The sequence below is a fragment of the Phyllobacterium lublinensis genome, assembly GCF_020164435.1.
GTDB classification, from domain to species: domain Bacteria; phylum Pseudomonadota; class Alphaproteobacteria; order Rhizobiales; family Rhizobiaceae; genus Phyllobacterium; species Phyllobacterium lublinensis.
This window is the reverse complement of the sequence record NZ_JAIUDQ010000009.1, coordinates 1-168,463: the sequence shown is the minus strand read 5'-3', so window position 1 is coordinate 168,463 and position 168,463 is coordinate 1. Positions and strand designations below refer to the sequence as shown.

Genomic DNA, 168,463 nt, shown 5'->3' with positions numbered 1-168,463 from the left:
TCAGCATTGCCCCTATTCCTGACTAATTTGTCCTGTATTGGCCCACGCAACTCAGGTCCAGCACGCTTATAGCCTTGCGTTTGGACTATATTTGATGCGCAGGAGACACAAATTGTTCAGCATGCAAAAGATTATCTACTCTGTTTTTTTGGCCGGAGCATTGACGACGACCGCCATTGCTCAGGCACCCGAGATTGTTGGTACTTATGTTAATGAGACGGGCCGCACGAAGGTAAAATTGAGCGAGTGTGGTGCCGGTGTCTGCGGCACCGTCGTTTGGATGAAACAACCAGTCAACGACGTCAACAATCCTGATGCTTCCAAGCGCGATCGCCCCGTCGTGGGCATTCAGGCCGTGTCGCTGAAGGCGGTCGGCGACGGTACTTATGCGGGCACGGTTTACGATACGGAAAGCGGCAAGACCTATTCCGGCAAGGCCAGGTTCTCCGGACAGAGCGTCGAACTTTCAGGATGCGTTCTCGGCGGCCTCCTGTGCAAGGGTTCGACCTGGCGCCGCGAATAACAGCTGCCGGCTCGCAGTTCATTCCGCCGCAACGAGTGTTACGGGTAGCGGACGGCGAACATACCAGCTCGGATCCTTGACCTGCTTGAGCACGGCCGGGATGATTTCGGCATAGCATGCGCCAAGGCCCTCATAGGGCGGTGGGCATTCGGCCCGGATCATCTCGTGCAGCTTGGGTAGGTTGTAGAATGGCACCATCGGGAACATATGGTGCTCGATGTGGTAGTTCATGTTCATGTACATGAAGCGGAACACCGGGTTGGTGTGCCACGTCCGCGTGCTTAGACGGTGGTCGCGAATATCTTCCTGCATTCCCGCATGTTGTGTCAGGTTGAACAACTGGGCCATGAAGCCGCCGTAGAAGCGGGGCAGGATAATGAACATAGCCGGCAGGATCGAGCCTGTCGCCACGCATGCCAGGACGACGCCGGCAAAGATCGCGACAAAAACCCGCGACGACCAGAAGACCTTGCGCTTTTCTCCCTCGGGAATGAAGTGGCGGCCTTCCTCGTTCAGGCTGCCCGACGCCTGCCGTATGATCGAGCCGATCTGCTTCAGACCCGACTTGATGAAGAACAGGTCGAGCAGCATTCCGGCAATGTCGGGCGGGCGCGGCACGGCAATCTCGGGATCGCGGCCGACAATGAGCGTTTCGGTGTGATGGCGTGAGTGGCTCCAGCGCCAGTAGTGGCCCTCATGCAACGTCATGAAGCCGTTGAGATGATAGAAGATTTCATTGATCCAGCGCGTCTTGAAGGGCGTGCCGTGCGACAGTTCGTGCGCGTGATGGTCAGACATGGAATAGACCATGCCATAGACCAGAAAGGCAGGGACGCACCACCACGTGCCCCAGGTCAGGAATGCCAGCGTACCTGAACCGAGCAGCAGTCCGAGCCAGACGCCGAAATGTTGCAATCCTGCCGCATCCGATCGCTTGATCAGCTGCTTGAAAGCCTTCCTGTCAACCTTCGCCGAAAACCACTCCGCTTCGACCTTGTCCTCGAACGCATCCCCGGTGATGTCGGACGCACCGCTCGCATCCCCTGTGAGCGCGTAACTACGATATGCTTCGCCCATGACGTCCTCCCACTCATCCCGCCAGCACAAACCAGCCATGGCCAACAATACGGAGTTGAAAGCATTCGTTCAATAGAATGAAACTTTTCCTTTCAAAACATATCGAAAACATCTAGCCTTTCGATGAAATAATTATGTCATGGAGGGCCTCCCGATGCGGCGACCGAATATGTCCGTACTGGCAAAGGAAGCCGGTGTCGGGGTCTCGACCGTCGATCGCGTGCTGAACGGACGGGCAGAGGTACGGGAAGAGACGGCCCGCCGGGTGCTTGAGGCCGCCGAACGGATCGGGTTTTATGCAACGCCGCTGCTCCGGCACCGGCTGAAGGCCGACCTGCCGCCGCGCACATTCGCCTTTCTGCTCCAGCAGAAGTCGACGCCCTTCTACAAACTGCTCGGCGAGGCCCTGCAGAAGGCCACGGATGAATGCGCTGGTATCCGGGGCAAAGCCATTATCGAATTCATGGACGATCTGACGCCGGGCGCCGTTGCCGAAACGCTGCTGCGCATGGGCAAGGTTGCCGATGGCATTGCCGTCGTCGCTGCCGATCATCCCAACGTGACGGCCGCCATCGATGCGCTGGGCGCCAAACCCGTCCCCGTTATCGCGCTGGTATCCGATCTCACCGCAGCTTCGCGGGCCGGCTATGTCGGGCTCGACAACAGGAAGGTCGGTCGCACTGCAGCCTGGTTTCTCGCCAACATGCTCCCCGCGAACTCAACGGTCTCGATTTTCGTCGGCAGCCATCGCTATCTCTGCCAGGAGGCTTGCGAAATCGGATTCCGCTCCTGCTTGAGGGAAAGCGCTCCGGATTTTGTCCTCATCGATCCGGTGGCAACGCTCGAAAGCGACCATTACTCGTTCGAAGCGACGCTCGACCTGTTGCGCCGGCATCCGGATTTGTCGGGGCTATACGTTGCCGGCGGCGGCATTGGCGGTGTGCTGAAGGCGGTAAGGGAGGCGGCCGGAGCGCGCCTTCCTACAATCGTCGGACATGATCTGACCGATTCCACGATGCGCGGATTGGTCGACGGGACCTTGAGTGTGGTGCTTTCCCATCCGATGCACTCGGTTGCTGAGCGAACGGTGCAGCTTCTCGCTGAAAGGAGCCTTCAATCCAAAGGCGAGTGGCAATATATGCATCACAATCTTCCGCTGCAGATTTACACCCCCGAAAGCGTCTAGCCAGACTGTCGTGCTGAAGAGACCTTCGCCCATCCGGTGATTTTTCCGACACGGTGCTGTATAGTGACCGCTCTCAATGGAGGCCGGGCAATGAAGCCAACACGCAGATCGATCCTTGCCGCCCTGCTTGCTGTCCCTTCGATCAAGATCGCGAGCGGGCTCAACGCCCATGCCGCCAGCCCGCAGCCTGCGCTGGCATTGACGCCTTCATGCCAGGATCGGGATGAACTGACGGTCGCACAAACGGAGGGGCCATACTTCAAGCCGAGCTCACCCCTCAAGCAGGATTTTGCCGCCGACGCGCCTCAAGGAACCAGCATCATCATAGCCGGGTATGTCGTTGGAACGGACTGCAAGCCGGTGCCCAAGGCGCTCGTGGAGCTCTGGCACGCGGATGACCATGGCGCCTACGACCTCGATGGTTACAGGCTCCGCGGCCATCAGTTCACGGATGAAAGCGGCCGCTGGTGGTTTTCCACCATCATACCGGCGCTCTATCCCGGTCGCACCCGCCACTATCACCTGAAGGTGCAGCGGCCTGGCGGCGACGTGCTGACGACCCAGTTGTATTTTCCAGGTGAGCCCCAGAACGACAGGGATCGCATATTCGACGAGCGGCTTCTGCTGCAGATCAGCGATACCGCCGATGGAAAAATCGGCCGCTTCGACTTTGTTGTCTAGAGCCTTTCAGGCTTAGGTGGAAGCATTGATGTTTATCCATCGGACGATGGCAATACCCGATGGATTTGGGCCAAATTCACCCGGCCCTTCGGGTTTCCGGCTGGCGGCCATCCACTTTGTCAGGCGGCGTCGGCCGATGGATAAACATCGACCTCGCCACCTTTCGCGTGGACTGTCTCGCCATCCGTGAAACAGAGCCGCTTCCAACCAAGCCTGAAAGGCTCTAGAGTGCTGTGACGATCGTCTTGCCCACGCCTCTGTCCGGCGTGCCATTGAACCCAATGATCATCAGTATCACAGAGTTGCGATTTTACTCTCACCTTGCCCCGCAATACGCTGATCTTTGAATATAATCGGGAACAGGGAGGAGATACCATGAAACGCAGGATTGCGCTTGCTGCGACTGCTTTGGCCTGTCTCGTGGCAGGGGCGTATGCCCAGGAAACCGCCATGAGTTTCTTCGTCACCAGCGTCAACCCCGGAAAGGGCGGCGATCTCGGCGGTCTCGCCGGGGCCGACGCCTACTGCACCACGCTGGCCACGGCCGGCGGCTCGACGGGCAAGACCTGGAAGGCCTACCTGTCCACCGACGCGGAAAATGCCAAGGACCGTATCGGCTCGGGTCCGTGGTACAACGCCAAGGGCGAGAAGATCGCCGATGATGTCGCGGCGCTTCACAGCGACAAGAACAATCTGACCAAGCAGACCGCGCTGAACGAGAAGGGCGAAGTCATCAACGGCCGCGGCGATACGCCAAACCGGCATGACATTCTCACAGGATCGAAGGCTGACGGGACGGCCGCCGCTGAAACCTGCGGCAACTGGACCATGGGCGGCGGCGAAGGCGCGGCGATTGTCGGCCATAGCGATCGCACCGGCCTGAACGACTCGGCTGAGGCAAAATCCTGGAATGCCTCGCATACGACCCGTGGCGGTTGCACGGTGGAGGCCTTCAAAACCACTGGTGGCGACGGACTCTTTTACTGCTTCGCGACAAACTAAACTTTGAGAAGTGGCGCGCTTTGCCGCGCGCCCTTTCTCTCAGCCAGCCTTCAACATGCTCGTGTCGACTGGCATCTTGCGCAGGCGCTTGCCGGTCGCCGCGAAAATCGCGTTTCCAACCGCCGGTACGATCGCCGACGTCCCGGGTTCGCCCATTCCGCCCGGAGATTCACCGCTTTGCACGATATGAACCTCGATCGTCGGGACTTCGTTCATGCGCATTAATTGATAGGTGTCGAAATTCGACTGTTCGACACGGCCGTCCTTCAGCGTAACTTCGCCATAGAGGGCGGCTGTGATGCCGAAATTTACCGCACTTTGGACCTGCGCCTGTATGGTGTCAGGATTGATTGCGATGCCGCAATCGACTGCGCAGACAACACGGTGCACCTTGACCGTGCCATCCTTTGCGACTTCGACTTCGGCCACCTGAGCCATGTAGCTCCCGAAAACGGTCTGGACAGAGATGCCTCTGCCCATTCCCTGGGCAAGCGGGCTCCCCCATCCGGCCTTTTCCGCTGCAAGGGCGACAACTGCCTTGGCGCGCGGCTGCTCGTCGAGAAGGGCAAGTCGATATTCGACGGGATCTTTCTTGGCCGCATGGGCGAGTTCATCCATGAACGTCTCGACCACGAAAATATTGTGAGAGGGCCCGACACTTCGCCAGAAGGCCGTGGGGATCCCTGGCGGTTCGACATTCAGATATTCGACCCGCATGTTCGGAAATGCGTATGGCGGTTCGACCGCGCCATCCACCGTTTCAGGATCAAGACCGTTGGCAAACAGGGGCGGGGCCCATCGCTTCAGGATTGACGATCCGGCGAAACGATGGTTCCAGGCGACCGGCATGCCGTCCTTGTCAAGCCCAGCCGACATGCGGTCGAAGAAGAACGGCCGGTACATGTCATGCTGGATGTCTTCCTCGCGGGTCCATACCACCTTGACCGGGCTCTTGACCTGCTTGGCAATCTCGACCGCGCGGGCCACGCCATCAACTTCGAGGCGCCGCCCGAAGCCGCCCCCGATCAGGTGGTTATAGACGTTTACTTTCTCTAGCGGCAGGCCGGACACTTTCGCTGCAACCGCTTGCGCCCGAGCGATTATCTGTGTGCCGACCCAGATATCGCAACCATCCTCGCGAACATGCACCGTGCAGTTCATTGGCTCCATCGTAGCGTGGGCCAGGAAAGGCACGTGATAGGTTGCTTCGACTTTGGTTGCAGCACCTTCGATCGCCTTGTCGACATCACCGACATTCTTTGCGACAGGTCCGGCGGAGCGGGTTGCCTCTTCGAGCTGGCTAAGGATATCGGCTGTGCTGAGCTTGGCATTGGGCCCGTCATCCCATTCGATGACCAGCGCCGCCAGGCCCTTCTTCGCAGCGCCCATGTGGTCGGCTACCACTGCGACTGCATCGTCAAGCTTCACGATCTGTCGCACGCCTTTCACCGCCTTGGCCGCCGTGTCATCCAGGGTCTTGAGCTTGCCGCCAAACACTGGTGACTGCGCGAGCGTTGCGATCTTGATGTCGGGCAAACGAACGTCGATGCCGAAAACGGCGGTTCCGTTGACTTTGGCCGGGGTGTCCAGCCGCTTTGCCGGGGTTCCGATGAGTTTGAAATCCTCGCGGCGCTTGAGTTTTACGTCGTTCGGAACGCTCAGGAGTGCGGCATCTGCAGCCAGGTCGCCATATGTGGCACGGCGGTCCGTTGCCGCATCGATGACCTCGCCCCTCTCAGCCCGGCAAGACAGAGGATCGACACCCCAACGCTTTGCCGCAGCTGCAATCAGCATGGTCCTTGCCGCAGCTCCGGCCTGACGCATCGGCCCCCACGCTGCACGGATCGTAGTCGAGCCGCCGGTAGCCTGGAGGCCGCCAAGCGCCGGATTTCCGTAACGGCTTTCATCGGGAGGAGCGTGCTCCAGTTGCACTTGCGACAGTTCAACTTCCAGCTCCTCGGCGATAAGCATGGGAACGGACGTGTAGGTGCCTTGCCCCATTTCGACATAGGGCATGGTAAGGATGATCTTACCCTCGGTATCAATGCGGATGAACGCATTGGGTGCAAATTTATGGCTCGCTGCGCGTGCATCCGGGACCGCGAACGGCAGATGCAGGCCGAGCAGCAGGCCGCCACCGGCAGCTGCGCCAGCCTGCAGAAAATGGCGGCGGGATAGTCCGCGGTCTGAAACCGTAGCGGAACCATTCAGGGTATCGGGGCGATCGAACATCATCTCAGCCTCCCTGATTCAGTGAACGGGCCGCCAGCTTGATGGCTTCGCGGATGCGGATATAGGTGCCACAGCGGCAAATGTTTCCGGACATCGCGTCATCGATGTCCTGGTCTGTCGGATTTGGATTTTCCGCAATCAGGGCCGATGCGGACATGATCTGGCCCGACTGGCAATAGCCGCACTGGACAACCTCAAGGTCAAGCCAGGCTTTCTGGATCTTCGCGCCTGCCGGTGTCTGTCCGATTGCTTCGATTGTCGTGACTTCGGAACTGCCAAGGCTGTCAATGGTCGTGACGCAGGAGCGTGTCGCCACACCATCGACATGCACGGTACAGGCGCCGCACAGTGCCTGGCCACACCCGAACTTCGTTCCGGACATTTCCAGTACATCGCGTAAAACCCACAGGAGAGGCGTGTCGTCGTCAACATCGACGCTTCGATCGACACCGTTGATCTTGATCGTGGTAGCCATATTGTTCGGGTCCCCTTTGTTCTGTATCGGGACGGGCCTGCGCGACGATGAAAAAGACGCGCATCCCGTCTTGGTGATAGTGGGCGTTTGAAAGGCCGCAAAGGTCGAATGTCCCTCGATTTCGGACATTCGCAGAAGAACGCGGAACTATACTCCTCCCTTGGTGAACGGGGAAGCTGATGGACCGACAGATCCGATCACGATTTTGTCGAGCTAGAGGTGGTCGCAACTGGAACGGTCGGAAAGCCTCTCGGGCGGGCTTCAGACCGGCGTTCGCGGGGGTATCGAATAGGTCGACGTTGCATGGGCAACGAGCTGGCCGTTCATCGCACTGGTCATCGCAATATCGACGACCGCGAGCCGTTTGCCGAGCTTCAAAAGCTTTGCCACCGCATCGATGGGGCCGAGTTCCGGCTTGCGCAGGAAATTGATGTTGAGATTGGTTGTCACGGCGAGTGCGACCGGGCCGATCTGCGCAAGGATCGCAAGATAGGCTGCAACATCCGCGAGTGCGAAGAGGGTCGGGCCGGACACCGTGCCGCCGGGACGCAGATGCCGTTCCAGCGGGTCCAGTCGCATGGAAGCAAAGCCGGAGCCTGCGCCCGTCACCGTAAACGCTATTCCATCGGCATTTACCTGGGGAAATTCACGCTCCAGAAAGGATGACAACGCTTCTACATCCATCATGACGCCCACAAACGTGCCCTCCGACTGTTTTCTTGCATGTTTCGCTGCTACTTTTAGTTTTCCGCATCGCCTTTACAAGGAGACGCTATGAAACCGCCAGGAATAGTTGTCGCAACCTGTTTTGCCGCGCTTGCCTATGCCGGGTTCCTTGCCACGCAGCCGCCTCCACGGCCCGTGCAGGTGGTTGAAGCCTACGCCTTGCCCGCGCGCCCTGTTGTCCTGTCCGAAGACATGGTCACACGCTTTCTCTATGGCTTTGCCCCCGTTGCTGCGACTGCGCGGGAGCTCGACGCGAAGGGCACGCCAGAGCAGCGAACGGCCGTGCTGGACAGGAAAGCGGCGGAGTTTGGCTTTGCCAGCTTTGCCGACTGGGTTGATACGACCAATACCATCATGGTCACCTATCACTGGGCGACCAATCCCGATCCGCGCCTGGAAGTTGAAAAGGCGATCAATTCCATTCCGTCCATGCTCACTCTCACCGACACGGAAAAGTCAGAGATGATTGATGGATTGAAGGCTGGACTTGCCAAGGTGGAAAATGCCAAACCGACTCCCGGGAATCTGGCTATCGTCCAGCGGCATCTGCGCACGTTGAAGCCGTTCTACGAACTTTGGGCGCCACCAGAGGCGCAATAATCGCCGAAGAGGAGCGACATGGGCGAAATCCACGCTATCCGCCGTGAACAACCGATCGTGGGATACGAACTGGCGGACGGGGTTCTGCGGCTGACACTGCAAAATCCGCCAGCCAACGCGTTGTCCCTTTCCATGATGCAATTGTTGCTTGATCACCTTGCCACGGCCCGTGACGACCGCGCGGTTCGGGTCATCATCATCGATTCATCGCTGAAGCTGTTCTCGGCCGGCCACGATTTGAAGGAGTTGACCGCACATCGTACGGACCCGGATGCCGGCCGCGGCTTTTTCGAAAGGACCATGCGTCTCTGTGCCGAGCTGATGCAGGCCATCGTCCGCCATCCGAGGCCGGTCATTGCCGCGGTTGACGGTCTGGCGACGGCGGCGGGCTGCCAGCTTGTCGCCTCCTGCGATCTCGCCATCTGTACCGACAAATCCTCGTTCTGCACGCCGGGGGTCAATATCGGTTTGTTCTGTTCGACGCCGATGGTGGCACTCTCGCGCAATGTATCGCGCAAACAGGCGATGGAAATGTTGTTGACGGGCGAAACCATCGATGCGTCGACTGCCCGTGAGTTCGGGCTCGTCAACCGCGTCGTGCCACAGGAATACCTGAATCAGATTGTCCGGAAATATGCACAAACCATTGCCGCCAAATCACCTTTGACTGTCAGGACCGGCAAGGAAGCCTTCTACAGACAGGCGGAGATGGGACTGGCCGAGGCCTATGACTACGCCACGCAGGTGATGGTCGAGAACATGCTGGCTCGCGATGCGGAGGAAGGCATCAATGCCTTCATCGAGAAGCGCCGGCCCGAGTGGAGGGATGAGTGAATTGGGAAATGAGTACACAGACGATTTCATCCGCAACATTCTCACATCGGTCAGGACCATTGCGCTGGTTGGCGCGTCGCCCAACGAAGCACGGCCCAGCCATTCGGTCATGAGATTCCTGCTGGCCAAGGGTTACAAGGTGATCCCGGTCAACCCCGGGCAGGCAGGTAAGCAGATCCTCGGTCAGACCGTATATGCCCATCTGGCGGATATTCCCGGACCGGTCGATATGGTTGATGTCTTCCGCAACTCCCTTGCGGTCCCCGGCCTCGTCGATGAGGTGCTGGCATTGAAAGCCCTGCCGCAGGTTATCTGGATGCAGCTTGGCGTCCAGCATGAAGAGGCGGCGCGACGAGCGGAAGCCGCGGGTATCAGCGTGGTGATGAATCGCTGCCCGGCAATCGAATATCCCCGGCTTGGAATGAAACCGTCCTAGTCGTCCGGATACACACCCGAAATTTGCCGGAAAAATTCAGCGTTGGGAGCAATCTTGTGCAAGGACATGCGATTCTCGCACAAGATTCCCCGAATCTGGTTCAAAATTCTCTATCCAGGGCTGAAATTAGTTTGTGGTCAGTTGCGAAAACGTGCGCTTGGCGTCAGCGTCGCGATTTCATAGGTTGATCAGGTCAGACCGCACAAGGGAGTAAGACATGGCGCAGCGCGCACCCGGAATCGAAACACTTGCCGTCCATGCGGGTGCCAGGCCCGACCCGGCGACAGGGGCGCGGGCTACGCCGATCTATCAGACAACAGCCTTTGTCTTTGACGATGCGGACCATGCCGCATCATTGTTCGGGTTGAAGGCATTCGGCAACATCTACACCCGAATCACCAATCCAACCAATGCGGTACTGGAAGAACGTGTAGCGGCACTTGAGGGGGGTACGGCGGCGTTGGCAGTTGCATCGGGCCATGCGGCGCAACTTTTGGTCTTTCACACCCTGATGCAGCCAGGCAGCAATTTCATTGCATCGAACAAGCTCTATGGCGGCTCGATCAACCAGTTCGGCCAGTCGTTCAAATCCTTCGACTGGCGGGTGCGCTGGGCCAATGGCGACGATCCTTCGTCGTTCGAAGCCGAGATCGATGAACAGACCCGTGCCATCTTCATCGAGAGCATCGCCAACCCCGGCGGGGTCATTACCGACATCGAAGCCATTGCCAAAATCGCCCACGAACATGGTCTTCCCCTGATCGTGGACAATACTCTCGCATCGCCCTATCTCATTCGTCCGATCGAGCATGGTGCTGATATCATTGTACATTCTGCAACAAAGTTTCTCGGTGGACACGGCAATTCGATGGGGGGAATCATCGTGGATTGCGGGACGTTCGACTGGTCGAAATCCGGCAACTATCCGCTGCTATCTGAGCCCCGCGCCGAATATAACGGCGTAGTCTTGCACGATACGTTCGGCAATCTTGCCTTTGCCATCGCCTGCCGTGTCCTCGGCCTGCGCGACCTCGGACCGGCCCTTTCTCCGTTCAACGCCTTCCAGATATTGACCGGGATCGAGACCTTGCCTCTGCGGATGCAGCGCCATTCGGACAATGCCTTGCAGACCGCCAAGTGGTTGAGCAGGCACGAAAAAGTGGCCTGGGTCAGTTATTCTGGTCTCCCCGAAGACCCTTACAACGCCTTGCAGAAAAAGTATGCTCCAAGGGGAGCAGGCTCGGTCTTCACCTTCGGTTTGAGGGGAGGTTATGAAGCAGGGGTGAAACTCGTTGAGAATCTTCAACTTTTTTCGCATCTTGCCAATATCGGTGACACGAAATCCCTCATCATCCACCCGGCATCGACGACACACCGGCAGCTTGCCGACGAGCAGAAGGTGGCGGCAGGCGCCGGACCGGATGTCGTTCGCCTTTCTATTGGCATTGAAAGCGTCGAGGATATAATCTCCGACCTTGAACAGGCCCTTGCAAAAGCTGATTAACGCCATGAATAATTTCGTCAAAATCGACTTCGACGGCATCGATCCCGAACATGGAGCGCCCAAGCCGGAACGTGTCATTTCTGGAGACCCCCAGTTCCGGACGTGGAACTGCGACGCGGTCGACGGCGGCATTTATGCGGGAATCTGGGAGGCTACTCCCGGAAAATGGCGCATCGCTTATGATGAGTGGGAGTTCTGCCATATCCTGTCGGGTCTGTCAGTGATCACCGAGGAGGACGGTAGCGAGTATCGCGTTGAAGCAGGTGACAGTTTCGTGCTGCGCCCTGGCTTCCGCGGCACATGGGAAGTCCTTGAAACGACGCGGAAGGAATATGTGATCCGTCTTTGATCACCATGTGACGTGAAGCCGTTCGAGCCCATGGAAATGGTATGTATCGCGATATATGGATTGTCCGTTGAGCCTTAGGTTGGGCAAGCGATCGAAAAGGACCTTCAGGGCAACCTGCAGTTCCAGCCGCGCCAGCGGCGCACCGACGCAGAAATGAATGCCGGCGCCAAAGGACAGGTTCTTCTGGTCGGTGCGGTTCGGCATGAAGACATCCGGTGATCCGAATGCCCGGGGATCTCGGTTGGCGGCAGCCAGCATCAGTCCGATCTGGTTTCCGGGCTGGAGCGTTATGCCGTCGCCGAGATCTATTTCCTCATAGGCATAGCGTGTGAACATGTGCAGAGGAGCATCAAATCTGAGGCATTCCTCTACTGTTTTTGCTACGCTTTCCGGGTCGTCAAACAGTCTTGCCGGGTCGTGGCCACCCTCAAGAACTGTCTTAACCGCATTGCCGGTCTGGTGCACGGTGGCTTCGTGACCGGCATTGAGCAGAAGGATTGCCGTTGTGACGAGCTCGTCCTCCGATAGCTTTGCGCCGTCCGCCTCGGCGGCAAGCAGCAGGCTGAGGAGATCGTCCCTGGGATCGGCACGCCGGCGTCGCGCGTAGTCGCGCATGAAGCCGGAAAACTCTGCGGCTGCGGCGTTCGCCCTCTCTTCCGACTCGCCATTGCGGCCATGCATGTACATCGAGACAATGCGATGCGACCAATCCAGCAGTTGGGGTGCGGATTCTACCGGTACGCCCAGCATCTCGGCAATGATCGTTACCGGAATGGGAGTAGCAAAATCGGCAATGAGTTCAGCCTCACCCCGAGACTCGAATCGATCGATCAGATCGTGTGCCAGCGCCTCGATGCGCGGGCGTAGGCGGTCGACCTGTCGCGACACGAATGCACGGTTGACGAGGGTGCGCAGCCGCGTATGTGCTGGTGGTTCGAGCTCCAGCATCGAGAATTTTTCGACGTGGTCAAAATCCTTCAGATGCGATCGGTCGCCGATATTGCCTTGCGAATCCGCCACACTGTTGCGTTTTTCCCGCCCGAAGCGGCGGTCTCGCAGCAATTTATTGACGGCGTCATAGCCGATGAAACACCAGAAGCCGTAATTCTCCCAGAAGAAGGACGGGGTTGCCGCATGGAGCCGTCCATAGGCCGGATAGGGATTCTGGAAAAAAGTCTGGTCGTGCGGATCAAGCCACAGGCGCCGGTGGTTGGTCTCAAAATGAAACGATGACGGGCGGGAAGAAGACATCGGTTGAGTTCCATCCATGCAAAAACTATTCAAAGCCATTGAGCATTCGGCACAAAACGGTCCATATTCATCCGAATCTCGCTTTCCCCAAGACATAGCAGGCCCAAATCATGAAAATCACCATTGTCGGCGCAGGAATCGCCGGTCTTTCGACTGCGTGGTCACTGACCAAGGCGGGGCATGCGGTAACGCTGATCGAGCAGGGACCGATTCCCAATCCGCTGGCCGCCTCGGGCGACCACCACCGCATCATCCGCCGGGCATATGGGAATGCAGGCGGCTATGCCGATGCAATTTCGGAAGCGTACGATGCCTGGAATGAGCTGTGGCATGACATTGGAACAAGCCATCTCGATCCCCGCGGTTTCATCTGCGTATCGCGTGAACCAGGTGACGAGGCCGAAGAGTACCGCGACGGCCTGGAACAGGGCGGTTATCCGCTTGAACTCTATGAGCCGAACGAGGCTGTGAAGCGTTACGGCTATCTGGACGAAGGGACGTTTCGCTACGCTTTCTTCTCGCCGGAGGGCGGTGCTCTCCATTGCAAAAGGATAGCGACCGACATTGCGAGGTGGTTGCGAGCTCACGGGGCCACGCTCCTGGAGAATACCAGGGTTGTGGCTGTGGAAAGTGCCGCTGGTTCTGTGGTTGTTGAAGACGGCACCGTCATCGCTGCCGACAAGGTGATCGTTACCGCAGGCGCCTGGGTTTTGAAGCTATTTCCCGAGCTTGCGGCGACGCTTACCACCTATCGTACTGCTGTCGTTTATCTCGAACCGCCAGCTGATCTGAAAGCGGCTTGGGACAAATCACCCGTTGTGCTCGACGTCGGTGGCCGAACGGATGGCTATATCATACCGGCAAGTGGTGGCGGGGGCCTGAAGTTCGGTTCCGGCCTGCACAAGCGCAAGACACCTGACGCCAATCTCGACCGTATTCCCGCGCAGGGCGAGGGTGAGGCAATTCGCGACCTTTTCGCACCTCCGATGAAGCGGCTCTCCGAATACAAGGTTACAGACGTCGTTACCTGTGCCTACACCTTCACATCCGACGAGAGGTTCTTCGCGACAGAAATGGACAAATGTCTTGTTGTTTCAGCCTGTTCGGGTCACGGCTACAAGTTTGGTGCGGCTGTTGGGCGGCGCGTCGCGAGCTCCATCGGTGATGGCGACGTGCCAATGCTCCAGCGCTGGCTGAAAGCGGAGGCCGCATGACTATCGGCCGAACGCATTTACCTTCCACCAACGATCCCGTCCCGGAACATCTTGCGGAGACGGGTAGCAACGCCCTATGTATCGAAAAGTAGTCCACGAATCTGGGGTATTTGAACCCCTTATTCCCCAAAACGCTGAGGCCCACCGATGAGAGATCCAATCGAAACAGCTATGAACCTCGTGCCAATGGTCGTCGAACAGACCAATCGGGGCGAGCGGGCCTATGATATTTTCTCGCGCCTGCTGAAAGAACGTATCATTTTCATTACCGGACCGATCGAGGACGGTATGGCGACGCTGATCTGCGCCCAGTTGCTCTTCCTGGAATCGGAAAATCCGAAAAAAGAAATCAACATGTACATTAACTCGCCAGGCGGTGTCGTGACCTCCGGCATGGCGATCTACGATACGATGCAGTTCATCCGACCGGCAGTTTCGACACTCTGTTTCGGTCAGGCTGCCTCCATGGGCTCGCTGCTTCTGACGGCCGGTGAAAAAGACATGCGTTTCGTCCTGCCTAACGCCCGCATCATGCTGCACCAGCCGTCGGGCGGGTTCCAGGGACAGGCCTCGGATATCGAGCGCCATGCCCAGGACATCATCAAGATGAAGCGGCGTCTCAACGAAATCTACGTCAAGCACACGGGCCGCGACTATGAGACGATCGAGCGGACGCTTGACCGCGATCACTTCATGACGGCCCAGGAATCACTCGAATTCGGTCTGATCGACAAGGTACTTGAGTCCCGCGCGATCATCGAAGGCGACGGAAAGTAACCGGCTAAATGCCGCTCCGGGTCGAAAATGAACATTTTTTGACCCGGTTGCGGACTTTTCGCCACATATCCGGCTTGCATAGAGCTGAGCAGACGTTACGTTAAGCCATTAGTGAGCTAGGAAGCCTATTCTACGAATGACTATTCACTTCCACCTGGAGGAAGTGGCGGTCCCGGGAGAGCGGGGCTGATACTGAAAGGAAACTGCAATGAGCAAAGTCAGCAACGGCGGCGGCGATTCCAAGAATACGCTTTATTGCTCGTTTTGCGGGAAGAGCCAGCACGAAGTTCGCAAGCTGATTGCGGGCCCGACTGTATTCATCTGCGATGAATGCGTTGAATTGTGCATGGACATCATCCGCGAGGAGAACAAATCCTCGATGGTGAAATCCCGCGAAGGCGTCCCGACGCCGCAGGAAATCATGGCGGTGCTGGATGATTACGTCATCGGCCAGAGCCATGCCAAGCGTGTTCTCTCCGTCGCGGTGCACAACCACTACAAGCGGTTGGCCCACGCATCGAAAAACAATGAAGTCGAACTGGCGAAATCCAACATTCTTCTGGTTGGCCCCACCGGTTGCGGCAAGACATATCTCGCACAGTCACTTGCCCGCATCATCGACGTGCCTTTCACGATGGCAGACGCGACGACGCTGACGGAAGCAGGTTATGTCGGCGAGGACGTTGAAAACATCATCCTGAAGCTGCTGCAGTCGGCCGACTACAATGTCGAGCGGGCGCAACGCGGTATTGTCTACATCGATGAAGTCGACAAGATCAGCCGCAAATCGGACAATCCGTCCATTACGCGCGACGTCTCGGGCGAGGGCGTGCAGCAGGCTCTGCTGAAGATCATGGAAGGAACAGTTGCTTCCGTGCCTCCCCAGGGCGGACGCAAGCATCCACAGCAGGAGTTCCTGCAGGTTGATACGACCAACATCCTGTTCATCTGTGGCGGTGCTTTTGCCGGTCTCGACAAGATCATCTCGGCCCGCGGCGAAAAGACGTCCATCGGCTTCAGCGCTGCGGTCAAGGCACCGGATGATCGCCGCGTGGGTGCCATTTTCCGCGAACTTGAACCAGAGGATCTGCTGAAGTTCGGCCTGATCCCCGAATTCGTCGGCCGCTTGCCTGTCATCGCAACGCTTGAAGATCTCGATGAAGTTGCGCTGGTGCAGATATTGTCCGAACCAAAGAACGCTCTGGTGAAGCAGTATCAGCGTCTGTTTGACATGGAGAATGTTGAGCTGACATTCCACGAAGATGCACTGAAGGCCATCGCCAAGAAGGCCATTGCGCGCAAGACCGGCGCGCGCGGTCTACGGTCGATCATGGAGAAGATTCTCCTCGACACGATGTATGAGTTGCCGACACTTGATGGCGTCCAGGAGGTTGTCATCTCCGGTGATGTGGTCGAAGGCAATTCAAGGCCGCTCTACATCTATGCTGAACGCAAGGAAGAAAAAGGCAACGTTTCCGCCTGATTCGGAAGCCAGCGAACAGATGGAAGGCTCCGCGCTCTGCGGAGCTTTTCTGTTTTATACGCCTCACAATTGCGCTAAGAAGAATTGTTTACATTTGAGTAACCATGTGGACGCAGGAGATACATGGCAGATTGGGGTCGCGACACGGCGATGCACACACCGCCCGCATCGAGGATTTCCACGAAAATCGCCGGCAATGAGGGAGAGTGGTGGGGCAAGAGATTGCGCTCGCACCCTTCCAGGCGCAGGATGAATTACGATTCTGTGAATGCACTTGAGGTGGCGCGAAGCTTGAAACCGGCGACCCGTCACTCCAAGTAATGGTTAAGCTGCACAACTGGTAGTACGCCGCTCAGTGCACGGTTCAAAAGTTTGGGGTATAGTCCGATAGTGGATGCCAGGTTTTGGATTGATTGTGCGACCAAAGGGTACCCGGATGTGGCGATCTGGCCAAATGGCCTGAGAAAGGACATGAAATGACGGTTGCAAGCAAGAAGACACCGGCGGGTGGTGAGAGCGGGCTCTATGCCGTTCTACCGTTGCGCGATATCGTTGTCTTCCCCCACATGATCGTTCCACTCTTCGTCGGTCGCGAGAAATCCATTCGAGCGCTCGAGGAAGTGATGGGCGTCGACAAGCAAATCCTGCTTGCCACACAGAAGAACGCTGCAGATGATGATCCGCAGGCTGATGCCATCTACACGGTTGGTACGATTGCCAACGTCCTGCAGTTGCTGAAACTTCCCGACGGTACCGTGAAAGTATTGGTCGAAGGCATCGCCCGCGCCGAAATCACCAGTTTCAGCGATCGCGAAGACTATCATGAAGCCAATGCAGTGACCCTCGCGGAACCGGAAGAAGACCCGGTCGAAATCGAGGCACTGGCGCGTTCGGTCGTGTCGGACTTCGAAAACTATGTGAAATTGAACAAGAAGATATCGCCAGAAGTCGTTGGCGCTGCCGGGCAGATCGAGGACTACTCGAAACTGGCCGATACGGTCGCCTCGCATCTTGCGATCAAGATTCCCGAGAAGCAGGACATGCTGTCCATCCTGTCGGTGCGTGCACGACTGGAAAAGGCGATGTCGTTCATGGAATCGGAAATCTCGGTTCTACAGGTGGAAAAACGCATCCGCTCGCGCGTCAAGCGCCAGATGGAGAAGACCCAGCGCGAGTACTACCTGAACGAGCAGATGAAGGCGATCCAGAAGGAACTCGGCGACGGCGAAGATGGCCGCGACGAGGCTGCCGAACTGGAAGACCGCATCAAGAAGACGAAACTGTCGAAGGAGGCACGCGAAAAGGCCAATGCCGAGCTCAAGAAGCTCCGGCAAATGAGCCCGATGTCCGCCGAGGCGACAGTCGTGCGTAACTATCTCGACTGGCTGTTGTCGATCCCGTGGGGCAAGAAGTCGAAGATCAAGAACGATCTCAACCTCGCCGACGAGATTCTCGACGCCGAGCATTATGGCCTCGACAAGGTCAAGGACCGCATCGTGGAATACCTCGCTGTGCAGGCCCGCTCGACCAAGATCAAGGGTCCGATCCTGTGCCTCGTTGGTCCTCCCGGCGTCGGCAAGACTTCGCTCGCCCGCTCGATCGCCAAGGCCACCGGCCGTGAATACATCCGTATGTCGCTTGGCGGCGTGCGCGACGAGGCTGAAATCCGTGGTCACCGCCGCACCTACATCGGCTCGATGCCCGGCAAGGTCATTCAGTCGATGAAGAAGGCGAAGAAGTCCAACCCGCTGTTCCTGCTCGATGAGATCGACAAGATGGGCCAGGACTTCCGCGGTGATCCGTCGTCGGCTTTGCTGGAGGTATTGGATCCTGAACAGAACTCAACGTTCATGGATCATTACCTTGAAGTCGAGTACGACCTGTCGAATGTAATGTTCGTAACGACGGCCAATACGCTGAATATCCCGGGTCCGTTGATGGATCGCATGGAGATCATCCGTATTGCCGGCTACACGGAAGATGAGAAGCTGGAAATCGCCAAGCGGCACCTGTTGCCGAAGGCCATCCGCGATCATGCATTGCAGCCGAAGGAATTCTCGGTTTCCGAAGGGGCAATCCGCGCCATCATCCGCAACTATACGCGGGAAGCGGGTGTCCGTAGTCTTGAGCGCGAACTGATGAAGTTGGCACGCAAGGCCGTTACCGAGATTCTCAAAACCAAGAAGAAGGCCGTAAAGGTTACGGAAGCCAACATCGACGACTATCTCGGTGTCGAGAAATTCCGTTTCGGCCAGATCGACGGCGAAGACCAGGTTGGTGTTGTGACCGGGCTTGCCTGGACCGAAGTTGGCGGCGAATTGCTGACCATCGAAGGAGTCATGATGCCCGGCAAGGGTCGCATGACGGTGACAGGCAACCTGCGCGATGTGATGAAGGAATCGATCTCGGCGGCGGCATCCTACGTCCGCTCACGTGCCATCGATTTCGGTGTCGAGCCGCCGCTCTTCGATCGCCGTGACATCCACGTGCACGTGCCGGAAGGCGCAACGCCCAAGGATGGTCCGTCGGCCGGTGTCGCGATGGTTACAGCCATCGTCTCGATACTGACCGGTATCCCGGTCCGCAAGGATATCGCCATGACCGGCGAGATCACGCTGCGGGGCAGGGTACTGCCGATCGGCGGTCTCAAGGAGAAGCTGCTTGCGGCACTACGCGGCGGCATCAAGACGGTTCTGATCCCTCAGGATAACGCCAAGGATCTGGTGGAGATTCCTGACAACGTGAAGAATGGGCTTGAGATCATTCCGGTGAGCCATGCCAATGACGTGCTCAAGCACGCATTGATACGCCAGCCGGACCCGATCGAGTGGACGGAACCCGCTCAGGTACCGACACCGGTTGTCGATGTCGAGGACGAAACAAGCGCACAGGTCGCTCACTAAATCGAGTGACAAAAAAGGCCGGGCAAGCAATTGCCCGGCCTTTTTGATTCTTGAATTGGGAGTTAGAGCGCGCTCGAGAGTATGCCAAGCCCCACTAGTGCGGCGATGCCGCCAACGAAACGCACGACGCTCGGCCCGATACGCCGGCTGATAGTGCCGATCCCGAACCCAAGGCCAATGCCGGTTACGTGCAGCAGCGCGGTCGCCAATGTGAAGCCGGCGGCATAGGTGAGGGTAGTTACATTTTCCGGCATTTCCGCCCCATGGGCATGGCCGTGGAAAATCGCAAAAAGACCAACCAGGCCTGCGGCGATGGCAGCAGGTGTCCTGATCTCCAGCGCAACCGCCGCGCCGAGTGCGATGACCGACATGGCGATTCCAACTTCAACAAACGGCACGTTGACGCCAAAGCCACCCAGGGCGCCGCCAATGGCCATCATGCCGACAAACGCCAGGGGAACGAGCCACAATGCCCGTCCGCCGATTTGAAACGCGAGGACACCAACAAGAATCATTGCCAGCATATGGTCAAGGCCGGAAAGGGGATGGGCAAAGCCGTGTGCGAAGCCGCTCGTTTCGCCAACGCCGACATGGGCATGGGCGAGGGCGGGATAGAGAATGGCTGGGAGCAGAAGAGCGATTCGTGTCATGCGGTTGGATAGCATTGGATGTTCCCGTTTTTTTCAGCGTTCTTGGAAGGAGTGCTGGCAACATTGTTGCAGCAGAAGCGCGCGGGTGAAAAGGGCAAAATGCTGCGACTGCTAAATATGCGAGAACGAACTATCTGCGCGCTGCAGCATCCAGACGTGGATTGCCTTGTCTGATCCCGGTGAAACCATGCCATGGGTTGGCATCGGCTTCAGTGGTCACGATCGGTCTATCCAGGGGGAATGGTGGGCGATGAGAGACTCGAACTCCCGACATCTTCGGTGTAAACGAAGCGCTCTACCAACTGAGCTAATCGCCCTTCGCAAAGGGTGCGTGGGGAGCGTTTATGCGTTTAGCGCGATATTGGCAAGAGGGGATGCGACACTTTTATGATTTGTTTGAAGAGTTTTTCACAATCGCATTTTTCCTGTCGGGTTGTGCTTGACACTCCCTCTCGAACCCCTTAAACGACCGCTCACGCCGGACAAATTGTTCGGTAAGAAAGTGCGCGGGTGTAGCTCAGTTGGTTAGAGTGCCGGCCTGTCACGCCGGAGGTCGCGGGTTCGAGCCCCGTCACTCGCGCCACTTTTCTCTCAAGTATTCTCAGTAAATACTTGTAATTGCAGGAAGTGGCGCATCGCACGCTTTCGTCGTTCCCACCCATAATTATTCCCGATTGCTTATTTCGATGTGACTGGCCTTTGACCATCAGTTCCTGATGTCGCTCACAAATCTCGCCGGCCGGCTGATAGTTCGGCCTGTCACCGCATGCTCCCGGTTAGTGGTCTGAGACGCATTATCGTAAAAAATCTTGAGAGGCGCATGCGATCGGGAATCACGGAAGTTCTCCTCCCACATAAATGCATTGCTGCAATGCACACAAATCGGTTGCCAGAATTCTGCTCCCGATGCAGCAATCATTCTTTCTCAAGACTCGCGGTTAGCTCAATCAATGCCCCTACCGATTCTCGCCCTTGCCATTGCGTCGTTCTGCATAGGAACGACCGAATTCGTCATCATGGGATTGCTGCCCGAGGTGGCCGCCGATCTTGGTGTTTCCATTCCTGATGCCGGGCTGCTCGTCACAGGTTATGCGCTGGGTGTGGTGGTCGGTGCTCCAATCATCGCGATCGCCACCGCATCGTTCCCGCGCAAGCCTGTGCTGATCGGATTGGCGACGCTGTTCGTGATCGGCAACCTATTGTGCGCGCTGGCGCCCAATTACTGGATGTTGATGCTTGCGCGAGTCGTCACCGCCTTCGGCCATGGAGCGTTCTTCGGAATCGGCTCGGTGGTTGCTGCCAATCTCGTTCCCCGCCACAAGCGGGCCAGCGCCATCGCCTTGATGTTTGCTGGCCTGACGCTTGCCAATATTCTCGGGGTGCCTGCGGGCACTGCACTTGGCGAGGTATATGGCTGGCGCGCGACATTCTTTGCCGTCGTGGCAATTGGCGTCGTGGCGGTCATTGCCATCGTCCTCTTGGTCCCGGCTTCAAATGGTCAACAGGAGAGTGGCGGCATTTTGAGCGAAGTCAGGGTGCTTGGTAAATTGCAGGTCTGGCTTGCAATGCTGATATCGGCATTGGCCTCGGCCGGCCTGTTTGCCGTGTTCACCTATATCAAGCCGATTCTGACCGATGTATCGGGTATTCCCACGCCAATGGTGACATGGATCCTGCTGCTGTTCGGAGCCGGCATGACGGTAGGCAATATCATCGGCGGCAAGCTTGCCGACTGGAAGCTGATGCCCACCGTGATAGGGACATTGGTGGCATTGATACTCGTTCATTCGCTTTTTGCGGAAGTGAGCGGTAGCGCCGCCGCGACTATTGCAATCGTCTTTGTTTGGGGCGTTCTGACATTTGTCATCGTTCCCCCGCTGCAGATGCGCGTGGTGGAAGCGGCTGACGAAGCCCCGAATTTGGCGGCAACCCTCAATCAGGGAGCATTCAATGTCGGAAATGCCTCCGGTGCATGGATCGGCGGAGCGGCGCTAACCTGGGGCGTGTCCTATCAGAACCTGCCATTTGTTGGAGCAGCACTGGCCTTGGTCGGCCTGTTTGTAGCGCTATGGTCACTGCTGCTGGACCGCCGGGCGTATCGCGAGAGACAACTTGCCGAGGAAGGGCAGCGGCTCGCTCTCGAGCCTCTCGCAGGAGTTTGACGGTTGCTTTTCAACGTGTGCGAAGCGTCAGGAACGGTCATCGGTGGGCGCATTATTTCGTTTGGGCCCGACCGGCAAATTTTCTTGTCTAAATCGTTTATAGGACCGAATGTCGCAGCCAGAATTTCGCGGGCGTATAGTAGCGCGTTGGCAAGTCACATTATCATCATTCTAAAAAGCAATTTTGGCCTCTTTTCTCGTAGAATGCAGCAAAAAACGCGTAATATGGGGATTTTTACGCAAACCGACGCGCCGTTTAAGCGGCTGCGGCGTGGTTTCTACAGCGATAGTTGCACTTGCGCCCATGGCGCTAACGCGCTAACGCTCGCCCCGTCGGGCCAACTCAAAGAGTGGTGCGATCTGTCGCCTATTGGTGGCAGTCATGTGCATAACATGGCATTCTTGTCAGCCTGAGTTCACAAGGCGGAAAAAGACGGATCATGAACGAGTTATTAAGTTCCTACCTGCCCATCGTCATCTTCATTGGAGTGGCGCTGGTTATCGGTCTGGCACTGCTGGTTGCGCCTTTCCTGGTTGCATATAGTGCGCCGGATCCGGAAAAGCTGTCGGCCTATGAGTGCGGGTTCAACGCATTTGATGACGCCCGCATGAAATTCGACGTCCGGTTCTATCTGGTTTCGATTCTGTTCATCATTTTCGATCTTGAAGTTGCCTTCCTGTTTCCGTGGGCAATCTCCTTCGGCAAAATCGGCTGGTTCGGTTTCTGGTCGATGATGATCTTCCTGGCCGTTCTGACAATCGGCTTTATCTATGAGTGGAAAAAGGGAGCGCTGGAATGGGATTGACCGCTAGCCAAACGACACTCGTCGCCGCGCAGCCGAAAGGCATCCTCGACCCGAATACCGGCAAGCCGATCGGATCGGATGACGCGTTCTTCGGCGAGATCAACAATGAGCTCGCAGACAAGGGCTTTCTTGTCACATCAGCCGACGCGCTAGTGACCTGGGCGCGCACCGGGTCGCTGATGTGGATGACCTTCGGTCTCGCCTGCTGCGCCGTTGAGATGATGCACACGTCCATGCCGCGCTATGATGGCGAGCGTTTCGGTTTTGCGCCCCGCGCGTCACCGCGCCAGTCAGACGTAATGATCGTTGCTGGTACTCTCACCAACAAGATGGCGCCCGCGCTGCGGAAGGTCTACGACCAGATGCCGGAGCCGCGCTATGTGATCTCCATGGGGTCGTGTGCCAATGGTGGTGGATACTACCATTACTCCTATTCGGTGGTGCGTGGCTGCGATCGCGTCGTGCCTGTCGATATTTATGTGCCGGGCTGCCCGCCGACCGCCGAGGCGCTTCTTTATGGCGTGCTGATGCTGCAGAAGAAAATCCGCCGCACTGGCACGATCGAGCGATAGGATACGGCGATGGCTGAAGAAGCATTGATCGAACTTGGCAGTTTTCTCAAGGAAAAGGCTGGACTTGTCCTCAAGTCGGTCGATCTGGCCTATGGCGAACTGACCGTTACGGTTGAGCCGGGCGAACTCATCAGCACGCTGACTTTCCTGCGTGACGATAGGCAATGCCAGTTCATCTCTCTGATCGACATCAGCGGTGTGGACTACCCGTCCCGTTCCGAACGGTTCGACGTCGTCTATCATCTGCTTTCACCGCGTCATAATTTGCGCATCCGAGTCAAAGTCGCAACAGACGAGGATACGCCGGTACCGTCGGCCACGCCGGTTTATCCAGGGGCGGACTGGTACGAGCGCGAGACCTACGATCTCTACGGCGTGCTGTTTTCGGGTCATCCGGATCTTCGACGGATTCTTACGGACTATGGCTTCGAAGGTCATCCATTGCGCAAGGACTTTCCGCTTACCGGATTTGTCGAGGTTCGTTACGACGACGAAGTCAAGCGCGTCGTCTATGAGCCGGTCGAGTTGAGGCAGGAGTTCCGCAATTTCGACTTCCAGTCCCCTTGGGAAGGCACCGATTATGTGCTCCCGGGTGATGAAAAGGCGAAGGCAAATTGAGCGCGCTTGAGACATTCTGCGCGGCCCACCGGGAAAATACCCATGACTGAACACAGCGTCCGCAACTTCAATATCAATTTTGGCCCGCAACATCCGGCCGCGCATGGCGTTTTGCGCCTCGTGCTTGAACTGGACGGCGAAGTGGTCGAGCGCGTCGATCCGCATATCGGCTTGCTTCATCGCGGGACTGAAAAGTTGATGGAAGCCAAGACCTACCTGCAAGCCGTGCCATATCTGGATCGTCTCGATTACGTCGCGCCGATGAACCAGGAGCATGCGTATGCGCTGGCGGTCGAGCGATTGCTCGAGATCGAAGTGCCAAAGCGTGGCCAGCTCATTCGGGTTCTTTTCTCGGAAATAGGGCGCATCCTTTCGCATCTTCTGAATGTGACCACGCAGGCGATGGACGTCGGTGCGCTGACACCGCCGCTCTGGGGCTTCGAAGAACGTGAAAAGCTGATGGTATTCTATGAGCGTGCCTGCGGCGCGCGCATGCACGCCGCTTACTTCCGCCCCGGCGGCGTTCACCAGGATCTGCCTGACCAGCTGATCGAAGATATTGGCAAGTGGTGTGATCCATTCTTGCAGACCGTCAAGAATCTCGACGATCTGATTACGCCGAACCGTATTTTCAAGCAGCGCAACGTCGATATCGGCGTCGTAAAGCTGGAAGATGCCTGGGCGTGGGGGTTTTCGGGTGTGATGGTGCGCGGCTCCGGTGCCGCATGGGATTTGCGCAAGTCCCAGCCCTACGAATGCTACTCCGAGATGGATTTCGATGTTCCCATCGGCAAGAACGGCGACTGCTACGATCGCTACCTGATCCGTATGGAGGAGATGCGCCAGTCCGTTCGCATCATGCGCCAGTGCGTTGACCAATTGCTCGGCAAGGAACGGGTGGGACCAGTATCTAACACTTCCGCCAAGATCGTACCGCCAAAGCGCGGTGAGATGAAGCGATCGATGGAAGCGCTCATCCATCACTTCAAGCTTTATACCGAAGGATACCACGTACCTGCCGGTGAAGTTTACGCCGCTGTCGAAGCGCCGAAAGGTGAGTTCGGCGTATACCTGGTGTCGGATGGGTCGAACAAACCCTACCGTGTCAAATTGCGGGCGCCGGGTTTTGCGCATCTTCAAGCCATGGACTTCATGTGCCGTGGTCACATGCTAGCCGACGTCTCTGCCGTCCTCGGCTCGCTCGATATCGTATTTGGTGAGGTTGATCGCTAATGTCCGTCCGTCGTCTCGCAGAAGATAGCGTCCAGCCAGCAGCCTTTGCGTTTAATCGCGAGAACAGCGTTTGGGCGAAGCAGGCTATAAAGAAATATCCGAAGGGCCGTGAACAGTCGGCCGTCATTCCGCTGTTGATGCGGGCCCAGGAACAGGACGGCTGGGTTACGAGGGCCGCAATCGAATATGTCGCCACCATGCTCGACATGCCGATGATCCGCGTTCTGGAAGTTGCAACATTCTACACGCAGTTCCAGCTCAAGCCTGTCGGTACACGCGCCCACATTCAGATTTGTGGCACCACGCCGTGCATGTTGCGTGGCGCAGACGACCTGAAAAAAGTCTGTCAGCACAAGATCCACCACGATCCCTTCCATACCAACGAGGCAGGCACGCTGTCGTGGGAGGAGGTCGAATGCCTTGGCGCCTGCGTCAATGCCCCAATGGTCATGGTGTTCAAGGATACCTATGAAGACCTGACGCCAGAACGCCTTGCGGAGATCATCGATGCGTTCGAGGCAGGTAACGGGGCGTCGGTGCCGGTCGGACCACAGATCGAGCGCTATGCTTCGGCACCGCAAGGCGGGTTGACATCGCTCACCGAGGGCAACGGTTCTGCCAAGCCGAAGCTTGCTGCCAAGAGCGCTCCGGCCCAAGTCGCGGATGTACCGCCGTCAAATGCTGCCAAACCGGTGACGCATGATGAAGTGACGAATGCAGCCATCCGGTCACCGTCCAAGGTGAAAGCCACCAAGGCCGCCGAAGCGGCGACATCGAAACCAGCCGAGGCTCCGGTTGCCGCCAGGGCGATCAAGAACCCGCCGATTGCCGAGGGCTCGCTTGCCGAAAAGCCTCCGGTCCAGTCCGCCAAGGCATCGGAGTCTGTATCCCTGGAAGACAAGAACCGGCCAGCATCGATCGAGAGGCCGGTTGTGATCGATGATCTCAAGCTCATCGCGGGTGTCGGGCCGAAGATTGAAGGCATTCTGCATGAACTCGGCATCTTTACCTATGCGCAGGTTGCGGCGTGGAAAAAAGCCGAACGCGAATGGGTCGACAGCTATTTGAACTTCAAGGGCCGCATCGAACGCGACGACTGGGTCAAGCAGGCAAAAGCTTTGGCCAAAGGCGGCGAGGCGGAATACATCAAGGTTTTCGGCAAGAAGCCGAGGTAATTTGAGTTTGCGGATGCATTGAGTGCATTCGTTTTACGATGGACGAAGAGAGTAGGACAGGTGCGAAATGCTCGCTGATAAAGACCGCATCTTCACCAATTTGTATGGCCTCAAGGACAAGTCCTTGAAAGGCGCAATGTCGCGCGGCCATTGGGATGGTACCAAGCAAATCCTTGAGAAGGGACGGGATTGGATCATCAATGAAATGAAGGCATCGGGATTGCGCGGGCGCGGTGGCGCCGGGTTTCCGACAGGTCTCAAATGGTCCTTCATGCCGAAGGAAAGCGACGGCCGGCCACACTATCTGGTCGTGAATGCTGATGAATCCGAGCCTGGCACCTGCAAGGATCGAGATATCATGCGCAATGATCCTCATACCTTGATCGAGGGTTGCCTGATTGCCGGCTTCGCGATGGCGGCAAACACCTGTTACATTTACGTACGCGGCGAGTACATCCGCGAGCGTGAGGCGCTGCAGGCGGCGATTGACGAATGCTATGATGCGGGTCTTCTCGGCAAGAATAACAAGAACGGCTGGGACTATGATATCTTCGTCCATCATGGCGCAGGCGCTTACATCTGCGGTGAGGAAACGGCTCTGCTCGAAAGCCTTGAGGGCAAAAAGGGTCAGCCGCGTCTGAAGCCGCCATTCCCGGCCAATATGGGCCTGTATGGTTGCCCCACCACTGTGAACAATGTGGAGTCGATCGCCGTGGCGCCGACCATCCTGCGCCGTGGCGCTGCATGGTTCTCAAGCATTGGTCGGCCCAACAATGTCGGCACGAAGCTGTACATGCTTTCGGGTCATGTTAATCGTCCGTGCACGGTCGAAGAAGAGATGGGCATCACATTCCGAGAATTGGTCGACAGGCATGCTGGCGGCATTCGTGGCGGCTGGGACAATCTGCTTGCGGTCATACCTGGCGGCGCGTCGTGTCCAGTTGTTCCCGCAGCCGACATCATCGACTGCCCAATGGATTTCGACGGGCTGCGCGGTGTCAAATCCTCGTTCGGAACCGCCGCCGCTATCGTGATGGACAAGTCAACTGACATCGTTCGCGCGATCGCGCGTATTTCGTATTTCTTCAAGCATGAGAGCTGCGGCCAATGCACCCCATGCCGTGAAGGCACAGGCTGGATGTGGCGCGTTCTGGAACGCATGGTTGTCGGCAATGCCCAGAAGCGGGAAATCGAAATGTTGCTCGATGTCACCAAGCAGATCGAGGGTCATACAATCTGTGCTCTCGGCGATGCGGCAGCCTGGCCTGTCCAGGGGCTGATCCGGAACTTCCGTCCGGAAATTGAACGCCGTATCGATGAATTTTCACGCAACGCGGCGTCAAGCCCTGTGCTTGTCGCTGCTGAATAGGGTTCATGGGTGATGCCAGAGACCGGAAACAAACGAACGGGTGCGGACTGGACGGCAATCATGCCGAAACAGATAGTGCCGGCTGCCAATCTGCTGACGCCTCAACTGGGCGCGGCGGCGGCTGTCTCCGCACTTGGTTTTGGTTTCGCTAGCCAGATATGGGGGCTATGGGCTGGTGCCATAGCCGGCGCCCTCGATGCGAACGCGACGTTCAAACCGATGGCGAAACCAGCGAGCATTCCTGCAACCGACGTGGATGCACTGAAGACGATCATTCGCAAGAGGTCGTCGGATCATTCGCCGAAGCGCGTCGAGGCTCCGGTCCTGGAGTCGCATCAGCCCGCCGCAGTCGAGAATCCGGTTCAGCCGGTTGTGATCGAAACTGCAATTGTGTCCGACAATCTGAAACATATTTCCGGAATCGGACCCAAACTTGAACAGGTTTTAAAGGGTATGGGTATTCATACCTATGCGCAGATTGCGGCCTGGACGCCCGAGGAAGTCGCTCAAGTCGACGATCGGTTACAGTTCGAAGGCCGTATCCTGCGTGACGACTGGGTAGGGCAGGCAGCTGCTCTGGCCGAGAAGAGCAAAGATTAAATAGCGCTGGCGAAACCCGGCGTGCATGATTGAAGGCATTCGGCCATAGGGCGGAAATGCCAGATGAAATGCGGATTGTTCCGCGAGGTTGGACAGACGATGGCAAAGATCAAAGTCGACGGTAAGGAAATCGAGGTACCGGATCACTACACGCTTCTGCAGGCAGCAGAAACTGCGGGTGCGGAAGTGCCGCGATTCTGTTTCCATGAGCGTTTGTCGATCGCTGGCAATTGCCGCATGTGCCTGATCGAAGTGAAGGGCGGACCGCCCAAGCCCGCAGCATCATGTGCCATGGGCGTGCGTGATCTTCGCCCCGGCCCGAACGGTGAAACGCCGGAAATCTTCACCAATACGCCAATGGTCAAGAAAGCCCGTGAAGGCGTGATGGAATTTCTGCTGATCAACCATCCACTGGATTGCCCGATCTGCGATCAGGGCGGCGAGTGTGATCTCCAGGATCAGGCAATGGCATTTGGCGTGGATTCTTCCCGCTACAAGGAAAACAAGCGCGCTGTCGAAGACAAATATATTGGTCCGCTCGTCAAGACGATCATGACGCGCTGCATTCACTGCACGCGCTGCGTCCGGTTCACGACAGAGGTTGCCGGCATCTCCGAGCTGGGCCTGATTGGTCGCGGCGAAGACGCCGAAATCACGACCTATCTTGAACATGCAATGACGTCGGAATTGCAAGGCAATGTTATCGACCTTTGCCCGGTAGGAGCACTGACTTCAAAGCCATATGCGTTCCAAGCGCGCCCATGGGAGCTCAACAAGACTGAGTCCATCGACGTGATGGATGCGGTCGGATCGGCCATTCGCGTCGACACGCGTGGACGTGAGGTGATGCGCATTCTTCCGCGCGTCAACGAACAGGTGAATGAAGAGTGGATTTCAGACAAGACCCGCTTCATCTGGGATGGCCTGCGCACGCAGCGCCTGGATCGTCCCTATATCCGCAAGGACGGCCGGTTGGTGGCAGCAAGCTGGCCGGAAGCGTTCGAGGCGATCAGGACGGCCGTTGCCGCGACGAAGGGCGACAAGATTGGTGCCATCGCCGGTGATCTGGCGAGTGTCGAAGAGATGTACGCGCTCAAATCCCTCATGATTGCACTCGGCTCCGCCAACATCGACGCGCGTCAGGATGGCTCCGTGCTCAATCCGGCCAATGGAAGGGCCTCCTATATCTTCAATCCGACCATTGACGGCATCGAACAGGCCGATGCGATCCTGATCGTCGGTTCCAACCCGCGTTTTGAAGCATCCCTGCTGAATTCACGGATCCGCAAGCGCTGGCGTGCTTCCGGCACGCCCGTTGCCTTGATCGGCGAGCAGGCCGATCTGCGATACAAATATGAATATCTGGGCGGTGGGGCCGAGACGTTGGCCGACCTTGCTGCTGGGTCAGTCAAGTTCCTCTCCGTGCTGAAGAAAGCAAAGAATCCGATGATCATCGTCGGGCCAGGCGCTCTTTCACGTCCGGACAGCGCATCCGTGCTCGGCCTTGCAGCCAAGATTGCCGCCGACACGGGCGCTCTGTCCACTGAGTGGAATGGCTTTGGCATTGTCCATGCAGCCGCCAGCCGCGTTGGTGCGCTGGATATCGGCTTCGTACCTGGCAAGGGCGGCAAAACCGTTGCCGCGATGAAGGGCAAGCTTGATGTGCTCTTCCTGCTTGGCGCTGACGAGCTGGATTGGGCCAAGAAAGACAAAGCCTTCACAGTCTATATCGGTACCCACGGAGATCAGGGTGCCCATAACGCTGATGTGATCCTGCCTGGTGCGACCTATACGGAGAAATCGGGCACGTTTGTGAACACCGAAGGCCGCGTTCAGATGACCAATCGCGCCGGCTTTGCACCGGGCAATGCCAAGGAAGATTGGGCGATCTTGCGAGCTCTGTCAGACGTTCTCGGCAAGAAATTGCCGTTCGACTCGCTGGCAGCCTTGCGTTCGGCCCTCTATGCGGAGTATCCGCATCTCGCTGCAGTCGACTCGATTGCCGCCGGTGACCCGGCCGACATCGGGAAGCTGGCAACCGTATCGGGTGCCGTTGACAAGACGCTCTTTGTATCGCCGATCAAGGATTTCTATTTGACCAACCCGATCGCGCGCGCCTCTGCCGTCATGGCCGAGTGCTCAGCGCTCGCCAAGGGTGGCTTCAAGCAGGCAGCCGAGTAGGCGGGAAGAAATTGATATGGAAGAAATTTTCGCAACCTACATCCTGCCGCTGCTGATCATACTTGGCAAATCCTTGCTTTTGCTGGTGGTGATGCTGCTCATCATTGCCTATTTGCTTCTGGCCGATCGCAAGATCTGGGCGGCCGTGCAGTTGCGTCGCGGCCCCAATGTTGTCGGTCCTTTTGGCCTGCTGCAATCCTTTGCCGACCTGCTCAAGTTCGTCGTGAAGGAACCCATCATTCCCTCTGGCGCAAACAAGGGGATTTTTCTGCTGGCGCCGCTCGTTTCGTCTGTCCTTGCGATGGCGGCCTGGGCGGTCATTCCGGTCAATGAAGGCTGGGCCGTCGCCAACGTCAATGTTGGCATTCTCTACGTCCTGGCCATCTCGTCGCTGGAGGTCTACGGCGTGATCATGGCGGGATGGGCCTCGAATTCGAAGTATCCGTTCCTCGGTGCTTTGCGCTCGGCTGCTCAGATGGTGTCGTACGAAGTATCGATCGGTTTCGTCATCGTCACCGTCTTGCTCTGCGTCGGCTCCTTGAATTTGACCGATATCGTAACAGCGCAGACGAATGGCCTTGGCACGATGCTCGGCTTGCCGAATTCGTTCCTCGATTGGCATTGGCTCGGCTTGTTCCCGATGTTCATCATCTTCTTCATTTCGGCATTGGCGGAAACCAACCGTCCACCTTTCGATCTGGTAGAGGCTGAATCCGAACTTGTTGCCGGGCACATGATCGAGTACTCGTCGACAGCGTTCCTGCTGTTCTTCCTTGGCGAGTATGTCGCGATCACGCTCATGTGCGCCTTGACGACCATTCTCTTCCTTGGAGGCTGGCTGCCACCGGTGGATATCTGGATCCTCAACTGGGTACCCGGAGTCGTCTGGTTCCTTCTGAAGCTTTTCTTTTGCTTCTTCATGTTTGCCATGGTGAAGGCGTTCGTTCCGCGCTACCGCTACGACCAGCTAATGCGCCTTGGCTGGAAGGTTTTCCTTCCGATCTCGCTCTTCATGGTCATCGCCACTGCGGCCTTCCTTAAAATCACGGGGCTTACGCCATGAGTTCACTTGCACAAGCTGCAAAATCGCTCCTGCTTCTGGAATTCGTCGGAGCTTTCTTCCTGTCGATGCGGCAGTTCTTTGCGCCAAAGGCGACCTTGAACTATCCGTACGAGAAGGGTCCGCTGAGCCCGCGTTTTCGTGGTGAACATGCGTTGCGTCGCTATCCCAACGGGGAAGAGCGCTGCATTGCGTGCAAGCTCTGCGAGGCGATTTGCCCGGCACAGGCCATCACCATCGAGGCCGGACCGCGCCGCAATGACGGCACGCGCCGAACCGTGCGTTATGACATCGACATGGTGAAGTGCATCTATTGCGGCTTCTGCCAGGAGGCTTGCCCGGTTGATGCCATCGTCGAAGGTCCGAATTTCGAGTTCGCCACGGAAACCCGTGAAGAACTCTACTACGACAAGGACCGGCTGCTCGCCAATGGCGATCGCTGGGAGCGGGAACTGGCGCGTAACATAGCGATGGACGCGCCGTACCGGTGAAATTGAGTGCGCGCTTGTGTCCTCGGCAGGTAGCTTCTACCGGGCGGGAACATGCGCTAATAGGCAGCGAATGCACGAAACATCGTGAATCGCATGAGCAATTTCAGGGATTATGGGAACCGGTTTCCCATCCCGAAATGCGCTAGGACGAAGTTAGAAATGGCAGGCAGACCTGCCGGAACGGAAATCGGGGGAACCCATGCTGACAGGTATCGCGGCGGCGTTTTTTTACCTATTCGCCTTCATAACCGTCGCCAGTGCGTTCATGGTGATTGCGGCACGCAATCCCGTGCATTCCGTGCTGTTCTTGATCCTTGCATTCTTTAATGCCGCGGGCTTGTTCCTGCTGACCGGCGCTGAATTCCTGGCGATGATCCTTCTCGTGGTCTATGTCGGAGCGGTTGCGGTTCTCTTCCTCTTCGTCGTCATGATGCTGGACGTGGATTTTGCTGAACTGAAGAGCGGTGCCTTGCAGTATGCGCCGATCGGCGCACTTGTCGGTCTGATCCTGGCTGCGGAGTTGATCATCGTGCTTGGCGGATCGGTATTCGCGCCGAAATTGGGCACGACGGCGTTCCAGCCGACACCGGATGTTGCTACGCGCACCAACACTGCGGCACTCGGCGACATTCTCTACACGGACTATATCTACTTTTTCCAGATCGCGGGTCTCGTGCTGCTCGTTGCGATGATTGGAGCAATCGTGCTCACGCTTCGCCACAAGCCAAACATCAAGCGCCAGAACGTTGCGGAGCAGGTCGCCCGTACACCCGCGACCGCTATCGAGGTCAAACAGGTTGAGACAGGCAAGGGCCTGACAGAGGTGTCATGATGGAAATTGGTATCGCACACTACCTGACCGTATCTGCCCTGCTTTTTACGCTTGGTATCTTCGGCATCTTTCTCAACCGGAAGAACGTCATCGTCATCCTGATGTCCGTTGAATTGATCCTGCTTGCCGTGAACCTCAACTTCGTGGCGTTTTCCGCTGCGCTGGGTGATCTGGTGGGCCAGATTTTTGCTTTGTTTGTACTGACCGTCGCTGCCGCCGAGGCGGCCATCGGTCTTGCTATTCTCGTCGTTTTCTATCGCAATCGCGGGTCGATTGCCGTGGAAGACGTCAACATGATGAAAGGTTGACGGGGGCATGCTGTATCTGGCGATTGTCTTCCTTCCGCTGCTTGGCTTCCTGATTGCGGGGCTGTTTGGTTCCTCTATCGGCGCGAAGGCGAGCGAGTATGTTACGACCGGGCTGCTGATCATCTGCGCAGTGCTGTCCTGGATTGCCTTTGGCACAGTTGCACTCGGGCATGGTGAGGCGTTCAAGGTGCCGGTTGCGCATTGGGTCGAGTCGGGGTCGTTGAGCTTCGATTGGTCACTGCGCATCGATACGCTGACTGCTGTCATGCTGGTCGTCATCAATACCGTGTCGGCACTCGTCCACACCTATTCAATCGGCTACATGCACCATGATCCGGATCGGCCGCGCTTCTTCGCCTATCTTTCGCTTTTCACCTTCGCGATGTTAATGCTGGTGACCGGCGACAATCTGGTCCAGATGTTCTTCGGCTGGGAAGGGGTGGGTCTTGCATCCTATTTGCTGATCGGTTTCTGGTACAAGAAGCCTTCCGCCAACGCCGCAGCCATGAAGGCGTTCATTGTCAACCGTGTCGGCGACTTTGGCTTCCTGCTTGGCATTTTTGCGCTTTTCGTACTTTTCGACACTGTCCAGTTCGATACGCTGTTTGCTTCTGCCGCGCAGTATCTGCCCGCGGAAGGGGCGAGCGAGGGCGGTCAGACGGTACTGAACTTCCTCGGCTATACCCTCGACAAGCAGGGCGCCATCACGATCGCCTGCCTGCTGCTCTTCATGGGCGCGATGGGCAAGTCCGCACAGTTCCTGCTTCACACATGGCTGCCTGATGCGATGGAAGGCCCAACACCAGTATCGGCACTGATCCATGCTGCGACAATGGTCACGGCCGGAGTCTTCATGGTTGCTCGGCTGTCGCCGATCTTTGAACTGTCGCATACGGCCTTGATTGTCGTTACTTTTATCGGTGCCACGACCGCCTTCTTTGCCGCCACCGTTGGTCTTGTGCAGAACGACATCAAGCGCGTCATTGCCTATTCGACCTGCTCGCAGCTGGGCTACATGTTCGTGGCGTTGGGTCTCGGCGCCTATGGCGCCGGCATTTTCCACCTCTTCACACACGCTTTCTTCAAGGCATTGCTGTTCCTCGGTGCAGGCTCGGTGATACACGCCGTCTCCGATGAGCAGGACATGCGTCACATGGGCGGCCTGCGCAAGTTGATCCCCCAGACCTATTGGATGATGATCATCGGGACCATCGCGCTGACGGGTCTTGGCATTCCGGGAACGCTCATTGGTACCGCAGGCTTCTTCTCCAAGGACATGATCATAGAATCGGCCTATGCATCGCATAGCCCGGTCGCCGGTTACGCCTTCATTCTGCTCGTGGTTGCGGCCGTCTTTACCAGCTTCTATTCGTGGCGCCTGATATTCATGACATTTCATGGCAAGCCGCGGGCGAGCCACGAGGTCATGCATCATGTGCATGAATCGCCCTATGTCATGCTGATTCCATTGTTCATCCTGGCCTTTGGTGCATTGTTCGCCGGTGTTGGCTTCCGCGAATACTTTTTTGGCCATGAGTATGCCGAGTTCTGGAAGGGCGCTATTTTCACCGGCCCCGAGAACGAAATTCTCGAAGAGCATCACCATGTGCCGTTCATTGTTGCGATGTCACCATTCCTGGCAATGGCCGCAGGGTTTGTTGTCGCTTGGTACTATTACATCCGCTCGCCCGAGGCGCCGAAGCAGCTTGCTGCCAACCATCCTGGACTTTACCAGTTCCTGCTCAACAAGTGGTACTTTGACGAACTCTACGATTTCCTGTTCGTTCGCCCGGCAAAGGCGCTAGGCCGCTTCCTCTGGAAAAAGGGCGATGGCTGGCTGATCGACGGACACGGCCCGGACGGAATTTCGGCGCGCGTTGTTGACGTCACCAACCGGGTGGTTCGCCTGCAGACCGGTTACCTTTATCATTATGCGTTCGCGATGCTCATTGGGGTCGCCGCGCTCGTCACGTGGATGATGCTCGGGAGCAACTTCTAATGACCGACTGGCCAATTCTCTCGACCGTTACTTTCCTGCCATTGGTCGGTGCCCTCATTATCCTGTTGATCCGGGATGACAGTGAGGCGGCGACGCGCAACATCCGCGTCGTGACGCTGTGGACGACGATCATCACGTTCCTGCTGTCCTTGCCGATCTGGTACTATTTCGACAATGGCCAGGCCGGCTTCCAGTTCGTCGAAAAGACCGCCTGGCTCGACTCCGGCATTTCCTACCATATGGGCGTAGACGGCATATCAATGCTGTTCGTGATACTGACGACGTTCCTGATGCCGTTGTGCATACTGGCAAGCTGGGAGGCGATCCAGAATCGCGTCAAGGAATACATGATTGCGTTTCTCGTACTGGAAACGCTGATGATCGGCGTGTTCTGTGCGCTCGATATCGTCTTGTTCTACGTTTTCTTCGAAGCCGTTCTCGTACCGATGTTCATCATTATCGGTGTGTGGGGCGGGAAGCGCCGCGTTTATGCCAGCTTCAAGTTCTTCCTTTACACGTTGCTCGGCTCGGTACTCATGCTGCTGGCCATCATGGCCATGTACTGGCAGGCCGGTACAACCGATATCCCGACCCTGCTCGCCTATAAGTTCCCGGCCTCACTGCAGACATGGCTCTGGCTGGCATTCTTTGCCTCCTTCGCCGTGAAAATGCCGATGTGGCCGGTTCACACCTGGCTACCGGACGCTCACGTGGAGGCACCGACCGCCGCATCTGCAATTCTGGCCGGCATCCTGTTGAAACTGGGCGGCTACGGATTCATCCGCTTCTCCATTCCGATGTTCCCGATCGCGTCGGCCGATTTTGCTCCATTGATCTATACGCTTTCGGTTGTCGCCATCATCTACACATCGCTCGTCGCACTGATGCAGGACGACATCAAGAAGCTGATTGCCTATTCCTCCGTTGCCCACATGGGCTACGTGACCATGGGTATCTTTGCCGCCAATGAGCAGGGTATCCAGGGCGCTATCTTCCAGATGCTTTCGCACGGGTTGGTATCCAGCGCGCTGTTCCTGTGCGTGGGTATCGTCTACGACCGGACACATACGCGTGAGATCAGGGCCTATGGCGGTCTGGTCAATAACATGCCCAAATATGCGGTGGTGTTCATGATTTTCACCATGGCCAATGTGGGCCTGCCAGGGACCTCGGGCTTTGTCGGGGAGTTCCTCACTCTGCTCGGTGTTTTCCGCGTCAATACCTGGGTTGCGCTCTTTGCCACCAGCGGTGTCATTTTCTCTGCGGCTTACGCGTTGTGGCTTTACCGCCGGGTCATATTCGGGGTGCTGGACAAGGATAGCCTGAAGTCACTTCTGGATATGACGCCGCGCGAAAAGGCAGTGATCTATCCGCTGGTAATCCTGACGATCTTCTACGGCGTCTATCCAATGCCCGTCTTTGATGCGACCGCAAGTTCCGTGCACGCCGTCATCAATCAATACAATAACGCGCTGTCGTCAGCTGCCACACTGGCACTGAAGTAGCAGGAAGAGGCCGAATCGACATGATTGCCAACTTGACGCTTATGGCACCTGAACTGCTGATAACAGTGGGTGCGCTGGCTCTCCTGATGATCGGGGCGTTTTCCGGTGAGCGGGCAAACGGCCTGGTCAGTACTCTGGCCATAGCTTTGCTGCTCGGTGCGCTGGCATTGGTCGTTCTCTTTCCGGAGGATGGCCATGTGTTCGGACGCGCGTTCGTCAGCGATCCGTTTTCGCGTTTCATGAAAGTCCTGACGCTGGTCGGTTCGGTCGTGGCCCTGGTCATGTCGATGGGCTTCGCCAAGGCCGAAAAGTTCGACAAATTCGAATTCCCGATATTGATCATGTTGGCGACGCTCGGCATGTTGCTGATGATCTCGGCAAATGACACGCTGTCGCTTTATCTCAGCCTCGAATTGCAGTCGCTTTCACTTTACGTTGTGGCGGCGATCAACCGGGATAATGTCCGCTCGACGGAAGCAGGCCTGAAATACTTTGTACTTGGCGCATTGTCATCCGGCATGCTGCTGTACGGCATCTCCCTGGTCTATGGTTTTACTGGCCATACCGGCTTCGAAGCAATTGCTCAGGCTCTTGCGAGCGAGGAGCGGCAGCTTGGCGTAGTCTTCGGTCTTGTCTTCATCCTGGCTGGCCTGTGCTTCAAGATCTCGGCCGTGCCGTTCCATATGTGGACGCCGGACGTCTATGAGGGTGCGCCGACCCCGGTGACGGCCTTTTTCGCCAGCGCGCCGAAAATGGCTGCCATGGCCTTGTTGACCCGCGTCGCCGTCGAGACTTTCCAGCCGATCACCCATGACTGGCAGCAGGTTATCGTGTTCGTTGCGATTGCATCGATGATCCTCGGCGCATTTGCTGCAATCGGTCAGCGCAACATCAAGCGGCTGATGGCCTATTCGTCGGTCAGCCACATGGGATACGCGCTTGTCGGCCTCGCTGCCGGCACAGTTGTTGGCGTTCGCGGTGTAGCGATCTACATGCTGATCTATCTGGTAACGACACTGGGCACATTTGCTTTCATTCTTGCCATGCGGCGCAAGGAAGGAAACGTGGAGCAGATCGGCGATCTGGCAGGGTTGTCACGCACCAATCCGATTATGGCAACAATCTTGACCATTCTGATGTTCTCGCTGGCCGGTATTCCTCCGCTCGCCGGTTTCTGGGGCAAGTGGTACACGTTCCTGGCGGCAATGCAGGCCAACCTTTACGCTTTGGCGATTATCGGCATCGTCGCATCGGTCGTGGGCGCGTTCTACTATCTGCGCATCATCAAGATCATGTGGTTCGATGAGCCAGTAGGCGCGTTTGTCCCGATGTCGGGTGAACTACGTCTCGTGCTCGGCGTATCCGGTATGCTGGTCCTGTTCTACGTCCTGATCGGTGGACCGGTCAGCACCTATGCGGAAGCTGCCGCCAAGACCTTCTTCTGAGAATCCCGATGGGATTCTCGCTCTCGCCACTGGCCCAGCAGAACGGCTTTCGGCTCGAAGCGTTCGAAACGATCGGCTCGACCAACGCAGTCGCCCTCGAAAGGGCGCTAGACGGTGATCCGGGCAAATTGTGGCTGGTCTCGAAGAAGCAGGAAAGCGGACGCGGCCGGCGCGGCCGGGCCTGGGCCACGTCCGAGGGGAATCTTGCAGCTTCACTGCTGTTGGTCGGTCATTTTGAGCTCAAGACAGCGGCAACGCTGGGTTTCGTTGCGGGGCTGACACTGGCTGATGCTTTGGACGCTGTATGTCCCTCCGCTAATTTTATGGTTGGCCTCGACGGCGCCGAGAATGCTGGTGTGGGCAAATCTCCGTTGCGCGTCGAACTCAAATGGCCGAACGATCTTTTGGCCAACGGGGCGAAGCTCGCAGGGATACTGCTTGAATCGACCCATTTGCGGGATGATCGCTTGGCCTTGGTCGTTGGAATTGGCGTCAATGTCGTTTCCTATCCCGAAGGTGTTCCGTACCCGGCCACGTCGCTCGCAAGGCTCGGTGCCGATTGTGATGCGGAGACGCTCTTTTTAGCACTATCCGACGCCTGGGAAGACAATAGCCGGGTTTGGGATGAGGGGCGGGGCCTCGCTGAAATCCGCAAGCGTTGGCTCGCGCGTGCAGCAGGGCTTGGCTGTGAAGTCGCTGTCCGGGTCGACGGGAACGTCCTGCGTGGTATATTCGAAACAATTGATGAAGACTGCCGCTTTGTCATCCGCGATAATGATGGACAACGGGTGAAGATCGCCGCCGGTGACGTCCATTTCGGTGCAGTGGCGTCAGCCAATGCCCAATAGTGTTCAGGTTCTAGGAGTATAAATGGCAATTTCCGATCAGGCCGAGCTTGTTTTCCTTCCCCTGGGTGGTGTCGGTGAAATCGGGATGAATCTGGCCATGTATGGCTACGGTCCTGCGCACAAGCGGGAATGGGTTGTCGTTGACATGGGCGTGAGTTTTGCCGGCCCAGACCTTCCGGGTGCCGATCTTGTCTTGCCGGACATCCGTTTTCTGCAGGCGGAGCGTAACAACCTCAAGGGCATAGTGATCACGCATGCCCATGAGGACCATTACGGCGCTTTGCTGGATCTGTGGCCGTTGCTGAACGTTCCAGTTTTTGCATCACCCTTTACTGCTGGCCTGCTTGACGCAAAACGCCAGTCGGAACCGGGCGCGCCGGACATTCCGGTAACCATCTATCGCGCCGGCGAGACATTCAATGTTGGTCCTTTCGAATTCGAGGCGATATCTGTCACGCATTCGATTCCGGAGCCGATGTCGCTGGCGATCAGGACGCCGCTCGGCCTGGTCGTTCATACCGGCGATTGGAAAATGGATCCCGAACCGTCGCTGGGACCTTTGATCAACGAATCTCGCTTTCGCGCGCTCGGTGACGAGGGCGTGCTCGCAATGATGTGCGACTCCACCAATGCGCTGCGAGATGGCGAATCTCCGTCGGAACTTGAAGTCGGCGAAAGCCTTCGCGAGATCATCGAGAAGGCGCGCGGACGCGTGGCGATCACGACCTTTTCATCCAATGTGGGGCGAATTCGTTCGATAGCATTGGCCGCTCGTGACGCCGGACGCCAAGTCCTCGTGCTCGGCCGCTCGATGAAGCGGATGATCGATGTTGCGAGCGAACTCGGCTATCTCGATGGCGTGCCGGAATTCTTGTCAGAGGATGATTATGGCTTCATTCCCCGCGAAAATATCGTTGTTATTCTGACGGGAAGCCAAGGAGAACCGCGGGCGGCGTTGGCGAAGCTGGCGCGCGACGAGATGCGCAGTGTCGCGTTGTCGGCGGGTGACACGGTAATCTACTCATCGCGACCCATTCCGGGTAACGAAAAGCCGATTATCGAGACGAAGAACCTCCTGATCGAACAGGGTATCCACGTGATTTCCGATGGCGATGCCTTGGTGCATGTTTCTGGACACCCACGTCGCAATGAATTGAAGCGCATGTACGAATGGGTGCGCCCGCGCATTCTCGTTCCGGTGCATGGCGAGGCAGCACATCTCGTAGGGCAGGGGTCTCTGGCCGCTATGGCTGGAATCCCGGAGGTGCCGCAGGTGCGCAACGGCGATGTGTTGCGCCTGGCGCCCGGCAGAGCCGAGATCATCGACCAGGCACCTTTTGGACGATTGTACAAGGACGGCAAACTTATTGGCGACGAGGAAGAGGTCGGGATCGCCGAACGTCGCAAACTTTCCTATGTGGGCCATGTCGCCGTGTCGATGCTGCTTGACGAGAGATACAATATCGTCGAGGACCCGGAGATCGTACCAATCGGCCTTCCTGAAAATGATGCGGAGGGAGAACTGCTCGAGGATTTGCTTTACGACGCGGCGGTCGGCGCGGTTCAAAGCATTCCGCGCGAAAAGCGCAAGGATATTGCCATGGTGCGCGAGGCCGTGCGCCGGGCGGTTCGCGCTGCGACCAATGAGGTCTGGGGCAAGAAGCCGGTTGTGACCGTCTTCGTCACCCGGCTTTGAGGTAATACAATGCTTGGCCGTCTCAACCACGTCGCGATTGCAGTACCGGATATGGCGGCCGCGTCCACGATCTACCGTAACATGCTTGGCGCAAGGCTGACGGACCCGCAAGCTTTGCCGGAACACGGCGTTACAGTGGTTTTCATCGACGTTGGCAATACGAAGATCGAACTGCTTGAACCTCTGGGTGCGGATTCGCCAATTGCCGCATTTCTGGTAAAGAACCCCGCAGGTGGTATGCACCATGTCTGCTACGAAGTGCCCGATATTCTTGCGGCGCGTGATCGGCTAAAAGATCAGGGCGCACGCATTCTCGGTGATGGAGAGCCAAAAATTGGCGCGCACGGAAAACCTGTGCTGTTTCTTCATCCGAAGGACTTCAACGGGACACTGATTGAACTGGAGCAAGAGTAATGCCAATTGCTACCGCCATGGCGGTCTATTTCATCCTGTGGTGGCTGACACTCTTTACCATGCTGCCGATCGGTCTCCGGACCCAGGGTGAGGAAGAGGATGTCACGCTTGGCACTCCGGCGAGCGCGCCTCACAAACATCGGATGGGCCGGGTTTTTCTGCTCACGACGCTTGTTTCCGCCGTTATCTTTGCCATTTTTTATTTCGTAAACCAGAAGCTGGGATACGGCGTAGAGGACTTACCCGTGTTTTTTCCTCAGCTGAGATAGGTCGAAAATCCCGACTTACTAGCGAAAATTGAGGACGGGGACGACTTCACGTTTGTTAGCCAACAAATCAGTCTACGTGCCACCTTGCGCAGTTTCGCCGGTTCTGACGTCCCTTGGTTCGCCATTCAAAGCCCAGGAATACGCGGCTGGCCAATCGGGTGCTACTCCATCCAATTCTGACAGCTTACTTTAGCAGAACCTAGTAACGCATTGAAACGCCATTTATAGACAAAAAAAATGCAAGGCTTTCGCCTTGCATTTTAAGATCGCGTCCGACCTTATTCCACTTGCGTGGCGGCTGCGGTTAACCGCGCCAAAGGTCACATCCTCCCAAGACTTTGACCGCGTAGGAAAGCAGAAATATTCTTACTTTCTCCTTATGATTAAAAAAATAGCGGAGTGCCTTCTAAATGTCACGAAAAATATTCGACCTGACCATCTTTTGCTTACAAATCTGGCAAAGCGGTAAACTCTCCCTGAATTCCTTGACGTTTCATTTTAGCTTGCGGGTTCCCAATCCGCCTCGATACGGTTAAGAAACATCGACTTTGCACTTGGTTTTGCCTGATTCTTAAAGCACTCAGGCAGTGTTCAATTTGGTGATTCTCCATGCGCCTTTCCCGTTACTTTCTGCCCATTCTTAAAGAAAACCCCAAAGAGGCGGAAATCGTCTCCCACAGGCTGATGCTGCGCGCCGGTCTGATCCGCCAGGAATCGGCTGGTATATATGCCTGGCTGCCGGCGGGTCTGCGCATACTCAACAAGGTGAGTAATATCATTCGCGAGGAGCAGAACCGTTCCGGTGCGATCGAATTGCTGATGCCGACTATCCAGTCGGCCGATCTGTGGCGCGAGAGCGGCCGTTATGATGCCTACGGCGACGAGATGCTGCGCATCAAGGACCGTGGTGATCGCGAGATGTTGTATGGTCCGACAAACGAGGAAATGATCACTGAGATCTTCCGCGCCTATGTAAAGTCCTACAAGAACTTGCCACTGAATCTCTATCACATTCAATGGAAGTTCCGCGATGAGCGCCGCCCCCGTTTTGGCGTGATGCGTTCTCGCGAATTCCTGATGAAGGATGCTTATTCATTCGATCTGGATTTTGACGGCGCCAAGGCGGCCTACAACCGTATGTTTGTCGCCTATCTGCGCACATTCTCGCGATTGGGCATCAAGGTGATTCCGATGCGCGCCGATACGGGACCGATTGGCGGTGAACTCAGCCACGAATTCATCATTCTCGCAGATACGGGCGAAAGCCAGGTTTTTTGTGACCGCGCCTATCTTGATCTGCCGGTGCCCGGCGCCGACACGAACTTCGACAATGACGATGAGATTGCTGATATCGTCACGCGCTGGACAACGCCTTATGCTGCAACCGACGAAATGCATGACGAGGCTGCCTGGGCTAAGGTCGACAAGTCCGAACAGCTTGCTGCCCGCGGCATCGAAGTGGGGCACATATTCCATTTCGGCACTAAATACTCCGAACCCATGGGAGCAAAGGTTAGCGGCCCCGATGGCAAGGACCATCTTGTGTCGATGGGGTCCTACGGCATTGGGCCGTCGCGTGTTGTAGCAGCTATCATTGAAGCCTCGCACGACGAAAATGGTATCATCTGGCCGAAAGCTGTTGCGCCGTTCGGTGCTGGCATCGTCAATATGAAGCCCGGTGATGAGGGCTGTGACGCCGTTTCCGGCAAGCTTTACGAGGCCCTCACGAATGCGGGACTCGAACCATTGCTGGATGATACCGATGATCGCCCGGGTGCCAAGTTTGCGACCATGGATTTGATCGGCCTGCCGACACAGGTGATCGTCGGACCGCGCGGTGTTGCGGCCGGCGAAGTCGAAATCAAGGATAGAGCTACGGGTGCGCGGGAAACGTTGAGCGTCGAGGCTGCCATCAACAAGCTTGCCGGCCCGGCGAACGTTCAGGCGGGAATTTGATGAGCGAGTCGACCGGTAACGCGACGTCGGGTTCCAAGCCCTTCTCGGCCTATGAGCGAATGATCGCTTGGCGCTATTTGCGCGCGAGGCGGAAGGAAACATTCATATCCGTGATCGCCGGTTTCTCGTTTACCGGAATCATGCTCGGCGTAGCGACACTTATCATCGTCATGGCAGTGATGAACGGTTTCCGCAGTGAGCTCCTGACACGTATTCTCGGGATCAATGGCCATGTCATCATGCAGCCGATGGATCGTCCGCTGGATGACTTTGATGCGGTAATCAAGCGCATAGATGCGGTTCCAGGCGTTTCGTTTGCGATTCCCGTGGTGGAGGGGCAGGTCCTGGCCAAGGGGAATGTCGGCGCCGGCTCCGGTGCACTGGTGCGAGGTTTGCGCGAAGAGGATATCGCGAAACTTCAACTGGTTGCAAAAAATGTACGACAGGGGACGTTTGAAGGATTCAATACGGGTGGTGGCGTCGCCATAGGCACACGCATGGCCGAAAACATGGGGCTGGGCCTTGGCGATAAGCTGACGCTCATTTCTCCCGACGGCGACGTAACGCCGCTCGGCATGGCGCCGCGCGTCAAATCATACCCGGTGACAGCGATTTTCGAGATTGGCATGTCCGAGTATGACGCCTCCATCATCCTCATGCCGCTCGAAGAATCGCAGCTCTATTTCAACCAGGACAATAAGGTCCAGTCGATCGAGATCTTTGCCGACAATCCGGACAATGTGGATGCCTTGAAGAAGCCGATCGAAGATGCTGCGCAGCGGGCTCTAATGCTTACCGACTGGCGCCAGCGGAACCAGACCTTCTTCTCGGCCCTGCAGGTTGAACGCAACGTGATGTTCATGATTCTGACGTTGATCGTGCTTGTTGCCGCACTGAATATTATCTCGGGCCTCATCATGCTCGTGAAGGACAAGGGACACGATATTGCGATCCTGCGTACCATGGGCGCCACGCGCAACTCGGTGCTGCGGATCTTCCTGATGACCGGGGCGGCGATCGGTGTCACGGGTACGATCGCAGGGGTGGTCCTTGGTGTTGTCGTCTGTCTCAATGTCGAACGCATCAGGGAGTTCTTTTCCTGGGTGTCAGGAACAACCCTGTTCAACCCGGAACTTTATTTCCTGAGTACATTGCCGGCCAAGATGGATTTTAACGAGACGTTCTCGGTGATCCTGATGGCGCTGGTGTTGTCATTTCTGGCAACGCTGTTCCCGGCATGGCGGGCCGCCACGCTCGATCCCGTCGAAGCCCTGAGGTACGAATAACATGGCAAACGGGTCCATTCTTGAGCTGACGGGGGTTGGTCGTCGGTACAATGAGATCGGCCGCGAACTGGTCATCCTTGACAGCGCCAATTTTTCGCTTGGCAAGGGTGAGATGGTAGCGCTCGTTGCGCCTTCGGGAGCCGGAAAATCAACGTTGCTTCACACAGCCGGCTTGCTCGAGCGGCCCGATAGTGGCGACGTGATTCTCGATGGCAGGTCGTGCGGATCGCTTTCTGATGACGAGCGCACGGCTATCCGCCGCAATGATATCGGCTTCGTATACCAGTTTCACCATCTGCTGCCAGAGTTCTCCGCACTTGAAAATGTGATGATGCCGCAAATGATTCGCGGCATGAAACCCGGTGTGGCATCCGAGCGTGCGCAGCAACTGCTTGACTATATGAAGGTCGGGGCGCGCGCCTCGCACCGGCCAAGCGAACTGTCCGGCGGCGAGCAGCAGCGAGTCGCCATCGCCCGTGCGGTAGCCAACGCTCCTTTGGTTCTCCTTGCGGATGAGCCGACAGGCAACCTCGATCCCGTGACCTCATCCTATGTATTTGAGGCGCTGGAGGCGCTGGTACGACAATCAGGGCTGTCGGCCATGATCGCTACGCACAATTTCGAGCTTGCACGCCGCATGGACCGCCGTGTGACCCTTAAGGATGGCAAGATTACCAATCTTTGATGTGCACAACACATTTCGCTTTTACAATCCGTTAACAATTCAAAAACCATAGCGCCATCCGGTGCTATGGTCCGCTTGACTTTAGAACAAAAATGGAACAAAACATATACATAGAGACAACGAAGAAGGGTTTTACCGATGAGCGAACTTTTCCAGGACGTCATGTCATTCGTTACAGTCAGTCTGTTCATTGCCACGTTTGCGATGTGGGTCAGCGCGATCTAGCTCCCGACAAGGACATCAGGGGACGCAGCGACCGATGTTCCTGCGGCCCCATTTCTTTCCACTGTTGAAAGGGGATGATTCCTCAAATCGAGTGGACACTTCATTGCGCATATCGGACTATGACGGTGCGGTGAATCGGTTTCTCCGTTCAGGTTTCGGAGATAGTACAAATTGGCTGATGGACTGGGCAACAACGGCGAAGGCAATGCAGGCAAACAGGCACTGCGTTTCGTTCACTTAAGGGTTCATTCTGCGTATTCGCTGCTTGAAGGCGCCTTACAGGTGCCGAAAGTCATTGATCTCGCCGTCGCCAGCCGGGTGCCGGCCATCGCGATCACCGATACCAATAACCTCTTTGGGGCACTGGAATTCGCCCAGAAGGGTTCAAAGGTAGGCTTGCAGCCCATCATCGGCTGCCAGCTTGACATCGCCTTTCATGACCAGACCGAGGAAAGCCGCAGCGCCAATCGGCGCGAGGCGCTCGGTCTTGCGCCGCTCGTACTCCTGGCTGCGACTGAGGAGGGCTACGCCAATCTTGTACGGCTCGTGAGTCGGGCCTATCTTGAGACGCCTGCTGGCGATCCCGTACACATTGCGTCCCATTGGCTGCCGGGCCGCACGGAAGGCATCATCGTCCTGTCTGGAGGGCCGGAGGGCGCAATCGCCAAGGCGATCAAGGATGATCGTGTCGATCGCGCACGTCAGCGGCTCATCTATTTGCGTTCGCTCTTTGGTGACCGGCTATACGTCGAATTGCAACGCCATCGCGGCTACGACCGGGCGTTGGAGGCAATCCAGGTCGAGCTTGCCTACGAACTGGAATTGCCGCTTGTTGCAACCAACGATGTTTTCTTTTCCAAAAGCGGAGACTACGAGGCGCACGATGCGCTGCTGGCCATCGCTGCCGGTTCGCTGCTGTCCATCGATGACCGGCGCCGCCTGACCTCGGACCACTATCTCAAGAGTGAAGACGAGATGGTGCAGCTGTTTGCGGATCTGCCCGAGGCCGTAGAAAACACCGTCGAGATCGCGCTGCGTTGTTCCTATTATCCGAAAAATCGCGCTCCGATCCTGCCCCGTTTTACCGGCGAGGGTGATGATCCCGATGCTGCCCTCCAGGCGGAGGCGGATGAGTTGGCACGGCAGGCCAGACAGGGGCTGGCGCAACGTATCGAGACCTCGGGCCTCGCTGGGGGACACACCCGTGAGCAGTATTCCGAGCGGCTGGAATACGAGATATCCATCATCACCCGCATGAAGTATCCGGGATACTTTCTCATCGTTTCCGACTTCATCAAATGGGCGAAAGCCCATGATATTCCTGTTGGTCCGGGCCGCGGATCGGGTGCCGGATCGCTTGTCGCCTATGCGCTGACCATCACTGATGTCGACCCGCTCAGGTTTTCACTGTTGTTCGAGCGTTTTCTCAATCCCGATCGCGTTTCGATGCCGGATTTTGATATCGACTTCTGCCAGGAACGGCGAGACGAGGTCATCCGCTATGTCCAGGGCAAGTATGGCCGCGATCAAGTAGCGCAGATCATCACATTCGGTACGCTTCAGGCCCGCGCCGTATTGCGTGACGTGGGCCGCGTACTCGAAATGCCCTATGGCCAGGTTGATCGCCTTACCAAGATGGTGCCGGCCAACCCCGCCAATCCCGTGACATTGTCGAAGGCGATCGAGGATGAACCGCGCCTGCGTGAGGAGCGTGACAAGGAGCCAGTGGTTGAGCGGCTGCTCGACATTTCATTGAAGCTGGAAGGACTTTATCGCCACGCTTCGACGCACGCGGCGGGCATCGTTATAGGTGACAGGCCGCTGTCGGAACTCGTGCCGATGTACCGGGATCCACGCTCCGATATGCCGGTGACCCAGTTCAACATGAAGATGGTCGAAGAGGCGGGGCTGGTCAAATTCGATTTTCTCGGCCTCAAGACACTGACCGTGCTTCAGACCGCCGTCAACCTTGTCAGGCGCCGCGGGATCACGGTCGATCTTTCCAATCTGCCCTTCGACGATAAACCCACCTACGAAATGTTGTCGCGTGGTGAAACGGTTGGTGTGTTCCAGGTGGAAAGCACCGGTATGCGCAAAGCGCTGATCGGCATGCGCCCTGATCGCATCGAAGATATCATTGCGCTGGTCGCGCTTTATCGCCCGGGTCCGATGGAAAACATCCCGACCTACAACGCGCGCAAGAATGGCGATGAGGAGATGGCGTCGATCCATCCGAAGATCGATCACCTGGTCAAGGAAACACAGGGCGTCATCATCTACCAGGAACAGGTGATGCAGATCGCGCAGGAAATGTCCGGCTATACGCTCGGCGAAGCTGATCTTCTGCGTCGCGCCATGGGCAAGAAGATCCGCGCCGAAATGGACCTGCAGCGGGTGCGGTTTGTCGACGGCGCGGTGGAACGCGGCGTGACCAAGCCTCAAGCCAACTTCATCTTCGACCTTCTCGCCAAGTTTGCCGACTATGGCTTTAACAAATCCCACGCCGCTGCCTATGCAATCGTCTCGTTCCAGACAGCGTACATGAAGGCGCATTATCCGGTCGAATTTCTCGCTGCATCAATGACATACGATATGTCGAACACCGACAAGCTGAACGATTTCCGACGGGAAGCCGTGCGTCTCGGTATCGAGGTCGTGACGCCGTCCGTCAACACGTCCTACCGGCTGTTCGAGGTCGGCGAGAACCGCATCTATTATTCCCTGGCAGCCATCAAGGGTGTCGGCGAGGCTGCGGTTGACCATATTGTCGAGAAGCGGGGAGCTACCCCATACGCCAGTCTCGAGGATTTCTGTGAGCGGATCGATCCGCGGGTCGTCAATCGGCGGGTATTTGAAAGCCTCATAAATGCGGGCGCTTTCGATTGCTTCGGGCGCGAACGGCCGGCGCTCATTGCCGGGCTTGACCGCATCATTGGCCATGCCCAGCGCACCCAGGAAGACAGTATGAGCGGCCAGGCCGACATTTTTGGTGGCATGGCGGCCGGGGGAACGCAGGTCATTCAGCTGCCTGCCGCGGCACCATGGCTTTCGGCGGAGAAGTTGCGCCGCGAGTTCGAGGCGGCAGGTTTTTATCTTTCCGCGCATCCGCTCGACGAATACCGGGCTGTTCTGGAAAAGATGCGCGTGCAGACTTGGGCCGAGTTTTCTGCGGCAGTGAAGCGCGGCGCCAATGCAGGACGTCTGGCCGGTACCATCACCGCCAAGCAGGAAAGGAAGACCAAGACCGGCAACAAGATGGGTATCATCCAATTCTCTGATTCTTCAGGACAATTTGAGGCGGTACTCTTCTCGGAGGCCTTGGCGCAGTACCGCGACCTGCTCGAGCCGGGCAGGTCCGTAGTGGTGACCGTTGGCGCCGAAGACCGGCCGGAGGGCATAAGCCTCCGCATCCAGACGGCACATTCCCTCGAAGAGGAGGCCACGCGCATGCAGAAGGCCTTGCGCCTTTATATGCGCTCGAGCGCTCCGCTGAGTGCCATAACGCCTTATCTTGCGCCACAGAATGACGGGCAGGTCGTTAGCCTGATCCTGATCAAGGAAAATGGTGCGACCGAGGTCGAGATCGAATTGCCGAACCGCTACCGGGTCGGGCCGCAGATTGCGAGTGCCATGAAGGCCATTCCAGGCATTGTCGAAGTGGAAATGGGATAGGAATTTCAACCTGATACATTCAGATTGCAGCTCCTGAGCGAGATTCTTCGACCAAATCAGGCAATTCCTGCATCAAATTCGGTGAAACGTGTTCAAAAGCTAACCGTTTTCGCTCGAATCGATTTCATCGGGAGGATTGGTTGTTCGAGATTTGAACTTCCCGAATGTGTACCCGGTCTCGACAGCATTGTTTCCGAATTTCCCGCGGAGCTTGTCGATGGCCGACTCAGCAACTGCACGTTTTGTTGCCTGCGTGTCAACGAGATCGAGCGGATCGGCCCGGTTATCATCGCCGAGGTCACTGACACCGATTCCGATGAGGCGAAACCGCGTTCCATCGATTTCCTTCTCTAGCAATGACAGTCCCGTACGAAAAATGCGGTCAGCAAGCTGTGTCGGATCGGCAAGCTGCCGGCTCCTGGTCCGGAGCTTGAAATCGCGCGACTTCAGTTTGAGCACGACAGTGCGACCGGCGATGTCCGCAGCTTTGAGGCGCCGGGAGACCTTCTCCGACAGCGAGCGCAGGATCGGGACGAGTTTATCGAGCGACGCAATATCCTCGTTGAAGGTAGTCTCTGCGGAAACACTCTTGCTTTCGCTCTCCGGCTCCACGCGGCGGTTGTCCAGCCCGCGTGAGAGGCGATGTAGCCGCTGACCCATGATCCCGTACGCCGCCATGAGCGGTCCGAGCTCCATGGTTTGCAATTGCCCGATGGTACGGATTCCGTCACGCTCCAGCGTCGCAGCAAAAGCCTTGCCGACACCCCAGATCATCGTAACCGGCTTGTCGGCCAGGAAGGTGAGGGCTTCTTCTTCGCCGATAATGGAAAACCCGCGGGGTTTGTCGAAGTCCGAAGCGATCTTGGCGAGGAATTTGCAATAGGAAATCCCCACCGAAACCGAAAGGCCCATTTCCCGCTCCACGCGATTGGAGAACTGCGCCATCACGCGTGCCGGCGGATCGTGGTGCAGGCGCTCGGTGCCGGAGAGGTCGAGAAAAGCCTCGTCGATCGACAGCGGTTCGACGAGGGGTGTCAAATCACGCATCATCTGGCGGATCTCGCGCCCAACCCTGACATATTTCTCCATGTCGGGCCGGATCACGACGGCATGCGGACAGGCTTCCAGCGCCTTAAACATCGGCATGGCAGACTTAACGCCGTGGATGCGGGCAACGTAACAAGCTGTTGATACGACACCGCGTTTTCCTCCGCCGATAATCACGGGCTTGTCTTGCAGGTCCGGATTGTCGCGCTTTTCGACAGAAGCGTAGAAGGCATCGCAGTCCACGTGAGCAATGCTCAAGCGGTAAAGTTCCGGATGGCGCAGAAGACGCGGACTGCCGCAAACGTGGCAACGCCGCCCTTCGGATGGCTGCGCGGCCAGGCAGTCACGGCAAAAGCCGAATCGCGGATTGTTGGAGCGGTTTGCGGTCATGGTAGTCAGCTCTGTTTCCGGATGAAGGTGCCTCCACGCAAAGGGTGTGGGTGCCGATTGCAAACCGCTTCAAGGAGGCGCCATGTGCCAGAGTTCGGAACATAAAAGGAACATGCCGACCTTATCGGAGGAGCTGGGGCATTACAATCACGGACAATGGGCTATCAACCATTCAATCATATGTCCTCCCTGCCACCGGGCAGGAGCCGAAGTGCTTCCTGAAAGTGGGCAGGATCCGTTCCCGTCGCCTCGCAATAGCGCATCAGTGTCGGTTCGTGACCAAGGTAGAATTGCAGTACGCCAGCAAGAAATCCCGGCTCGCCGGCAGCCGTGCGAATCTCGTCGGCGGAAACTCCGGTCAATGCGAGGAACCGGGCAAGCAACTCACCATCCTCAGCCAGAAATACCAAAGAATTGATTGCCAATGTTTCCGCATCGCCAGTGTCGATCTGATTCTTCATTTATTCCCTGTGCCCCATGTTTTTCCGCGTCTCGCCAGTCCAACGCGGGTGCTCATGATAGGATTACCCCCCGTTTCGTTGTCCCAAAATCGTTGTAGCCGGTTGAATATGATCAAAAGAAGATGTTCAATAAATCCTTGGTTAAACATGATCAGCAGCATTTCGGGATTGGGCTGTAGAGTTTCCTTTTCATCAATCATCACAGGTTATCAAATGCATCCATATAGTTGGGGCAGCGATATGATCTTTGTCTCATAGAACTTGACGGGCGGCATGCGGCTTTCAAGCATGATCAACAGGAAAATGCCGATGGTAAAGAAAGTTATGATCGTCGAGGACAACGAGCTCAACATGAAGCTCTTCCGCGATCTTATCGAAGCCAGCGGCTACGAAACCATCCGCACGCGCAACGGCCTGGAAGCACTTGATCTTGCGAGGGAACATCGGCCGGACCTGATCCTCATGGATATCCAGTTGCCGGAAGTGTCTGGCCTCGAAGTCACCAAGTGGTTGAAGGCCGATGACGATCTCCATGTGATTCCGATCATTGCTGTGACCGCTTTCGCAATGAAGGGCGACGAAGAACGCATCAGGCAAGGAGGCTGCGAGGCCTATATCTCGAAGCCGATCTCGGTGCCGAAATTCATCGAAACGATCAAATCCTACCTTGGCGATGCTTGACCATGACGGCCCGAATTCTTGTTGTTGACGATGTACCTGCTAATGTGAAGCTTCTGGAGGCGCGGCTAAGCGCTGAATATTATGAAGTCGTCACCGCATCGGACGGCTATGAAGCACTTGAGATTTGCGACACCAGCAATGTCGATGTGATACTGCTGGATGTCATGATGCCCGGGTTGGATGGCTTCGAGGTCTGTCGCCGATTGAAGACAAGTCCGTCAACCGCGCACATCCCCGTCATCCTTGTCACCGCACTCGATCAGGATTCGGACCGGATCACCGGACTGAATTTCGGGGCAGACGATTTTTTGACCAAACCTGTCAACGATTTGCAACTTCTTGCACGCGTGAAGAGCTTGGTAAGGTTGAAAAACCTTACCGACGAACTGCGCCTGCGTGTCGCCACGACCCGCGATGTCGGTCTGGAATCAATACTCAGATTTCCTGCCGGTGGCGAGGGGCTCAAGAATGCCCGGATATTGCTGATCGATGAGCGGCCGGAGAGCGTGGAACGGATACGGCGCATTTTGGGCGACCAGGGCAGCGTCGATGTGCAGACTGACCCTCAGATGGGCTTTATTGACGCCATCCAGGGCAATCACGACTGTCTGATCATTGCCTCAAACTTTGCCGCGTTCGATCCTCTGCGAATTTGTGCGCAGTTGCGATCACTCGACAATACGCGTTCATTGCCCATCGTTCTGGTGGCGGATCAGGGCGAGGAAACATTGATCAGGCGCGCCCTGGAACTCGGTGTAAACGACTATCTGATACGCCCCCTTAATCCGAATGAATTGCTGGCCAGACTGCGCACGCAACTGCGCCGCAAGGCTTATCACGACGGCCTGCGCGCCAGCGTCGTTAAGACCTACGAATTGGCAGTGACCGACAGCCTGACCGGGCTGCACAATCGCCTCTATCTCGAAACCCATCTCGCGACATTGTTCAAGCGCGCAGTGGACCGGCAGCGTCCGCTTTCGATTCTGATGACGGATATCGACCGGTTCAAGCTCATCAATGATACCCATGGGCACGATGGCGGCGACGAGGTATTGCGCGAGTTTGCCCGTCGCCTTCGGCGCAATGTCCGCGGCAGCGATCTCGCCAGTCGCTATGGGGGCGAGGAGTTCTTCATAGTCATGCCGGACACCGACGCGGCCCTGGCGGCCATTGTGGCTGAGCGGATCAGGCGTGAGGTGGCTTCGACGCCTTTTGCCGTCAATCAGTTGGGCACCAGCGTTCCGGTGACCATCAGCATCGGCATTGCCAGCGTAATGCCGAAGGATGACAATGTGCAGAGCCTCCTCAAGCGCGCAGACGAAGCACTCTACGGTGCCAAAGCGTCGGGCCGAAACAAGGTGGTCTCGGCTGCAGCCTGAACGAAGCAGGCCACTACAAACAAAAATGCCGCCCGAGGGCGGCATTTTTGTTTTCAGGACGACCGAGGTTACTTGATCTTGGTTTCCTTGAATTCAACATGCTTGCGTGCGACCGGGTCGTACTTGCGGAAGGACATCTTCTCCGTCTTGGTACGGCTGTTCTTGCTCGTAACGTAGAAGAAACCGGTATCAGCGGTCGACAGAAGCTTGATCTTGATATTCGCAGCCTTAGCCATTTTCAGTTTACCTGTTCTGATTATTGAGGACCGCTATTCAAGTCCAGCAGCGTGGCTATAAGCGGAAATTCGGCCGGACACTTAACCGAACCGGGTGAAAAGTCAAGCCTAGCTCGATGGTCTCATCGATTTATTCGCTCGCAAGACATCCACTTAGCATCACTTTTACAGTGAAAAGAACCCGGACTGGCTGGCAAGTCGTGTTCCGGGTTCAATTCAACCTATAAGGAAAGGGAGGCGAGCGAAAGCTCGTCCCTCACTCCAAGCGCAATATGACATTGTTGCTGCTGATTCCAGGCGCGTGTTGGTTGTAATGCTAGCCCCTGCGGCTGATGAGGCGCGACCCGACAAGAATCGCATAGGCCGCAAAAAAGGTTGCAAGCGCAACAGAGAACCCCTGAGGACCCATGAGATCCATGCCGATGCCAATCGCTTGGGGACCAACCAGCATACCGATTGCATAGCAGAACACGAATGCGGCATTTGCGGATGCCAGCTCGCGGCCGGTAAGCTGTGACCCGAGATGCGCCAGGCCAACCGTATAGAGACCGGCGACGACGCCGCCCCAGACGAAAAGCAGTGCAGCCACGAGATACCAGTTGGCGGAAATGAATGGCAGCACACACATGCCCGCAAGCCCTATCAATGCACAGGCCAGCAGGATCTTGCGCCGGTCGTTCACATGGTCGCTGAGCAGCCCGATCGGGATCTGGAGCAGTACATTGCCAAGTCCGATCGTCGTCAGCAACAGCGCTGCATTGGCCTCGCTGTAGCCGATACGGGCCCCGAATACAGGAAACAGCGCAAAGCCGCCGGTTTCGACAGCGCCGAAGACGAAGACCGCAGCGGTAGCGGTCGGTACGGCCCAGATGAATGGCGCAAATGGTACATGTTCTTCCTCATGGAAATCCGGGCTCTCTTTCCACGCGAGGAGTACCGGAAGCATGGCAAAGATGATGATCCCGAAGCCAATGGCAAACGGCATGATGCCCACGCTGCCGACCCGCGAAAACAGCCACGGACCGAGGGCGAAACCCATCGACAATACGGTAGCATAGATGCCGAGCACGAGACCGCGCCTCTCGGGCGGCGCAGCGGCGTTGATCCAATATTCCGACAGGATGAAGAGCATCGTCAACGCGAAATGCAGAAAGACGCGCAGTACGACCCACATCCAGAATTCGGTGAAAAAATGGAATCCGGCAAAGGAAAAAGCGCCAATGACAAGCATGGCGAGGAGCGTCGGCACAACACCGAATCGAGCTGCAATGGGGGCTGCAAATGGCGCCGCGATGATCGACGCAATTCCGGCAACGGCAGCGTTGAGGCCGATCATCGTGGCTGAATGGCCACGGCCTTCCAGAATGACGCTCAGGAGCGGAATGCCGAGGCCGATGGCCACGCCAACCGAGCTGATCGTTGCGATGGCTGCGACAAGCGCGCGCCAGGAAGACCGGACTGCCGTCAGGTCAGACGTCTGCGTTGCATCCATGGATTAGAGCCTTTCATGGTTCCACGGAACCATTCTGCCGGTGAAGGTTTGGGACAAGGTCGAGGGCTGAGGCGAAGGCCGGGCTGGTCGCCCGGACAAGCCGAAGGCCGAAGGATTTGGCCCAAACCTGCCCGGCCCACTGATCGAACCGCGTTTAGGAGAAACGCGGATAATTCGATCAGCGGGTTTGACAGCTTGTTGGTCTGCATCTGCAAACCAACGGCTGGGTTTCCGTTTGGCGGGCGCCCACGGCGTCAGGCCGCTCGCTCGATGCACCACATCGGCCTTCGCGCCCTTCCTGGTGGACCGCCGCCCCAAACGAGAAACAGAATGATTTCGTGTAATCATGAAAGGCTCTAAAAGACCTCTCGGACGAATCGCCCATATTTCATGCGGTATTGAATGACGGGATTGCCGGGCTCCAGCGTCGGATTGCTCGCCAGAACAGCCTCGGCTTCCCTGATGATGATGCGGGTGATCTCGGGAATGTCGAGTTGTGTTGCCTGGGAGAACGGGAGCCAGCACAATTCTTCGAGTTCTTGCGACGGTCCCGTGGCCTCTGGCAGAGTATCGGCCACAGCATCGCGGTAGGCGAGGAAGAATCGCGTGTCGAAACGACGTGAGCCACCGGGTGGCGTCGTTGCCCTCGCAAAATAACGCAGCACGGAAAGATCGGGATGAATGTTGCGCTCGACGAAAGCGCTCCAGTCCGGGTGGGTGATGTCGGGACGATCGACAGCCCGCCGCCCGAGAAGAAGCCCGGCCTCTTCGTAGGTCTCGCGTATCGCTGAAAGTCCCAGCGCCCGGCAGCGCTGGATGCTCGAGCGGCTGCCCATGCCATCGAGAAGCTTCGCCTGATCGGGGGCAGAAAGTTCGGCAATGGCGGAAATGCGTCCATCTGCAGCTTCCGTGCGCCCTCCGGGGAAAACAAACTTGCCGGGCATGAACACGTGACGCATGTGGCGCTTGCCCATGAGAATGCGCAGGTCCTTGCCCGAACGGTCGACCAGCAACAGCGATGCCGCGTCCCGCGGCCGCACCCTGACCAGGCGTGCCCGATCCGATGCCGATGTGTCGAGGCTGGTAACAGGCGCTATTGCCATGAGATCACTGGTCCGATGGCTCCAAGTCGTCGGTCTCGCCACCGAAACCATGCATGTAATTTGCCCATTGCAAACCAATGATCGCACCCTTGATCGGCTGCAACAGCGCTATAGACATCAGGATTGTCAACGGCACCCATATGGCCAGATGTACCCAGTTCGACAGCAAAACCAGCGTTTCAACCGCAAGAAACCCTCCAAGCACAATATGACCGACAATTGTGATGGTTATGTAGGCGGGGAAATCGTCCGCGCGCTGATGGGTATAATCCTCACCGCAAACCGAACAATTATCGACGGACTTCACGAAGGCGCGAAAGAGCCTGCCTTCGCCGCAATGCGGGCAGCGGCAGCGGAAACCGCGCCACATGGCCCGCCCGACCGGGCGTGCCGGTCTTGCCGGGGCGTTGTCCGCGCCAAAAGTCTGTACCGTCATCCTCTGCCTCTTCGACCGCCGCGAGATGCGCTGGCGGGTCGCTTCTGGGCTCCGCGCACGAAACGCTTTGCCTTGTGGTGCGAGCGCACACCGCTGGGTACAGGGTGTGGCTCTGAGAGCATTTCAAATCGCAATGCGCCTGCTACGGGCAGGGCCTCGACCAGACGAACCTCGACGATATCGCCAAGCCGGAAGCCCTTTCCGCTCCGTTCACCGGAGAGGGCATGGTTGGTTTCGTCGTAAAGATAGTAATCATCACCCAAAGTTGAAATGGGAATAAACCCATCGGCACCATATGTCGCAAGCGAAACGAACAGTCCGGACTTGGTAACGCCCTGGACGCGGCCCTCGAAGCTGCTACCAACCTTGTCGGCAAGATAGTGTGCAATCAGCCGGTCCACAGTGTCGCGTTCGGCCGCCATTGCACGGCGCTCGGAGGTTGAGATCAGGGCGGCGATTTCCGGAAGCGCGGCTTCCTCCTTCGCGGTAATACCATCGGGCCCGAGGCCGAGCGCCGAGATCAGCGCCCGGTGAACGATGAGATCGGCGTAGCGCCGGATCGGCGAGGTGAAGTGCGCATAGCGATGGAGATTGAGACCGAAATGCCCGATATTTTCAGGATTGTACTCGGCCTGTGATTGCGATCGGAGCACGACCTGGTTGACCAGGTCCTGCTGCTCGCTGCCTTCGACGCGCTTGAGGATATTGTTGAACTGATTGGGTCGCAGCTCGGCACCGCGGGCAAGCGAAATGTCGAGCGTGCGCAGGAACTCCCGCAGGGTTTCCTGCTTGGCCAATGATGGCGCGTCGTGGATGCGGAAGATAAGCGGCTGCTTCTTGCGCTCCAGCGTCTCGGCCGCGGCGACATTGGCCTGGATCATGAATTCTTCGATCAGCTTGTGCGCATCGAGCCGTGGCGGAATGACGACTTTGTCGACCTTGCCATCCGGTGTCAGCAATATCTTCTTTTCGGGAAGATCGAGTTCCAGCGGCTCGCGCGCATCACGGCCGCGCTTCAACGCCGCATAGCCGGCCCAGAGTGGCTTCAGGATCGAATCGAGGATCGGCGTCGTCTTTTCGTCCGGCACGCCGTCGATGGCCGCCTGCGCCTGCGGGTAGGAAAGGCGCGCATGGGAGCGCATCATGATGCGGTGGAAGCTGTGTGAAACCTTGCGGCCTTCCGCACTGAATGTCATCCGCACGGCGAGGGCAGGGCGATCCAACAGCTCCTTCAACGAACACAGGTCGTTGGAGATGCGCTCCGGAAGCATCGGCACGACCCGGTCCGGGAAATAGACCGAATTGCCGCGCTTCAGCGCCTCGCGGTCGAGCTGCGAATCCGGCGTCACATAGGCGGCAACATCAGCGATGGCGACAGTTGCGATGAATCCGCCCGGGTTCTTTTCATCGGTATCGGGCTCGGCGAAGACGGCATCGTCATGGTCCTTGGCATCGGCCGGATCGATGGTGACCAGTGGAACCTGGCGCCAGTCCTCGCGATGGGCCATGGATGCAGGCCTGGCCTTCTCGGCTTCCGCAATCACACTGTCGGGAAAGACATGCGGGATCTCGTGCTCGTGGATCGCGATCATCGAAAGCGCTTTCTCGCTTGCCACCGAGCCGACAACCTGGGTTATCCGCCCCAGAGCAAGACCATAGCGGCTGACTTTCGAAACCTCGACCTCGACCAGGTCATTCGCCTTCGCATTGTTGAGCTGGGCAGGATCGATCGAAAGCTCCACCTGCCGCCGTTCCACCGGTTCGAGACGCCATTCGCCGTTGTCGAGCTTGCGCAAGACACCGAGCACCGCATCCTTGCGATGCTCGATCCGCTTGATGACGCGCGCCGTATAGGCAGGACCGGACGGGTCCGCACCATGAAAAATTCGTGCCAGCACGCGATCCCCGACGCCGGGGGCCGGACCTTTCTGGTTACGCGAAACCCGAATAAAAACAACCGGAGGGCGTTCCTGGTGGTTGGCATCCCACTCCGCCGGCTTGGCGATCAGACCGCCATCCCCTTCGCGACCGGTAATGTCCAGCACCGCCACGCTTGGCAGGCTACCGGGCATGGCGAGGCGCTTGGCGCGTTTCTCCACCAGGCCGTCATCGGCGAGGTCGCGCAATATGTCCTTCAGGGCAATGCGTGCATCCCCCTTCAGGTTGAAGGCCTTGGCGATATCTCGCTTGCCGGCAAGGTCGGGATTCTCCTTGATGAACTGGAGAATCTCCTCACGCCCCGGCATATGCGCCTCGCGCTTCGACCCCGAAAGATTGGCAAGCCGTTTTTTTCCGCTGGGTGGAGAGATACGGCGTGCCAATGGATTTTCCTTAACTTGCTTTTTTGGTTGCTACTTTTTTCGCAGCGGGTTTCTTGGCAGCGGGCTTCTTGGTCGCTGCGGCACGCTTGGCGGGAGCCTTCTTCGTGCCTTTGGCACCGGCCTTTTCGGCGATCATGGCAAGGGCTTCCTCGACCGTCACGACAGCCGGGTCCTTGCCCTTGGGCAGCGTGGCGTTCACCTTGCCCCAGTTGACATAGGGGCCATACTTGCCGTCCCGAACGGTGATCACACCACCATCGGGGTGTTCGCCCAGCTCCTTGAGTGCCGCTGGTGTACCGCGTCCGCGTCCGGGTCCCTTGGCCTGCTTTTCTGCAAGCACCGTGACGGCCCGGTTGAGCCCGATCGAAAACACGTCCTCTGCGCTCTCGAGATTTGCATAGGTCCCATCGTGGGCGATATAGGGACCATAGCGCCCGATCCCGGCCGAGATCATCTTGGTGGATTCAGGGTGCTGGCCGACATCGCGGGGCAGTGACAACAGTGCCAGTGCCTTCTCATGGTCCATCGTGTCGAACGACCAGCCTTTCGGCAGGCTGGCACGCTTGGCTTCCTTGCCCTCGCCACGCTGGATATAGGGGCCGAAACGACCATTGCGCGCGGTAATGTCTTCGCCGGTATAGGGGTCCTTGCCGAGCAGTTTCGGTTCGTCGCCGCCGTTGCCGTTCTCGTTTGCCGCTTCACTGCCGCCGAGCTGGCGGGTGAATTTGCATTCCGGATAGTTCGAGCAACCGACAAAGGCACCATATTTGCCGAGCTTGAGCGAAAGATTGCCTGTCCCGCACAGCTGGCAGATGCGCGGATCGCTTCCATCCTCGCGAGGCGGGAATACGAGCGGCCCAAGCTGGTCATTCAGCGCATCAAGGACGTTGGTAACGCGAAGTTCCTTGATGCCGTCAATCGAGCCGAAGAAATCTGTCCAGAAATCGCGCAGAACGTCTTTCCATTTGAGCTTTCCGTCAGAAATCTCGTCGAGCTTTTCCTCAAGACCGGCCGTGAAGTCGTATTCCACGTAGCGTTTGAAGAAGCTTTCCAGGAAAGCAATGACCAATCGGCCCTTGGCTTCCGGAATCAGCTTGCGCTTTTCGATGGTTATGTATTCCCGGTCGCGAAGTGTAGCGAGCGTTGCCGCGTAGGTGGAGGGGCGGCCAATGCCCAGCTCTTCCATTTTCTTGATGAGCGTCGCTTCCGAATAGCGGGGCGGCGGTTCGGTCGAGTGTTGCGTTGCGTTGATCTGTTCGCGGATGAGTGCCTCGCCAGCGCGAATCTCGGGAAGACGTGCGCTGTCCTCGTCGACATCCTCTTCCTCGCGGTGATCCGTATAGGCACCGAGGAAGCCATCGAAGCGCACGACTGAACCCGTGGCACGCAGCTGGGCGCTACGCGAACCATTCTGCGCCTCGATTTCCACAGTCGTCCGTTCGATGTCGGCTGACTGCATCTGGCTGGCAATGGCGCGCTTCCAGATCAATTCGTAAAGTCTTGCCTGGTCAGCATCAAGAAACTGACGCATGTCCTTGGGATGGCGATTGAAATCGGTCGGGCGGATCGCCTCGTGCGCCTCCTGGGCATTCTTTGCCTTGGTTGCGTAGAAGCGCGGCTTCTCGGGCACGTACTTTTCGCCGAATACTTTTCCGATGGTCTGGCGGGCGGCCTGGATGGCCTCGGGTGCCATCTGCACGCCGTCGGTTCGCATATAGGTGATCAGGCCCGCGGTCTCGGTTCCCAGGTCCATGCCTTCATACAGCTTCTGTGCAATCTGCATGGTGCGCGAGGGCGTAAAGCCGAGCTGACCGGAGGCCGCCTGCTGCAGGCTTGAAGTCGTGAAAGGAGGTCCGGGGCTGCGCTTGATCGGCTTTGCTTCCACAGAAGCCGCCTTGAAGGCCGCACCTTCGAGCATGGTGCGGATGTCGCCGGCCTGTTCGCCGTTCTTGATGTCCAGCTTGCCGAGCTTCTTGCCGTCGACAGCAACCAGTCTCGCCTCGAAGCCGTCATTGCGCGGCGTCTTCAGAAGCGCTGCGATATTCCAGTATTCCTCACGGACAAAGCGTTCGATTTCCGCTTCCCGGTCGGCGACAAGGCGCAAGGCCACCGATTGCACTCGGCCGGCCGAGCGGGCCCCGGGCAATTTGCGCCATAAAACGGGCGACAGCGTGAAGCCGAACAGATAGTCCAGCGCACGCCGTGCCAGGTAGGCATCGACCAGGGGCATATCGATGTCGCGGGGATTGGCCATGGCGTCGAGCACGGCGCCTTTTGTGATCGCATTGAACACGACCCGCTTCACGGGCTTCTTGCCGATAGCCTTTTTCTGCTGCAGGACCTCGAGCACATGCCAGGAAATGGCTTCACCCTCACGATCCGGATCGGTTGCAAGGATGAGCCCGTCACTCTCCTTCAGCGCCTTCACGATGTCGCTCAGTCGCTTGGACGAAGCGGAGTCAACCTCCCACGACATCGAAAAATCATCGTCGGGACGAACGGAGCCATCCTTTGCGGGCAGATCCCGCACATGGCCAAACGATGCCAGGACCTTGTAACCCGAACCCAGATATTTATTGATTGTTTTGGCCTTGGCAGGCGATTCGACGACGACAACGTTCATTTTAGAATTGAGCTTTCCTGCCCTTGTCATATTGCAAAAGCACTAATTTCACTTCGGATTAGGCCCTGTGAAATGAACAGGCTTCGTCATAACGTCAAGGCCTGCACGTCAAAATTCGTCAAATGCAACCGGTGGTTGCTCAACGAACTTATGCAATTAATGGTATTTTTCTCCAAGGTTCAAGGTTATAGTGCATTCATGGCGAGTCATTTCTCGTTTACCGGTTTAGAGTATAAAAAACGGTAGGTTAAGTAGGTATAAATTAGGCAGTCCCACATTAAAGTATAGCGCATATTTTTGATGAAAATTTATATTTGAGGACGAAATTATGAGTGATAGTCAGATCAATCGGACTGAAAATGCAAGATTTATTCAGCAAATGCTGGGTGAATTGAGGGCAATGGCCAAAACAAACCGCTTGGAAATGTTGGCCTATCTTATAGAGATTGCGTATATTGAAAGCAGTGATCAGTTGCGCAAGGATATTGGTGCCCGCTCAGGAGTAGATAAGCGAAACATATCCGCCTGATTGGCGTTGCAGGCGACCGGCAAGGTCGAGTTCCAGCAGAATCAGCATTACCACTGACGGATGCAGTTCGCTTGTGCGGATAAGCTCATCGATTTCAACCGGAACGGGACCGAGCAAATTGACGACGCGGTCCCGGTCGGATTCGTCAGGTACATTCATCGGCGGAAAATCAAACTCCGGCGCCAGGAAGGCATCGTCGGTGGCAGGTCGCTCAACAAGCGGCATCAGGGCGGTTATGACGTCATCGGAACATGTGGTCACGATAGCGCCGTTCTTCAACAATCCATTTGTGCCCTTTGCGCGCGGGTCCAGCGGGGAGCCGGGTACTGCGAAGACAAGCCGTCCAAGTTCGCCAGCGAGCCGTGCACTGACCAGCGAACCGGAGCGCTCCGCCGCCTCCACCACGACCAACCCGAGCGAAAGGGCTGCGACGATGCGGTTGCGCCGCGGAAAATCCTTGGCGCGGGGCTCCCATCCAAACGGCATTTCGCTGATGACTGCGCCAAAGCGAGCACTTATGGCATTGTAGAGAGCCAGGTTCTCGGGAGGGTAGGGCAGGTCGAGACCTCCGGCCATGACCGCCACAGTACCATGGTCAAGGCTCGCCTCGTGGGCGGCCGTGTCGATTCCTCGTGCAAGGCCGGAAATGATCGCAAAGCCAGCTTCACCAAGTTGCCTTGCAATCGTGCGGGCGAATTTGATGCCGACCAAGGAGGCATTGCGCGCGCCAACAATGGCCACGGGCGGAAGCCGGAAGACATCGCGGTTACCCTTGACCGCGACCAGCGGCGGGGGATTGTCGCATTGCCTGAGGTACGGCGGATATTCCGGCTCACCTATCCCGACGAATGCAGCCCCCATGCGTGCCGCGGCCTGCAATTCGCGTTCGGCTTCGGCAAGGCTGGCGATGCGGACAGGTCGCCCCGCGCCGCCGCGCCGCACGAGTTCTGGCAGCATCTCGAGAGCGTCGGCGGCCGAGCCACAATGGGCAATCAGGTCGCGGAACGTCGCCGGTCCCACATTTTCACTGCGGATAAGGCGCAGCCAGCTCAGCCGCTGGCTGTCGGAAAGGCGTATGCCTTTCCCTTCATTCACCCCTTGGATCCTATCTTGCCTTCCGTGCCGGAGACAAGACGCTGGATGTTGGCCCGGTGCTTGATGAAGACGATGATAGTCAGGATCACGAACAGCGCGGCGATCTGATGCAAACCGATACAATAGAGAGCGATGGGGACCACGACTGCACTGATGAGGGCCGCAAGCGAGGAATAACGCGTTACATATGCCACGATCAGCCAGACGGCCGCGAAGATTAATGCACCCTTCCAGAAAAGACCGAGCAACACGCCGAGATAGGTGGCAACGCCCTTACCACCCTTGAACTTCAGCCAAACTGGAAAAATGTGACCGAGAAAGGCGCCGAGGCCCGCAACAATCGCGGCTTCCGGTGCAGCGATGCCGGCGATCAGGACGGCGGCTGTGCCCTTCAGCATATCAAGCAGCAGCGTTGCCGCAGCAAGTTTCTTGTTGCCCGTACGCAGGACGTTCGTGGCTCCAATATTGCCGGAGCCTATGCTGCGCACGTCACCTAGCCCGGCCATGCGCGTCAGGATGAGGCCAAAGGGAATGGAACCGAGCAGGTAGCCAAAGGCGAGCGCGAACAGGAGAAGCGGAAATCCTGCTTGCCCGTTGAAGAATTCCGACATGCATGATCCTTTTGATCACTTCAGAGGGTGAATACTGACTTTCCTGCGACGAATGTTTGAACGACCCGACCTTGAAAACGCGCACCCTCAAAACAGCTGTTCTTGGAACGCGACCGCAAGTCTTCTTCCTTCACAACCCATGGTTCGTCAAGATCGACTATGGTCATATCCGCCGCCGATCCCGGTCGCAGTGAACCTGCATCGAGGCCGAAAATCCGGGCCGGTGCGCTCGACATTGCCTCGATGATGCGCAGCAGTGGCACATCGCCATTGTGATAGAGGCGAAGGGCTGCTCCGAGCAGCGTTTCCAGTCCAATGGCACCCGCTGCAGCGTCGGCGAAGGGCAGGCGCTTCGTATCGACGTCCTGCGGATCGTGCGCCGAAACGATGATGTCGATCGTGCCATCGCGAAGCGCTTCCACCATGGCGAGTCGATCCTCTTCGAGGCGCAGCGGTGGCTCCAAACGGAAGAAGGTACGAAATTCGCCAATGTCATTCTCGTTGAGCGAGAGATGATTGATCGATACGGCGGAGGTGACGTTCAACCCGTTCTGCTTGGCGCGGGTAATCACCTCGGCCGACATGGCCGTCGAAATTTGCGCCGCGTGGTAGGCGCCTTGCGTGAGCGCCGCAAGACGCATGTCGCGCTCCAGCGGAATGACTTCCGCTTCGCGCGGGGCGCCGGAAAGACCGAGCCAACTCGCATAGAGGCCCTCGTTCATCACGCCGGTAATGCCGAGATGAGGATCGCGCGCTTCGTGGGCAAGGACGACACCGAAGTCGCGGGCATAGGTGAGCGCGCGGCGCATCAGTTGCGAATTGGCGATCGAATGGCGGCCCTCCGAAATCGCAACGGCGCCAGCTTCGCGCAGCAGCCCGATCTCGGTCATCTCCTCGCCCTGCAGGCCCTTGGTGACAGCCGCCGCCGGATGGACGTTGACGACAGCGGTATCGCGCGCCGTCCGCATCACGAACTCGACGAGCGCGACATTGTCGATCACAGGATCCGTGTCCGGCATCATGATCATCGAGGTCACACCGCCAGCGGCCGCCGCATGGCTGGCGGAGGCGATGGTTTCGCGGTGCTCGGCGCCGGGTTCACCGATGAAGACGCGCGCGTCGACGAGGCCCGGAAGCACGGCTTTCCCGCGGCAATCGATGACGGTAGCACCTTCGGGCATGCCCTGGTTGCGGGCATCGGCGCCGCTGGCGACGATCTTGTCGTTCTTTATGATCAGCGTTCCGGGCTCATCCAGATTGCGTGAGGGGTCGACAATGCGGGCATTGTGCAGAACGGTGGTGCTCATCCTGCTACTCCCTCAGCATTGCGGCGCTGGTCGAGCAGCGCTTCCATCACCGCCATGCGCACGGCAACACCCATCTCGACCTGTTCCTGAATGACGCTCTGGACGCCATCAGCCACGTCGGAGGCGATTTCCACGCCGCGATTCATCGGACCCGGGTGCATGACGATAGCGTCGGGCTTGGCATATTTGAGTTTTTCGCGGTCAAGGCCGTGATAGCGGAAATATTCGCGCACGGAAGGAACAAAAGAGCCCGCCATGCGCTCGCGCTGCAGGCGCAGCATCATGACGACGTCGGCATCTTTCAGGCCGTCTTCCATCTTGTGGAACACCTCGGCACCCATATGCGCAATGCCGGACGGTAGCAGCGTCGAGGGGGCAACCACGCGAACGCGTGCGCCAAGAGCGTTGAGCAGGATGATGTTCGAGCGCGCGACCCGGGAGTGCAGCACGTCACCACAGATCGTGACGATCAGCCGTGCGACCTTGCCCTTGGCGCGGCGAATGGTGAGGGCATCGAGGAGGGCCTGCGTCGGATGTTCATGCGCGCCATCGCCCGCATTCACCACGGAGCAGCCGACCTTTTGCGCCAGAAGCGCTGCAGCGCCGGCGGATGAGTGGCGGATGATCAGGATGTCGGGCCGCATGGCATTGAGCGTCATCGCCGTGTCGATCAGCGTTTCGCCTTTCTTCACCGACGAATTGCCGACGGACATGTTCATCACATCGGCGCCAAGACGTTTGCCGGCCAGCTCGAAAGATGATTGCGTGCGCGTCGACGCTTCGAAGAAAAGATTGATCTGGGTGCGGCCGCGCAAGACGCTCTTCTTCTTTTCCGGCTGGCGCGAAACGGCGATTTCGCTTTCGGCGAGGTCGAGCAGTTGTACAATGTCTTGCGGGGAAAGACCCTTGATGCCAAGCAAGTGGCGATGGGGAAACAGGAGGGGGAGCGTTTCTGATGTCATGTCAAGTCCCCCCTATAAGCTTCAAGCCGCGGCCCCGCAAGCGCCGGGGGCCACCTGGATCCCAGTTTTCCAAGAAAATGGTGCGAAAAACTGAAAGTGCAAAACGATTGCAATGATGAATATCGACTATGGCATCGGAGTCCATATACTGCGCGCATTAACCGCTTGTCAGAATCTTCACCCCATAAAGAGTTGAATGCGTTGCCAGGGCCGTGGCTACAGCGCGAACATTGAAATGTGAAACAGGACAGTTTCTTGAAAACCCATGACGTTCTCAACCAGACGCCTTCGATGATCGGCCTCAATGCCTATCTCGGTGATCCGTTGTTGATGCAGATCACCAAGCGGTTTCCCCAGACCACGCGCACCGAACTGGAGCAGGGCGGTCGTTTCGTGTTGTCTGGCGATGCGCAGGATCTAGCCCGGCTCGCCAATACCGAAGCGCCGAAACTGCGCACCCACGACCGTCAGGGGCATCGGATTGACGTTGTCGACTATCACCCCGCCTATCATGCGCTGATGCGCCGGTCGGTGGCACAGGGACTGCATTCGTCGATCTGGGAAGACGGCACGCCGGAATCGGCGATACGCCATCAGGCACGCGCGGCTCGGTTCTATCTCACGGCCCAGCTGGAGTGCGGGCATCTGTGTCCGCTGACCATGACGAGCGCATCGCTGGCTGCGCTCATGGCTGCGCCCACACTCTATCGCGAGTGGTCGCCGCTGATCCTGCCGCGCAAATATGACTCGGGCAACAAACCGCCTGCGAAGAAGGCGAGCCTGACCCTCGGCATGGGCATGACCGAGAAGCAGGGCGGTACGGACGTTCACACCAATACGACGCGAGCTGAACCGGCGGGTAGCGGCTTTTACCGGATCACCGGCCACAAATGGTTCATGTCTGCGCCGATGTCGGATGCTTTCCTCATCCTGGCGCAGGCGCGCGAGGGCCTTTCCTGTTTCCTCGTGCCGCGCATCCTGCCGAACGGGTCCTCAAACGGCTTTCGGTTCCAGCGCCTGAAGGAAAAACTCGGCAACCGTTCCAATGCGTCGTCCGAGGTCGAGTTCGACAATGCGCTGGGCCAGATGGTTGGCAATCCGGGTGACGGCGTGAAGACAATCATCGACATGGTGACCCTGACCCGGCTTGACTGCGCCGTCGCCTCCGCCGGGTTGATGCGGGTCGGGCTTGCCGAGGCGGTTCACCATGCGCGCCATCGCATCGTCTTTGATGGTCCGCTGATCGACAAACCGCTGATGCTGCGGGTTCTCGCCGATATGGCACTTGACGTTGCCGGTGCAACGGCCTTGTCGCTTCGACTGGCGCGGGCGTTCGACAACGCCGCAAGGGACCGCGGCGAAGCAGCGTTTGCCCGCGTCATGACGCCCGTCGTCAAGTATTGGGTCGCGAAGATTGCCCCGGCCATGCTCTACGAGGCGATGGAATGCCTTGGCGGCAATGGCTACATCGAGGAGGGTAATCTTGCCCGCTTCTATCGCGAAGCACCGGTCAATGCGATCTGGGAAGGATCGGGCAATGTCATGGCCCTGGACGTGCTGCGGGTGCTCAAGCGGGGACCGCAGCTCTTCGATGAGGTCCTGAACTGGATCGGCGCACAACTCGGACGCGGCGGGCAGGGCACTGTCGAAGTCCTGCGTGCCGCCATGCGCGTTGCCGAAAACGACGAGGGTGCGGCACGGATCCTGACGGAACAGCTTGCCCTTGCGGCGGCCGGTGCCGAATTGCGGTATCTCCAGTCGGAGGACATCGCGGACGCGTTCATCGAAACGCGACTTGGCGGACAGTGGCGCACGACCTACGGCATGCTCGATGCACGCCATAACGCCAAGAGCATCGTCAATTCGCTTTATCCCTCAGCCAACTAGTGGACAGTCGGTGACTTGACGGCGGCGATGATGTCGTCGGGTCGGTGTTCCAAACGGACGATTTGGGTTGTCGGTTGCGCTCGGCGAGATAGCAGTTGATGGCGGTCTGCAGATCGATGACCGAATTAAGACATCTTGTGTTAGGCTGGGACTGACCGCTTCGATCAATTGCGTTGCTTTTTACTATTTCCAGTCGGCTGTGCCGATATGAGGATACGATGAGAAGTGCAACAAATCTGAGGGCGTCCGCACGAGACTATCCGGCCAAGGCGGTACGCATAATTGAGCCGTTCGGGGCCGGCGGTGGGCCTGATCTGTTGGCCCGCGTCCTCGCCCCGAAGCTTTCTGAGCTGTGGGGTCAACCGGTGACGGTGGAGAACGTCACAGGTGCGGGAGCCACTGCGGGCCCGGCCCAGGTCGCGAAGTCACTGGCCGACGGCCACACGTTGCTGATCAACACCAATGCTCAGGCATACAGTGCGGCGCTCTTGAAAGACCTCCAGTATGATCCGTTGAAGGATTTCATTCCGGTCATTTCGCTTACAAGGCAAGCCTACGTGCTCGTCACAGGCAAGGCGACCGGCGTCACCACCGTCGACGGACTTATTGCGGCGGCGAAGGCGAAGCCTGGTGAGCTCAAGTTTGGATCCACTGGTATAGGCACCGGCACACATGTTGGAGTCGAGAAATTCAATCAAGCGGTCGGAATCAAGGCGCTGCATATGCCCCCGTCACCGAGCGATTCCAATGCCGATACGATCGCCAACGCGATCGCGGGGCGCTTCACGTACTATTTGGTGCCAATCTCTCTTGCTCTTCCCCACATTCATGAGGGCACACTAATTGCGCTGGGGGTGAGTACCGCTCGCCGCTCAACCTTGCTCCGGGAGGTACCGACTATCGCGGAGGCGATCGTCGCCAGATTCGACTTCCCTATTTGGTATGGAATGTGGGTGCCGGCTGGCACTCCGACCGGCGTGGTTGACAAGCTTGCGAATGACATAGGGAGCATGCTCACCAGGCCGGATCTGCGCGAGTGGATCGCTAAACACGGAGGCGAGCCAATGAGCATGACGCAACCCGAGTTCGTGCGTTTCGTGGAAAGCGAGAGTGAAGTTACGGCGCGACTCATGAAAACCGCCAGTGTCTAGCCTTGATTGGGGGCCCTCTGATGAGGTGTCTGCGTGGTTAGCGCGACGAGGGTTATTCCCGTACGCATGCGCCAAGGCGCGCATTCGCTTTCGCAAAAGATAGGTCGATACAACTAGGGCTCTGTAGATATTCGCTCCATGACCGTCCAAAGGGCGTTCTTACCGTGCGCCGGTGCTCATGAGCCATAGGCTCACTGCGCTCCGATTCTCGAAAATCAACATTCTCGGCGCGTCGTGACGTCGAATTTCAACGGATCCCAGGTTGGTCATGATCATCTGACTTGGCACACGGTGCACGCATCGCGTGCATCGTACCGTTTTGCCAAAAAATTCCGATCAGGCACCAGAAAATTGCATCCCCGGCTCGAAAGGGGGCTCGCTAATACGTTCAATTTGAATTAAATTTTCGTAAATTAACCTTAACAAACGGTTTACGTTGCCGTTCGCTTCTTAAACGATATCACTAACAGTCGAAAATGCACTGCAAAAACGCAGGGTTAAGAAAAAATGATGATGTCCATCCGAACGAGGAGAAACTGAATGCGCAGCTTCCTGATTTTCTGGGCGGGACCGCTGGGCTTCTTGTGGGGATGGTACTTCCTGTCCTACTACGATCTGAGCATGGGCATGTATTTTTTCAGCCGCGACATGCATGACCTGGTTTTCAGGATTTACGGCAATGCGCTGGGGATCGCGCCAGAGAGTATTCCACCGCTGGTTGCGCGCGCTTGCATCGTCGATACCGGCCTGGTCCTGTGCCTCATCGCATTCCGCCGCCGCCGGCAAATCATCGCCTGGGCAAAGGCATGGCGTGCAGCACGCGCTTCCTATGTGAAGGAAATGCCGTCGGTATCCGTTTCCTGACGCAGGCTCTGCAGGCGATCGAGCGCACCTTGCAAAATGAAGGCAGCGGCCGCTGAATCGATGCGGTCGGCACGCTTCTGCCGCGACACATCCATACCGATCAGAGCGCGTTCCGCGGCCACAGTCGACAGCCGCTCGTCCCAATAGACGAAGGGCAGGTCGGTCAGCTTCTCCATGTTGCGGACAAAAGCGCGGGTTGCCTGCACACGCGGACCCTCGGACCCATCCATGTTCACGGGCAATCCAATCACAATTGCGCCGACATTATCAGTGCTCAAGGCCTTCAGGAGGTCCTGCGCGTCATGGGTGAACTTGCTGCGCCTGAGCACGGGGCGAGGATTGGCGAACGAAAAACCGAGATCCGATATGGCGATGCCGATCGTCTTCGTACCGAGGTCGAGACCAGCAAGGGTCTTGCCGGCGGCGACGTGATCTTCCAGTTCTTCAATCGTCAGTATCGTCAATTTGATATCCCGTACTTGAAATGTCGGCCTATAGATCGTTTTAATCTGCAATGTCCGTCACGTAGCGGTATTAACGTCTGTCACATAGCGGTATTAAAGCGCTGTGGCGAGGATTCACATGCACTTGAAGGGATAAGATCATGAAAATAACCTGGCTCGGCCATTCGGCGTTCCGCATCGAAACCGCGGGTAACACCATTCTGATCGACCCGTTTCTGAACGGAAATCCCGGCGCAAAAGGCGTCGACTTCAAGGAAGCGGCCAAGGGGGTCAACCACATTGTACTGACGCATGGGCACGGCGATCATGTCGGTGATACGATCCAGCTTTCCAAGGATACCGGAGCGCTGGTCACCGGCAATGCCGATCTCGTGACTTGGCTGAACAACCGCGGCGTCGCCCGCGTCGATCCGACGAACACGGGAGGCACCGTCTCCTATGACGGTTTCACAGTGACCTATGTCAATGCACTGCACTCGTCCGCCCATATGACCGAGGATGGGGTTTCCCATTCTCTCGGCAATGCCAATGGCATCATTCTGCATTTCGACAGTGAGCCGACGCTTTACCATATGGGTGACACGGACATTTTCTCGGATATGGCCCTGATCAATGAGTTGCACCAGCCGGAAATCGGCATCGTCCCGATTGGCGACCGCTTTACCATGGGCGGAGCAGTCGCGGCGCTTGCGGCGCGGCGCTATTTCAAGTTCGCGAAGGCAATTCCATGCCACTACGGCTCGTTCCCGATCATCGATGCGACGCCGGAGAAGTTCGTCGCCGGTATGGACGGAGGCGGGAGCGAGGTGATTGTCCCCAAGACAAATGAGCATTTTACGGTTTGACGCAAGCTTGCTAAAGCAGCGACAAACACTGGATGATACCGCTGGGAGAGTAATGTGCGCAGACTGCTTCTGATTTCCTGCATGGTGGCCGCCACGACGCCTGTCTTCGCACAGGCGATTGACGCCAAGGGGGCGGATGAACTCGCCAAAACCCTTTCGAAATATTTCGGCAGTTCGGCGATCGAGAAGAAAATCCTCAACGTCGTGCCAGGGACCGACGGCTATCGCGTCACCTTCAACACAGCAAAATTGCTCGAATCCTTGCCCAAGCAGGACTATTTCAAGGGGGATTTCGGCGAATACAGTCTCCTGACGAAACCGCTCGCCGATGGTTCCTGGAGCGTCACCTCAACGGCGTGGCCGGGTGGGTCAGTTGAAACAACGACGCCCGCGGGACCGGAATCGGTTCGGTGGTCCGTTGACGACGCGAACATGACCGGCATTTTCGATCCGAGGATCGGCGCTTTTTCCAAGGCATCGTTTTCCTACGGCGCGTTCAAGATGAAGTCGACAAGTCCTACCCAAGATGTCGATGCTAGCGCCAAATCCGCGAAAGGCGAACTGATCGGGACTGCGGCCACGACAGGCGGCGTAGATTTCAACAACAACCAGTCCGCAACCGACTTCCAGGAGACCATGATCATCAAATCGCCGCCGCCGGCGGACGATACTGCAACTGACGGCAATGGCGCGGTTTCGCAAGAGGCGATGAAAGTGGTCATTCACGGCGCTGAACTGGGTGTCAATGCCGATGGAAAGGGGGTTCGCAATCTCGAACTGCTGGACCTTTGGGCCTTTTTCGTTGCCCATACCGGGGAAAAGACGCTGAAGAGTGCCGACCAGTCGGAACTCAAAACGAAGCTCCTTGCTGCTCTGCCGCTCTGGGACAAGCTGTCCGGGGCCTATCATCTCGCCGGTCTTGATGTTGCAACGCCGCTTGGATCCTTCTCCGCGAACAAAATCTCCCAGGAACTGAATTTCGACGGCGTCAGCAAGAATGGCGAATACCATTATGCCTTGCGTACGAATGGCCTGAAATATCCGTCATTACCGATACCCGAGTGGAGCCTGCCATTTCTTCCGACCGACCTGGAACTGGCATTTGGAACAGAGGGTGTCGACCTGGACACGATTGCGAGGGCCGCGATCTCGGATATGGACCTGAACCGGGAAAAGCCGTTCTCCGATGAATTCGAGGCGAACACGGCCGCAGCCTTTATGGTCAATCCGCCAAAAGTCGTCATCGACAAGAGCCTTTTGCGCACCGCCGATACGGAGCTTACCGTCGAGGGCGAGATTTCCCTGGTTGCGATGAAGCCGGAAAGCCGGACGACCTGGGAGATGACAGGGTTCGATGCTGCCCTCGAGCGCTTGACGAAGGCGTCCGAACAGGAGCCCGAGATCAAGGACTACATCGTGTTTGCCAAGCTCGCCAAGGATTTCGGCACGCAATTGCCCAACGGACGCATCCAGTGGATCGTTGATCAAAAGGCCGATGGCTCCGTGAGCATCAATGGCAATCCCGTCAAGGGTCCTGATCCAGTTGATGAGCCCTCAGGCGACGACTTGCTGGATGGTGGTGTCACGCTGGACGACAATGTCATCAACCCCGATGCCGGCGACGACAATCAGTCCGGCACACCACCCGCGCAGTAAGGTCTGCCTCGGGCCTTCTTGTCCGTTGCACTCGTTCGCAACGGACACTATAGCTCTGGGAACAGAAGCTCTGTAGAAATGAACGTCGAATTCAGGAATTCCCTATGTCTGTCGATATTTCCACCGTCAAACGCGTTGCGCATCTTGCTCGGATTGCCGTGAGCGAAGATGACGCGACCCGCATGACTGGCCAGTTGAACGCAATCCTCGGCTTTGTCGAGCAGTTGAATGAGGTTAATGTCGAGGGCGTGGAGCCGATGACGTCGGTAACGCCCATGGCCATGAAGAAGCGTCAGGACGAGGTGAATGACGGCAACAAGGCAGCCGACATCGTTGCCAACGCACCCATCCACGAGGAGAACTTCTTCGTCGTCCCGAAAGTGGTCGAGTAACGCGACCATGGCTATTTCCGTCGCCATCGAAACGCCTCTGCAGGACGATGTCAGGGCGCTGGTTGCCGATCTCAATGAGCACCTGCTACCGCTTTCGCCCATCGAGTTCCAGTTCAAGATGACTGTTGAACAGATGGCTGGCAGCGACACGACGGTTTTTGTGGCACGGGACGAGAGCGGGAGCGCAGTCGGCTGCGGCGCGTTGAAGGAGCACGGCGAAGGCCTGGGCGAAGTCAAGCGCATGTTCACACGGCCCAGCGTGCGCGGCCAACGTGTCGGCTCGGCGCTGCTCGAGGCCATAACCAGCCTTGCCAAGGAGAGGGGCGTTACCAGGCTCGTCCTCGAAACGGGCGCCGGACCAGGTTTCGCAGATGCCTACCGCCTCTATGAACGATCCGGATTTACCCGTTGCGGGGTGTTCCTGGACTATCCCGATTCCGAACACAGTGCATTTTACGAAAAGCGGCTCGCCCTTACGGCAGCCCAATAAACAGGACTAGACATGACTGACCTGACCGCTCTCACCATTGCCGAGGCGCGCGACCAGCTGAAAGCGAAGGCGATCACTGCCACCGAATTGACCGGCGCCTATATCAAGGCGATCGAGAACGCAAACGATATGCTTAATGCCTATATCGTCACAACGCCGGAAAAGGCGCTGGACATGGCCAAGGCATCCGATGCGCGGCTTGCAGCCGGCAATGCCGGGGCGCTCGAAGGCATTCCACTGGGCATCAAGGACCTGTTTGGTACCGAAGGCGTGCATACGCAGGCCTGTTCGCACATTCTTGACGGATTCAAGCCGCATTACGAATCGACGGTCACTGCAAATTTGTGGGCCGATGGCGCAGTCATGCTGGGCAAGCTCAACATGGACGAGTTCGCCATGGGCTCATCAAACGAAAGCTCCTATTACGGACCGGTGAAGAATCCCTGGCGCGCCAAGGGATCGAATGCGGATCTGGTGCCCGGCGGTTCATCCGGCGGTTCCGCCGCAGCTGTTGCGGCACGCCTTTGCGCCGGTGCCACCGCTACCGACACCGGTGGTTCGATCCGCCAGCCGGCGGCATTCACCGGTACGGTCGGCATCAAGCCAACTTATGGCCGCTGCTCACGCTGGGGCATTGTCGCCTTTGCGTCGTCGCTTGATCAGGCCGGGCCGATCGCACGTGACGTGCGCGATGCGGCCATCCTGTTGAAATCGATGGCCTCGGTCGATGCAAAGGACACCACATCGGTCAACATTGCAGTGCCCGACTACGAGGCTGCGATCGGCAAGCCGCTTGCCGGACTGAAGATCGGCATTCCAAAGGAATACCGTGTCGACGGGATGCCTGAAGAGATCGAAAAACTCTGGCAGCAGGGTATTGCCTGGCTGAAGGATGCTGGCGCTTCGATCGTGGACATTTCGCTGCCCCACACAAAATATGCACTGCCCGCCTATTATATCGTTGCCCCGGCGGAGGCATCTTCCAACCTTGCCCGCTATGACGGCGTCCGCTACGGCTTGCGCGTGCCGGGCCGGGATATCGTGGACATGTATGAGAAGACGCGCGCCACCGGCTTCGGCGACGAGGTCAAGCGTCGCATCATGATCGGCACCTATGTGCTTTCCGCCGGCTACTACGACGCCTACTATCTCCAGGCGCAGAAGGTACGCACGCTGATCAAGAAGGATTTCGAAGACGTGTTCCATGCGGGCGTCGACGCCATTCTCACCCCTGCGACCCCTTCGGCCGCGTTCGGCATTGCCGATCAGGATCTGGCAGCAGATCCGGTGAAGATGTATCTCAACGACATCTTTACGGTAACGGTGAACATGGCGGGGCTTCCCGGAATTGCCGTGCCCGCCGGTCTGGATGAAAAGGGCCTGCCGCTCGGCCTGCAGCTTATCGGACGGCCGTTCGATGAGGAGACGCTGTTCCAGACGGCCCATGTGATCGAGCAGGCCGCAGGCAAGTTCAACGCGCCGAAATGGTGGTAACGATCAGGTGCGCGACAGAAGCCGACATTGCAGCCATCGCTGCAGTCGGCGCCCGCGCCTGGGCGTCGAACATATTTTCCTTCGAGCCGGAACTGCCGGGCATGCGGGCGCATGTCGAGAAAGCCTTCCGGGTTTTCGCAGAAACGTCGTTCAATCAGGTGCTGGTGGCTGACGCGGACGGAGCCGTTGTCGGTTGGGGCGCGCGCGATGAGGACAATGACTACATCTCCGATCTTTGGGTCGAACCGGCCGTACAGGGCCAGGGGATAGGCTCGTCACTGTTGCGCGCCATCAAATTAGCCATTGCAGAGGCTGGGTACGACAAGGCGCGCATCAGCACCCATGCGCGCAATCTCGGCGCGATCCGGCTCTACCGGCGCGAAGGTTTCGAGATCGTCGAACAGGGCCCTGAATGGTCGACCAGCCTCGAGCGGGAAATCAACAAGGTCAAAATGCTGGCGGAGCTGGGCTGACGATGTTCTTCTACCTTTCAAAGATCTTCTGGTTCTTTGCCCAGCCGCTCAATGTTTCCGTGTTGCTGGTGGCGCTGACCGTTGTTGCGCTGGTCCTGAAATGGCGTCGTACCGCAATTCTGGCATCGGCCTGTGCCCTTTTTGTACTGGCGGCCGGAGCGTGGACGTCGCTTGGCGCCCTGATGATGCACCCGCTTGAGAACCGGTTCCAGCGCCCTGACTCCCTGCCGGACCAGATCGCCGGGATCGTGGTTCTTGGTGGCGGTTTTGAGGGTGGGGTCAATCTCGTGCGCGGTGGCTATGAGCTGAATTCCAGTGGCGACCGATTGGTCGAAGCGGCGGTTCTGGCTGCGCGTCACCCTGAGGCAAAGGTGGTCGTGACTGGCGGCACAGGCAACCTGATCCTTGAGGGAGAAGGCGATGGTGTGACTGCGCCGCGGTTGCTGACCGCCCTGGGCATCGCTCCCGGGCGACTGATGCTGGAAAGCCAGTCGCGCAATACCTATGAGAACGCCCTGTTCACAAAGGAGATGGTGAACGCCAAGCCGGGCGAAACCTGGGTGCTCATCACATCGGCGTTTCACATGCCGCGTTCGGTCGGGCTGTTCCGCAAGGCAGGCTTCGAGGTGGTGCCGTGGCCGTCGGATTACCGTACGTCCGGCAAGGAATCCGCTGGCCTGTCCAGGGACAATCCGATGGACTCCCTGCAGAACGTGTCGATAGCGCTGCGGGAATGGGTTGGCCTACTGGCCTATTGGATGGCCGGGCGCACCGACCAGCTGTTGCCGTCGCCATGATCCGGCAAATCGACGTACTCATCATTGGTGCCGGTGCGGCGGGCATGATGTGCGCCATCGAGGCGGGCAAACGTGGGCGCTCGGTGATCATTATCGATCATGCAGCTGCGCCTGGCGAAAAGATCCGCATTTCCGGCGGCGGCCGCTGCAATTTTACCAATCTCAATGCAGCACCGCAGAATTATATCAGCACGAATCCGCACTTCTGCATTTCGGCGCTGCGCCGCTATACCCAGCGCGATTTCATCGGTTTCGTCGACCGTTATGGGATCGCATGGCACGAGAAGACCCTCGGCCAGCTCTTCTGCGATGGATCGGCCAGACAGATCATCGATATGCTCGTCACGGAAATGAACCAGGCAGGGGTGGAACTGCGCCTGAACACGACTGCCGATGCCATTGAAACGTCGGAAGAAGGTTATGTCGTCGATCTGTCCGGTGGGCGGGTGCGATGCGCGTCGCTCGTCATCGCTTGCGGAGGCAAATCCATCCCCAAGATGGGCGCGACTGGCTTCGGCTATGACGTTGCCCGGCAATTCGGGCTAGCGCTGACGGAGACGCGTCCGGCCCTCGTTCCCCTTACCTTCGACGAGAACACGCTTGCACCGCTGAAGCCCCTGTCGGGCGTTTCCGTTGATGCGGTTGTCAGCCATGGCAAGACAAGATTTGCCGAAGCCATGTTGTTCACGCATCGCGGACTGAGCGGACCCTCGATCCTGCAGATATCCTCCTACTGGCGTGAAGGAGACATGATCTCGGTTGACATGCTCCCCGGCATCAATGTTTTCGCTGCGCTGCGCGCCGCCCGCACGCGCAATGGGCGCCAGGCATTGCAAACGGCGCTGGGCGAACTGCTGCCAAAACGCCTTGCGCAACTGATCGCCGACAGCAGCGGCATCGAAGGTCATCTGGCGGATCTTGCCGACAAGCAGCTTCTCCGCGTGGAAAAATTGGTCAATGAATGGCAGGTGAAGCCAGCAGGATCAGAAGGCTACCGTACGGCCGAGGTAACGCTTGGCGGTGTCGAAACGGACGGGCTCGATCAGAAAACGATGGAGGCAAAAGCCCGGAAGGGACTTTATTTCATCGGTGAGGTCGTTGACGTAACTGGCTGGCTTGGTGGCTATAATTTCCAGTGGGCCTGGTCATCGGGCTGGGTAGCGGGACAGGCTGCTTGAGGCTGGCGGCTGCTGACCGATTTTGTCAGGAGACGTGGCGTGGAGAAGTCACAGCGGAGGAAATTCATGGCTATTCTCGCAAGCTGCCATTGCGGCGCAATCAAATTCGAGGTGAGTGAAGCGCCTTCGACGGCAACCCGGTGCACATGCACGTTTTGCACCAAGCGCGGAGCACTCTGGGCCTACTATACGCTGGAGCAGGTAAGGCTGTCCGTGGCGACGGAAGCGGATGCTGTCTACGCCCGCAACGGTATGAACAGGCACCATCACTGCAATGTCTGCGGTTGTGGCACCTTTTCGCAGGTCCCCACCTGGACCGACTACAAACCGGATCTGGATCATCCCCGGATAAGCGTCAATGTGCGCCTGTTTGATGATTTCGACATTGGTTCCCTGCCGGTGGAAATCATCGACGGAAGAAATCTCTGGTAGTCAGTCCGCGAACGGAATTGGCGGATGTTGGCGGGGCCAACCCCGCTTATTTTGAACGCTCGACTACTGACGGTGTCCACGAACCTTCATCAACGATCCCGGCCATTGGCCAATAGGCCCGCACGTAGGGCGAGAAGTCGCCATTCTCGGGCGATGGTGAAGGGTCCCGCATGTTCAGGATCATGATGTTGCCTGATCGGGAGAATCCTGCTTCCCTGAGGCCACGATGTACTTGGTTTAGTCAGACAGGGAGTTAAGGGCCATGTGGATAAAGCTGACCGACGTCAATGGTGATCACCTCACACTCAATTTCACGCACGTCGTCTCCTTCAACCCCTATGGCACGGGCACACACATCGTAACGGCTACGCCCGGCCTTACCTTTTTCGTCAAGGAAACCGCCGAGGAGATCCAGAGCAAAGTCGGGATCAAGGCAAATTAGCCGTCCATCTGCAAAGGAGGGCAGTTAGCCCAGAGGGGTTAACCCACCAAGATGTGCATTCAACCGCGTATCGACTTGCTAGAATGGCAGGATTGATCATAGCGGACTTGGTGACATGAGACCCGATACTGTTATCATCGCAATCGCGATTGCTACACTGATTGGCGCTTACATTTTCTACGGCATTTCCGTCGGGCAACTTCCCAATATTCAGGTTGCCCTGACGATGCCGCCGTCTTGAATGGTATTCAATCGCGCACTCGCCACGACATTGACTGTGAGCGCTTGGTCAAAGCACGACTTGGCCAGGCTCTGGCGCTATGAAATTTTCTGAAACAATTTCGCGTCGTAGCGAAAGTTTGTTTCGTTGCGCTGCAGCAATTGAAAACAAAAGCTGTGTTTCTTCACAGGTGAGGAACCTATTTGCAATTCATTGGTTTCATTCAAGTATGCATCAAAATTCGATACAAATAGTGATTTGTTAAATCGGTTTAGTTTTCATACAAGAGTGCAGTGCACACTGAATATAGCCGTGTGCCTATCGAGGATTACTCTTTGCAAGAGTGGTTTTTGGAGTGGAGGTATCGCAGAATGATAACAATAACTAATGATACATCATCATTGAATGAAACAAATGTATTGAAGATGGCACAAGTGGCCAAGGCTAAGGCAGCAATCCTCAAGGCAAGCGCCAAGTTGAGCGAGCCATGCGACAATCGCACAATTTCCCAGATTTTGCGGGATTCCAGCGGTGGTTTCAGCTTCCGTCGCTGAAACACCGGTTCACTTTCTCAGCTAGCCAAGTTCCGACAAAATAGTCGCCGTTCTGTTCCTGAAGCGTGACGAAACGATGCGACTCCACGAAAGCCGACGGCTTTCATTGGATGCGCCCGCCGGATATTCGGGCGGACGCATTCGGGTTTGTCGACATACGGACGCTGCCTGCTCTCGAGCCGATCAGCACGTTTTTCAGAAACGCAATACAATCATCTGGCCGGTGAGCGATCTTGCGCCAGATCAAAGCGGTATGTTGTCGTGTTTCTTCCAGGGGTTTTCAAGATCCTTGTTGCGGAGCATACGCAATGCCCGCGATACGCGTTTTCGGGTCGAGTGGGGCATGATGACCTCGTCGACATAACCCCTCTCTGCGGCCACGAATGGCGACAGGAAGCGGTCTTCGTATCGCTTCGTATGTTCTGCGATTTTCTCGGCGTCGCCAATGTCCTTGCGGTAGATGATTTCAACGGCGCCCTTGGCACCCATGACCGCGATCTGTGCGGAGGGCCATGCATAATTGATATCCCCACGCAGATGCTTCGACGCCATCACGTCATAGGCGCCGCCATAGGCCTTGCGCGTGATGACGGTGATTTTCGGGACTGTTGCCTCAGCATAGGCGAAAAGCAGTTTGGCGCCGTGCTTGATGAGACCGCCATATTCCTGCGCCGTGCCGGGAAGAAAGCCGGGAACATCGACAAAGGTCACAATCGGGATATTGAAGCAATCGCAGAAGCGGACAAAGCGCGCTGCCTTGCGCGAGGCATCGCTATCAAGAACACCGGCCAGCACCATGGGTTGATTGCCGACGATACCGACCGTCCGGCCTTCGACACGCCCGAAGCCGACAACGATATTGCGCGCAAAGCTTTCCTGAATCTCGAAGAAATCACTTTCATCGACAGTCTTCCGGATCAGCTCCTTGATGTCATAGGGCTTGTTGGCATTGTCGGGCACCAGCCGGTCGAGCGAATAATCGAGGTCTTCGGTCGGCTGATAGCATTCGATCTGCGGAATATCGGCGGTATTGGAGGCAGGCAGGAAGTCGATAAGGCGGCGCATCTGCAATAGCGCCACCACATCATTGTCATATGCCCCATCGGCTATGGACGACTTGGTGGTGTGGACCGAAGCGCCGCCGAGCTGCTCGGCTGTCACGGTCTCATTGGTCACGGTCTTGACCACATCCGGACCGGTGACGAACATGTAGGACGTGTCGCGAACCATGAATATGAAGTCGGTCATCGCCGGCGAATAGACATCACCGCCGGCACAGGGACCCATGATCACGGAAATCTGGGGGATAACGCCCGAGGCGAGAACATTGCGCTGGAAGATCTCGGCATAGCCGCCCAGTGCGGCCACACCTTCCTGAATGCGCGCTCCACCCGCATCATAGAGACCGACGACGGGCGCTCGATTGCGCAGGGCCATGTCCTGGATCTTCTGCACCTTCTCGGCATGGGCTTCAGAAAGCGAGCCGCCGAAGACCGTGAAGTCCTTGGCGAAGACGAAGACCGTGCGGCCATTGATCGTGCCCCAGCCGGTGACGACGCCATCGCCGGCAAATTTCGTTTCTTCCATGCCAAAATCGGTAGAGCGATGCTCGACAAATGTGTCGAACTCCTCGAATGAACCCTCATCGAGGAAGATGTCGATGCGTTCGCGCGCCGTGAGCTTGCCACGCTTGTGCTGCGCCGCGATGCGCGCCTTGCCGCCACCTTCACGGGCAATGTTCCTGCGTCGCTCAAGCTCGATCAGCACGTCCTTCATGGCATCCTCCTCATTTGGTCGTTTCTGATAACAGGAGAGGCGAATGCTTGGAAGCAGCTTTATCCACGATCAAGAACGCGTCTCATCCGGAAGTAGCATTGCAAGCTCAAAGCAATGCACGCTAAGCAGAACCCGGGGTTTTACGACGCAACACTTGTTTCGGGGGAAACATGGCATACTCGGACCACGTTCAATTTGGCCGTGATGACAGATACAGCAGGCACCGTTTCACATTCACTGGAAATGCAAAAGAATATTTCGGTATCTGGATCGTCAATGTCCTTCTGACGATCATTACCTTGGGAATTTATTACGCCTGGGCAAAAGTCAGACGCAACAGATACATGTACGGCAACACGGCGCTGGCGGATGGACGATTTGATTATCACGCGCGGCCAAAACAAATTCTCATTGGTCAGATCATCGTTATTGGTGGCATAATTCTCTACAATGTCGTGTTAACCTTTGCGCCTGCACTCGGTATTGTTCTCGCCATAATTTTCGGCATCGCCATACCATGGCTCCTTGCTCGCGGATTGCGATTTAATGCACGCGTCACGAGCTATCGCAACGTGCGGTTTGACTTCACCGGCAGTTATTGGGGCGCAGTGAAAGCGTTTTTCCTGGGGCCCGTCATCGCAGGAATTACGTTGGGGATATGTGCTCCGATCGCGAGCCGGTGGATGCTGCATTATATACTGGGCAATCTGACTTACGGCGGGCGGGGAGTAAAAACGAAGCCGATGCTTGGTGATCTTTACTCGATCTGGTGGTTGCCGGCGCTCGTCGCCATAGGTGGGTGGATACTTGTCACCGCCATCATCTTCCCGATATTGATCTCCCAAATCGAGACACTGTCGACCGCCACTGGCACCGGAAGCCCTTTCGGCAGTGTGGCGACCCTGGTTCTGCTGTATCTATCGATCTTCGTGATGGGGAGCATTGTACAGGGCCTCTATTCCGCAGGTGTGCGCAATGTCGGATATAGCGCAACGACGTTCGATGGACGCCATTACCTGTTGTCCGACATGCCGCGCTGGCGATTTGTATGGGTTGTCATTTCCAATCTTATCCTCACGATTGCAACCTTGGGTCTCATGCGACCCTGGGCCACGATTCGGATGGCCCGCTTTCAGGCGACCCATACCGAAATGGGTTTCGATGGCGAAATCGGTGAAATCCTCTCGACGATCAAGGATACAGGGTCTGCTGTAGGCGCAGAGTTCATGGACATCGAGGGCATTGCTGTTGCCTTCTGATCCCCAGCCGATCTCGGGCATCTGGTATCCGGAGCAATCAAACCGTTCAGTCACGGCGTCCCTCTTGGTTCGAGAGACGTCCATGTCAATCCTGGCGGATGATGGTGCGGTGCTGGCGTCCGGATCCTTTTCCGAGACAATTGTGACGGATCGGGTTGGCAACGTGCCGCGCAGGGTGACGCTCGCCAATGGCAGCGTGTTCGAGACGTCAGACAATGCAGCGATCGATGCGGTCGTGGCCATCATAGCGGGCAAGCGCCCTGGCTGGATCCATCGTGCGGAGCGATTTCATCCGCGTCTGGTTGTCTTCGCCTTGATGGCGCTGATTTTCATCGTTGCAATTTACCGCTTTGCGCTGCCGGCCCTCGTTGAACTGGCCGTCGCCGTGACGCCGCCTGTCGTGCCGGAGATGATGGCCCAGGGTACGCTACAGGCACTGGATGCCACTGCTTTCGATACCACGGCACTTTCCGCTGTCGAGCAATCGCGATTGCGGGAAGGATTTGAACGGTTGACTGCCCGATCTGGACCGGGTGCGGGCAAATTCAGCCTCGAGTTCCGGCAAGGTGGAATGATCGGGCCCAACGCTTTCGCTTTGCCCAATGGTACGATCATCATCACGGACGAACTCGTGAAACTTGCAGACGGCGACTCTGAATTGCTGCTCGGGGTGCTGGCGCATGAGATTGGCCATGTCGAACTCGAGCACAGTCTCAGGCAGTTTTATCGTTCGATGGGCGCTGCAGGCCTGATCATGCTGATTGGCGGCGACATTGGCAGTGGCGCGGAGGATATCCTCGTGCAAGGCGGCGGGTTGTTGGCCCTCTCTTACTCTCGCTCGCAAGAGGCGGACGCCGACCGGCACAGTGTCCAACTGATGGCCAAGGCGGGATACGATCCCGAAGCAATCGGCCGGTTCTTCATGCTTCTCGAGACAAGACTTCGTGACGGCAGCGGAACGAACATTCTGGCCACGCATCCCGGCACACCCGAGCGCCGCAAGGCGGTGCACGAGTATGCGCGGGAATTGCGGTCAGCGCACTGACATCTACCAGGTGCCGGTATTCGGCATCGATAGCCAGGGCTCCTGCGGCGGCAGCGCCGCTCCCTTCTGCAGCAGTTCGATCGAAATGCCGTCGGGGGAGCGGACGAACGCCATGTTACCGTCGCGTGGCGGACGGTTGATGACGACCCCCTTATCCTGGAGCTTCTGGCAGGTGTCGTAGATATTGTCGACGACATAGGCGAGGTGACCGAAATTGCGCCCGCCGGTATATTCCTCCGGATCCCAGTTATAGGTCAGTTCGAGTTCCGGAGCCCGTTGTGCCAGCGATCTTTCCTTGTCTTCTGGCGCCGCAAGGAAGATGAGCGTGAAGCGGCCTTTCTCGTTTTCCGTGCGGCGGATTTCCTCCAGGCCGAACTTGTTGCAATAGAAATCCAGTGACTCATCGATGTCCCGGACACGGACCATTGTGTGAAGATAGCGCATCTTGTGCCTTCGATATGTTTTTCATGGGCGACTGAAGCGGCCACCACCTCCCTTTGGGGGGCTTGCGGACCACCATGCATTTCGTAACACTTAATACTTAGCTCCACAAACTTGTGATGTACGCGGGACAAAACGTGTTGAGGATAAACACAAAATTTGCGTGTGGTTTTTAACAAAACCTACAGATGATACTTGCTCTATGGCCTCGGTCAGGTGTTATTCTTCAGCCAGAGAATCAGTGTTTGTTGCAGGAGAGGAGGGGCTAGCTTCATGTCAGACAGACCAGTATCAGCCCGGCATTCCCCAGATGACGAAAGTCTGAGAGATGGTTTGGACCTCGTTGAGATCTCCGGCGCGATAAAATGGTTTGATGTGGCCAAGGGGTACGGCTTCATTGTACCTGACAATGCTGACCTTCCCGATATCCTGCTTCACGTGACCTGCCTGCGACGCGATGGGTTCCAGACAGCGCTTGAGGGTGCTCGCGTCGTCTGTGAAGTAAAGCAGGGCGAACGCGGCATGCAGTGTTTCCACGTCAAGTCGATGGACAATTCGACTGCCGTCCATCCGACGGAAATGCCGCCGGTACGGACCCACGTCACCGTTACCCCGTCGAGCGGTCTCGAGCGTGTGCTGGTCAAGTGGTTCAACCGCACCAAGGGTTTCGGCTTTCTCACGCGCGGCGAGGGCACTGAGGATATTTTCATCCACATGGAAACGCTGCGCCACTTCGGACTGACTGAACTGCGCCCCGGACAAGTTGTGCTGATCCGCTTCGGTCACGGGGAAAAGGGCCTGATGGCCTCTGAGATTCATCCCGATATCGGCACCCAGCTGCCGTCTTCCCACTGAAATTCACCAATGAACCGCCTGCTATCCATTCTGGCCGGAATTGCACTTCTGGTCTCCTCCATCATTCCAGTTCTGGCGCTCGACCAGACCCCCATGCACCTTCCAATCGACGCGACGCCACTGACCGTCAATTCGGCCAGGGGGGATGTGCCGTTTGGTGTCGAGATCGCCGACACGGAAGAGGAGCGTGAGCGCGGACTGATGTTTCGCACAGACCTCAAGGACAACAGCGCAATGCTGTTTGTCTTCGACAGGTCGCGCCTCGTGACCATGTGGATGGAAAACACCCCCTCGGCCCTCGATATGTTGTTCCTCGACAATAATGGCCGCATAATTGCAATCCGTGAGAATGCGGTACCGTTCTCCCGTGATGTCATCTCGTCCGGCGAGCCCGCACGCTTTGTCGTCGAGGTCAAAACCGGTACTGCACGTCGCCTTGGCTTGACAATAGGTGACAAGGTGCGGCATCCCGCTATTGAACGTATCGGGCAGTAGGGCATACCGTTTTTCACCGGCATACTCTCCAATCCCTTTGTCTCAACGCAATTCCGGACGCAGGACCGGCTTCCAGTTTTGCCGGAATTGCTCATGCAGGGCCAGGACATGCAATTCTTCAAGAATGACGGACTTAAACTCGCTTATCTGGATGAAGGCGAAGGCGAGCCGATACTGCTGATCCACGGCTTTGCCTCGTCGGCCTTCTACAATTGGGTGCAGCCCGGCTGGATTCCGACCTTGACCGCCGCAGGCTACCGCACCATCGCGATCGACAACCGGGGTCACGGTCATTCGGACAAGCCACATGACATGTCGGTCTACACGCCGACGCTGATGGCGGGCGATGCAGCTGTGCTGCTCGACCATCTTGGCATCGCACAGGCGCATGTCATGGGTTATTCCATGGGTGCACGCATCAGCGCATTCCTCGCGTTGCAGCACCCGGACCGCGTTCACGACCTGGTTTTCGGAGGATTGGGTATCGGAATGGTCGAAGGTGCCGGCGACTGGTCGCCAATCGCTGAAGCGCTACTTGCTGACGATCCCGAAGCCATAACGCATCCTCGCGGCAGGATGTTTCGCATGTTCGCAGACAAGACCAAGAGCGACAAGATTGCCCTCGCGGCCTGTGTGATAACGTCCAAGGAAGAAATAAGCGCCGAGAACATGGCGCGCATAGCGCAACCCGCCCTCGTTGCTGTGGGAACGAAAGACGATATTGCCGGAAACCCCCAAGGGCTGGCCGCGCTGATGCCGCAGGGTGAAGCAATCGATATCCCCAACCGCGACCACATGCTCGCCGTTGGCGACAAGGTGTTCAAGCAGGCCGTTCTGGAGTTCCTCAAGCGGCATCCGCTTTGAGACGGAATATCACGGTTTCCGTCAGCGCTCTAAAATGCTACATGCACGGTGATCCTGAATAACAATGTTCAGGCAAATCAAAGTAACCTTCAAAATTTCTGGCCCGGCGGCTCTGGAAATTGAAGTGTCAAGGAATCATTTTTGCCGTATGCTCTGATGTGGAGCATTAATATTGGCCATATGTCCGGAGTTAGGAAATGCCTTCAAGCAGCCCGATTAAGATGACCGGATCAATCCAGCACATGGATCCGATTTGGCATGCGATCCGCGCGGAAGCCGAAGAAACGATCCGCAACGAGCCGCTGCTTGCGACATTCCTCTATTCAACGATTCTCAATCACCAGTCGCTCGAAGGGGCGGTTATTCACCGCATTTCCCAGCGCCTTGATCACCCGGACATGGAATCGGAACTGCTCCGGCAAACGTTTACGGCGATGCTGGAAGCCAATCCGGATTGGTCGCAGATCCTGCGCGTCGATATCCAGGCAGTCTACGATCGCGATCCGGCCTGCACGCGTTTCATTGAACCGATCCTCTATTTCAAGGGCTTCCAGGCCATCCAGACCCACCGGCTGGCTCACTGGCTGTGGCGGGAGGGCCGCAAGGATTTCGCACTCTACCTGCAAAGCCGCTCATCATCGGTTTTCCAAACCGATATCCATCCGCAGGTGCCCATGGGGCAGGGCGTGTTCTTTGACCATGCCACGGGTATCGTCGTCGGCATGACTGCTGCCATCGAAGACAATGTCTCGATCCTGCAGAACGTTACTCTGGGCGGCACGGGCAAGGAATCTGGCGATCGTCATCCGAAGATTCGCCACGGCGTCCTGATCGGTGCCGGCGCCAAGATTCTCGGCAATATCGAGATCGGTCATTGCTCGAAGGTTGCTGCCGGCTCCGTTGTACTGAAGCCCGTACCGCACAATGTGACCGTTGCCGGGGTTCCCGCCCGCGTTGTCGGGGAGACCGGCTGCGCTGAACCCTCGCGTGCCATGGATCAACTTGTTACCAATTTCGAATAGGCGATCGAAGGTCTCCAAGGCAGGTGTACAATTGCAGTCTGCCCTTTACAGGGCAGACTTTCGCATGCCAAAAGCCTGCTAAATGCATTCGACAGGAGACTATAAGTGAAACCGGAAGAACTGAAGAAACTCGACAGCTACTTCAAGCGCACGTTCAGAAACACCGAACTCACTGTCAAGGCGCGCCCCCGCAAGGACGATTCGGCCGAACTTTATCTCGGCGACGAATTCCTTGGCCTCATCTACAAGGATGAAGACGAGGGCGAACTCTCCTATAATTTCTCCATGGCCATCCTCGAGATGGATCTTTGACAATCGTCGCGAGTGACGCTGTTTGAGGCGTCACTCCCGCCGAGCGGCTTGACATTGCAGCTTGCGGCCGTTTCGGCGTCCGCAGAATATGGTTCATCTGCCCGGCTCCTTTATCGCAAAGGCTCGAAAATGGGTAAACATTTCCTTCGCCTCTGCTCCTCGTATCCGAACAGATGACCCCATACCATTTCTCACCAGATTTATGAGTTTACGGCCTAGCCCTTGATATTGGCCTTCGCAAACCCCTGCATTTGCTGTTCCAGCTGCCGCCAGTCCTTAAGCAATTCCCGTGGGAAGCGATAGGTCAATTGCAGATCCTCGCCGACGAAAATGTCCCTCTGGCATGACGCGAGATTGTTCTTGGATATTTCTGCATCAAGGCAGCGCGCGACGAAAGAGTCCTGCCCGGCGCGTTGCGGTGAAACGACAACCTCCTCATTGGCAAATCCGCTGTCGGCCCTGAGTGGCTGTACCGTCAGGTCATCCGGCCCCGTGATGCCGGGTCCACTTGTCAGAATGCTGTAGATCGGCCCGTAGCGGCCCGACATGTCGTGCGATGTGGCGCGCGGTTCGAAGGTCGCAAACACTATCCGCTTTTCGGTCCCCAAGCCATTGAAGTCCTCGATGAATTCGGCCTTGTAGCCCTGCATGTCGGGCCAGTGCAGATAGAGGTCGACACGCTCGGCGACGCCGCTGCGTCTTTGCTTGCCGAAACGTATCATGTTGGAGGGAAGCTCCAGCACGTTATTGCCGATGACAATTTCCCGCAGGGAAGTGTCCTCCGTGTGCCCGCCAAGCGCAATGGTATGACCAAGGAAACGGCCGGCTACTGCAATCATAAGCGACAGCGCCGCAACGGCGGCAGCAAGACACAAAAAGCGCTTCAAGTGGGCGCTGGCGACGAAGGGCTCAATCCGGTGTGTCGACGTCTGCATGGGATGTTTCCAACGCGCGGGTGCTCGGTCAGGTCAATCTAGCGGATAGAGTGCTGATTTATGGTTAATCGAACATGAAGTGCGCGACATTTGCCTGATCTCGCCAATCGTCCGGCTGTTCGCTAAGGTGGGTGGGTGGAGAATCCGAAGGAGAGGCGCCGTGCCGATATATATACTTGATGGACATACGCCGGAATTTGAACTTCGGAAGTCGAACTGGATTGCGCCGGATGCCACTTTGGTCGGCAAGATCTATCTGGGCGAAAATGTCAGCGTGTGGTTCGGCTCGGTGCTGCGCGGAGACAACGAATTGATACACATCGGTCGCAACACCAATGTGCAGGAACATACGGTGATGCACACGGATATGGGCTACCCACTCACGATAGGCGAGGGTTGTACCATCGGCCACCGCGCAATGCTCCATGGTTGCACCATCGGCGACAATTCACTGATCGGCATTGGCGCTATTGTCCTTAATGGTGCGAGGATCGGCAGGAATTCCCTCGTTGGCGCCGGGGCACTGGTCACGGAGCGCAAGGAATTTCCGGATGGCTCGCTGATCGTTGGTTCGCCCGCCCGCGTGGTGCGGACGCTGGATGATGAGGCGATCGAGCAGCTCAGGCTGTCGGCCGCCCATTATGTCGAAAATGGCCGACGTTTCATGCGGGGCATGGAAATCGACTGAAATACAAAGGCCAGCTCGTTTCCGGGCTGGCCCTTGCTTCTGGCAGGCAATGTGGCCTACTTCGTTTCGATGCTGCCAACCAGAACCTGACGGTCGTCGTTTATGGATACCCATGCGCCGGTGTTGTTGGACGCCTGGCGCTTGAGATAGTCGTAATTCGTTTCATTCCATGGCTTGATGCGCGGCTCGAGATTGTCCAGCACATAGTCGCCTCGATCGGTGCGAACGGTGAGGACGGCATGTCCTTCGCCATTCATCTGGCGGACAACGGTGATCAGCAGGTCGCCAAGCGGAATACCGCTCTCATTCAACATTTTCCGCTTGAGCAGCACATAGTCTTCGCAATCGCCGACCGTTGTCGGATAAGACCAGACTTCCGCCTTGCCCCAGATGTCCATATCGGTTGCGGGCTGAACTTTGGCGTTGACGCTGCTGTTGACCTGAACCATCAAGGTCCAGGTTTTTGACGTCAGCGGCGTTGGCTTGTCATCACTTCTGATCTTGCATTCGCTCTTGTAGGTTTGGCAGAACTCATAATGTCCGATCGGCTGCGAGGTGCGTCCCCCGGTCTTCATGACTGCAGCGGCTGACACGCTTGGATCTGCCAGTGCGTTCATGCAGGTGAGCAGAAGCGCTGCTCCAATCAGAATTGTCTTTTTTAACATCCCGTCGTCTCCCCGGTTGAGACGACAATGGCAGAGAGAGTTTTATCGAGCGGAAATGTCGATCAGTAAATATGAATCAAATCAGTAGCAAAAAATAAACGAATTAGACTATAACCATGTATTAATAACTATTATTATTTTATTTAAATGCAGTTATAATTGATATCGATGAAGAAGAACAGAATTAAGCATTCGTTGATCTGAATATTTTGTGATTTATGATGCCTTAATATACGAGGAGGGATTCGAGTTGTCTCGCCCGAGTTTCGTGGCAATTTGGCCCAAAGATTTTCGGCGACATGAAGCAAACGTCTAAAAAAATCAGAAAAAATGCCATTTGAACGAGATTGACGCGCGCAAATCCGCTCGTTGCGGAGTATATTTGTCATGTCTCCAGGCTGTTCAACAAGGTGAAGGGCGGTGACCTTCAAAATGGCGGCAGCATTCAGTCCGATGCCTTCAAAATGTCCGAATAGGGATTGAGCTTTGAGGTGCCTGCCAAATGCTTTCCCCTATGTATCGACACAAGATGCTTCGTTTTCGCCTACACGAATCCTGATGCTGAGTTAGTTGGCGGGAAGACCGGTCCCGATGTACCGGTCACCGTTTGAGAAGGAGAGAATGATGAACAAGATTTTTGCGATGGCGCTCGGCGCCGCATCACTGGTGCTTGCCGGCGCGACGGCTGCCAATGCTGCCGATGTCCGGAACCAGGGCGGACGCGGCGGCGTGAAGATCGGTTACCTCGATTGCTTTGTTGGCGGCGGAATTGGCTACGTTCTTGGCTCAGCCAAGGAAATCGACTGCGGCTTCCATTCGGCACTTAGCGGCGAACCTTTGGATCGTTACAGCGGGGCGATCAGGAAACTCGGTGTCGATGTCGGCTTTACCACACGCACTAGGGTCATCTGGGCAGTCTTTGCTCCGGCAGCCGGTTACCGCCATGGTTCCCTGAGCGGCCTCTATCAGGGCGCCACGGCAGAGGCCACCGTTGGCGCTGGCATCGGCACGAATGTTCTGTTTGGCGGTACTTCAGGGGCAATCCATCTTCAACCCATCAGCGTTACCGGTCAAATTGGCCTCAACGTCGCCGCAACCGGCACGTCGATGACGCTCGCCTCGGTAAACTAAGGGCTTTCATCATTACCCCTTTCATGGCAACGGAAGGGGTAATGATCCATTCGCCCATTCACCATATCTTTTCTTTCATCACAACGGGGATCCGCTTGAAAACAGGCGTTAGACTTGGCTTGCTGGCGGTGTGTTTGTCACTGTCTCCCGCAATCGCGCGCGCAGAGTGGCAAGCGATCGAGAAGGTGGAACCCTATGCCATCGCCGGAAAATCCGGCGCAGCGCTCTATGCCTCGATCGGCGAGAAAGGCCCCAAGGTCGGCGGCATGGTTCGGGCCATCGCGCATACCAATTTCAAGCTGACATGGACACGAAAATACGAAACGCAGGGCGACGCCTGTACGCTTGTATCGGCGCGGCCAAAGCTTATCATTACATATACGCTACCCAAGCCGGCCGAACAGCTTCCGGATGCTGCGCAGAAGAATTGGGACAGGTTCATTGCAGGCGTTCGCAGCCATGAGCTTGTGCATGGAGACATGATCAAGGATCTCGTGAAGGCGATCGAGGCCACAACCGTTGGATTGTCCGTACCCAATGATCCCAAATGCCAGAAAATCAGGGCCGAGATGACAAAGCGACTTTCCGCGCTATCGCTGGAGCAGCGCCAGAAAAGCAGGGATTTCGACAAAGCCGAAATGAGCCAGGGCGGCAATGTTCATCAGTTGATTCTGGCGCTGGTCAATGGGGCCTAGGCTGCTTCTGCTGGTCATTGTCAGCCAAATAACGCTGAAGCCAAGGAGATGCTTCGAACAATATTAAGAGAATTTAGTGTGTTAAAATGATTATTGAATTGAATGGATTAGTGTTCGAACGCGATATCGATCGCCTCACGGCTTTGGACCGTGGCAAATTCGATGGCAATCCCTTCCTCGAAATGCCGGACAACGCGGCCGCGCATGGAGCCGAGAATGACCTGGCTGTTCAGAGCGGGGCGCATGCGGATTTCGACCGCCGCGCCCGAGATCGACAGGTCTATGATGCGGCAAGGGTATTGACGTCCGTCAGCCATTGACAGCGTGGTCATGGGGTTGCGTGGCGCTATGCGCTGGTGACGCCGGTCTTCCGGCATGTCCAGCTCGTGCTTGTTGGCGAGCCATGTCAGCTGGGCCGCGATCTTGTTTTTCTTCCGGTCCGAAGCCACCAATGATAACAGGAACCCGCCTCTCACCATGCGCTCGACAGTGCCTTCGACACGGCCGATGTGATCGATATAGACGATCACTCGCTCACCATTGTTCGCCAACACATCCGTGGTAATAACCACGTCGCCAGGAGACATCTCATCAATCTGGCAGACATGCTCTGTACGGTCTTCCAGCATGAAGCGGCCGTAAAGCTGCACTCGCACGCTATAGAACTTGCCCGTGGCGGCAGGGTTGGAGCTCGAATCGTCACGGTATAACTGCATAAAGGCTGTCCAGATTACGGATCGACAGGGACTGATTTGCGTAGATTAAGCCACAAGTCTTAATGCCAAGGTAACGCGCACAGTCGATGCTCACGAATTGCTAACCTAGTCGATGATTTTCCCGCCATCGAAGACGCGCAGGTGGCGCACCTTGCGGCTGACGATAGTTCGAGAGGCAGTCAGCGGGACGCCGACGCTGGCTTCGGATGCAATATGGATCGGATCGGTTGCGGGTACTGGATTTTCCGGGTCGATGATTGAGACGGATTGGATGCGATTTTCAACGATTGCATCCGATTCCAGCCAAAAGGGTTGCCCGAGGGGTATGATCATACCCAACAGATATTGCTCGTTGGCCTCGCTGGCGAGCGGCAGAAGAAGCAGATTCAAAAGTGCCTTACGACCGCGGCTGCTCCTGCCTTCATAGTTGAGCTTGACGACGCATTTGTTGGTCATGCTGTTCTTCAGCAGCCTGGAGATGGTGTTCTTGTCCCTTGTCTGCCAAAGCGACGCAAAGGGGAGGTTCTTCAACTCTCTGCCGTAAACGGAACAGAGCCTGGTTCCTGCGAGGCGAAACCTTGGCTCGGAAGTTCCGGTCGCCTGCAGGATGAAGGTGTTTGCGAGATGAGACCGGATAGGGGCAGGGGTGACTTCCCTCCGTTCCGGCGCGGCGCGTGCCCCGCGCAGCCTGTTCCAATATCCGAAGAGTTCGTTGGTAGCATCGTGCCGCATGGGATTCATCTGCCTTCGGATACCGGCGCTGGAGTGATTCCGACTCTGGCATTCACCCGGCGCAGTTGCCACCAATCATGCAGAAGGCTCCACCGCGCAGGGCGATTAAGGTTAATGATTGGTTTCGATTGCGATGCGACCGTCAGTATGGGACAACCTCCTTGAACAGAGTTCACATGTCCATATATCCCTGAATTCAAGGGCCATTCAGATACCTCTGAATGGCCTCTTTTCTGTCTGGCCATCAAACGGCCAGCCGTGGATACTAAATGGAATATCCGGAACGCTCTGGCTTTGCTCGCGGCGCAATATCCGGATAGCGTGCCGGAACCGGCAAGTTCGAGACTGCGTAGGAGCGTATGAACAATTCTGTAAATGTCCGCAATCACTCATCGGGCGGCGAGCCTGTCTTCAATATTCCGGGCGTGATCCTGGCCATTATGGCCATATGTGGAATCGTCTTCGTCCTCGAGGCCTATATATTGAATGATCAGCAGAGCAGCACGTTCCTCTGGAATTTCGCTTTCATTCCCGCCCGCTTCTCCGAATATGGCGGGTTCTATTCGCCTGCAGCATGGCTGACCACCATCACCTATTCGCTCATGCACGGCAGCGTAGCGCACATAGCACTGAATATGATCTGGCTTGCCGCATTCGGTTCACCACTTGCCGCGCGCGTTGGCCCGCTTCGCATGACGCTGTTCTGGATCGTTGCGTCGGTAGCGGCCGTGATGACCCACTATGCTGTTTACCCCGATAGCACGGCGCCGCTGGTGGGCGCGTCGGGCGCCGTATCGGCCATGATGGGCGCTGCGGCGCGCTTTGGTTTCCGCCGGTCGACATTGCGCAATTCCGCGGCATTTGTCGGCGACATCCTGCCCGTTGCCGTGGCCCTGCGGATGCGCACAGTGCTGGTGTTTCTCGGCGTGTGGTTTGTCACCAACATGTTGACCGGCCTGTTGTCCGTTGGCGTCGACGGCTCGGCTACAATTGCCTGGGAAGCGCATATTGGCGGCTTCCTTGTGGGCTTCTTCGGCATTTCACTGTTCGACAGGCCCTATGATGATCGCATCGATCCTGAACTGTTGGTATAATTGCAAACCGGTTGCAATAAGGGCAACATACGCGCACGATGGACAAGGTCATCTGATGTAGTGTGGGAGATTCCGAGGACCTGGAGGCTGACGTGCAAGGAGGATGTACATGACTGTCAAACTGATTTTGGAGCGTAAAGGTTACGACGTGTTCAGCACGGCGCCGGAAACCACATTGGGCGATGCTGTCACAATGCTCGCCAAGCACAAGATCGGCGCAATTGTTGTTTGTGATAAGAACAATGCGATCAAGGGCATATTGTCAGAACGGGATGTGGTGAGAGCGCTGGCAGCCGACGGTGCCGATGCATTGTGGAAGCCGATCTCCGAAACCATGACGATGAAGGTCAGCGTCTGCAGTGAAAAACACACGGTCAATCAGGTCATGGAGATAATGACTCGTGGCCGGTTCCGCCATCTGCCCGTCGAGAAGGACGGACACCTCCACGGCATCGTATCGATTGGCGACGTGGTCAAGCTCCGCATTGAAGAGGTAGAGCGCGAGTCGGAGGAAATCCGCAGCTACATTGCAACGGCTTGAGGCCTAGAAGACAAGCTTCTGCATGCGCTCCAGTTCGCCCAGGCGCGCCATCGTTTCTTCATAGCCGAGTTTGATCGCCTCATCGGCGCGGTGAAACTCGGCAAGTCCGACATGGCCGATTTTCGGCATCAGCATGATATCTGGTGGATCACCAGCCATGCGTGCGCGGGAAATCCGGTCCTGGATAATATTGAACGCTTCCATCATGACGCCGGTTATTCCCAGGCGCTTGGTGTAGCTCGAGCCGAAACGCGAACCGGCCGCTTCACCATCGCCAGCATGCGCATGCGGGGCCTCCGCCGCATGCTTGATCACCGCGGCGCGACCGAACTGGTCGTAATGAAGGTTCACGGCGACGACCAGCGGCTGTTCGTAGGATCGGCAGACCGCAACCGGCACGGGATTGACCAAGGCGCCGTCCACCAGCGTGCGGCCATTGCACTCCACGGGCTCGAACACGCCGGGCAGGGCGTAGGACGCTCGCATGGCCGTAATCAGGCTGCCGCGCGTCAGCCAGATCTCATGCCCCGTATTGATCTCGGCACAGACGGCGATGAATCGTTTGGACAGGTCTTCGATGGCAAGTTCTTCAAGATGGTCGCGCAGGCGTCGATCGAGCTTCATGCCGCCGAACAATCCATTGCCGCCAAAGCGCAGATCCAGCAGGCTGAAGATGCCGCGCTTGGTCAGGCTGCGTGCGAATTCTTCCAGTTGATCGAGCTTGCCGCCAAGATAGCAACCTCCGACGAGGGCGCCGATCGATGTGCCGGCGATCATCGAAATCTCGATGCCTGCCTCATCCAGGGCGCGCAGCACACCGATATGCGCCCATCCGCGGGCCGCGCCGCCGCCAAGTGCCAAGGCAATAGGGGTCCTGCTGTTGTGAGGCTTTTCCGGCGCAGTTACTCGCACGTCCGGATTTTCACTGATGCCGATCGGTTCTGCCGCGCGCAACCGGCGCGATGCCCATTCGAGCATAACACACACTCCTGAAGTCGTACTGTTTCACAATCCCCTGCATGGCTGCGATCTTAGTGTTCAAGGATGAATATTGCGTAATTGTGACCGGTAAGCCAACCAACGAAATAGGATTAAGAGATCGCTAATGACGCTTACAAGATTTATGGAGGGCTAGCTGGATTCAGAAGTCATGACGAGCGTAGAAGTTCCATCCTTGGTGACGACCTGACGGTAGAAGCAGGATCTGCGGCCCGTATGACATGTCGGACCGTCGCCGGCCACTGTCACTTTCAGCCACAGCGCATCCTGGTCGCAGTCGGTGCGCATCTCAACGACCGTCTGCAGGTTGCCGGATGTCTCGCCCTTCTTCCAGAGCGTGTTGCGTGAACGCGACCAGTAATGTGCGATGCCGGTTTCAAGTGTCAGCCGAAGCGCTTCGGCGTTCATATGCGCCACCATGAGCAAATGGCCGTCCTTCACATCGGTGACGATGGTCGTCAGCAGTCCTGACGCATCAAAGCGCGGTGCGAACACCGCGCCTTCTTCATTCTCGTGCTTGTCGCTGAGCGAATTGGAAAAGGAAATCATCAAGGCCGATTCTGGAGCTTAGCGGCCCCGAACGAGGGTCATGAAGCGCACTTGCTCGTTCACATCGGACTTATAGGTACCCGTGAACGTCGTCGTCGTCGTCATCGAACCGGACTTGCGAATCCCGCGCATGGACATGCACATGTGCTCGGCCTCGATCATGACGGCCACGCCGCGCGGCTGCAAAGATTCCTGGATGGCATTGGCGATCTGCGCCGTCATCGCCTCCTGGGTCTGCAGGCGATGTGCGAAAATATCGACGACGCGCGCGATTTTCGACAGTCCGACAACTTTTTCGCCATCAGGCAGATAGGCAACGTGTGCCTTGCCGATGATTGGAACCATGTGATGTTCGCAATGGGAGAAGAACGGAATGTCCTGAATGAGGACAATGTCCTCGTATCCGGCGATCTCTTCGAAGGTACGGCCAAGCACTTCCGACGGATCCTGCGTATAGCCGGAGAACAGTTCCTTATAGGCCTTTGCCACCCGTTCCGGCGTGTCCAGAAGTCCTTCGCGGTCGGGATCGTCGCCTGCCCATAGCAATAGCGTGCGAACAGCCGCTTCCGCCTCCGCCTGACTCGGACGGCGCTTGTTGTCCTGCTTGACAGCCGCAGACGGCAAATTCTTGATTACCGCATCCATATCGCGATCTCCCGTAGCCGCCCTCAGAGGAGCGACGAGTTAAACGGCAATACACGATAGTCGTTCCCAATGGGACGGACGGTGTATTGAAGCGTGCAGGGACAAAAGATCCCTGACTGACCCACATCATAGCCCATCGGATTATTTAATCCATTCGACTTTGTGGTTGGTCAGTCTGATATTATATAGAGATTGAATTCGGGATTCATAGGGCCAAAGCGATGCACATTGACGTGTTTGTGATAAACACATTGCAGGGAAACGGCATCCATCATGATCAATGACGTTTATAATGCGCGTATCCTGGAATTTGCCGGGAATATTCGGCGGCTTGGCCGTCTTGAGGACCCCGACGCCTCGGCAACCGCCCATTCAAAACTATGCGGATCGACCGTTACGGTTGATTTGAAAATGCAAGACGGCGTTGTTTCCGACTTTGCCCACGACGTTAAGGCCTGTGCCTTGGGGCAGGCTTCGTCGTCGATCATGGCCAGGCATGTGGTTGGCGCGACCGCCAAGGAATTGCGGGACCTTCGCGAGATCATGTTCAGGATGCTCAAGGAGAACGGGGCGCCGCCGGAAGGGCGGTTTGAGGATCTGAAATTCCTGGAGCCCGTGCGGGACTACAAGGCACGCCATAATTCCACGATGCTGACTTTTGACGCCGTCGTCGATTGCCTGGATCAGATTGAAAAGAAAACCGCTGAAGCAGCGGCCTGAGACCGGACATGTGCGATCAGCCGGCACACGACCATGAAGTGCAGGTTCCCGGTGCATATTCGCGCAATTGGCGCGGGCCCTGGCCGAAAACGCCGGGTCGCCTCCTTGGAACCGGGCTCGTTCGGTTCTATCAGCTCACATTGTCCGGCTTTATCGGTAATTCCTGCCGACACCTGCCGACTTGCTCGGAATATGCCTATGAGTCGATTGCCCGCTACGGCCTGTGGACGGGTGGCTGGATGGGGCTGTTCCGCCTGATGCGTTGTGGACCCGGCGGGACGCAGGGATTGGACCCGGTTCCCACGACGCTCGACAGTCGGTTGGTATGGTATTTGCCCTGGCGTTATTGGCGGCTTCATCGCTTCTGATCCGGCATCAGGCATAATGATAGCTCGACCGGCGTGCCGATTGGGTGTATAGCGCACGCGCACATTCAACCCATTTTGACCGGACCCAACCCTATGGAAGAATTTCATAAAGTTCGCCGCCTCCCACCTTATGTTTTCGAACAGGTGAATCGCCTCAAGGCGAGCGCGCGAGCGGCGGGTGCGGACATTATCGACCTTGGCATGGGCAATCCGGACCTGCCGACGCCACAGAGCATTGTCGACAAGCTTTGCGAGGCCGTTCAGGATCCCCGCACGCACCGCTATTCGGCGTCCAAGGGTATCCCGGGGCTGCGCCGGGCGCAGGCATCCTATTACGAGCGACGGTTCGGGGTGAAGCTTAATCCCGATACGCAGGTCGTTGCGACTCTCGGCTCCAAGGAAGGCTTTGCCAACATGGCGCAGGCAATCACAGCGCCAGGCGACGTCGTGCTCTGCCCCGATCCGACCTATCCCATTCACGCTTTCGGCTTCATCATGTCGGGCGGTGTCATTCGGTCGGTTCCGGCCAAGCCGGACGACCACTTCATTCCGGCGCTTGAGCGCGGCATTCGCCATTCGATCCCCAAGCCGCTTGCCCTGATCCTGAACTATCCGTCCAATCCGACCGCCCATGTGGCATCTCTGGATTTCTACAAGGACGTCGTGGCGTTCGCGCGCAAGAATGAGATCATCATTCTGTCCGATCTGGCCTATTCGGAGATTTATTTCGACGGTGCGCCGCCGCCCTCGGTGCTGCAGGTCCCTGGAGCGATCGACGTCGCGGTTGAATTCACCTCCATGTCGAAGACTTTCTCCATGCCGGGCTGGCGCATGGGATTTGCCGTCGGCAATGAGCGGCTTATCTCGGCGCTGACGCGGGTCAAGTCCTATCTCGACTATGGCGCGTTCACGCCGATCCAGGTTGCTGCCGCGGCAGCCTTGAACGGTGATGGCTCGGATATTGCTGAAGTGCGAAACGTTTACAGGCATCGCCGCGATGTGCTGGTCGAAAGCTTCGGCCGCGCCGGATGGGAGATCCCCGCGCCGGCTGCAACCATGTTCGCGTGGGCGCCGATCCCGGAAAAGTTCCGCAGCCTCGGCTCGCTTGAATTTTCAAAGCTGCTGATCGAGCACGCCGACGTTGCCGTTGCTCCCGGCATCGGCTTTGGAGAGCACGGAGACGACTATATCCGTGTCGCCCTGGTGGAGAACGAACACCGTATTCGTCAGGCTGCCCGCAGCCTCAAGCGGTTCCTTGCAACCGCCGATGAAAAACTGCACAACGTCATTCCGTTGAACGCGCGCCGCTGATCCGACGGGCGTTTTACCGGAATCCGCGGCGCCGTTCGGCGCCGCTTCAGCGAAATTTCAGGGAATTGAACGATGAGTGAAGCGCTGCGCGTGGGAATCGCCGGATTGGGTACTGTTGGTGCCTCGGTCCTGAAAATATTGCGTGACAAGGGCGAGATGCTGACCCGCCAGTGCGGCAAGCAGATCATCGTGACCGCTGTGTCAGCGCGTGACCAGAAGCGTGATCGCGGGGTAGATTTTTCATCCGCTACCTGGTTCGACGATCCGGTTGCTCTGGCCAAGTCCAACAACATCGATGTCTTCATCGAACTGATCGGCGGCGACGAAGGCCCTGCGCGCGCTTCAGTGGAGGCAGCATTGAGGTCGGGGCGCCACGTTGTTACCGCCAACAAGGCGCTCCTTGCCAAACATGGCGTCTCGCTTGCCAAGATCGCGGAAGACAAGGGCGTGCTTCTCAACTTTGAGGCAGCAGTTGCCGGCGGTATTCCCGTTATCAAGGCCCTGCGTGAGTCGCTGACAGGCAACACGGTTTCCCGCGTCTACGGCATCATGAACGGTACATGCAACTACATCCTGACGCGCATGTGGGACGAGGGTATCTCCTTTGAGGACTGTCTGTCCGATGCGCAGCGGCTCGGCTACGCAGAGGCGGACCCCACCTTCGATATCGAGGGCAATGATACGGCCCACAAGCTGGCGATCCTGACCAGCCTGGCCTTTGGCACGCAGATTTCCGCCGATGACATCTATCTCGAGGGGATCAGCAACATCTCGCTTGCCGATATCAAGGCTGCAGATGAACTCGGGTACCGGATCAAGCTCCTCGGCGTTGCCTTGAAGACGGACAGCGGCATTGAACAGCGTGTCCACCCGACGATGGTGCCCGTCGAATCCGTCATTGCCCAGGTACACGGCGTGACCAACGCCGTTGCCATCGAGACCGACCTGCTCGGTGAACTCCTCTTGTCCGGACCTGGAGCAGGTGGCGCGGCGACTGCATCTGCGGTCATCGGTGATCTCGCCGACATTGCGAAAAGCCGTCCTGGCTTCCAGCACGGTCCTGTCTTCGGAACCCCCGCCAGGGCGCTGGCGCCCTACAAACGGGCGAGGATGCGTGCGCACGAGGGCGGCTACTTCATCCGCCTCACCGTGCACGACCGTGCCGGCGTGTTCGCGGCCATCGCCAAGCGCATGGCCGACAATGATATTTCGCTGGAATCGATCGTGCAGCGCCAGAGTGCGGACAATCAGCCGGATGCAACGAAAACGGTTATTCTCGTCACGCATGAGACAACCGAAGCCGCGGTCAAGAAGGCCCTTGAAGGTATCGTCAAGGACGGCCATGCGACCGACAAACCGCAGATGATCCGCATCGAGCGAGCAGGGTAAGTTTCATTTAAAAACCCGGCTACACCGTTTAATCGATTAGCTTTTTCGACTGGAGGCTTTTCTTGCCCGTCGGCCCTTGCCGCATGGTTGCGACTTTGACAAAAGGTTTGCATACGCATGCTAAGCAGCGCTGCATTCATTCAGAATGCGGCAAGTCGACACCAAAGCAGGAAACATTATGCCGAAAACTTCCGACCAGACCGAAGCAGGCCTCGATCGTATCTTGACCCTTGAACTCGTGCGCGTAACGGAGCGCGCCGCGGTTGCTGCAGCGCGCTTGCGCGGCCGCGGCGACGAGATGGCGGCCGATCAGGCTGCAGTCGATGCCATGCGCCAGGAACTCAACCGGCTGCCGATCTCAGGTACGGTCGTGATCGGCGAAGGCGAGCGCGACGAGGCACCAATGCTCTACATTGGCGAAGAGGTCGGGACACGCAACGGACCAGCCGTCGATATCGCGCTTGATCCCCTGGAAGGCACCACGATCTGCGCGAAGAACCTGCCCAACTCTCTGGCAGTCATAGCGATCGCCGAAAAGGGCAATCTGCTCTATGCCCCTGATGTCTATATGGAAAAAATTGCTGTCGGCCCCGGATATCCGAAAGGCATCATCAATCTGGATGCCCCGGCCATCGAAAACATTACGGCCGTGGCCAAGGCCAAGGGCGTTCCGCTCCACGAAATCACCGCCTGTATCATGGACCGTCCGCGCCACGCCCGCCTGATCGAGGAAGTGCGTGCGACTGGCGCTGCCATACGATTGATCGGCGACGGCGATGTGGCGGGCGTGATCCACACCACGGATCCGGACGAAACCGGAATTGACATCTATATCGGCATTGGCGGTGCGCCGGAGGGCGTACTGGCTGCTGCGGCGCTGCGCTGCATTGGTGGCCAGATGCAGGGCCGCCTGCAGCTGAACAGCGACGACAAGATCGCTCGAGCCGCCAAGATGGGCATCAGCGATCCGAAGAAGCTCTATACGATGGAAGAGATGGCCAAGGGCGATGTGCTCTTTGCCGCGACGGGCGTTACCGATGGCAATCTGCTTTCCGGCGTCAAGTTTGCGCGCGACTATATCCAGACCCACACCGTCGTGATGCGTTCACATTCGCAAACGGTGCGCGAAATCAAGGCGAAACATCAGGATATGGCCAAGTTCCAGTAAGCAACGCCTCCACATCGACTTGATCTGCCGGTCCCAGGAGGGGCCGGCAGCTGCTTTTAATCAATTCCATGGCATTTGTGACTGTACCCTATTGGGATCAAATGATTTTTGCTATTTTGATTTCAGAGGAATTCATTCCGATGGGACAACCATGGATATCCGGTACGGACTAGCCAGTTGTATAATGGTCCTGTGTATGGCCGCAATCTCACCGTTGCGTGCGCAGGAAGCTGATCTCGATCTGATTCAGGGCTATCGTTCCAGTGACATTCTGGTGGGACTGCCCGACACCTCCGGACCATTCACGATCATCAACCGCACCAGTGACGCCCAGAATTTCAGCGCGACAGCCGAATATGCTGGGGTCGATGCCCGTGCGATCGTATCGATCACCGGTGTCCGGGCGAGCAATGTCGCGGGCATGTATCCCGTCATGGACGGGGCGGACGATCCCGTGGTGCGCAGCCTGCTCGACCAGGCGTTCCAATATCATAGCACCCAGCCCAACCAGGTCGCAGTGCGGACGAATGTCAGCTATGGCAACCGCGCGATGGCCTGTGTCAGTTCAGACGATCCGCAGAAGAAGGACGATTTCCTGGTCTGCGCCACCGGCGTGCTCGGCCGTTACATGCTCATACAACCGGTCATGAACTACCGCCTCAGCTCGAAGGGCGTCGTTGACCGGCAGCTTGCCGATTTCGCCTCATCCATGGCCCAGGCCGTCAGTGAACTCGCATTGCCGCCCGGAAACTGAGCTACTGTCAGTAATTGCCGTTGGATACATCTTTAGAAGCATTGCATTCATTCCTGCCGGATGATTGAACGCTTGGATGACATCTGAGCGGCTCTTCCTTGGCGTGGAACAATCGGCAACCGGTTTGAAATGGATCGACCGGCTGGGGCAGCGCGAGGCGAACATCGCGCTTGCCATGGCGCAAAATCACGGCTTTCCCGATCTTGTGACACGCGTACTTGCCGGAAGAGGTGTCGGCCTCGATGAGGCTGCCGCCTTCATGGAGCCCACGATCAAGGGTCTCATGCCTGACCCCGCATCCCTGACCGACATGAACCGGGCGGCGGAGCGCATCGCCATCGCCATCGCCAGGCGGGAAAAGGTGGCGATTTTCGGTGATTATGACGTTGATGGTGCTTGTTCATCGGCAATCCTATCGCGTTTTCTCACCCATTATGGCATTGCGAACCGGATTTATATCCCGGACCGGATTTTTGAAGGCTATGGCCCCAATGCGGCGGCCATGCAGGAGCTTGCCGGACATGCATCACTGATCGTTACCGTGGATTGCGGCACCAACAGCGCTGTCGCCATCGAGGCGGCGCGCGCAGCCGGAGCCGATGTGGTGGTGCTCGACCATCACCAGGTCGGTGGCGAACTGCCGGCTGCGGCGCTTGCGGTGGTCAATCCGAATCGGGAGGATGATCTGTCGGGGCAGGGTCATCTGTGTGCCGCCGGCGTGGTTTTCCTTACGCTTGTGCAGACCTTGCGCACCATACGAGAGCAGCATATTGCCACAGGCGTGCTGGCGCCGGACCTCCTGGCGCTTCTCGATCTGGTGGCTCTGGCAACCGTATGCGATGTGGTACCCCTCAAGGAGCTCAACAGGGCATTCGTGGTCAAGGGGATCCTGGTGGCGCGGGCGCAGCAGAATGTCGGGCTGGCGGCACTCGCGCGGGTATCGCGCATCGGCGAGCCGCTGAACGCCTTTCATTTTGCCTATCTTGTCGGTCCGAGGATCAATGCGGGTGGCCGCATCGGCGATGCCGGTCTTGGAGCCAGGCTGCTGACACTCGACGACCCCAACGAAGCCATGCGCATTGCCGAGGAGCTCGATCGGCTCAACCAGGAGCGCCAGGCCATGGAAACCATCATGCTGGAGCAGGCGGAAGCCGAGGCGATGGTTGAGCTTTCCGCTGGCGCTGGCCCGGCCATTCTCGTGACCGCCAGCGACGACTGGCACCCCGGCATCGTCGGACTGATCGCGGCACGGCTCAAGGAGCGGACGCGCCGTCCGGCCTTCGCAATTGCCTTCAACGCTAATGGCACCGGCAGTGGTTCCGGCCGCTCGATCAATGGCTTCGACCTCGGCAGGCTGGTGCGCATTGCGGTCGAGCAGGGATTGCTGGTCAAGGGTGGCGGTCATGCCATGGCCGCCGGGATTACAGTCGAGCGTCCCAAGTTGGGCGCCTTGCGGGCGTTTTTCGAAGAGCATGCCAGTGAAGTGGTCGGGGAACTGCGCAGCAATGCTTCCCTCGCCATCGATGGCGCGCTCAGTGCCGCGGGTGCAACTGTTCCGCTCTTCGATACGCTGGAGAAGGCCGGTCCCTACGGCTCCGGCCATGCGCAGCCGGTGCTGGTCCTGCCACATCATCGGCTTGTCGATGCGCGGACGGTGGGCACCGCCCATGTGAAGATTACGCTGGCCGGCGCTGACGGTGCTCGCATCAACGCCATTGCTTTCCGGGCACAGGGAGCTCCACTCGGAGACTTTCTTTTCAAGGAGTTAGGGCAATCCGTGCATGTTGCGGGCAACTTGGCGCTCAACCACTGGAATGGCTCCACCAGTACGCAATTCCGCATTATTGACGCCGCCAAGGCCGTTTAGGTTTCCGGATTTCTGTCAGGATTTTGCCAGTTTCTGAAAAGTCGTCTGAAAACCCCGTTCCCTTTCTTAGAAATATATGTTCTAGTTTTGTTCTCAACCTGAGAACCGTGAACCATGCGCAAGCCGACCCATCTCGAAAAGCTGTATCTGGATTTCGACAGCTTCTTTGCCAGTGCCGAGCAGCAATTGAATCCGGCATTGCGGGGACGTCCGGTGGCCGTGGTACCGCTCGATTCACCGCATACGAGTGTGATTGCGGCAAGCCGCGAAGCCAAGCCTCTCGGTATCAAGACCGGGACATCGGTGCGCGAGGCGAGGGAGAAATGCCCCGACATTGTCTTCATCGAGGCGCGGCCGGACATCTATGTGAAGCTGCATAACCGTATCCTGGAAACCATCGAACGTTGCGTTCCCATCGCGGCCGTCCGTTCCATCGATGAAGTCACCTGCAGTCTGCTGGCGTCGGAGGCGCACGAAGCGGGAGCGCTTGCCGAGCGGATCAAGCGCAGCTTGCGCGATGAGTTCGGACCCGTACTTACCTGCTCCATCGGCATTTCCGTCAACGAGCTCCTGGCCAAGATCGCGGCGGAAATGGACAAGCCGGACGGTTTCGTCATGCTTGATCATGCTGACCTGCCGGGACGGCTGCTGCAACTCGAATTACGTGACCTGCCGGGCATTTCCAAGGGTATGGAAGCGCGCTTGGGCGAGGCGGGGATCACCACCGTTGGCGGCCTGTGGGACATTGCGCCAAAGCACGCCCGCGCCATCTGGAACAGCGTTGAAGGCGAACGTTTCGTGTCGGCGCTGCATGGTTATGCGGTAGAAAAGCCCGAGACGGTCAAGCGCATGTTCGGCCATGGCCGCAACCTGCCGCCGGATTGGCGCGCGCCGGAACGGGTGCTGCAATGCGCAAGGTTGCTGACGCTGAGCGCTGCCCGCCGCCTGCGGCGCTCCCATTATCGCGCCGGTGCCCTGAGCTATACGGTCGGGGTGCGACGCGACAGCCGGGCGACGCTGGAGGGCCAGTTTCGTCCGGCGCGGGATGACCACACTTTCCTTAATTGTCTCAATGGTTTGCACGAGAAACTGGTGAAATCGGGCGAGATGCGAAACATCAGCACGGTCACGGTGGTGCTGCACGAACTTTCCAGCGAGGACGAGGCGACCCACGATCTCTTTGACACAGGCGAAACGATGAAGCAGCGGGGCCAGTGGGAACGCGTGTCGGACATGCTCGACAAGGTTCGCAGCCGCCATGGGTCGAAGGCGCTTAATCTGGGTCCGGTCAATGGTCCGGGCAATTATATCGGTTCGAAGATTGCTTTCGGACGCATACCGGAGCGGGAAGATTTTTGACGAATCCCCACGGTGATCGCTCACCGTGGGGAAAGTTGGCATTGCCTATCTATTGTCGGGCTCTGCCCGCACCAGTTCCAGCCCGCGACGGGTGACCCGGTAAGGGCCACCGCAGGCAGAGGCAATGGCGCGCTTCTGTTTCAACTTGCGAAACAGCCGCAGATCGCAGGCCATGTAACGCGAACCATCGCGGGTAAGGCAGATGATCTCGTGAATGGTCTTGCGCTCGTCCTTTTTAAGCAGAATTTTGCCGCCCTGGGCGAGCAGGTGAAGAATGCGCTGTTCGTCGCGCGAAATGTCCATGTCTGTAGTCCTGAGGAAAACGGGCAAAAGCCCATGTGAACGCATCCGCCGCCGAGCTATCGGCGCGGGGCTCCTGTTTTCACGCCCCAACTTTCAAGGAAGCTGGGGCCTTAGCGGGACTCAGACTGAGAAGACATAAGGACTCCATCCGGTGGAGGGCGGATATATAGCGCGCACAGGCCGGTTGTCAAAGCGTGGCAGGATTGTTCGGAACCTTCACTCTCAGATCGCGATTATAGGATCATCACAGGGAGGAGCGGGATATGGCGAAGGATATGGCGGAGGTCGCCCGGGCTACCTATGAGGCCTATGTGGCGAAGGACCGGGCCGCAATCGAGCTGCTGATCGCCGAGGATTTCCATTTCACCAGCCCGCTCGACAATCGCATAGATCGCGCGGCCTATTTTGAACGCTGCTGGCCCAATAGCAGGAGCATTGCAGGCTTCGAGTTTATCCACCTCGTTCCGGCGGGCGACAAGGTATTCGTGACTTACGAGGGCCGCAGCACGGACGGTCACAGGTTTCGCAACACGGAAATCCTGACGATCCGCAATGGCAAGGTCACCGACGCAGAGGTCTATTTCGGTTGGTCGATCCCGCACAAGGCGGCACCGGGCGGTTTCACTGACAGCACAGAATAGAAACGCTCAACTTGCTGATGTCAGGCTGGCGATCTGTTCCTGCAGCCTTATGAACGGGCCCGGACTGAGCTCCGCCGGTTGGGCATATGGGTTTGAAAAGGCATAGATGAGGAAGAGGATGACGCCCGTATAAGCGCCAAACAGTGAGATCAACACAACATTGCGGCGCGTGGGCGGATAAGAATAGTAGGCGAGGGCGATGAAAATCATCCCGGAAATGGCGGCGAACCAGAATATCCCGTTGAGGGAATCGGCAACGGTGCTCTCGCGCTTCGTGCGGCTTTCCGAGACGAGGTAAATCCGGTCGAGCATATGACTGCGCAGGCTTTGCTGGCGGGGATTTCCCGGCACAAGATCGAGAATTGCACGATAAGCCTCATCCCACTGAGCCCAGGCTTCCGGCGACAGCCTGTTTGTCTTGCCGAGCCCCGGCCATTCCTTGTCGATAACGACGCGGATATACTCGGAGAGTTCCTTCTGGATCGGCACCTTCTCGGTGTCACCATAACGCCCGGCATCGAAGTAGACATCGGCAATGGCATTGGCCTCGGTGGCGGTCTGAAGCCGGAGCTGCTGATAACCGAACATTTCCTGGGCAAAGACCAGCGCCAGTATCAACCCGTGCAGGGCCGAGACACGGAAGACCACGGAACTCGCCAGATCCTTTTCGTGGGTCTCGTGCTCGTTGCCGCTCATCCACCGCATCAGGAAATAGCAGCTGAGCGTCAGTGCAATCGTCCCACCGACGAATATGGCCCCGGCAAAGATTTCGAACCCCATGCGTTCCTCCCGCCATACGGTCGCCTCGGCTGGACCACGCAGGTATTGAGGCGCGAGGACAGCAGTACAATTGCAACCGGTGGTTTCCCCAAGCTGCAATGTACGTGGATTTCGGAAGAATGCTACTGGGGGCAGGCCAGATGACTCGCACTGGATTATCACATCGCGAGGGTAGCGCTGGCCACCCTCGCGATCGATTCTCGACATGGGCTAGAGCCGGGCTTCCAGTACCATGTTGAAGGGCGTGCCTGTTGCCCTGCGTACCCGGGAAAAGCCGCCTTCGTTCAGCACTTGCGTCAGCCTGGCCTGGCCAGCTTGCGCACCGAGTGCCGCACCCACTTCCTGGCCCAGGGATGCAGGGACGCAGGTGTTGGCTGAAGCGGCGTAAAAGACGCGGCCCACCGGATTGAGGTTGTCCGAGAGATGGTCGCCGGCCATCGGCTCGACCACCATCAGGGTCCCGTCGGTCTCGATCGCCTTTGCTATATGACGTATGGCGCCAACGGGGTCGCCCATGTCATGGAGCGCATCGAAGATTGTGACCAGGTCAAAGCCCTCGCCCTCAAAATCCTGTGCTCGTGCAGTCGCAAAGCGGACGTTGGCGATACCTTTCGCGTGTTCATTCGCATGTTCAATCGAAGGGCCATGAAAATCGATGCCTATGAACTCCGAGTTCGGAAACGCCTTGGCCATGAGCAGCGTCGAAGAACCGAAACCACAACCCACATCGGCGACCAATGCACCGCTTTCAAGTTTCTCGATGACGCCCTCAAGCGAAGGTAGCCAATGCTGGATGAGGTTGGCCTTGTAGCCCGGCCGGAAAAAGCGGTCTGTGCCGCAGAACATGCAGCTGCACCGCTCTTTCCAGGAAACACCACCGCCATGCCGAAACGCGTGCGTCAGCTTCGCACGATCGGCAAAGACGGCGTCAAGTGCCTGAAATCCTCCGACCATGTTGACCGGACTGTCATCGATCGCGAAGACTGCCGCCTGTTCGGGAGACAGCTCGAACGTTTCCGTTTCTGCATCATATCCGACGAATCCGGACGCGGCCTGCGCGGAAAGCCATTCCTGGACGTAGCGTTCCCTGGTGTTGGTGGCTTTTGCCAGCTCGGCGGCCGTGACGGGGCCCCGGTCCATCATCTTGCGGTAAAGGTCCAGTTCGTCTCCCACGATCACGAGGGCAGCGTTCTGTGCTGCGCCGAGCTCGTTGACCATGACACCCAGCAGCGACTGCAGTTTTTCGGTGTTCAGTTCCATTGCGATAACCACCCCTTTCGAACAGACGGCGGGATGCCGTCTGTTTCGCGACGTTGTTTACGTGTTGCGAACTGTTCTCAACAGAGGCAGACTGGCCGCTATGAAGCAGGTTGAGCCACATTGTCGAGACGCAAACCCGCCATTGCGGGTGAGCATCGTGGCTTTTCGCGAATGCGATCCCTCGATCATGTACGGAATTTTCGATACGCTCTGGATCGCTGGCGCGAACTGGAAAAGCAGTTCAAACGAGCCGACAAGTGAAGTTCTGTTTTCTCCGCGCCTGGTAGCGGCAGACCCCGGTCCTTTGACCCTGATCACCGGCGTGACCATCATGCCTCAGGCCACAATCGACGCCATTGAGGAGACGGACTACATCGTTGTTCCAAATGTGCTCGTCGACACGCCTCAATCCTTGCGGGCTCTTGACCGCAGGCTGCTTGACTGGATTGTTGCGATGCATCGACGAGGTGCAAGATTGCTGGCCGCCTGTGGGGGCTCGATCGTGCTCGCCGAGGCGGGGCTTCTGGACGGGCAGCCGGCGACGACCCATTGGATGTATGCCCCCTTGTTCCGCAGCCAGTATCCGAAAGTCGACCTCAAGGAGGAGCGCATCCTGGTCCAGGCAGGTACCGGCCATTCAATCGTATGCGCTGGCGGCGCGTCCTCATGGCAGGATCTCACGCTGTATCTGATTGCCCGTCATGCGGGCACGGCGGAAGCGATCCGCATTTCCAAGATGTTCCTCTACCAATGGCATCGTGACGGTCAGTTGCCATATGCATCCATGATCGCAAACGTGGACCACGGGGATGCGGTCGTCAAAAAATGCCAGGACTACGCGCCGTTGAATTACCAATCGGCGGACATTCTCTCCGAGTTGCTCCACATCTCCGGCTTGCCGAAGCGGTCGTTCGACCGGCGCTTCCGCAAGGCAACCGGCTATTCGCCACTCGAGTACATTCAATGGCTGAGGGTCGAGGAAGCCAAGCAGATGCTGGAACTCGAGGACCGCCCGGTCGAGGAGATTGCATTCGAGGTTGGATATTCGGACCTGACATCGTTCCGCCGTCTGTTCCGCCGGCTCGCCGGATTGACACCCGGCGAATATCGCCGGCGTTTCAAGTTGCCTGCCAATGTCGAGGCTGCTGTTCGATTTTCATCGGCTGCCGACATTGCGAAACTTGGATGACGTTTCAATAACGGCCGATGGCCAGCGTCCGCAATTGCGGAATTCTACCGAGCCGATCCACCCCGTTGTCGCACCATCTCAGCCATGGCGCGTGCTTCGGCCGTGGACTGATCGGCTTCGAGCCCGTCTGCCACGCCAATGCGATCGTTTTCCGGACGGTTCTGGCTGACCTTCCACTTGCCTTCAATGGCTGCAATGTCGATCTCGATGCCGACGATGCCTTTGAGCTGGGCGTCGATGAAGGTTTGAGGCGCGTCGTCGACGGCCCAAGGTTCGGCACGGGATGCTTCATTGTGGCCGGTGAGCTGTGCAACGTGGTGCGCCAGCCACTCGCGGTCTTCGATAATTCTGGCCGTGCCGCGCGTCTGGACAACGGCGTAGTTCCAGGTGGGCACGACCTTGCCGGTCTCCCGTTTCGTGGCATACCACGACGGCGTCACGTAGCTGTCGGCGCCCTGGAAGACGACGAGTGCCCGGCCATCTGCAGCCAGGGCGCGCCATTGCGGATTGGCGCGGGCGAGGTGAGCCCGCAATGTCCCCTTGGGTGAGGCATCCGCATCGAGCAGGAACGGAATGGCATTGGCCAGCGGACCCTCTTCGCCAGTCGAGATCATCAGGCCGAGCGGGTGCGCCTTGATCAGCTCGTGCTGGATTTCAAGCCTGTCCTCGCGGAAATGCGGCGGCTGGTACATTGCGGGTTGCTCCTGGTCTTTGATGGCCGGATTGTGCCCGAAGGGCTTGTTTTTCTCAACCCGATATCGAAACAACGCAGGCGGCCGCGTTGTGCAGGGGCAGCTGTTACAGGGCGGCCTGCCTAGCATGGGCGGAAATGAATGCGATGAGCGCGGCGATGTTTGCGAGCGTGCGCACATGGTTCCACGGCAGCCATTCGGCGAAGTAGCGGGTCCAAAGGGCCGCGCCTTCCTGGCTCGCCGGTGCAATCGCGGCCAGTGCATCATTGAGCGGAACGTTGAACACCATGGTGACCGCGATCGTGCCAACGAGGTAGAGCAGGCTTCCTGCCAGCAGCCATGCCGAGCCAGGAGCGGGCCAGTACAGGATACTGACGATGCCAAGCACGACACAAAGCGCCGCCGTGCCGAAAAAGGCGAGGCCGAATGTGGCGTTGAGAATGGTGACGTTGATCGAGTTCATGGCGGCGATGCCTTGCTCGGCAGGCAGCCTGGCCAGCGCTGCCATGATGAAACTGGAAAAGGCGAAGAACAAGCCAGCCATCAAGCCGGTTCCAAGCGCGGCCACAAGTGTGAGGAGTGGGATGAGGGCGATCATTTCGCGCCCTCCCAGATGCCTGTTGCGGCCGTTTCGCGCGCATATTCGCTGAAATCACGGGGGCTACGGCCGAGAGCTTGTTGAACGCCGTCGGTCAAATATTCGTTGCGGCCGTCGAGCACGACCGAGAACAGTTCGTTGACGAGTGCGGCGATGTCGGCTGGTGCCTGCTCGCGTTCGAGGTCCTGCATGAACGCATCCGGCGTGATGGTGCGGTAGTCGATGGTGCGCCCGGCGGCCGCGCCTATTTCAGCGGTGGCTTCGGCGAAGGTGAGCATCCGAGGTCCGGTGACCTCGTAGAGCTGGCCGATATGGCGATCATCGGTGAGGGCAGCCGCAACCACATCGGCGATATCGTCGGCATGGATGAAAGGTTCGCGCACGCGATCGACCGGCAACGCCATCCGACCGGCCAGGATTGGGCCGACGAGCATGCTCTCGCTGAAGTTCTGCATGAACCAGCTGGCACGAACAATGGTCCAGTCCGCGCCCGATGCCTGCAGCATCTGTTCGGCGCGCTGCGCTTCCGGTTCGCCGCGGCCGGAGAGGAGGACGAGGCGCTTGACGCCCTTGCGGATGGCAAGGCGGGCGAGTTCGCCGACGGCTTCGGCTGCGCCGGGCACTGCGAGATCGGGGTAGTAGGTGATATAGGCCGCCGATACCCCGTCCAGAGCGGTTGTCCAGGTGGCGGGATTCTCCCAGTCGAAGACGGGGTTGCCGCTGCGAGAGCCAAGGCGAACCGGAATGCCTCGCGCTGTCAGACGCTCGGCGACGCGGCGTCCGGTCTTGCCGGTGCCGCCAACGATGAGAACAGGAAATCGCGAGGCATGGAAAGTGGTCATTTTCATCTCCCTTTAAACATGAGTATGTCTCATATTTGCAAATGTGATAAATCCTCATATTATGGGAGTCAAGCGGAATGTGAGGAATACTCATGAATCAGAATACGGCCATTGAAGGCGCGAGGCGGGAACCGACGCAGAAGCGCAGCCGCGAGCGGGTGGAGCGAATTCTTGCCTGTGCATCGGCCTTGATCGAGCGCGGTGGAAGCGACGGCATGCGCATGAGCGACGTGGCCGAAATGGCAGGCATTTCCATCGGCTCCCTCTACCAGTACTTCCCGGACAAGGGGTCTATCATCCGTACGCTGGCAGAACGCTACAATGATGCCGGCCAGGCCTGTATTGCAGAGAACCTGCAGGACGTGCGGGACATTGAAGGGCTCCGCAACGCCTTCGGGGCGTTGATCGACATATACTACGCGATGTTCCTGGCCGAACCGGTGATGCGGGACATCTGGTCGGGCACGCAAGCCGACACTGCACTGCGTGACATTGACCTTGCCGATAGCCGGATCAATGGCGCTGTGTTGGCGGCGGCGCGGGCACGCGTCGATCCCATGGCGGACTGGACGGAACTTGAAACCTCAAGTTTCCTCATCATGCAACTCGGTGAAGCCACAATGCGCCTCGCCATATCGGTGGAGCGCAGCGAGGGTGCTGCGCTGGTGGAATACTATAAGCGCATGGTGCTGCGCGAGATGCTCGAGGGTTTGCAACCCTAGCCAGGGGCTAGTGAAAACTACCCGATATCGATGACGAGTTTTCCGTTTGCCTGTCGGGTCTCGATCAGTCGATGTGCAGCAGCGACATTGGTCATGTCGAACCGGCGCGGATCAAGCCTTGGAACCAACTTGCCCGCTTCTGCGAGCCTGGTCGCTTCACGAAGGATATCGCCGTGATGGGCCCGGCCTTCGCCGGTCAGCAGCGGCAACAATGTAAACACTCCTGAATAGGTTGCCGCCTTGAACGACAGGGGAGCAAGGGAATGCGTTCCCCAGCCGAGACTGCTGACCACATGACCGAAGCGAGCCACTGCGTTGAAAGCTGTATCCAGGCCTGTCCCGCCGAGGGTGTCGTACACGACGTCAAAGCCGTGGCCTTGCGTGTATCGGGATACGTATTCGTTGACGTCCTCCAAACGATCAATGGCAGTTGCTCCAATACTCCGGATGTAGTCGGCCTTTTGCGGGCCATCGACGGCGTAGACATCTGCGTCAAAAGATGTGGCAATCTGCACCACCATGTTACCGACACCGCCTGCACCACCGAGAACCAGGACTTTCTGTCCACGTTTGACCTTCGCCCGGTCGACCAGGCCCTCCCAGGCGGTGATGAAAACAAGCGGCAGCGAGGCCGCTTCGCGCATGGACAGGGTTGACGGCTTCAATGCCAGCAGCCTTGCGTCGACGGCCGAATATTCGGCGAGCGAGCCTTGAATGCCACCGACACCACCCGTCATACCATATACTTCATCACCCGGATTGAACCCGCTCACCTCTCCTCCGACAGCCTCGACCACGCCCGCAAGGTCGATACCGAGGATTGCCGGAAGCGGGTGTGCCGCGTGCGCCGCATTGCCCGCCCGTATTTTTGTATCGAGCGGGTTTACGCCGCTCGCCGCAATGCGCACGAGCACCTCTCCGGCCGCAGCGACCGGCCGTGCAGCGGTTGTCTGATGAAATGTAGAGCCGTTTTGCTCGGTCATCTCAACCTTCATGGTGTCCATTTGTATCAATCCTGTGTTCGAGTTGCCCGAGCATGCTGTGTTCTTTCTTGAATGAAAATGAAATTAAATGCATGATGTTCATGCATTTTTGTATGGGTGGGCAATTCATGGAATGGAGTGATGTCAGAATATTTCTGGCCATTGCCAGGGAAGGAACCTTGGGCGCGGCTGCGCGCCAGGTTGGTCTTACCCAGCCAACCATGGGCAGGCGACTGAGGGCATTCGAGGAAGCCGCTGGCCATTCACTGTTTCAGCGGACTGCCGAGGGGTTCGTGCTGACGGATGAGGGTGCGCTTGCTCTTCCGCATGCGGAGCGAATGGAAGAAGAGATGCTTGGCTTGCAGAGGCAACTTGCAGGCCAGGAGCGGCAGCTCGACGGTGTGATACGCCTATCCTGTTCCGACTGGTTCGGCCTGCACGTCCTGTCACCAATTCTTGCGGACTTCCACACTATCTATCCAAGGGTTGTGGTCGAACTCGTTACGGATTTCCGTCTTCTCGATCTTGCGCGGCGTGAAGCGGACCTTGTGTTCAGAATCAAGCCATTCACCGAAGCCAACGTCGTTTCGCGGCGGCTCGTTCATATTGACTATGGTCTGTATGCGCCGATCGGAACCTCCGATCCCGCAGTGGGCGGGGAAGGGGTCAAGCTGGTGACCATGGACGAGGCCTTTGGCGGGATGCCCGACGTCGAATGGCTGAACCGCCAATTTCCCAATGCGACAGTTGCAATGCGCAGCAACAACCGGGAGGTGCAGGCTTCTCTCTGCGCAAGGGGAGTGGGCCTGGCTGTGCTTCCAAGACCGTTGGGCGATACCATGAAGGACATCAGACTTGTGGACATACCGGATCAACCGCCCGGCCGTGACACATGGTTGGGTTACCATCGCGACCTGAGACGGCTGCCTCGACTGCGGGCTTTGCTGGATGTGGTCCTTGGGCATCTTGGCAAGGACCATCTGCGCGGCTGATCTGTCAGCCGTGTCCCGCCAAGGCAGACGCGTTAAAAGGTAAACCCCGACTTTGGTGGATCGGCCAAGGTTGTCATCAAGGCCGGCATTTCCTCATTCTTCGGACGAAGAAGTTGAGAAACACTTGCCTCATCAGACGGATTGCACTAGCCAATGGAGAGAATTTTTTAGCCAGGAATGACAGGCCAGCATGACTCTCGTTGATACCCGTACGCCCGAACCCAAGCGTTTCATTTCCGGTGCCACAGGCGATTGGGAGATCGTCGTTGGCATGGAAGTTCATGCGCAGGTCACCTCCAATTCGAAACTGTTTTCCGGTGCGTCCACGACTTTCGGCGCCGAGCCGAATGAGAATGTGTCGCTGGTCGATGCCGCGATGCCAGGCATGTTGCCGGTGATCAATGAATGGTGCGTACGCCAAGCCATTCGAACCGGGCTTGGTCTGAAGGCGCAGATCAACCTGAAATCCGTGTTTGACCGCAAGAACTATTTCTATCCGGATTTGCCGCAGGGCTACCAGATTTCGCAGTTCAAGCAGCCCATCGTCGGCGAAGGCAAGATGATCATTTCGGTCGGCCCCGACAAAAAGGGCGAGTTCGAGGACATCGAGATCGGCATCGAGCGCCTGCATCTCGAGCAGGATGCCGGAAAGTCGCTGCACGACCAGAACCCGACCATGTCCTATGTCGACCTGAACCGGTCCGGTGTCGCGCTGATGGAAATCGTATCCAAGCCGGATATGCGTTCGTCCGACGAGGCGAAGGCCTACCTGACCAAACTTCGCACCATCGTCCGCTACCTCGGCACGTGTGACGGCAATATGGACGAGGGCTCGATGCGCGCCGACGTCAACGTCTCCGTACGCAGGCCCGGTGGCGAATTTGGCACGCGTTGCGAAATCAAGAACGTCAACTCGATCCGTTTTGTCGGACAGGCAATCGAATATGAGGCACGCCGCCAGATCGCTATCCTTGAAGATGGTGGATCGATTGATCAGGAAACGCGCCTGTTCGATCCGGTAAAGGGTGAAACGCGCTCGATGCGATCCAAGGAGGAGGCGCATGATTACCGTTATTTCCCCGATCCTGATCTGCTTCCGCTCGAATTCGAACAAGCCTATGTCGATGAATTGAAGGCGGACCTTCCGGAATTGCCGGACGACAAGAAGACCCGCCTTGTCTCCGAGCAGGGGCTTTCTGTCTATGATGCATCGATCCTGGTGACCGAGAAGGCCATTGCCGATTATTATGAGGCTGTTGCAGACGGACGTGACGGCAAGCAGTCGGCCAATTGGGTCATCAATGATTTGTTGGGCGCCTTGAACAAGGCCGGCAAGGGCATCGAGGAATCCCCGGTTTCGCCGGCGCAGCTCGGTGCAGTGATCGACCTGATCAAGGAAGGCACCATTTCCGGCAAGATCGCCAAGGATTTGTTCGAAATCGTCTGGAACGAGGGTGGTGATCCGCGCGAGCTGGTCGAAAGCCGCGGCATGAAGCAGGTCACCGATACGGGCGCGATCGAAAAGGCTGTCGACGACGTCATCGCCGCCAACCCGGACAAGGTCGAACAGGCGAAGGCAAAACCGAGCCTTGCCGGCTGGTTTGTCGGACAAGTGATGAAATCGACGGGCGGCAAGGCCAATCCGCAGGCAGTGAGCGACCTGGTCAAGTCCAAGCTTGGGATCGTCGACTAAATGTGGGTTCGCAGCGCCACCAAGGAAGATCTGGACACTGTCCGGGACATGCTCGCCCTTACCTGGCACGCGACGTATGACGATGTATATGGCGTCGAGAAGGTCAACGCCATTACCAATCGTTATCATTCGCTGGACGCGTTGAAGAAGCAGCTGGCCAAGCCCTATTCCGAGTTCATCATTGCCGATGATGGCGCTGACATATTGGGCATGGCATATGCGTCGCAGAAGGATCACAAGCTGTCCATTCTCAACCAGCTTTACGTGCACCCGGAATATCAAAAGCAGGGCGTCGGCTCCCTCCTGCTTGCGGAAGTGGAGAGTGCTTTCCCGGGCGTGTTTGCATTGCAACTCGAGGTTATCGAGAAAAATCAAAATGCTATCCGCTTTTATGAAAGCAGGGGGTTCGAACGGACCAATGGCCGCACGGAGAATTGGGGTGAGCCGAATTCCGGCATATCTGTTGTCGTGCTTGAGAAATCGCTGACAGGGTATGAGCTGGCGCCGTGAGCATGGACACCAGTCTGACCGTTCGTGACGCTACGCGCGATGATCTGCCGTCGCTGATCAGGCTTTTTGCAGAAGATTCGGTCGGCGGCCATGGTGACACGACCGATCCCGTCGCGCTGCCGCAATATGAAAGTGCGTTCACGGCCATCGAGGAAAGCCCCAACGACCTGCTATTTGTTGGTGTCGTTGAAGGTGACGTCGTGGCCACGGCCCAAGTGACTTTCATCACCTCCCTGACCGGGCGAGGCACCCGCCGAATGGCCATTGAAGCCGTTCAGACCCGCGCCGACATGCGCGGCAAGGGTGTTGGCTCCCGGCTGATTATTCATTGCCTCGACGTGGCGAGGGAACGAGGCATCACACTCGTGCAACTGACGTCCAACGCCAAACGCGCGGATGCCCACCGATTTTACCAGCGGCTCGGTTTCGAGAAGACCCATGCCGGTTTCAAGATGCGGTTGGATCACGCGTCAACTTGACCCTTGCTATCGGCCAGTGATACGGCCATAAACCGATGAATTGCCATAGCGTTATGGACAAAGCAGGACAGCCATGAAGACTTTCATTACCCAGTTTTTCACTTGGTGGAACGGACAGACCCTCGGTACCCGGTTTTTCACATGGCGCAAGGGTACGAAGGTGGGCACCGACCAGTTCGGCAACGTTTACTATGAGGGTACGTTTGATTCCGAAGGGCGAAAGCGGCGCTGGGTCATCTATAACGGCTATGCCGAAGCTTCTGCTATTCCTGCTGGATGGCATGGCTGGATCCACCACCGGGTCGACACGCCGCCTTCAAGCGAAAACTACAAGCCCTATGCGTGGGAAAAGAACCATCAGCCCAACTTGACGGGGTCCCCGGCCGCATACCACCCGAAAGGCTCCATCGCTCATGGCGACAACCGCCCTACGGTCACCGGCGATTACGATGCCTGGACGCCCGGTTCATGATCCCGGCAATTGTCGCCTGATCTTCTTCTGCCACAATTGGTCATTATCGACGGCTGGAATCGCTATCTCCCTGGCAACCTTGAACCGGAAGTGAAATGATCCGCTCGACTCTGTCCTTTCCCTTCCGCATGAATGCGCGCCTTGTCGTAATCGGTTTGATGGCTTTGAGCCTGGTGTCCCTGGCGTCCGGTATGCGGGCATATGCCGATGAAAAGATTACCAACCCGATCGCGGTGTTTTCAGGCCTCGACAAGATCACCGGCCGCATCACCAGCTTTGACGTCTATATCGACGAGACGGTGCAGTTCGGGGCGCTGCAACTTACGCCGCGTGCCTGCTACACGCGTCCCGATACTGAAGCGCCGAAGACGGACACGTTCGTGGAAGTCGATGAGATTACGCTCGATCGGAAGATTCGCCGGATTTTTTCCGGCTGGATGTTCGCTGACAGCCCGGGGCTCAATGCGGTCGAGCATCCGGTCTATGACGTCTGGCTGAAAAGCTGCAAGCAGAAGTCGGACGTACCTGCACCCGACAAGGGATGAGGCGGCCGATTTAACCGGCCGCGCTGGATGTATTGAAGATTACATCGGCTTGGAGCAGTTGATCATCCAGGGCGTGCCGAACCGATCGACAAACATTCCAAACCGTAGCGCCCAGGACGTTTCACCGATAGGCATGATCATGGTTGTTGCGTCCCTTGAAAGAGCCGCAAATATGCCCTCTGCGTCGGCTGGCGTTTCCGTGTGAAGGGCAACGCTCATGCCCTGTGCCTTCTGAAAATTGGGAGATGGATCGTCGGATCCCATCAGGACATTGTCACCGAACCTCAATGACACATGCATGATTTTCTTCGCGGACTCGGGCGGATAGTCACCACTCTCTTGCATTTCGTCAAATCGGATCATCGCCTCGATCTTGCCACCCAATACGTCTTCGTAAAACTTGAATGCTTGTTCGCATTGTCCGTCAAAAAGCAGGTATGGATTTACTTTCATGATAGATCTCCTTCTGGACTTGCCGCATCTAGGACGAACGGGTGGAGGTTAACCCGACATCCGCAAATAAAAATTGTTGCATTGTGATGCATCGTGCGTGCACGGCTTCATGCTAACACGGCAATGTGATCGTATGACACGGCGATCAGAAGTGATGGCAACCTAGAATTCCGCCGGCTGCGCCAGCGCATTCTCCAGCATCTTCTGATACTGGCGGCGCGGGACCTCGACGGCACCGAATGATTCCAGGTGGTTGGTGGTGAACTGCGTATCGAGCAAAGTATAGCCCTTCTCGATCAGATGGCTGACGAGATGGACGAGGCAGACCTTCGAAGCGTCTCTTTGGCGCGAAAACATGCTTTCGCCGAAGAAGGCAGAGCCAAGTGCGATGCCATAGAGGCCGCCGACCAGTTCTCCGTCGTGCCAGGCTTCCACCGTGTGACAATAGCCTAGGTCGAACAGCCTGGAATAGGCCTCGCGAATGGGCCCGTTGATCCAGGTACGGGCTCTTTCACCGCTACCACTGGCGCAACCGTCAATGACGCCGGCGAAGTCGGTATCCCTGCGAATATCGAAGCGACCCTGCCGGACAACCTTGCGCAGGCTGCGTGAAACGTGAAAATTCTCGAAGGGAATGATGCCGCGTTTTTCAGGACGAACCCAGAAAATTTCAGGATTGTCGGCTTCTTCAGCCATGGGAAAGACCCCGGTCGCATAGGCGCGCAACAGCAACGCGGGGTCAATTCTGAAGATCTCTTCCGGGTCTCTACCCGACATGCCTATTCTTCTGCAGTGTCTGCTGTGTCGCCAGCCAGATATTTTTCCAGCCAATGAATATCATAATCGCCATTGGCAATGTCAGGATTGTTTATCAGGTCCTGGAAGAGTGGCAATGTGGTCTTGATTCCATCCACAACGAACTCGTCCAGCGCCCGCCGCAGACGCATCATGCATTCGACACGGTTGCGCCCATGGACGATGAGCTTGCCGATGAGGCTGTCATAATAGGGCGGTATCTTGTAGCCCGTGTAGACGCCGGAATCGACGCGAATACCGAGGCCGCCGGGCGTATGGTAATGGGTGATCTTGCCTGGTGAAGGCGTAAACGTGCGCGGATCCTCCGCATTGATACGGCATTCGATGGCATGACCAGAAAAGCGGATGTCATCCTGGGTCACTGACAGGCCGCCGCCCGAGGCAACGCGAATCTGTTCATGAACAAGGTCGATGCCAGTGATCGCTTCGGTGACGGGATGCTCTACCTGGAGACGCGTATTCATCTCGATGAAGTAGAATTCACCGTTTTCATAGAGGAACTCGATGGTGCCGGCGCCCCTGTAACCCATGTCAGCCATCGCATTGGCGCAGATCATGCCAATGCGCTCGCGCGCATCGGAATTGAGCGCAGGCGAGTTGGCCTCTTCCCAGACTTTCTGGTGGCGGCGCTGCAGCGAGCAGTCACGTTCGCCGAGATGCACCGCCTTGCCATTGCCGTCGCCCATGATCTGGACTTCGATATGGCGGGGCTTCTGCAGGTATTTTTCGATGTAGACGGCATCATCGCCAAAGGCAGCGCCTGCTTCTGTTCGTGCCGTGGAGAGAGCTACGGAGAGCTCCTCCTCGTTCATGGCGACCTTCATGCCGCGGCCGCCGCCGCCGGCAGAAGCCTTGATGATGACGGGGTAGCCGATTTCAGCGCAGATCCGGGCGGCTTCCTTGTCGTCCGTCACGCCGCCATCCGAACCTGGAACGACCGGGATGCCGAGGCGCTTTGCAGTGCGCTTGGCTTCGATCTTGTCGCCCATGACACGAATATGTGCTGCGGTGGGGCCAATGAATGTGATGTTGTGTGCCTCGAGAATCTCGGCGAACTTGGCGTTTTCCGAAAGGAATCCGTATCCGGGGTGGATCGCATCGGCGCCGGTGATTTCGCAGGCAGCAACGATCTGATGGATATTCAGATAGCTCTCGCGTGAGGGAGGCGGTCCTATGCAGACGCTTTCGTCGGCAAGCCGCACATGCATCGCGTCAGCGTCAGCCGTCGAGTGAACGGCGACGGTCTGTATGCCAAGCTCTTTGCACGCACGCAGGACGCGCAATGCAATTTCGCCACGGTTGGCTATGAGGATTTTCTGAAACATTACGCTCTCGATCTGCTCAAGCTTCCGGGAACTTACTCAATCACGACCAGCAATTCGCCGTATTCGACAGGCTGGCTGTCGCTGACGAGGATTGAAGTGACCGTCCCGGCGCGTGGCGAGGGGATCTGGTTCATTGTTTTCATCGCCTCGATGATCAGCAGCGTCTGGCCTTCCTTGACCTGCGTTCCCACCTCGATGAAGTTGCGCGCACCCGGCGCGGGAGCCATGTATACGGTCCCGACCATGGGCGAGGGGATAGCATTCTTGGAGGGATCGCCGGCCGGGGTTGCAACGGGAGCAGCAGGCGCCGTCGCGGCCGCAGGAGCAGCTGCAGGGGCCTGCGCATAAAACGGTTGTGGCGCCGCCGCCTGGACCGTGACCTGCCTCGATACACGAATACGAAGGTCGCCCTGTTCGATCTCGATATCCGTGAGGTCCGTTTCGTTCAGGATTTCCGCGAGGTCGCGGATCATGACCTTGTCGATCCCGGTGTTTCTGTTAGCCATGCTTTTTCAAGCCCCTTATTTCTGTTCGGCAGCGTCGGCTATTGCGACGCCAGCTTGATGAGTGCGCGCAGGCCCATCACGTAGCCATCGACTCCGAAGCCACATATCACCCCTTTGGCCAAAGAGGAAACATAGGAGTGGTGGCGGAATGACTCGCGCGCGTGAATATTCGAGAGATGAACTTCCACCAGCGTTACAGAGGCCGCGCGGATGGCGTCATGCAATGCGATGGATGTATGCGTGTAGGCGGCGGGATTGATCAAAACCAATGCTTGACGCTCGCCTGCCTCCTGAATCCAGCTGACCAGATCACCCTCGTGGTTGGACTGGCGAAACACGATTTCGACACCAAGGTTTTCACCTTCCGCACGGCACAACGCTTCGATATCGCTCAATGTCGTCGCACCGTAGATCCCCGGCTCACGCTTTCCCAGCATGTTGAGGTTCGGGCCGTTGAGAATAAAGATTTGCTGCTTCATGATTTACCGGACGGTTTGCGAAATCGTGGTCCCATATAGACGGCTTATCGGCAAGCGAAAAGCCCGCAAAGTTACGTTATTGCTTGTCCACAAAGGGTTTTCCCAGTCAGAAGTAAAGATTTAGAGTATCGGACGGCAAATATGGCGCAATTCTGTTTCTCGGATAGCCGACAATCCACGCGGAAGGTGGCAAGGCCGATGTTTTTGCATCCGACGAAGCCGCGTGACAAAGTGGGTGTCCGCCTCCCGAGTTCATCGAGGGGCGGAAACCCGAATGGCCGGGTGAATTCGGTCCAAATCCTTCGGGCTTCAGCTTCGTCCGATTAATAAACATCGGCCTCGCCAAACCCCTCGACCTTGTCCGCGAATTCCCTCCGGCAGAATGCGTCATATTTACTCTATTGGTTGCGAATATGGCTGATCCGCTCGGCCAGTGCATCGGCGCCGAGCGCACCTGGCACGACTTCGTTGCCAACGACATAGGACGGCGTTCCCGTTATGCTCAAACTGTTTGCGAGCTCGTAATTGTCGCGGAAAGCAGCAGCAACCTCGGGGGATTTCATCTTCTCGCGGATTTGAGTCTCATCGGCACCGAGTTTGACCGCAATAGCCATTGCCGATTCTTCCGTGGCACGGCCTTCACCGCCCAACAGATCCCGGTGGAACTCAAGATACTTGTCCGGCATGACGGCCTTGAAGGCCTTCGCGACCATGTGCGCACGGGTCGAATCGGCACCGAGGATTGGAAATTCCTTCATGACAAAGCGCAGGTTCGGATCGCTTTGCAGCAATGCATCCATGTCCGGAAGCGCCTTTTTGCAATAGCCGCAATTGTAATCGAAGAACTCCACGATCGTCACGTCGCCATTGGGGTTCCCGAAGACGGCGTCCATCGGGGACAGGAAAATCCTGTCCTTGTTTTCACTGATAACCTGCGTGGACGCTTCTTTCTGAGCCGCTTCCTGCTTGGCGTTGAGCGCGGTCTGTACCTCGATCATGACCTCGGGATTGTTGATCAGATAGTTTCGGACAATGCCCTCGATCTCGGCCCGGTCCGACGTTGCTGCCGGAATCGTTGTTGTATCCGGCGCGGCATCTGCCACATGGGTCCGACCTGCCTGATAGCCCAGAGCGAGAGCTGCGAGGCCGACAAGACCTGCGGCTGCGCCAATCAGAGCGACTTTTGTCATTATGAACTGTCCTTTTTCAAATTCCGTGCTTCAGGAGAGGCGGCGGCGCAGCGTCTCATTTACTTTTGCGTTTGGTACTGATGATGTCCTGGGCCTGTATCCACTCGGGCGTGCCGCTTTTCAAGCCGCGTTGAGCTCTGGTCGCGAAGATTTGAGCCTCCTGGATCTTGCCGGAATAGTATTTTTCTTCGGCACTGGCGAGATCGGAACGGGGCATATCGCCCAGTTGTCCATAGGCCTGTGCAAGATAGGCATAGCCGGACGGGGATTCGCGGTCACGCCCGATGCTGGCCTTGATGATATCAACGGATTCTTTGAGATTGGCCGGAGTGCCCGTCAGCATCAGCGCCCGGCCGTAACTCATCCGGATGAGACTGGATTTGCGCGAGTCGAGTGCACTAGCCTTCTGGAATGCCTTCGCAGCCTCCGCTGCCTTGTTCTGCTTGAGCAGGATCTCGCCCTTGATCTCCTGGAAGTATGGATTCTTCGGTTGTTCCTTGATCAAGGCATCAATCTTCGACATGGCTGCTTGCGAAGACCCGTTAAGATAGGTCGCAATGGCATCACCGTAGCGGGCACCGATATTCTGCGGATCCTTGCGGAAGCTTTGCAGAACGCTTGCACCACCGCCGGTATAGGCAGCGATCTTGCCGCGCATCATGTCATGACGTTGCTGCAGGGCCGCACTGTCCTTCTTGTCGAAGTAGGGGCTCGCATGCGCCAAGGTCTCCAGATTGGCGATGCGCTCCCGCGGCAGCGGATGGCTGATCCGGTAGGGATCGGCGCGCGTACCCGTTAATGCCAAGGCATTGGAGAAGCGCTCGAACGTCGTCAGCATGCCCTTGGCGGATTGGCCAGTGTTTGCAAGATAAGTGACCGCGGAGCGGTCTGCCGCCATCTCTTCCGTGCGCTGGTAATTGAGGAGGCCCCGCATGGCCACTTCCGTACCGCCCATGGCGACGCCGGCACCGGCCTGTGCTAGCCCGCCCTGGCGGCTTGCGGCCCCGGCAACCATCGCGCCCATGCCAACGAGCCCGGCAACGACGGCCATCGTCTTCGCATTGGCAAGCTGCTCGCGCAGCTTGAACTGATGGCCTCCGGCAAGATGGCCGACTTCATGGGCGAGCACGCCGATGATTTCGTTGGGCGTTTCGGCCTGGAGCAGGGCGCCCGTGTTGATGAAGATGCGACGGCCATCCACGAACGCGTTGAAACTGCGATTGTTGACCAGAACAATATTGATGGATTGCTTGGAAAGGCCCGCCGTCTTGATGATTGGCGTCGCATAGTCGGTGACCAGCGCTTCGATTTCCGCGTCGCGGACAATCGGTACCGATGCCGACTGTGCCCTGGTCGATACCGTTTGCGAAACACAAAGGGCGCCGGTGATAAGCGTTACGAACGCGGTACGCGCCACGGCGATGAACGATTTATTCTGACTGATTTTTCGAAATGCAATCATGTCCTATTCGTACCCAAATCGATCTTTGAAAGAAAGAGAGGCCCGCAGTGCTCCCCACTTTGTGAAGCCAGCGCATTTGGTCAATTCTGCGGCGGGCAAAGTCTCTTCAAAGAAAAACCGGCAAAGGTGCCGGTCTTTCAAGTCATTCATCGAGATTGCAGGGGATCAAAAGAAGCCCTTCTTTTGCCACCAGCCACGCTTGGGAGCCGGTTCACTTTCAGTTTTCTTTTCCGCCGGACTCGTAGAGGTGACGACAGGCTTGCTATCGTCGGCTTTCTTTGGTTCCGGCGACGCGACCGGCTCAGGTGCCGACACAGGTGTTGCCTCCACAGGCTCAACCGGCGCTTCAGCGACGGGCGCTACTTCGGGTGTCGTCTCGACTGTCTCAGTCTTCTTCGCCGACTTGCGCGGAGCGCGCTTCGGCTTGACTGGCGCTTCCGCGACGACTTCGACAGCAGCGGCTTCAACCGCAACAACGTCGGCCTCCGTTGCGGCCTTGGCGCGGGATTTGCGCTTTGCAGGCTTCTTAACGGGCACCGCGTCCTCAGCCACGGGAGCCGCTTCCACAACAGGCTCTTCAACTATTGCGGGCGTGGATGCCGCCTCTGCCGCATCGGCAAGGGTTTCAATGGTCTTTGGCTTGGCGAAGTCTGGCAGCGGGATCGACACGAATACCGGCTCTGCATCCGGTACTGGCTTCGCGGCCCGTTGTGCAACATCGTCCCCGTCTTCGAACCGCTTGTTCTTGCGTCCGCCACGACGGCCACGCCGCCGCTTCTTGCGCCGCTCGTTTTCTTCCTCGCGCGCCTTGGTAGCGGCGGCATCTTCGCCTTCGACGGGCGGTTGATCGGCATCATCCCCGTCGTCGTCACTGCGTGCAGACTGGCCTTGCTCGGCACCTGCACCTTCCTGGCGGTCGCGGCCGCCGCGGCGACGCCGCTTGCGCCGGCGCTTGCGCGATGCGTCGTCATTGTCGGCACTTCTGGCGGTTTCGCCGACCGGACTTTCGACGGTTTCCTCATCTGTCTCGTCGATGACCGGGTCGGATTCATCAAAATCGTCGGCAATTCCGAGCGCGGGCGTTTCCGTAAGGGGAACTATTGGCCCGAGGGCGATGGAGCCCTTGTCGATCGCAAAGTGCTGCGCACCCACGCTGTCATCGGCCTCGATGCTGATTGTCAGCCCGAAGCGCGCTTCGAGATCCGCAAGGTTCTGACGCTTGTGGTTGAGGACATACAGTGCCGTTGCGACGGTCGTGCGAACGATGATGTTGTTCTGCGAATGGCGCAGCAGGTATTCCTCGATCGACCGCATGACATGAAGGGCGATCGAAGAAGCGGAACGTACATGACCCGTGCCGCCACACATGGCGCAGACCTGGGTTGTCGATTCCAGCACGCTGGCGCGAATGCGCTGGCGTGACATTTCAAGAAGTCCGAAGTGCGATATGCGGCCGACCTGAATTCGGGCGCGATCGTCCTTGAGGCAATCCTTCATCCGCTTTTCGACCGCGCGGTTGTTGCGGTTCTCTTCCATGTCGATGAAATCGATCACGATCAGACCGGCAAGGTCGCGCAGGCGAAGCTGGCGGGCAACTTCGTCGGCAGCCTCGAGGTTCGTCTGCAGCGCGGTATCCTCGATGGAGTGCTCGCGCGTCGAACGGCCCGAATTGACGTCGATCGCCACCAGCGCTTCGGTCTGGTTGATGATGATGTAGCCGCCAGACTTCAAGGTTACCTGCGGCTGCAACATGCGATCGAGCTGCGCTTCGATGCCGTTGCGCGCAAAAATCGGCGTGAGTTCGCGGTAGGGCTGAACCACCTTGGCATGGCTCGGCATGAGCATGCGCATGAAATCCTTGGCTTCGCGATAGCCGTTTTCGCCAGCGACCAGGACTTCTGTGATGTCCTTGTTGTAAAGGTCGCGGATGGAGCGCTTGATCAGGCTGCCTTCTTCATAGACCAGAGTCGGCGCGCTAGAGGAGAGGGTGAGGTTGCGGACATTTTCCCACAGCCGCATCAGGTACTCATAGTCGCGCTTGACTTCCGGCTTGGTGCGGTTGGCCCCTGCGGTGCGCAGGATCACACCCATGCCTTTCGGCACCTCCAGGTCCTTGACGATATCCTTGAGGCGCTTGCGATCCTGGACACTGGTGATCTTGCGCGAAATACCGCCGCCACGGGCGGTATTCGGCATCAGGACGGAATAGCGGCCGGCAAGCGAAAGATACGTCGTAAGGGCTGCACCCTTGTTGCCCCGTTCTTCCTTGACCACCTGGACCAGCAGGATCTGGCGGCGCTTTATGACGTCCTGGATGTTGTACTGGCGGCGCTGGAAACGCTGATGAGTCGGCACTTCCTCCATCGCATCTTCGGCACCGACGGACTCGACCTCATCAAGCTCGTCATGTCCATCGTCCTTGTCTTCGTGCGAGCGCTTGGACCTTGAACGGCCTTCACTGGCTTCGGGCGCCGACCTTTCCGAAGCATCATCTTCGGATGCTTCGTCGGCACTGACGACGATAGCCTCAGAAATCACATCGGCTTCGATCGCTGCAGCGAGTGTCTGGCCGCCGCCTTCTTCCGATGATTCATCGGAAGACTCGGCTGGCGCCGGCTGTTCTGCTGCCTCCTGACCGTCGCCGGCTTCTGCAGCCGCCTCTTCAGTCTCGGCATTTTCATCGTCAGAAGCATCCAGCTTTGCGGAATCATCACCTTGCCGACCGCCGCGCCGCCCGCGGCGGCGATTGCGAGAGCTGCGATCATTACGGTCGCGAGTGCGCTGTTCGCTGGCGCTTTCCTCATGATCCTCGTCCTGGCTTGCGGCCTCGGCTTCAGCCTCGATCAGGGCCTGCCGATCGGCAACGGGGATCTGGTAGTAATCGGGATGGATTTCACTGAAAGCAAGAAACCCGTGGCGGTTGCCGCCGTATTCTACAAAGGCAGCCTGCAGGGACGGTTCAACACGCGTAACGCGTGCCAGATAAATATTGCCCTTGATCTGTTTCTTGTGTTCCGATTCAAAGTCAAATTCTTCAATTCGATTGCCGCGAACCACGACAACCCGTGTTTCCTCCTGGTGGGAGGCGTCGATTAGCATTTTGTCCGACATTATAATTCTTCTCCCCGGCTGAAATGCTTTCAACGCGGGGCAGCCAGGAAACCCTTGGGGTCCCGGGAGCCGCGTCTTCACATTTGCCGGATTTATTTGAGTTCGCAGAAACAGACAGACACGGCATCGCGCGGAGCTGCCCTCGAGCAGCCGCGGCTTGCAAGCCGGGTATAGTCACGTCTGTACCAAACATCTCTGTTCCTGACGAAACGACCTCACGAATGGCACGCTTTTGAGCTGTGCCGACACTGTTAACACCCTCGAAAGGGCTGGCTCGATGCGCCTTGTCTGCGCGATCTGCCGTTCATAAAAGCGCTGCCGACAATCCCTGTCTGCCCGCGCCAAATTCTTTTTCGGTTACCTCAGCGAAACATCGCCATTGCCACTCCGAATTTCCGTCTCTTCGTCAGCCGGTCATTTGCCGTGACATCAAAGAGCCTGATTCCGGAGGGCAGAAAGTAACCCACCTTTGCTTTTAGGAGGTGTGTCGCGTTATGACAAGGGCTTCTTCATAATCCTGTCATTGAGTTAGCGGCGACATCGGGTGCCATAAGATAATATTAACCATGGTTCCTTACCAATTAGTCACAGATAGTGTGTCCTCGGCGGGGTGCCAAGGATCATCGTGTCTGATAAACATTGTGCGAGTGGGACTTGCTTGCCCGCATGGCACCGATTGGCAAGAGGGATGAGCGTGATCTGTCGGATATTTGTGGCGGTTGCCATCGGCTTCCTGGTTTTTGTGCAGGTAGCCCGGCCATCGCTGGCGGCGGACGAGTTGGCAGCGCTGACCTATCAGGCAGCCGGCGACGAGCTGCGTACCCGCGTCGTCATCAATTTCGATCGGGAGCCCGACGTTTCAACCATGCTGCTCGATCAGCCGCACCGGTTGGCGATCGACATGCCAAAAGCGGTCTTTGCCTTCGACAAGAAATCCACTGAACCGCGCGGGTTGATCACGGATGTGCGCTACGGTCTGATCGATGATGCGCGCTCACGGCTCATATTCACCATCAAGGGGCCCTTTGCGGTCGAGCAGCTGAACGTCATCAAGAATGACAACAGTCCGGGGTACCGGCTCGTCGCGGACTTTGTGGCATCGTCTGACCGGAAGTTCGCGGAGGCGCTCACGACACAGAGTGCCATAACGGCGTCAACCGAAACAGCGCCAAAAGGTGATCGGATTGCACCCGCGGCACCAGACGAGGTGAGCAAGGGGCCGAAGCCGTTTACAGTTGTGATTGATCCCGGTCACGGCGGCATCGACAGCGGCGCCGAGAGCGCCAGTGGCATTCTGGAAAAGAACGTCACGCTGATGTTTGCAGAGCAGCTGCGGGACGAGCTGCGCAAAGTGCCTGGCCTGCGGGTGGAAATGACCCGCAACGGCGATGAGTTCCTTCGCCTGACCGAACGCGTGCGGGTGGCCCGCCAGTACGAGGCGGACCTTTTCATCTCCCTCCATGCTGACACCATTAACAGGGGCAATATCCGCGGGGCGACCGTCTATACGGTCTCCGACAAGGCCTCCGATGCCGAGTCGCGGGCGATGGCCGATCGCGAGAACCGTTCCGATGCGGTGGCCGGCATAACATTCGACAACGAGGCGCCGGAGATTGCCGACATTCTCATGGACCTTACACGAAGGGAAACCCACACGTTTTCCTTGAGTTTTGCCAAGACGGTGGTGAAGTCGCTCAAGAAGGACGTCAACATGATCAACAACCCGCATCGCTTTGCAGGGTTCCAGGTGTTGCGGGCACCAGACGTTCCCTCGGTACTGGTTGAGATCGGGTATCTTTCCAATGAGGAAGACGAGAAACTGATGCTCGACCCGGTGTGGCGGGGCCACGTTGCCGAAAGGCTTGCCTCGGCTGTAGGCGAATTTGCCGGCAAGAAGACCGCAGGCGCGCTAAACTAGACCGTTCCGGTTAACCCCGAATGGGGTCAGGCGATTTCGATCTTTGCGTTGCCGAAACTCCACAATTGGTATTTAAATTGTGAAGAGGGTCGGGTTCTCCTTGCCTTTGTCACATTTGTCGCTCAATTGCGTCGACGAGCTACCGGCCGTGCTTTGGACGATTGCCGGATAAGGAACACCTCCCGCCGGTGTTTTCCACGATGCAATCTGCATGGATCGGTTCATGCATTGATAGTATACATGCCAACCAAGTGAAATGGGTTCCGGGTACAGATGATACGCTTGATCGGATATTTTTTCGGGATCGGCACGGTCATGGCGCTTCTGGCGGCAGGCGCGGTTGCGCTCTACGTCGTCAACATGTCCAAGGACCTGCCGGACTACGAAGTACTGGCGAAATACGAACCGCCGGTCATGACGCGTGTTCATTCTTCCGACGGTGCCCTGATGGCGGAATATGCGCGCCAGCGCCGGCTGTATTTGCCGATCCAGGCGGTTCCCGATCGCGTCAAGGCGGCCTTTATTTCGGCCGAAGACAAGAATTTCTACCAGCACCCAGGCGTGGACGTTGGCGGCCTGACCAGGGCGGTTATCACCAATATCCAGAACTGGGGTTCGCGCCGCCCGGTCGGCGCATCGACAATTACCCAGCAGGTGGCCAAGAACTTCCTGTTGAGCAATGACCAGACCATCGGCCGCAAGGTCAAGGAAGCCATTTTGTCCTTCCGCATCGAACAGGCCTATTCCAAGGATCGCATTCTCGAACTCTATCTCAACGAGATCTTCTTCGGCCTGAACTCCTACGGGATCGCCGGTGCGGCCCTGACCTATTTCAACAAGTCCGTCAACGAACTGACAGTAGCGGAAGCCGCCTATCTCGCAGCGCTCCCCAAGGGGCCATCCAATTATCATCCATTCCGACAGCCAGAGCGCGCAGTAGAGCGCCGCAATTGGGTGATCGATCGCATGGCCGAAAATGGCTATGTCACGATGGAAGAGGCGAAGCAGGCCAAGGCGGAACCCCTTGGCGTCACGCCCCGCAGAACCGGCAACTATCTCTTCGCATCCGAATATTTCGCCGAGGAAGTCCGGCGCCAGATCATTGCCCGTTACGGCGAGAATGCGCTTTACGAAGGCGGCCTGTCGGTGCGGACCACACTGGATCCGAAACTGCAGGTCATGGCTCGCGCCGCACTCCAGCATGGCCTGTTCAAATATGACCACGCGCGCGGCTATCGCGGCGCCTACAAGACAATTTCAACCAATGGTGACTGGGGCATACCTCTCTCCGAGATCAAGGCGTTTTCCGATGTCCCGGACTGGAAGCTTGCCGTCGTTCTTGAGGTGACGCCAGAGCAGGCGGTTATCGGACTTCAGCCGGAGCGGGATGCCTCGGACAAGCTTGTCGCGGAGCGCAAGACCGGCACCATCGATGCGGCAGACATCAAGTGGGCATTCCGCCTGCTCAACGGTGAGAAGCGCACCACAGCCAAGAGCCTGGAGAATATATTCAACGTCGGTGACGTGGTCTTCGTCCAGAAGAAGGAAGGCAGCGAGACGGCCTTCGACCTCCAGCAAGTTCCGAAGATCGAAGGCGGCGCAGTGGCGATGGATCCGCATACGGGCCGCGTCCTCGCGATGGTCGGAGGTTTTTCCTTTGCCGAATCCGAATTCAATCGCGCAACGCAGGCGATGCGTCAGCCGGGGTCTTCGTTCAAGCCATTCGTTTATTCGGCCGCGCTCGATAACGGCTATACGCCGGCATCGGTCGTGCTTGACGGGCCGATATCCGTCGATCAGGGCGGTAGCCTTGGCATATGGGCACCGAAGAACTACGGCGGAAAGTTCGCAGGGCCATCGACCTTGCGCTATGGCATCGAGCAGTCGCGCAATCTCATGACCGTAAGGCTCGCGCAGGACATGGGCATGAAGCTTGTGGCCGAATATGCCGAGCGTTTCGGTATCTACGACAAGATGTTGCCGGTGCTCGCAATGGCGCTCGGATCCGGCGAGACGACCGTGTTGCGGATGGTCACCGGTTACTCGATCATCGCCAATGGCGGGCGCAAGATAACGCCGTCAATGATCGATCGCATTCAGGACCGCTACGGCAAGACTGTGTTCAAGCATGACGAACGCAAGTGCGAGAACTGCTCGGCAGAATGGAAGGGTCAGGCTGATCCTGAGCTGATTGACGATCGTGACCAGGTGCTTGACCCAATGACCGCCTATCAGATCACTTCAATGATGGAGGGCGTCGTCGAGCGCGGCACCGCGACCATATTGAAGAGCCTCAATCGTCCGATTGCCGGCAAGACGGGAACCACCAACGACGAAAAGGATGCCTGGTTCATCGGCTTCACGCAGGATCTCGTGTTCGGCCTCTATCTTGGCTATGACACGCCGGTTCCGATGGGCAAGGGCTTCACGGGCAGCGGTCTGGCAGCCCCCGTGTTCAAGGACTTCGTCGAAGCCGCCCTCCAGGGACAACCACCTGTTCCTTTCACTGCACCCGATGGCATGACGATCATTCCGATCGATCGCAAGACCGGCATGCGCGCATCGGCCGAAGGCCCGAACGTGATCATGGAAGCATTCAAGCCGGGCACAGGCCCTGCCGACAGCTATTCCGTGATCGGTATGGATTCGTTCTCGGAGGGTGCTCCCGTTACGGTGCAGTCGCCAAACGTCAACCGTGCCCTGCAGGGCGGTGGCGGCGGCCTCTTCTGACTCCTTCGGCTCGGCCGTTTCGTGGAAGCATGAAGACTTTACATCGAGCGGACCTCTCAATATGGTCCGCCGAAATTTGAAAGCCATCAAGAGACAAGAAGGAACGGATAGCCAATGCGCGCCGAAATCGAGACGCTGGTCGATGAGATCAAGCAGGCCATAAGCCTGCTGAGGAGGCATCTTTGACTGGGATACGTCAATCAAACGCCTGGGCTATCTGAACCAGCTCGCCGAAGACCCCGCCCTGTGGAACGATGCGCAGGAAGCGCAAAAGCTGATGCGCGAGCGTCAGCAACTGGATGATGGCATCAACTCGATTCGCACGCTGAGCCAGTCCCTGGAAGACAACATCGAACTCATTGCCATGGGCGAAGAGGAAGATGACAAGTCGATTGTCGCCGAAGCAGAAGACGCCATTCGCGGTATCAAGCAGGAAGTTGATCGCCGCCAGATCGACACACTGCTTTCGGGTGAAGCCGACTCCAACGATACATATGTCGAAGTGCATTCCGGTGCCGGCGGTACGGAAAGCCAGGATTGGGCCAATATGCTGCTGCGCATGTACACCCGCTGGGCGGAGCGCAAGGGCATGAAGGTCGAACTGCTCGAAGTACACTATGGCGAAGAAGCGGGCATCAAATCGGCCACCATACTCGTCAAGGGCCACAACGCCTATGGCCTTATGAAAACCGAGTCGGGCGTGCATCGGCTGGTGCGTATCTCGCCATACGATTCGAACGCGCGCAGGCATACATCGTTCTCGAGTATCTGGGTCTATCCGGTTGTTGATGACAATATCGAGATAGATGTCAACGAATCGGACGTCCGTATCGATACCTATCGCGCCTCCGGCGCAGGTGGACAGCACGTCAACACGACGGACTCGGCCGTGCGCATCACCCATATAGCCACTGGCATCGTCGTGCAGTGCCAAGCCGAGCGCTCACAGCACAAGAACCGCGCGACTGCCTGGTCGATGCTGCGCGCACGACTATATGAAGCCGAGCTCGAAAAGCGGGAGCAGGAGGCAAACGCGATCTCTGCATCCAAGACCGATATCGGCTGGGGACACCAGATTCGTTCCTATGTGCTGCAGCCGTACCAGCTGGTCAAGGACCTGCGCACCGGCGTCGAAAGCACCAGCCCGCAGGACGTGCTCGACGGGGATGTCGACATGTTCATGGAAGCCGCGTTGGCGCACCGGGTACACGGATCGGACATGGAAGTCGAAGATATCGCCCGATCTGGCGCCTGAAGCCGGTACACAACACGGAAAGAGCCATGGTGACATGGCTATTTTCCAATTGCCGAAAGCCTGAAGTTCAAAGTTCGGAGGCGAGCTCGCGGCCGATCGTCAGGTAGCCAGCGGGATTGATGGCGTTGCCGTTCTTGCGAACTTCATAATGCAGGTGCGGGCCGGTGGAGCGCCCGGTGCTGCCGACCTTGCCCAGAATATCGCCCGGTTTGATCTGCTGGCCGACGCTGACGAGAATTTGACTCATATGGCCATAACGTGTCGCAAGACCGTTGCCATGGTCGATTTCGACCATATTGCCGTAGCCGCCATTATAGTCGGCCGCCGTTACGGTTCCCTTGGCCGTGGCAAGTACCGACGATCCCGATGTGGCGCGAAAATCCATGCCCGAGTGAAAGGCAACCATGCCCAGGAGCGGGTCCTTTCTGACCCCGAACGGGCTTGAGACCGGCATGCCGGGAACAGGGTTGGCGATGGGGACTGATTTGGCCAGGGCCTTGGCGCCTTCGAGGCGAGCCAGCGCTTCATCGAGGTCGGCGAGATTGGTGTCGATGCCTGATGTGGGACCTGCGCTTGCCAGAAGCAACGGACCGCCGCTGCCTGCCTTGTCGTCATTCAGAACAGGTTTGACCCCGGTCGCCGCCAGCGCTTCCATGATCTTGTCAGCGTTTTCGTAGGCGGCGTTCGACAGTTTTTGAATTTGCTGCGTCTGCCGGGATTCAATGTCGTTCAGGGAATGGCCGACCGAGTCGAGAATTTCCGCCTTGTCGACACCGGTCCTTTCCCTGTCGTCGCGCGGTATCGGCTTGTGCGTCGACTTTGTCGGTCCAGTGATAATCGGATCAATGCCGTAAAAGCCGTCCGTATCCTCGGAATTCACGACATCCTGATCATCACCATCCATTGCCAGGCTCGTATCGCCGTTAACGCCGGCGCGCGTTGCCCGTTCAAGGGCAGGGGCCAGCTTGGCATGTCGTTCGGCGAGGGCCTTTTGCCGTTCAATCAGTGCGGCGACTTTGCCATCCATCAATCTCTGGTCGAGCATCTGACGGCTTGTAACCCGGTCGAGTTGGGTCCGAAGCGTGGCAAGTCGGTCTTCATAAGCCTGCTGAAGGCGCGCCTGACGGGCAACGCTGCCGGCGATGAGGTCATCGCGAAATACGAGATAGGACGTTGCAAGCAGGTAGCTGCCCGCAAGTCCCAGGGCGAGGGCACCGCCGAGCAGCCCTGCCCATGGCCTGATTGTGAAATGGCGGATTGTCTTGCCCCGCGCGATAATGATCGTGTGGGGCTCGTTTGTGCTGCCGAAGATGCTGGAGTTCTTGATCTTCTTCATTGCGGCTAGCTCGTTGATTCGCAGCTTCAATTTGTGAAATCATTACACTCTGTTAGGGTTAACAAACCCTGACCGGGTCGGTGCGATGCACCACCAATCCGACAGAAGCGTGCGAATTATGCCTTGAGCGCCTTGGCGGCATCGAGAACCTCGGCCGCATGACCGGGAACTTTGACCTTGTTCCAGATTTTCGCGACCTTGCCATCCGAATCGATCAGGAAGGTCGTCCGTTCGACGCCCATGTATTTTCGGCCATACATGCTCTTCTCAACCCAAAGCCCGTACGCGCCGATGATCGACTTGTCCTCGTCCGCGACAAGATCGACTTTCAACTCGTGCTTGGTCTTGAATTTGTCATGTTTCTTGACCGCGTCTGGTGACATGCCGATGACCTTCACGCCGAGCTTTTCAAACTGCGGCTTCAAGCCGGAAAACTCGATCGCCTCCTGCGTACAGCCGCTCGTGTCATCCTTCGGATAGAAATAGAGAACGACGGGGTTTCCGCGCAGGCCGGAAAGTGTGATCGTGCCTCCACCGTCGCGGGGCAGGGTGAAATCCGGGGCATTGCTGCCGATATCCAAAGCCGTCATAGGAATGCCTTTCTTTTCATTATTGAATGCCCACCTCAGTTACGCAATTATAGAGAGGTACGGGAATCGTCTACGGTTTCCCAATTGATTCCTCAATTGGCTTGGGAATTTGACAGAGAAACCGGAAAAAGTCCGTTTTACGAAGCGGGACTTCACAAAACTGCACCAGTACCCCTCTGGTTCTAAATCAGGTGAAGCGCGCGTGGTGATGCCGCCAAGACGTTCACGTCTCCGTTTTGCGTGCGGCGCTGCCTCGTCCTTCCTGATATTCATCGCCGTACTGGCCGGTATCGCCTTCGTCGTCCTGCGTGTCGGGGTCGGTGGGGAGGCACTGACTGCGCGTGCGCAAACGGCGCTCAAAACAGCGCTTGGACCGAGCGTCGACGCGACCATCCAATCTGCCAGCATATCGCTCGACAAGCGACGCCACGTCGCGCTCGAAGCGCGTAATGTCAATATCAACGATGCCAGACGTGGGATCGAGATCGACAATGTCCGTTCGGTCCGTATTGGCCTCGCCACCCTGCCGCTGCTGCAGGGTGAAGCGAAGGTCGAGCGCCTCGAGTTGGACGGCGCAAACATCAAGCTCACGTCGCAGGTTCCATTCGACTTCATGGCATTGCTGCCCATGGATGAACGCGGTCTGGTCAATCTGGACGCCGCGACGAACGCTGTTTTTGCCGGACTTCAAACAGCCGTATCGCTGCTCGATCAGCGCGAGACACGGGACATCACCATCGCGGATACCGCGGTTGATTTCGCCATTGCCGGCAAGCCGGAACAGTTGCGGATTGTCAATCTCGATTTGTCGGACACGGGCGGTCCGGTGGCGATCAATGGTACCGTGGAATGGCGAGGCAAGCAGATCGAGGTCGCGGCGCAGGCCAAGCGATCCGCTCCCGGCGCAAAGGTTGACGCCTTTTCGCTTGCGATCAGCAACATCCCCCTGAATGGCAAATACGGCAAGGCCCCCGTTCCCGACGTGGATGGCATCAAGCCGGATGGAGCCTATCTCGCCTATGACAACCAGGCGAGCATCAAACTGGACGGCACAGCCGCAACAGCTTCTGATCCGGCCCGCATTGCAGGGACGTTGCACATTGGCGATGGACCAGTCACCATCGGCAATGTCGACGACATGGCGGTTGAGTCCCAGATCAATTTCGAGCACGTGTCAGGAACCGACAAGGTCGAGATCAAGCCATCCAGCGTTCATTTTGGCGCGTTCAAGGGGGTCGTTGAGGGAGCAGTCGGGCCTGAGCCGGGCGTAACCGATTCTGCGATGCCCGCCAGCCCTGGCTACGGGTTCGAGTTGATCACGCAGGAGGCGACCTCGACGCCGCAGGATTCGCCGGAGGCCGCACTTCCGTTCAGCGCAAGGGTGGCCGGACGCTACGACCTTGCGCAAAAGCAGCTTGATATTTCGGAGATCGCTGTCCGGGCAGCTGGCGAAAGTGAACTCCTTGGACGAGCGGCAGCAACGTTTGGCAAGGGCTCACCTGCCATGACGCTCGACTTGCGCATTCCGCAGATACCCGTTGCCCATGCAAAGCAGCTTTGGCCAGTCTGGGCCGCTACCGGCGCGCGCCGCTGGGTTATGGCGAATCTGTTTGCCGGAACGGCCAGGGACGGCCGGATCAGTGTCGTCTTCGGCGCCGGACGATTTGATGGTCCAGGAAAGCCGCCGCCGCTGACACCCGATGAAGTTCAAGTCGATTTTGCGGTTGAGGGTTCACGTTTCAATATCGTTGGCGATCTGCCGCCTGTCCAAAATGCTGCCGGCAAGATCAATGTGCGCGGTGCCTTGACGACCATCAATCTTGAGAAGGGGTCGTCGATCACTCCCAATAATCGTGAAGCCCGGATTATCAATGGCACGCTGACCATTCCCTGGGGGCCGCAACGGCCCGTTCTGTCCGAACTCGACCTCAATCTGGAGGGTGATGCGTCTGCAGTGGCCGAAATCATTGGCTTCAAGCCCATCAACGGCCTGAAGAACCTTCCGTTCTCCCCGGAGGATATCAAGGGCAATGTCAAATCCCATGTGCTCGTGACTTTTCCGGTGACGCGCCGCGCGCCGCCGGGCAGCCTCAAATGGTCCGCCGACATGCAGCTGTCCAACGTGTCGATCGCCAAGAAAATCGACGGACAGATCATATCCAATGCCGATGGAACATTGTCGGTCACCCAGGATGAAGCGCGGATCGACGCCAGTGCGCAACTCAACGGAATCCCGGCCGACATCAAGATGTTCGAGCCACTGGGCAACAATCCTGCCAAGCGCGAACAGGGCGTGACGCTGCAACTCGACGACAAGACCCGCAACGCATTGTTTCCCGCGCTCGATCCGCTGCTTTCCGGTCCGATCTCGGTCGATATCGACAAGGCGGCCGACGGTTCGCGGCTTGCCACCGCCGATTTGACCAAAGCCGAGATCAAGCTGGCGCAACTCGGTTGGACAAAGGGCGCTGGCGTCAAGGCCAGCGCCAAGTTCTCGCTGCAGCAGGATGGCGACAACGCCACCATCAAGGATCTGGATATATCCGGTGATACGTTTCGTTTGCGCGGTGATGTGAAGGTCACAAAAGGCGACCTCACATCTGCCGACTTCAGCGACGTGAAACTCAATCGCGGTGACAACATCGCCGTCAAGGTTGCCCGCACCAAATATGGCTATCGGGCTGATGTGAACGGCGAATATTTCGACGCACGTCCGCTGCTCAACCAGATTACCGACAAGAAGAAGAAAAGCTCCGGCGGCGGTGACAGCAAGCAGCGTATCCTGGTCAATGCCGACATAGGGGAAGTTGCAGGCTTCTATTCGGAAAGCTTTCGCAATGTATCACTGTCCTATGAGGGCGTAGGCTCGAACGTATCGGGGTTGGCGTTCAATGCGATCACGAAATCCGGGCAAAGGGCCAATGCCACTGACAGTTCCGAGAGTGGCGCACGGTCGATCAGCCTGCAGTCGAAAGATGCCGGTGCGGTACTGCGGTTCTTCGGCTTTTACGACAAGATGTCGGGCGGCAGCATCAGTGTCGCCCTAGATTCCCGGGGCGACGGGCCGCTGCGTGGTCAGGTCGACGCCCAGAATTTTACGCTTGTCAACGAGCCTCGCCTTGCGAAGCTCGTTTCGACTTCGCCAAGCGGGGCCAGCCTCAATGATGCCGTGCAAAAGAACATTGACGTCTCACAGGTGACTTTCGATCGCGGATTCTCCCAAATCGAAAAAGGTTCGAACTACACCAATCTTGCCAACGGGGTCATACGCGGCTCAACGATCGGCGCCACGTTTCAGGGGGTGCTCAGCGATCCGCAGGGCAACATGTCGTTGACCGGCACCTTCATGCCCGCCTATGGCATCAACCGCATCTTCGGCGAGGTACCCATCCTCGGGCTGGTCCTTGGCAACGGACGCGACCGCGGCCTGATCGGCATTACCTACAAGCTGCAAGGGCCGTTGAAGCAGCCTCAAATCTTCGTCAATCCGATCTCGGTCATTGCGCCCGGCATCTTCCGGTCGATCTTCGAGTTTCAGTAGGGAAGTATGTCCCCATGGCTGCATTCGCTGTTGGAGTGGGTCACCCCCACCCGCAATTTTGCTGCGACCGCCCCATCTAGGGGGGAGCTGGGGGACAAGCCTCACCAGCTCTTTACCCTCCCCTTGATGGGGGCCGAAGGCGGGCGAGACAAGAGGCTCGCCCCGGAAGTCGGACCAACGGTCCGGGGTGGGGTGAAGGGACTGTTTTAAAACTGAAAGCTCTAAACCGGCTTCACCAGAATATGCTTCTTCTTTCCAAGCGATAGTTTGATCACGCCGTCGGCGGTTACCTCGGCTGTCCCGACCTGCGCCCTTTCATCGGAAATGGCAGCATCGTTCACACGCACGGCACCGCCCTGGATGTGGCGGCGCGCTTCGCCATTCGACGATGCCAGCCCCGCCTTCACGAGCAGGGTGAGGATGCCAATTCCGGCTTCAAGTTCACTGCCTGCCATCTCAACCGACGGAAGATTGGTGGCGAGGGCGCCTTCCTCGAAGGTCTTGCGTGCGGTTTCTGCAGCTTCTTCAGCAGCAGTTCGGCCATGCAGAAGCGCTGTGATCTCGGTTGCCAGGACCTTCTTTGTCTCATTGATCTCGGCGCCGCCCAGGGCCGCCAGCCGGGCGATCTCGTCAAGTGGCAACGTCGTGTAGAGCTTGAGGAAACGCTCGACATCGGCATCTTCCGTATTGCGCCAGTACTGCCAGAAATCATAGGGACTCAGCAGATCCGGGTTCAACCAGATCGCACCATTCATCGATTTGCCCATCTTCGCCCCGGACGAAGTCGTCAGAAGTGGCGAGGTGAGTGCGTAGAGTTGTGGCGTACCCAGGCGATGGCCGAGATCGATGCCATTGACGATGTTGCCCCATTGGTCCGAGCCGCCCATTTGGAGGCGCAGGCCATAACGCTTGTTGAGTTCCACGAAATCATAGGCCTGAAGGATCATGTAGTTGAACTCCAGGAACGACAGCGACTGCTCGCGATCGAGCCGCTGCTTCACCGAGTCGAAGGACAGCATGCGGTTGACCGAAAAATGCTGGCCGACGTCGCGCAGGAACTCTAGGTAATTGAGCGGCAATAGCCATTCTGCGTTGTTGACCATCAACGCATCCTCTGGACGTTCGCCGAACTGGAGGTAGTTGGCGAACACCCGCTTGATGCCATCAATGTTGTTCTGGATGGTTTCGGGCGTCATCAACTTGCGCGCCTCATCCTTGAACGACGGGTCGCCGACCATACCGGTACCGCCGCCCATCAATGCCACAGGGCGATGGCCGGTCCTTTGCATCCAGTGCAGCATCATGATCTGCAACAGGCTGCCCGCATGCAGGCTCGATGCCGTGGGGTCAAAGCCGATATAGGCTGACACGGTTTCCTTGGCGAAGAGTGCATCCAGGCCAGCGTCGTCGGAGGTCTGGTGGATAAAGCCGCGCGTGGAAAGCGTGTGCAGAAATTCGGATTTGAAGGCAGACATGAAAGTTTCCTGATTGAATCGGCGTGCACGAAATGCGTGCCGTGTGAGACGGAGCCGTTAAAAGCAAATTTTGTCTATATGAAGCCAGTTCTGTTTCCGGGTGGCGAGACAATCCACGCGGAAGGTGGCGAGGCCGATGTGTTTCCATCGGACGACGCCGCCTGACAAAGTGGTTGGCCGCCAGCCGGAAACTCGGAGAGCCGGGTGAATTTGGTCCGAATCCATCGGGCCTCGGCTTTGTCCGGTGGATAAACATCGGCCTCGCCACCCCCCGACCTTGTACCAAATGCCCTCCAGCAGAACGGCTTCCTATAGACAAAACTTGCTCTAACATCATTCTCTATCGAATCACAAGAAAGGCAGTGTCTTGGCGGCGATTAGGCGTGCGATCGGTTTGATGAGCGGAACGTCCATGGACGGGATCGACATCGCGCTCATTGACACCGATGGCGAAAACGAGGTGCGGCGGGGCGCCAGCGCCTTCGTGCCCTACGAGACGGCGTTTCGCCGCCAGATCGAGACTGGACTTGATGATGCAAAGTTGATCAGGGCCAGGACAGAACGGCCCGGTGTGCTCGCCGCCATCGAGAAAGAGCTGTCAAACCGTCACGCCAGGGCTGTGATCGACTTCTTGTCAGATAACAACATCGCCAAGAATGATATTGATATCATTGGATTTCATGGACAGACTGTTTTGCACCGCCCTTTGCAGGGCCTGACCGTACAGCTCGGCGATGCCAGCATGCTGGCCACGATGACGGGCATTCCCGTTGTCTATGATATGCGGGCGAACGATATGGTGCATGGTGGTCAGGGCGCACCATTGGTACCTGCCTACCATCGGGCGCTTTCCACTCATATCCCCGCTGAAATCAGCCAGGGCAAGCCAGTGGTGTTCGCCAATATTGGCGGGATTTCCAATGTGACGATCATCTCCGGCAATGGCGATCCGATTGCGTTCGATACGGGACCCGGCAACACGCTGATCGACCAGTGGGTGTCGGACAAGGCAGGCATCGCCTATGATGCCGGAGGGGCGATTGCCAGTGAAGGCCAGGTCGTGGCCGATCGCGTCGGCCGATACCTTACCAAGCGCTTCTTTGATTTGCCGCCACCGAAGTCGCTGGATCGCAACGACTTTACGCTGGAGGAGCTTGGCGATCTTGAGCTGGCTGACGGTGCCCGCACACTGGCCCGCGTAACGGCCGATGCCATCCTCAAGGCAGGTGTCCATGCGCCGGAAACGCCATCCCTCTGGATCATATGCGGGGGCGGGCGCAAGAATGCTACGATAATGACCGATCTGAAGGATGGCGCCGCAGTTGCCGGCGCAAGGGTCGTGGTCGCGGAAGATTTGGGGTTCAATGGCGATTCGATGGAGGCCGAGGCCTGGGCCTATCTTGCGGTACGGGCGCTTGATGGATTGCCGTTGACATGGCCGACCACGACCGGGTGTGACGCCCCTGTTTCTGGGGGCGTCATCATCGCACCGTCTTAGCGAAGGCGTTTCGGCTTGGCTTCGACCAGTTCGCCATTGAGGCGGCGGTCAAGGTAGTCGGAGCACTCGGCGATGACTTCGTCGGTCATGCCGGTAAAGAAATGGTTGGCACCGACCATCGTTCTCTGGGTGATGGTGATGCCCTTCTGCGTCTTCAGCTTGTCGACGAGCCCCTGGACATCCTTGGGTGGCGCGACCTTGTCTTGATCGCCATGCAGGATCAGCCCGGATGACGGGCAGGGGGCGAGGAAGGAAAAGTCGTAGGTGTTGGGCTGCGGCGCGACGGAGATGAAGCCTTCGATCTCCGGGCGGCGCATCAGCAGCTGCATGCCGATCCAGGCGCCGAAGGAATATCCGGCAACCCAGCACGTCTTTGAATCCGGGTGTAGTGATTGCACCCAGTCGAGCGCGCCTGCGGCATCCGACAATTCGCCCGAGCCATGGTCAAATTCCCCCTGGCTGCGGCCAATGCCACGGAAGTTGAACCGCAAGGTCGTAAATCCGCGCTGCTGGAACATGTAGAACAGATCGTAGACGATCTTGTTGTTCATGGTGCCGCCAAATTGTGGGTGCGGATGGAGGACAATCGCAATCGGGGCATTTTTTTCCGTAGAAGGCTGGTATCGGCCCTCAAGACGTCCCGCTGGTCCATTGAAAATCACTTCAGGCATGTGTACTCCACTTTTGGCAGCAAGAGCGGTTATTGCAAGCCGGGCTTGACGGCAACCAATGACGCCCATAAAACCAGTTTAGAACCGTTCAAAACTGGTGTAGAATTTTATCTCGAAACGGCTTAATAGGCTGGTCCGAGGCTGAATTTCAAGAAAATTGCGCTTTTGAAGCGCGCAGAGCTCAAAAGAACACGAAACAGGACAGGCATGGCCCGCAATCGCGCCTATTTGGACTATAATGCAAGTGCGCCGCTTATCCCGGCTGCGCGCGATGCTGTCGTTCAGGCGCTCGAGTTGACTGGCAATCCGTCGTCGGTCCATCAGGAAGGCCGCGCGACCAAGGCAATTCTGGAGGCTGCGCGCCGTGATGTGGCGGCTCTCGTCAATGCCAAGGCAGATCATGTTGTCTTTACATCGGGTGCCACCGAGGCCGCTTCAACCTTGCTCACACCAAATTATGTGATGGGGCGGGCGGCGATGCGACTGTCGCGGCTCTATGTCAGCGCCAGCGAACATCCGTGCATCCTTGCCGGCGGCCAGTTCCATGCAGACCAGGTTGAGAAAGTGCCCGTGGACGGTCAGGGGCTCCTTGATCTGACGCGTCTCCGCGCACTCCTCGAATCCCATGACCGCAACGAGGGACTTCCACTGGTGGCTGTTCAGGCTGCCAATAACGAGACAGGTGTGTTGCAGCCGATCGAAACAATTGGCGCGCTCGTGAAGGAGTTTGGTGGCCTCTTTGTGGTTGATGCGGTTCAGGCCGCGGGACGGATTCCGCTCGATATCACAACATGTTCTGCCGATTACCTCATCCTTTCCTCGCACAAAATTGGCGGGCCCAAGGGGGTTGGTGCGATCGTTGCCATTTCGGATCTCGTGATGCCGAAGGCACTGGTTCGGGGTGGTGGCCAGGAAAAAGGTCATCGCGCCGGTACCGAGGCACTGCCCATGATTGCCGGCTTTGGGGCAGCCGCCCGCGTGGCCGACGAGCGCCTGAAATCCGAAGGCTGGCGTCCGCGGCATCGCGAGGCGATCGAGCGCGGCATCCGAGCAATCGCGCCGGACGCGATCATTTATGGCGAGATGGCTGAGCGGCTGCCCAACACAACGTTTTTCGCGCTGGCGGATATTAAGGCGGAAACCGTGCAAATCGCTTTCGATCTGGCGGGAATTGCGCTATCGGCAGGCTCTGCCTGTTCGTCGGGAAAAGTTGGTCCGAGCCACGTGCTGGCCGCGATGGGTCATGGCGAGGGAATGGGCGGTTTGAGAGTTTCGACAGCGCCTGAGACGAGCGAGGCAGACATCGCGCAGTTTCTCGATGCGCTGAAGGATATCGTCGCGCGGCGCGACCGGTTGAAGCCGGCTGCGGCCGATGCGGCCTAGAGAATTTCGATTATCGGCAATGATTAGCCGTTAATTGCAAAAAATCCGGTGAATACCGGTGTTAAATCGTGCAGATGCACATTACATGAAGGCAAAATTCAAGACGACATACGCCTTGACGTTTGCAACTGCGGGGCCTTGACCCCCGCGTGGATGGAGAACGCCAATGCCTGCCGTGCAGGAAACTATTGATCGTGTCCGTACGCTGGATGTGGACCAGTACAAATATGGCTTTGAAACCCTTATCGAAATGGATAAGGCGCCGAAGGGCCTGAACGAAGATATTATCCGCTTCATTTCTGCCAAGAAGAACGAACCGGAGTGGATGCTCGAATGGCGTCTGAAGGCCTATGAACGCTGGCTGACGATGGAAGAACCCACTTGGGCACGGGTGGATTATCCAAAAATCGACTTCCAGGACATGGTCTATTTCGCAGGTCCGAAGAACCAGACTGGTCCGGCATCGCTTGCAGATGTCGATCCGGAGTTGCTGCGCACCTATGAAAAGCTTGGTATCCCGCTCAAGGAGCAGGAAATCCTGGCAGGTGTCCGCAAGCCCGGTGAGCCAGGTCCTTCCGACGACGAGGAAGTCGGCGACAATGTCTACAAGTCCGGCCGCGTCGCGGTGGATGCCGTGTTTGACAGTGTCTCGGTCGTCACCACGTTCAAGGCGGAGCTTGCAAAAGCCGGCGTCATCTTCTGCTCGATCTCGGAAGCGATCCGCGAACATCCCGAATTGGTCAAGAAGTACCTCGCAACCGTTGTCCCTGTTACGGACAACTTCTATGCGACGTTGAATTCGGCTGTCTTTACCGACGGTTCCTTCGTCTACGTGCCGAAGGGCGTGCGCTGTCCCATGGAGCTTTCCACCTATTTCCGCATCAACGAGCGGGATACGGGGCAGTTCGAGCGCACGCTGATCATCGCGGAAGAAGGTGCCTACGTTTCCTATCTCGAAGGTTGCACCGCGCCGCAGCGCGACGAAAACCAGCTGCATGCGGCTGTCGTCGAGCTGATTGCGCTCGATGATGCCGAGATCAAATATTCGACCGTGCAGAACTGGTACCCCGGCGATGCGGAAGGCAAGGGCGGCATCTACAATTTCGTCACCAAGCGTGGCGACTGCCGCGGCGTCAATTCGAAGATTTCCTGGACACAGGTCGAGACCGGTTCGGCGATCACCTGGAAATACCCATCGGTCATCCTGCGCGGCGACAATTCGCGCGGCGAATTCTATTCGATCGCCGTTTCGAATGGTCACCAGCAGATCGACAGCGGTACCAAGATGCTGCACCTCGGCAAGAACACGTCGAGCCGCATCATTTCCAAGGGTATTTCTGCCGGCAAGTCGAACAACACCTATCGTGGCCAGGTCTCGGCGCACCGCAAGGCGGAGAATGCCCGCAACTTCACCCAGTGTGACTCGCTGCTGATCGGCAATGACTGCGGCGCGCATACCGTGCCCTATATCGAGGCCAAGAACGCCACTGCCCAGTTCGAGCACGAGGCGACGACGTCGAAGATTTCGGAGGATGCGCTGTTCTATGTGATGCAGCGCGGCATTCCGGAAGAAGAGGCGATCGCGCTGATCGTCAATGGTTTCGTCAAGGAAGTTATCCAGGAACTGCCAATGGAATTTGCCGTTGAGGCACAAAAGCTCATCGGCATCAGTCTCGAGGGGAGCGTCGGTTGATGGTTATTGTCACGAAGGATGAACTCGACAGGTTACGCCGCCGCTATGACGAGCTGGGCGAAGTCATCGAGGAACTGACGGACACATTGGCTCGCTCGTCCACGGCAACAGAAAGAGTGCTTGAGCCCGAACTTATACGGGCTCGCAAGGAGCTTGCTTCAGTTGTCGAGCGCCTGAGGAGCCTGAGCGGCGACAGTTCGGATTGAGGTTGGCAAGAAAGCCATCCACTCGTGAAATTTTAGCGGGATCGCCTGTTGGCTGGTCCCCAACGATACGAAGGAAATAACCAATGCTGGAAATCAGAAACCTTCACGCGAAGATCGCGGATACGGACACCGAGATCATTCGCGGCCTGAACCTCACCGTCAAGGCCGGCGAAGTTGCGGCGATCATGGGTCCGAACGGATCCGGCAAATCGACACTGTCCTATATTCTCGCAGGTCGGGAAGATTACGAGGTTACCGAAGGCGACATCCTCTACAACGGGGAATCGATCCTTGAGCTTGACCCGTCCGAGCGCGCGGCCAAGGGTATATTCCTTGCCTTCCAGTACCCGATGGAAATACCCGGCGTGGCGACGATGGAGTTCCTGAAGGTGGCGATGAACGCGCAGCGCAAGGCGCGCGGTGAAGAGCCATTGAAAATTCCGGAGTTCCTCAGCCGCGTCAAGACTGCGGCAGGCTCACTCGACATGGACATTGCCATGCTCAAGCGTCCGCTCAATGTCGGTTTCTCCGGCGGTGAAAAGAAGCGCGCCGAAATCCTGCAGATGAAACTGCTTGAGCCCAAGCTTTGCGTTCTCGACGAGACCGATTCCGGGCTCGATATCGATGCCTTGAAGATCGTTGCCGATGGCGTCAACGCGCTGCGTTCGCCGGATCGCGCCGTTATCGTCATCACGCATTATCAGCGTCTGCTGGACTATATCGTGCCGGACAGCGTGCATGTGCTGTACAAGGGACAAGTGATCAAGTCGGGCGACAAGGAACTTGCGCTGCACCTTGAAGAGAATGGCTATGCCGATATCATCGGTGAGGCAGCCTGAGGAATAACGTCATGAATGTTCACACAGGACGCCAACCCACAGCCGCTGAATCAGCTCTGGTCGACGCTTTCGTCGATCGGATGGGTGAATTGCCCGGCAATGGCGAAATCGCCAGTGCCCGCGATAACGCAATCGAAGCGCTGAAGACGCAAGGTCTGCCGTCCCGGCGGGTTGAAGCGTGGCATTACACCGACCTGCGCACTTTGCTGCGCAGCGTTGCTGCCTATGATGGCGCAGCCGGCACCAATCCCTTGCCGCCGGTTGTAGCCGGCTCACCAGTGGCATTCGTCACCAATGGTTTGGCCGTTTCGGCGCCGCGTCTCGAGGGCGTCGAATTCACCAGGTTCAGCGACAAGTTGTCGGATGGCTCGGTGATCAGCCAGCTTGCCATTCGCGACGGCGATGATGCAATCGGCCAGATCAATGCAGCGTACGTCACAGACGGCTGGGCGGTCACCTTCGCCGACGGTCTGGAATTGGAAACGCCGCTCGAATTGCAGAATGCGCAGGCGCGCGGGCAGGGCCATGTGCGCTTTCCGGTCAAGTTCGGCAAGGGCGTCAAGGCGACAGTCATCGAGCGGCAAAACGGCGGCGAGGGCGAAGGTTTTTCGACAAGCCTCAGCAATGTGACCGTTGGTGATGACGCGGAAATCACCTGGATCATCCTGCGCGAGCACGGTCTCGAAGCAACGCAGCTGGCGCAGTTCATCGCTACGATTGGCGCCAATGCCAAATTGACCCTCTATATCGTCAATGCCGGTGGCAAGCTCGTCCGGCAGGAAGTGCATGTGCTGGTGAAGGGGGAGGGTTCCGACTTCCAGCTGCGCGGTGTCAACCTGCTCGGGGGCGACAGCCATACCGATGTGACGATGACACTGGGACATCTGGTTGAGAACACATCGTCCGTGGAGATCATTCGCAATGTCGTGACTGACCGCGCGCGCGGCGTGTTCCAGGGCCAGATCAAGGTCAACAGGATCGCCCAGAAGACCGACGCCCGCATGGCATGCAATACCTTGCTGCTATCCGACGACGGCGAATTTGATGCCAAGCCGGAACTGGAAATCTTTGCCGATGATGTGGCCTGTGGTCATGGCGCGACAGTAACGGAGATCGATGGTAATCATCTGTTCTATCTGCGGGCGCGCGGCATCCCGGAAAACGAGGCGCGCGGTCTGCTGATAAAGGCATTCGTTGCCGAAATCGTCGAGGAACTGGAAAGCGAACCACTCGTGGATGCGCTTGAGGCAATCCTCGAAAAGTGGCTCGCCGCTCACGTCTGATCGACTGAATGCAGCCAGATACACAAGGAAAGCGCGGCAACATGGATACGAAGATCATGCAAGGCAGCTACGATGTGGAGGCTATCCGTCGCGATTTTCCCATCCTGTCGCGTGAGGTCTATGGCAAACCACTGGTGTATCTCGACAATGGCGCCTCGGCCCAGAAGCCACTGGCCGTCATCGACACGATCTCGGATACCTACTCCAATGAATACGCCAATGTGCACCGGGGGTTGCATTTCCTGTCGAACGCCGCCACGGATGCCTATGAAAAGGCGCGCGAGAGCGTCAGGCGTTTTCTCAATGCCGCCTCGGTTGACGAAATCGTATTCACGAAATCGGCTACGGAGGCGATCAACACAGTCGCTTACGGCTACGGCATGCCGAATATCGACGAAGGCGACGAGATCGTGCTTTCGATCATGGAACACCACTCCAACATCGTGCCGTGGCACTTTATCCGCGAGCGGCAGGGTGCCAAGCTGGTGTGGGTGCCGGTGGATGATCAGGGCACATTCCATATCGAGGAATTCGAGAGCCGGCTGACGGACAATACGAAGCTCGTTGCCATAACCCATATGTCGAATGTGCTTGGCACCGTGACGCCTATCAAGGAGATCGTCCGTATCGCCCATGCACGCGGCATCCCGGTTCTGGTCGACGGCAGCCAGGGGGCGGTTCACCTGCCGGTCGACGTGCAGGATCTTGGCTGCGACTGGTATATCTTTACCGGCCACAAAATCTACGGTCCCTCCGGTATTGGAGTACTCTACGGTCGCAAGAACATGCTCGAGGCAATGCGGCCCTTCCAGGGTGGCGGGGAAATGATTGAAGAGGTGACTGAAGACATCGTCACCTACAATCATCCACCGCACCGTTTTGAAGCGGGAACACCGCCTATCGCCCAGGCGATCGGGCTTGGCGCTGCCATTGAGTATGTCGAAAAGATCGGACGTGCCGCCATTCTCGCCCATGAGGAGGGTTTGCGCGACTACGCCCACGAGCGGCTGCGTGAGATCAATTCCCTGCGCATCTTCGGGGACGCCAAGGGCAAGGGTGCGATCATATCCTTTGAGCTTGAAGGGATTCACGCGCACGACGTATCCATGGTCATCGACCGCGCCGGCGTGGCCGTGCGGGCAGGCACGCATTGCGCCCAGCCGCTTTTGAAGCGGTTTGGCGTCACGTCGACCTGCCGTGCCTCATTTGCAATGTATAATACAAAAGACGAGATCGATGTTCTCGCCGATGCGCTGGAAAAAGCGCGGAAATTCTTTGGGTGATGACGATGACCGACAAAGTCGAGACACTGGAAAAAGAAGCGGCCCCCGTCGCTGATGCGGCGCCGGCCCATACGGAAGTCGGGACGCAATCCGTTTCGGCGATCCCCGCCGAAGACCTGGCGCGGATGACGGACGATATCATCGCTGCGCTGAAGACAGTCTATGACCCTGAGATTCCTGCCGACATCTATGAACTTGGCCTGGTCTACAAGATCGACGTCGAGGACGACCGTTCGGTAAAGATCGAAATGACGCTGACAGCCCCGGGTTGCCCGGTTGCAGGCGAAATGCCCGGCTGGGTGCAGGATGCGGTGGGGTCCGTCGAAGGTGTGAGCTTTGTCGACGTCACCATGACGTTCGATCCGCCCTGGACGCCCGATCGCATGTCCGAGGAGGCTCAAGTCGCCGTCGGCTGGTACTAGCGTCGGACAAAATACTGGGCATGCTCAAGGCGCCTCGCAGCCTTCCGGCACGCTTTCCTCGAATGGCATCTCGGATTTTTCCAGAGTTCCGTCAAGAATGGACAGCGGCACGTAGGGAACGCCCTGGATCGCCGGGTTGGCCAGTCGCAGCCGGTAACAGCCGTTGAACACAGTTATGGTCCCGTCCTTGGCTTCGGATTTTATCGCCAGCGGCTGACTCCAATAGGCAGAACCGGCAGCGCCTTCGCCCACGGCCTTGCCGAAGCGGACTGTGACGGATGCAGTGTTCTCATAGCCGGCCTGGAATTGCGGAAAGGGTTGCGGCGGATTGTCGGAAGCGTAATAGCTGTAGGCGCGGGCATATTCCTGTCGGTTGATGGCGTTGTAGTAAGAGGCGATTACTGTCTCGGGTGTGCTGCGATTGTCCAGATATTCAGGCGGCGTCTGGGTTGCGGCGGATTCCTTGGGCGCCGTTGTTTCCGCAGGTGCGGTTTCCGTCGGCTTTGGTTGTTCCGGCTGCTTGGTTTCCTGGGCGAGAGCGGGCGAAAGATGGAGCGCCAGCGATGCGACGCCGAAAACAACGAGATGGCGGTAGTTCATGGTTTCAGCCTTCTGCCAGTCCTGTTTGTGGGGCGGTGGCATTTTGAACACTTGCAGTGACGGTTGTGTAACACTAACTATGGTATACGGGTGATCGTTCCGCGATCTCGAAGAAGTGAGATGAGAAATGGGTCGTTTTTCTGTCCTGACGCTGACTGATGCCGCAGCGCGCCGCGTAGGCGAAATCGTTGCGACGCGCGAAAATGCGCTTGGCATTCGCGTTGGCATCAAAAAGGGCGGCTGCGCGGGCATGGAATATATGATCGACCTCGTGACGGAAGCAAAAGCCGGCGATGACCTTGTCGAAAGAGACGGCGCCAAGGTCTTCGTGGCGCCCGAAGCCGTGCTCTATTTGCTCGGCACTGAAATGGACTTCGAGGTGACGACATTGCGCACCGGCTTCGTATTCAACAATCCCAACCAGACCTCAGCCTGCGGTTGCGGCGAATCGGTTGAACTGACGCCAGCAGCACCCGAAGCACTGGCTTCTGCCGCCTCCTGATCAACTATCCGGTTTAACAGATCGACACGCCCATTTTGGCCGTGACGTGAACAATTGTGCCTGTAATAGTTCAGGCATGGACAATGATGCGATTCACGATCTGTTTTCAGGACTGGGGCCGGTGACCATCAAACGCATGTTTGGCGGGAAGGGCATCTATTTCAACGGCATCATCATCGCCCTTGAGGTCGACGATGAGATCCTCCTGAAAGCCGACAAGATTGCGGCACCGGCGTTTGCAGCGGCAGGATCCCGTCAATGGCGCTATGCCGGCAAGTCCAAGCCTGTCGACATGCCCTATTGGTCGATACCGGATGAGGCAATCGATGATCCCGACATCATGGCGCAATGGGCAAAACGAGCCTATGAAGCTTCGCTGCGCGTGGCCAGGTAGCGTTCAGGCAAGGCCGCGTTGACGCAGAAGGTCGACAGCGTGACGCGTTGGCAAGGTGACCTGTGCGGGCAGGCTGCCGAGCGGAAACCAATCGATCCCGCCATGCTTTTCCGGCTCCAGCAACTTTATCTCACCGGTATGATCTTGCGCCAGGAACAGGACGCCCAGCCAGTGTTGCTGCTCGTCATGGAAAAGCTGTTCGCTGAGACCAAGCAGCGAAATTTCACCCGCCCTGAGGCCTGTCTCTTCCATGGCTTCGCGCCGAATTGCCTGTTCGGCAGTCTCCAGAAAATCAACCTTGCCACCGGGAATACCCCAGGCACCAGCTTCAGGGCTCTTCTTGCGCTGCAGCAGCAGAATATGGGAATCCTTCAGGAATACGATGCCGCATCCAACTCCCGGTGCGTGCACGGCAGACCTCAGATCTTGGTGTCGATCAGCATGAAGGCTGGAATTTCGTCACCGAAGCCAACCGGTGCCGAACCCATGTCGTCGCGCTCCCGCCGGTGGTCGCGGCGCGGTTCGGAATGCGGAACGCGTGCACGGCGCTGCTCGTTGTCTGCCTTGATAGCCGCCTTGTGCGGCTTTTCGGCCGTGCGTACGGCGGGCTGATCATCGGCAGGCGCGGTCAGCGCTTCTGCTTCCTTCGCGCGTTCGGCGGCAGCTATGATATCGATTTCCGATTGGGGACGCTCGCGTTCGCGGCCTTCATTGCGCGGCTTGCGCTTGCCTTCGCTCTTGGCGCGGCCGCGGCCTCGGCGCGGCGCCTCGTCCGGTTCCGTCGAGACGGGCAGGGTGGACAGGTCGCCATCATGCCAGATGATGTCTTCGCCAATCAGTTTTTCGATCGCCGAGAGATGCTTGGTATCGGCGGGTGTCACCAGCGTGAAGGCCTTGCCCGACCGACCTGCGCGACCCGTGCGGCCGATGCGATGGACGTAATCTTCGGAATGAATGGGCACATCGAAATTGAACACGTGGCTGACGTCGGGAATGTCGAGGCCGCGCGCCGCGACGTCGGATGCGACAAGCAGCTTGAGTTTGCCGTCCTTGAAATTTGCCAGCATCGTGGTGCGTGCGCGCTGATCCATGTCGCCATGCAAGGCGCCGGCATCGAAGTCATGCTTTACGAGCGACCGGAACAGCTCGGAAACATCCTTCTTGCGGTTGCAGAAGATGATCGCGTTCTTGAGGCCTTCGTCTTCGGCGCGGATCAGGTCGCGGAGAACCGCACGCTTTTCCCAATCCTTCTTGCCGGATTTGACCAGTTTCTGCTCGACAGTCTTGGCGGTCGTCGCAGCCTTGGCGACTTCGATGCGGACAGGCGAATGCAGGAACTGCTCGGTCAGCTTGGTGATTTCCGGCGGCATGGTTGCCGAGAAGAACAGCGTCTGGCGCGTGAAGGGGATCAACTTGCAGATGCGCTCGATATCCGGAATGAAGCCCATATCGAGCATGCGGTCTGCTTCGTCGATCACGAGAATGTCGACTGCGCTCAGCAGCAGCTTGCCGCGCTCGAAATGGTCGAGCAGCCGGCCCGGTGTCGCAATGAGCACGTCCGCACCGCGTTCAAGCTTGCGCAGCTGGTCTTCAAAGGAGACGCCGCCAATCAGCAGCGCGACGTTCAACCGGTGGTTCTTGCCGTATTTGACGAAGTTCTCCTCGACCTGCGCTGCGAGTTCGCGCGTCGGTTCGAGAATGAGGGTGCGCGGCATACGGGCACGGGCACGGCCCTGTTCAAGCAGCGTCAGCATCGGCAAAACGAAAGACGCCGTCTTCCCGGTGCCGGTCTGGGCTATGCCGAGCACATCCTTGCGTTGCAGCGCATGCGGGATGGCGCCAGCCTGGATCGGTGTCGGAATTGTATATCCTGCTGCTTCAACAGCATTGAGCACTTTCGTGGAAAGGCCCAGATCGGCAAAGGTGGTCAAAGGAGATTTAACTTTCTATCTGCATCCGGTGCCGCGCATGTCCATCGGCGGCCAAGCATCAGGCACTCGAATGGCGCAGCGTTTTTGCTGCAAGTGCGTTACGGCGCAACCCAGCAAAAGTCAACTCTCACGTGAGTTCACATTTAAGAGTTTGTTACATTTGTGGGTGATTTTATTCTGATGTTGTCAATAAAGGAACTGTTCCTTGAGAATTCGTTCGTTCCATGAATGGTTCTTGTCAAACAGAATGGTCGCCCGCAAGTGAGATGCTTCCTCGACCGTGACAGATAGAACAGACTTTACTTCCGTGTGATCGGCAACGGCATTGACCGGCCGCTTCTCCGGCTCGAGGATGTCAAAGCGCACCGTTACCCTGTTGGGCAGAAGCGCGCCGCGCCAGCGGCGCGGGCGAAACGCCGAAACCGGGGTGAGGGCGAGAAGGCGCGCATCCAGCGGAATGATCGGGCCTTGCGCGGAAAGGTTGTAGGCCGTGGAGCCAGCGGGCGTCGCCACCATCACGCCGTCGCAGATCAATTCTTCCAGCCGCACCTTGTCATCGACAGTAATCCTGATTTTCGCTGCCTGGTATGACTGGCGCAGCAGTGAGACCTCATTCAGGGCATATGCCGTGAAGACGCCGTCCTCGACCGACTCCGTGACCATCTTGAGCGGCCGGATCGTCTCCGCATGGGCCGCTTCCACCCGTTCCTTCAGCTCGGTGTCGCTGTATTCGTTCATCAGGAACCCGACCGATCCGCGGTTCATGCCGTAGATCATCTTGCCCTGGTTCATGAAGTTCTGCAGAGTCTGCAGCATGAAACCGTCACCGCCCAGTGCAACAATCACATCGGCTTCACGGGCCTCGGTCTGGCCATAGATCCCTTTCAGATCGCGCATCGCTGCGTCAGAGTCCGGCGTGCCGGAGGAAAGAAAAGCAAATGTTTCAATTTTCCGGGTCATGGCTGCCTGCAAATACGCGAATAAGGATGTATCGCCTAGCACGGTATCAGCGATCTGGCAAAATGCCCGCCGCGCAAAAAAAAGTGTGAAATTATCGCGCGCCGCCGTTTTTTCGTTTTACAGACCGGAGCTTTGTGCTAATCGGACGCCGCTGCCCTTATAGCTCAGTTGGTAGAGCATCTGATTTGTAATCAGAGGGTCGGGAGTTCGAGTCTCTCTGGGGGCACCATTTAACTAATTGATTTAAATTACGAATTTGTCTCACAAACTTTTCATTCAAAAACTCAGAGAGTCATGTGTCGCAAAGTGTGACATTCTTTCGAGCATCGTAGTCGCCTACTCGGCCCACTCCATTGACGTGTCAAAGTGCCTTTGAACCAGGGAGCGAGTCTTTTGACCCGACGCTTAATAGGGGTTCATCGAGGCTAGCCTGCAATGACCAAATATATGCTAAGTCAATGAATTAACACAGGAATATTCTTAGCTCAACCGGAACCCGACGGCTCATCATGGCGATGATGGCCACCGCGAAGGCGGTATCCGTCGCCACTGGGATGCCCCAGCCGTGCGCCCAAGGCCCACTTGGTATCAGGCGCCAGTATATCAGCGCCGGAATGATCATGCCGCCGATCGCTGCGGAAATTGGCAAAACGGCCGTAGCGGTGGTCGCCAGCCGTCCGACCGTCATCTCGCGCTTGATCTCGAGCCCGACCACGAGGAAAAAAATGGTCAGGAGGCCATCGTCGATCCAGTGACGCAGCGACACCCCTTAGTCATTGTTTTTGAGACAGGTTGAGGTCTTCAGCGTATAGTATTCAAGCTGTATGTCAGGGGGATGCATATTGCTCCAATTATGAGCGTAACCGCCAAGGCAAGCATCCTGCCATTTATTGAGCCTGGTCCTTCGGTGGTGGGCCTCTACCGCGGTTTCGCAAGCGCAGGCGGCTTCCGCACCGCCACCATTGCCGGTGAAGGTTGAGCAGTCAAGCAGCGGCAACCTTGGCCTCGCTTCGCTGCGTGGGATCGGCCGATATCCGGCGAACGCGATACCAAAGGAAGGCGTATTTCGATGAAAACAATAGCCAGAAAAGCGATGCAATCCACTGCAACCACAATTTCATCAGCAGCATTGGCGCTGATCATTGCGTCTGGGATACCTTCTTCAGGGGCGTCAGCCGGCGAGGCCGAAGCCAAATCTATCCTCAAGGCGATGTCCGACTATTTGGCGGCACAAAAGGCATTCTCCTTCAAGTATGACACCGATCTTGAGGTCGTCACCAAGGACCACCAGAAACTGTTGCTGGCAAGCTCAGGCACCATGGAGGTGGGGAGGCCGGACAAGATTCGTGCAACCCGCTCCGGCGGGTTTGCCAATGTCGAGATGACATTCGACGGAAAGACCCTGACGATTTTGGGCAAGGACGACAATCTCTACGCCCAGTTTGAAGTGCCCGGCACTATCGACCATCTGATTGACGAGTTGCGGTACACTTACAACAGGCCTGTGCCGGCAGCAGATCTCCTCCTGCCTGATGTCTACGGCGAGCTGATGCAGGATGTCATAGACGTGAAGGATCTCGGAAGCGGTGTGATCGGAGGCACCGAGTGCGATCATCTGGCATTCCGGGCGAAGGATGTTGACTGGCAGATATGGATTGCCCAAGGCGAGCAACCCTATCCCTGCAGGTATGTCATCACCGATCCTAAAGGTGACCAAGGACCGCAATACAGCGTTCAAATCAGTGACTGGAAGACCGGGACGGATGTCGTTGCGGACAACTTTTCTTTCAAGACTCCGACCGATGCCAAGAAGGTCGACGATCCAAAAAAACTTGTAAACATCGATGAAATTCCGGACCATTTAGCTGTGGGAGGTACCAAATGACCTTTTCAAGGAAACTCAAGATTGCGCTCTTGACGGGGATCGTCTCCTCATTCTTGGTGGAAGCGGCAACGGAGCTGCCTATTCCAGGGATCAGTCTTGTCACATCGGCAGAGGCGAGAGTCGGTCGTCCTCTCACCCCCGTTAGCGTTGCTGGAGTTGCACGGCGCACTACGAGGCGCACGGTTCGGCGCTGCGTAGCTGGTGTATATGTTTGTTAGCATATTGGGCCAAACCACCGCGTAGAGGCAGCATAGCCGAACGCCTCCGTTGCACCTCGTCGTCGGTCGCGCATCGCAGTCTTTCTCGACAGGTCTCTCACACCGCTCGGGCCAGTCAGCGCACCGAGCAAACGTCATTGGCGTTAAGAACGTTTGGTCCACGTCAGAATCAATTAGGCCCGCTTGGGCGGGATCATACGAAATCAGGTAGCAAAACCACCGAACGAGTTCTATGTCTTTGATAAAATTTCATTAAGTGCCGTTTTATTAGCCCCCCGGTGTGCGGGTTTCTCGGTTCGAGGAGATCGTGCTGAACCTGAGCTTGCCATGAATTCTCGGACATAAAAATTGACTCTCTAAGTATGTGCCAGTGAGTGTGTCGCTCGTACTGACGCTAAATGCTCGTATTGCGAGCTGTTTAGACAAAATTTAGAAGTAGAATCAAGCTGTTATGCGGTTTTATTGCGTTGATTTGTAATCACTGGGGCACTACAGTTTCAAGCACTTAGCGGTTGGGAAGTCTTAATGGCCTCCCTTTTGCTTTTGGGGATACCCGAAGGGGAACATTGTTGCATTGGTTGAATGCAGTTTACCGTTTGTAAACCCTTCTGCCAAAGTCTGGCTGCTGGCGTCGAGCTAGATTGCTAAACTGGTGCCTGCGGTCGAAATGTTCAGTAAGCAGCACAGGCTCAATATTGAAGTGCGCTCCTCCAAACATTTTCACGATCGTTATGGGTTGATCGACGACGGAAGCTGCTACTTCACTGGGCGTCATTCAAGCAAGGCGGGGATAAGCCAACGATCTTGACGCAAATCGTGGGTGTCTTTTCTGCTACGAAGAAAAGCTGTGGGGCCTTCAGGGCGCTGATCAGGTGACATACCAAGACCGTGAGCGGGTGGTGAGCCATTATTTCGCTCCAGCCTGAACTCTTGTATCCTTCTATTCGGCACAACGGAGAACGTAGCTCATGGCAGGCCAGAAAATTGCGGCGTTCTTGAATGATCGGCACACGGAGACACTTGTTCTCATCCGGGAGATTGCGGACACTGACACGGAGCTTGCGCTGGATGTTTATACACGCAACCCGCGCCACGCAAAGCTCGCCCTCGAAGACCTGAAAGTTGCTATCGATGACCTGCTAGGCCAGTGGGACAAATACGAGAAGTTACCGCCTGCGACGACCGAGCCCGAGGCGCACATTCATACTCACAACGGCGGAAGGTGGCCCCTGCGCATTATCCGACCGTCAACAAAGCACTAGGGCGGACAAAAGTGCAGGAGCCCCAAGGCTGGGGAGGGGCAATATTTTGCCGTCCTTAAGGCTCCTGCAATGGTGGTCGTGAGGCTGGGGCGGTAGGGGGTATTGGAGAAGCCCCGCGACCAAGAGTCAGGATACACCCGTATGAAGCTGGCGTCACTTCACAAGAATCTGCTGTTGGGGGGCCACCTGTTCGACGATGGACAGTTCCGGTGCCGCCACGACGTTCCCAGGATCATCCAGGAACTCGGGTATGGATTTCAATACCTGATCGATCAGATCCTTCATGACGTTTCCCCCAACGCATGCGCTCACTCCGATGGCTGGCGGGATTGTATTCCGCAACCAAACCCGTGCGAACATGCCCGAATTTATCCGCTTTTGTTCGCGGGTTGTTCCTGTTGCTGCTTTGTGTTGCCAGCCATATCATCGTTGGTTTCGGAGTGGGGAGTGATCCGAATGCGCATTGCCATACCCGTGACAATCCTGACCTTGCTGACGCTTGCCGCATGCCAGTCCACCGGCGATGACGCCGATGCCGTGCCTGCATCCGCCATCCCGCCGGGCATGGCGTCATCGGTCACGGTCCCGGGCGGTGCGCCCGGCGATATCGCCGATCTGGTCAATGCCCCGACGGCGAGCGGACAGAGCCAGTTGCTGGCGCGCGGCTACAAAAAGACCATCCAACAGGATCAGGCAACGTTCTGGTGGAACCCGACCACGACGATCTGCGCACGGGTTGTCACGGGCAACGGGCGGCTTCAGTCAATTGGGGCGGCAGAGTTGCGCTACTGCGGTATTGGCTGAAACCATCGCCTCAATCAATTGACGAGCGACCGGGACCGGTTAATCCATTCTATCGTTTCGTGCTGGGGCATCGGCCTGGCGAAATAGTAGCCCTGCATGGCCGGACAGCCCAGTTTCCGCAATGCCTGTGCGTCCGCCTCCGTCTCGACGCCTTCCGCAACGACTTCGATCCCCAGCGACTTGCCGAGGCTGAGGATCGAATGCACTACATTGCGGCCGTCGATCGATCCGGCAATGCCTTCAATAAAGGATCGATCAATCTTGATGCGGTCGACATGGAGTTGGCGTAGCGACGACATCGATGAATAGCCGACGCCGAAATCATCGATGGCAATGCGCACGCCCTCCCTGGTCAGGGCCGCAAGCTTGCCTTTCACTGACCGGATATCCTTGGCAGTGTCCTCGGTGATCTCGATTTCCAGCATGGCGGCGGGAAGATCAAGCCGGCGCAGTTTCGCAAGGATCAGGTCATCGACGGCGATCTGAGCAATTTCGCGCGGCGACATGTTCATGGCCACACGGATGTGACCGAGATTCATGGCGCGCAACGTCTGCAACATCGTGCACACGTCCTTCAGAATGGTGCGGAACAATGGTTCGGCAAGGCCGGACAATGATGCAACGGCCACAAGGTCGGGCGAGGGGATCCAGCCATGGCGCGGATGGTTCCAGCGCACGAGTGCCTCCAGATCCGTCAGCTTGCGTCCTCCGGCACCGAGAATGGGCTGGAACCATACTTCCACAGCGTCATTGCTGAGGGCTTTGGCAAGATCCCGCTCGATGTCGCGCCGCATCTCCAGGTGATTGCGCAAGTCGGCATCGAAAATATAGTAGCGGTTGCGGCCCTCGGATTTCGCCCGATAGAGCGCGGCATCCGCCTGGATCAACATCTCGTCGACATCGCGCTCGTCGGATGCGCAGATGCCGATGCTGACGCCGATGCGCCCGGCATCGAAACTGGCAAATGGAATGGACATTGCCGCAATCAACTTGGTCGCGACGATCGACGGGGCGTCGTCGCCGAGTTTGGAGCCGAATAGGACAGCAAACTCATCGCCGCCCCAGCGCGCAACAAGAACGTCACTGTCGAGGCTTTGGCGAAGTCGCCTGCTGACTTCGACCAGCACCTTGTCGCCTGCCTTGTGACCGAAGGCGTCGTTGATCCCCTTGAATCCGTCAAGGTCGAGCAGCATGAGCGTGAGGCCCGCGGTCTGCGAGGGTGCAAGGGCCGCAACTGCCTGCATGAGCCCGGTGCGATTGAGGAGCCCTGTCAACGCATCATGAGCGGCGCGATGGCCAAGCTCGACGGCGGCCTCCGTGGCCTGGTCCTTGGCCGCCGCGAGCGATGCTGCCATGGCCGTGGCCTCATTCTTCAACCGGCTGAACTGCCGGAACAGGCCCTCGCTTTCCAAGGCTCCGCGAATAAGCGCTGCAAGGTAGAGCAACGCGGTGGCTGCCAGGCAATAGCGTTCAAACCCGCCGGCATAAATCAGGAATGCGGCTACGGACAAAAGCACCGGAACCACGTAGCAGATGGGCATGCGTGCATAGGCAAAACCGGCGGTAATCGCGCCGGCGGTAATTCCGCAAATAACGGTCAGATAGAACACCGCTTGTGGAGCGGTGTACCCTTCGCACAGGATTGCGATAAAGGCCCATACCACCCCCGATGCGCCCGCCGCGGCCGACTGCAGGAAAAGATGCTGCCGGACAGACACAGGATCCATGTTTCTTTGCTCAACTGGCCCAGCGGGGTCGAGAAGCCGTACGGGATACCGGCAGAGCAGTATACGCGCCAAATTGACGGCGCTGGCTGCCAGAAACCACACCAATCCGGCCAGCCAGAGCCCGTAATAGATGGCAACGAGCACACTGATTACGCCCAGAATGATGCTCACGGGAACCGAAATGAGCATGCTTCGCCGCACGGCCATGAGCTGATCGGCCATGATCAGATCATCCAAGGACAGTGGATCCGTTTCTGGCGGCCTGACGGTGCTCATCATCTCCGTTTCAAGAAGGGCGCCTGAAAGCACCCGGAAGATGCCAAATTCCAATCAATACTTAACTTACATCAGCTTGGGAGGCTAGAGCGGGCCATTTCCACGGTTTGGTTTTCGTAAGGTTAACATGTTGGAAGACGCACCCGTGCCGTTCTCGGCAATCAGGCGGTCAGCGACTTGAAATGCTTGAGCATGCGGTCAGCATCGGGCTCGCGTCCGGTGAAAAGGCGGAAGGCGCCCACGGCCTGGAAAACGGCCATGCCGCCACCATCGAGCGTGCTGCAGCCGCGCCTTCTTGCTTCCGCCAGCAGCGCCGTTTCCAAGGGAAAGTAGACAATATCAGCCACCCAGTGGCGCGGTTGCAGCATGTCTGCCGGGATCGGCATGCCGGGGTATTTCACCATGCCCGTTGGCGTAGCGTGGATAAGCCCGTCTGCCACTTTCATTGATGAACCAAGATCCGTCCCCGCATGCACGCCGGAGCCCGGAAAAAGCGCCGACATGCTCATTGCCAGCGCTTCGGCGCGGGCCATTTCCTGATCGAAAACGGTCAGGGTCCGGAGCCCGAGCGAAAGGATCGCAAAGGCGGTCGCGACACCGGCTCCCCCGGCGCCGATCTGCACCGCAGATGACATGCCGGCGTCAGGCAGGCCGCGGCGAAAGCTTTCGCTGAAGCCCCACCAGTCGGTGTTGTGGCCAAAACGCCGCCCATCCTTCAGGACGACAGTATTGACGGCGCCGAGGCTGCGGGCTTCATCCGACAATTCGTCGAGGAGCGGAATGATCAGCTGCTTGCATGGATGCGTGATATTCAGGCCTAAGAAGCCTTCGGCCTCCGCATGCCGCACCAATTGCTGCAGTTGCGCCGGCGTGGCCTCCCGCCCTTCGAGGTCGAGCAGTTCATACCGATAGGACAGGCCCTGGGCCGCGCCTTCGCGCATATGCATCGCCGGCGTCAGCGAGGCCTGTATGCCGGCACCGATCAATCCGGCCTTCAACGGTTTGAGAAGTGTCTCGGTCATCTGCCTGTTCCATCCAATTGGAGAGGTTGCCGGCCTTCGGCGGGCGGAGGCCGGCATGCGCATTACTGTCCGCGCGCGGCCTCCAGTTGCTTGAACAGTGCAGCCACCGTATCGGCACCGATCTCGGCACTGAACTTGTCGATCATCGGCTTGACCGCATCCCGGAGCTTCTGCGTTTCTTCCGGCGTCAGTTCGGTGACCTCCATGCCGGTCGCCTTGATGTCCGCGATCGCCTTCGCGTCCAGTTCGCGCGATACCTTGCGCTGATAGTCCCGGGCCTCGGTGGCCGCCGACTGCAGGAGGGCCTTCTCCTCGTCGTTGAGACCATCCCAGAACTTCTTGCTGATCAGTACGATCTGCGGATTGTACTGGTGGCGGGTGACGGTCATGTATTTCTGCACTTCGTAGAATTTGGCGTTGAGGATATTGGCTGCCGGATTTTCCTGGCCGTCGACCGTACCCGTTTCAAGCGCGGTATAGAGCTCCGTGTAGGGCAACGGCACGGCATTGGCGCCAAGACTGTTGAAGAGTTCGATCGGAATCGGCGACTGGATAGTACGGATCTTCAGGCCCTTGATGTCCTCGAGCTTGCTGACCGCATGGCGATTGTTGGTCAGATTGCGGAAGCCGAGTTCCCAGTAGCCTAGGCCGACCAGACCCGTGTTTGGCAGGAGTTCCATGAGACTGGTTCCGAAAGGCCCATCCATCACCTTGTCGGCTTCCTCGCCGCTGTTGAAGAGGAAGGGCAGGTCTACCGCGCCGAACTGTTTGACATTGCCCGCCAGAATCCCGGCATTGAGCACTGTCATCTCGATCACACCGCCCTGCAGCGCCGAAACGGTCTGGACGTCACCGCCAAGCACGCCGCCGGGGAAAAGCTTGACCTCGATCTTGCCACCGCTCTTCTCGGCCACGAGTTCGGCGAATTTTTCCATCCCGGTTACCTGCGGATGACCCTTGTTGTTGGCTGCAGCGAATTTGAGCTGGTGTTCACGGATTTCCGCAAGCGCCGGACCTGCTGCCAGCAAGACCAGGGGAACAGCAACGCCTATCGCCATTTTCATCAATCGGTTCATCATTGTTCTTTCCTCCCATGTTTGGCCGGGTTCTCCCTTCGGCCTGTTGAATATTTGCGCCCGGTCGTGAATCTTCATCGTGAGAACCAGGAGCTTGGAACGGTCACCAGCTCCGGAAACAGAACCAGCAGGAACAGGACGATGAGTTCGGCGATCAGGAAAGGCATGACGCCCTTCATCAGCTCTTCCATCCGAAGCTTTGAAACGCCGCAGATCACATTCAGCACGGTGCCGACAGGCGGCGTGATCAGGCCGATGGCATTGTTGATGATGAAGAGGACGCCAAAATATACCGGATCTATGCCCGCCTGTTTGATGATCGGCATCAGGACCGGCGTCATGATGAGGATTGTCGGGGTCATATCCATGGCGGTACCGACAACCACCACAAGTCCCATGATGGCCAGCAGCAGAAGCGTCTGGTTATCCATCAGCGGTTCTACGAGTGAAGCGAGTTCCCCCGGAACGTCTGCCACCGTGATCAGCCATGCGGAAACTGCGGCGCAGGCGACCAGGAACATCACCACCGATGTGATTTTCGCGGCCGCGACGAAAACCTGGAACAGTTTGGCGGGCGGCAGCTCGCGATAGATCACCATGGAAACGAACAGCGAATAGACTGCCGCAACAACGCCGGCTTCCGTCGGCGTGAAGACGCCGAACTTCAGACCGATGATAATGATCAGTGGCAGCATGAGTGCCCAGATACTGTCGAGAAAAGCCTTGAGCCGTACCGCGCCGCTTTGCTTGGCGGGCAGGGCGAACTGTTCCTTGCGGGCAACAATCGCCCAGGTGATGCACAGCGCGCCGGCGATCAGCAGGCCGGGAAAAATGCCTGCGAGAAACAGCTTGGTGATCGAGACACCGCCCACGACGCCATAAAGGATGAAGCCGATGGAGGGTGGAATGATCGGGCCGATAATGGACGCGGACGCCAGAAGCCCGCCCGTGCGGGCCGGATCATGACCGGACTTCAGCATCATCGGGAAAAGCAGTGCTCCGAGTGCTGCAGCATCGGCCACGGCTGAGCCGGAAAGGCTCGAAAGCACACAGGCAGCAAAAATGGCAACGAAGCCGAGACCGCCGCGCACATGACCGACCATCGCCATTGCGAGATCGACAATCCGCCGCGACAGTCCCCCTGTGTTCATGACCTCACCGGCCAGCAGAAAGAACGGCACGGCCATCAGTGGAAAGCTGTCGGCGCCATTGAGCACGTTCTGAGCGACGATCTGGGCGTCGAACATGCCGAGATACATCATCAGCGCCACCCCGCTGATGATCAGCGCGAAGGCAATCGGCACTCCCAGTGCCATTGGTCCGAGCAGCGCGCCGAGAAAGATCGTGACGGTCATCGTGCGCTCCTCACGGCTTTGCGATTGGATTGGCGACTGGCGGAACGGGATGTTCGTCAAGCGCGAGTTGATCCTCACTCTCGCGAACCAGTTCCGCCGTCGCGATATCGATCCGCCCGGTCGCAATGGCAAAGGCGTCCCAAAGGATGATGAGGAATGCAGGGACCCCGAAGGCAATTCCGGCACCATAGAACATGCCCATGGAAATCCCGGTGGCGGGCGCAGCGACATGGAGATTGATCAGCGTCTGTGTCCAGCTTCCGCTGATCATGAGCCACGTCGCCCACAGCATGAGCGCCTGTCCGCACAACACAGCGGCCTTCGCACCAGAGGGGGGAAGCCGGCGAAGCAGCGAATCCATGCCGAGATGCGCATGTTCCCGCATCGCGACGACCGCACCAAGGAAAGTCAGCCAGACGAAGAAGATCCGGGACAGTTCTTCCGAGTAGGTAATGCCGGCATTGAATGCGTAGCGCAGGACCACATTGCCGAAGACGAGCACGACCATCCCTGCAAGCAGAAGCGCAATCACTGCCTTCAGCATCAGGAAAAAGAATTCGATTATCCGGACCATTCGCGCCTCCCAGCGATCTGCCGCATCTCGGCTTGTCGTGACGACAAGAGTCAGTTCAAGCCAGTTTATGAGCGGCGCATCACGGTCGCTCCTCCAAGATTTCGTGACGCTTGTTCAAAATGTACGAACTAGTTCGAATGTCAAGCGATATCTCAGGACCGGCGTGACCGTTGCGGGTTTCAGATACTTATTTTTGAGGCCCAATTGCCACAGCGTGTGATGCTTGATGGCGTAGCCACTTACAGCGGCTCCCCGGGAGCCTGTTAAATTTCCGCCGCGCTTACGGGAAAGACCCGATAGACCTGCGCCGGGCAATGGTGTTCAATCGATCATCCGTATTGTGCATTGGGACGAGGCACATGGGTACTGAAGGCACATTTCTGCTCGGCATGATCGTATATGGCGGCATCCTCGCCGGAGTCTGCGCGGCGATTGTATGGGCGATCGCGTTTCGCATGCATTCGCCCCGAAAAGGCATGAAGCAGGAGGGGAGAAAATGACGAATGAAACACTGGAGCGTTTTCGAGAGTTGATCGAAGAGTGGCACCCCGGCGACTGGGGTCCAGGCGAGCGAGCTCTGCTCGACGTCGTCGTTACCGAACTGCGCGACTACCACCGGGAATTTGGAGAGCTTCCCGGTTGGCGACAATCGCAAGAATGGCGGCTGCCGCAATAGGCCGACGATCTGTTCCCTTAATCTAGTGGTTCCTGATCACGTTCAGGAAAATCGTCGCAATACCCGTCAGATGACCGTCGCCGCCTTCCCGGTACGCCTGTCGGCCTGCTGCCGCAATTGCATCGAACAGCCGGTTTTCTTCGTCTGCGGTTTTGGCGATGTCGTCCACGATTCGCTGGCTGTGCTTCACGTCCGGATATTTCGTGTTCAGATAGTTTACCAGCAGGCGTTTCCTGCGGTCGATATCATCGGTCATCGCGCAATAGAAGCCCCAGACAAACCACGTTTCCCCGATTTGCATTTCATCATCGCTGATTTGCTTGCGCTGCCACTCAGGAAGATTTGCGCGCTGCGCGTCGGCGGTTCTGCTCGCCAACTCATATGCCTCGCTGTCTGTCTTGCTGGTTCCGGATGTCATGCCAACCTCCCGATAGAGCCAAATCAGCTTGTCCGCCCGCAGCATAACAATACTGGACGGCGCGCGACAACCTCAGCACTGCAGCGGACGGCTTTACACCCTTCGTTGCGTCGGCGCTCGTTTCAATCATGGGATGAACGCAAGGTCCATCAGTCTGTTGTTACAAGGTTTTTGGAATTGCGGTAATGTGCCTGCTAACGTTTGCGGGGAAGAGCAGACTTTGACAACATCAGGCCAGGCACCGGTCCCATCGGAAAATGTCGACAGTTCGAAATGGACAAGGTCTCTTCGAACCCTCCTCAGCCTTGCCATGGTGAGTTTGCTCATTGCGGTGTCCCTGACACTCGCTGGGTTGGATTATCGCCGCGCCCGCAATGCCGCTATCGAGGATACCAAGGCGAGCATGCGCGTGTTCGCGGACCGTCTCGTCGACCGGTTCGGTGTGCTTTCTGGAGACACGGTCACTTTGGTCGAGATCGTTGCATCCGTGGCCAACTCATTGCTGTCGCCACCGCCCGAACGTATGGATGACAAGATAGCCGTTCTGCGCGAGGGCATGTCGAAGTCACCGCATATTGATGGCGCCTATGTCGGTTATCCGGACGGTTCGTTCTTCCACGTCGTAAGCCTCAAGGCGAGCGGCTGGCGCATCGCACTCGACGCTCCGCCCGAAGCGGAAACAGCGGTGCGCTCGATCGAGGTGGATGCCGCTGGCGGGAAGCACAATAACGTGATTTTCCTCGATGCCGAAGGCGCCCCTATTTCCGAGCGTCCGGCAAAAGCATCCGGCTACGACCCCCGGACACGACCATGGTACAAGGCAGCCGTGGGTCTCAAGTCGCCGGTTTCCATCGGCCCCTATGAAATGGCGACCACCGGTGCCCTCGGCATGACAATCGCTGAAGCACACAGTGCCAATGGCAAGGTCGTTGTCGGAGCGGATATCGTCCTCGACACAATCATCGATTTTCTGACTGCCGAACGAATGTCGCCGGATACGGTCGCGTTCATAGTGGATACCTCGGGCAATCCCGTCATCCATTCCGATCGGGCCATGATGGAGCGGATATTGTCACCGAAGGACGCCGCCGAAGCCGGGTTGTCACCATCATCTGATCCGTTGATCCGGAGCGTGCTATCCGATGATTCGTGGGTGGGGGGAGCGGCAAGGAACATTGATGTCGACGGGCGGACCTTTCTCGTCATGGTGGCCCCGATCAAATCCGCGCTTCTGCTTGCCAATCACCGCGTGGTCGTCGCGGCTCCCATGGATGAATTGATGGCGCCCGCCAATCGCGCTCTACTTCAGGGGTTGGGCGTCTCGGCAGCGGTTGTCGCCATGGCGATCGTCTGCGCACTGCTCCTTGCACGATTGATCACCAAGTCGCTCGACTTGCTAACGGATGGGGCTAACAGGTTGCAAAATCTGGATTTTTCAACGCCGATTGCAGTTCCTTCGCATGTCAGCGAGCTTTCCGTGCTGGGCAAGGCGATGAACAAGGCACGCAATGCGATCTTTACCTTCGCGCTCTATGTCCCCAAGGAACTCGTGCGCAAGGGCATTCAGTCAGGCCAGTTCACCGGCCGGGCGGCGTGGCGTCAGGACGTGACCGCACTGTTCACGGACATATATGATTTCACTACGATCAGCGAACGCCACACCCCCGAAGAGGTTGTCGCGATGCTGTCGGAGTATTTCGACATCTTCAACACGACCGTCGACGAACATGGCGGGACGATCATTCAGTTTCTCGGCGATTCTGTGTTTGCCATGTGGAACGCGCCTATTCCCGATGAGAGGCATGCCGAGCACGCCTGCCGCTGTGCCCTGAGAACAGAAGAAAAAATCCGCGCCTTTAACGAGGCCCAGCGCAGCAAGGGATTGCCGGAGTTCCGCACGCGCTATGGCATTCATACGGGCATGGCGGTCGTTGGCAGCGTTGGCGCCAGGGAACGCCTGCAATACACCGCCATGGGCGATACAGTGAATGTTGCCTCACGGCTTGAGGGGATGAACAAAAGCTACGGCACCACCATTCTGGCCAGCGCGGCCGTCAAATCGCTTTGCTCCGACGCGATCAACTTCCGCCTGCTTGGCTCGGCTCAGGCGAAAGGACGCGTCGAAGCGCTGGAAATCTACGAAGTGGTGGGTGAAATACCCAGCCCGGTATCTGGCGAGGTGGCGGCGCAAGCGGAGATACACAAGAGATCTGCCTAGGTGGAGCTGGTGCGCGTTTGTGGCTGGACGGGCTATCCCTCCTGCGACGGCCTGCCTTGACGCTATGCTTCGACGGGCTCAGGAAGCTCACCATGAGGGATGTGGGCTGTGCTGCATTGGCATCGTTCGGTAGCAACGGCGATGCAGGATAGTGCTCCCTGCGATTCCCCACCGCCGTCATCCTCGGGCTTGACCCGAGGATCCAAAATGCTACCCGAGGACCGAGGATGACGGAGAGGGCGGTGTCAGGATAACGGCTGGTCATCCCGCACAGCGCCTTTGCAAAAAAATCACCTGAAACTTATCCACGCCCTCCGAACCTCGCTTATGCTCATTGCCGTCCTTCCCGTGGGAACTGCTTCCGGAGCCGTTCGAAGTGGGAGAAGGACCGGCGCCTCCGACGGCGGGTGACGCACCCGCTGTCCGGGGAAGTTGCGTCCAAGGGTTCCCCTGCCGGTACTAAGACCGGCGCGTGCTGGACGAGCACTTTAAGGGGCGAAGGCAGTGAGGTTCCCGCAAGGGCAAGCGATCCGCCGAAGCCCCCCAAGCGGAACGGACGCGATCAAAAGTCGCCGGACGGGCGGTCTTCGGATCGCACCATCACTACCCAAAAGACGCGCTTCGATGACCGCCCGTCTTCCCAACCATTCAATGGCCAGACGCGAAAGCGGGCGTGGCAAGG

At 57.6% G+C, this 168,463-nt stretch carries 166 protein-coding genes and 3 tRNA genes; 107 read left to right on the top strand and 62 right to left on the bottom strand.

Annotation, left to right across the window (positions count from 1 at the left end):
• Positions 1-121: 121 nt before the first annotated feature.
• Entirely contained in the window at positions 122-523 is a 402-nt protein-coding gene (locus K9U38_RS13445; RefSeq protein ID WP_224494839.1) for a DUF2147 domain-containing protein, read from the top strand.
• An 18-nt stretch (positions 524-541) separates the two neighbouring features.
• On the opposite strand, the gene K9U38_RS13440 is transcribed toward K9U38_RS13445, so the two are convergent.
• Entirely contained in the window at positions 542-1,600 is a 1,059-nt protein-coding gene (locus tag K9U38_RS13440) for a fatty acid desaturase (RefSeq protein ID WP_224494838.1), read from the bottom strand.
• A 154-nt stretch (positions 1,601-1,754) separates the two neighbouring features.
• On the opposite strand from K9U38_RS13440, the gene K9U38_RS13435 reads away from it, so the two are divergent.
• The 3 genes from K9U38_RS13435 to K9U38_RS13425 all read left to right on the top strand — a co-directional run bounded on the left by K9U38_RS13435 (position 1,755) and on the right by K9U38_RS13425 (position 4,469).
• On the top strand, positions 1,755-2,786 hold the full coding sequence (locus K9U38_RS13435; protein ID WP_224494837.1) for a LacI family DNA-binding transcriptional regulator: 1,032 nt from the start codon (positions 1,755-1,757) through the stop codon (positions 2,784-2,786).
• Between the two features lie 90 nt (positions 2,787-2,876).
• Positions 2,877-3,467: a dioxygenase family protein gene (locus K9U38_RS13430; protein WP_224494836.1), complete on the top strand. Its 591-nt coding sequence runs from the start codon at positions 2,877-2,879 to the stop codon at positions 3,465-3,467.
• Positions 3,468-3,842: 375 nt separating this feature from the next.
• A complete protein-coding gene (locus tag K9U38_RS13425; protein ID WP_224494835.1) occupies positions 3,843-4,469 on the top strand; it encodes a hypothetical protein in 627 nt (208 codons plus the stop codon).
• A gap of 39 nt (positions 4,470-4,508) precedes the next feature.
• On the opposite strand, the gene K9U38_RS13420 is transcribed toward K9U38_RS13425, so the two are convergent.
• The 3 genes from K9U38_RS13420 to K9U38_RS13410 all read right to left on the bottom strand — a co-directional run bounded on the left by K9U38_RS13420 (position 4,509) and on the right by K9U38_RS13410 (position 7,863).
• Entirely contained in the window at positions 4,509-6,704 is a 2,196-nt protein-coding gene (locus tag K9U38_RS13420; protein ID WP_224494834.1) for a xanthine dehydrogenase family protein molybdopterin-binding subunit, read from the bottom strand.
• A gap of 1 nt (position 6,705) precedes the next feature.
• Positions 6,706-7,176, bottom strand: coding sequence for a (2Fe-2S)-binding protein (locus tag K9U38_RS13415; protein ID WP_224494833.1), 471 nt, complete (start codon positions 7,174-7,176; stop codon positions 6,706-6,708).
• A 261-nt stretch (positions 7,177-7,437) separates the two neighbouring features.
• The gene (locus tag K9U38_RS13410) at positions 7,438-7,863 is read right to left on the bottom strand and encodes a PaaI family thioesterase (protein WP_224494849.1); all 426 of its coding nucleotides are present in this window, start codon (positions 7,861-7,863) and stop codon (positions 7,438-7,440) included.
• Positions 7,864-7,950: 87 nt separating this feature from the next.
• Between K9U38_RS13410 and K9U38_RS13405 the strand changes: the two genes are divergently transcribed.
• From K9U38_RS13405 to K9U38_RS13385, 5 genes are all read left to right on the top strand, one after another.
• Complete coding sequence (locus K9U38_RS13405; RefSeq protein WP_224494832.1) at positions 7,951-8,502, top strand: hypothetical protein; 552 nt, start codon at positions 7,951-7,953, stop codon at positions 8,500-8,502.
• A gap of 18 nt (positions 8,503-8,520) precedes the next feature.
• Positions 8,521-9,336, top strand: coding sequence for an enoyl-CoA hydratase (locus K9U38_RS13400; RefSeq protein WP_224494831.1), 816 nt, complete (start codon positions 8,521-8,523; stop codon positions 9,334-9,336).
• On the top strand, positions 9,329-9,772 hold the full coding sequence (locus tag K9U38_RS13395) for a CoA-binding protein (RefSeq protein WP_370631927.1): 444 nt from the start codon (positions 9,329-9,331) through the stop codon (positions 9,770-9,772). Before K9U38_RS13400 ends, K9U38_RS13395 begins: the two co-directional genes overlap by 8 nt.
• Positions 9,773-9,989: 217 nt before the next feature.
• A complete protein-coding gene (locus tag K9U38_RS13390; protein WP_224494830.1) occupies positions 9,990-11,276 on the top strand; it encodes an O-acetylhomoserine aminocarboxypropyltransferase in 1,287 nt (428 codons plus the stop codon).
• A gap of 4 nt (positions 11,277-11,280) precedes the next feature.
• Positions 11,281-11,625: a cupin domain-containing protein gene (locus K9U38_RS13385; protein WP_224494829.1), complete on the top strand. Its 345-nt coding sequence runs from the start codon at positions 11,281-11,283 to the stop codon at positions 11,623-11,625.
• Here K9U38_RS13385 and K9U38_RS13380 read toward each other — a convergent pair whose 3' ends face one another.
• Positions 11,626-12,876: a cytochrome P450 gene (locus K9U38_RS13380; protein ID WP_224494828.1), complete on the bottom strand. Its 1,251-nt coding sequence runs from the start codon at positions 12,874-12,876 to the stop codon at positions 11,626-11,628.
• 110 nt (positions 12,877-12,986) lie between these two features.
• Between K9U38_RS13380 and K9U38_RS13375 the strand changes: the two genes are divergently transcribed.
• The 4 genes from K9U38_RS13375 to lon all read left to right on the top strand — a co-directional run bounded on the left by K9U38_RS13375 (position 12,987) and on the right by lon (position 19,253).
• Entirely contained in the window at positions 12,987-14,090 is a 1,104-nt protein-coding gene (locus K9U38_RS13375) for an NAD(P)/FAD-dependent oxidoreductase (protein ID WP_224494827.1), read from the top strand.
• A 147-nt stretch (positions 14,091-14,237) separates the two neighbouring features.
• The gene (locus K9U38_RS13370) at positions 14,238-14,867 is read left to right on the top strand and encodes an ATP-dependent Clp protease proteolytic subunit (protein ID WP_106712215.1); all 630 of its coding nucleotides are present in this window, start codon (positions 14,238-14,240) and stop codon (positions 14,865-14,867) included.
• A gap of 208 nt (positions 14,868-15,075) precedes the next feature.
• Entirely contained in the window at positions 15,076-16,350 is a 1,275-nt protein-coding gene (clpX, locus tag K9U38_RS13365; protein WP_106664975.1) for an ATP-dependent Clp protease ATP-binding subunit ClpX, read from the top strand.
• Between the two features lie 476 nt (positions 16,351-16,826).
• The gene (gene lon, locus K9U38_RS13360; RefSeq protein ID WP_224494826.1) at positions 16,827-19,253 is read left to right on the top strand and encodes an endopeptidase La; all 2,427 of its coding nucleotides are present in this window, start codon (positions 16,827-16,829) and stop codon (positions 19,251-19,253) included.
• A gap of 62 nt (positions 19,254-19,315) precedes the next feature.
• On the opposite strand, the gene K9U38_RS13355 is transcribed toward lon, so the two are convergent.
• Together K9U38_RS13355 and K9U38_RS13350 are read right to left on the bottom strand one after the other, a co-directional pair.
• Positions 19,316-19,918, bottom strand: coding sequence for a HupE/UreJ family protein (locus tag K9U38_RS13355; RefSeq protein ID WP_224494825.1), 603 nt, complete (start codon positions 19,916-19,918; stop codon positions 19,316-19,318).
• 226 nt (positions 19,919-20,144) lie between these two features.
• A tRNA-Val gene (locus tag K9U38_RS13350) sits at positions 20,145-20,220 on the bottom strand.
• A gap of 189 nt (positions 20,221-20,409) precedes the next feature.
• On the opposite strand from K9U38_RS13350, the gene K9U38_RS13345 reads away from it, so the two are divergent.
• The 25 genes from K9U38_RS13345 (at position 20,410) to dnaE (ending at position 49,310) form a co-directional block, all read left to right on the top strand.
• Positions 20,410-20,486, top strand: a tRNA-Asp gene (locus K9U38_RS13345).
• Between the two features lie 367 nt (positions 20,487-20,853).
• A complete protein-coding gene (locus K9U38_RS13340) occupies positions 20,854-22,065 on the top strand; it encodes an MFS transporter (protein ID WP_224494824.1) in 1,212 nt (403 codons plus the stop codon).
• A 440-nt stretch (positions 22,066-22,505) separates the two neighbouring features.
• On the top strand, positions 22,506-22,871 hold the full coding sequence (locus K9U38_RS13335; protein WP_106712210.1) for an NADH-quinone oxidoreductase subunit A: 366 nt from the start codon (positions 22,506-22,508) through the stop codon (positions 22,869-22,871).
• Positions 22,862-23,443: a NuoB/complex I 20 kDa subunit family protein gene (locus K9U38_RS13330; RefSeq protein WP_224494823.1), complete on the top strand. Its 582-nt coding sequence runs from the start codon at positions 22,862-22,864 to the stop codon at positions 23,441-23,443. The genes K9U38_RS13335 and K9U38_RS13330 overlap by 10 nt, the downstream gene beginning before the upstream one ends.
• Before the next feature lie 9 nt (positions 23,444-23,452).
• Positions 23,453-24,061, top strand: a complete 609-nt coding sequence (locus K9U38_RS13325) for an NADH-quinone oxidoreductase subunit C (RefSeq protein ID WP_224494822.1) — start codon at positions 23,453-23,455, stop codon at positions 24,059-24,061.
• A 42-nt stretch (positions 24,062-24,103) separates the two neighbouring features.
• Positions 24,104-25,294 carry an NADH-quinone oxidoreductase subunit D gene (locus K9U38_RS13320; RefSeq protein ID WP_224494821.1) on the top strand — a complete coding sequence of 397 codons (1,191 nt, stop codon included), beginning with the start codon at positions 24,104-24,106 and terminating at the stop codon, positions 25,292-25,294.
• The gene (locus K9U38_RS13315; protein ID WP_224494820.1) at positions 25,294-26,469 is read left to right on the top strand and encodes an NADH-quinone oxidoreductase subunit E; all 1,176 of its coding nucleotides are present in this window, start codon (positions 25,294-25,296) and stop codon (positions 26,467-26,469) included. The genes K9U38_RS13320 and K9U38_RS13315 overlap by 1 nt, the downstream gene beginning before the upstream one ends.
• Before the next feature lie 67 nt (positions 26,470-26,536).
• Positions 26,537-27,838 carry an NADH-quinone oxidoreductase subunit NuoF gene (nuoF, locus tag K9U38_RS13310; RefSeq protein ID WP_224494819.1) on the top strand — a complete coding sequence of 434 codons (1,302 nt, stop codon included), beginning with the start codon at positions 26,537-26,539 and terminating at the stop codon, positions 27,836-27,838.
• Positions 27,839-27,898: 60 nt separating this feature from the next.
• Positions 27,899-28,438 carry a helix-hairpin-helix domain-containing protein gene (locus K9U38_RS13305; RefSeq protein ID WP_224494818.1) on the top strand — a complete coding sequence of 180 codons (540 nt, stop codon included), beginning with the start codon at positions 27,899-27,901 and terminating at the stop codon, positions 28,436-28,438.
• Positions 28,439-28,537: 99 nt separating this feature from the next.
• Positions 28,538-30,619 carry an NADH-quinone oxidoreductase subunit NuoG gene (nuoG, locus tag K9U38_RS13300; protein ID WP_224494817.1) on the top strand — a complete coding sequence of 694 codons (2,082 nt, stop codon included), beginning with the start codon at positions 28,538-28,540 and terminating at the stop codon, positions 30,617-30,619.
• A 16-nt stretch (positions 30,620-30,635) separates the two neighbouring features.
• Positions 30,636-31,682 (top strand): NADH-quinone oxidoreductase subunit NuoH, encoded by a 1,047-nt coding sequence (gene nuoH, locus K9U38_RS13295; RefSeq protein WP_224494816.1) that lies wholly within the window; start codon positions 30,636-30,638, stop codon positions 31,680-31,682.
• Entirely contained in the window at positions 31,679-32,170 is a 492-nt protein-coding gene (gene nuoI, locus K9U38_RS13290) for an NADH-quinone oxidoreductase subunit NuoI (RefSeq protein WP_106712202.1), read from the top strand. Before nuoH ends, nuoI begins: the two co-directional genes overlap by 4 nt.
• 199 nt (positions 32,171-32,369) lie before the next feature.
• Entirely contained in the window at positions 32,370-33,002 is a 633-nt protein-coding gene (locus K9U38_RS13285; RefSeq protein WP_224494815.1) for an NADH-quinone oxidoreductase subunit J, read from the top strand.
• Positions 33,002-33,310 (top strand): NADH-quinone oxidoreductase subunit NuoK, encoded by a 309-nt coding sequence (nuoK, locus tag K9U38_RS13280; RefSeq protein ID WP_099999304.1) that lies wholly within the window; start codon positions 33,002-33,004, stop codon positions 33,308-33,310. Before K9U38_RS13285 ends, nuoK begins: the two co-directional genes overlap by 1 nt.
• Before the next feature lie 7 nt (positions 33,311-33,317).
• Entirely contained in the window at positions 33,318-35,309 is a 1,992-nt protein-coding gene (gene nuoL / locus K9U38_RS13275) for an NADH-quinone oxidoreductase subunit L (protein ID WP_224494814.1), read from the top strand.
• A complete protein-coding gene (locus K9U38_RS13270; RefSeq protein WP_224494813.1) occupies positions 35,309-36,814 on the top strand; it encodes an NADH-quinone oxidoreductase subunit M in 1,506 nt (501 codons plus the stop codon). The genes nuoL and K9U38_RS13270 overlap by 1 nt, the downstream gene beginning before the upstream one ends.
• Before the next feature lie 20 nt (positions 36,815-36,834).
• Complete coding sequence (gene nuoN / locus K9U38_RS13265; protein ID WP_224494812.1) at positions 36,835-38,259, top strand: NADH-quinone oxidoreductase subunit NuoN; 1,425 nt, start codon at positions 36,835-36,837, stop codon at positions 38,257-38,259.
• 8 nt (positions 38,260-38,267) lie between these two features.
• Positions 38,268-39,107 (top strand): biotin--[acetyl-CoA-carboxylase] ligase, encoded by an 840-nt coding sequence (locus tag K9U38_RS13260; protein WP_224494811.1) that lies wholly within the window; start codon positions 38,268-38,270, stop codon positions 39,105-39,107.
• Between the two features lie 22 nt (positions 39,108-39,129).
• Positions 39,130-40,803: a ribonuclease J gene (locus tag K9U38_RS13255; protein ID WP_224494810.1), complete on the top strand. Its 1,674-nt coding sequence runs from the start codon at positions 39,130-39,132 to the stop codon at positions 40,801-40,803.
• A gap of 9 nt (positions 40,804-40,812) precedes the next feature.
• Positions 40,813-41,217 carry a methylmalonyl-CoA epimerase gene (mce, locus tag K9U38_RS13250; protein ID WP_224494809.1) on the top strand — a complete coding sequence of 135 codons (405 nt, stop codon included), beginning with the start codon at positions 40,813-40,815 and terminating at the stop codon, positions 41,215-41,217.
• Positions 41,217-41,486, top strand: coding sequence for a DUF1467 family protein (locus K9U38_RS13245; protein WP_224494808.1), 270 nt, complete (start codon positions 41,217-41,219; stop codon positions 41,484-41,486). Before mce ends, K9U38_RS13245 begins: the two co-directional genes overlap by 1 nt.
• 609 nt (positions 41,487-42,095) lie before the next feature.
• Positions 42,096-43,442 (top strand): proline--tRNA ligase, encoded by a 1,347-nt coding sequence (gene proS / locus K9U38_RS13240; RefSeq protein WP_224494807.1) that lies wholly within the window; start codon positions 42,096-42,098, stop codon positions 43,440-43,442.
• Positions 43,442-44,728 (top strand): lipoprotein-releasing ABC transporter permease subunit, encoded by a 1,287-nt coding sequence (locus K9U38_RS13235; protein ID WP_224494806.1) that lies wholly within the window; start codon positions 43,442-43,444, stop codon positions 44,726-44,728. Before proS ends, K9U38_RS13235 begins: the two co-directional genes overlap by 1 nt.
• A 1-nt stretch (position 44,729) precedes the next feature.
• The gene (locus tag K9U38_RS13230; protein ID WP_224494805.1) at positions 44,730-45,413 is read left to right on the top strand and encodes an ABC transporter ATP-binding protein; all 684 of its coding nucleotides are present in this window, start codon (positions 44,730-44,732) and stop codon (positions 45,411-45,413) included.
• 408 nt (positions 45,414-45,821) lie between these two features.
• Positions 45,822-49,310 carry a DNA polymerase III subunit alpha gene (gene dnaE, locus K9U38_RS13225; RefSeq protein WP_224494847.1) on the top strand — a complete coding sequence of 1,163 codons (3,489 nt, stop codon included), beginning with the start codon at positions 45,822-45,824 and terminating at the stop codon, positions 49,308-49,310.
• 99 nt (positions 49,311-49,409) lie between these two features.
• Here the strand turns inward: dnaE and K9U38_RS13220 are convergent, their stop codons facing one another.
• From K9U38_RS13220 to K9U38_RS13210, 3 genes are all read right to left on the bottom strand, one after another.
• Positions 49,410-50,747, bottom strand: coding sequence for a DNA polymerase IV (locus K9U38_RS13220; protein WP_224494804.1), 1,338 nt, complete (start codon positions 50,745-50,747; stop codon positions 49,410-49,412).
• Between the two features lie 176 nt (positions 50,748-50,923).
• Complete coding sequence (locus tag K9U38_RS13215; RefSeq protein ID WP_224494803.1) at positions 50,924-51,208, bottom strand: DUF3572 domain-containing protein; 285 nt, start codon at positions 51,206-51,208, stop codon at positions 50,924-50,926.
• Positions 51,205-51,408: a hypothetical protein gene (locus K9U38_RS13210; RefSeq protein WP_224494802.1), complete on the bottom strand. Its 204-nt coding sequence runs from the start codon at positions 51,406-51,408 to the stop codon at positions 51,205-51,207. The genes K9U38_RS13215 and K9U38_RS13210 overlap by 4 nt, the downstream gene beginning before the upstream one ends.
• 109 nt (positions 51,409-51,517) lie before the next feature.
• Between K9U38_RS13210 and K9U38_RS13205 the strand changes: the two genes are divergently transcribed.
• Both K9U38_RS13205 and K9U38_RS13200 read left to right on the top strand, forming a co-directional pair.
• Positions 51,518-51,889 (top strand): response regulator, encoded by a 372-nt coding sequence (locus tag K9U38_RS13205; RefSeq protein ID WP_008122893.1) that lies wholly within the window; start codon positions 51,518-51,520, stop codon positions 51,887-51,889.
• 2 nt (positions 51,890-51,891) lie between these two features.
• On the top strand, positions 51,892-53,268 hold the full coding sequence (locus tag K9U38_RS13200; protein WP_224494801.1) for a PleD family two-component system response regulator: 1,377 nt from the start codon (positions 51,892-51,894) through the stop codon (positions 53,266-53,268).
• A gap of 68 nt (positions 53,269-53,336) precedes the next feature.
• Here K9U38_RS13200 and rpmG read toward each other — a convergent pair whose 3' ends face one another.
• The 6 genes from rpmG to topA all read right to left on the bottom strand — a co-directional run bounded on the left by rpmG (position 53,337) and on the right by topA (position 61,479).
• Complete coding sequence (rpmG, locus tag K9U38_RS13195; protein WP_008122896.1) at positions 53,337-53,504, bottom strand: 50S ribosomal protein L33; 168 nt, start codon at positions 53,502-53,504, stop codon at positions 53,337-53,339.
• A 316-nt stretch (positions 53,505-53,820) separates the two neighbouring features.
• A complete protein-coding gene (locus tag K9U38_RS13190) occupies positions 53,821-54,996 on the bottom strand; it encodes an MFS transporter (RefSeq protein WP_224494800.1) in 1,176 nt (391 codons plus the stop codon).
• Between the two features lie 356 nt (positions 54,997-55,352).
• Positions 55,353-56,099: an NUDIX hydrolase gene (locus tag K9U38_RS13185; RefSeq protein WP_224494799.1), complete on the bottom strand. Its 747-nt coding sequence runs from the start codon at positions 56,097-56,099 to the stop codon at positions 55,353-55,355.
• Positions 56,100-56,103: 4 nt separating this feature from the next.
• Positions 56,104-56,535 carry a DUF983 domain-containing protein gene (locus tag K9U38_RS13180; protein WP_224494798.1) on the bottom strand — a complete coding sequence of 144 codons (432 nt, stop codon included), beginning with the start codon at positions 56,533-56,535 and terminating at the stop codon, positions 56,104-56,106.
• Positions 56,532-58,856, bottom strand: a complete 2,325-nt coding sequence (gene rnr, locus K9U38_RS13175; RefSeq protein ID WP_370631926.1) for a ribonuclease R — start codon at positions 58,854-58,856, stop codon at positions 56,532-56,534. Before rnr ends, K9U38_RS13180 begins: the two co-directional genes overlap by 4 nt.
• Positions 58,857-58,866: 10 nt before the next feature.
• Complete coding sequence (topA, locus tag K9U38_RS13170; RefSeq protein WP_224494797.1) at positions 58,867-61,479, bottom strand: type I DNA topoisomerase; 2,613 nt, start codon at positions 61,477-61,479, stop codon at positions 58,867-58,869.
• A gap of 328 nt (positions 61,480-61,807) precedes the next feature.
• Between topA and K9U38_RS13165 the strand changes: the two genes are divergently transcribed.
• Positions 61,808-62,008 (top strand): hypothetical protein, encoded by a 201-nt coding sequence (locus tag K9U38_RS13165; RefSeq protein WP_224494796.1) that lies wholly within the window; start codon positions 61,808-61,810, stop codon positions 62,006-62,008.
• On the opposite strand, the gene dprA is transcribed toward K9U38_RS13165, so the two are convergent.
• Genes dprA through K9U38_RS13145 form a run of 4 tightly spaced genes read right to left on the bottom strand, consistent with a single transcriptional unit; the run spans position 61,976 to position 65,983 of the window.
• Positions 61,976-63,103, bottom strand: coding sequence for a DNA-processing protein DprA (gene dprA, locus K9U38_RS13160; RefSeq protein WP_224494795.1), 1,128 nt, complete (start codon positions 63,101-63,103; stop codon positions 61,976-61,978). The two genes, K9U38_RS13165 and dprA, sit on opposite strands and share 33 nt — an antisense overlap.
• Complete coding sequence (plsY, locus tag K9U38_RS13155; protein WP_224494794.1) at positions 63,100-63,714, bottom strand: glycerol-3-phosphate 1-O-acyltransferase PlsY; 615 nt, start codon at positions 63,712-63,714, stop codon at positions 63,100-63,102. The genes dprA and plsY overlap by 4 nt, the downstream gene beginning before the upstream one ends.
• A gap of 20 nt (positions 63,715-63,734) precedes the next feature.
• Positions 63,735-65,021: a dihydroorotase gene (locus tag K9U38_RS13150; RefSeq protein ID WP_224494793.1), complete on the bottom strand. Its 1,287-nt coding sequence runs from the start codon at positions 65,019-65,021 to the stop codon at positions 63,735-63,737.
• Entirely contained in the window at positions 65,018-65,983 is a 966-nt protein-coding gene (locus K9U38_RS13145) for an aspartate carbamoyltransferase catalytic subunit (RefSeq protein ID WP_224494792.1), read from the bottom strand. Before K9U38_RS13145 ends, K9U38_RS13150 begins: the two co-directional genes overlap by 4 nt.
• 255 nt (positions 65,984-66,238) lie before the next feature.
• On the opposite strand from K9U38_RS13145, the gene K9U38_RS13140 reads away from it, so the two are divergent.
• The 3 genes from K9U38_RS13140 (at position 66,239) to K9U38_RS13130 (ending at position 69,885) form a co-directional block, all read left to right on the top strand.
• Positions 66,239-67,870: an acyl-CoA dehydrogenase family protein gene (locus K9U38_RS13140; protein WP_224494791.1), complete on the top strand. Its 1,632-nt coding sequence runs from the start codon at positions 66,239-66,241 to the stop codon at positions 67,868-67,870.
• Positions 67,871-68,088: 218 nt separating this feature from the next.
• The gene (locus K9U38_RS13135; protein ID WP_224494790.1) at positions 68,089-69,021 is read left to right on the top strand and encodes a Bug family tripartite tricarboxylate transporter substrate binding protein; all 933 of its coding nucleotides are present in this window, start codon (positions 68,089-68,091) and stop codon (positions 69,019-69,021) included.
• A gap of 540 nt (positions 69,022-69,561) precedes the next feature.
• The gene (locus K9U38_RS13130; protein WP_224494789.1) at positions 69,562-69,885 is read left to right on the top strand and encodes a DUF6105 family protein; all 324 of its coding nucleotides are present in this window, start codon (positions 69,562-69,564) and stop codon (positions 69,883-69,885) included.
• Here the strand turns inward: K9U38_RS13130 and ruvX are convergent.
• Positions 69,849-70,349, bottom strand: coding sequence for a Holliday junction resolvase RuvX (gene ruvX / locus K9U38_RS13125; RefSeq protein ID WP_224494788.1), 501 nt, complete (start codon positions 70,347-70,349; stop codon positions 69,849-69,851). The two genes, K9U38_RS13130 and ruvX, sit on opposite strands and share 37 nt — an antisense overlap.
• A 140-nt stretch (positions 70,350-70,489) precedes the next feature.
• Here ruvX and K9U38_RS13120 point away from each other — a divergent pair, with 140 nt between their 5' ends.
• The 9 genes from K9U38_RS13120 (at position 70,490) to K9U38_RS13080 (ending at position 78,106) form a co-directional block, all read left to right on the top strand.
• Positions 70,490-71,194: a metal-dependent hydrolase gene (locus K9U38_RS13120; RefSeq protein ID WP_224494787.1), complete on the top strand. Its 705-nt coding sequence runs from the start codon at positions 70,490-70,492 to the stop codon at positions 71,192-71,194.
• Positions 71,195-71,248: 54 nt separating this feature from the next.
• Positions 71,249-72,850: a hypothetical protein gene (locus K9U38_RS13115; protein ID WP_224494786.1), complete on the top strand. Its 1,602-nt coding sequence runs from the start codon at positions 71,249-71,251 to the stop codon at positions 72,848-72,850.
• A gap of 104 nt (positions 72,851-72,954) precedes the next feature.
• Entirely contained in the window at positions 72,955-73,242 is a 288-nt protein-coding gene (gene gatC / locus K9U38_RS13110; RefSeq protein WP_224494785.1) for an Asp-tRNA(Asn)/Glu-tRNA(Gln) amidotransferase subunit GatC, read from the top strand.
• Positions 73,243-73,249: 7 nt separating this feature from the next.
• A complete protein-coding gene (locus K9U38_RS13105; protein ID WP_224494784.1) occupies positions 73,250-73,732 on the top strand; it encodes a GNAT family N-acetyltransferase in 483 nt (160 codons plus the stop codon).
• Positions 73,733-73,744: 12 nt separating this feature from the next.
• The gene (gene gatA, locus K9U38_RS13100) at positions 73,745-75,226 is read left to right on the top strand and encodes an Asp-tRNA(Asn)/Glu-tRNA(Gln) amidotransferase subunit GatA (RefSeq protein ID WP_224494783.1); all 1,482 of its coding nucleotides are present in this window, start codon (positions 73,745-73,747) and stop codon (positions 75,224-75,226) included.
• Positions 75,217-75,699, top strand: coding sequence for a GNAT family N-acetyltransferase (locus tag K9U38_RS13095; RefSeq protein WP_224494782.1), 483 nt, complete (start codon positions 75,217-75,219; stop codon positions 75,697-75,699). The genes gatA and K9U38_RS13095 overlap by 10 nt, the downstream gene beginning before the upstream one ends.
• A 2-nt stretch (positions 75,700-75,701) precedes the next feature.
• Positions 75,702-76,496, top strand: a complete 795-nt coding sequence (locus K9U38_RS13090) for a YdcF family protein (RefSeq protein WP_224494781.1) — start codon at positions 75,702-75,704, stop codon at positions 76,494-76,496.
• Entirely contained in the window at positions 76,496-77,674 is a 1,179-nt protein-coding gene (locus K9U38_RS13085) for a BaiN/RdsA family NAD(P)/FAD-dependent oxidoreductase (protein ID WP_224494845.1), read from the top strand. Before K9U38_RS13090 ends, K9U38_RS13085 begins: the two co-directional genes overlap by 1 nt.
• Before the next feature lie 66 nt (positions 77,675-77,740).
• Complete coding sequence (locus tag K9U38_RS13080) at positions 77,741-78,106, top strand: GFA family protein (RefSeq protein ID WP_224494780.1); 366 nt, start codon at positions 77,741-77,743, stop codon at positions 78,104-78,106.
• Positions 78,107-78,152: 46 nt separating this feature from the next.
• On the opposite strand, the gene K9U38_RS13075 is transcribed toward K9U38_RS13080, so the two are convergent.
• The gene (locus tag K9U38_RS13075; protein ID WP_224494779.1) at positions 78,153-78,290 is read right to left on the bottom strand and encodes a hypothetical protein; all 138 of its coding nucleotides are present in this window, start codon (positions 78,288-78,290) and stop codon (positions 78,153-78,155) included.
• Positions 78,291-78,368: 78 nt separating this feature from the next.
• Here K9U38_RS13075 and K9U38_RS13070 point away from each other — a divergent pair, with 78 nt between their 5' ends.
• Both K9U38_RS13070 and K9U38_RS22025 read left to right on the top strand, forming a co-directional pair.
• On the top strand, positions 78,369-78,548 hold the full coding sequence (locus K9U38_RS13070) for a hypothetical protein (RefSeq protein ID WP_224494778.1): 180 nt from the start codon (positions 78,369-78,371) through the stop codon (positions 78,546-78,548).
• Between the two features lie 115 nt (positions 78,549-78,663).
• Positions 78,664-78,789 carry a hypothetical protein gene (locus K9U38_RS22025; RefSeq protein ID WP_255607181.1) on the top strand — a complete coding sequence of 42 codons (126 nt, stop codon included), beginning with the start codon at positions 78,664-78,666 and terminating at the stop codon, positions 78,787-78,789.
• Between the two features lie 776 nt (positions 78,790-79,565).
• Here the strand turns inward: K9U38_RS22025 and K9U38_RS13065 are convergent.
• The gene (locus tag K9U38_RS13065; RefSeq protein ID WP_224494777.1) at positions 79,566-81,098 is read right to left on the bottom strand and encodes an acyl-CoA carboxylase subunit beta; all 1,533 of its coding nucleotides are present in this window, start codon (positions 81,096-81,098) and stop codon (positions 79,566-79,568) included.
• A gap of 170 nt (positions 81,099-81,268) precedes the next feature.
• Here K9U38_RS13065 and K9U38_RS13060 point away from each other — a divergent pair, with 170 nt between their 5' ends.
• Both K9U38_RS13060 and K9U38_RS13055 read left to right on the top strand, forming a co-directional pair.
• Positions 81,269-82,357: a YjgN family protein gene (locus tag K9U38_RS13060; RefSeq protein WP_224494776.1), complete on the top strand. Its 1,089-nt coding sequence runs from the start codon at positions 81,269-81,271 to the stop codon at positions 82,355-82,357.
• Positions 82,347-83,402 (top strand): M48 family metallopeptidase, encoded by a 1,056-nt coding sequence (locus tag K9U38_RS13055; RefSeq protein ID WP_370631924.1) that lies wholly within the window; start codon positions 82,347-82,349, stop codon positions 83,400-83,402. The genes K9U38_RS13060 and K9U38_RS13055 overlap by 11 nt, the downstream gene beginning before the upstream one ends.
• 3 nt (positions 83,403-83,405) lie before the next feature.
• Here K9U38_RS13055 and K9U38_RS13050 read toward each other — a convergent pair whose 3' ends face one another.
• Positions 83,406-83,846 (bottom strand): VOC family protein, encoded by a 441-nt coding sequence (locus K9U38_RS13050; protein ID WP_224494774.1) that lies wholly within the window; start codon positions 83,844-83,846, stop codon positions 83,406-83,408.
• Positions 83,847-84,116: 270 nt separating this feature from the next.
• Here K9U38_RS13050 and K9U38_RS13045 point away from each other — a divergent pair, with 270 nt between their 5' ends.
• The 5 genes from K9U38_RS13045 to K9U38_RS13025 all read left to right on the top strand — a co-directional run bounded on the left by K9U38_RS13045 (position 84,117) and on the right by K9U38_RS13025 (position 87,391).
• A complete protein-coding gene (locus tag K9U38_RS13045; RefSeq protein ID WP_224494773.1) occupies positions 84,117-84,698 on the top strand; it encodes a cold-shock protein in 582 nt (193 codons plus the stop codon).
• Positions 84,699-84,707: 9 nt separating this feature from the next.
• Positions 84,708-85,193, top strand: coding sequence for a DUF192 domain-containing protein (locus tag K9U38_RS13040; RefSeq protein WP_224494772.1), 486 nt, complete (start codon positions 84,708-84,710; stop codon positions 85,191-85,193).
• A gap of 93 nt (positions 85,194-85,286) precedes the next feature.
• The gene (locus tag K9U38_RS13035) at positions 85,287-86,057 is read left to right on the top strand and encodes an alpha/beta fold hydrolase (RefSeq protein WP_224494771.1); all 771 of its coding nucleotides are present in this window, start codon (positions 85,287-85,289) and stop codon (positions 86,055-86,057) included.
• Positions 86,058-86,254: 197 nt separating this feature from the next.
• Positions 86,255-87,079: a serine O-acetyltransferase gene (cysE, locus tag K9U38_RS13030; protein WP_224494770.1), complete on the top strand. Its 825-nt coding sequence runs from the start codon at positions 86,255-86,257 to the stop codon at positions 87,077-87,079.
• Between the two features lie 105 nt (positions 87,080-87,184).
• Entirely contained in the window at positions 87,185-87,391 is a 207-nt protein-coding gene (locus K9U38_RS13025; RefSeq protein WP_099999261.1) for a DUF3126 family protein, read from the top strand.
• A 215-nt stretch (positions 87,392-87,606) separates the two neighbouring features.
• Here the strand turns inward: K9U38_RS13025 and K9U38_RS13020 are convergent, their stop codons facing one another.
• Positions 87,607-88,326: a hypothetical protein gene (locus K9U38_RS13020; protein WP_224494769.1), complete on the bottom strand. Its 720-nt coding sequence runs from the start codon at positions 88,324-88,326 to the stop codon at positions 87,607-87,609.
• Positions 88,327-88,486: 160 nt separating this feature from the next.
• On the opposite strand from K9U38_RS13020, the gene K9U38_RS13015 reads away from it, so the two are divergent.
• Complete coding sequence (locus tag K9U38_RS13015; protein WP_224494768.1) at positions 88,487-89,014, top strand: gamma carbonic anhydrase family protein; 528 nt, start codon at positions 88,487-88,489, stop codon at positions 89,012-89,014.
• A 56-nt stretch (positions 89,015-89,070) separates the two neighbouring features.
• Here K9U38_RS13015 and K9U38_RS13010 read toward each other — a convergent pair whose 3' ends face one another.
• Positions 89,071-89,679 (bottom strand): transglutaminase-like cysteine peptidase, encoded by a 609-nt coding sequence (locus tag K9U38_RS13010; RefSeq protein WP_370631923.1) that lies wholly within the window; start codon positions 89,677-89,679, stop codon positions 89,071-89,073.
• Positions 89,680-90,303: 624 nt separating this feature from the next.
• On the opposite strand from K9U38_RS13010, the gene K9U38_RS13005 reads away from it, so the two are divergent.
• Positions 90,304-90,810: a DUF992 domain-containing protein gene (locus tag K9U38_RS13005; RefSeq protein ID WP_224494767.1), complete on the top strand. Its 507-nt coding sequence runs from the start codon at positions 90,304-90,306 to the stop codon at positions 90,808-90,810.
• 134 nt (positions 90,811-90,944) lie between these two features.
• The gene (locus K9U38_RS13000; protein ID WP_370631922.1) at positions 90,945-91,505 is read left to right on the top strand and encodes a DUF922 domain-containing Zn-dependent protease; all 561 of its coding nucleotides are present in this window, start codon (positions 90,945-90,947) and stop codon (positions 91,503-91,505) included.
• A 107-nt stretch (positions 91,506-91,612) separates the two neighbouring features.
• On the opposite strand, the gene K9U38_RS12995 is transcribed toward K9U38_RS13000, so the two are convergent.
• Positions 91,613-92,221 carry a PilZ domain-containing protein gene (locus tag K9U38_RS12995; protein ID WP_224494765.1) on the bottom strand — a complete coding sequence of 203 codons (609 nt, stop codon included), beginning with the start codon at positions 92,219-92,221 and terminating at the stop codon, positions 91,613-91,615.
• Positions 92,222-92,326: 105 nt separating this feature from the next.
• Positions 92,327-92,953 carry a PAS domain-containing protein gene (locus K9U38_RS12990; protein WP_224494764.1) on the bottom strand — a complete coding sequence of 209 codons (627 nt, stop codon included), beginning with the start codon at positions 92,951-92,953 and terminating at the stop codon, positions 92,327-92,329.
• Positions 92,954-93,312: 359 nt separating this feature from the next.
• Here K9U38_RS12990 and K9U38_RS12985 point away from each other — a divergent pair, with 359 nt between their 5' ends.
• Positions 93,313-94,047: a rhomboid family intramembrane serine protease gene (locus tag K9U38_RS12985; protein ID WP_224494763.1), complete on the top strand. Its 735-nt coding sequence runs from the start codon at positions 93,313-93,315 to the stop codon at positions 94,045-94,047.
• Positions 94,048-94,156: 109 nt separating this feature from the next.
• Positions 94,157-94,588: a CBS domain-containing protein gene (locus K9U38_RS12980; protein ID WP_224494762.1), complete on the top strand. Its 432-nt coding sequence runs from the start codon at positions 94,157-94,159 to the stop codon at positions 94,586-94,588.
• 3 nt (positions 94,589-94,591) lie between these two features.
• On the opposite strand, the gene K9U38_RS12975 is transcribed toward K9U38_RS12980, so the two are convergent.
• The 3 genes from K9U38_RS12975 to folE all read right to left on the bottom strand — a co-directional run bounded on the left by K9U38_RS12975 (position 94,592) and on the right by folE (position 96,781).
• A complete protein-coding gene (locus K9U38_RS12975) occupies positions 94,592-95,566 on the bottom strand; it encodes a patatin-like phospholipase family protein (protein ID WP_224494761.1) in 975 nt (324 codons plus the stop codon).
• Positions 95,567-95,719: 153 nt separating this feature from the next.
• Complete coding sequence (gene hisI / locus K9U38_RS12970) at positions 95,720-96,136, bottom strand: phosphoribosyl-AMP cyclohydrolase (protein ID WP_224494760.1); 417 nt, start codon at positions 96,134-96,136, stop codon at positions 95,720-95,722.
• A gap of 18 nt (positions 96,137-96,154) precedes the next feature.
• Complete coding sequence (folE, locus tag K9U38_RS12965) at positions 96,155-96,781, bottom strand: GTP cyclohydrolase I FolE (RefSeq protein WP_224494759.1); 627 nt, start codon at positions 96,779-96,781, stop codon at positions 96,155-96,157.
• Between the two features lie 273 nt (positions 96,782-97,054).
• On the opposite strand from folE, the gene K9U38_RS12960 reads away from it, so the two are divergent.
• From K9U38_RS12960 to K9U38_RS12925, 8 genes are all read left to right on the top strand, one after another.
• The gene (locus tag K9U38_RS12960) at positions 97,055-97,501 is read left to right on the top strand and encodes an iron-sulfur cluster assembly scaffold protein (protein ID WP_224494758.1); all 447 of its coding nucleotides are present in this window, start codon (positions 97,055-97,057) and stop codon (positions 97,499-97,501) included.
• 8 nt (positions 97,502-97,509) lie between these two features.
• Positions 97,510-97,869 carry a membrane protein insertion efficiency factor YidD gene (gene yidD, locus K9U38_RS12955; RefSeq protein ID WP_224494757.1) on the top strand — a complete coding sequence of 120 codons (360 nt, stop codon included), beginning with the start codon at positions 97,510-97,512 and terminating at the stop codon, positions 97,867-97,869.
• Between the two features lie 93 nt (positions 97,870-97,962).
• Positions 97,963-99,180 carry an LL-diaminopimelate aminotransferase gene (locus K9U38_RS12950; RefSeq protein WP_224494756.1) on the top strand — a complete coding sequence of 406 codons (1,218 nt, stop codon included), beginning with the start codon at positions 97,963-97,965 and terminating at the stop codon, positions 99,178-99,180.
• A 72-nt stretch (positions 99,181-99,252) separates the two neighbouring features.
• Entirely contained in the window at positions 99,253-100,569 is a 1,317-nt protein-coding gene (locus K9U38_RS12945) for a homoserine dehydrogenase (RefSeq protein WP_224494755.1), read from the top strand.
• A gap of 178 nt (positions 100,570-100,747) precedes the next feature.
• A complete protein-coding gene (gene glpX, locus K9U38_RS12940) occupies positions 100,748-101,737 on the top strand; it encodes a class II fructose-bisphosphatase (RefSeq protein ID WP_224494754.1) in 990 nt (329 codons plus the stop codon).
• 196 nt (positions 101,738-101,933) lie between these two features.
• Positions 101,934-102,491: a hypothetical protein gene (locus tag K9U38_RS12935; protein ID WP_224494753.1), complete on the top strand. Its 558-nt coding sequence runs from the start codon at positions 101,934-101,936 to the stop codon at positions 102,489-102,491.
• Between the two features lie 76 nt (positions 102,492-102,567).
• On the top strand, positions 102,568-104,358 hold the full coding sequence (gene recJ, locus K9U38_RS12930; RefSeq protein ID WP_224494752.1) for a single-stranded-DNA-specific exonuclease RecJ: 1,791 nt from the start codon (positions 102,568-102,570) through the stop codon (positions 104,356-104,358).
• Between the two features lie 114 nt (positions 104,359-104,472).
• A complete protein-coding gene (locus K9U38_RS12925; protein ID WP_224494751.1) occupies positions 104,473-105,717 on the top strand; it encodes a Y-family DNA polymerase in 1,245 nt (414 codons plus the stop codon).
• 45 nt (positions 105,718-105,762) lie between these two features.
• Here K9U38_RS12925 and K9U38_RS12920 read toward each other — a convergent pair whose 3' ends face one another.
• Positions 105,763-106,020, bottom strand: coding sequence for a YjhX family toxin (locus K9U38_RS12920; RefSeq protein WP_224494750.1), 258 nt, complete (start codon positions 106,018-106,020; stop codon positions 105,763-105,765).
• A 263-nt stretch (positions 106,021-106,283) separates the two neighbouring features.
• Here K9U38_RS12920 and K9U38_RS12915 point away from each other — a divergent pair, with 263 nt between their 5' ends.
• Positions 106,284-106,661 carry a nuclear transport factor 2 family protein gene (locus K9U38_RS12915; RefSeq protein ID WP_224494749.1) on the top strand — a complete coding sequence of 126 codons (378 nt, stop codon included), beginning with the start codon at positions 106,284-106,286 and terminating at the stop codon, positions 106,659-106,661.
• Between the two features lie 6 nt (positions 106,662-106,667).
• Here the strand turns inward: K9U38_RS12915 and K9U38_RS12910 are convergent, their stop codons facing one another.
• Positions 106,668-107,441 (bottom strand): bestrophin-like domain, encoded by a 774-nt coding sequence (locus K9U38_RS12910; protein ID WP_224494748.1) that lies wholly within the window; start codon positions 107,439-107,441, stop codon positions 106,668-106,670.
• 210 nt (positions 107,442-107,651) lie between these two features.
• Positions 107,652-108,701, bottom strand: coding sequence for a class I SAM-dependent methyltransferase (locus tag K9U38_RS12905; RefSeq protein WP_224494747.1), 1,050 nt, complete (start codon positions 108,699-108,701; stop codon positions 107,652-107,654).
• A gap of 100 nt (positions 108,702-108,801) precedes the next feature.
• Between K9U38_RS12905 and K9U38_RS12900 the strand changes: the two genes are divergently transcribed.
• A complete protein-coding gene (locus K9U38_RS12900) occupies positions 108,802-109,890 on the top strand; it encodes a GlxA family transcriptional regulator (RefSeq protein WP_370631921.1) in 1,089 nt (362 codons plus the stop codon).
• A gap of 44 nt (positions 109,891-109,934) precedes the next feature.
• Here K9U38_RS12900 and K9U38_RS12895 read toward each other — a convergent pair whose 3' ends face one another.
• The 3 genes from K9U38_RS12895 to K9U38_RS12885 all read right to left on the bottom strand — a co-directional run bounded on the left by K9U38_RS12895 (position 109,935) and on the right by K9U38_RS12885 (position 112,022).
• Positions 109,935-110,582: an FMN-binding negative transcriptional regulator gene (locus K9U38_RS12895; RefSeq protein WP_224494746.1), complete on the bottom strand. Its 648-nt coding sequence runs from the start codon at positions 110,580-110,582 to the stop codon at positions 109,935-109,937.
• Positions 110,583-110,688: 106 nt separating this feature from the next.
• Positions 110,689-111,180, bottom strand: coding sequence for an anthrone oxygenase family protein (locus K9U38_RS12890; RefSeq protein WP_224494745.1), 492 nt, complete (start codon positions 111,178-111,180; stop codon positions 110,689-110,691).
• The gene (locus tag K9U38_RS12885; protein WP_224494744.1) at positions 111,177-112,022 is read right to left on the bottom strand and encodes an NAD(P)H-binding protein; all 846 of its coding nucleotides are present in this window, start codon (positions 112,020-112,022) and stop codon (positions 111,177-111,179) included. Before K9U38_RS12885 ends, K9U38_RS12890 begins: the two co-directional genes overlap by 4 nt.
• 92 nt (positions 112,023-112,114) lie before the next feature.
• On the opposite strand from K9U38_RS12885, the gene K9U38_RS12880 reads away from it, so the two are divergent.
• Positions 112,115-112,744 (top strand): TetR/AcrR family transcriptional regulator, encoded by a 630-nt coding sequence (locus K9U38_RS12880; RefSeq protein WP_224494743.1) that lies wholly within the window; start codon positions 112,115-112,117, stop codon positions 112,742-112,744.
• 17 nt (positions 112,745-112,761) lie between these two features.
• Here K9U38_RS12880 and K9U38_RS12875 read toward each other — a convergent pair whose 3' ends face one another.
• On the bottom strand, positions 112,762-113,739 hold the full coding sequence (locus K9U38_RS12875) for a zinc-dependent alcohol dehydrogenase family protein (protein WP_224494842.1): 978 nt from the start codon (positions 113,737-113,739) through the stop codon (positions 112,762-112,764).
• Between the two features lie 116 nt (positions 113,740-113,855).
• Here K9U38_RS12875 and K9U38_RS12870 point away from each other — a divergent pair, with 116 nt between their 5' ends.
• The 6 genes from K9U38_RS12870 (at position 113,856) to K9U38_RS12845 (ending at position 118,418) form a co-directional block, all read left to right on the top strand.
• A complete protein-coding gene (locus tag K9U38_RS12870) occupies positions 113,856-114,719 on the top strand; it encodes a LysR family transcriptional regulator (protein WP_224494742.1) in 864 nt (287 codons plus the stop codon).
• Between the two features lie 190 nt (positions 114,720-114,909).
• Entirely contained in the window at positions 114,910-116,412 is a 1,503-nt protein-coding gene (gatB, locus tag K9U38_RS12865) for an Asp-tRNA(Asn)/Glu-tRNA(Gln) amidotransferase subunit GatB (protein ID WP_224494741.1), read from the top strand.
• Positions 116,413-116,922, top strand: coding sequence for a GNAT family N-acetyltransferase (locus K9U38_RS12860; RefSeq protein WP_224494740.1), 510 nt, complete (start codon positions 116,413-116,415; stop codon positions 116,920-116,922). It abuts the gene before it with no gap.
• Between the two features lie 2 nt (positions 116,923-116,924).
• Positions 116,925-117,401, top strand: coding sequence for a GNAT family N-acetyltransferase (locus K9U38_RS12855; RefSeq protein ID WP_224494739.1), 477 nt, complete (start codon positions 116,925-116,927; stop codon positions 117,399-117,401).
• A 73-nt stretch (positions 117,402-117,474) separates the two neighbouring features.
• Positions 117,475-117,873: an NADH:ubiquinone oxidoreductase subunit NDUFA12 gene (locus K9U38_RS12850; RefSeq protein ID WP_224494738.1), complete on the top strand. Its 399-nt coding sequence runs from the start codon at positions 117,475-117,477 to the stop codon at positions 117,871-117,873.
• 158 nt (positions 117,874-118,031) lie between these two features.
• On the top strand, positions 118,032-118,418 hold the full coding sequence (locus tag K9U38_RS12845) for a DUF2155 domain-containing protein (RefSeq protein WP_224494841.1): 387 nt from the start codon (positions 118,032-118,034) through the stop codon (positions 118,416-118,418).
• A gap of 39 nt (positions 118,419-118,457) precedes the next feature.
• On the opposite strand, the gene K9U38_RS12840 is transcribed toward K9U38_RS12845, so the two are convergent.
• From K9U38_RS12840 to K9U38_RS12805, 8 genes are all read right to left on the bottom strand, one after another.
• Positions 118,458-118,871 carry a VOC family protein gene (locus K9U38_RS12840; protein WP_224494737.1) on the bottom strand — a complete coding sequence of 138 codons (414 nt, stop codon included), beginning with the start codon at positions 118,869-118,871 and terminating at the stop codon, positions 118,458-118,460.
• Positions 118,872-119,033: 162 nt separating this feature from the next.
• Complete coding sequence (aat, locus tag K9U38_RS12835) at positions 119,034-119,603, bottom strand: leucyl/phenylalanyl-tRNA--protein transferase (protein ID WP_224494840.1); 570 nt, start codon at positions 119,601-119,603, stop codon at positions 119,034-119,036.
• Positions 119,604-119,650: 47 nt separating this feature from the next.
• Positions 119,651-121,012, bottom strand: a complete 1,362-nt coding sequence (accC, locus tag K9U38_RS12830; protein WP_224494736.1) for an acetyl-CoA carboxylase biotin carboxylase subunit — start codon at positions 121,010-121,012, stop codon at positions 119,651-119,653.
• Positions 121,013-121,044: 32 nt separating this feature from the next.
• The gene (gene accB / locus K9U38_RS12825) at positions 121,045-121,518 is read right to left on the bottom strand and encodes an acetyl-CoA carboxylase biotin carboxyl carrier protein (protein ID WP_224494735.1); all 474 of its coding nucleotides are present in this window, start codon (positions 121,516-121,518) and stop codon (positions 121,045-121,047) included.
• A gap of 38 nt (positions 121,519-121,556) precedes the next feature.
• On the bottom strand, positions 121,557-121,997 hold the full coding sequence (gene aroQ, locus K9U38_RS12820) for a type II 3-dehydroquinate dehydratase (RefSeq protein ID WP_224494734.1): 441 nt from the start codon (positions 121,995-121,997) through the stop codon (positions 121,557-121,559).
• 398 nt (positions 121,998-122,395) lie between these two features.
• The gene (locus tag K9U38_RS12815) at positions 122,396-123,187 is read right to left on the bottom strand and encodes a DsbA family protein (RefSeq protein ID WP_224494733.1); all 792 of its coding nucleotides are present in this window, start codon (positions 123,185-123,187) and stop codon (positions 122,396-122,398) included.
• A gap of 55 nt (positions 123,188-123,242) precedes the next feature.
• Positions 123,243-124,649 (bottom strand): M48 family metalloprotease, encoded by a 1,407-nt coding sequence (locus tag K9U38_RS12810; protein ID WP_224494732.1) that lies wholly within the window; start codon positions 124,647-124,649, stop codon positions 123,243-123,245.
• A gap of 165 nt (positions 124,650-124,814) precedes the next feature.
• Positions 124,815-127,760 (bottom strand): Rne/Rng family ribonuclease, encoded by a 2,946-nt coding sequence (locus tag K9U38_RS12805; protein ID WP_224494731.1) that lies wholly within the window; start codon positions 127,758-127,760, stop codon positions 124,815-124,817.
• A gap of 688 nt (positions 127,761-128,448) precedes the next feature.
• Between K9U38_RS12805 and K9U38_RS12800 the strand changes: the two genes are divergently transcribed.
• The 3 genes from K9U38_RS12800 (at position 128,449) to prfB (ending at position 133,663) form a co-directional block, all read left to right on the top strand.
• Entirely contained in the window at positions 128,449-129,678 is a 1,230-nt protein-coding gene (locus K9U38_RS12800; RefSeq protein WP_224494730.1) for an N-acetylmuramoyl-L-alanine amidase, read from the top strand.
• 273 nt (positions 129,679-129,951) lie between these two features.
• A complete protein-coding gene (locus K9U38_RS12795) occupies positions 129,952-132,408 on the top strand; it encodes a penicillin-binding protein 1A (RefSeq protein ID WP_224494729.1) in 2,457 nt (818 codons plus the stop codon).
• Positions 132,409-132,522: 114 nt separating this feature from the next.
• Positions 132,523-133,663 (top strand): peptide chain release factor 2 gene (gene prfB / locus K9U38_RS12790; protein WP_224494728.1). Its coding sequence is split into 2 segments (ribosomal slippage): positions 132,523-132,591 and positions 132,593-133,663, totalling 1,140 coding nucleotides; the frame shifts between segments, so codons are not numbered across the junction.
• Positions 133,664-133,730: 67 nt separating this feature from the next.
• Here prfB and K9U38_RS12785 read toward each other — a convergent pair.
• Together K9U38_RS12785 and bcp are read right to left on the bottom strand one after the other, a co-directional pair.
• Positions 133,731-134,999 carry a M23 family metallopeptidase gene (locus tag K9U38_RS12785; RefSeq protein WP_224494727.1) on the bottom strand — a complete coding sequence of 423 codons (1,269 nt, stop codon included), beginning with the start codon at positions 134,997-134,999 and terminating at the stop codon, positions 133,731-133,733.
• A 116-nt stretch (positions 135,000-135,115) separates the two neighbouring features.
• Positions 135,116-135,589 carry a thioredoxin-dependent thiol peroxidase gene (bcp, locus tag K9U38_RS12780; protein ID WP_224494726.1) on the bottom strand — a complete coding sequence of 158 codons (474 nt, stop codon included), beginning with the start codon at positions 135,587-135,589 and terminating at the stop codon, positions 135,116-135,118.
• Between the two features lie 208 nt (positions 135,590-135,797).
• On the opposite strand from bcp, the gene K9U38_RS12775 reads away from it, so the two are divergent.
• The gene (locus K9U38_RS12775) at positions 135,798-139,130 is read left to right on the top strand and encodes a DUF3971 domain-containing protein (RefSeq protein WP_224494725.1); all 3,333 of its coding nucleotides are present in this window, start codon (positions 135,798-135,800) and stop codon (positions 139,128-139,130) included.
• A 221-nt stretch (positions 139,131-139,351) separates the two neighbouring features.
• Here K9U38_RS12775 and tyrS read toward each other — a convergent pair whose 3' ends face one another.
• Positions 139,352-140,605 (bottom strand): tyrosine--tRNA ligase, encoded by a 1,254-nt coding sequence (tyrS, locus tag K9U38_RS12770; protein WP_224494724.1) that lies wholly within the window; start codon positions 140,603-140,605, stop codon positions 139,352-139,354.
• Positions 140,606-140,972: 367 nt separating this feature from the next.
• Here tyrS and K9U38_RS12765 point away from each other — a divergent pair, with 367 nt between their 5' ends.
• The gene (locus tag K9U38_RS12765) at positions 140,973-142,103 is read left to right on the top strand and encodes an anhydro-N-acetylmuramic acid kinase (RefSeq protein ID WP_224494723.1); all 1,131 of its coding nucleotides are present in this window, start codon (positions 140,973-140,975) and stop codon (positions 142,101-142,103) included.
• On the opposite strand, the gene K9U38_RS12760 is transcribed toward K9U38_RS12765, so the two are convergent.
• Positions 142,100-142,774, bottom strand: coding sequence for an alpha/beta hydrolase (locus K9U38_RS12760; protein ID WP_224494722.1), 675 nt, complete (start codon positions 142,772-142,774; stop codon positions 142,100-142,102). The genes K9U38_RS12765 and K9U38_RS12760 overlap by 4 nt on opposite strands.
• A 207-nt stretch (positions 142,775-142,981) precedes the next feature.
• On the opposite strand from K9U38_RS12760, the gene K9U38_RS12755 reads away from it, so the two are divergent.
• The 7 genes from K9U38_RS12755 (at position 142,982) to K9U38_RS12725 (ending at position 149,883) form a co-directional block, all read left to right on the top strand.
• Positions 142,982-144,157: a cysteine desulfurase family protein gene (locus K9U38_RS12755; RefSeq protein WP_224494721.1), complete on the top strand. Its 1,176-nt coding sequence runs from the start codon at positions 142,982-142,984 to the stop codon at positions 144,155-144,157.
• A gap of 166 nt (positions 144,158-144,323) precedes the next feature.
• Positions 144,324-145,850: a Fe-S cluster assembly protein SufB gene (gene sufB / locus K9U38_RS12750; RefSeq protein WP_224494720.1), complete on the top strand. Its 1,527-nt coding sequence runs from the start codon at positions 144,324-144,326 to the stop codon at positions 145,848-145,850.
• Positions 145,850-146,056 (top strand): hypothetical protein, encoded by a 207-nt coding sequence (locus tag K9U38_RS12745; RefSeq protein ID WP_224494719.1) that lies wholly within the window; start codon positions 145,850-145,852, stop codon positions 146,054-146,056. Before sufB ends, K9U38_RS12745 begins: the two co-directional genes overlap by 1 nt.
• A gap of 83 nt (positions 146,057-146,139) precedes the next feature.
• Positions 146,140-146,895 (top strand): Fe-S cluster assembly ATPase SufC, encoded by a 756-nt coding sequence (gene sufC / locus K9U38_RS12740; protein ID WP_224494718.1) that lies wholly within the window; start codon positions 146,140-146,142, stop codon positions 146,893-146,895.
• Between the two features lie 11 nt (positions 146,896-146,906).
• Positions 146,907-148,178 (top strand): Fe-S cluster assembly protein SufD, encoded by a 1,272-nt coding sequence (sufD, locus tag K9U38_RS12735; RefSeq protein WP_224494717.1) that lies wholly within the window; start codon positions 146,907-146,909, stop codon positions 148,176-148,178.
• A 41-nt stretch (positions 148,179-148,219) separates the two neighbouring features.
• Complete coding sequence (locus K9U38_RS12730; RefSeq protein WP_224494716.1) at positions 148,220-149,461, top strand: cysteine desulfurase; 1,242 nt, start codon at positions 148,220-148,222, stop codon at positions 149,459-149,461.
• Positions 149,462-149,466: 5 nt separating this feature from the next.
• Positions 149,467-149,883, top strand: coding sequence for an SUF system Fe-S cluster assembly protein (locus tag K9U38_RS12725; protein WP_224494715.1), 417 nt, complete (start codon positions 149,467-149,469; stop codon positions 149,881-149,883).
• Positions 149,884-149,907: 24 nt separating this feature from the next.
• Here the strand turns inward: K9U38_RS12725 and K9U38_RS12720 are convergent, their stop codons facing one another.
• Positions 149,908-150,483: a hypothetical protein gene (locus K9U38_RS12720; RefSeq protein WP_224494714.1), complete on the bottom strand. Its 576-nt coding sequence runs from the start codon at positions 150,481-150,483 to the stop codon at positions 149,908-149,910.
• Positions 150,484-150,610: 127 nt separating this feature from the next.
• On the opposite strand from K9U38_RS12720, the gene sufA reads away from it, so the two are divergent.
• Both sufA and K9U38_RS12710 read left to right on the top strand, forming a co-directional pair.
• Complete coding sequence (gene sufA, locus K9U38_RS12715) at positions 150,611-150,985, top strand: Fe-S cluster assembly scaffold SufA (RefSeq protein WP_224494713.1); 375 nt, start codon at positions 150,611-150,613, stop codon at positions 150,983-150,985.
• Positions 150,986-151,061: 76 nt separating this feature from the next.
• Entirely contained in the window at positions 151,062-151,379 is a 318-nt protein-coding gene (locus K9U38_RS12710; protein ID WP_224494712.1) for a TfoX/Sxy family protein, read from the top strand.
• Positions 151,380-151,382: 3 nt separating this feature from the next.
• Here K9U38_RS12710 and K9U38_RS12705 read toward each other — a convergent pair whose 3' ends face one another.
• The 3 genes from K9U38_RS12705 to K9U38_RS12695 all read right to left on the bottom strand — a co-directional run bounded on the left by K9U38_RS12705 (position 151,383) and on the right by K9U38_RS12695 (position 154,312).
• Entirely contained in the window at positions 151,383-151,790 is a 408-nt protein-coding gene (locus K9U38_RS12705; RefSeq protein WP_224494711.1) for an NUDIX domain-containing protein, read from the bottom strand.
• An 8-nt stretch (positions 151,791-151,798) separates the two neighbouring features.
• Positions 151,799-153,310, bottom strand: coding sequence for a DEAD/DEAH box helicase (locus tag K9U38_RS12700; protein ID WP_224494710.1), 1,512 nt, complete (start codon positions 153,308-153,310; stop codon positions 151,799-151,801).
• 186 nt (positions 153,311-153,496) lie between these two features.
• Entirely contained in the window at positions 153,497-154,312 is an 816-nt protein-coding gene (locus tag K9U38_RS12695; protein WP_370631920.1) for an NAD kinase, read from the bottom strand.
• Positions 154,313-154,423: 111 nt separating this feature from the next.
• Between K9U38_RS12695 and K9U38_RS12690 the strand changes: the two genes are divergently transcribed.
• A tRNA-Thr gene (locus tag K9U38_RS12690) sits at positions 154,424-154,499 on the top strand.
• Between the two features lie 234 nt (positions 154,500-154,733).
• Here the strand turns inward: K9U38_RS12690 and K9U38_RS12685 are convergent.
• The gene (locus K9U38_RS12685; RefSeq protein WP_224494708.1) at positions 154,734-155,036 is read right to left on the bottom strand and encodes a Na+/H+ antiporter NhaA; all 303 of its coding nucleotides are present in this window, start codon (positions 155,034-155,036) and stop codon (positions 154,734-154,736) included.
• An 87-nt stretch (positions 155,037-155,123) separates the two neighbouring features.
• Here K9U38_RS12685 and K9U38_RS22020 point away from each other — a divergent pair, with 87 nt between their 5' ends.
• From K9U38_RS22020 to K9U38_RS12670, 4 genes are all read left to right on the top strand, one after another.
• Positions 155,124-155,249, top strand: a complete 126-nt coding sequence (locus K9U38_RS22020) for a hypothetical protein (protein WP_255607177.1) — start codon at positions 155,124-155,126, stop codon at positions 155,247-155,249.
• A gap of 90 nt (positions 155,250-155,339) precedes the next feature.
• Positions 155,340-156,155 (top strand): DUF2092 domain-containing protein, encoded by an 816-nt coding sequence (locus K9U38_RS12680; protein WP_224494707.1) that lies wholly within the window; start codon positions 155,340-155,342, stop codon positions 156,153-156,155.
• Positions 156,152-156,373: a hypothetical protein gene (locus tag K9U38_RS12675; RefSeq protein ID WP_224494706.1), complete on the top strand. Its 222-nt coding sequence runs from the start codon at positions 156,152-156,154 to the stop codon at positions 156,371-156,373. Before K9U38_RS12680 ends, K9U38_RS12675 begins: the two co-directional genes overlap by 4 nt.
• Positions 156,374-157,341: 968 nt before the next feature.
• A complete protein-coding gene (locus K9U38_RS12670; protein WP_224494705.1) occupies positions 157,342-157,635 on the top strand; it encodes a hypothetical protein in 294 nt (97 codons plus the stop codon).
• A 153-nt stretch (positions 157,636-157,788) separates the two neighbouring features.
• Here K9U38_RS12670 and K9U38_RS22015 read toward each other — a convergent pair whose 3' ends face one another.
• On the bottom strand, positions 157,789-157,920 hold the full coding sequence (locus K9U38_RS22015; protein WP_255607176.1) for a hypothetical protein: 132 nt from the start codon (positions 157,918-157,920) through the stop codon (positions 157,789-157,791).
• Positions 157,921-158,091: 171 nt separating this feature from the next.
• Here K9U38_RS22015 and K9U38_RS12665 point away from each other — a divergent pair, with 171 nt between their 5' ends.
• On the top strand, positions 158,092-158,439 hold the full coding sequence (locus tag K9U38_RS12665) for a hypothetical protein (protein WP_224494704.1): 348 nt from the start codon (positions 158,092-158,094) through the stop codon (positions 158,437-158,439).
• Positions 158,440-158,453: 14 nt separating this feature from the next.
• Here the strand turns inward: K9U38_RS12665 and K9U38_RS12660 are convergent, their stop codons facing one another.
• The 5 genes from K9U38_RS12660 to K9U38_RS12640 form a co-directional block, all read right to left on the bottom strand.
• On the bottom strand, positions 158,454-160,388 hold the full coding sequence (locus K9U38_RS12660; protein ID WP_224494703.1) for a putative bifunctional diguanylate cyclase/phosphodiesterase: 1,935 nt from the start codon (positions 160,386-160,388) through the stop codon (positions 158,454-158,456).
• Between the two features lie 215 nt (positions 160,389-160,603).
• Positions 160,604-161,464 (bottom strand): shikimate dehydrogenase, encoded by an 861-nt coding sequence (locus K9U38_RS12655; protein WP_224494702.1) that lies wholly within the window; start codon positions 161,462-161,464, stop codon positions 160,604-160,606.
• Between the two features lie 62 nt (positions 161,465-161,526).
• A complete protein-coding gene (locus K9U38_RS12650; RefSeq protein WP_224494701.1) occupies positions 161,527-162,543 on the bottom strand; it encodes a TRAP transporter substrate-binding protein in 1,017 nt (338 codons plus the stop codon).
• 71 nt (positions 162,544-162,614) lie between these two features.
• Entirely contained in the window at positions 162,615-163,895 is a 1,281-nt protein-coding gene (locus K9U38_RS12645) for a TRAP transporter large permease (protein WP_224494700.1), read from the bottom strand.
• A 10-nt stretch (positions 163,896-163,905) separates the two neighbouring features.
• A complete protein-coding gene (locus K9U38_RS12640) occupies positions 163,906-164,469 on the bottom strand; it encodes a TRAP transporter small permease (protein ID WP_224494699.1) in 564 nt (187 codons plus the stop codon).
• A gap of 359 nt (positions 164,470-164,828) precedes the next feature.
• Between K9U38_RS12640 and K9U38_RS12635 the strand changes: the two genes are divergently transcribed.
• Together K9U38_RS12635 and K9U38_RS12630 are read left to right on the top strand one after the other, a co-directional pair.
• The gene (locus K9U38_RS12635; RefSeq protein WP_224494698.1) at positions 164,829-164,969 is read left to right on the top strand and encodes a hypothetical protein; all 141 of its coding nucleotides are present in this window, start codon (positions 164,829-164,831) and stop codon (positions 164,967-164,969) included.
• Positions 164,966-165,145 (top strand): hypothetical protein, encoded by a 180-nt coding sequence (locus tag K9U38_RS12630; protein ID WP_224494697.1) that lies wholly within the window; start codon positions 164,966-164,968, stop codon positions 165,143-165,145. The genes K9U38_RS12635 and K9U38_RS12630 overlap by 4 nt, the downstream gene beginning before the upstream one ends.
• Positions 165,146-165,167: 22 nt before the next feature.
• Here K9U38_RS12630 and K9U38_RS12625 read toward each other — a convergent pair whose 3' ends face one another.
• Positions 165,168-165,563 carry a hypothetical protein gene (locus K9U38_RS12625; RefSeq protein WP_224494696.1) on the bottom strand — a complete coding sequence of 132 codons (396 nt, stop codon included), beginning with the start codon at positions 165,561-165,563 and terminating at the stop codon, positions 165,168-165,170.
• Between the two features lie 220 nt (positions 165,564-165,783).
• Between K9U38_RS12625 and K9U38_RS12620 the strand changes: the two genes are divergently transcribed.
• Complete coding sequence (locus K9U38_RS12620; protein WP_224494695.1) at positions 165,784-167,781, top strand: adenylate/guanylate cyclase domain-containing protein; 1,998 nt, start codon at positions 165,784-165,786, stop codon at positions 167,779-167,781.
• The last annotated feature ends 682 nt before the right edge of the window (positions 167,782-168,463 follow it).

What these genes read in the sequence shown, in the direction of transcription:
- K9U38_RS12870 (WP_224494742.1), top strand. Translation starts at nt 113,856, where the DNA reads ATGGAATGGAGTGATGTCAGAATATTTCTGGCCATTGCCAGGGAAGGA.
- K9U38_RS13150 (WP_224494793.1), bottom strand. Translation starts at nt 65,021, where the DNA reads ATGAGCACCACCGTTCTGCACAATGCCCGCATTGTCGACCCCTCACGC.
- K9U38_RS13165 (WP_224494796.1), top strand. Translation starts at nt 61,808, where the DNA reads ATGAGTGATAGTCAGATCAATCGGACTGAAAATGCAAGATTTATTCAG.
- K9U38_RS12745 (WP_224494719.1), top strand. Translation starts at nt 145,850, where the DNA reads ATGGTTATTGTCACGAAGGATGAACTCGACAGGTTACGCCGCCGCTAT.
- K9U38_RS12655 (WP_224494702.1), bottom strand. Translation starts at nt 161,464, where the DNA reads ATGACCGAGACACTTCTCAAACCGTTGAAGGCCGGATTGATCGGTGCC.
- nuoK (WP_099999304.1), top strand. Translation starts at nt 33,002, where the DNA reads ATGGAAATTGGTATCGCACACTACCTGACCGTATCTGCCCTGCTTTTT.
- K9U38_RS12660 (WP_224494703.1), bottom strand. Translation starts at nt 160,388, where the DNA reads ATGGCCGATCAGCTCATGGCCGTGCGGCGAAGCATGCTCATTTCGGTT.
- K9U38_RS13320 (WP_224494821.1), top strand. Translation starts at nt 24,104, where the DNA reads ATGACTGAACACAGCGTCCGCAACTTCAATATCAATTTTGGCCCGCAA.
- K9U38_RS12850 (WP_224494738.1), top strand. Translation starts at nt 117,475, where the DNA reads ATGAAGACTTTCATTACCCAGTTTTTCACTTGGTGGAACGGACAGACC.
- K9U38_RS13090 (WP_224494781.1), top strand. Translation starts at nt 75,702, where the DNA reads ATGTTCTTCTACCTTTCAAAGATCTTCTGGTTCTTTGCCCAGCCGCTC.
- nuoI (WP_106712202.1), top strand. Translation starts at nt 31,679, where the DNA reads ATGAGTTCACTTGCACAAGCTGCAAAATCGCTCCTGCTTCTGGAATTC.
- K9U38_RS12910 (WP_224494748.1), bottom strand. Translation starts at nt 107,441, where the DNA reads ATGGGGTTCGAAATCTTTGCCGGGGCCATATTCGTCGGTGGGACGATT.
- K9U38_RS13435 (WP_224494837.1), top strand. Translation starts at nt 1,755, where the DNA reads ATGCGGCGACCGAATATGTCCGTACTGGCAAAGGAAGCCGGTGTCGGG.
- K9U38_RS13075 (WP_224494779.1), bottom strand. Translation starts at nt 78,290, where the DNA reads ATGATCCTGAACATGCGGGACCCTTCACCATCGCCCGAGAATGGCGAC.
- K9U38_RS13210 (WP_224494802.1), bottom strand. Translation starts at nt 51,408, where the DNA reads ATGATTGATGAAAAGGAAACTCTACAGCCCAATCCCGAAATGCTGCTG.
- nuoF (WP_224494819.1), top strand. Translation starts at nt 26,537, where the DNA reads ATGCTCGCTGATAAAGACCGCATCTTCACCAATTTGTATGGCCTCAAG.
- K9U38_RS12635 (WP_224494698.1), top strand. Translation starts at nt 164,829, where the DNA reads ATGGGTACTGAAGGCACATTTCTGCTCGGCATGATCGTATATGGCGGC.
- K9U38_RS12760 (WP_224494722.1), bottom strand. Translation starts at nt 142,774, where the DNA reads ATGCCTGAAGTGATTTTCAATGGACCAGCGGGACGTCTTGAGGGCCGA.
- K9U38_RS13380 (WP_224494828.1), bottom strand. Translation starts at nt 12,876, where the DNA reads ATGTCTTCTTCCCGCCCGTCATCGTTTCATTTTGAGACCAACCACCGG.
- K9U38_RS13445 (WP_224494839.1), top strand. Translation starts at nt 122, where the DNA reads ATGCAAAAGATTATCTACTCTGTTTTTTTGGCCGGAGCATTGACGACG.
- K9U38_RS13180 (WP_224494798.1), bottom strand. Translation starts at nt 56,535, where the DNA reads ATGACGGTACAGACTTTTGGCGCGGACAACGCCCCGGCAAGACCGGCA.
- K9U38_RS13315 (WP_224494820.1), top strand. Translation starts at nt 25,294, where the DNA reads ATGTCCGTCCGTCGTCTCGCAGAAGATAGCGTCCAGCCAGCAGCCTTT.
- K9U38_RS13235 (WP_224494806.1), top strand. Translation starts at nt 43,442, where the DNA reads ATGAGCGAGTCGACCGGTAACGCGACGTCGGGTTCCAAGCCCTTCTCG.
- tyrS (WP_224494724.1), bottom strand. Translation starts at nt 140,605, where the DNA reads ATGTCTGCCTTCAAATCCGAATTTCTGCACACGCTTTCCACGCGCGGC.
- K9U38_RS13020 (WP_224494769.1), bottom strand. Translation starts at nt 88,326, where the DNA reads ATGCAGACGTCGACACACCGGATTGAGCCCTTCGTCGCCAGCGCCCAC.
- K9U38_RS12945 (WP_224494755.1), top strand. Translation starts at nt 99,253, where the DNA reads ATGAGTGAAGCGCTGCGCGTGGGAATCGCCGGATTGGGTACTGTTGGT.
- nuoL (WP_224494814.1), top strand. Translation starts at nt 33,318, where the DNA reads ATGCTGTATCTGGCGATTGTCTTCCTTCCGCTGCTTGGCTTCCTGATT.
- K9U38_RS12630 (WP_224494697.1), top strand. Translation starts at nt 164,966, where the DNA reads ATGACGAATGAAACACTGGAGCGTTTTCGAGAGTTGATCGAAGAGTGG.
- K9U38_RS13305 (WP_224494818.1), top strand. Translation starts at nt 27,899, where the DNA reads ATGCCGAAACAGATAGTGCCGGCTGCCAATCTGCTGACGCCTCAACTG.
- K9U38_RS12680 (WP_224494707.1), top strand. Translation starts at nt 155,340, where the DNA reads ATGAAAACAATAGCCAGAAAAGCGATGCAATCCACTGCAACCACAATT.
- sufA (WP_224494713.1), top strand. Translation starts at nt 150,611, where the DNA reads ATGGGTCGTTTTTCTGTCCTGACGCTGACTGATGCCGCAGCGCGCCGC.
- K9U38_RS12895 (WP_224494746.1), bottom strand. Translation starts at nt 110,582, where the DNA reads ATGTACCAGCCGCCGCATTTCCGCGAGGACAGGCTTGAAATCCAGCAC.
- sufC (WP_224494718.1), top strand. Translation starts at nt 146,140, where the DNA reads ATGCTGGAAATCAGAAACCTTCACGCGAAGATCGCGGATACGGACACC.
- K9U38_RS13255 (WP_224494810.1), top strand. Translation starts at nt 39,130, where the DNA reads ATGGCAATTTCCGATCAGGCCGAGCTTGTTTTCCTTCCCCTGGGTGGT.
- K9U38_RS12985 (WP_224494763.1), top strand. Translation starts at nt 93,313, where the DNA reads ATGAACAATTCTGTAAATGTCCGCAATCACTCATCGGGCGGCGAGCCT.
- K9U38_RS13285 (WP_224494815.1), top strand. Translation starts at nt 32,370, where the DNA reads ATGCTGACAGGTATCGCGGCGGCGTTTTTTTACCTATTCGCCTTCATA.
- K9U38_RS13135 (WP_224494790.1), top strand. Translation starts at nt 68,089, where the DNA reads ATGAGAAGTGCAACAAATCTGAGGGCGTCCGCACGAGACTATCCGGCC.
- K9U38_RS13215 (WP_224494803.1), bottom strand. Translation starts at nt 51,208, where the DNA reads ATGAAGAATCAGATCGACACTGGCGATGCGGAAACATTGGCAATCAAT.
- K9U38_RS12960 (WP_224494758.1), top strand. Translation starts at nt 97,055, where the DNA reads ATGATCAATGACGTTTATAATGCGCGTATCCTGGAATTTGCCGGGAAT.
- K9U38_RS13335 (WP_106712210.1), top strand. Translation starts at nt 22,506, where the DNA reads ATGAACGAGTTATTAAGTTCCTACCTGCCCATCGTCATCTTCATTGGA.
- nuoH (WP_224494816.1), top strand. Translation starts at nt 30,636, where the DNA reads ATGGAAGAAATTTTCGCAACCTACATCCTGCCGCTGCTGATCATACTT.
- K9U38_RS12800 (WP_224494730.1), top strand. Translation starts at nt 128,449, where the DNA reads ATGAGCGTGATCTGTCGGATATTTGTGGCGGTTGCCATCGGCTTCCTG.
- K9U38_RS12915 (WP_224494749.1), top strand. Translation starts at nt 106,284, where the DNA reads ATGGCGAAGGATATGGCGGAGGTCGCCCGGGCTACCTATGAGGCCTAT.
- accB (WP_224494735.1), bottom strand. Translation starts at nt 121,518, where the DNA reads ATGGCTAACAGAAACACCGGGATCGACAAGGTCATGATCCGCGACCTC.
- folE (WP_224494759.1), bottom strand. Translation starts at nt 96,781, where the DNA reads ATGGATGCGGTAATCAAGAATTTGCCGTCTGCGGCTGTCAAGCAGGAC.
- recJ (WP_224494752.1), top strand. Translation starts at nt 102,568, where the DNA reads ATGACATCTGAGCGGCTCTTCCTTGGCGTGGAACAATCGGCAACCGGT.
- K9U38_RS13405 (WP_224494832.1), top strand. Translation starts at nt 7,951, where the DNA reads ATGAAACCGCCAGGAATAGTTGTCGCAACCTGTTTTGCCGCGCTTGCC.
- K9U38_RS22015 (WP_255607176.1), bottom strand. Translation starts at nt 157,920, where the DNA reads ATGAAGGATCTGATCGATCAGGTATTGAAATCCATACCCGAGTTCCTG.
- K9U38_RS12795 (WP_224494729.1), top strand. Translation starts at nt 129,952, where the DNA reads ATGATACGCTTGATCGGATATTTTTTCGGGATCGGCACGGTCATGGCG.
- K9U38_RS13260 (WP_224494811.1), top strand. Translation starts at nt 38,268, where the DNA reads ATGGGATTCTCGCTCTCGCCACTGGCCCAGCAGAACGGCTTTCGGCTC.
- topA (WP_224494797.1), bottom strand. Translation starts at nt 61,479, where the DNA reads ATGAACGTTGTCGTCGTCGAATCGCCTGCCAAGGCCAAAACAATCAAT.
- K9U38_RS13270 (WP_224494813.1), top strand. Translation starts at nt 35,309, where the DNA reads ATGACCGACTGGCCAATTCTCTCGACCGTTACTTTCCTGCCATTGGTC.
- K9U38_RS13070 (WP_224494778.1), top strand. Translation starts at nt 78,369, where the DNA reads ATGTGGATAAAGCTGACCGACGTCAATGGTGATCACCTCACACTCAAT.
- K9U38_RS12665 (WP_224494704.1), top strand. Translation starts at nt 158,092, where the DNA reads ATGCGCATTGCCATACCCGTGACAATCCTGACCTTGCTGACGCTTGCC.
- K9U38_RS12995 (WP_224494765.1), bottom strand. Translation starts at nt 92,221, where the DNA reads ATGCAGTTATACCGTGACGATTCGAGCTCCAACCCTGCCGCCACGGGC.
- plsY (WP_224494794.1), bottom strand. Translation starts at nt 63,714, where the DNA reads ATGTCGGAATTCTTCAACGGGCAAGCAGGATTTCCGCTTCTCCTGTTC.
- K9U38_RS12725 (WP_224494715.1), top strand. Translation starts at nt 149,467, where the DNA reads ATGACCGACAAAGTCGAGACACTGGAAAAAGAAGCGGCCCCCGTCGCT.
- clpX (WP_106664975.1), top strand. Translation starts at nt 15,076, where the DNA reads ATGAGCAAAGTCAGCAACGGCGGCGGCGATTCCAAGAATACGCTTTAT.
- K9U38_RS12935 (WP_224494753.1), top strand. Translation starts at nt 101,934, where the DNA reads ATGGCCGCAATCTCACCGTTGCGTGCGCAGGAAGCTGATCTCGATCTG.
- K9U38_RS13355 (WP_224494825.1), bottom strand. Translation starts at nt 19,918, where the DNA reads ATGCTATCCAACCGCATGACACGAATCGCTCTTCTGCTCCCAGCCATT.
- aroQ (WP_224494734.1), bottom strand. Translation starts at nt 121,997, where the DNA reads ATGAAGCAGCAAATCTTTATTCTCAACGGCCCGAACCTCAACATGCTG.
- K9U38_RS13420 (WP_224494834.1), bottom strand. Translation starts at nt 6,704, where the DNA reads ATGATGTTCGATCGCCCCGATACCCTGAATGGTTCCGCTACGGTTTCA.
- K9U38_RS13205 (WP_008122893.1), top strand. Translation starts at nt 51,518, where the DNA reads ATGGTAAAGAAAGTTATGATCGTCGAGGACAACGAGCTCAACATGAAG.
- K9U38_RS13410 (WP_224494849.1), bottom strand. Translation starts at nt 7,863, where the DNA reads ATGATGGATGTAGAAGCGTTGTCATCCTTTCTGGAGCGTGAATTTCCC.
- K9U38_RS13045 (WP_224494773.1), top strand. Translation starts at nt 84,117, where the DNA reads ATGTCAGACAGACCAGTATCAGCCCGGCATTCCCCAGATGACGAAAGT.
- K9U38_RS22025 (WP_255607181.1), top strand. Translation starts at nt 78,664, where the DNA reads ATGAGACCCGATACTGTTATCATCGCAATCGCGATTGCTACACTGATT.
- K9U38_RS12905 (WP_224494747.1), bottom strand. Translation starts at nt 108,701, where the DNA reads ATGGAACTGAACACCGAAAAACTGCAGTCGCTGCTGGGTGTCATGGTC.
- K9U38_RS13060 (WP_224494776.1), top strand. Translation starts at nt 81,269, where the DNA reads ATGGCATACTCGGACCACGTTCAATTTGGCCGTGATGACAGATACAGC.
- hisI (WP_224494760.1), bottom strand. Translation starts at nt 96,136, where the DNA reads ATGATTTCCTTTTCCAATTCGCTCAGCGACAAGCACGAGAATGAAGAA.
- K9U38_RS13245 (WP_224494808.1), top strand. Translation starts at nt 41,217, where the DNA reads ATGCCAATTGCTACCGCCATGGCGGTCTATTTCATCCTGTGGTGGCTG.
- K9U38_RS12885 (WP_224494744.1), bottom strand. Translation starts at nt 112,022, where the DNA reads ATGACCACTTTCCATGCCTCGCGATTTCCTGTTCTCATCGTTGGCGGC.
- K9U38_RS12775 (WP_224494725.1), top strand. Translation starts at nt 135,798, where the DNA reads ATGCCGCCAAGACGTTCACGTCTCCGTTTTGCGTGCGGCGCTGCCTCG.
- K9U38_RS12670 (WP_224494705.1), top strand. Translation starts at nt 157,342, where the DNA reads ATGGCAGGCCAGAAAATTGCGGCGTTCTTGAATGATCGGCACACGGAG.
- K9U38_RS13050 (WP_224494774.1), bottom strand. Translation starts at nt 83,846, where the DNA reads ATGCGCTATCTTCACACAATGGTCCGTGTCCGGGACATCGATGAGTCA.
- K9U38_RS22020 (WP_255607177.1), top strand. Translation starts at nt 155,124, where the DNA reads ATGAGCGTAACCGCCAAGGCAAGCATCCTGCCATTTATTGAGCCTGGT.
- K9U38_RS12755 (WP_224494721.1), top strand. Translation starts at nt 142,982, where the DNA reads ATGGCCCGCAATCGCGCCTATTTGGACTATAATGCAAGTGCGCCGCTT.
- K9U38_RS13040 (WP_224494772.1), top strand. Translation starts at nt 84,708, where the DNA reads ATGAACCGCCTGCTATCCATTCTGGCCGGAATTGCACTTCTGGTCTCC.
- K9U38_RS12950 (WP_224494756.1), top strand. Translation starts at nt 97,963, where the DNA reads ATGGAAGAATTTCATAAAGTTCGCCGCCTCCCACCTTATGTTTTCGAA.
- K9U38_RS13010 (WP_370631923.1), bottom strand. Translation starts at nt 89,679, where the DNA reads ATGTTAAAAAAGACAATTCTGATTGGAGCAGCGCTTCTGCTCACCTGC.
- K9U38_RS13185 (WP_224494799.1), bottom strand. Translation starts at nt 56,099, where the DNA reads ATGGCAATAGCGCCTGTTACCAGCCTCGACACATCGGCATCGGATCGG.
- K9U38_RS13120 (WP_224494787.1), top strand. Translation starts at nt 70,490, where the DNA reads ATGAAAATAACCTGGCTCGGCCATTCGGCGTTCCGCATCGAAACCGCG.
- K9U38_RS12645 (WP_224494700.1), bottom strand. Translation starts at nt 163,895, where the DNA reads ATGACCGTCACGATCTTTCTCGGCGCGCTGCTCGGACCAATGGCACTG.
- K9U38_RS13145 (WP_224494792.1), bottom strand. Translation starts at nt 65,983, where the DNA reads ATGACATCAGAAACGCTCCCCCTCCTGTTTCCCCATCGCCACTTGCTT.
- K9U38_RS13425 (WP_224494835.1), top strand. Translation starts at nt 3,843, where the DNA reads ATGAAACGCAGGATTGCGCTTGCTGCGACTGCTTTGGCCTGTCTCGTG.
- bcp (WP_224494726.1), bottom strand. Translation starts at nt 135,589, where the DNA reads ATGACGGCTTTGGATATCGGCAGCAATGCCCCGGATTTCACCCTGCCC.
- K9U38_RS12710 (WP_224494712.1), top strand. Translation starts at nt 151,062, where the DNA reads ATGGACAATGATGCGATTCACGATCTGTTTTCAGGACTGGGGCCGGTG.
- K9U38_RS13325 (WP_224494822.1), top strand. Translation starts at nt 23,453, where the DNA reads ATGGCTGAAGAAGCATTGATCGAACTTGGCAGTTTTCTCAAGGAAAAG.
- yidD (WP_224494757.1), top strand. Translation starts at nt 97,510, where the DNA reads ATGTGCGATCAGCCGGCACACGACCATGAAGTGCAGGTTCCCGGTGCA.
- K9U38_RS12925 (WP_224494751.1), top strand. Translation starts at nt 104,473, where the DNA reads ATGCGCAAGCCGACCCATCTCGAAAAGCTGTATCTGGATTTCGACAGC.
- proS (WP_224494807.1), top strand. Translation starts at nt 42,096, where the DNA reads ATGCGCCTTTCCCGTTACTTTCTGCCCATTCTTAAAGAAAACCCCAAA.
- K9U38_RS12875 (WP_224494842.1), bottom strand. Translation starts at nt 113,739, where the DNA reads ATGAAGGTTGAGATGACCGAGCAAAACGGCTCTACATTTCATCAGACA.
- K9U38_RS12815 (WP_224494733.1), bottom strand. Translation starts at nt 123,187, where the DNA reads ATGACAAAAGTCGCTCTGATTGGCGCAGCCGCAGGTCTTGTCGGCCTC.
- K9U38_RS13395 (WP_370631927.1), top strand. Translation starts at nt 9,329, where the DNA reads ATGAGTGAATTGGGAAATGAGTACACAGACGATTTCATCCGCAACATT.
- K9U38_RS12890 (WP_224494745.1), bottom strand. Translation starts at nt 111,180, where the DNA reads ATGATCGCCCTCATCCCACTCCTCACACTTGTGGCCGCGCTTGGAACC.
- K9U38_RS12805 (WP_224494731.1), bottom strand. Translation starts at nt 127,760, where the DNA reads ATGTCGGACAAAATGCTAATCGACGCCTCCCACCAGGAGGAAACACGG.
- K9U38_RS12625 (WP_224494696.1), bottom strand. Translation starts at nt 165,563, where the DNA reads ATGACATCCGGAACCAGCAAGACAGACAGCGAGGCATATGAGTTGGCG.
- K9U38_RS13230 (WP_224494805.1), top strand. Translation starts at nt 44,730, where the DNA reads ATGGCAAACGGGTCCATTCTTGAGCTGACGGGGGTTGGTCGTCGGTAC.
- gatB (WP_224494741.1), top strand. Translation starts at nt 114,910, where the DNA reads ATGACTCTCGTTGATACCCGTACGCCCGAACCCAAGCGTTTCATTTCC.
- K9U38_RS13390 (WP_224494830.1), top strand. Translation starts at nt 9,990, where the DNA reads ATGGCGCAGCGCGCACCCGGAATCGAAACACTTGCCGTCCATGCGGGT.
- K9U38_RS12845 (WP_224494841.1), top strand. Translation starts at nt 118,032, where the DNA reads ATGGCTTTGAGCCTGGTGTCCCTGGCGTCCGGTATGCGGGCATATGCC.
- K9U38_RS12880 (WP_224494743.1), top strand. Translation starts at nt 112,115, where the DNA reads ATGAATCAGAATACGGCCATTGAAGGCGCGAGGCGGGAACCGACGCAG.
- sufB (WP_224494720.1), top strand. Translation starts at nt 144,324, where the DNA reads ATGCCTGCCGTGCAGGAAACTATTGATCGTGTCCGTACGCTGGATGTG.
- K9U38_RS12975 (WP_224494761.1), bottom strand. Translation starts at nt 95,566, where the DNA reads ATGCTCGAATGGGCATCGCGCCGGTTGCGCGCGGCAGAACCGATCGGC.
- mce (WP_224494809.1), top strand. Translation starts at nt 40,813, where the DNA reads ATGCTTGGCCGTCTCAACCACGTCGCGATTGCAGTACCGGATATGGCG.
- cysE (WP_224494770.1), top strand. Translation starts at nt 86,255, where the DNA reads ATGCCTTCAAGCAGCCCGATTAAGATGACCGGATCAATCCAGCACATG.
- K9U38_RS12990 (WP_224494764.1), bottom strand. Translation starts at nt 92,953, where the DNA reads ATGCGGCACGATGCTACCAACGAACTCTTCGGATATTGGAACAGGCTG.
- K9U38_RS13200 (WP_224494801.1), top strand. Translation starts at nt 51,892, where the DNA reads ATGACGGCCCGAATTCTTGTTGTTGACGATGTACCTGCTAATGTGAAG.
- gatC (WP_224494785.1), top strand. Translation starts at nt 72,955, where the DNA reads ATGTCTGTCGATATTTCCACCGTCAAACGCGTTGCGCATCTTGCTCGG.
- K9U38_RS13065 (WP_224494777.1), bottom strand. Translation starts at nt 81,098, where the DNA reads ATGAAGGACGTGCTGATCGAGCTTGAGCGACGCAGGAACATTGCCCGT.
- glpX (WP_224494754.1), top strand. Translation starts at nt 100,748, where the DNA reads ATGCCGAAAACTTCCGACCAGACCGAAGCAGGCCTCGATCGTATCTTG.
- K9U38_RS13375 (WP_224494827.1), top strand. Translation starts at nt 12,987, where the DNA reads ATGAAAATCACCATTGTCGGCGCAGGAATCGCCGGTCTTTCGACTGCG.
- K9U38_RS13370 (WP_106712215.1), top strand. Translation starts at nt 14,238, where the DNA reads ATGAGAGATCCAATCGAAACAGCTATGAACCTCGTGCCAATGGTCGTC.
- K9U38_RS13440 (WP_224494838.1), bottom strand. Translation starts at nt 1,600, where the DNA reads ATGGGCGAAGCATATCGTAGTTACGCGCTCACAGGGGATGCGAGCGGT.
- K9U38_RS12720 (WP_224494714.1), bottom strand. Translation starts at nt 150,483, where the DNA reads ATGAACTACCGCCATCTCGTTGTTTTCGGCGTCGCATCGCTGGCGCTC.
- lon (WP_224494826.1), top strand. Translation starts at nt 16,827, where the DNA reads ATGACGGTTGCAAGCAAGAAGACACCGGCGGGTGGTGAGAGCGGGCTC.
- K9U38_RS12785 (WP_224494727.1), bottom strand. Translation starts at nt 134,999, where the DNA reads ATGAAGAAGATCAAGAACTCCAGCATCTTCGGCAGCACAAACGAGCCC.
- K9U38_RS13340 (WP_224494824.1), top strand. Translation starts at nt 20,854, where the DNA reads ATGCCCCTACCGATTCTCGCCCTTGCCATTGCGTCGTTCTGCATAGGA.
- K9U38_RS13415 (WP_224494833.1), bottom strand. Translation starts at nt 7,176, where the DNA reads ATGGCTACCACGATCAAGATCAACGGTGTCGATCGAAGCGTCGATGTT.
- K9U38_RS13330 (WP_224494823.1), top strand. Translation starts at nt 22,862, where the DNA reads ATGGGATTGACCGCTAGCCAAACGACACTCGTCGCCGCGCAGCCGAAA.
- K9U38_RS12855 (WP_224494739.1), top strand. Translation starts at nt 116,925, where the DNA reads ATGGACACCAGTCTGACCGTTCGTGACGCTACGCGCGATGATCTGCCG.
- K9U38_RS12730 (WP_224494716.1), top strand. Translation starts at nt 148,220, where the DNA reads ATGGATACGAAGATCATGCAAGGCAGCTACGATGTGGAGGCTATCCGT.
- sufD (WP_224494717.1), top strand. Translation starts at nt 146,907, where the DNA reads ATGAATGTTCACACAGGACGCCAACCCACAGCCGCTGAATCAGCTCTG.
- K9U38_RS13430 (WP_224494836.1), top strand. Translation starts at nt 2,877, where the DNA reads ATGAAGCCAACACGCAGATCGATCCTTGCCGCCCTGCTTGCTGTCCCT.
- K9U38_RS12900 (WP_370631921.1), top strand. Translation starts at nt 108,802, where the DNA reads ATGAAGCAGGTTGAGCCACATTGTCGAGACGCAAACCCGCCATTGCGG.
- gatA (WP_224494783.1), top strand. Translation starts at nt 73,745, where the DNA reads ATGACTGACCTGACCGCTCTCACCATTGCCGAGGCGCGCGACCAGCTG.
- nuoN (WP_224494812.1), top strand. Translation starts at nt 36,835, where the DNA reads ATGATTGCCAACTTGACGCTTATGGCACCTGAACTGCTGATAACAGTG.
- K9U38_RS13385 (WP_224494829.1), top strand. Translation starts at nt 11,281, where the DNA reads ATGAATAATTTCGTCAAAATCGACTTCGACGGCATCGATCCCGAACAT.
- K9U38_RS12640 (WP_224494699.1), bottom strand. Translation starts at nt 164,469, where the DNA reads ATGGTCCGGATAATCGAATTCTTTTTCCTGATGCTGAAGGCAGTGATT.
- K9U38_RS13130 (WP_224494789.1), top strand. Translation starts at nt 69,562, where the DNA reads ATGCGCAGCTTCCTGATTTTCTGGGCGGGACCGCTGGGCTTCTTGTGG.
- K9U38_RS12675 (WP_224494706.1), top strand. Translation starts at nt 156,152, where the DNA reads ATGACCTTTTCAAGGAAACTCAAGATTGCGCTCTTGACGGGGATCGTC.
- K9U38_RS12840 (WP_224494737.1), bottom strand. Translation starts at nt 118,871, where the DNA reads ATGAAAGTAAATCCATACCTGCTTTTTGACGGACAATGCGAACAAGCA.
- K9U38_RS13035 (WP_224494771.1), top strand. Translation starts at nt 85,287, where the DNA reads ATGCAGGGCCAGGACATGCAATTCTTCAAGAATGACGGACTTAAACTC.
- K9U38_RS12650 (WP_224494701.1), bottom strand. Translation starts at nt 162,543, where the DNA reads ATGATGAACCGATTGATGAAAATGGCGATAGGCGTTGCTGTTCCCCTG.
- K9U38_RS13005 (WP_224494767.1), top strand. Translation starts at nt 90,304, where the DNA reads ATGAACAAGATTTTTGCGATGGCGCTCGGCGCCGCATCACTGGTGCTT.
- rpmG (WP_008122896.1), bottom strand. Translation starts at nt 53,504, where the DNA reads ATGGCTAAGGCTGCGAATATCAAGATCAAGCTTCTGTCGACCGCTGAT.
- K9U38_RS13080 (WP_224494780.1), top strand. Translation starts at nt 77,741, where the DNA reads ATGGCTATTCTCGCAAGCTGCCATTGCGGCGCAATCAAATTCGAGGTG.
- K9U38_RS13190 (WP_224494800.1), bottom strand. Translation starts at nt 54,996, where the DNA reads ATGGATGCAACGCAGACGTCTGACCTGACGGCAGTCCGGTCTTCCTGG.
- K9U38_RS13400 (WP_224494831.1), top strand. Translation starts at nt 8,521, where the DNA reads ATGGGCGAAATCCACGCTATCCGCCGTGAACAACCGATCGTGGGATAC.
- K9U38_RS12920 (WP_224494750.1), bottom strand. Translation starts at nt 106,020, where the DNA reads ATGGACATTTCGCGCGACGAACAGCGCATTCTTCACCTGCTCGCCCAG.
- K9U38_RS12860 (WP_224494740.1), top strand. Translation starts at nt 116,413, where the DNA reads ATGTGGGTTCGCAGCGCCACCAAGGAAGATCTGGACACTGTCCGGGAC.
- accC (WP_224494736.1), bottom strand. Translation starts at nt 121,012, where the DNA reads ATGTTTCAGAAAATCCTCATAGCCAACCGTGGCGAAATTGCATTGCGC.
- K9U38_RS13220 (WP_224494804.1), bottom strand. Translation starts at nt 50,747, where the DNA reads ATGACCGCAAACCGCTCCAACAATCCGCGATTCGGCTTTTGCCGTGAC.
- nuoG (WP_224494817.1), top strand. Translation starts at nt 28,538, where the DNA reads ATGGCAAAGATCAAAGTCGACGGTAAGGAAATCGAGGTACCGGATCAC.
- K9U38_RS12810 (WP_224494732.1), bottom strand. Translation starts at nt 124,649, where the DNA reads ATGATTGCATTTCGAAAAATCAGTCAGAATAAATCGTTCATCGCCGTG.
- K9U38_RS13095 (WP_224494782.1), top strand. Translation starts at nt 75,217, where the DNA reads ATGGTGGTAACGATCAGGTGCGCGACAGAAGCCGACATTGCAGCCATC.
- K9U38_RS12980 (WP_224494762.1), top strand. Translation starts at nt 94,157, where the DNA reads ATGACTGTCAAACTGATTTTGGAGCGTAAAGGTTACGACGTGTTCAGC.
- K9U38_RS13105 (WP_224494784.1), top strand. Translation starts at nt 73,250, where the DNA reads ATGGCTATTTCCGTCGCCATCGAAACGCCTCTGCAGGACGATGTCAGG.